The organism is Faecalicatena faecalis, assembly GCF_012524165.2.
GTDB lineage: Bacteria > Bacillota > Clostridia > Lachnospirales > Lachnospiraceae > Faecalicatena_A > Faecalicatena_A faecalis.
The window spans coordinates 288,358-519,043 of sequence record NZ_JABACJ020000001.1 but is presented as its reverse complement, the minus strand read 5'-3'; the positions used below and the strand labels follow the sequence as shown (position 1 = coordinate 519,043).

General features: G+C 44.4%; 199 protein-coding genes, 9 tRNA genes, 1 pseudogene and 1 riboswitch (2 of these 210 running past the window's edge). Of the genes and pseudogenes, 37 read left to right on the top strand and 172 right to left on the bottom strand.

All coding sequences use genetic code 11. The features are described 5' to 3' along the window. The 9 genes from HGO97_RS02385 to HGO97_RS02345 form a co-directional block, all read right to left on the bottom strand. Window positions 1-1,009, bottom strand: the 5' portion of a protein-coding gene (locus tag HGO97_RS02385; protein ID WP_216239062.1) for an alpha-L-fucosidase. It extends 284 nt beyond the left edge of the window; only the first 1,009 of its 1,293 coding nucleotides appear in the window; the start codon lies at window positions 1,007-1,009; its stop codon lies off the left edge, out of view. Between the two features lie 50 nt (window positions 1,010-1,059). Then, window positions 1,060-2,379 carry an ABC transporter substrate-binding protein gene (locus tag HGO97_RS02380; protein ID WP_216239060.1) on the bottom strand — a complete coding sequence of 440 codons (1,320 nt, stop codon included), beginning with the start codon at window positions 2,377-2,379 and terminating at the stop codon, window positions 1,060-1,062. Window positions 2,380-2,565: 186 nt separating this feature from the next. Further along, on the bottom strand, window positions 2,566-3,669 hold the full coding sequence (gene ulaG, locus HGO97_RS02375) for an L-ascorbate 6-phosphate lactonase (protein WP_216239053.1): 1,104 nt from the start codon (window positions 3,667-3,669) through the stop codon (window positions 2,566-2,568). A 233-nt stretch (window positions 3,670-3,902) separates the two neighbouring features. Next, complete coding sequence (locus tag HGO97_RS02370) at window positions 3,903-4,916, bottom strand: acyltransferase (protein ID WP_216239050.1); 1,014 nt, start codon at window positions 4,914-4,916, stop codon at window positions 3,903-3,905. Between the two features lie 5 nt (window positions 4,917-4,921). Then, window positions 4,922-6,160, bottom strand: coding sequence for a Y-family DNA polymerase (locus HGO97_RS02365; RefSeq protein ID WP_216239048.1), 1,239 nt, complete (start codon window positions 6,158-6,160; stop codon window positions 4,922-4,924). Then, complete coding sequence (gene clpB, locus HGO97_RS02360) at window positions 6,157-8,754, bottom strand: ATP-dependent chaperone ClpB (protein ID WP_216239046.1); 2,598 nt, start codon at window positions 8,752-8,754, stop codon at window positions 6,157-6,159. Before clpB ends, HGO97_RS02365 begins: the two co-directional genes overlap by 4 nt. Window positions 8,755-8,842: 88 nt before the next feature. Beyond that, the gene (locus HGO97_RS02355; RefSeq protein ID WP_216239045.1) at window positions 8,843-9,787 is read right to left on the bottom strand and encodes a D-alanyl-D-alanine carboxypeptidase family protein; all 945 of its coding nucleotides are present in this window, start codon (window positions 9,785-9,787) and stop codon (window positions 8,843-8,845) included. 168 nt (window positions 9,788-9,955) lie between these two features. Then, window positions 9,956-11,047, bottom strand: a complete 1,092-nt coding sequence (locus HGO97_RS02350) for a sensor histidine kinase (RefSeq protein WP_216239044.1) — start codon at window positions 11,045-11,047, stop codon at window positions 9,956-9,958. Window positions 11,048-11,087: 40 nt separating this feature from the next. After that, entirely contained in the window at window positions 11,088-11,777 is a 690-nt protein-coding gene (locus HGO97_RS02345) for a response regulator transcription factor (RefSeq protein WP_216239043.1), read from the bottom strand. A gap of 309 nt (window positions 11,778-12,086) precedes the next feature. Here HGO97_RS02345 and pepT point away from each other — a divergent pair, with 309 nt between their 5' ends. Next, window positions 12,087-13,304, top strand: a complete 1,218-nt coding sequence (pepT, locus tag HGO97_RS02340; protein WP_216239042.1) for a peptidase T — start codon at window positions 12,087-12,089, stop codon at window positions 13,302-13,304. 75 nt (window positions 13,305-13,379) lie between these two features. Here the strand turns inward: pepT and HGO97_RS02335 are convergent, their stop codons facing one another. Together HGO97_RS02335 and HGO97_RS02330 are read right to left on the bottom strand one after the other, a co-directional pair. Continuing rightward, entirely contained in the window at window positions 13,380-15,356 is a 1,977-nt protein-coding gene (locus tag HGO97_RS02335; protein ID WP_216239041.1) for a hypothetical protein, read from the bottom strand. Then, the gene (locus HGO97_RS02330) at window positions 15,353-17,413 is read right to left on the bottom strand and encodes an efflux RND transporter permease subunit (RefSeq protein ID WP_216239040.1); all 2,061 of its coding nucleotides are present in this window, start codon (window positions 17,411-17,413) and stop codon (window positions 15,353-15,355) included. Before HGO97_RS02330 ends, HGO97_RS02335 begins: the two co-directional genes overlap by 4 nt. A 299-nt stretch (window positions 17,414-17,712) precedes the next feature. Here HGO97_RS02330 and HGO97_RS02325 point away from each other — a divergent pair, with 299 nt between their 5' ends. Next, window positions 17,713-18,096, top strand: coding sequence for a hypothetical protein (locus tag HGO97_RS02325; RefSeq protein ID WP_216239039.1), 384 nt, complete (start codon window positions 17,713-17,715; stop codon window positions 18,094-18,096). 100 nt (window positions 18,097-18,196) lie between these two features. On the opposite strand, the gene HGO97_RS02320 is transcribed toward HGO97_RS02325, so the two are convergent. Then, a complete protein-coding gene (locus HGO97_RS02320; RefSeq protein WP_216239036.1) occupies window positions 18,197-19,051 on the bottom strand; it encodes a YitT family protein in 855 nt (284 codons plus the stop codon). A gap of 233 nt (window positions 19,052-19,284) precedes the next feature. After that, window positions 19,285-20,124, bottom strand: coding sequence for an NAD(+) diphosphatase (nudC, locus tag HGO97_RS02315; RefSeq protein ID WP_216239034.1), 840 nt, complete (start codon window positions 20,122-20,124; stop codon window positions 19,285-19,287). A gap of 197 nt (window positions 20,125-20,321) precedes the next feature. Between nudC and HGO97_RS02310 the strand changes: the two genes are divergently transcribed. Then, window positions 20,322-21,260: a D-2-hydroxyacid dehydrogenase gene (locus HGO97_RS02310; protein WP_216239032.1), complete on the top strand. Its 939-nt coding sequence runs from the start codon at window positions 20,322-20,324 to the stop codon at window positions 21,258-21,260. Here the strand turns inward: HGO97_RS02310 and HGO97_RS02305 are convergent. Together HGO97_RS02305 and HGO97_RS02300 are read right to left on the bottom strand one after the other, a co-directional pair. Continuing rightward, window positions 21,257-21,736, bottom strand: coding sequence for a signal peptidase II (locus HGO97_RS02305; RefSeq protein ID WP_216239030.1), 480 nt, complete (start codon window positions 21,734-21,736; stop codon window positions 21,257-21,259). The genes HGO97_RS02310 and HGO97_RS02305 overlap by 4 nt on opposite strands. A gap of 10 nt (window positions 21,737-21,746) precedes the next feature. Next, window positions 21,747-22,520: an apolipoprotein A1/A4/E family protein gene (locus tag HGO97_RS02300; RefSeq protein WP_216239028.1), complete on the bottom strand. Its 774-nt coding sequence runs from the start codon at window positions 22,518-22,520 to the stop codon at window positions 21,747-21,749. Between the two features lie 245 nt (window positions 22,521-22,765). On the opposite strand from HGO97_RS02300, the gene HGO97_RS02295 reads away from it, so the two are divergent. After that, window positions 22,766-24,469, top strand: a complete 1,704-nt coding sequence (locus HGO97_RS02295) for a S8 family peptidase (protein ID WP_216239026.1) — start codon at window positions 22,766-22,768, stop codon at window positions 24,467-24,469. A 29-nt stretch (window positions 24,470-24,498) separates the two neighbouring features. Here HGO97_RS02295 and HGO97_RS02290 read toward each other — a convergent pair whose 3' ends face one another. The 8 genes from HGO97_RS02290 to HGO97_RS02255 all read right to left on the bottom strand — a co-directional run bounded on the left by HGO97_RS02290 (window position 24,499) and on the right by HGO97_RS02255 (window position 34,573). Then, the gene (locus HGO97_RS02290) at window positions 24,499-25,773 is read right to left on the bottom strand and encodes a cation:proton antiporter (protein ID WP_216239024.1); all 1,275 of its coding nucleotides are present in this window, start codon (window positions 25,771-25,773) and stop codon (window positions 24,499-24,501) included. 270 nt (window positions 25,774-26,043) lie between these two features. Then, on the bottom strand, window positions 26,044-27,507 hold the full coding sequence (gene clpX / locus HGO97_RS02285) for an ATP-dependent Clp protease ATP-binding subunit ClpX (protein WP_216239022.1): 1,464 nt from the start codon (window positions 27,505-27,507) through the stop codon (window positions 26,044-26,046). 183 nt (window positions 27,508-27,690) lie between these two features. Continuing rightward, window positions 27,691-29,649, bottom strand: a complete 1,959-nt coding sequence (gene ligA, locus HGO97_RS02280; RefSeq protein ID WP_216239020.1) for an NAD-dependent DNA ligase LigA — start codon at window positions 29,647-29,649, stop codon at window positions 27,691-27,693. A gap of 47 nt (window positions 29,650-29,696) precedes the next feature. Next, complete coding sequence (gene rluF, locus HGO97_RS02275; RefSeq protein ID WP_246597255.1) at window positions 29,697-30,461, bottom strand: 23S rRNA pseudouridine(2604) synthase RluF; 765 nt, start codon at window positions 30,459-30,461, stop codon at window positions 29,697-29,699. Further along, window positions 30,415-31,626: a DHHW family protein gene (locus HGO97_RS02270; protein ID WP_216239015.1), complete on the bottom strand. Its 1,212-nt coding sequence runs from the start codon at window positions 31,624-31,626 to the stop codon at window positions 30,415-30,417. The genes rluF and HGO97_RS02270 overlap by 47 nt, the downstream gene beginning before the upstream one ends. Window positions 31,627-31,634: 8 nt before the next feature. Beyond that, window positions 31,635-33,047 carry an MBOAT family O-acyltransferase gene (locus tag HGO97_RS02265; RefSeq protein WP_216239013.1) on the bottom strand — a complete coding sequence of 471 codons (1,413 nt, stop codon included), beginning with the start codon at window positions 33,045-33,047 and terminating at the stop codon, window positions 31,635-31,637. A gap of 24 nt (window positions 33,048-33,071) precedes the next feature. Beyond that, window positions 33,072-33,800, bottom strand: a complete 729-nt coding sequence (locus HGO97_RS02260) for a DUF4358 domain-containing protein (protein WP_246597254.1) — start codon at window positions 33,798-33,800, stop codon at window positions 33,072-33,074. Further along, window positions 33,797-34,573 (bottom strand): GDSL-type esterase/lipase family protein, encoded by a 777-nt coding sequence (locus HGO97_RS02255; protein ID WP_216239011.1) that lies wholly within the window; start codon window positions 34,571-34,573, stop codon window positions 33,797-33,799. Before HGO97_RS02255 ends, HGO97_RS02260 begins: the two co-directional genes overlap by 4 nt. Before the next feature lie 477 nt (window positions 34,574-35,050). On the opposite strand from HGO97_RS02255, the gene HGO97_RS02250 reads away from it, so the two are divergent. Next, the gene (locus tag HGO97_RS02250; RefSeq protein ID WP_216239010.1) at window positions 35,051-35,539 is read left to right on the top strand and encodes a DUF5721 family protein; all 489 of its coding nucleotides are present in this window, start codon (window positions 35,051-35,053) and stop codon (window positions 35,537-35,539) included. Between the two features lie 292 nt (window positions 35,540-35,831). Here the strand turns inward: HGO97_RS02250 and HGO97_RS23960 are convergent, their stop codons facing one another. Both HGO97_RS23960 and htpG read right to left on the bottom strand, forming a co-directional pair. Further along, window positions 35,832-35,957: a hypothetical protein gene (locus HGO97_RS23960; RefSeq protein ID WP_281419925.1), complete on the bottom strand. Its 126-nt coding sequence runs from the start codon at window positions 35,955-35,957 to the stop codon at window positions 35,832-35,834. Window positions 35,958-35,968: 11 nt separating this feature from the next. Then, on the bottom strand, window positions 35,969-38,038 hold the full coding sequence (htpG, locus tag HGO97_RS02245; protein ID WP_216239007.1) for a molecular chaperone HtpG: 2,070 nt from the start codon (window positions 38,036-38,038) through the stop codon (window positions 35,969-35,971). A gap of 308 nt (window positions 38,039-38,346) precedes the next feature. Here htpG and HGO97_RS02240 point away from each other — a divergent pair, with 308 nt between their 5' ends. Beyond that, window positions 38,347-38,847, top strand: a complete 501-nt coding sequence (locus HGO97_RS02240; RefSeq protein WP_216239005.1) for a GNAT family N-acetyltransferase — start codon at window positions 38,347-38,349, stop codon at window positions 38,845-38,847. 129 nt (window positions 38,848-38,976) lie between these two features. On the opposite strand, the gene HGO97_RS02235 is transcribed toward HGO97_RS02240, so the two are convergent. From HGO97_RS02235 to HGO97_RS02155, 17 genes are all read right to left on the bottom strand, one after another. Then, a complete protein-coding gene (locus tag HGO97_RS02235) occupies window positions 38,977-40,872 on the bottom strand; it encodes a 5'-nucleotidase C-terminal domain-containing protein (RefSeq protein ID WP_216238997.1) in 1,896 nt (631 codons plus the stop codon). 9 nt (window positions 40,873-40,881) lie between these two features. Next, on the bottom strand, window positions 40,882-43,017 hold the full coding sequence (locus HGO97_RS02230; RefSeq protein WP_216238994.1) for a hybrid sensor histidine kinase/response regulator: 2,136 nt from the start codon (window positions 43,015-43,017) through the stop codon (window positions 40,882-40,884). 142 nt (window positions 43,018-43,159) lie between these two features. Further along, window positions 43,160-44,356 carry a hypothetical protein gene (locus HGO97_RS02225; RefSeq protein WP_216238993.1) on the bottom strand — a complete coding sequence of 399 codons (1,197 nt, stop codon included), beginning with the start codon at window positions 44,354-44,356 and terminating at the stop codon, window positions 43,160-43,162. 215 nt (window positions 44,357-44,571) lie between these two features. Next, entirely contained in the window at window positions 44,572-45,780 is a 1,209-nt protein-coding gene (locus HGO97_RS02220; RefSeq protein ID WP_216238992.1) for a S41 family peptidase, read from the bottom strand. A gap of 83 nt (window positions 45,781-45,863) precedes the next feature. Then, the gene (locus tag HGO97_RS02215; RefSeq protein WP_216238991.1) at window positions 45,864-47,027 is read right to left on the bottom strand and encodes a murein hydrolase activator EnvC family protein; all 1,164 of its coding nucleotides are present in this window, start codon (window positions 47,025-47,027) and stop codon (window positions 45,864-45,866) included. Between the two features lie 9 nt (window positions 47,028-47,036). Then, window positions 47,037-47,990 (bottom strand): permease-like cell division protein FtsX, encoded by a 954-nt coding sequence (ftsX, locus tag HGO97_RS02210; RefSeq protein ID WP_216238985.1) that lies wholly within the window; start codon window positions 47,988-47,990, stop codon window positions 47,037-47,039. Continuing rightward, on the bottom strand, window positions 47,980-48,666 hold the full coding sequence (gene ftsE, locus HGO97_RS02205; protein WP_216238983.1) for a cell division ATP-binding protein FtsE: 687 nt from the start codon (window positions 48,664-48,666) through the stop codon (window positions 47,980-47,982). Before ftsE ends, ftsX begins: the two co-directional genes overlap by 11 nt. 33 nt (window positions 48,667-48,699) lie before the next feature. Further along, the gene (locus HGO97_RS02200) at window positions 48,700-49,791 is read right to left on the bottom strand and encodes a PucR family transcriptional regulator (protein WP_216238981.1); all 1,092 of its coding nucleotides are present in this window, start codon (window positions 49,789-49,791) and stop codon (window positions 48,700-48,702) included. A gap of 271 nt (window positions 49,792-50,062) precedes the next feature. Beyond that, window positions 50,063-50,734 (bottom strand): WecB/TagA/CpsF family glycosyltransferase, encoded by a 672-nt coding sequence (locus tag HGO97_RS02195; protein WP_216238979.1) that lies wholly within the window; start codon window positions 50,732-50,734, stop codon window positions 50,063-50,065. 60 nt (window positions 50,735-50,794) lie between these two features. Beyond that, entirely contained in the window at window positions 50,795-50,980 is a 186-nt protein-coding gene (locus tag HGO97_RS02190) for a small, acid-soluble spore protein, alpha/beta type (RefSeq protein WP_216238977.1), read from the bottom strand. Window positions 50,981-51,156: 176 nt separating this feature from the next. Beyond that, the gene (locus HGO97_RS02185; RefSeq protein ID WP_216239210.1) at window positions 51,157-51,345 is read right to left on the bottom strand and encodes a PspC domain-containing protein; all 189 of its coding nucleotides are present in this window, start codon (window positions 51,343-51,345) and stop codon (window positions 51,157-51,159) included. Window positions 51,346-51,434: 89 nt separating this feature from the next. Then, window positions 51,435-52,391, bottom strand: a complete 957-nt coding sequence (locus tag HGO97_RS02180; RefSeq protein WP_216238976.1) for a DUF4097 family beta strand repeat-containing protein — start codon at window positions 52,389-52,391, stop codon at window positions 51,435-51,437. A gap of 1 nt (window position 52,392) precedes the next feature. Beyond that, window positions 52,393-53,217, bottom strand: coding sequence for a DUF1700 domain-containing protein (locus tag HGO97_RS02175; protein WP_216238974.1), 825 nt, complete (start codon window positions 53,215-53,217; stop codon window positions 52,393-52,395). Further along, window positions 53,214-53,537: a PadR family transcriptional regulator gene (locus tag HGO97_RS02170; protein WP_216238972.1), complete on the bottom strand. Its 324-nt coding sequence runs from the start codon at window positions 53,535-53,537 to the stop codon at window positions 53,214-53,216. Before HGO97_RS02170 ends, HGO97_RS02175 begins: the two co-directional genes overlap by 4 nt. Window positions 53,538-53,836: 299 nt before the next feature. Then, complete coding sequence (locus tag HGO97_RS02165) at window positions 53,837-54,109, bottom strand: DUF1294 domain-containing protein (protein ID WP_216238970.1); 273 nt, start codon at window positions 54,107-54,109, stop codon at window positions 53,837-53,839. A gap of 14 nt (window positions 54,110-54,123) precedes the next feature. After that, on the bottom strand, window positions 54,124-57,882 hold the full coding sequence (gene addA, locus HGO97_RS02160; RefSeq protein ID WP_216238969.1) for a helicase-exonuclease AddAB subunit AddA: 3,759 nt from the start codon (window positions 57,880-57,882) through the stop codon (window positions 54,124-54,126). Next, window positions 57,872-61,270 (bottom strand): PD-(D/E)XK nuclease family protein, encoded by a 3,399-nt coding sequence (locus HGO97_RS02155; protein WP_216238967.1) that lies wholly within the window; start codon window positions 61,268-61,270, stop codon window positions 57,872-57,874. The genes addA and HGO97_RS02155 overlap by 11 nt, the downstream gene beginning before the upstream one ends. 483 nt (window positions 61,271-61,753) lie before the next feature. Here HGO97_RS02155 and abc-f point away from each other — a divergent pair, with 483 nt between their 5' ends. Next, window positions 61,754-63,232, top strand: a complete 1,479-nt coding sequence (abc-f, locus tag HGO97_RS02150) for a ribosomal protection-like ABC-F family protein (protein WP_216238965.1) — start codon at window positions 61,754-61,756, stop codon at window positions 63,230-63,232. A 104-nt stretch (window positions 63,233-63,336) separates the two neighbouring features. On the opposite strand, the gene trxA is transcribed toward abc-f, so the two are convergent. The 4 genes from trxA to HGO97_RS02130 form a co-directional block, all read right to left on the bottom strand. Beyond that, window positions 63,337-63,648 (bottom strand): thioredoxin, encoded by a 312-nt coding sequence (trxA, locus tag HGO97_RS02145; protein WP_216238962.1) that lies wholly within the window; start codon window positions 63,646-63,648, stop codon window positions 63,337-63,339. A 125-nt stretch (window positions 63,649-63,773) separates the two neighbouring features. Next, the gene (locus HGO97_RS02140; protein ID WP_216238960.1) at window positions 63,774-64,430 is read right to left on the bottom strand and encodes a Crp/Fnr family transcriptional regulator; all 657 of its coding nucleotides are present in this window, start codon (window positions 64,428-64,430) and stop codon (window positions 63,774-63,776) included. Window positions 64,431-64,564: 134 nt separating this feature from the next. Then, the gene (locus tag HGO97_RS02135) at window positions 64,565-66,658 is read right to left on the bottom strand and encodes a penicillin-binding transpeptidase domain-containing protein (protein ID WP_216238958.1); all 2,094 of its coding nucleotides are present in this window, start codon (window positions 66,656-66,658) and stop codon (window positions 64,565-64,567) included. A gap of 267 nt (window positions 66,659-66,925) precedes the next feature. After that, window positions 66,926-68,299: an MATE family efflux transporter gene (locus HGO97_RS02130; RefSeq protein ID WP_216238956.1), complete on the bottom strand. Its 1,374-nt coding sequence runs from the start codon at window positions 68,297-68,299 to the stop codon at window positions 66,926-66,928. A gap of 372 nt (window positions 68,300-68,671) precedes the next feature. On the opposite strand from HGO97_RS02130, the gene HGO97_RS02125 reads away from it, so the two are divergent. Further along, complete coding sequence (locus HGO97_RS02125) at window positions 68,672-69,526, top strand: AraC family transcriptional regulator (protein ID WP_216238954.1); 855 nt, start codon at window positions 68,672-68,674, stop codon at window positions 69,524-69,526. Window positions 69,527-70,027: 501 nt separating this feature from the next. On the opposite strand, the gene purD is transcribed toward HGO97_RS02125, so the two are convergent. From purD to HGO97_RS02005, 23 genes are all read right to left on the bottom strand, one after another. Continuing rightward, window positions 70,028-71,299 carry a phosphoribosylamine--glycine ligase gene (purD, locus tag HGO97_RS02120; RefSeq protein WP_216238952.1) on the bottom strand — a complete coding sequence of 424 codons (1,272 nt, stop codon included), beginning with the start codon at window positions 71,297-71,299 and terminating at the stop codon, window positions 70,028-70,030. Between the two features lie 23 nt (window positions 71,300-71,322). Further along, entirely contained in the window at window positions 71,323-71,949 is a 627-nt protein-coding gene (gene purN, locus HGO97_RS02115) for a phosphoribosylglycinamide formyltransferase (RefSeq protein WP_216238948.1), read from the bottom strand. Then, on the bottom strand, window positions 71,943-72,968 hold the full coding sequence (gene purM, locus HGO97_RS02110; protein ID WP_216238946.1) for a phosphoribosylformylglycinamidine cyclo-ligase: 1,026 nt from the start codon (window positions 72,966-72,968) through the stop codon (window positions 71,943-71,945). The genes purN and purM overlap by 7 nt, the downstream gene beginning before the upstream one ends. 20 nt (window positions 72,969-72,988) lie before the next feature. After that, the gene (gene purE, locus HGO97_RS02105; protein ID WP_216238944.1) at window positions 72,989-73,501 is read right to left on the bottom strand and encodes a 5-(carboxyamino)imidazole ribonucleotide mutase; all 513 of its coding nucleotides are present in this window, start codon (window positions 73,499-73,501) and stop codon (window positions 72,989-72,991) included. Window positions 73,502-73,592: 91 nt separating this feature from the next. After that, complete coding sequence (locus HGO97_RS02100; RefSeq protein WP_216238943.1) at window positions 73,593-75,668, bottom strand: aminopeptidase; 2,076 nt, start codon at window positions 75,666-75,668, stop codon at window positions 73,593-73,595. Next, entirely contained in the window at window positions 75,669-76,046 is a 378-nt protein-coding gene (locus HGO97_RS02095; protein ID WP_216238942.1) for a DUF6142 family protein, read from the bottom strand. Beyond that, a complete protein-coding gene (locus HGO97_RS02090; protein WP_408610835.1) occupies window positions 76,021-76,464 on the bottom strand; it encodes a VanZ family protein in 444 nt (147 codons plus the stop codon). Before HGO97_RS02090 ends, HGO97_RS02095 begins: the two co-directional genes overlap by 26 nt. Before the next feature lie 76 nt (window positions 76,465-76,540). Then, window positions 76,541-76,690: a hypothetical protein gene (locus HGO97_RS02085; protein WP_216238940.1), complete on the bottom strand. Its 150-nt coding sequence runs from the start codon at window positions 76,688-76,690 to the stop codon at window positions 76,541-76,543. A gap of 11 nt (window positions 76,691-76,701) precedes the next feature. Beyond that, entirely contained in the window at window positions 76,702-77,376 is a 675-nt protein-coding gene (gene pyrE, locus HGO97_RS02080) for an orotate phosphoribosyltransferase (protein ID WP_216238939.1), read from the bottom strand. Window positions 77,377-77,407: 31 nt separating this feature from the next. Beyond that, the gene (locus tag HGO97_RS02075) at window positions 77,408-78,310 is read right to left on the bottom strand and encodes a dihydroorotate dehydrogenase (protein ID WP_216238938.1); all 903 of its coding nucleotides are present in this window, start codon (window positions 78,308-78,310) and stop codon (window positions 77,408-77,410) included. After that, window positions 78,310-79,092 (bottom strand): dihydroorotate dehydrogenase electron transfer subunit, encoded by a 783-nt coding sequence (locus tag HGO97_RS02070; protein WP_216238936.1) that lies wholly within the window; start codon window positions 79,090-79,092, stop codon window positions 78,310-78,312. Before HGO97_RS02070 ends, HGO97_RS02075 begins: the two co-directional genes overlap by 1 nt. Window positions 79,093-79,186: 94 nt before the next feature. Further along, a complete protein-coding gene (gene pyrF / locus HGO97_RS02065) occupies window positions 79,187-80,113 on the bottom strand; it encodes an orotidine-5'-phosphate decarboxylase (protein WP_216238934.1) in 927 nt (308 codons plus the stop codon). Window positions 80,114-80,187: 74 nt separating this feature from the next. Further along, window positions 80,188-81,465 (bottom strand): dihydroorotase, encoded by a 1,278-nt coding sequence (locus HGO97_RS02060; RefSeq protein ID WP_216238931.1) that lies wholly within the window; start codon window positions 81,463-81,465, stop codon window positions 80,188-80,190. A 162-nt stretch (window positions 81,466-81,627) separates the two neighbouring features. Continuing rightward, window positions 81,628-83,442: a DUF6320 domain-containing protein gene (locus tag HGO97_RS02055; protein WP_216238930.1), complete on the bottom strand. Its 1,815-nt coding sequence runs from the start codon at window positions 83,440-83,442 to the stop codon at window positions 81,628-81,630. 3 nt (window positions 83,443-83,445) lie between these two features. Then, window positions 83,446-84,393 carry an alpha/beta hydrolase gene (locus HGO97_RS02050; RefSeq protein WP_216238929.1) on the bottom strand — a complete coding sequence of 316 codons (948 nt, stop codon included), beginning with the start codon at window positions 84,391-84,393 and terminating at the stop codon, window positions 83,446-83,448. Between the two features lie 9 nt (window positions 84,394-84,402). Next, window positions 84,403-84,567: a hypothetical protein gene (locus HGO97_RS02045; RefSeq protein WP_216238928.1), complete on the bottom strand. Its 165-nt coding sequence runs from the start codon at window positions 84,565-84,567 to the stop codon at window positions 84,403-84,405. Between the two features lie 26 nt (window positions 84,568-84,593). Beyond that, window positions 84,594-86,552: an ABC transporter ATP-binding protein gene (locus tag HGO97_RS02040; protein ID WP_330654145.1), complete on the bottom strand. Its 1,959-nt coding sequence runs from the start codon at window positions 86,550-86,552 to the stop codon at window positions 84,594-84,596. Beyond that, the gene (locus HGO97_RS02035; protein WP_216238919.1) at window positions 86,545-88,296 is read right to left on the bottom strand and encodes an ABC transporter ATP-binding protein; all 1,752 of its coding nucleotides are present in this window, start codon (window positions 88,294-88,296) and stop codon (window positions 86,545-86,547) included. The genes HGO97_RS02040 and HGO97_RS02035 overlap by 8 nt, the downstream gene beginning before the upstream one ends. Before the next feature lie 71 nt (window positions 88,297-88,367). Next, entirely contained in the window at window positions 88,368-88,808 is a 441-nt protein-coding gene (locus tag HGO97_RS02030; protein ID WP_216238917.1) for a MarR family winged helix-turn-helix transcriptional regulator, read from the bottom strand. 310 nt (window positions 88,809-89,118) lie between these two features. Next, entirely contained in the window at window positions 89,119-89,736 is a 618-nt protein-coding gene (locus HGO97_RS02025; protein WP_330641353.1) for an ABC transporter permease, read from the bottom strand. Next, entirely contained in the window at window positions 89,733-90,503 is a 771-nt protein-coding gene (locus tag HGO97_RS02020) for an ABC transporter ATP-binding protein (RefSeq protein WP_216238909.1), read from the bottom strand. The genes HGO97_RS02025 and HGO97_RS02020 overlap by 4 nt, the downstream gene beginning before the upstream one ends. A 38-nt stretch (window positions 90,504-90,541) precedes the next feature. Then, window positions 90,542-92,134, bottom strand: a complete 1,593-nt coding sequence (locus tag HGO97_RS24130; protein ID WP_330654144.1) for a glycine betaine ABC transporter substrate-binding protein — start codon at window positions 92,132-92,134, stop codon at window positions 90,542-90,544. 239 nt (window positions 92,135-92,373) lie between these two features. Continuing rightward, window positions 92,374-93,012, bottom strand: coding sequence for a 4Fe-4S binding protein (locus tag HGO97_RS02005; RefSeq protein WP_246597253.1), 639 nt, complete (start codon window positions 93,010-93,012; stop codon window positions 92,374-92,376). A gap of 238 nt (window positions 93,013-93,250) precedes the next feature. On the opposite strand from HGO97_RS02005, the gene HGO97_RS02000 reads away from it, so the two are divergent. Next, complete coding sequence (locus tag HGO97_RS02000) at window positions 93,251-93,583, top strand: winged helix-turn-helix transcriptional regulator (protein ID WP_330641351.1); 333 nt, start codon at window positions 93,251-93,253, stop codon at window positions 93,581-93,583. A gap of 70 nt (window positions 93,584-93,653) precedes the next feature. On the opposite strand, the gene HGO97_RS01995 is transcribed toward HGO97_RS02000, so the two are convergent. Then, window positions 93,654-94,478 carry an AraC family transcriptional regulator gene (locus HGO97_RS01995; RefSeq protein ID WP_216238905.1) on the bottom strand — a complete coding sequence of 275 codons (825 nt, stop codon included), beginning with the start codon at window positions 94,476-94,478 and terminating at the stop codon, window positions 93,654-93,656. Window positions 94,479-94,743: 265 nt separating this feature from the next. Between HGO97_RS01995 and HGO97_RS01990 the strand changes: the two genes are divergently transcribed. Next, entirely contained in the window at window positions 94,744-94,920 is a 177-nt protein-coding gene (locus tag HGO97_RS01990) for a hypothetical protein (RefSeq protein ID WP_216238904.1), read from the top strand. Window positions 94,921-95,060: 140 nt separating this feature from the next. On the opposite strand, the gene HGO97_RS01985 is transcribed toward HGO97_RS01990, so the two are convergent. Continuing rightward, a complete protein-coding gene (locus HGO97_RS01985) occupies window positions 95,061-95,852 on the bottom strand; it encodes a nitroreductase family protein (protein ID WP_216238903.1) in 792 nt (263 codons plus the stop codon). A 235-nt stretch (window positions 95,853-96,087) separates the two neighbouring features. Between HGO97_RS01985 and HGO97_RS01980 the strand changes: the two genes are divergently transcribed. Together HGO97_RS01980 and HGO97_RS01975 are read left to right on the top strand one after the other, a co-directional pair. Continuing rightward, window positions 96,088-96,273, top strand: a complete 186-nt coding sequence (locus HGO97_RS01980) for a ferredoxin (RefSeq protein WP_216238899.1) — start codon at window positions 96,088-96,090, stop codon at window positions 96,271-96,273. Between the two features lie 137 nt (window positions 96,274-96,410). Continuing rightward, window positions 96,411-97,154, top strand: coding sequence for an ABC transporter ATP-binding protein (locus tag HGO97_RS01975; RefSeq protein WP_216238898.1), 744 nt, complete (start codon window positions 96,411-96,413; stop codon window positions 97,152-97,154). Here the strand turns inward: HGO97_RS01975 and HGO97_RS01970 are convergent. The 11 genes from HGO97_RS01970 to HGO97_RS01920 form a co-directional block, all read right to left on the bottom strand. Beyond that, a complete protein-coding gene (locus HGO97_RS01970) occupies window positions 97,149-99,311 on the bottom strand; it encodes a diguanylate cyclase (protein WP_216238897.1) in 2,163 nt (720 codons plus the stop codon). The two genes, HGO97_RS01975 and HGO97_RS01970, sit on opposite strands and share 6 nt — an antisense overlap. Window positions 99,312-99,456: 145 nt before the next feature. Continuing rightward, window positions 99,457-100,308, bottom strand: a complete 852-nt coding sequence (locus HGO97_RS01965; protein ID WP_216238893.1) for a class II fructose-bisphosphate aldolase — start codon at window positions 100,306-100,308, stop codon at window positions 99,457-99,459. A 15-nt stretch (window positions 100,309-100,323) separates the two neighbouring features. Beyond that, on the bottom strand, window positions 100,324-101,268 hold the full coding sequence (pfkB, locus tag HGO97_RS01960) for a 1-phosphofructokinase (RefSeq protein WP_330641350.1): 945 nt from the start codon (window positions 101,266-101,268) through the stop codon (window positions 100,324-100,326). Between the two features lie 2 nt (window positions 101,269-101,270). Further along, on the bottom strand, window positions 101,271-102,320 hold the full coding sequence (locus HGO97_RS01955) for a galactitol-1-phosphate 5-dehydrogenase (protein ID WP_216238892.1): 1,050 nt from the start codon (window positions 102,318-102,320) through the stop codon (window positions 101,271-101,273). Between the two features lie 3 nt (window positions 102,321-102,323). Further along, window positions 102,324-103,682 (bottom strand): PTS galactitol transporter subunit IIC, encoded by a 1,359-nt coding sequence (locus tag HGO97_RS01950; protein WP_246597252.1) that lies wholly within the window; start codon window positions 103,680-103,682, stop codon window positions 102,324-102,326. 38 nt (window positions 103,683-103,720) lie between these two features. Next, window positions 103,721-104,002, bottom strand: a complete 282-nt coding sequence (gene gatB, locus HGO97_RS01945) for a PTS galactitol transporter subunit IIB (RefSeq protein WP_216238890.1) — start codon at window positions 104,000-104,002, stop codon at window positions 103,721-103,723. Then, window positions 103,999-104,466 carry a PTS sugar transporter subunit IIA gene (locus HGO97_RS01940; protein WP_216238888.1) on the bottom strand — a complete coding sequence of 156 codons (468 nt, stop codon included), beginning with the start codon at window positions 104,464-104,466 and terminating at the stop codon, window positions 103,999-104,001. The genes gatB and HGO97_RS01940 overlap by 4 nt, the downstream gene beginning before the upstream one ends. A 279-nt stretch (window positions 104,467-104,745) precedes the next feature. Continuing rightward, the gene (locus HGO97_RS01935) at window positions 104,746-106,851 is read right to left on the bottom strand and encodes a BglG family transcription antiterminator (protein ID WP_216238879.1); all 2,106 of its coding nucleotides are present in this window, start codon (window positions 106,849-106,851) and stop codon (window positions 104,746-104,748) included. Between the two features lie 18 nt (window positions 106,852-106,869). Beyond that, the gene (locus HGO97_RS01930; protein ID WP_216238877.1) at window positions 106,870-107,496 is read right to left on the bottom strand and encodes an HAD family hydrolase; all 627 of its coding nucleotides are present in this window, start codon (window positions 107,494-107,496) and stop codon (window positions 106,870-106,872) included. Between the two features lie 117 nt (window positions 107,497-107,613). Continuing rightward, window positions 107,614-108,621: an alpha/beta hydrolase gene (locus tag HGO97_RS01925; RefSeq protein WP_216238875.1), complete on the bottom strand. Its 1,008-nt coding sequence runs from the start codon at window positions 108,619-108,621 to the stop codon at window positions 107,614-107,616. Then, entirely contained in the window at window positions 108,608-109,264 is a 657-nt protein-coding gene (locus tag HGO97_RS01920; RefSeq protein ID WP_216238866.1) for a DUF1847 domain-containing protein, read from the bottom strand. Before HGO97_RS01920 ends, HGO97_RS01925 begins: the two co-directional genes overlap by 14 nt. A gap of 178 nt (window positions 109,265-109,442) precedes the next feature. Here HGO97_RS01920 and HGO97_RS01915 point away from each other — a divergent pair, with 178 nt between their 5' ends. After that, a complete protein-coding gene (locus HGO97_RS01915) occupies window positions 109,443-109,661 on the top strand; it encodes a helix-turn-helix transcriptional regulator (protein WP_216238864.1) in 219 nt (72 codons plus the stop codon). Window positions 109,662-109,750: 89 nt separating this feature from the next. Here HGO97_RS01915 and HGO97_RS01910 read toward each other — a convergent pair whose 3' ends face one another. From HGO97_RS01910 to HGO97_RS01885, 6 genes are all read right to left on the bottom strand, one after another. Then, a complete protein-coding gene (locus HGO97_RS01910; RefSeq protein WP_216238858.1) occupies window positions 109,751-109,900 on the bottom strand; it encodes a hypothetical protein in 150 nt (49 codons plus the stop codon). Between the two features lie 92 nt (window positions 109,901-109,992). Continuing rightward, a tRNA-Pro gene (locus HGO97_RS01905) sits at window positions 109,993-110,066 on the bottom strand. Window positions 110,067-110,131: 65 nt separating this feature from the next. After that, a tRNA-Gln gene (locus HGO97_RS01900) sits at window positions 110,132-110,202 on the bottom strand. 172 nt (window positions 110,203-110,374) lie between these two features. Then, the gene (locus HGO97_RS01895; protein ID WP_216238857.1) at window positions 110,375-111,589 is read right to left on the bottom strand and encodes an LL-diaminopimelate aminotransferase; all 1,215 of its coding nucleotides are present in this window, start codon (window positions 111,587-111,589) and stop codon (window positions 110,375-110,377) included. Window positions 111,590-111,641: 52 nt separating this feature from the next. Further along, window positions 111,642-112,475, bottom strand: coding sequence for a diaminopimelate epimerase (dapF, locus tag HGO97_RS01890; protein WP_216238856.1), 834 nt, complete (start codon window positions 112,473-112,475; stop codon window positions 111,642-111,644). 207 nt (window positions 112,476-112,682) lie between these two features. Beyond that, complete coding sequence (locus HGO97_RS01885; RefSeq protein ID WP_216238855.1) at window positions 112,683-112,931, bottom strand: HPr family phosphocarrier protein; 249 nt, start codon at window positions 112,929-112,931, stop codon at window positions 112,683-112,685. Window positions 112,932-113,099: 168 nt separating this feature from the next. On the opposite strand from HGO97_RS01885, the pseudogene HGO97_RS01880 reads away from it, so the two are divergent. Continuing rightward, window positions 113,100-113,234: pseudogene (locus HGO97_RS01880) on the top strand (AraC family transcriptional regulator); the annotation flags it as partial. A gap of 24 nt (window positions 113,235-113,258) precedes the next feature. On the opposite strand, the gene HGO97_RS01875 reads toward HGO97_RS01880, so the two are convergent. From HGO97_RS01875 to HGO97_RS01815, 13 genes are all read right to left on the bottom strand, one after another. After that, a complete protein-coding gene (locus HGO97_RS01875; RefSeq protein ID WP_216238854.1) occupies window positions 113,259-114,050 on the bottom strand; it encodes a C39 family peptidase in 792 nt (263 codons plus the stop codon). A 258-nt stretch (window positions 114,051-114,308) separates the two neighbouring features. Next, window positions 114,309-115,265, bottom strand: a complete 957-nt coding sequence (locus HGO97_RS01870; RefSeq protein ID WP_216238852.1) for a carbohydrate kinase family protein — start codon at window positions 115,263-115,265, stop codon at window positions 114,309-114,311. 184 nt (window positions 115,266-115,449) lie between these two features. After that, on the bottom strand, window positions 115,450-116,397 hold the full coding sequence (locus HGO97_RS01865) for a TIGR03943 family putative permease subunit (RefSeq protein ID WP_216238850.1): 948 nt from the start codon (window positions 116,395-116,397) through the stop codon (window positions 115,450-115,452). A gap of 28 nt (window positions 116,398-116,425) precedes the next feature. Then, window positions 116,426-117,643 (bottom strand): CobW family GTP-binding protein, encoded by a 1,218-nt coding sequence (locus HGO97_RS01860; RefSeq protein WP_216238848.1) that lies wholly within the window; start codon window positions 117,641-117,643, stop codon window positions 116,426-116,428. A gap of 44 nt (window positions 117,644-117,687) precedes the next feature. Beyond that, window positions 117,688-118,440, bottom strand: a complete 753-nt coding sequence (locus tag HGO97_RS01855; protein ID WP_216238846.1) for an exodeoxyribonuclease III — start codon at window positions 118,438-118,440, stop codon at window positions 117,688-117,690. A gap of 189 nt (window positions 118,441-118,629) precedes the next feature. Then, a complete protein-coding gene (gene truA / locus HGO97_RS01850; protein ID WP_216238844.1) occupies window positions 118,630-119,370 on the bottom strand; it encodes a tRNA pseudouridine(38-40) synthase TruA in 741 nt (246 codons plus the stop codon). Further along, window positions 119,357-120,016, bottom strand: a complete 660-nt coding sequence (locus tag HGO97_RS01845) for an ABC transporter ATP-binding protein (RefSeq protein WP_216238842.1) — start codon at window positions 120,014-120,016, stop codon at window positions 119,357-119,359. The genes truA and HGO97_RS01845 overlap by 14 nt, the downstream gene beginning before the upstream one ends. After that, entirely contained in the window at window positions 120,009-120,842 is an 834-nt protein-coding gene (locus HGO97_RS01840; protein ID WP_216238840.1) for an ATP-binding cassette domain-containing protein, read from the bottom strand. The genes HGO97_RS01845 and HGO97_RS01840 overlap by 8 nt, the downstream gene beginning before the upstream one ends. Continuing rightward, window positions 120,842-121,597: an ABC transporter permease gene (locus HGO97_RS01835; RefSeq protein ID WP_246597267.1), complete on the bottom strand. Its 756-nt coding sequence runs from the start codon at window positions 121,595-121,597 to the stop codon at window positions 120,842-120,844. The genes HGO97_RS01840 and HGO97_RS01835 overlap by 1 nt, the downstream gene beginning before the upstream one ends. A 160-nt stretch (window positions 121,598-121,757) precedes the next feature. Further along, window positions 121,758-122,696, bottom strand: a complete 939-nt coding sequence (locus HGO97_RS01830) for an ABC transporter permease (protein WP_216238836.1) — start codon at window positions 122,694-122,696, stop codon at window positions 121,758-121,760. Window positions 122,697-122,767: 71 nt separating this feature from the next. Further along, window positions 122,768-124,312 carry an ABC transporter substrate-binding protein gene (locus HGO97_RS01825; RefSeq protein WP_216238834.1) on the bottom strand — a complete coding sequence of 515 codons (1,545 nt, stop codon included), beginning with the start codon at window positions 124,310-124,312 and terminating at the stop codon, window positions 122,768-122,770. A 118-nt stretch (window positions 124,313-124,430) separates the two neighbouring features. Beyond that, window positions 124,431-125,306 (bottom strand): sulfite exporter TauE/SafE family protein, encoded by an 876-nt coding sequence (locus HGO97_RS01820; RefSeq protein WP_216238832.1) that lies wholly within the window; start codon window positions 125,304-125,306, stop codon window positions 124,431-124,433. 404 nt (window positions 125,307-125,710) lie between these two features. After that, a complete protein-coding gene (locus HGO97_RS01815; protein WP_216238830.1) occupies window positions 125,711-126,619 on the bottom strand; it encodes a hypothetical protein in 909 nt (302 codons plus the stop codon). A gap of 203 nt (window positions 126,620-126,822) precedes the next feature. Between HGO97_RS01815 and HGO97_RS24360 the strand changes: the two genes are divergently transcribed. After that, on the top strand, window positions 126,823-127,287 hold the full coding sequence (locus HGO97_RS24360) for a TspO/MBR family protein (RefSeq protein ID WP_216238828.1): 465 nt from the start codon (window positions 126,823-126,825) through the stop codon (window positions 127,285-127,287). Between the two features lie 164 nt (window positions 127,288-127,451). On the opposite strand, the gene nrdR is transcribed toward HGO97_RS24360, so the two are convergent. The 4 genes from nrdR to HGO97_RS01790 form a co-directional block, all read right to left on the bottom strand. Then, complete coding sequence (gene nrdR, locus HGO97_RS01805) at window positions 127,452-127,901, bottom strand: transcriptional regulator NrdR (protein ID WP_216238826.1); 450 nt, start codon at window positions 127,899-127,901, stop codon at window positions 127,452-127,454. A gap of 160 nt (window positions 127,902-128,061) precedes the next feature. Then, on the bottom strand, window positions 128,062-128,316 hold the full coding sequence (locus HGO97_RS01800; RefSeq protein ID WP_216238821.1) for a YlmC/YmxH family sporulation protein: 255 nt from the start codon (window positions 128,314-128,316) through the stop codon (window positions 128,062-128,064). Between the two features lie 169 nt (window positions 128,317-128,485). Further along, a complete protein-coding gene (locus HGO97_RS01795; protein WP_216238820.1) occupies window positions 128,486-129,688 on the bottom strand; it encodes an ABC transporter permease in 1,203 nt (400 codons plus the stop codon). A 1-nt stretch (window position 129,689) separates the two neighbouring features. Continuing rightward, a complete protein-coding gene (locus tag HGO97_RS01790; RefSeq protein WP_216238819.1) occupies window positions 129,690-130,463 on the bottom strand; it encodes an ABC transporter ATP-binding protein in 774 nt (257 codons plus the stop codon). 192 nt (window positions 130,464-130,655) lie between these two features. On the opposite strand from HGO97_RS01790, the gene HGO97_RS01785 reads away from it, so the two are divergent. Continuing rightward, window positions 130,656-131,036 carry a DUF3783 domain-containing protein gene (locus tag HGO97_RS01785; protein WP_216238817.1) on the top strand — a complete coding sequence of 127 codons (381 nt, stop codon included), beginning with the start codon at window positions 130,656-130,658 and terminating at the stop codon, window positions 131,034-131,036. A gap of 152 nt (window positions 131,037-131,188) precedes the next feature. Here the strand turns inward: HGO97_RS01785 and HGO97_RS01780 are convergent, their stop codons facing one another. Together HGO97_RS01780 and uidA are read right to left on the bottom strand one after the other, a co-directional pair. Then, window positions 131,189-132,586, bottom strand: a complete 1,398-nt coding sequence (locus tag HGO97_RS01780) for an MFS transporter (protein WP_216238815.1) — start codon at window positions 132,584-132,586, stop codon at window positions 131,189-131,191. A gap of 15 nt (window positions 132,587-132,601) precedes the next feature. Further along, on the bottom strand, window positions 132,602-134,419 hold the full coding sequence (gene uidA / locus HGO97_RS01775) for a beta-glucuronidase (RefSeq protein WP_216238813.1): 1,818 nt from the start codon (window positions 134,417-134,419) through the stop codon (window positions 132,602-132,604). Between the two features lie 196 nt (window positions 134,420-134,615). Between uidA and HGO97_RS01770 the strand changes: the two genes are divergently transcribed. Both HGO97_RS01770 and HGO97_RS01765 read left to right on the top strand, forming a co-directional pair. Next, window positions 134,616-135,902, top strand: coding sequence for a helix-turn-helix domain-containing protein (locus HGO97_RS01770; RefSeq protein ID WP_216238812.1), 1,287 nt, complete (start codon window positions 134,616-134,618; stop codon window positions 135,900-135,902). 76 nt (window positions 135,903-135,978) lie between these two features. Beyond that, complete coding sequence (locus tag HGO97_RS01765; protein WP_216238810.1) at window positions 135,979-138,246, top strand: glycoside hydrolase family 2 protein; 2,268 nt, start codon at window positions 135,979-135,981, stop codon at window positions 138,244-138,246. Between the two features lie 63 nt (window positions 138,247-138,309). Here the strand turns inward: HGO97_RS01765 and HGO97_RS01760 are convergent, their stop codons facing one another. Next, window positions 138,310-140,070 (bottom strand): ABC transporter ATP-binding protein, encoded by a 1,761-nt coding sequence (locus tag HGO97_RS01760; protein WP_216238808.1) that lies wholly within the window; start codon window positions 140,068-140,070, stop codon window positions 138,310-138,312. Window position 140,071: 1 nt separating this feature from the next. Beyond that, the gene (locus HGO97_RS01755; protein WP_216238806.1) at window positions 140,072-141,808 is read right to left on the bottom strand and encodes an ABC transporter ATP-binding protein; all 1,737 of its coding nucleotides are present in this window, start codon (window positions 141,806-141,808) and stop codon (window positions 140,072-140,074) included. Between the two features lie 288 nt (window positions 141,809-142,096). Here HGO97_RS01755 and HGO97_RS01750 point away from each other — a divergent pair, with 288 nt between their 5' ends. From HGO97_RS01750 to arcC, 8 genes are all read left to right on the top strand, one after another. Then, entirely contained in the window at window positions 142,097-142,798 is a 702-nt protein-coding gene (locus HGO97_RS01750; protein WP_216238804.1) for an ABC transporter ATP-binding protein, read from the top strand. 1 nt (window position 142,799) lies between these two features. Then, a complete protein-coding gene (locus tag HGO97_RS01745) occupies window positions 142,800-144,542 on the top strand; it encodes an efflux RND transporter periplasmic adaptor subunit (protein ID WP_216238803.1) in 1,743 nt (580 codons plus the stop codon). A gap of 28 nt (window positions 144,543-144,570) precedes the next feature. Next, window positions 144,571-145,809: an ABC transporter permease gene (locus HGO97_RS01740; RefSeq protein ID WP_216238800.1), complete on the top strand. Its 1,239-nt coding sequence runs from the start codon at window positions 144,571-144,573 to the stop codon at window positions 145,807-145,809. 70 nt (window positions 145,810-145,879) lie between these two features. Beyond that, window positions 145,880-146,257, top strand: a complete 378-nt coding sequence (locus HGO97_RS01735) for a hypothetical protein (RefSeq protein WP_216238798.1) — start codon at window positions 145,880-145,882, stop codon at window positions 146,255-146,257. Between the two features lie 75 nt (window positions 146,258-146,332). Continuing rightward, entirely contained in the window at window positions 146,333-146,848 is a 516-nt protein-coding gene (locus HGO97_RS01730) for a GNAT family N-acetyltransferase (RefSeq protein ID WP_216238796.1), read from the top strand. 159 nt (window positions 146,849-147,007) lie between these two features. Further along, window positions 147,008-148,627, top strand: a complete 1,620-nt coding sequence (locus tag HGO97_RS01725) for a DUF975 family protein (RefSeq protein WP_216238793.1) — start codon at window positions 147,008-147,010, stop codon at window positions 148,625-148,627. Between the two features lie 49 nt (window positions 148,628-148,676). Beyond that, window positions 148,677-149,228, top strand: a complete 552-nt coding sequence (locus HGO97_RS01720) for a prolyl-tRNA synthetase associated domain-containing protein (RefSeq protein ID WP_216238792.1) — start codon at window positions 148,677-148,679, stop codon at window positions 149,226-149,228. 127 nt (window positions 149,229-149,355) lie between these two features. After that, entirely contained in the window at window positions 149,356-150,288 is a 933-nt protein-coding gene (arcC, locus tag HGO97_RS01715; protein WP_216238790.1) for a carbamate kinase, read from the top strand. A gap of 55 nt (window positions 150,289-150,343) precedes the next feature. Here the strand turns inward: arcC and HGO97_RS01710 are convergent, their stop codons facing one another. The 13 genes from HGO97_RS01710 to HGO97_RS01650 all read right to left on the bottom strand — a co-directional run bounded on the left by HGO97_RS01710 (window position 150,344) and on the right by HGO97_RS01650 (window position 170,217). Then, window positions 150,344-151,483 (bottom strand): MGH1-like glycoside hydrolase domain-containing protein, encoded by a 1,140-nt coding sequence (locus HGO97_RS01710; protein WP_216238789.1) that lies wholly within the window; start codon window positions 151,481-151,483, stop codon window positions 150,344-150,346. Window positions 151,484-151,548: 65 nt separating this feature from the next. After that, entirely contained in the window at window positions 151,549-154,521 is a 2,973-nt protein-coding gene (locus HGO97_RS01705) for a glycosyl hydrolase family 2 protein (RefSeq protein WP_216238788.1), read from the bottom strand. Beyond that, on the bottom strand, window positions 154,518-156,095 hold the full coding sequence (locus HGO97_RS01700) for a beta-L-arabinofuranosidase domain-containing protein (protein WP_216238787.1): 1,578 nt from the start codon (window positions 156,093-156,095) through the stop codon (window positions 154,518-154,520). The genes HGO97_RS01705 and HGO97_RS01700 overlap by 4 nt, the downstream gene beginning before the upstream one ends. Continuing rightward, window positions 156,092-157,831: an alpha-L-rhamnosidase-related protein gene (locus tag HGO97_RS01695; protein ID WP_216238786.1), complete on the bottom strand. Its 1,740-nt coding sequence runs from the start codon at window positions 157,829-157,831 to the stop codon at window positions 156,092-156,094. Before HGO97_RS01695 ends, HGO97_RS01700 begins: the two co-directional genes overlap by 4 nt. Next, a complete protein-coding gene (locus HGO97_RS01690) occupies window positions 157,821-159,125 on the bottom strand; it encodes an MFS transporter (protein ID WP_216238785.1) in 1,305 nt (434 codons plus the stop codon). The genes HGO97_RS01695 and HGO97_RS01690 overlap by 11 nt, the downstream gene beginning before the upstream one ends. Before the next feature lie 6 nt (window positions 159,126-159,131). Then, complete coding sequence (locus HGO97_RS01685) at window positions 159,132-159,968, bottom strand: carbohydrate ABC transporter permease (protein WP_216238784.1); 837 nt, start codon at window positions 159,966-159,968, stop codon at window positions 159,132-159,134. Between the two features lies 1 nt (window position 159,969). Further along, a complete protein-coding gene (locus tag HGO97_RS01680; protein ID WP_216238783.1) occupies window positions 159,970-160,845 on the bottom strand; it encodes a carbohydrate ABC transporter permease in 876 nt (291 codons plus the stop codon). Between the two features lie 62 nt (window positions 160,846-160,907). Continuing rightward, window positions 160,908-162,281, bottom strand: a complete 1,374-nt coding sequence (locus HGO97_RS01675; RefSeq protein ID WP_216238782.1) for a family 43 glycosylhydrolase — start codon at window positions 162,279-162,281, stop codon at window positions 160,908-160,910. Between the two features lie 187 nt (window positions 162,282-162,468). Then, window positions 162,469-164,073 carry an ABC transporter substrate-binding protein gene (locus HGO97_RS01670; RefSeq protein WP_216238780.1) on the bottom strand — a complete coding sequence of 535 codons (1,605 nt, stop codon included), beginning with the start codon at window positions 164,071-164,073 and terminating at the stop codon, window positions 162,469-162,471. 135 nt (window positions 164,074-164,208) lie between these two features. Then, window positions 164,209-165,222 (bottom strand): LacI family DNA-binding transcriptional regulator, encoded by a 1,014-nt coding sequence (locus HGO97_RS01665; protein ID WP_216238778.1) that lies wholly within the window; start codon window positions 165,220-165,222, stop codon window positions 164,209-164,211. A 288-nt stretch (window positions 165,223-165,510) separates the two neighbouring features. Beyond that, complete coding sequence (locus HGO97_RS01660) at window positions 165,511-167,094, bottom strand: DEAD/DEAH box helicase (RefSeq protein ID WP_168866620.1); 1,584 nt, start codon at window positions 167,092-167,094, stop codon at window positions 165,511-165,513. 161 nt (window positions 167,095-167,255) lie between these two features. Further along, window positions 167,256-169,238, bottom strand: coding sequence for an FUSC family protein (locus HGO97_RS01655; protein WP_216238776.1), 1,983 nt, complete (start codon window positions 169,236-169,238; stop codon window positions 167,256-167,258). Window positions 169,239-169,296: 58 nt separating this feature from the next. Next, complete coding sequence (locus tag HGO97_RS01650; RefSeq protein WP_216238774.1) at window positions 169,297-170,217, bottom strand: AraC family transcriptional regulator; 921 nt, start codon at window positions 170,215-170,217, stop codon at window positions 169,297-169,299. A 237-nt stretch (window positions 170,218-170,454) separates the two neighbouring features. On the opposite strand from HGO97_RS01650, the gene HGO97_RS01645 reads away from it, so the two are divergent. After that, the gene (locus HGO97_RS01645) at window positions 170,455-170,622 is read left to right on the top strand and encodes a hypothetical protein (protein ID WP_216238772.1); all 168 of its coding nucleotides are present in this window, start codon (window positions 170,455-170,457) and stop codon (window positions 170,620-170,622) included. A gap of 49 nt (window positions 170,623-170,671) precedes the next feature. Beyond that, on the top strand, window positions 170,672-171,571 hold the full coding sequence (locus HGO97_RS01640) for an AraC family transcriptional regulator (RefSeq protein WP_216238770.1): 900 nt from the start codon (window positions 170,672-170,674) through the stop codon (window positions 171,569-171,571). 34 nt (window positions 171,572-171,605) lie between these two features. Here HGO97_RS01640 and uxaC read toward each other — a convergent pair whose 3' ends face one another. The 4 genes from uxaC to uxuA all read right to left on the bottom strand — a co-directional run bounded on the left by uxaC (window position 171,606) and on the right by uxuA (window position 176,896). Then, a complete protein-coding gene (uxaC, locus tag HGO97_RS01635; protein WP_216238769.1) occupies window positions 171,606-173,012 on the bottom strand; it encodes a glucuronate isomerase in 1,407 nt (468 codons plus the stop codon). A 61-nt stretch (window positions 173,013-173,073) separates the two neighbouring features. Then, window positions 173,074-174,099 (bottom strand): sugar kinase, encoded by a 1,026-nt coding sequence (locus HGO97_RS01630; protein ID WP_216238767.1) that lies wholly within the window; start codon window positions 174,097-174,099, stop codon window positions 173,074-173,076. Between the two features lie 113 nt (window positions 174,100-174,212). Beyond that, window positions 174,213-175,826, bottom strand: a complete 1,614-nt coding sequence (locus HGO97_RS01625) for a mannitol dehydrogenase family protein (protein WP_216238765.1) — start codon at window positions 175,824-175,826, stop codon at window positions 174,213-174,215. 2 nt (window positions 175,827-175,828) lie between these two features. Then, entirely contained in the window at window positions 175,829-176,896 is a 1,068-nt protein-coding gene (uxuA, locus tag HGO97_RS01620; protein WP_216238763.1) for a mannonate dehydratase, read from the bottom strand. Window positions 176,897-177,187: 291 nt separating this feature from the next. Here uxuA and trhA point away from each other — a divergent pair, with 291 nt between their 5' ends. Then, a complete protein-coding gene (gene trhA, locus HGO97_RS01615; protein WP_216238761.1) occupies window positions 177,188-177,847 on the top strand; it encodes a PAQR family membrane homeostasis protein TrhA in 660 nt (219 codons plus the stop codon). Between the two features lie 25 nt (window positions 177,848-177,872). On the opposite strand, the gene HGO97_RS01610 is transcribed toward trhA, so the two are convergent. The 13 genes from HGO97_RS01610 to HGO97_RS01550 form a co-directional block, all read right to left on the bottom strand. After that, window positions 177,873-178,673, bottom strand: coding sequence for a response regulator transcription factor (locus tag HGO97_RS01610; protein ID WP_216238759.1), 801 nt, complete (start codon window positions 178,671-178,673; stop codon window positions 177,873-177,875). After that, window positions 178,670-180,421: a sensor histidine kinase gene (locus HGO97_RS24120; RefSeq protein WP_216238752.1), complete on the bottom strand. Its 1,752-nt coding sequence runs from the start codon at window positions 180,419-180,421 to the stop codon at window positions 178,670-178,672. The genes HGO97_RS01610 and HGO97_RS24120 overlap by 4 nt, the downstream gene beginning before the upstream one ends. A gap of 111 nt (window positions 180,422-180,532) precedes the next feature. Beyond that, window positions 180,533-182,338: an FAD-dependent oxidoreductase gene (locus HGO97_RS01600; RefSeq protein WP_216238750.1), complete on the bottom strand. Its 1,806-nt coding sequence runs from the start codon at window positions 182,336-182,338 to the stop codon at window positions 180,533-180,535. A 117-nt stretch (window positions 182,339-182,455) separates the two neighbouring features. Next, window positions 182,456-183,286 carry a carbohydrate ABC transporter permease gene (locus HGO97_RS01595; RefSeq protein ID WP_246597251.1) on the bottom strand — a complete coding sequence of 277 codons (831 nt, stop codon included), beginning with the start codon at window positions 183,284-183,286 and terminating at the stop codon, window positions 182,456-182,458. Window positions 183,287-183,298: 12 nt separating this feature from the next. Continuing rightward, a complete protein-coding gene (locus HGO97_RS01590; RefSeq protein ID WP_216238748.1) occupies window positions 183,299-184,168 on the bottom strand; it encodes a carbohydrate ABC transporter permease in 870 nt (289 codons plus the stop codon). A gap of 43 nt (window positions 184,169-184,211) precedes the next feature. Beyond that, the gene (locus tag HGO97_RS01585) at window positions 184,212-185,543 is read right to left on the bottom strand and encodes an ABC transporter substrate-binding protein (RefSeq protein ID WP_216238745.1); all 1,332 of its coding nucleotides are present in this window, start codon (window positions 185,541-185,543) and stop codon (window positions 184,212-184,214) included. 363 nt (window positions 185,544-185,906) lie between these two features. Next, window positions 185,907-186,473: a nucleotidyl transferase family protein gene (locus HGO97_RS01580; protein WP_168866781.1), complete on the bottom strand. Its 567-nt coding sequence runs from the start codon at window positions 186,471-186,473 to the stop codon at window positions 185,907-185,909. Between the two features lie 26 nt (window positions 186,474-186,499). Further along, window positions 186,500-187,126 (bottom strand): GTP pyrophosphokinase, encoded by a 627-nt coding sequence (locus tag HGO97_RS01575; RefSeq protein ID WP_216238743.1) that lies wholly within the window; start codon window positions 187,124-187,126, stop codon window positions 186,500-186,502. Window positions 187,127-187,298: 172 nt separating this feature from the next. Next, window positions 187,299-187,805 carry a DNA-deoxyinosine glycosylase gene (locus HGO97_RS01570; protein WP_216238742.1) on the bottom strand — a complete coding sequence of 169 codons (507 nt, stop codon included), beginning with the start codon at window positions 187,803-187,805 and terminating at the stop codon, window positions 187,299-187,301. Then, entirely contained in the window at window positions 187,793-188,299 is a 507-nt protein-coding gene (gene bilS, locus HGO97_RS01565; protein WP_216238734.1) for a flavodoxin family protein BilS, read from the bottom strand. The genes HGO97_RS01570 and bilS overlap by 13 nt, the downstream gene beginning before the upstream one ends. A gap of 115 nt (window positions 188,300-188,414) precedes the next feature. Continuing rightward, window positions 188,415-190,655, bottom strand: coding sequence for a formate C-acetyltransferase (gene pflB / locus HGO97_RS01560; protein ID WP_216238732.1), 2,241 nt, complete (start codon window positions 190,653-190,655; stop codon window positions 188,415-188,417). 116 nt (window positions 190,656-190,771) lie between these two features. Then, a riboswitch (ZMP/ZTP riboswitch) is annotated at window positions 190,772-190,852 on the bottom strand. A gap of 125 nt (window positions 190,853-190,977) precedes the next feature. Then, on the bottom strand, window positions 190,978-191,757 hold the full coding sequence (locus tag HGO97_RS01555; protein WP_216238730.1) for an SDR family NAD(P)-dependent oxidoreductase: 780 nt from the start codon (window positions 191,755-191,757) through the stop codon (window positions 190,978-190,980). Between the two features lie 80 nt (window positions 191,758-191,837). Beyond that, the gene (locus tag HGO97_RS01550) at window positions 191,838-192,464 is read right to left on the bottom strand and encodes an HAD family hydrolase (protein WP_216238728.1); all 627 of its coding nucleotides are present in this window, start codon (window positions 192,462-192,464) and stop codon (window positions 191,838-191,840) included. A gap of 120 nt (window positions 192,465-192,584) precedes the next feature. Here HGO97_RS01550 and HGO97_RS01545 point away from each other — a divergent pair, with 120 nt between their 5' ends. After that, window positions 192,585-193,382, top strand: coding sequence for a DeoR/GlpR family DNA-binding transcription regulator (locus tag HGO97_RS01545; RefSeq protein ID WP_216238726.1), 798 nt, complete (start codon window positions 192,585-192,587; stop codon window positions 193,380-193,382). Here HGO97_RS01545 and HGO97_RS01540 read toward each other — a convergent pair. Continuing rightward, the gene (locus HGO97_RS01540; protein ID WP_216238725.1) at window positions 193,348-194,394 is read right to left on the bottom strand and encodes an NUDIX domain-containing protein; all 1,047 of its coding nucleotides are present in this window, start codon (window positions 194,392-194,394) and stop codon (window positions 193,348-193,350) included. The two genes, HGO97_RS01545 and HGO97_RS01540, sit on opposite strands and share 35 nt — an antisense overlap. A 293-nt stretch (window positions 194,395-194,687) precedes the next feature. On the opposite strand from HGO97_RS01540, the gene HGO97_RS01535 reads away from it, so the two are divergent. Both HGO97_RS01535 and HGO97_RS01530 read left to right on the top strand, forming a co-directional pair. Next, window positions 194,688-195,056 (top strand): nucleotidyltransferase domain-containing protein, encoded by a 369-nt coding sequence (locus tag HGO97_RS01535; RefSeq protein WP_216238723.1) that lies wholly within the window; start codon window positions 194,688-194,690, stop codon window positions 195,054-195,056. Next, window positions 195,053-195,448: a HEPN domain-containing protein gene (locus HGO97_RS01530; protein ID WP_216238721.1), complete on the top strand. Its 396-nt coding sequence runs from the start codon at window positions 195,053-195,055 to the stop codon at window positions 195,446-195,448. Before HGO97_RS01535 ends, HGO97_RS01530 begins: the two co-directional genes overlap by 4 nt. Window positions 195,449-195,503: 55 nt before the next feature. On the opposite strand, the gene HGO97_RS01525 is transcribed toward HGO97_RS01530, so the two are convergent. From HGO97_RS01525 to HGO97_RS01500, 6 genes are all read right to left on the bottom strand, one after another. Then, a complete protein-coding gene (locus tag HGO97_RS01525; RefSeq protein ID WP_216238719.1) occupies window positions 195,504-196,118 on the bottom strand; it encodes a DUF3841 domain-containing protein in 615 nt (204 codons plus the stop codon). Beyond that, the gene (locus HGO97_RS01520; protein WP_216238711.1) at window positions 196,105-196,686 is read right to left on the bottom strand and encodes a DUF3841 domain-containing protein; all 582 of its coding nucleotides are present in this window, start codon (window positions 196,684-196,686) and stop codon (window positions 196,105-196,107) included. The genes HGO97_RS01525 and HGO97_RS01520 overlap by 14 nt, the downstream gene beginning before the upstream one ends. A gap of 180 nt (window positions 196,687-196,866) precedes the next feature. Then, window positions 196,867-197,337 (bottom strand): glycine/sarcosine/betaine reductase complex selenoprotein A, encoded by a 471-nt coding sequence (grdA, locus tag HGO97_RS01515; RefSeq protein WP_216238709.1) that lies wholly within the window; start codon window positions 197,335-197,337, stop codon window positions 196,867-196,869. Window positions 197,338-197,428: 91 nt separating this feature from the next. Continuing rightward, window positions 197,429-198,922, bottom strand: a complete 1,494-nt coding sequence (locus HGO97_RS01510) for a BCCT family transporter (protein ID WP_216238706.1) — start codon at window positions 198,920-198,922, stop codon at window positions 197,429-197,431. Between the two features lie 39 nt (window positions 198,923-198,961). Next, entirely contained in the window at window positions 198,962-200,266 is a 1,305-nt protein-coding gene (grdH, locus tag HGO97_RS01505) for a betaine reductase selenoprotein B (RefSeq protein ID WP_216238705.1), read from the bottom strand. Window positions 200,267-200,277: 11 nt separating this feature from the next. Then, the gene (locus HGO97_RS01500; RefSeq protein ID WP_216238703.1) at window positions 200,278-201,603 is read right to left on the bottom strand and encodes a glycine/sarcosine/betaine reductase component B subunit; all 1,326 of its coding nucleotides are present in this window, start codon (window positions 201,601-201,603) and stop codon (window positions 200,278-200,280) included. A gap of 500 nt (window positions 201,604-202,103) precedes the next feature. On the opposite strand from HGO97_RS01500, the gene HGO97_RS01495 reads away from it, so the two are divergent. Next, entirely contained in the window at window positions 202,104-202,766 is a 663-nt protein-coding gene (locus tag HGO97_RS01495; protein ID WP_216238701.1) for a TetR/AcrR family transcriptional regulator, read from the top strand. 138 nt (window positions 202,767-202,904) lie between these two features. Here the strand turns inward: HGO97_RS01495 and HGO97_RS01490 are convergent, their stop codons facing one another. The 3 genes from HGO97_RS01490 to HGO97_RS01480 form a co-directional block, all read right to left on the bottom strand. Then, entirely contained in the window at window positions 202,905-204,647 is a 1,743-nt protein-coding gene (locus HGO97_RS01490) for a S8 family peptidase (RefSeq protein WP_216238699.1), read from the bottom strand. Between the two features lie 135 nt (window positions 204,648-204,782). After that, entirely contained in the window at window positions 204,783-205,388 is a 606-nt protein-coding gene (gene rbr, locus HGO97_RS01485) for a rubrerythrin (RefSeq protein WP_216238698.1), read from the bottom strand. A 60-nt stretch (window positions 205,389-205,448) separates the two neighbouring features. Continuing rightward, a complete protein-coding gene (locus HGO97_RS01480) occupies window positions 205,449-206,465 on the bottom strand; it encodes a glycosyltransferase family 2 protein (RefSeq protein WP_168866805.1) in 1,017 nt (338 codons plus the stop codon). A gap of 167 nt (window positions 206,466-206,632) precedes the next feature. Here HGO97_RS01480 and HGO97_RS01475 point away from each other — a divergent pair, with 167 nt between their 5' ends. Next, window positions 206,633-207,862 (top strand): 6-phosphofructokinase, encoded by a 1,230-nt coding sequence (locus HGO97_RS01475; protein WP_216238696.1) that lies wholly within the window; start codon window positions 206,633-206,635, stop codon window positions 207,860-207,862. A gap of 253 nt (window positions 207,863-208,115) precedes the next feature. On the opposite strand, the gene HGO97_RS01470 is transcribed toward HGO97_RS01475, so the two are convergent. The 14 genes from HGO97_RS01470 to HGO97_RS01405 form a co-directional block, all read right to left on the bottom strand. Further along, window positions 208,116-208,196: transfer RNA gene (locus HGO97_RS01470), tRNA-Leu, on the bottom strand. Window positions 208,197-208,364: 168 nt separating this feature from the next. After that, window positions 208,365-208,437: transfer RNA gene (locus HGO97_RS01465), tRNA-Lys, on the bottom strand. 34 nt (window positions 208,438-208,471) lie between these two features. Beyond that, window positions 208,472-208,543, bottom strand: a tRNA-Gln gene (locus HGO97_RS01460). 50 nt (window positions 208,544-208,593) lie between these two features. Beyond that, window positions 208,594-208,667 (bottom strand) — tRNA-His (locus HGO97_RS01455). 5 nt (window positions 208,668-208,672) lie between these two features. Then, window positions 208,673-208,746 (bottom strand) — tRNA-Arg (locus HGO97_RS01450). 50 nt (window positions 208,747-208,796) lie between these two features. After that, window positions 208,797-208,867: transfer RNA gene (locus tag HGO97_RS01445), tRNA-Gly, on the bottom strand. A 4-nt stretch (window positions 208,868-208,871) separates the two neighbouring features. After that, a tRNA-Pro gene (locus HGO97_RS01440) sits at window positions 208,872-208,946 on the bottom strand. Window positions 208,947-209,112: 166 nt separating this feature from the next. Then, a complete protein-coding gene (locus HGO97_RS01435) occupies window positions 209,113-209,595 on the bottom strand; it encodes a metallophosphoesterase family protein (RefSeq protein ID WP_216238694.1) in 483 nt (160 codons plus the stop codon). 5 nt (window positions 209,596-209,600) lie between these two features. Continuing rightward, window positions 209,601-210,200 carry an XTP/dITP diphosphatase gene (locus tag HGO97_RS01430; RefSeq protein ID WP_216238692.1) on the bottom strand — a complete coding sequence of 200 codons (600 nt, stop codon included), beginning with the start codon at window positions 210,198-210,200 and terminating at the stop codon, window positions 209,601-209,603. A gap of 11 nt (window positions 210,201-210,211) precedes the next feature. Continuing rightward, window positions 210,212-211,360, bottom strand: coding sequence for a THUMP domain-containing class I SAM-dependent RNA methyltransferase (locus tag HGO97_RS01425; protein ID WP_216238690.1), 1,149 nt, complete (start codon window positions 211,358-211,360; stop codon window positions 210,212-210,214). Window positions 211,361-212,219: 859 nt separating this feature from the next. Next, window positions 212,220-212,690: a DUF1700 domain-containing protein gene (locus HGO97_RS01420; RefSeq protein WP_216238689.1), complete on the bottom strand. Its 471-nt coding sequence runs from the start codon at window positions 212,688-212,690 to the stop codon at window positions 212,220-212,222. A 265-nt stretch (window positions 212,691-212,955) separates the two neighbouring features. Continuing rightward, entirely contained in the window at window positions 212,956-214,389 is a 1,434-nt protein-coding gene (gene pepD, locus HGO97_RS01415) for a beta-Ala-His dipeptidase (protein ID WP_216238687.1), read from the bottom strand. A gap of 107 nt (window positions 214,390-214,496) precedes the next feature. After that, a complete protein-coding gene (locus HGO97_RS01410) occupies window positions 214,497-216,089 on the bottom strand; it encodes an OPT/YSL family transporter (protein ID WP_216238685.1) in 1,593 nt (530 codons plus the stop codon). 81 nt (window positions 216,090-216,170) lie between these two features. After that, window positions 216,171-217,235 carry a M29 family metallopeptidase gene (locus tag HGO97_RS01405; RefSeq protein WP_216238683.1) on the bottom strand — a complete coding sequence of 355 codons (1,065 nt, stop codon included), beginning with the start codon at window positions 217,233-217,235 and terminating at the stop codon, window positions 216,171-216,173. 175 nt (window positions 217,236-217,410) lie between these two features. Here HGO97_RS01405 and HGO97_RS01400 point away from each other — a divergent pair, with 175 nt between their 5' ends. Then, a complete protein-coding gene (locus HGO97_RS01400) occupies window positions 217,411-218,319 on the top strand; it encodes a LysR family transcriptional regulator (protein WP_216238681.1) in 909 nt (302 codons plus the stop codon). A 38-nt stretch (window positions 218,320-218,357) separates the two neighbouring features. On the opposite strand, the gene HGO97_RS01395 is transcribed toward HGO97_RS01400, so the two are convergent. From HGO97_RS01395 to HGO97_RS01370, 6 genes are all read right to left on the bottom strand, one after another. Next, on the bottom strand, window positions 218,358-219,032 hold the full coding sequence (locus HGO97_RS01395; RefSeq protein WP_246597249.1) for an AroM family protein: 675 nt from the start codon (window positions 219,030-219,032) through the stop codon (window positions 218,358-218,360). 237 nt (window positions 219,033-219,269) lie between these two features. Next, window positions 219,270-220,337, bottom strand: a complete 1,068-nt coding sequence (locus tag HGO97_RS01390) for an aminopeptidase (protein WP_246597248.1) — start codon at window positions 220,335-220,337, stop codon at window positions 219,270-219,272. A gap of 32 nt (window positions 220,338-220,369) precedes the next feature. Then, a complete protein-coding gene (locus HGO97_RS01385) occupies window positions 220,370-221,677 on the bottom strand; it encodes a cytosine permease (RefSeq protein ID WP_216238679.1) in 1,308 nt (435 codons plus the stop codon). 27 nt (window positions 221,678-221,704) lie between these two features. Beyond that, window positions 221,705-222,469: a carbon-nitrogen hydrolase family protein gene (locus tag HGO97_RS01380; protein WP_216238676.1), complete on the bottom strand. Its 765-nt coding sequence runs from the start codon at window positions 222,467-222,469 to the stop codon at window positions 221,705-221,707. Between the two features lie 261 nt (window positions 222,470-222,730). Next, window positions 222,731-224,596 carry a PEP/pyruvate-binding domain-containing protein gene (locus tag HGO97_RS01375; RefSeq protein ID WP_216238674.1) on the bottom strand — a complete coding sequence of 622 codons (1,866 nt, stop codon included), beginning with the start codon at window positions 224,594-224,596 and terminating at the stop codon, window positions 222,731-222,733. Window positions 224,597-224,743: 147 nt separating this feature from the next. After that, complete coding sequence (locus tag HGO97_RS01370) at window positions 224,744-225,709, bottom strand: LysR family transcriptional regulator (protein WP_216238665.1); 966 nt, start codon at window positions 225,707-225,709, stop codon at window positions 224,744-224,746. A 125-nt stretch (window positions 225,710-225,834) separates the two neighbouring features. On the opposite strand from HGO97_RS01370, the gene HGO97_RS01365 reads away from it, so the two are divergent. Beyond that, window positions 225,835-227,115: an aminotransferase class I/II-fold pyridoxal phosphate-dependent enzyme gene (locus HGO97_RS01365; protein ID WP_216238663.1), complete on the top strand. Its 1,281-nt coding sequence runs from the start codon at window positions 225,835-225,837 to the stop codon at window positions 227,113-227,115. A gap of 181 nt (window positions 227,116-227,296) precedes the next feature. After that, a complete protein-coding gene (locus HGO97_RS01360) occupies window positions 227,297-228,556 on the top strand; it encodes a Glu/Leu/Phe/Val family dehydrogenase (RefSeq protein ID WP_246597247.1) in 1,260 nt (419 codons plus the stop codon). Between the two features lie 359 nt (window positions 228,557-228,915). Here HGO97_RS01360 and HGO97_RS01355 read toward each other — a convergent pair whose 3' ends face one another. The 3 genes from HGO97_RS01355 to glf all read right to left on the bottom strand — a co-directional run. Then, window positions 228,916-229,647 (bottom strand): hypothetical protein, encoded by a 732-nt coding sequence (locus HGO97_RS01355; RefSeq protein ID WP_216238660.1) that lies wholly within the window; start codon window positions 229,645-229,647, stop codon window positions 228,916-228,918. A gap of 159 nt (window positions 229,648-229,806) precedes the next feature. Beyond that, a complete protein-coding gene (locus HGO97_RS01350; RefSeq protein ID WP_216238658.1) occupies window positions 229,807-230,226 on the bottom strand; it encodes a GtrA family protein in 420 nt (139 codons plus the stop codon). A 10-nt stretch (window positions 230,227-230,236) separates the two neighbouring features. Then, a protein-coding gene (gene glf, locus HGO97_RS01345; RefSeq protein ID WP_216238656.1) for a UDP-galactopyranose mutase crosses the window boundary here: on the bottom strand, window positions 230,237-230,686 show its final stretch. Its footprint extends 648 nt past the window's final position; 450 of the gene's 1,098 nt are visible here — the last part of the coding sequence; its start codon lies beyond the right edge, outside the window — the gene reads right to left on this strand; it ends in the stop codon at window positions 230,237-230,239.

Below are 230,686 nucleotides of genomic sequence, written 5' to 3'. Positions count from 1 at the left end.
TCCCACAACCATAGATAGACTTCCCATAATCCTCGAACCATTCACTGAGATCATGGAGAACCTTCACTGCAGGCTTCGGGAACCTGCCCCGCGCATTCGGTCCGATATTGACTAACAGGTTGCCTCCCTTGCTCGTACATTCTACCAGCTTCCTCACCAGGCATTTTGCATCCTTATAGTTATACGGATTCGGGGTGTAGCACCAGTTATTGTTCATCGTACAGCAGGCTTCCCACGGCAGGTCATTGCCCATGTCATCCAAGATTCCCTCAGGTGGGACAATCTGTTCCGGGGAAACGAAGTCTCCGGCATAGGCCGTCGGGTTCGGTGTGCTTAGACTGCCCTTTGCAGATGCATTACATTCCAGCCTGTTATTGAGCACGATCTCTGGCTGTAATTCACGGATCATCTTCACCAGTTCGGTTGCTTTCCATTTTTCTCCGCGCATTTCTCCATAGGAGTTATCAAACCAGAGGATATCTATCTTTCCATAATTCGTGCACAATTCCCTGATCTGGTTGTGCATATACTCTAGATATCTATTGAAATCATATTCATAATCCTTATATTCCTCATTGTCCCTCATCGGATGGTACAGATCACCATAGTGATGATAATCCGGGTGATGCCAGTCAAACAGAGAATAATAGAACCCTACTCTCAGTCCCTCAGCCCGGAACGCCTCCACAAATTCACGCGCCAAGTCACGCTTGCATTGTGTATTCGTAGATTTATAATCTGTATACTTTGAATCGAACAGGCAGAATCCTTCATGATGCTTTACAGTCAGGATGGCATAACGCATCCCCGCTTTTTTTGCCATCCGTGCCCATTCCTTGGGATCATAATCTACTGGATTAAATTCCTCGAAATATTTCTCATATTCTTCGATTGTCAGCCGTTCATAGGATCGTTTCCATTCGGTCACTCCATTAATACAATAAAGCCCCCAGTGTATGAACAGGCCAAACCTAGCATCCATCATCCACTGAATATTTTTTCTCTCCATTTTGTTTCCCCCTAATGAAAAGGGGATCTCTTAAAAGATCCCCCATATGATTATTTTTCTTCTTCTAATGAAACGATTTCCTTACCACAAGCTTCTGGTGTACTGTCTACAAACAGTCCCTGAAGAGCTGTCCTTACTGTATTGAGCATATGTGTTTCCGGGTCAACTTCCTGCATATCTCCACGGAATACCGTTGCTTCTGCGACAATTTCTTTTACCTTTACGGTCATGTCATCAATCTTTGTCTCTGGGTCAGATTCGAATTTTACAGGGTAGATGCCTCCGTTGCTTGCTTTTTCCAGTCCTGCATAGTAATCCTGGGAAGTTAAGAACTTCACAACTTCTACTGCTGCATCATTGATCTTCTCATCCCCGCTGTCTGTAATGGAGAAGCCCTGTCCTGAGCCGCCCTGTACATTTGTTTTTAAATCTTCCTTACCTGCAAAGTAAGGGAATGCAGTTACATCTACAGAACCTTCCACATCTGTACCCGGAATCTCTCCTACGAACCAAGCACCATCATATCGAAAAGCACTTTTGCCGGATAAGAATGCAGCCTTTTCACCATTGTTATCTACACTGACCGGATTTTCTCCGAAATAGCCTTTTTCATTCCACTTTTTAATGATTGCATACATATCTGTCATTTCTTTGGAATCATAATTGATTTCTCTAGATGCCAGCTTATCACAGATATCCCCGCCATATGCTTTATAGCACAGGTTGTTCAGCAGATGTCCTGCACGGAAGTTTGTTCCCTCTCCTAACTGGAATGGGGTAACTCCTGCTGCCACTAAAGCGTCGCATACTTTTTCCAGATCCTCGATTGTCTCTGGTGCTTCCAGGTTATTTGCACTTAAAATGTCCTTGTTATAATACAAAAGGATCTGATACAACATCACAGGTACACCATAGGTAGCATCACCGTCCTGCCAATTCGTAAACAGCGGCATGAAGGAATCCTTCCACTCAGGATCTTCTGCAAAGTATGGTTCCAGGTCCAAAAGGACTCCGCCTTCAATATAATCCTTGATACCGGTTCCACCATAGTTGATAAATACATTCGGCTGGGTACCCGCACCGAACTGAGAGCTTAATTTATCAAAATACTGCTGCTCATCTGTTACGTTATCGGCAACAATTTTGATACCATTGTCCATTTTATTGAATTCATCAATCTTAGAATTGAAGTACTGGGATAATGTCTCTTCACCACCCCATCTGGATGTCAGACGGATTTCAATCTCTTTGCTATCTTCTTTCGCTTCCTTTTTCTCTTCCTTACCACTGTTTCCGCATGCTGCCAGTGACAGTACCATAGATGCCCCAAGTGCAACTGCAAGACCTTTTTTCCATTTTTTCTTATTCATCTTTTTTCTCCTTATCCTTTTCATACAATTGTAAAACCTCATGGTCTCTCCATGTTTTTAATCACTACAAGAACTATGGCCTTTTGACATAGATTCCCGGGTGTCTATGTCTGACACTATGTTCTTAGAAAGTAATTCTTAGTTTATCTGACAATCTTTCTGAAACCCTCTGTCGTATCTGTCCTTTTATAAAAGAGAGCGGAATGGAATGTTCTGTGGTGCTTCAAAACAGTCTTCAAAGCCTCTTCTGTGGTGATATGCCTTCTTATCACGGTCTGCAGGATAGACATATTTTCCTCCCACTTCCCAGAAAAACGGATGGAACTCATAACCGAGTCTGTCCTTTTTCATCTCATATAACACTTTAATCTCATTGATATCAGCCATAAAATTGGTCCATACATCATAATGTATCGGAATCACTACCTTGCAGCCAAGTGCTTCTGCCATCCGCAGAATATCTACAGAGGTCATCTTGTCCTGCATGCCCACCGGGTTCTCCCCATATGAGCCAAAAGCAACATCTATATCATAGTCTTTCCCGTGCTTCGCATAGTAAATGGAATAATGGGAATCCCCGCTATGGTAAATATTCCCGCCAGGTGTCTTAATCAGATAGTTGACTGCCTTATCATCCATATCTGTCGGACATACGCCTGTCAGTTCTTCTCTGTCTTCCCCCTGGGAATCGGTTGTCACAATACAGGTACGGTCGAAAGAGTCAAGAGCTATGATTTCAATATCCTTAATCTTAATAACATCCCCAGGTTTCACTGTGATGCATCTGTCTGCAGGTACGCCCCATTTCTCCCATAACTCTACTGATTTCTTAGGTCCAATGAAGGGAACTGGTATCTCCTCCCCATCCTGGTTGACAGTCGTCATATTGCTTTTTATGACATGAGATGCAAACTCTGCACTCATATGGTCCTGGTGGTAATGTGTCGCGAGCACAGCATCCACGCTTTTAACTGCAAATGGGTCCAGCACAAAGGGGACTGCTCTTAAGTTGGGCTGCATGGCTCTGGCTCCGCACATATTCGCCATCTGGTGCCCCACCTTCATCTTCCCGTCTCCATGGGTGCGTTTTCCGTTCCCACACCATAAGTCTACGGTGAGATTACATCCGCCAGGCGTCTTGAGCCAAATCCCAGTACATCCAAGCCACCACATCGCGACTGACCCTTGCTTTACCTCCTCATTTTCGATTTCTTCGTTCAGCCATGTTCCCCATTCAGGGAAAGTAGACATAATCCATTTTTCTCTTGTAATTTCATCAACTTTACTCATCCGAACGCTCCTCTTCTTATATGATTTTTCTCTTTTATCTATTCGAATCATATCATTTTATTTTCAATTAAACAATCCGTTTTTATGTTTGATTATCATTTTATATGTTCGATTTTCGTTTTTGATTGTTTTTATGAACGTTTTGTGATTTTTTCGTGCTTTTTTATAATTTATATAGATTTTTCACTAAAAAAAGTGCAGACAGAACTTTTTCTTTCTATCTACACTTCATTTTACGAAATATACTTTCCGAACGAAAGCTTCCTGATAAAGTATACACACACAAAGGAGGCTGCCAGAATCGCAATGGTCAGAACAGGGACCGCGATCCATGCTGAGATATCCGTCGGATCCACAAATTTCTTATAATTATCAAGGAACAGGATGTGAATCAGATAAATCCCAAAAGAACAGGAGCACCATCTGTCAATCCACTTTCTTGTATGCACCTTTAGCTGAATCTGTCCATTTGCAATCTGCATCAGCAGCACAAAGAAAGAAACGCCGCTGATGATCACGAGAGGACAGCCATACTCCAAAAATCTTTCATAATGATCTCCCCTGCGAAATGTCATCCACGCAGTCAGCACAATATTCAGGGAAGTGCTGGCAAGAAAAATGAAAACGATCTGCCAGATACTGCGTTTGATTTTGTCCCTGTATTTACATACAAAATATCCGATAAAGAAATAGAAGGTATAGACCTTATCACCGATGATCGGCACATCATAATAAGCTTCCTCATGGAGCAGCGAAGAAAAATACAAAAATAAGGCTGAGGCACTTCCCATCAGCAAAAATGCCTTATCCATATTCGCGCTCATCCCTCTGCACATGATCTGAAAAAACGGCAGGACCATATAAATCGGGATGGTGGCATACAAATACCATAGATGCGGCTCCGTCGGTTCAAAAAAGATAGAGCGCAAATCGTACGGTGTATCCATATAGTAGACATTAAAAAAGTAGTATATGATGCTCCAGAACACCAGGACCAGCAAGAACCGCAAAAGCCTCTCTCCATTTTTCCTGAGACGTTCCGTTCTTCCCAAAAGCAGTGCCCCACTGAGCATAAAAAAGCAGGGGACGCTGACCCTGGATACCGTATCCAAAATCAAGGAGAACAAATATTCTCCCCTGCTGATATCCACGTACGCCCTGCAGTAATAATTTGTCACATGTATGAGAATGACCATCACGAATGAGGTGGTTCTAATCAATTCCATATTATAGTTTTTCGTCTTCATCTTGTTTATCCTTGTTTTTCTTCTTGTTCCTTGCTCTTTCCTGTACTCTTCTTCATCAGGCTCGCTTTTACCACAGCATCCTTTCCGAACCTGGACCGGATCTCCTCCATTGCCCGATTCAATTTCTGATGCTTCTCATCCGGCGGTTTTGGCATCTCTATATCAAAAATTGAAAGCTGGACCGGCTCAGACGCATCCACCAGCTTCGCTGTGCGTATTCCAAGAAGCCGAATCGGCTCCCCATCCCATGTCTCCTCAAAAAGCTGACAGGCCGTCTCATACAGAACTTCATCCTCGCTGGATGGTTTGTCCAACTGGGTCTGGTGGGAAACGCTCTGAAAGTCGTGGTACTTAATCTCCATGCTGACCATATTAGCCTTCTGCCCTGCTTTTCTAAGCCTTCTGCCTACACTGGCCGCCAGCTCCTTAAACACCTCCATCGCCTCTTCCTCCGTCACGGCGTCCTCCGACAGGGTCGTGGAGTTCCCAATTCCTTTCGCTTCCGCCTGCTCAGACTGAACATGGTCGTCACCCTTTCCATTCGCGAACTCCCACAGCATCTTCCCATGGCTTTTCATATGCAGTGCGATCAGGTCCGGGTCGGCTTGTGCAAGATCACCGATCGTATGTATCTCCAGTTTCTTCAAAGTCTCCACACTGGAACGCCCCGCCATGTATAATTCTCCGATTGGAAGGGGCCACATCTTCACTTTTATTTCTTCCGGGAACAGTGTGTGTACCTTATCAGGCTTTTCAAAATCGGAGGCCATCTTCGCCAGCAGTTTATTCGAGGAGATTCCAATATTCACCGTGAATCCGAACTTTCTTCGGATACCATCCTTTATAATAAGAGCCGCATCCACCGGAGAAGAGTATTTCCACGCAATCTCTGTAAAATCCATATAGCATTCATCCACACTGACCTGCTCGATTTCTGTCGTAAAGCTCTTCAGATAAGCCATCAAACAGTCACTTTTCTCACGGTACATCTTGTGATCCGGCGGTACACTTACAAGATTCGGACACTTACGAAAGGCATTCGCAACAGGTTCCCCCGTGCGAATGCCATATTTTTTAGCCGGAATCGACTTGGCGAGCACCACACCCCGGCGGGCCTTCTGGTCGCCGCCGATGATGGATGGAATCTCGCGCAGATCCTTATCAGCACCTTGTTTCAATTGTTCCACCGCAGTCCAGCTCAGGTATGCGGAGTTGACATCTATGTGGAAAATAATCCGCGTCATGAAATCAGTTGTCCTTTCACTCTTGCTTCTAATTTTCCGTCAACAACATCGATTAAAATTACATCTTCTCTTCCTACATTACCGGCCAGGATCAGCTTCGCAGCCAGAGTCTCCACATTCTTCTGCAGATATCTCTTTAATGGCCTTGCCCCATACATCGGGTCATATCCGCCGTCTACGATAAAGTTCTTAGCCGTCTCGGACAGTTCAATAGAAAGCTCCTTGTCTGCAAGCCGTTTGTTGACGTCAGTTACTAATAAGTCAATAATTGCATAAATATTGTTTTTCGTCAACGGTTTAAACATAATGATTTCATCCAGACGGTTCAAAAATTCTGGTCTGAAATGTGCACGCAGCTCATTCATCACCATGCTCTGGCTCGCCTCTTCGATTGTTCCATCCTCCTTAATTCCCTCCAGCAGGTAATTTGCCCCAATATTGGAGGTCATGATCAGAATCGTATTCTTAAAATCAACGGTGCGTCCCTGTGAATCCGTGATTCGCCCGTCATCCAGCACCTGAAGGAGTACGTTAAATACATCAGGATGCGCTTTCTCGATTTCATCGAACAGTACGACAGAATATGGTTTTCTTCTGACTGCCTCTGTCAGTTGTCCGCCTTCATCATATCCCACATATCCCGGAGGAGCTCCGATCAGTCTGGATACGGAGTACTTCTCCATGTACTCACTCATATCGATACGGACCATGTTATTCTCATCATCGAACAAACTCTCGGCCAGTGCCTTTGCAAGCTCCGTTTTCCCGACACCAGTAGGTCCCAAGAATAAGAATGAGCCGATCGGCTTTGTCGGATCTTTGATTCCTGCTTTGGAACGAATGATTGCCTCTGTCACCAGCTCTACGCCTTCATCCTGTCCGATCACGCGTTTATGCAGCTCATCCCCCAGATGCAGGGTCTTGCTTCTTTCACTTTCATTCAGCTTTGCGACCGGAATTCCGGTCCATCTGGAGATAATCTTAGCGATTTCTTCATCCGTTACTGCCTCATGCACCAGAGAAAGTTCCTTTTCTTTTACCTTCTCTTCCTCTTCATCCAACTGCTTCTGGAGCTGCGGAAGACGTCCATACTGAAGCTCTGCTGCCTTGTTCAGATCATATTCTCGCTGTGCCTTCTGAATATCCTTATTTACCTGTTCAATCTCCTCACGGATCTTCTGGACTCGTTCTACAGAGGCCTTCTCGTTATCCCACTGTGCCTTCTTGCCTGCAAATTCTTCCCGCAGACCAGCCAGCTCCTCCTGCAAATGTTCCAGACGCTCCCTGCTTAACCGGTCTTCTTCTTTTTTCAGAGCCTCTTCCTCTATTTCAAGCTGCATGATCCTGCGGCGCAGTTCATCCAATTCTGTCGGCATGGAATCCAATTCCGTCTTGATCAATGCACAGGCTTCGTCCACAAGGTCGATTGCCTTATCCGGCAGGAAACGGTCGGATATATAACGGTTAGACAGAGTCGCCGCTGCTACCAGGGCACTGTCTGTAATTTTTACACCATGGAAGACCTCATAACGTTCCTTCAAACCACGTAGGATCGAAATCGCATCCTCCACCGTCGGTTCCTCTACCATGACCGGCTGGAAACGGCGTTCCAGTGCCGCATCCTTCTCGATATACTGACGGTACTCATCCAGGGTCGTCGCACCGATACAGTGCAGTTCCCCTCTGGCCAGCATTGGCTTTAACATATTGCCCGCATCCATGGCACCGTCTGTCTTGCCGGCCCCTACGATTGTGTGCAGCTCATCTATGAAAAGAATGATCTTCCCATCGCTGTTCTTCACTTCCTCCAGAACTGCTTTCAGACGTTCCTCGAATTCTCCTCTGTACTTAGCGCCCGCAACTAATGCGCCCATATCCAGGGAGAAAATGGTCTTATCCTTCAAGCCTTCCGGCACGTCGCCTCTAACGATACGCTGTGCCAAGCCCTCTACGACCGCGGTCTTACCAACCCCAGGTTCTCCGATCAGCACTGGATTATTCTTTGTCTTGCGGGACAGAATACGAACCACATTCCGAATCTCCTCATCCCTGCCGATGACCGGATCTAACTTCTGATCTCTTGCACGCTCCACCAGATCCTGTCCATATTTATTCAATGTATCGTAGGTCGCCTCCGGGTTATCACTTGTCACCCTCTGATTTCCGCGTACTGTGGATAATGCCTGCAAAAATGAATTCCGGTTGATACCGAATTCTTTATATAGACCCTTGAGCTCACGGCTCGCATATTTTAAAAGAGCCAGGAAGAGGTGCTCTACAGAAACGTACTCATCGCCCATCTGCTTCGCTTCATCCTCAGCATGGATCAGGACATTATTCAGATCCTGTCCTACATAGACCTGCCCGCCCTGTACCTTTGGACGCTTAGAAAGAGCTTCCTCCACACGGTTGATAAACAATGTCCCCTGAATGTTCATCTTCTCCAAAAGCTTCAAAATCAGGCTGTCATCCTGCTTCACCAATGCGTACAATAAATGCTCCTGTGCAATTTCCTGGTTGCCGTAATCGTAGGCTACCTTCTCACAATTCTGAACTGCCTGGAGCGAATTCTGCGTAAACTTATTTATGTTCATAGAAAGACCTCCTTTGTCATTTCATCTGTTTTGTTCTACTAACAATATAACAATAACACTGGTTATTAGCACTGTCAAGGTGCGAGTGCTAATTATTTATTAAAAATTTGTAAAGCTGCATTGCATCTTCAAAACGTCTTTCTTCTGTGCTTCCCATAATGACACCTATATAGTGTTTATCAGCGACTGTAAACGACATGACCAGACAGGCCCCTGCACTTGTGCTTGTGCCAGTTTTCAGGCCAGTGCATTCAGAAATATAATAGGGGCTTTGGGATAAAAGCATCTCATTTGTGTTTTCATATTCCGCCGTCTCTCCTGATAACCATGTTTCGCTGGAATAAGCCATTCCTGCAATTTCACTGATCAAAGCGTTTTCTGAGGCAGCTTGTCCGATCAGCGCAAGGTCGTACGCAGTGGTATACTGCCCATTTGTATCATAGCCGTCCGGAGAGATGAATTTTGAATCGAGAGCGCCAAGCTTACTCGCCTCTTTATTCATTTCATCCTTAAATATCTCCAAAGCTTCGTCTATGCTCAGATCTTCATCCAAGGCAATCTTACGTCCTGTGTAAACAGCGAGCGCATAGGCCGCATCGTTTCCTGATGGCAGAAGCATCGCGATCAGTGCCTGCCGCACACTCATCTGTACGCCAATGCTTAAATACGCACGGGAAGCATCCTCTGCGATTCTATACACTTCCTCGCCAACCTTTAACGTTTCTTCTGCGTCACAAAATTTAAGGACTGTGAGAGCACTTAGAAGTTTCGCACAGCTAGCTGGTGCAATAGACACCTGACTCTCCTTGTCCCACAAGATTTCATTGGTGTCTGAGCAGATCAAGATTCCCTTCATAGCAGTCACGGGAATCAAATTCTGCCCGGCAGACTTGGCTGCGTGAAGCTGTAAAGACTTCTCCTTATGTGCACCTTTGGCCACATCTTTTTGGAATAGCTCATCCTGAATACTTGATTCATAAAAACCAACCGCCAGCAAAATGACCAGAACAACTGCCAGCATTAAACATATCAAAACCCCCACTCTGCTCTTCCTGTGCCAAATCCTCCGTGCAGAATTTCTTCTTTTTCTATGATAATATGACATAAAGCACCTCCTTATCTAATAGCTTCATACTATCAAATGAAAAGGTGCTTTATGCTGAGAGTTCCTCAACAGTTTCTTGAGATTTTCTGTATTTTTTTATGATTTTATCAGTACATTATCTGCCGGGAGTACAACACTCAATATGATCTGTCCGTCTTTACAATCAGCCGTAATGCTCCCGCCATGAACCTGTACGATTTCCTTTGCGATCGCAAGGCCAAGCCCTGCTCCTCCGGTTTTGGTCTGGCGTGCATTGTCCAGACGATAGAACTTTTCAAAGATATGTTCTATCTCCTCCTTCCTAATTTCTCCCACATTAGAAAACGCAATGCTGACTGACCGACCTGCTGCCCAGGCCGCAATACAAATCGGTGCCGTTCCCTCACTATAGTAGATCGCATTTTTCAACAGATTGGTAAATACACGGGCTATTTTCTGCGCATCCACATTCACTTGAATCGAAGCATCGATATCGGTTTCTACGGATTTCCCTGCTTTCTGAAAAAGTGGATAGGCTTCGGCCACCACCTGTTCCATCAAATATGCCAGATTTACAACAGCCTTATCCAATACGATCTGCTGAACATGAGAATGTGTGATTTCAAAGAAGTCGTTGATAAGAGCTTCCAAACGCAATGCTTTATCTCTTGCAATTCTCAGATAGCTCTTCTGCTGCTCCAGCGATACCTTCGTGTTCTCTACTAATAAATCCAAATACCCTATCACAGAAGTCAGTGGTGTCTTGATATCATGGGCAAGATAAACGATCAGCTCGTCCTTTCGTTTTTCGGCCTCTTCCTTTTCCCGGGTGCGTTTTGTCAGGTCATCCTTTACCTGCTGCAGCTTCTCTTCCACAAGGCCAAGCTCTTTTGACATTTCAATTTTTCCCTCTGATCCGTCTGCAAGTGTGTTGATCCCGTCAATGATCTCATCAAAATAGTGTGTAAATCCAAAGAGAAGAATGCGGAAGAAGATAAGGAACAGTACAATAATCGCAATTCCCATAAGATAGGCATAGTATTGCCGTACATAGTGCCAGTAAAGGATGAGACCTTCCTCCCAGTCGACATCAAACATCCGGCATATTATATATGTGATCCCGTTTCCTATAACCCCCTTCCCGGCAGAGCGAATGAATAGCACTCCTAAGATTACGACTCCGATAACAAGCAGAGTCTGTATATACATTTTCCAAATGATCTGTTGATATGGCTTTTGCCGCCATTTTTTATTTCTCAATTTTATACCCCACTCCCCACACCGTTTTTATATAGCGCGGCTGCTCCGTATCATTCATTTTTTCGCGCAGATGCCGGATATGCGTCGTAATGGTGTTTGTGCTTTTCTCAAAATATTCATCCTTCCAGATTCCATGAAACAGCTCTTCGGCACTGACCACTTCCCCACGGTGTTCATATAAAATCCGTAAAATCAAAAATTCCGTGGGAGTCAGGTTAAGAAGGTTCCCGTCGACATAACACTCATGCGCTTTCACATTCAAGAACATCCCGTTTTTCGTATATGCATCTTCCCTCCTTAGTTGAGGCTGGTCGTAACGCGTCGTTCTCCGAAGCTGCGCCTTTACACGCGCAACTACTTCCATTGGGCGAAACGGTTTTGTGACATAATCGTCCGCCCCGAAGGTCAGGCCCGTAATCTTATCCATCTCCTCGTCTTTTGCGGTCAGCATGATAACAGGAAATAAGAATTGCTCCCGGATTTTTTTGCACAGCGAAAAGCCGTCTCCATCCGGCAGCATGACATCCAGAAGGGCAATACTGATCGGTTCGCTGGTAATCTTTTTCCAAGCCTCTTCCACCGTAGCTGCCGTGGATACTGTAAAGCCTTCATTCTGGAAATATACATCCAGAAGATCGGCGATCTCCTTCTCGTCATCTACAACTAAAATCCGCTCCATTGTTCTCCTCCTTTGCAGCCTTGCAAATATATCACACACAAAACTTATTTTCATTATAACCATATTCTAAAGCTTTTTTGTTGCAAAACTATAAAGAAATTCTTGAGATTACATAAAGGTTTCTTTCCAGTCATCCCCGTTTCATTTCGATTCGTAAAATAAGTTCGTAACATTCCCATATTAATTTTGTAATATTTTTGTCAAACGCATAAGCTTCTTGCATAGTATAACAGTTGGTAAAAAGATTCCCCACTGACCTCTTATTGTGTTATAATAATTAACAGTAATTTATAAAAAGGAGATGTCATTATGAGAGCTTATGAAAGACTTTTAAAGTACGTCGTCGTACGTACACCGAGTGACGAGAACAGTGAGACTGTTCCCTCCTCTGCCTGCCAGTTCGACCTGGCGCACATACTCGTTCAGGAGTTAAAGGACCTTGGGGTGTCCGATGCAAGAGTAGACGAGCAGTGCTATGTTTACGGTCATATTCCTGCAACTCCTGGATATGAAGATAAGACAAAACTGGGATTTATCGCACACATGGATACGGTGTCCGATTTCTGCGACCACGATATCGTTCCCGTGATCACAGAGAATTATGATGGGAAAGATTTTGTTCTGGGGACAAGCGGACGTACCATCAGCACAGAGACCTTCAAACATCTGCCTGACTTGAAGGGCCGCACACTGATCACCAGTGACGGTACGACAGTACTTGGGGCTGATGATAAAGCCGGAATCGCAGAGATCATGACCATGATCGAGCGTCTCAACACAGAGAATATCCCTCATGGCCCGTTATCTATCGCCTTTACTCCTGATGAGGAGATTGGAACAGGAGCCTCCCACTTCAATGTGGAAGAATTCGGTGCTGAATTCGGATATACTCTGGACGGTGATACAGAAGGCGAGATCCAATTCGAGAATTTCAATGCCTGCAAGGCACAATTCGAGGTGGAAGGCGTCAATGTCCATCCTGGTTCCAGCAAGGACACCATGGTGAACGCCAGTCTGGTAGCCATGGAGATCAATTCCATGCTTCCATCCGGTGATACCCCGCGTGACACCGAAGACTACGAGGGCTTCTACCATCTGGTAAGTATGTCAGGCGAAGTGGGGCATGCCGAATTGAACTATATCGTCCGTGACCATGATGCTGCTACCTTTGAGGTACGCCAGGAGACCCTCCGTCACATCGAAAAGCTGATGAATGAAAAATGGGGACAAGGAACTGTCAAGCTGACCATCTCCCAGCAGTACCGCAACATGGCAGAAGTCATCGATGGATGCAAGCATTTGATTGACAATGCAAAGAAAGCATGTGAGAATGCCGGAGTCACTCCGCTGATTCTTCCGATCCGCGGCGGTACAGATGGAGCACAGTTAAGCTTTAAAGGACTGCCCTGCCCGAACCTGGGAACCGGCGGTCATGGATACCATGGACCTTACGAGCATATCACGGCAGAAGGCATGGATCTGGCAACAGACATTACCGTTGAATTAGTGAAGATCTACGCACAATAATCAAAAACGAACCCGTGAGCGGGAAGTCTTAAGTATCGCCTTTTACTTCTCACTCACCGGGTTCGTTTTCCTATGTTAAAACAGATCCATCAATTTCTCCCAGACACCTTCTTTTGTTTTCTCTTCTGTCTTCTCGGATTTTACTTCCTCCTTTTTTATCTCATCTGTAGAAAGAACGAACTGTACGGATACAACATTCTGATTCTTAGATGATGTAAAGGATATCGGCACAAAATCCTGATTCGTATATTTGTCCATCATTTCATCAATCCGCTTTTTCATCTCATCGGGCATCTTTTGTGTTTCTTTATTTAAAGTACCCAGGCCGTCTGCCAACTGTGAGACTCCATTCGATAATTGGGCTGCGCCGCCGTCCAGACTGCCTGCACCATCCAAAAGGCTTGCCGCACCATCTGCGCTCTTTCCGATTCCATTGGAAATACCTGCCGTCCCCTCTGCAAGTCCGCGAATTCCATCATCGATTTCCGTGTACTTGTCTGACATCTGCTGAATGCCTTCCATATAATCCTTTAGTCCCTGGTGGAAGCTTTCATACTCATCTGCCAGGCTGCGAATGCCGTCTGCAAGACCTTTCAGACTATCCGGGTCCATATTTTGAAGCATTTCTAGCCGCGTGGATATTTCCCTGATGTTCTCGACCATCGTACCCAGGCCATTGACAAGCTCATCTAAATTTCCACTGACCGCCTGATAGGTCCTTAAAAATGTCATTGCAGACTGATAATTGCCCATCAATTTCCCGAAGGCGGCCTGTGCCTCAGGAGACGCCGTCCCCATCGCCTGTTGGATCTGCCCCAGCTCTTCTTCGGTCAGATCTGTAACGGGATTTGTACTCATCGTATCGTCCAGGGTCTGGAAAATCTGTGCAAAGCCTCCCTGTATTCCTTCCAGCCCATCTGCCAGATCATTCAATCCTTTCGGAAGTGCAATAAGCTGTCCCAAATCCAGACTACCCAAGTCTTCTGTGCCTGCCTTCAAAAGCTGCAGTACCTGATCGATCTTCCCGGACCCATTGAGCACCTCGTCCGCCGCGGCTGCCGCCTGATTCAGCCCGCTCTGGAATTCACCCGAACCGCTGCTTAGAAGACTGGCACCGCTGCTAATACCGTCGGCCCCCACCTTCAATTGGACAATTCCATTCTTAAATTCTGACACTCCGTTCTTCAGCTCATCCGTTCCATTTTGAAGAACCTGTGCGCCGCCCTTCAACTGCTGCGCTCCACCATTTAGCTGTGAGATTCCACTGCTAAGCTGATTCAGACCATCAGTAAGCTGGTCGATCTGCTTGACATCCAACATGTCTGTTCCGGCAGAAAACGGAACGGCAGCGATTGAGATTCCCTTCATCGTAAAGTCGGAGGCATCTGTCTTTACTTCCAGCCTCCCCTCTTTTTCAGGCATGACCGTAAATGTGACCTGTTTATCTGAACCTGCATTTGCTAAAGTGGCATCCTTGGCCACGATATTTTCGCAGATAGACGTATCCAATGTGATGGTGACCTGAAGCATATATTTCTCATAGAAAATAGGATCCACCTTCGGATTCTTTGTTGTCAAGACAGTCAGCCCCACTTTTCCTGATGCGCCAGCAAGCTGCTTCGCACCAATTGGTTTTCCGTCCAATGTGTAATCGATCTGGATATTCCAAGGCAGCTCCTTGCTCACCATATTCCCCTGATAATAGAAACGGCCCTTTTCTGCCTGTGCACTCACACGCCCGCCTTCATATGTAAGAGCCGCTGTATCTGTCAGATTCTCCAAAAGAGAATATTCACCGTAATCCGATATCTCCCCTGATCGGGGCAAATTAAAAGCATTTACTACATAAATCTCCTTCACCTTTCCCTGATTGTCCAGAGAGGAGTAGACCACCTCTTCCTTGGAGACCTGTGGTGCCTGTACATTTTTTTCTTTCTCTTTCGCCATCACATCTGCAGATCCAGCCCCCCAAACCGTGCTTCCCAAAACTGCGGCCATAATCAAAGATGCCGCAATCCGCATTCTCTGTCGATTTCTTCTTTGCTTCCTCATTTTTTCACCTCCCTGTAAAATGAAGAATGATAGGTCAAAATTTCAATTCCTCTGTCCAATAATAAAAGCAGGATTGGTAGAATCGCAGCAACCATCCCCAAAGAAAGGAAGGTCCCGCGCCCCAGCAGCATGCCCAATTCTGCAACGATTGGATTTGATGAAGTAAATTTCAGACAGAATCCTGCTGATGCCAGTATCAAGGCCGATGTCAGAATCGCAATCAGGTTCCGGTTCAGAACGCCTCTGATCGCCTCCCTCTTCTCCATCTCCTTTCTCCGGTTCATATAGTTGTTCGTAATAAAAATCGCATAGTCGATCGTCGCTCCAAGCTGTACCGTATTGATGACAAGAAATCCAATGTAGACCAGCGAGTTTCCTGCAAAATATGGAACAGACAGATTGATCCAGATTGCTGCCTCAATAATAAACAGAAGGATGATCGGAAGCAGCAGTGACTTAAATGTCACGAGCAGTACAAAGGCGATCGCCGCAATTGCAATCCCATTGACCAGCTTCGTATCCGCAGATACTACCTTTTTCATATCATATAGATTTGCGCTCTGCCCGCAGGAATAATATTCTTTGTAATACTCTCCTGCCGCCTTACGTACCTTTCTCACAAGTGAAAAGGCCTCCTTGCCTTCCTCCTTTGTGTCCGTATCCACAACGATCCGTGCATAGTTTTGGGAATAGAAGTTCCCTGCGATTTCCGGTGCTAAGTACCCGGCCGGAATCGTATTTCCCACACTGGTAACATAGGAAACGACACTTTTCACGTGCTCCATACCCTCAATTTTTTCACAGAGAAGGAGCTCCTTGGCCGAATCCCCTTTGGGGACCAGCAACACAATAGAAGTCGACTGCCCGAATATCTGGTTGATCTCCTTGCTGTCCTGCCCCAGCTTCAATGCTGCATTTGCCTCCCCCATGCCATAGATAAAGTTGGAACGTGCCTGTGCCCGGTAGCACGGTATGATGAAAAGAAGAACCAATACAAAGGCAGGAATCCCAACCCTCAATAATATATTTCCAGCTCGTTTCAATTCTGGAATCAGCTTTCTATGCTTTGTCCGATCAATCAGACGATAACATAAAAGGGTCAGTGCCGGCAGAAAGACCATAACGGACAGGTAGCTAAAGAGAATGCCCTTCACCAGGTTGAGCCCTAAGTCCGATCCGATCCGAAACCGCATGAACATCAGTGCCATGAATCCGAACAGTGTTGTCGCTGCACTGGCAGCAACGGATGGAAATGCCAGTCTCATTGCCTTCACCATCGCTGTCTCCACATCCTCGTTCACTTTCCGCTGCTCCTCAAAGTTATGGAGCAGAAAGATCGCATAATCCAGGGAAACCGCCATCTGCAGGATTGGACTGATTGCCTGCGTAATATAAGAAATCTCGCCCAGGAAAATATTGCTTCCCATATTGATCAGTACAGAGATTCCTATAGTCGCCAAGAACAAAATCGGTTCAATCCAGGAAGATGAGGTCAGCAAAAGAATCACGATGATCAGCGGAACCAGAATCATCATGGCATTCATGGACTCCTTCACAGATATCTTCTGCGAAAAGGCATTGGAGGCGGCATCCCCGTCCACCGCATTTTTCTCTCCGATCAGCTCGTAGACCGCATTTGTGGCCTCCATTTCTTTTCCCTTATGTATCGTCAATGTAAAAAGAGCATTTTTATCTTTGTAATATGTTTCCGTCACAGCCTTGTCCTGTATCTGCAGGGGCTCCTTTAGATTCACGACATCATCCAGCCACATTACCGAATCCACACCGTCAATCTCACTGAGCTTTTCTTTATACACCAGGGCCTCAGGTAATGTAATGTCTTTGATCATAACGCGTTCATTCGGGACGGCTTCCTTAAATTCCTTCTGCATGACTTGAAGAGCAACTGTCGATTCTGCATCCTTTGGCAGGTAATCCGCCAGGGTATAATTGATTTTCACCTTCGTCATCAATAAAGCACAGATACCGGAAAGCACTAGGAAAATCATCACTACCAGCTTCCTATGACCTGTTATCTTACGGGCTATCCGTTCCATCTTGCCACCTCCCGTCTGTCCTGATGATCCATTCATTTACAGAATATCATCATAAAATACTTCTCATTTTCATGTTATTATCCGTATTATTTTCTGATTTTTCAATATTTTTATATATATAATTCTACTCTTTTGCTAACAAATCGTCAATTGTATTATGTTTATATTTCATTTCACGGGTTTTGTTAAGGAAATAACTTTTGTTGCTATCTGCTTTCAAGTCTATTATGATGAATCTGTAAAGAAAAGAAGACGGTTTCAAGATGGACAGTCTGCCCAGCAGAAAGGAAGCGATCATAATGGCAGAAAAAACGGCTCAACCATTATTGTTACTCGATAACAGCAGCATGATGTCTGTGCTGAATAAAGGGGAATTCAAATGTACGAACCTCAGCTTCGAGGAGGCCAGAACGATCATCGATATCTATGATGAACCGGAAATACTCAGATGCTTTGCAGATGAGGATATCGAAACGATTATTTTTGATTACCTGGGAATCACAAAGCGCAATTTTCAATATAAAAAAATTCGGAATATGCGGGAGGGACAGGACGCGATTGCCTTCAAGCTTTATGTCACCCCTTCTGAGACTCAGCCAGTCATAGAAGCCCCGGAAGGCGTAGAAGCTAAAAAGATTCAGAACGTATATGTATACTGTCAGCATCTGACCCGGCTCAAATAAAAGCTAAAAGTACAGTTTCTTATATCACAAAAGGATGTGCCATCCTCCTTCCAGAGGATACCGCACATCCTTTTTCATGCTGATACAGTATACAATATTTTTACTCTTCCTTAAATCCTTCTCCCACGACCTCATTCGATTCCATAATAACCGTAAACGCAGATGGATCTACTTCCCGCACAATACGGCGGATCGTATACATCTGTTTGTTATTGCAGGCACACATTACGACCTCTTTCTCAATTCCAGAGTAGCTTCCCCTGCCTTTTAGCAGTGTAGAGCCTCTTCCTGAGTACTCATCGATCTTCTCAGCGACCTCCGGTCCCTTCTCGGTCACGATCAGGGTCATTTTTCCTGCATCAATACCATACATGATCTTATCAATTACTACAGTCAGAAGATATGTGATGATAAAACCATAGATTGTCCCGTCCACATCTTTAAAGATAAATCCACCGATCGCTACGATAATGGCATCCGTAATAAACACGATTTTTCCAAGTGTCAGATGTGGGTGTTTCACTTTTACAGAAACGGTAATGAAATCCATACCTCCTGTTGAGGAGTTGTTCATAAAAATCAATGCATATCCAAGTCCCGAGAAGATACCTGTGCAGATCGCTGCAAGCATCCGGTCACCCGAGTATACCGGAAACAGTGGAACTACATAGTCAATAATCAGTGATGTAATAATAACGGAACGGACAGAACGGACAAAAAATTCCTTCCCCAGCGTACGGTAGCATCCAATCGCGATCGGCACGTTGAGCAGCATGGTCACCCATCCAATTGGCAGCCCGAATAGATGGTAAAAGATTAGGGCGATACCTGAGATTCCTGCCAGCGGAAAGGACGCATTCGCCGCAAAATTATAGATTCCGACACCGATCAGAATACCTCCTGCAACATCAATAAAAATATCATATGCCAACTTTTTTATACTTATTTTCTTCATCTGCCTCACCTCTCTAAAATAGTTTTCCCCAATTAAGCACAAAAAAGAACACCTACAAATTATAAATTATAATTCGCATGTGCTCTTCTCTGTTCCTTAGTCTAATTCAAATATGATATTTTGTCAACACCCTGGATCGATTATTTTCCAAAAAAAGTAACTATTCCCTACTGTTCATTCGCAAACTTGACACTTGCTATCGAACTATGCCCAAAGCTGACAGCCAGAGAGATTTATTGAATCTCTCCATTTTTAAATTTCATAATCATCTCATTGGTCAGACTGTCCCGGGAAGGTTCTACCGGTATCTTATCTCTTTCGAACCATTCAGCAAGCGCTAACTCTTCCTCGTCTAATGTAATCTTATCCTCTCCATCCAGGTCGCAATAAAATCCCATCAGAACCGTATCGCTGAAAGACCATGGCTGGCTCTTATAATAGCGGACGTTCTTTACCTTGAGTCCGACTTCCTCCATGACCTCCCTCTTTACCGTCTCCTCTACCGTCTCTCCGATCTCAACAAATCCAGCAAGGAGTGCATATTTCTTGTAGCTTCTGCCCGCATATTTACTCATCAATATCCGGTCGCCGTCCAGTACGCCGATAATCGTGGCTGGGCTGATCTTCGGATACTCCATATTGTGGCACTTCTCACAAAAAAGCATCCGCTCCTTTTCATCCTTCTTCAAGAAGCTTCCGCAGCGCCCGCAGTATTTATGATTCTTATACCAGTTATAAAGCTGGTAACCTGTAATCCCTGCGAATGCCCTATACTGTGGGTCGGCTGCCCGAAAGACCTCGGTATTCTCCATGGTAAAAGGAGACAAACGCACCCGGTTGATCTCATCGACCAGATAATAACGCTCTCCATCTATGGCAAACAGATACGTATACTCCTCATAAATCTCTTCATTCAAATGCTCAATATCTCCAAATGTCGGGTATTCTATCCCCTCTGCTGTCTTTCTCATCAGTACAGCATGGTCTTCAAAATACAGGGCAATACTGTCCTTCTCGGGCGGCTTAGGCCTGTATTCATTTCTATATTCATGTGGTGCTATATCCTGAATCATATCTTCTCCCTGCTTTCTTTATATTCTTAATAATCATACCACACTTTCAACCCGACTGAAACCCAAAATCCCATTTCTTAATATCCCCTCCCCAGGAAGAGGTTTTGGGAAATCTGATAAAAGCTTCGTATTGACTTCTTCGCTAAACTGATAAATAATAATAAATAGCGTTAATAAGTACAGGAAAGGAGATCTATATGAAAATTGTATTTTTAGATGCAAAAACAATCGGAGAAGACATTGACCTCTCCCAGTTCGATGAGCTTGGAGAGGTCGTGAAGTATCCATTTACGGCACCCGAAGAGGTCCCAAAGAGAGTTCAGGATGCGGATGTCCTTATTATCAATAAGATTGAGATCAATGAGAAGTCGATCCATTCGGCTAAAAATTTAAAGCTCGTCTGCGTAACAGCCACAGGCACCAACAACCTCGACAAAGACTATCTGGAGCAAAGAGGGATCGCCTGGCGCAATGTTGCCGGCTATTCCACGGAATCCGTGGCACAGCACACCTTTGCTATGCTCTTCTATCTCCTGGAAAAGCTTCGCTATTATGACGATTATGTAAAAAGTGAGCAATACGTAGGAGATACGGTTTCCACCCATTTTAATGAACACTTCCATGAGCTCCATGGCATGACCTGGGGCATCATCGGACTCGGGAATATCGGACGTAGAGTCGCAGATATTGCAGCCTTTTTCGGTGCAAAGGTGATCTATTATTCTCCTTCCGGTTCTTCCTCCCAGAAGGGCTACTGTCAGGTAGATTTTGATACCCTGCTTACTACCTCGGACATCATATCTGTACATGCTCCGCTGAATCAATATACTGAAGGACTCATGAATCAGGATGCATTCAAAAAAATGCAGCCGCACGCGATCTTCCTGAATCTTGGCCGGGGCCAGATCGTTGACGAAGATGCACTTGCTGCTGCATTATTAGAGAACAAAATTGCTGCTGCCGGACTGGATGTTCTGAAAGAGGAGCCGATGTCAAAAGACAGCCCGTTCTTAAAAATCAAGGACAGCCGAAAGCTTTATATCACTCCTCACGTCGGCTGGGCAAGTGTGGAATCACGCACCCGCCTGATGCAAACTATCGCCGGTCAAGTGAGGGATTTCTTTTCCCAGACCTAATGTTTCTTTTTCCTGCCTCGAAACAGGGAAGACAGCATCATAAATACAGAACCTGCCATAATGAAAAAATCACCGAGATTATACGTAATTTCTGTGATTTTTTTCCATTTGGTACGGAAACCGACATAGTCGATCACATAGCCTCTGATCCATCGGTCAAAGGTATTGCTCCAGGCCCCTGCCGCCATCAGGGAAAGTCCTATCTTTTTTAAATAATGCTTTCTCCTTATCAATGTGATCAATTGATAGATGGTCACAATGAACGTCATAAATACTGAGGAAATCTTTACAAATTCAGGTTCGTTCTCCAGCAGGTTCAGACAGAAACCTTTATTGTAGACCTTGCGCAGAAATACCTTTCCGTTGCCAAAGGACCTCTCCTGTCCTTTTGTCATATAACCTTCCACATAAGACTTTGCTGCAATATCAAGCAGTGCAAGGCTTAATGTCAGGCTCATTAAAACAAGGATAATCATAATATCCCTCCTATTCTTCCATCATGCTCCTGACCTTCTCTTCTGCCTCCTGAGCCATCTGCTTCACAGATTCTGCTGCATCTGCAGTCTTATCTTTGACCGCCTCTGCCACATCCATTGTTCCCTCTTTCACGGCCTGTGCTGCATCTGCAGTCTTTTCCTTCACTGCATCGACCGTATCTGATACCTTCTCTGCTGCATCAGCCGCTTTTTCTTTCATCTCATCTGCTGCCTCACCGCTCTTCTCCTCCGCTGTCTCAGCCATGTCTTCTGTCTTCTCACGCAGGATATCCGCTGCCGCATCTGCTTTTTCACGGACCATATCTGCTGCATTCTCTGCTGTCTCTTTTACCTTTTCCGCCATATCTGCGACTTTCTCTTTTACTGCTCCTGCATAATCAGTGGTCTCCCCGCCAGTATTCTCCGGTGTCTTTGCACCGCAGTACGGACAGTACGCCATATCCTTACCTACGGACTTACCGCATCCCTCACAGGTCACATCACCTTTGACCTCTGAAATCTGCTGCTCATATTTTCCGATCGTTTCCTCTCGGTTCTGGATCGCCTCACAGTATCCTGCTGCTTCCTCCTCCATAGTCTCTCCAGCCTTGAACCGGTCATATACCATTCTTCCGAGTTCTGCATAATCTCTTTCGTTCCCACGTTCCAGCGCCCTGATCTGATTCCTTAAACGCTGCACCTCTACTGCCTCACCAGCTTTGTTGGTCACTGTCTCCGCAGTCTCCCCGATCTTTCTGCCTAAATCTTCAAAAAATGATTTCATGTCTTTCTAGTCTCCCTTCGTTTTGAATCCTGCCGCTCCCTGAACCTAATTTATTCAGAAAAATCCTGTACAGATTCCATATTTATATACATTATACCCTATAACCAACCGACTTCAACCGATTTCCTTTTTATTTTATAAAAATTTAGCATATAACCCGGACATTCCCGTAATATCTGCACTGGCAGTTATAAAACCCGGCGGCTGTTTCATATATTGTCTATAAAAACAACAGGAACATACATATGGACCAAACTTTATGCAGACAGCGGATCATGTCCGAGGACTACCGCGATTTTATCGTTTCCAGGACACGTCCGCTCGACATCGGAGAAATTCTTCCCGAACAGCTCTGTGAACAGGAGGCTGATTATGATTACCGATGTGTCTATCTCCCCAAAGTCCTCGGTGATCCAATCAATCTGGATCGTTTTTTTTACACATCCATCCCCAAGTGTTATACACTGCTCAGCATGGAAACCATGAATCAGGCAGGAATCCTTCCCATCCAGAATTACCCCACACTACAACTCAAAGGGAATGGCGTCTTAATTGGTTTTATTGATACGGGAATCGATTATACCAATTCTATTTTTCGTAACCTGGATGGTTCCTCCCGGATCATGGGAATCTGGGACCAGACTATCCAGGAGGGAACACCTCCGCCGAATCTGGCCTATGGGTCGGAGTATACAAAAGAAATGATTGACCGTGCTCTTCGTGAGGAAGACCCGAAATCAATCGTTCCCTCTGAAGATACGAACGGACACGGAACCTTCGTTGCAAGTCTTGCCGCCGGAAGCGGTAACCCCGCAGAACAGTTCATCGGTGCCGCACCGGAAGCGTCTCTTGCTGTCGTCAAGCTCAAGCCTGCCAAGCAGTATCTGCGCGACTATTATTTTATCCCTGACACCGCCCCCTGCTATCAGGAGACAGATGTCATGCTTGGACTCCGATATCTGAATGAGCTGGCCGAGAGGCTCAAGATGCCCTTGATTATGTGTATCGCCGTCGGCACGAATATGGGCGGCCACATTGGAGTTCTTCCTCTGTCTAGTGTGATTGAGTATTATGGGACCTCCGTCAATCGAATCCCCGTCATAGGCGTAGGCAACGAGGCGGATCAGCGCCATCACTTTTCCCATCCTGTACAAGATGGTTCCCCCATGGAAACAGTGGAAATCCGAGTGGGCGAAAATGTGGAAGGCTTTACAATGGAACTGTGGACAGAGATTCCCAACGTACTGTCTATTTCTTTGATTTCTCCTTCTGGAGAAACGACACCGACTATACCGCTCCAAACTGTAACGACCTCCATACTTAACTTCATTCTGGATCGGACGCAGGTGTCCATAAATTACCGGATCATTGTCGAACGAAGCACCTCGGAGCTGGTCCATTTCCGGTTCCGTGCGCCTACCCCTGGAATTTGGCGGCTGATCATCAATCCGGTACGCGTGATCAACGGATTATATCATATCTGGCTTCCGGTCAAAGAGTTTTTAAGCGGGGAGGTCTATTTTCTAAGCCCGGACCCTTATTATACTCTGACGAACCCGGCAAATACTGCAAGCAGCATCGTTGTTTCCTATTATGACGGCAACACCAATAGTATCGCACTGAGCTCCGGCCGGGGCTATACCCGGAACGAAAGAATCAACCCGGACATCACCGCCCCAGGCATCAATGTAAAGGGGGGACTCCCAAGAGAACGTTTTGCCGTCCGTTCCGGCTCCAGTATCTCCACGGCCATTACTGCCGGGGCCGCCGCCCTTCTCATGGAGTGGGTCGTCTTCCAGCTCGGAACTCAGGGAATCGACTCCTATCAGATCAAAAGCCTATTCATACTGGGCGCAGTGCGGCCGGGATTTATGACCTATCCTAACCGGGAATGGGGATATGGACAACTGAACGTTTATAATATTTTTGAGGAAATACGGAATCTATAGAATGGATTCGCCTGAACACAAAAGGACGCCTATCGGCGTCCTTCTCCACGTATCTCATCGATATTCTCATAATAACTGGTAACCATCTCATTCTCTGGTATCTGCTGTTCCGGCGCAGGGGCTGTTCCCGGTCGGAATACCACCTTTAAGAATACCGGTGTAATGATCGTCGTAATCACGACAACAATGATGACCGGACCTAGAAATGCTGAACCAAGAAGTCCAAGACTGGAACCTTTACTTGCAACAATCAAGGCCACCTCACCTCTGGAGATCATTCCCACACCGATACGTTTCGACTGATAATTCTGATACCCGCACATCTTCGCACCCAGACCGCAGCCGATTACCTTGGTCAGAATAGCCACGATCGTCAGGACCACTGCAAATCCAATAATCGCGCCTGACATCTCAGGAAGTACCACTTTCAGACCGATACTTGCAAAAAACACAGGTGATACCAGCAGATAAGAAATGGTATCGAACTTCCCCTGCAGGTAGGTGGACCGTCTCACATTCGAGATGATCAGACCGGCAATAAAAGCTCCCGTGATATCTGCAACGCCGAATACTTCTTCTGCAATATAGGCCATCAGCAGACAGAACACGAATGCGATGATCGTATGTCTGTGCATCTCCTTCTTGGCCGTATCTACCCAGTTCTTATAGAGTCGGTAAAAAATGAATCCGACTACTCCGGCGAATACGAAGAACCCGACAATCTTAATCATGACAGTTCCCAGCTTCACGGATGGATCTGCCATACTGGTAACAATGGTCAGAGCAATGATGCCCAGAATATCATCGATGATTGCCGCACCCAGGATTGCATTCCCGGAACGTGTCTTTAGCTTTCCCAGCTCCTTCAAAGTCTCAACGGTAATACTAACAGATGTAGCCGTCAGAATCACACCGATAAATATATTCTGGAGGAAAACACTTGCATCTGCATCTGATACGATCATCCCCGGCTTATTAAAGAAATATGCCGCCGCAAATCCTCCTAAAAGGGGTACGACCACGCCGCACAGCGCAATGATAAAGGAAGCCTTTCCACTTGCCTTAAGTTCCTTAATATCCGTCTCCATACCTGCACAGAACATCAGGACAATCACACCGATCTCCGCTACTTCATGGATAAATGATGTCTCGCTTAGAATCCCGAATCCTGCTGGTCCCAAAATCAGGCCTGCCAGAAGTGCTCCGACGACCTGAGGCATCTGGACTTTTTTGGTCATAAGGCCCAGAACCTTTGTGAACAACAAAATAATTGCCAAATCCAACAAATAACTGTAGCTGTTCATAACTTTTTTCCTCACATTTCTTACTCTCATTAACCCGAACAGTAATCAGAATACACCCTTTGCATAAATATTTCAAGTATTTTCCGACTCTATTCATGGAAATCTGACAAGAGACCATATCAGGGAACAACAGTCCGCAGTTGGGTATGCATCACATAAAAAGGGGAAGAAAAGTAGGAACTAAATCCTCTATTTTCTTCCCCTTTATTGAATCTGCACCGTGCACTTATATTTACTATTACGATCAGCTTACCAGCCCTAGACCTTGATCTAATTTAACCTTGGGATTGCCTGTCCCCTAAGCTGTATGATTGGTCCGCCAACTCCCTCTATGTATTCTCTGGTGATGGTCACCTGCCCGATGCTGTCATCCTTTGGTATCTCGTACATGATATCCAGCATGAATTCCTCGATGATCGCACGCAAGGCTCTTGCCCCGGTATTCTTCTTCATCGCCTTCTCGGCAATTGCTTCTAACGCTTCATCGTTGAATTCCAGATTGACTTCGTCTAAAGCCAGCAGCTTTTTATACTGCTTAAGGATCGCATTCTTTGGTTCCTTTAGAATCTTAACAAGCATGTCTTTATCCAAGCCTTTTAAGGTAAAGATGATTGGAAGTCGTCCTATAAACTCTGGAATCATACCAAATGTTCTTAAATCTTCCACCGTCACCTTGGAAAGTATCTCTTTATCATGCTCATACTTGTCCTTTAACTCTGCGTTAAATCCCATGGATGTCTTGTGGGAAAGTCTTTCTTTGATAATCTCTTCCAAATCCGGGAAGGCACCTCCACAGATAAAAAGAATGTTCTTTGTATTCACCGTCGTGAGCGGTACCATCGCATTCTTACTGTTGGCACCGACCGGAACTTCCACTTCACTTCCCTCAAGAAGCTTCAACAAGCCCTGCTGTACGGATTCTCCACTGACATCACGCTGGCTGGAGTTTTTCTTCTTTGCGATCTTGTCGATCTCATCGATGAAGATGATTCCCTGCTCTGCTCTCTCCACATCGTTATCGGCTGCTGCCAAAAGCTTAGATACTACACTTTCAATATCATCCCCAATATAACCTGCTTCTGTCAGAGAGGTAGCATCCGTGATAGCCAGCGGCACATCCAGAAGCTTTGCAAGGGTCTTGACCAGATACGTCTTACCGCTTCCTGTAGGTCCGATCATGAGCATATTGGACTTCTCGATCTCAATATCATCCATTGTATCAGTAGCCACACGCTTATAATGATTGTATACCGCAACTGACATTGCCTTCTTGGCATATTCCTGTCCGACTACATATTCATCTAACTGAGCCTTGATCTTATGCGGTGCCGGAATATCTTTAATGTCGAGCTTATGGAACTCCTTCGGCTTCTCTTTTTTCTTCTTGATCTTCTGGCTCTTTGGTGTCATGTTGTCCAGATCTGACATATTCAGAAACTGGACACCCGGCATATTAAATAACTTACTGTAATCCACCGAACCATTGGTCATCGCATCAAAGCTCTTCTGCATACAGTCAGAGCATACCGTGATATGATTCGGAAGGTCGATCATCTTACCTGCAACACTTTCAGGACGGTGGCAGATCAGACAATACTTCTCATATCCGTCATCGTCATCCTCCTTTGTATCCTGGGTAACGACAGAAGTATCCTTCTTATCGACGACTTCGTTTTCCTCTTCTTTATCCTTCTGGTCTAATTCATCTATAATAATAAAATCTTTATCTGACATAATTCTCCCTTCTTTCATATCCAAACTATGTCTAACATTATAACGCAGATTCTGCCCATATACAAATGAAGTTTTTCTAAACACACCTTATACAAAGGCCGTCCTGCTCTATAAACTCTCAGCTTGATATCGTCCAAAAACCTCTTCTATACAAGAAGTATACCATACATAAAACGCAGCAGCTTAATTTTCCAGCATTTTCAGAAAATCTTCTTCTGATATGATCGGGATGCCCAGATCTCTAGCCTTCTTATTTTTAGAAGAGGTCGACTGCACATCATTATTGATCAGATAATTCGTCTTGGAAGTCACGGACCCTGTCACTTTTCCGCCCCGCGCCTCAATGACCTCCTTGACCTCATTTCGATTTGCAAAATGCTCAACACTTCCTGTAATGACAAAATTCATGTTCTCAAATATTTGTGCTTCCTTCTGGACCTCTTCTTCCGGGATATCGACTTCCTTTAAAAGCTTTTCGAATACATCCCGGTGTCTTTCCTCTGCAAAATAATCCACGAACGCTTTTGCGATAACTCCCCCCACACCTGAAATCTCATTCAACTCTTCCACGGTCGCTTCGAACAGTCTCTTTGGATCATAATCCAGAGCTTTACAGATGACCTTTGCATTGGCAAGTCCGATATTCGCAATTCCCAAGCTGTATACCAGCTTCGGCAGAGTCGTTTTTCTTGCGTTTTCCACACTGTTCAACAGATTTACATAAGATTTTTCACCAAATCCCTCCATTGTTTTAATCTCTTCCTCATAACGTTCCAGATGGAATATGTCAGAAAAATCCTTGATAAATCCCCGGACAATGAATTTCTCCAGGGTTGCCTCGGAAAGTCCCTCGATATTCAGCGCATCGCGGCTTACGAACAGGGCAAAGGATTTGATCTGCTTTGCCTGACATTCAGGATTGGTACAATACAGAGTCTTCGTATCATTCTCCATGGAAATCTTAGTGGCACCGCCGCAGACCGGACAGGCACATGGAATATCCTTTACGCCGCTGCGGGTCAGATTCTCTGCGATCTGCGGGATAATCATATTCGCTTTATATACCTGAATCTTATCTCCCACGCCCAGTTCTAGTTCTTCCATAATACTGATATTGTGCACACTGGCACGGCTGACAGTGGTTCCTTCAAGTTCCACCGGCTCAAAGATAGCAACCGGATTGATCAGGCCGGTACGGGAAGGACTCCACTCTATCTCGAGAAGAGTGGTATCCTTGATTTCATCTGCCCACTTAAAGGCAAAAGAATCACGTGGAAACTTTGAAGTCGTTCCCAAGGACTGTCCATATGCAATGTCGTCGTAGATCAGCACCAGTCCATCCGATGGGAAATCATTTTCCACGATTTTTTCTGCAAACCATTCTACCTCTGTTTCAATCGTATCTGCTGTCACACGATGATGCTCCACCACCTCGAAGCCCTGCTCTTCCAGCCAGCCAAGCTGTTCATACCTGGAATTCTTAAAGTCGATTCCTTCCGCACGTACTAGGGTAAATGCAAAGAACCGCACATTTCTTTTCGCCGTAATTTCATTATTCAACTGTCTCACGGATCCGCTGCATAAGTTCCTTGGGTTTTTGTATTTCGCATCCACATCCTCGATCTCTGCATTGATCTTCTCAAAATCCCGATATCCAATCACTGCCTCACCGCGCAGAATCAATTCTCCCTTGTACGGAATGTGGAGAGGAAGATTCTTAAATACTCTTGCATTGTTCGTGATGACCTCTCCGACTTCTCCATTTCCTCTCGTAACCGCTTTTACCAGTGTCCCCTCCTGATAGGTCAATACAATCGTCAGACCATCCAGTTTCCAGGAAATCACAGCCTTTTGACTGCCGATAAATTCCTTTAACCGCGCGACCTCCTTTGTCTTATCCAGAGACAGCATAGGCCGTTCGTGGCGCTCCTTCGGGAGCTCGCTCAATACCTCGTATCCTACATTAATGGTAGGACTGGATGCAAGAGTTGTTCCCAATTCTTGTTCCAGTCCCAGAAGTTCGTCATATAATTTATCATATTCAAAATTACTCATGATTTCCGTGTCTTCCTGCTCATACGCACGTCTCGCACGGTTCAAAAGCTCCACCAGCTCCTGCATTCTTTTTTTCTTATCTGCCATAAATACTCTCCTGCCTGTTCCTCATTCATCTATCTTTTAAAAACCATCTATCTTTTTATGCTATTATCAATTACGGTCTCATTCGACGAATCCTTGATCAATTCATAAAGACCGTCCAGCTCCTGATCCGTCAATTTCCGGTAAGCTCCATCTTTTAATTTTCCCAGCCCAATATTCATGATCCTGGTCCTCACCAGATCCTTCACCTGGTATCCCAATGCCTCACACATCCTGCGTATCTGCCTGTTCAATCCCTGCGTCAGAATAATTTCAAATGTATACTTTCCAATCTGCTTTACCTTGCACGGTCTTGTCACCGTATCCAAAATCGGCACTCCTAAGGCCATCTTCTCGATAAACTCCGGTGTTACCTCTTTATTTACTGTCACCCTGTATTCCTTCTCATGCCGATTCCCGGCACGCATCATTTTGTTAATGATATCCCCATTATTCGTCATAAGAAGAAGCCCCCTGGAATCTTTATCCAGACGGCCTACATAGGTGACCCGGACCGGGTAGTTCAAAAAACGAACGATGCTGTCCCGCTCCCTGCGTTCTTCAGTACATACGATTCCCCGGGGCTTATTCACTGCCAATACGACCATATCATCACTGCGGGATACCACCCGGTTCCCGACCTTTATAGTCTGGCCCGGTGTGACCTTCATCCCCATATCTGCCCGTTTCCCATCGACTGTTACCTTCCCGCTCTCGATCAGACGGTCTGCCTCCCGTCTGGAGCACACACCAGCCTCACTCAAGAACTTATTCAGTCTGATCGGTTCCTTCTTCTGTATGAATTCCTGTTTCATTCGATTGCCCACTATTCAACACTCCGCTTATATTATTATCCTGGAAAAATGTATTTCCGTTGTACAAAAAGAGTACATCCGTAATCTTATAGGTATCCATCACATCCTGGATATTGCCTGTATAGTATCTGGGATCCAAAAGCACGATTTCCCTAAAGTAAGGAGCTAAGAACGGCACAAAGCTGTTCGCATAGGAGTCCTTGATCACTAGAATGCGTCCCTGTTTCTCTGATAATGTCTTAATATCGATCAGGGAGGTATTACCGCCAAGAAAAACAGCATATTTATCCCTTGTCTTTAACATCTTAGACTCATAAAGGGAAGTGGTCTTAATCTGCTCATCCACATAATTCACAGTTACATCGTTATCCGTATCCTTGGGGACATAAATGTCGATTTCTTCCTTTTCCCCCATCCTGCATCCACTCTTGGCCGCTAATGTCCCGTTAAAATCCGTTGCCACCGGATAAGAAACATAAGCGCTGGAGACATCCGCATCGATTACTAAAGTAGATGCCGCCTCCTGAAACGTATAAAAGGCTCCCAACGTGGTCCAATGATGGTCTGTCTTATAGTATATCTTCTCATCCTGATGCTTATTCATCGCCTTCACGGCATCGATCCACTGCACAGAATCTCCAAGCTCTTTCTTCACCTGGCTGATGCATGCATTCTGGTCCGCTACTTTTGCAAAGGAAGGAAGACTGCCACTGAGCACACTTGCCGCATCCGGCACCAGAATCATACTCATAGGAATGTCGCTATATTCCTGCGAAAATGTCTTTATCGCAGTCAAATTTTCCTTGAGTGTTTCCTGATCAGGCACCACGATATCTTCTAAAAGCTGCCCTTTTTTTCCAATAAATACACCATTCTCCTCGCGGCTGCCGCCCAGACGATTCAGTGTGACCTTCACTTTTCTCAAAAAATTACGCCCGATGAACTGGTCCGCCTGATAGTTCTCATACTGTTCCATATAGCCGCCGGACGTGAGATTTCCCACTGTCATCTTCGGCTTCTGCGTCAGCATCCGGTTCTCTTCCTCTGATTTTTCATGAGATGGATAAAGAAGGTTCGCCAGAACAAATATCAGAAGACAGATAATAAAAGCCTTCCCAACGAAGCTTTCCACCCATCGTTTCTTTTTTCTTATATTATTGTCCATACTCCCACCTAAAATCTAAAATATAAAAATGGATTAAATGACTCTGTCACAAGGAAAGCGACTGATATCAGGAAAATACCAATATAAATCACTCCTGCCACAATCTTACGCACCTTGACACTGTTCGGCTCTGACATGATCCGTTTCAACAGATTGATTCCAAAAGCCGAAGAACCTGCAATCGCAATCAGATAAAGCAGCCAATGTGTAAAGATATAGAATAATGCCTGTTTATCCGCGAACCCGCTCGCTCCTGGTCCGAACATCACACCTAGATACTGGAATGCATAACCAAGGCTTGGACTTGAGAAAAAGACCCATCCGACCAAGACAAGCACCATCGCATAAATGTGCTGTACTGCTGATGGAAGGCGCATCAGGGATTTGCCCCACACATATTTTTCCAAGATCAGCAGCACCCCATAATAAAGTCCCCAGATCAGAAAGTTCCATGCTGCCCCATGCCAGAAACCTGTCAGCATCCATACAATCAGCAGATTCATGATATGCCTGGACTGATTGCAACGGTTCCCGCCAAGGGGAATATACACATATTCCCGGAACCAGGTGCTCAGAGAAATATGCCATCTTCTCCAGAACTCAGTGATACTGGTGGAAATATAGGGGTAATCAAAGTTCTTACGGAATTCAAAACCAAACATCTTTCCAAGCCCAATGGCCATATCAGAATATCCACTGAAATCAAAATAAATCTGGAATGCATAAGAAATACATCCCACCCACGCAGTCAATACAGAAAAAGTTCCCATCTGCTGACGTGCGATCTGCTCGTATATCTGTCCCATGGAATTTGCCAGGATGACTTTCTTGGCCAGCCCAATAATAAAATATTCCGCACCCAATCCAAATTTACGAAGAGAAAGCACTCTGCTTTTTAACTGCTGTTCGATATCGATATAACGCACGATCGGACCTGCGATCAACTGCGGGAACATCGAGATATAAAGCGCAAAGTATAAAATGTTCTTCTGCGTCTTTGCCTCGCCTCTATACACGTCAATAATATAGGACATCGCCTGGAATGTATAGAAAGAAATCCCGATCGGCAGCGGCAGATCTCTATATGGTATATTGACCGGCAGCACTGCATTCAGGCTGTCCATCAAGAACCCATAATACTTGAAAAAACCAAGCAGCAGAAGATTCACGACTACTGCAAAGATCAAAGCCATCTTTTTCCTGCGTGGATCATCCTGCTTCTCTTCAATATCCAGTCCGCAAATATAATTCAGTACAATGGAAAGGAGCATCAGCACAATATAGATTGGCTCCCCCCAGGCATAAAAAATCAGACTGGCTATCAACATCACCACATTTCTGAACTTTTGCGGGACAATATAATATAATGCCATGGTAATCGGCAGAAATACAAATAAAAAAGTCACACTGCTAAATAACATCTTTTAGCTTCCTCTCCCCGTTTTCTATAGACTTTTTGCAAAGGCATCCTTGTATGCTTCCGCCTTTGGAGCAACTGCCAGAAAAATAAATTTCCCCCGGACAGATAGCTGTGCCTGCTCGATCAGCTTGACCTGCTCAGGCGCATACCCGTCAAAATCTTTTTTTCTATTATCAAGTCTCTTCTGTACAGCATCCTTCACCTGCTGTACTTGTTTCTCATTCTTCACCTTGATCAGAAGTACTTCCTCCGTAGACATGCTGACCTGTGAACTATACAGCATCACGCCCTCATAATCTGCACTGTTCAGACCATAGTAGCGCTTCAGCCCCTGCACATCCACCTGCTTTAAATTGCTCGTATCCAGCGATGCCTCCACCGCCTTCTCGACCTGAGTAAAAGACTTCGTACTCCCACTTGTAAAAATCATAAGGACCACAATATATGCAATGATCACCGCAGACACAACATATTTCAGTATCCCGGCATACCCCGGTCTCTTTGACCCCGTATGGAGACTTCCTGTATTGTAGCTGCTTCTCATCGTCCGGGCACCCTGCATATCATAACCGAGCTCACCTGTATTTCGGATATCATCCATATTGTAATCAAATTCACCTGTATCCCGGATACCATCCATATTATAATCGAATTCACCTGTATCTCGGATATCGTCCATATTATAATCGAATTCACCTGTATCTCGGATATCATCCATATTATAATCAAATTCTCCTGTATTCTTTTCTATCATAATGCGGCCACCTCCGCCATATGGTTCAGCCAGTACGGATAGAAATCTGCCTTAAAATGCACACCATCCTCCTCATAATAACTGTCCGAAACAAGATCTGTATTATCGATATAAGCAATCTGCCTCTTATCACACAGCTCACGGAGAGCTTCATTATAATCAGCCAATTTCTCATACACCGGCTCTCTCTCAATCTCTTGCTGCTGTACTGGGAAAATAGAATTCACGAACAGCTTTGTATCTGGAAGCTTCTTATTCAGTTCCTCAAGAAGGGCATCATACTGCTTCACGAACTCCTTCGTATCCCCTCTGGTGGCAATAATGTCGTTCATTCCATAGGAAAGAAAGATCACCTGTGGATTCAGCTTTTCCACCTTAGCGACCTGGTCATCCAACTCATCCAATTCCACTCCAATCTTCGCGATCACACTGGATGCATTCAGAATATCATACTCTGTAAATGCTTCCGAAATAGAGTCTCCCATGATCACCGAATTTGCAAAAATCGCTTTATAATTCTTATCTGTATCTTCGTTCTCCCGCTCATCCGCCTTCTTCTGCGTCTGATCCTTTTCCTCCAGCTTCTCTATCTTATTCTCGATTGCAGTCACGTTCCCTTTCTCTGCCTGCTTAATAATCTTAATTCCCTTCGAAGTATCGACCTTTCCCCGCCTAAAACTACTTACACCTTCGGCAATCAGTATTCCAACAACAATAACCCCAATCGCCACACAGCAGTATTTCAACAACTTATGCTTTTTCTTCTTCATCATCTGTACTCCAGACCTCTCTTACCGATTCCAATTTATAATGAAAGGGCATACATATAAAATGCCCTTTGGATATGCTTAATTTATATTCAACAAAAAATAACAGATTCGGACATTCATAGTCTCTCCCCTACAAAACATCCCATCAGTCTACAATTTATCATACTTTTTTTGCCTTCAAAAGTCAACAATTCCGGGAAGGCAGGTACAAAATTTAAGAAAATCACAAAAACCTTTCATAATTTCATAATTTTTTATCCACATTCACACTTTCTGTTACAAAGAATTATCCACATTCCTTGTACATTTTCGCACTTACTTTTCTACATCGTCTTTCTTCCGCTGATTTATTCCCATCATATTCCCCCTTTTCCATCCGGTTAAGAACATTTTTCAGCTACCCCTTTCCCTTATTTTATGATACAATGAATCCAGATTTTTCACTACAGACACAATGATACTTCATGGAGGTTCTTATAAATGATTGCATTAAAGCTCACAAGCGTCAAAAACTTCATGTCCCATTTACTTTTATCCGAGACATTTGATAATTTCCTCTTCATAGAGGGCGAGATTGTCACCTTCAATACCTTCACCATAGACGGCTACATCCAGAAGGCCTTCTTTCCAGAAGAAGACCCGCCCCTTATGTATTCCTCATGGAAAGACCTGCGGGACTACTGCTTCACCCTCATAAAAGGAAAGAAGACCCCTTTAAGCTTCAAGTTCATATTCAGCCTGTCCCCCAATAACATCGCCCGCCTGATCACGCAGAACAATTTAGATTACACCCCCGACCAAGTCCAGGGCCTCTACCTCAACATCCGCTACGACGGAACCACCCTCCAGTGCATCACCGGCACCTCCCTAAAGACCTTCACCATGGACAAATCCCTGGAACAAGCCTGGGACACCATGGTCCAAAAATACCTTTCCCAAAAACAAATCCCCTACGAGCGCGACCAATAACCGCGCTCCTTTTCTCACTCCCAGCTTTCCAAGCTCCCTACTCATCTTACACTCCCGTTCATCAAATCTCGTTCTCACTCCCTCCTTTCAAGAACGGTTTACTCGTTCTGCTCCCCTCCCAGTAAGATACTTCCGACCTGATGCACCCCGCCCGTCCTTCCCGGCAGAGGGGCTGGCTGCGGGACAGTTGGATTTCGGACCGTAGATTTCCTAAATGAAAAAAGGACCCTGATTGGGGTCAAAACTGTGATTCCGAATCACAGTTTTGCCTGGACCCGACGCGCGAAATTCATCAGAATTTCACGTGGCGTGTCCAGGTCGCCCCAATCAGGGTCCTTTTTTCATTTAGGAAATCAAGGTTCAAATCCAGTCCCGCAGTCAGCCCCTCTGCCGGGGAGGACGGGCGTCCCCCCTTCATCACAAAGTTTCTTACTTCGTAAGCAGCATCATGATTTCATTGCTGCGTTGTACGAATGCTGTCATTTCCTCCGGGCTTAATGGCTTATGAGCCAGCATAGCCAAATCATACAGTTGTTTGCAGATAATCGGCACGCTCTTGCTGCGTTTATGCTCTACAACGAACTGTACCAGCGGATGATTTGCATTCAGAATCAATGTTGCCTGGCTTCCGAACATTCCTGCATCCATTCCACCCATGCCGTACATCTTCATCATCTCTTCCATACGCCTTGACTGCTCTGGAAGAACTGCCATAGATGCTACATTATCATCTTTGAGCTTCTCTACTTTGACCTCCAGTTTATCATTATTAAGTTCCTTACGGAAAATTTCTACCAAGTCATCTGCCGTCTTCTTGAATGTTTCCTTCTCTTCCTCTGCCACTTCATCCTTCAGGGAATCATGTACATCTGCGTCAATTCTCTGGAATCTAAGTTCTGGATTGCGTTGTTCCAGATAAGTGATAAACGCAGAATCGATATTGTGTGTCAGCAGGATTGCATCCTGTCCGTGCTCTTTGAACATATTGATGTACTGGCTCTGCTGCTGTTCATCCGTTACATAGAAGATATCTGTCTTCTTCTCCTGGGCATCGTTCTCTTCCTTAGCTTCATCTGCATTTGCTTCTGTATTCTCATCAGCGTTCTCCTCGGCTGTGTTAGTATTTTCCTCTGCCGCAGCTTCATCGGCCTTACTGTTTGCCTTGATGCATTCCTCCAGAGTCAGATACTTATGATCCAGGTTCTTAAAGAGAATGGAATCTTTTACCTTCTCACCGAACTTCTCGTCTTTCAGACATCCGAACTTGATAAATGGACTGATGTCGTCCCAGTATTTCTCATAATTTTCCTTGTCAGTCTTGAACATGCCATTCAGCTTATCTGCAACCTTCTTGGAAATATAGTCTGCAACTTTATTAACAAATCCGTCATTCTGCAGTGCACTTCTGGATACGTTCAGAGGCAGGTCTGGGCAATCGATCACGCCCTTTAATACCATCAGGAATTCTGGAATCACTTCTTTAATATTATCCGCGATAAATACCTGGTTATTATAAAGCTTGATTTTTCCTTCAATGGAATCATACTCTGTATTGATCTTCGGGAAGTACAGGATTCCTTTCAAGTTGAACGGATAATCCATGTTCAGATGAATCCAGAACAATGGCTCCTTATAATCCATAAATACCTTGCGGTAGAAATCAATGTATTCTTCTTTTGTACACTCACTTGGACTCTTTGCCCAAAGCGGATGAATATCACTGATAGAAACCGGACGCTTTACGATCTTGGCTTTCTTCTTTGGCTCGCCCTCTTCGCCTTCTTTTGGTTCCTCTGTGATATGCTCTACCACTTCATCTGTATCCAGAATATCGTCCTCGTCAATCGTCTCATACTCCGGCTCAGCATTTGCTTTAGACAGGAAAATCTCGACTGGCATGAAGGAACAATATTTCTCCAGTACTTCTCTTGCTCTGTATTCATTGGCAAACTCAAGGCAGTCCTCATTCAAGAACAGTGTAATCTCTGTTCCGACTTCTGTCTTGCTGCCCTCCTGCATCTCGTACTCTGTACCGCCTTCGCTTACCCAGTGTACCGGTGCAGCCCCTTCCTGGTAGGACAGCGTATCGATGTGTACCTCGTCAGCAACCATGAATGAGGAATAGAATCCCAGTCCGAAGTGGCCGATCATCTCATCCTCTGTTGTCTTGTCTTTATATTTCTCTAAAAATTGTGTTGCACCTGAGAACGCGATCTGTGTAATATATTCTTCTACTTCATCCGCAGTCATACCAAGACCATTATCAATGAATTTCAAAGTCTTCTCTTCTGGATTGACAATTACCTGAATCTTTGCCTTGTAATCATCCGGCATCTCATATTCGCCCATCATATCCAGCTTTTTCAGCTTTGTGATAGCGTCACAGCCATTAGATACAAGCTCACGCATGAAAATGTCATGATCAGAATATACCCATTTTTTTATAATTGGAAATATATTCTCACTGTCAATGGATAAGTTACCTCTTTTTGTTCCCATATATAACACTCCTTTTCATTATAGTACATGTTAGTGCGATCTGTTTATCGTCTAGTAGATATTCTAATACACTGATTTTTAAAAGTCAATATAAAATTAGCACTCTTTTAAAGTGAGTGCTAATAAAATTATTAAAAATATTAAAAAATTATAAACAAACCAACTTTTCTGCTGTATTAAGCTATAATCATACTAATTTTTTCTTTATAGACAATTTTGCGATTATCAGCAATCTAATTCTCATTTCACTATAAAAGTGCTATACTAATCTGAAAAGACAACAATGTAAGAATATGAGGAGTATCATCATGACCGACACATTTCAGACAATCAAAGTAGAAACAAATGAACAGATCAAGGAGGTTGCCGCCCTTGCAGAAATCATCTGGCACGAGCATTTTACCCCGATCATCGGAATCGGACAGGTGGAATATATGATCGATAAGTTTCAATCCGTATCAGCTCTAAAATCCCAGCTTAAAGACAGGTATGAATACTACCAGCTATTCGACAACGACGAATTCTGCGGATACTGTGGTATTCATCCTGAAGACGGAAAGCTTTTCCTTAGCAAACTGTATGTAAAGAAGGAATGCCGTGGCAGGCATCTGGCAACGAAAGCATTCCAGTTTCTTAAAAGCCTCTGCAAAGACCGTGGACTTGCCTCTATCTGGCTAACCTGCAATAAACATAATGATAACAGTCTGGCAGTGTACCGTCATCTGGGATTTGAGACAATTAATACGCAGGAGGCTGACATCGGAAACGGATATATTATGGATGACTACATTATGGAATACAGACTTTAATTTCTTAATGTAAGTAATAAAATAATTTTTAATATTCTCTTTAACCAATATTAAAACACTGTAAGATAAAAGAAAGACGAAAGACTCTGATTATGTGTGCAGGGCCTTCCGTCTTCTTTTCAGCACTTTCTAATTCTTTTTCTCTTTCTCCAGATCTCTTTCCATAGGCAGGTTATTCTTATCTCCCTTCATCCCAGTCTTTCCATACTTTGCTGCGATTTCAAGGATCGTCTCCTCTTCCTCGATTTGTAGATCTTCCAGGTAATTGTCCGGCACATTCTCATGCAAAGTTGCAATCGTATAGCTGCCCGATTTTTTTACAGGTGTTCCATCATTGAGCTGAATCGATTTAATCTTATGGTCAGATGTGAATTCTACATCCAGACCAGCAGTTTCATAATAGAATGGGGATGTCATGCCTCCCTTATCATAATAATATTCATTATCCATCCTATCCTCCGCCTGTTTCCAGCAGATTCCATCCTCCAGAAGCTCATAAAGCGTTTCCCCCGAGATTGTCCCCGTGCTCATCTTTGCCCAGCCGGAGGTTCCATCTATCGCCGTCAGAGTATTCCGGGTCAATGGCCAGGAATAAATATCTCCTTTGTAAAATTTAGAGGCAATCCCAGTCATTGGATTGCTGAACTCTCCCTGTTCATTCACAGAAGGGGTGACCATGCCGATCTGTGTACCGGCATAATCCTGAAGAGCTGCTGCAAAATACTGCACTGTCTGTTTCTCTGTGAAGTTCTCCTTTGCAGTAAATAGATACTCTCCGGTGTACGCTTCTGTTATTTCATTCCTTTTTATATCATCACAGCTTCGTATGTATTCCTCCTGCGTAAGCTCCCCTTCCAGCATCTTGATTAATTCCGTTGCAGTTGCAGCCAGAGTATTCATATCTACATTCATCGGTGCAAAATGATTCTGACCCACCACATCCTGATAAGACTCTGTAATCTCGTTGAGATCTCCTTTAAATCCTCTTAAGAATGAATAGCATGCATCCCCGCGCATCATGTCCTTTTGCCCTTCCTCAGTACTCAAAAGGTCCAGAATACGCAGACCTACCTCCAATTTCTTTTCATTCCCCTTTTCTCCCAATTTTTTATTCAGTGCAAAATATCCCGCAGTTGCAGTCGGATAATAAGCCTCATCTGTACCTGTTTTAAAGAATGGAATCAGACCGTAATCATGTTCATCATCCGATTTAAAGTTCCCGATCAGACCATACATCATGGCAATCTCTCCGTTGTCGAACTTCTCCCGCTGTACCGCCCGGTTTTCCTGTATCTCATAATCGAAGATTCCATCCTCATACCAGCGTATATAATTAGCAATATAAGGTTCTATTACCCCTTCTCCTTTTGCTTTTCCCTGCACAAAATCATAGAACCAAGTCGTTCCCTCTGGTGTGGAATAAAAATCTGCAGCCATCGTACAGGCCAGCACATTAGAGTAAGCAGATGGATTATCCCATGCACCGCCTACTCCCTGAATCCCCGTTTTCTCTACCTGCTCACATAGAGAAACCAGTTCCTCATAACTGTGGGGTGCTTTCCATCCATGTTCCCGAAATACGTTCTTATCATACACCAGACCTGTCAGACTCGTAAAATTAGGGATAAAATACACAGAGCCATTCATATTCATGGAATCGATGGCCTGGGTAATATAACGGTTCAGCACTTCATAAGAGGACAGATCCAGCAAATTATCCTGATAAGTGTCTATCTCGAGATCATTTCTGGTCGTCACAAACAAATCCGGGATATCATAGTGATCCAGCCTTTCTGCTGCCTCTAGTGTAAAATTTGCTCCCCCGTACATTTCAACGCGTATCTCCATCTCAGGATATTCCTTGCGTACCTTATCCAAAATACTCTTTGGAACATAACGGGTCTTACACGCATTCACCGTAAAGACGTTATCCTCCTTATCTTCTTTGCTGCAGCCGACGCTGATCAACGCCAGAAATACAATAACGATACATACGGCCAGTACTCTTTTATACACTTTTCTCATCTTTTCCCTCTATCCCTTTCTCTTATGGCGGGTCAGTACAGCAATCTTTTCACTCAAAGCAGCAAAATCCAAAGGTTTTGAGAGATGAGCATCCATACCTGCTTTCTCCGACTCTATCACATCCTCCTGAAATGCATTGGCTGTAATCGCAATGATCAATATGCTCTGAGCATCCTCTCTCTCCAGCTTTCGTATAGTGCGGCTGGCCTCATATCCATCCATGACCGGCATCATGACATCCATCAGGATCACATCAAAATATCTCAGAGGACTCTGTGCGAACTCCTCCACTGCTTCCTGTCCATTCTCTGCTGTTGCCACAAATGCTCCCATCTCGCGAAGCATCTCGACCGCGATCTCCCGGTTGATCATATTATCCTCGGCCAGCAGGACTCTCTTTCCCCGAACAAACTTTGCGTTGTCCGTATTCTCCTCCTTTTCCTCCATTGTTCCTTCTCTATCTATCTCAAGCTCCAAATCGACACAAAAGCAGGTTCCTTTTCCCGGTTCGCTATCCACATGAATCGTTCCATGCATCAGTTCCACCAGACTCTTTACGATAAACATTCCAAGGCCGCTGCCTTCAATCGAATTAATTGTAGAATCCTTCTCACGTGTAAAACTCTCAAAGATATGATCCAGAAACTCCTTTTTCATTCCAATTCCATTGTCTCTGAATTCCAAATGATAATGTGCATATTCCTCTGAGATTCCTGGACGTTCCACAATTGTCAGCCAGATTTTCCCGCCTTGAGGCGTAAATTTCACTGCATTGGATAAGATATTAATACCAATCTGATTCAGATGCAGCTTGTCACCAATCACATATTCATTCTGAATCTCCGTCTCGATTGTAAAAGACTGTTTCTTATCCGCCGCCAGCGGATCGACCACCGTCCTGATCTCATTAATAAAATCCCTCATATTCATGGAGTCTGCGACAATCTCAAACGCTCCCTCGCTAATCTTAGATACGTCCAGAATATCATTGATCAGAGAGACCAGATACTTTCCTGAAATCTGAATTTTTTCTATATATCCCAGGGCTTTCTGTTTGTCATCGATGTTCGCGGCAGCCAGAGTCGCCATCCCGAGTACACCGTTCATTGGAGTTCTGATATCATGGGACATATTGGCGAGGAAGTGACTTTTTGACTCATTCGCCTTATGTTCATATTCCAGTTCGATTTCTTTCTGTCTTTTCTCTGCATTGATGCGGTAAAAATAATGGACAATCCCAACGATTGCTGCCGCGGCGATCAAAATCAGTATCACGACGAGCGCTCCTGTCACCTGGGTATAATTTTGCATCTCATTGTTCACCACATCGACCGGAACCATCAAAAGCTGCTTCCATCCCGTGACAGCCACCGAAGTATAGCTCAGATAAGTATCCCGTCCTCCCGCCTTGATCTGCATGACCCCTTCATTGCTTCCCAAAAGGAGCTGCTGTTTAAGATCCTCGATCTTAGGATTCTCCTTTTCTATCGCATTGACAACATTATATGCATCCATGCTGCCTTCATGAATAGAACGGGCCACTGTGATTCCTTCCTCGTCAAGCAGATATACATCACATGACTCCTTAAAAGCGTTGATATTCATACTCTCCAGCATGGTCTGGACTTCATAACAGATGCCTGCACCCTTAATGGTATATCTCTCCAGCTCGAACGCTTCCACAGGGGCCGCAAACAGTAGAATCTCTGTGCCATCATAATCCGTGGCCGGAGCTACCACCCTTTCCTGATTCGCTACCACCCTGTAGATACTCTGGGAATTATCAAACTGCAGCTTGCTCACCTTACCTGTCTCATAGATAAAAGAACCGTTCTCATCAATAAAAAACAAGTGCAGGTATCCCCACGTCCGCCTATAATCAGAAAGAAAACTCACCATATTTTCTTTATTTCCAGTTTTATACACAAGAGAATAGTCCTGTACAAAACTGTCCAGAACATTCCAATTCGTTTTACACTGCTCCGAAAATCTATCCGACATCTGATGTGCAATCTCTACCAGATGTCCAGAACTTTCCCGGTAGATCGTCTTTTTTGTTTCGTACACCATTGCAGCCACAGTAGACGATAAAGCTATTATGATCAATGCAGCCCCAATTATGTTTCTGATTCTTTGCTTTTTCATATTGTCATCATACGCTTTCTGCAGTTTGCCCTTTTCACTATCTTAACATAGCATTCTCCCGGTTGCTATGAAAAGAAGCATTCCGCCTATATCTTTTCCTCACAGATATGTCATTCTGTGATTCTAATATTATCCAAATAGTCTATCTATATCGGTCATAATAGGAATCATAATCCTCGGATATAATAAACTCACTCGGAATCAACTGAACATCTGCATTCTCAGCATAGATCTGTGCCCCACTTGGTATGACCAGATTACGATATGTACTGTCAAGGCCGTCCTCAGATATCCACTGGCTCTGGGTCATATAGTTTAGTTCCTCCTCTTCAAAGTCTGTATACATCGGTATCTTACACGCAACATAAGTCCACTCCCCCATAGATACGATGTCGTATACTCCTGCTGGAAAATCCTCTCCGGCCGTGACTTCTTTGCCCTTTGTCAGGGTGATATTCTGGGTCAATGGGTTTTCCTGCATCAATGGCATTGCCGTACTCTGCGCACAGTCTGTCTTTAACTGGACCTGAAGATTCCCTGTCACTTCTATCACAGCGCCTGAATAAATTCTGACATCGTCCCACTGCTCTACCTCATCGTGCTCTTCATTGGTTCCTATTGCCTGCCACAGATAAATGGAATTCTCTATGTCATCCACCGAAACATTACCGCTGCCCTCTTTTAAAATCACCTGATAATTTCCCTCCGGTATATGGACTCCTGCCTGATATTCTCCTGGCAGCAGAAGCACCTCATAATCTACCCCTTCTGTAGAAAGCTCACGCTGTACGAACTCATATGGGTCCTGTTCTTCCACCGGAACACTCTCAATTTTGGAAGAAGATAAATCATTCTTTGAAATGTACTCTGTAACAAGACTGCCGACCGCGATGACCAGCGTAATAATCACTCCCGTTAGCTTTGTCATGTTATTCTTGGAAATCTTCCCTAATTTCTGCTTTGTATAACCTGTATTCCTTAACGTTCCTTTTTGCGGACTGCTTCCCGCATTGTGCACGATATACCCCGCCGCTGCTTGATCCGTTTTCTTTTTGCGGTCCTCATAGGATTTCGTCAGATCTGCTTCCCTCGCTACGCGTGCCTTTGCGAGACCTTCGTTCCTCTCATCTTGTTTCTTCTGGGCTGCGGCACTGCGTCCTGCCCGTGCCTTCTCAGAATTCGCGTCAGACACAGAGCTTGGACTGTGCATTTTCTTCTCATAACTGCTGCTATTGAGCCGGTAGCTCTTCCTCTCACTCTTTAAATTATCAAGTCCACATTCTATGCAGCGCCCGTCCGAAAGCTTTCCTCCACACAGATAACATCTCTTTCCCTTCATAAGCCTTTCCCCCTGCACTCTTAGCTTCTTTTCCAACTTTTCACTATTCCTTACTTCGACTCTATCAGTTTCCCAGCAATTGTTCAAGAAAAAAACGACATATTCTGCATTTTCCATATACTGTGATTCAAAAAGGAATAAAGTTTCCTATATCAAAAAAGAACTACCGTAAGATGAAACGTCTCCTCTTACGGCAGCCCTAAACACTGCATCTTCTATTTCTGCTGCACAACCTCTAACGCTTTATCGAGCTGGTTATCAGCCTCTTTATTCTCAGGGTCAGCCTGATATTCCACTTCCACATCCGGTGTGATCCCCTTCTTATGGATACTTCTTCCATTCGGAGTAAAATACTCGGAAATCGTGATCTTCACACAGGTTCCGTCCTGCAAATCAAAAATCTGCTGAACAATCCCTTTTCCATACGTGGTCATGCCCACGATTTTTCCAACCCCATAGTCCTGTACAGCCCCCGAAAAAATCTCGGATGCACTGGCACTATATTGATTTACCAAAACAGCCAGAGGCTTTTGGAATTCATGGTCCTCTTCGTTCGTATATTCAATTTCTTCCCCGTACTTATCCTTAGTGGAAACAATTGTCCCTTTCGGCAGGATCAGTTTCAGCATATCCACTGTCGTATCTAAATTGCCGCCTGGATTCCCGCGCAGATCGATCACCAGACTCTCCATACCCTGATTTTCCAAATCTGCCAGGGCATTCTTGAATTGATCATAGGTGACCGAATCAAATTCTGTAATACGGATATATCCGGTATTCCCTGGTTTCATAGAATACTCGACAGTCTGTGCTTCTATCTTCCGGCGTGTCGCTTTACATGCAACGGCTTCCCGTTTCTCACCTCTGTAGACATGTAGCACGACATCCGTACCTTCCTCACCTTTAATCCAGCTCACGACCTCTGTCAGGTCCTCACCGCTGATATCGTGATCATCTACCTGGTAGAGGATATCTCCTTCCATAAGTCCTGATTCCTCTGCCGGTGAATCCTTATATACCCCGGAAATGGTCACAAGCCCCGTGGTAAGATCCTGTGAAAGAAGAGCACCTACACCTGAATATTCCCCTGTCGTGGATTCCAGCAGTTCATTGGTCTGCTCCTCATCATAATATACGGTATAGGGATCTCCCAGACCGCTCACATAACCGCTGTAGATTCCCTCCTGCAGAGCTTTTTCATCAATTTCATCGGAATAGAGATACTGCTCGTCAATCAGTTCCCCGATCATCTTTAGCTTCTCTTCTGTCTTGTCATCTGACTCTGCCTGTACTGCCGCCGAATTCTTCGGCAGAAGCTTCTTTTCCACTGCTTTCCATGCACAGCCGCCGACTAGAACGACAGAAAGCATAATGAGGGCGCCTGACAGCGCCCCCTTTATAAAACTCTTATTCTGATCCTCCATGCCTGTTCTCCAAACTTTGAGTTTTTCATTCTGTAGGGCTGTTCTCCCTACTTTATCATTTCCTTTTACTCAGCATTAAATTCCTATAAATATCCCATCGGATCTACAGCCGCACCGTTCAGTTCCACCTGGAAATGCAGATGCGCACCGAATGAGTTCCCGGTATTCCCTACATATCCGATCTGCTGTCCTTTCGAAACGTTCTGTCCCTGAGATACCGCAAGTGCGGAATGATGCATATACTTTGTCACTAACCCGTTCCCGTGGTTGATGACCACCCAGTTTCCGGCACTGTCACTCCATCCTGCAGTGACTACAAAACCATCTGCTGCCGCATATGTAGGCGTTCCCTCTGCCGCCGCCAGATCAAGCCCTTTGTGGAATGCCCCGTCAAAATCACGGTATCCAAATGTACTGGAAACCACGGCACCTGGGCATGGATGTGTGAACTGGCCGCCTCCGCTGACCACATTATCACTGCTCGGAGGTACATAACTGCTTCCTCCGCCCGAGTTCTGTGCCTGCTGCTGTGCCGCCGCCTGCTTGGCCGCTTCTTCTGCCGCCTTCTGCTGCTGAATCTGCTTCTGGCGTTCTGCTTCTGCCTCCTTGATCAACTTCTCAAGCGTTGCTGCATTCTCCCCGATCTGCTTATCCAGATTTGATATCTGGATATCCTTCTCTTCCAACAGCGCCTGTACTTCATTCTGCTTTTCAATCAAGGAATCCTGAAGCCCCTTTAACTCTGTGTATTCCTCCTGGAGTGCCTTTTCCTTTTCCTCGACCTCTTTTACGATCTCCTGGAACTGCACGAGCATATCTCTATCATATGCAGAAATCTGCGAAACATACTCTGCTTTATTCAAAAAATCTCCAATACTGTCACTTTCGAGCAGAATTTCGATCAGTTGGGAATTCCCATTCTCATACATGAACTTAATCCGTTTCTTCATGCTCTCATATTGGTCATTTTCATCGACCTTTGCCTGGACAAGATCATTCTCCGCCTTCTCGATCTCGGACTGCTTCTTATTCAGCTTCTCCTTCATCTCATTCATCTCGTTGATGATCGTATTGAGCTGGTCTGCAAGAGCATTCTTCTCTTTCTCGGCCGATTTCTTCTTATCCTCCAATTCCTGTGCCTTTTTCTTGGCTTCATCCACCGTCGTAGCATTGACGTTCATGACCATACCAAGACTTAAGGCAAGTACCAGTACCCCGCTTATTATACTCCTCTTTCGTCTGTTCATAGGCGCCCCCTATACCTTTAAGTGCTTGCGTACTGTAAAGAAACTTCCTATGAAACCAATTCCCACACCAAGGAGCAATCCAATTGGAAGGAGGAATTTGTACACATAAGATGCCGGGAGGAACTCAATAATATTGTTCAGGATCTGGAACTTGGTCAATACATACTGCACCGCTTTTCCGTATAATGCATAAAGCAGTGCCAATGGTATGATCGCACCGATCACTCCCATGATCAGACCTTCAATAACGAACGGTGAACGGACTACAAAGTCCTTCGCACCGATATACTTCATAATCGCAATCTCTTCCTTACGGACCGTGATACCCATGGTGACCGTATTACTGATGAGGAAGATAGATACTCCGAACAGGATAATGATGATCGCGATGGATACATATGCAACCAACACATTCACACTGGAAAGTGTATTGGCTACGACATCAGACTTATTCACCTTTCTGACACCGTCCAGGCTCTTTGCAAACTTTACAAGGTCCTGCTGCGTCGCTGCCAGAGACTTGCTCCTTACAGAAAGACTCGCCTCATCATCCTCACTTGTCTTCATATAGACTTCATAGTTATCTGATCCTGCCAGAGGGTTGTCATTCTTGAAGCCTTCTGCAAGATCGGCATTATCTCCAAAATAATCATTTTTGAACTTATCCCATGCATCATCTGCAGAGACATAGTTCACCTTTGCAACATCGTCCCTGCCCTTTAATGCAGTTCCGATATCATCGATCTGCTTCTGTGTGACATCATCATCGAAAAATACGGTGATCGCCACTCCCTCTTCTGCTGTCTTTATGATATATTGAAAGTTCAGCAGGATGGAGAAGAACAGACCAAACAGGAAGATACAGGCTGACATCGTTGCAATGGATGCAAGCGAGAACATCTTATTTCTTCCAATATTCTTAACCCCTTGTTTTCCTACGTATCCTAATGTACTAATTCTCATCGAAATACCCACCTTTTTGTTCATCACTGACGATAACGCCTTGTTTCATCGTTATGACGCGCTCGTTCATCTCGTTTACGATTTCCTGGTTGTGAGTAACAACCAATACAGTTGTCCCTCTCTCATTCGCCTCTTTCAACAGACTCATGATCTCCCATGAGTTCGTTGGATCTAGGTTACCAGTCGGCTCGTCGGCCAACAAAATAGCAGGTTCATTCACAATTGCCCTTGCAATCGCTACACGCTGCTGCTCTCCCCCTGACAGCTCCTTCGGGAATGACTTATACTTCTGAGCCAGCCCTACCAGTGAAAGCGCCGCCGGCACTTTCTTCTTGATCACACGCGGCGGTGTCTCTGTAACACGCAGTGCAAATGCAATGTTCTCATAAATATTACGGTCCTTCAGGAGTCGGAAATCCTGGAAGACTACGCCTAATCCTCTTCTGTACTTCGCAATGTGACGATGTCTCATTCTGTTCAGGTTCTGCCCGTTGACGATGATCGTTCCTTCTGTAGGGTCCAGCTCCTTCATGATCAGACGGATCAGAGTTGACTTACCTGAACCACTGTCACCTACGATGAAAACGAATTCGCCCCTCTCGATCTTCACGGATACACCGTTCAAGGCGGCATTGCCCTTCGAGTACTCCTTCGTTACATTTCTTAATTCAATCATATGCTCCTCCTAATTATTCATACCCCTGGTATATTAGTATTCTAATGATTCCATATACTTCATGTACTTGACTACCATCAGAGCAATCTTGAAGGTGATCGCATCTTCAAAAACACGCAGATCAAGACCTGTGCTCTTCTGCAGCTTATCCAGTCGATATACCAGTGTATTTCTGTGAATATACAGCTGTCTGGACGTTTCTGATACATTCAGGCTATTTTCAAAAAACTTGTTGATAGTCGTCAATGTCTCCTCATCAAAGTCGTCCGGAGATTTCCCCTCGAAGATCTCCTTAATAAACATCTTACAAAGCGGGATCGGAAGCTGATAGATCAGACGTCCGATGCCGAGCGTGCTGTATGCCACTATATCCTTCTCATCGAAGAAAATCTTGCCTACATCCAGTGCAAGCTTCGCTTCTTTATAGGACTTGGAAACTTCCTTGATATCATTCACGATGGTGCCGTATGCAATGTGGATATGTTCCTCTCCACTCTCATCCTTTAAGGTATCAAGCATATCCTTGGCCATCTTCTCAAGCTCACGACCACCGTCTTTATCAGAAAGTTCCTTCACCACAATGATATTCTTCTCGTCCACAGCTGTAATGAAGTCCTTGGACTTCCCGCCGAGAAGGTTCCTTACATTGTCCAGTGCCACGCTATCTTTTTCATGAGATGTTTCAATAATAAAGATAACACGTTTTACTTCTGTGTCAATATGTAATTTTTTAGCTCTGTTATAAATGTCCACCAACAGCAGGTTATCCAGCAGAAGATTCTTGATGAAGTTGTCCTTATCAAATCTCTCCTTATAAGCAACTAACAGGCTCTGTACCTGAAAGGCTGCAATCTTGCCGACCATGTAAACATCTTCGCTCTCACCGCCGGCAAGCAGTACGTATTCCAACTGCTGTTCATCAAAAATCTTAAAAAATTGATTCCCCTGGATTACCTGGCTGTCAGCTGGAGACTCCACAAACGACAGGACTGCGCTCTCATATTCCTTCGCATCCTCAAATGTAGTGGCAAGTGCCTTGCCTTCTGTATCCAGCACGCAGAAATCAATTCTGGAAATTCCTTTAAGGCCTTCGATCGTGTTCTGAAGTATCTGGTTAGAAATCATATTTTATCTCCTCCGCTCATCCGCTCATTTCCATGTGCATTTTTCACAAAGATTAGGTTCACTTAAAATCTGGAACGCACATATATAAATTATATATTAATGCATAACGTCAAAAAAATAAAGAGGAAATCCACTATTTTTATGCATTTCCTCATATATTTTACAAAAAATTAACATTTTAAAAACTATACATAGTTCACAAATTTTATGATAGGCAAATTTTTTCAAAGCATACAAGCCCCAGATTGCAGGTACTAACAGCACGATACTGTCATACTTCCTTCCTCTGCCTTCCGACCCGATAACGGAATATCTTTTTCAGAAAAAAGCGGCGTACCCCGCTTCCACTGCGCTCTCCATACATCCTGGACAATGTCTTTCCGCATCCAAGCCACATCCTGGCATTGAGCAGTGCGCTGTTTTTAACGATGAATTCTTCCTGCTGCGGTGAGGGCAGGATAGACAGGATACAGTCCGTCTCCACTCCATTCACCTCATTGATGATCTCTTCCTCTGCTTTGCCCTCCGGGTCCAGGATTCCCTGCCCCACAATGACAATTCCTCTGTTATATCTTTCCAGAGCTGGTTTCAGGCTTTCCAGCTCCTGCCCAGAACCTGCGATCAGGAAAATCTTCTTATGGTTCCTCTGCAGAAAACGGATGAACATTCTTAGAAACAGTTCATTCGTCACATCCTTTAATAAATTCCTATCCTCCACCTCCGCGGCCTCTAAAATCTCTTTTTCACCCGGAAGTATCAAATCTATCTCTTTTGTCTTCTCTATCCATTCAGGGCTGTCCTGTCCCTGCATGAGCATATCCAATGTAACAATCTCTATCGTGTTGATGGACTCACTCTGCATATACTCAACGGCCGCCTGCATGGCAGCCTTTGCTGTGAAGCCGTCAATCTCCACATCAAAGATATTAATCTTCTTTTTCATTCACATCACCTATGCTTCTTCTCCCCAGGCGTATAATTGTATCAAAAAATTACATATTTTTCAACTCTTTCGCTTTCTTTTCGTAATCAGCCCCCCGATCCGGCCTGTTTCTTTGGAGGATAAGGAACGCCATCCCTCTGTGACCACTTTATCGAGAAGCCCCAGTTCTTCGGCGATTTCATATTTTAATTTTTCTTCTGGTTCCAGATTTTTCAAGTCAATCGGTTTTATTTTTTTTGTGGACATTTTTTCTAACCTACCTTTCCTTTTGGTAGGAGTATTGCCTGAATAGGGTGAGACATTCACATAAGTTAAGAAAAATCCGCCGCAGATAGTGAATACCCATATTGGTATCACCACCTGCGGCGGTTCTTATCTTTTCTTCTACCAGATCATCTGCTTCGATATTTCCTCTAATAAGATCAGATCGGCTCGTCTGGGATGATAACTGCTGCAATGAAGTACGCCAGGATACCGGAACCTGTGCATCCTAACAGTACCAGCAAAAGCCGCACCAGGGTAGCATCAATATTAAAATACTCTCCAACGCCTCCACATACTCCACAGATCATACGGTTACTTCTGGAACGATATAATTTTTTCTGTGACATCATGACTCCTCCTTTTATGAATCTCTCTATGATTCTATTCTTTTTTGTGACATATTACTTCATCTATCATTTATTCTATGAATCTTTCTTTAAAGCTTCTCTGCAAAGGAAACCTCGGCCGTTCCAACGCTGCAATCGATAGTCAGTAACTTTCCGGCATTATTTTTTATGGTCTTATCAACTCCAAGTCCCGAAAAACTGCTTCCGCCCAGTTTGATTTCTCCCAGGCCGCTTTTTAGTTCGTAATCATAATCCTTTTGTCTGCCTGCAAGAGTCAGGTCCAAATCCCCCACGCCGCACTCCAGTTCTGCCTTGCGTGTAAAATCACCATTCAGCTTTACCTGCCCGGCGCCGCAGTCGACATTCAGATCCTTTGTTTCGAATTGCTTCACAATCGCCTGGCCTGCACCTACATTCAGATCCAGACACCCTGTTTTAATACTCTTGATTTCGATTTCTCCGGCTCCGATTTCCAGGGAAACATCTTCCAGTGCTCTATCCTTTGGCACCTCAATGATCAGCTTTCCTGCATCCTTTCGGCCCAGTCGTTTCCAGAGGCTCTTATTGAACTGATCCTCTATCTTCAGTGTGCCGTCCTCCTGACCATACACCAGATAATCACGGCAGTCTTCATAGATACCTCCCGCATCTACTCTGATATCGTCTCCATCACCTTCCCTTACGATCAGCTTGAGATAGTCCAGCTCTACATCCAGTTCCCTAATTCCTGTAAAATTCGAGACTTCCTCTAATTCCCCCTGGATTTCCTCCGGCTCATCGTAGTCGTCTTCCTCTTCATAGTAGTCCTCATAGTCATCTATATCGTCTGAAACATCTGGATTATCGCTCCAATCATCGGGATTATCCCAGTCATTCCACTCATTTCTAAGGGAAACCATGCCGTGCCTGTATCTCACTTCATCCGCGTAAGCACTTCGAATTCCAGATAAGGTAGCTCCCATAGCAGTTCCTATGATACAAAGTACAAATCCGGCTCCCAAAACGGAAGCACATATGATCCAGAAAATCTTCCATCCTTTTTTCATATTAAGACACCGCCTTTCTATGGAATGGCCATCTGCAGATATTCACAATGATTCTGAAAATAGCCGGATACATCACGAAACAAAGCTTTACTGCCGCCACGGTCGCAATGAGACCGAGCACAAAGAGAATCAATCCAGAACCACTTGTCACCAACGCAATTGGAAGTGCCGTCAGAATCTTTGTGAGCCCCAGCACAAAAATCGCAAATCCTGCTATCATCAATGCCACGGCCCCGACTACCAAGCCTGCAAACAGACCAAATGCAGCAAATACAAGACCAATGGTAATTCCTAATACCGCAAGCAGGATCGGCCATGCGAATGAGGCAACGGCCAATGCGATCAGAATCACAAGTACGATTTTTAGCGGCCTGCTGGTTCTAGGAGGCTCCTGATATTCTTGATCCGATCCATATGAATCACGACTGTAGGAATCATTGCCATAGGCTCCTCTCTCATAAGAATTACTTCTATATGATGATGTGGACTGGCCACTCTGCGTACTGTGATAAGTATACCCGCCTTCTGCTCTTTTATAACGGTTCGGACGAGGTACCGGATCTGCTCTCTGTTCAAATCTGGAATCGCTATATCCATTCTCCGTAAACTCACCGCCGCCGTCGCCGCCGCCATCGCCGCTTAGGTCCGCCTTGATCAGCGCCGCAACATTCTCCGGGCTTCCTAACTCTTTAATGACCTGGGCTTCATTCTCCTCACCTGCGTCTTCAAAATAATCTGTATAAAAATGGATTGCTTCCTGCCTCTCCTCCTCCGGAATTACTGCAAGCAGTACTTCAAGCCTCTCCATAAATTCCTTTCGATTCATTCTATGACACCTCCCTCAAAAATCTCGTTGATCTTACCTGAATATTTCTTCCATTCTACTCTGTACAGGTTCAACTGTACCATGCCCTTCTCTGTCACCTTATAGTATCTCCTGTTCCTGCCGTCAAACTGTCTGTCATATACTTCCAGACATTCATCCTTCTGCAGGCGTCTGAGCACAGGATACAGAGTTGATTCCGATACATCAATGGCTCTGCGGACATCCTGGGTGATCTTATACCCATAAGTACCTTCATTCTCTCTGGAGACAACTGCAAGTACAATTGCGTCCAGCAATGCCGCACCAGTGTTAAATACCATGTTCTCACTCCTTTTACGATATGATTACGAATCCTGTATCATTATCATGTCCTTAATGTTGTAGATTCATCGATATTGCAATTTATTTAATATTGTTTTGTTTTCTATATTATATGTCGTATAATATTTTCTGTCAACCATTATTATAAACCTTTAGGATTTCTTAAGAAATCAAAGCAGACCGAATATCTGCGTTCACAAAAAGAGCTGCCCATCGACTGCGGCAGCTCTTAAAATCTTCGTTACTCAAAGCAGCTATTCCAAATCCACTTTGCTACGCCCTCATTCCCTCTTATTTTCTAATGTAGTATTAAAAATCGGACAGCCAGCACTCCCTGTATCAAGAGGATCAGTGGAACGCCTGCTTGAAACAGCGGCTTTTTCGTCTTATGCCGGAATGTCTGCATTCCAGCGTATGCCCCGATACTGCCTCCGACCAATGCCAGAAGAAGCAGGGTCTTCTCAGGGATACGCCACTGCTGCTTCCGGGCACGCTTTTTGTCAATTCCGTAGGTGATAAATGCAGCAGCATTGATCAGGATGAGATACATTATGAAATAGTTCTGCGGCATAAGTCCTCCTTTTATCATACAGAAATTTCTTGTTTCAGCGTAAATGAGTATATGATCTTCTCTTTCACATGTTTTCCCAATAACTGTTCCAGCGCTTGTGCGTAGTAGTCTAATTGGGCATGATATTTTTCCTTGAGCTCCTCTGCGGTACGCACATGGTCTGTTTTGTAGTCCAGTACGACCAGCCCGTCCTCTTCCTCAAAATAAACGTCTATGATTCCCTGTACCAGAATCGTCTCATCGCTCCTTTCATCTGGATAGATCTCTCTGGCGTCTACCCCAAGGACAAAAGGCTGTTCTTTTCGAAGCTGGTTCCTCTTTGCAGCCTCAATCATTCTTTTACCGCTTCTGCTGGACAAAAATACGAGTATATCGAAAGGACGGATGCACTGTGCCATATCGTGGGCAAGGCGTCCTTCTGATTCCAGTCTCCTGATTTCAGAAAGCAAGGTCTTTTGTTCATATTCCTTTGTAAAATCCAGAAGCTCAAGAAGTTTATGGTATGCACTACCACGGGAGGCTCCTGTAAGCTTCGTTTCCTCTTTCAGGAATTCAGGAAGAAGAGGGACCATCTCCGGCTCCTCATACATCTCCTCACCCGCTTCTTCCTCCAGATATGCACGCTTTTTCAACTCCGATACAGTAAATTTTAATTTCAGCTTTCCTTCCTGTTCATAGGGATAGATATATCCAAGCTGCTCCTTGAGCTGTCTTCCCAACTGCTCATGGTGGGTCCTCGTTGTGTCCCAATGCTCTAGTACGTCCCTCGCAATTTCTTCTGCCTTTCTGTCCGCACTCTCGTTGGCTGCCAGATTCCATACATCCTCGATCCGCACTTCAATCGGAATTTCCTCTGTGATCTTAGGAAGAAGAGGAAGCACCCAATCCAGATAACTTCTTGCCCCAGCAAGGATATAATAGGGAAGAGGTTCTGCGTCTTTATCCCGCCCCTTTCTATCCTCTGCCTCATACCGCTCCAGTGTTTCCTCTGCATTTGAGAGCTGCCCCGTCATGATCAGTTTTTCCTTTGCTCTGGTCAGCGCAACATAGAGCACTCGGAGTTCTTCTCCCAGATTTTCTCTTGTGATTTCTTCTTGAATGACCTTTTTTAGAATGGTCGGAATCTTCGTTCTTCTTTCCAGATCGATGGAATCAATTCCCACGCCCCATTCCGGGTGAATGACCAGACTCCCTTTGACATCCTGGGTATTGAACTGCTTGCCCATACCGGCAACGAAGACAATTGGGAATTCCAGCCCCTTACTCTTGTGAATCGTCAAAATACGGACCGTGTCGGCCTGTTCATCTGCGATATTCGCCTCACCGTAATCCACATCGTATTTTTGAAGCTGTTCAATATAACGCACAAAATTGAACAGTCCCTTGTAACTGGTCCCCTCAAATGCCGACGCTTTCTCCACAAGCATATCCACATTTGCCATACGCTGTGCGCCTCCCGGCATGGACGCCGCATAGATTCCATAACCTGTTTCTTCTATAATATACCAGAGCAGTTCATGAATCGCTGTATAGGGAACCATCTCACGAAAATGCTGGAGCGTACATAGAAATTGCCGCAGACGTCTGCTGATTTCCCTGTCCGGTTCTATGAACATCCTCTGTTTGTCCTCTTCGATGCCTTTTGAACCCTCCCCTGTTTCCGCTTCTTGGTCCTCTTCTGTTCCATAAGATGCATAACGCTTCACCGCCTCATAGAAGGGGATTTCTGGAAACGCGTTCCTGATTTCTGCAAGCTCCTGGGCATTCAGACCTGCGAAGGGCGAGGTCAGCACTGCGGTCAAAGGAAGTTCCTGTCTGAAATTGTCCAGAATCCGCAGATAATCCAGCAGGATACTCACCTCATACGTCTCAAAATATCCCTCTTGACTACCAGCATACGCGGGAATTCCTTCTTCTCCCAATACCTCGGCAAATGTATCGGCCCAGCCTTTGATACTTCTGGTCAGAATAACTATATCCTGATACCTTGGAGCACGGTATTTCCCAGTTGCCTTATCTAACACCCGACCGCTTTGCAATAACTCCTTGATCCGCTTCGCAATTGCCTTTGCCTCCAGTTCCTTCCCAGTCCTCATTTTTCCCGGAGGCGGTATCTCTTCCTCCTCTTGAGCCTGTATCTCGGATGTATCCACTAATAAAAGCTCTGTCTGGTTGATCGATCGACCTGCGGCATCGACCTGCGGCTCATAAGCAGCCCCCGGATATAAGGCTGCCTGCTTATCATATAGAATGCCGCCCAGCTCCTTTCGCATAATGTGTTCGAATATGAAATTGACACTGCTCAATACCTCTTCCCTGCTTCGGAAATTTTTATGCAGGTCGATCCGCTGTTTGTCGCTGTCCTCCTGACTGTAGGTATCATATTTTTCCATGAACAGCTCCGGCCTGGAAAGCCGGAAACGATAGATGCTCTGCTTCACGTCCCCCACCATGAATATATTATTCCTGCCTCTGCTTACCGTAGAAACACTGGTAAGGATTGCTTCCTGTATCAGGTTACTGTCCTGATACTCATCGATCATCACTTCCATGAACTGTTTCTGATACTCTTTAGCCACAGGAGATGGAACGAGCGTCCCCTCTTCCTTGGATGTCAGTATCCTTAAAGCGAACTGCTCCATGTCATTGAAATCAATCATATTCTTGCTCTGCTTTTTCTCCGAAAAAAGAACCGCAAATTGTTTCACAAGGCCGCTCAGCACTTCCATCGTCCCCGCAGCAGCTTCCATATCCGCTAGGATTTCCTGTGGCTCCTCATAGAAATACATTCCAGTCAGATCCTTGACCATTTTCTTGACTTTTTCACGCAGAGCCTTGACGCGCTCCTTTTTATCCACATCTACAGTCTCATCTTTCTTCGCAGAAAGACGTTTCCATGTAATACCAAGCACGGCCTGATACATCTCTTCAAAGGTGTCTGACTTCGCAAGCCGCAAAACTGCTGCCTGATCTGACTCCAGCATATCCCCATACATATAAGGACCGTCCGGCAGTTCACAAATCGTCATTCCTTCCTCCAGAATAGCAAGCATATCCTCCGCTTTCTGACGGACTAACTCCTTGACACGTTTCATACAGGCCGAATCGTCTGCCTCCGTATTTTCGGTTTTGTCCTCTATGACACTGGAATCCTCTGTACTGCTTTCCTCCCCGCGGTAACTTTCTGCACACTGGTCAAGCCACATATCCGGCTGTGGATAACTTCTGGAATATTCATAAAGCTTGAGGATGACCTCCTCCATCTTTTTATCATTCCTGCCGGCACCGAATTTTTCCACGAATTCCAGGAAAGGAACATCCCCATTTGCATAGCATGCTTCCAATAATTCATCCAGAACATCCTGCTTAAGGAGCTTTAATTCTCCCTCCTCTGCAATACGAAAACCAGGATCTATATCCAACACATGAAAATGGTCCCGTATGACGGACAGACAGAAGCTGTGTATCGTCGTAATCTGGGCACTGTGAATCAAGGTGGCCTGCCGCTGCAGGTGAACATTTTCCGGGTGCTCCTCCAGCGACTTTTCGATTGCCTCACGGATACGCTCCTTCATCTCCGCTGCTGCTGCCTCGGTAAAGGTCACGATCAGAAGACGGTCCACGTCCACCGGATGTTCTGAATCTGTGAGCATCTGAATGATTCTTTCGACCAGAACAGCCGTCTTACCGGAACCTGCTGCCGCCGAGACCAGGATATTCCGGTTTCTCAGATCAATGACCTTCTGTTGTTCCGCTGTCCACTTAACGCCCATTCTCCTGCTCCTCCTTCATCCGTTCTACTACGTCCTCCTTACTTAATTTCTCTAAGCTGTGATATTCATATCCCTCAAGCCCCGGTTCGAATCCGCAGATATCCCGAAAACCGCAATAATCACAGCCCGTACTGTTCCCCATTTCAAAGGGCCTTGCATGGGCCTCCCCTTCCAGAATGCGGCGCTTTAATTCCTGTTCCTTTCGTTTGGTATACTCCAGAAGCGTATGAAATTCGGCAGGTGCCAGGACCTTCGAATACCGGCTTAAACTGCCATCCTTATTTTTCCCCACGGGAATAAAATTGGAGTTCCCGCTCAAGTCCTTTTCTAAATGCCCGATCACAGCCTCGTCGGCATTCACGAGCCCATCCAGCTTCAACTCTTTCAAAAGCTTTTCCTCCAGAAGAGCCTCGTTTTTCTCTTTTTCTACGATCGGGTCCTTCATGCGGTAATAAAAGATGCCCGCCGGAAGGACTTCCTGACCGGGATGACGTTTCTGCTCAATATCCAGAGCTGCATTCAGATACACCGGAAGCTGCATCTGTAATCCATGATAGAAAGAGGTGATATCAAAACTTTTCGCTCCGGTCTTGTAATCTGTGACCTTGACATAGACCTTGTTCTCATCCTCGCAGGTATCGATTCTGTCGATCTTGCCGCTTCCGAACTTCATCTCATAACCACTTGGCACAAAATCGCCCTTTCTGAGCTGTTCTGTCAAAGCCCATACGGAGCGGTGGATCAATTTTTTAATACGTGTCACCATGTATTCATTGCGTGCGCTGCTGAACAACACCGTATTTCCATAATCGACGATACTTTCCTCCACACTTTCCTCAATCAACTGAGTCCGCATGGCTTCCCCCATCTCGGTCCATGGAATCTGATTCGCATCTGCCTTCTTGGCAAAACGTTCCATGGACTGGTGGGCAATATTTCCCAGATCCATGGCCTCGAACTGATACTGTTCACGTTCTGAAAGGCGCAGCCCATACGTCAGAAAATGTGCATATGCACAGGATGCGAAACGCTCCAGTCTGGTGACACTGAATCTGGACGCATCCCCATACATCAGTCTGGCAGCCTCCTTGGTCAAACGGTCCGGCTCTTTTCTAAAAAAGGCGGCATCGAGCATTCTTTCCACACTGTTTTCCTTTCCTTCCACTTTACCGGAACTCTCATCCTCCTGCAATTTTTCCTGATTCTGCCTCTGATTCTCCATATACCAGGAGAACAGCTCCTTCCACTCATCAGATAGTCCTGCCGCACGATTACGCAGACCATCGATCAGATATTCCGTTGCCGTCTTTTGGGTCAGCTCCTGCCCCGTTATGCCGATCTGCTCCTCATCAATGATTTTAAGAGCCGGGAATAACCGTCGGATATCCTGAATCAGATACGCCGGACGCAGGCTTTTTCCGTCTGCTGAGACCTTGCTGTAGGAAAGGCACAAATACTGTGTCGGCTTCGTCAGATTCATGTAGAGATAAAATTTCTGAATGTAGGTCTTCTCCTTAGAGCCCGGAGAAAGTGCGATCTTCTGTTCCGTAAAATGTTCCCTGTCACGTTCGGATAAAAGTCCTCCTTGTCCCAGTTTGCCTGGAAGGAGAGTATCATTTGCCCCTACAAAGAACAACGCCTTGATGTCCTTAAGACGGGTCCTCTCCACATCCCCGACGACCACCTGATCCAAACTCGGCGGGATGACTCCGACCTTGGCCTCCTCAAGCCCTGCATCCAGAAGTTCACAATATTCCTTCAGAGAGATCTTCTCATCTCCCAATAATTCTACGAATTTATCAAACAGTTCAATCACGATCCGGTACACCTGCGCATACTCTTTCGCCAGAGCCAGCTCTCCCTGCTCCTGGAATTTCTCCTCCATCTCCTTGACCCGTTTCTGACACTGCTGCACCACAAGATAGTCATAGATCGCAGAAGTAATATCCTTGACCGTCTTTGAGCGTTGTTTTAACACGACCATCAGTCCATCGATATTTTCCACGAACCGCACCCGCAATCCATTCAATGCTGCCAGCTCTTCCTCTTCCACTCCGGCCGTACGTCGTACCCAGGCCTCCTTATATTTCTTATAACCTTTGAGTCCAAGTGCCAGGACATAATTCTCCATCCGGTCCACTTCATCACGTGTGAACCCAGTCATTCCTGTCCGAAGAAAACGGAAAACACTTTCATAGGAAAAATTCTGTTCTGCCATCGCAAGCAGGCTTCTTAAATATTCCACGAATGCATTCAGAAGAATACTTTTTTTATTGTCCATGAACACTGGGATACCATACGTGTCACACGCCTTTTCCATACAGACAGCGTAGGCATTCAAATCACTGGCAATGACCGCAATATCCCGATAACGCAGTCCCTTCTCCCGTACCAGATACCGAATGTGAGAGGCTGCAAATTCGGCCTCCTTCTTCGGATTCCTCGCCACATGCACAGACAGCACATCCTGCTTCTTTTCATACTGTTTCTTAGAATACCGGAACAATTCCGCCTCTAAAAATCCCAGCACTTCATTATCCTTAAAACGGTAAAATGGTCTCTTGTACAGACACACCGCATCCTCGATTTCAACACGGCACTCCCCTGCAATGTTTACCAAGCTTGTCACCATCTGCTTGCTCAGTGCAAAGAGCTGATAGGGATGCCGATACATATAAGGGTCCTCCCGTCCATCCATGACAGCCGTGACCATGACCTTTTGACACACACACATCAGCTCCCCCAAAAGCTTATTCTGCACAGGTGTGAATCCAGTGAACCCATCCAGTACGACCACACTCTTTTTCAGAAGATCGGATTTTGGTACCGCAGCACTCAAAACATCCAGAAGCTCCTCTTTCGTAATGTACTTGTCTGCCAGATAATTTTCAAATCCTTCATATACCTTGCGGATGTCCATCAATTTATAATGAAGGTAGCTCTCCGGCTCCAATTCTTCCATGAACTCGTCCAGCTTCTCAAACCCGATTCCATACTGGGTGAACTCTGAAATCACGGACTTCACCTCACTGATATATCCCTGTTTCTTGAGATTTCCCCGCAGGACCTTTAGTTCTTCCTCATAATCCCCTGCGATCTTGCGCAGAATCAGATTCTTTCCCTCATCATCCAGGACCCGCTTCGTATCTCCTCCTGTCTCCTCAAAAATACGGTGCGCAAGCCTTCCGAAACTTAAAACATCAATATTCATAATCCCATGCTTGGGGTGCATCATACACAGATCCTTCTGTGTCTGCATCGTGAACTGCTCCGGCACCAGCACAAGATAATTCAGCTCTGGATGCTTCATGGACTCCTCGATCACCGTCTGATATAAATAATAGGATTTTCCTGAACCAGAATTTCCAAATATGAACTGTAATGACATACAGACCTCCTGTCAAATAATCAACAACCAAGTTCAAAGGGGTCTGCCCCCTTTGCATTTTTCCATTCTAACATATTTCCTCAGATTAAAAAATCCCTCATTGACTTCCAATTTGATATCTGATACGATATCAGTACAGTTTACAGAGATATCTGTGAGCTATAGCGATATTGATATGAAAGATTGGAGATGAAAAGATGAGGACTTTATCCTGCTAATTATGACCGCATAACAAAACAGACTGACGAAAGGACTCTGTCCGTTTTTTTGTTGTGCAATCGCAGGAAGGTTCATCCTCTTTTCTTATCATATTCCCTATTGAACGCTTATAGTTCAATAGGAGGCATCCCATTCATGATGCCTTGTTTTTAAGATGTGATAGTAAGAAGCCGCAGGAATTGACTTTTCTGCGGCTTTCTTTATGTTCTGCCCTATAGCAGACTTATTAACACATAAAAAAACTGACAAGGAGGAATCTATTTTATGTCAAGAATCCAAGTAACAAATCTAACCTTTGCTTATGACAGCAGTTTTGATTATATTTTTGAACATGTATCTTTCCAGATCGACACGGACTGGAAGTTAGGTTTTATCGGGAGAAATGGACGTGGAAAGACCACGTTTCTGAACCTCCTTCTGGGAAAATATGAATACAGCGGAAGTATTTCAGCCAGTGTAGATTTTGAATACTTTCCATATCCCGTAGAGAATCCTGACGAAATGACGCTCTCTATCGTAGAATCCGTCAATCCTCAGGCAGAAAGCTGGCAGATTTTTAAAGAACTGAATCTCATGGATGCGGACCCGGAAATCCTGTACCGTCCTTTCTCTACTCTTAGCAACGGGGAACGGACGAAGGTACTCCTTGCCGCCTTATTCCTAAAAGAAAAAGCCTTTTTACTAATTGACGAGCCGACGAACCATCTGGATGTCAATGCCCGTGAGAAGGTCGCGCAATATCTGAATTCCAAGAAGGGATTCATCCTTGTATCACATGACCGTACTTTTTTGGATCAGTGCATCGACCATGTCCTTTCGATCAACAAGACACAGATTGAGATACAGAAAGGAACCTTCTCCTCCTGGTTCGCCAATAAGGAGGCCCAAGACGAGATGGAACTGGAGAAAAATGCCCAATTAAAGTCGGATATCCGCCGCCTTGAGGAGGCTTCACGCAGGACTGAGCGCTGGTCAGATAAGGTAGAGAGCACCAAGATCGGACAACGGGTCGCCGGACTGCGTCCTGACCGGGGACATATCGGACACCAGGCGGCCAAGATGATGAAGCGCTCCAAATCCACTCAGAAGCGGCAGCAAAATGCTATCTCAGAAAAGGAGACTCTGCTGAAAAACGTCGAGACTATGGATGCACTCAAACTGAATCTGCTCTCCTACCACACGGACCTGATTTTATCCATGGAGGATATCACGATCTCTTATGGGACGATACCTGTCCTTCAAAATATCAGCTTTTTTGTACGCCAAGGCAGCCGTGTATGCCTGCGTGGGAAAAATGGCTGCGGAAAAACCAGTCTGATCAAGTTGATTCTGGGGGAGGAGATTCCTTACACCGGAAGCTTCCACTTGGGCAGCGGCGTGAAGATTTCCTATATTTCACAGGATACTTCATGGCTGAAAGGCAGCCTTACTGAATTTGCCAAAGAGTACGCTCTGGATGAGACTATTTTCAGGGCCCTGTTAAGAAAGCTTGATTTCGACCGGGTGCAGTTCGAGAAAAAGATAGAAGAATACAGTGAAGGCCAGAAAAAAAAGGTCCTCCTGGCCAAAAGCCTGTGCGAACCTGCACACTTATTTATCTGGGATGAACCTCTCAACTTCGTGGATGTGTTCTCACGGATGCAGATAGAAAAATTACTGTTAGAATACAGACCGACCATGCTTTTTGTAGAGCATGACGAGGCGTTCCAGGAAAAAATTGCGACTCAGATCGTGGACTTATAGGATAGCATGAACATAGCCGGCACTTTCATCTTTTGAAAGTCGGCCGGCTATGTTTATATTTATGATATAAATGATTCATTCTAATCTATCTACACTTCTGCATCCTACTTACTTAACATGGAAATCATATCGCTCTTCGGCTTTGCGCCCATATCTCTAGCGGCTACTTCGCCATTCTTAAATACCATAAAGGTCGGGATGCTCATGACTCTGTACTGTCTTGCAATCTCCATCTGCTCATCAATATTGATCTTGCAGACCTTCACATCGGTCCTTTCTTCTGCGATCTCATCTATAACCGGAGCCATCATCTTGCATGGTCCGCACCAGTCTGCATAAAAATCAACCAGGACCGGCTTCTCTGACTTTAATACTTCCTGCTCAAAATTCTCTGTTGTAAGTTTTACTACTGACATCTTAATGTCCTCCTTTGATATATAAATTTTATAATTGTTTCATCAGGTATGTTTACAGTATATCAGAATTTTTTTATCTTTCTGTGATAAAATCACCAAACATGCTTAGCGCTGTTCGTCTTCTATTATACTTTACCCAATTTCCCCGCATCCAATACCTCGACATGTCCGCGGTTAAGCTTCACAAGCCCATCCATCTGAAACTGCTTCAAAAGCCGGGTCACTACTTCCCTTGCGGAACCGATGTCACGCGCCAGTGCATCATGCGTAATTGCCAATGTATCCGAGCCTGCCAACGCCCTGTGCTCCAGTAATGCATCTGCAAGTCTGGACGCCACATTAGAAAACACGTATTGGTTGAACAGCCACATGATATCTGAAAACTTCTCTGAAATCATCTCCAGGGTATAGTCCTTCACCGCTGCATTCTGTTCACTGATATCTTTATACAGACCTTTGGGAATCGTACAGATCACAGAGTCCGCTTCAAGCTCCATATCCAGTTCAATGTCCAGTCCTTTCATCATACAGGCCGCACTTAATATGCTCACGTCTCCATCCAACAGCCGGAACAGGGTAATCTCCCCACCACCGGGAGAGGTAATAAAGACCCTTGCCTGGCCCTCCTTAATAATCTGAACTCCTGCACACTCTCTGCCTCCATAATGGAGCATCGTTCCCTTGCTGTAGGAGCTTTCCGTCACTCTGTCTATCAGTGCATCCCGTTCACTTTTCGTCAGGTCCTTCCAAAAAGGAAGGGTTTGTTCTAATAATTTTCTCATCTAAGCCTCACCTATGTCCAATTGTCAATACACTATGAATTTATTATATCACGAAACCCCAGCCAGGGAAACACCTGGCGAAAAGGATACAAAATTGTTCACATTTTAATTACCGTTCACCTTCAGACAGCGGTCTATTGCTCATATGCCGCTACGATTTCACGCACCTTTTCCGTCACATAGTTACTGCCGCCCTTCTCCTTCACATCTTCTACCATCCCCGCTGCCACGACAGGTCTTTCTACATCCTCTATTGTCTCACATACGAACCAGCCGCGTTCCACTCCGTTTGTATCATCCTGGCTCTCCTTTATTTCAGCCGTCCCGGTCTTTCCCAGCATGTAAAGGCCGTCGATCTTCGCCTTGGCTCCCGTTCCAGATGGGTTTTCGATGACCTGGACCAGATCATTTTTAACAAGCTCTGCTGTTTCTGCCGAAACAACGCCTTCCTTCCAGATTTTTCCCTGCGGGGCATCTTGATAGAGAATCGTCGGCTGTATCATATTCCCGGCATTTACGAACATAGTATACATGGAAAGCATATGAATCGGGTTAACGAGAAGTTGTCCCTGTCCATATCCGGTATCCGCAAGCTGGATTTGGGAGTCGATCTTGTCATCATCGTCATAAGTGGAGCTTACGATTCCCAGCTCGAAAGGAATCTCTTCATCAAATCCCATTTTCTTAAAATATTCCTTCTCGATATCCTCTCCGATTGCAAGAGATGCCCTTGCAAAGTAAATATTATCCGAATAGACAAGTGCATTCTCCAGATTTACTTCCTGCCCATAATCTGTAAGAGTCGTAACAAAATAGTCGCCCCAGCTTGCATCCTTCTGCCATTTCAAGCCTACATACCCCATATTCTCATCCGGTTTGATCTTTCCACTGTCCACACCGATCGCCGCAGTGACGGCCTTAAAGGTAGACCCCGGAACCCAGGTGGTATACCAGCGGTTCGTCAATGGTTTATTTTTATCATCATTCAGCTCTTTCCAACGTTTATCTGACATTCCCATAATGAATTCATTGGGATCATACCCAGGGGTGCTTACAAGTGCCAGGACCTCCCCTGTCTTTGGATTCATCGCAGCAGCGGTTCCCGGGTCAGAGGCGAACTGCTCATATGCTTTCTGCTGCATCAAAGAATCAATCGTCACCTTGACATCCTTTCCCTTTTCGGCCGGCTTGAGCGCCAGATTCTCAATCTTCACACCGTCGGCATCCACGATATCGATACTGTGCCCGTCAACTGCTTTCAGTTCCTCTTCAAACGCCCTCTCCAGACCTGACTTTCCAATCACACTATTCTCGTTGTATCCCTTTCCTTTTAACTTCTCAAGATCCTCCGCTGTCACTGCCTGGACATATCCCGTCAGATGACCTGCTGCTGCCCCCAGTGGATATACCCGTTCTTCCTTATCATTGATCATGATACCAGGAATCTTCAATAGCTTTTCTTCCACTTCCGTTTGATTCTTGGAGATCTCCTTGACCGGGACGAATGAATCCTCCTTTACATAAGAAGCACTCAGCTTCTGGTCAATGTCATCCGCCGTCATACCCAGGATATCAGCAATCTTCTGAATCGCTTCCGCCTTCTTATCTCCTAGTTTTCCCGGTACGATACCGACCTCCGATACCGTCCCCTGACCAGCGAGAAGCCCTCCATTCCTGTCCAGTATAGAGCCCCTGACCGCCGGCTGGGTACTGATCTGTACCTTATACTCATCTTTCAGTGCCGGGAAGATCAGTGTAGAGTCCCAGTCGATCCGGTAGGCCTTCTCCTCTTTTACCAGCTTCATCTTATTCTCAAAGGAAATCTCATCCGCAGAGGTATTCATATTCGTGGAATAGGAGACATATGCTTCCTTCCTGCCGTCCTTATATTCTGTCTCCCCTTTCTGCTTCACCTTTACATCCGACGCATCAATTCCCTCATAAATATTTTCGTTCCTTGTAACAAAATCCTTCTTTGAAATCTTCTCTTTAGACTTATTACTCAGCATTCCATACATTTCTTCATACTTACCCTCATTTACAAGGGCAAAATAATCCTGTACGATTTCCTCGGGCGCTGCCTTCACCCCAAATCCTTTCCAAACTGCAAAACACCCTGCCCCCGCAATCACAATTACAGCCGCAATACTTACCGGGACAATCCATTTTCTCTGATTCCCCCGTTTCTTGCGCCGTCTGTTCCTCTGATACGCTTTCCTGTCTGCCATTAATACTCCCGCCTTTCTACATAAATGCCGACTTAGAATATCATGATGTTAGGGTCCCAAAGTCATGCTTTTTCATGCAAGCATGAAACACATGACCTTTTGACCCTTGCATCATATCATTTATATATTTTAATATTACATTTGTAAGCTTTATCTGTCAATCCCCGATTATTCTTATTACTATTATGGACGCTATAGAACAAAAAAGATTCCAATAACCAAAAAGAAAGACCATCCCTCATCCGGTACAGTCTTTCTCTTCATATACTAGGAGGCGGTCTGCTCCTCATACTTTCTTTGTGGTTCTTCCTTCCTCTTGGACAGCTTATGTACTGTTACAAAATAAGCTCCCGCGAGCGGAATACACGCTCCGATCCATGCCAGAGGACTTGCCCAGCACGCCCCCGCAAATCCAATACTGGATGTCAGGAAAATTGCTGCAAAGGTCCTCATGACCAGTTCCATGACTCCTGCCACTGTCGGCATAAATCCTTTTCCAAGCCCCTGCAGGGTAAAACGGAAAATGAATAAAAGCGCCAATACAAAATACATGGCCCCATTGATCTGAAGATAGGTCTGGGCCATGCCCTGAACACCAGTCTCTCCACTTCCAACGAACAGACCGGCCAGTTGATATCCAGCAAATATATTGACCATTCCCATCACAATACTAAAACCAACGGAAATCAAACTACACTGGAAGACTCCTTTCTTAATTCGATCAATCTTTCCAGCTCCGTAATTCTGTGCTCCATACGTCGCCATCGTCGTTCCAAAAGAATTCATCGGCTGTGTGGCGATCTGGTCGATTCTCTGTGCCGCTGAAAAGGCAGCAACCGCAACAGATCCCAGCCCATTCAGAACGAACTGCAGAACAACGGCCCCGATTGCAATAATAGACATCTGGAATCCCATCGGCATAGAAACTTTTATATGCTGGCTGATATCCCAGCCGGAAACTCTCCAGTCCTCCTTTTTCAAATGAAGGATCGGCAGCTTCTTCTTAATATACCACAGACACATCACAGCAGATGCCATTTGCGCAATAATCGTAGCCCAGGCTGCCCCTGCCACCCCCATTTTTGCAATCAGGATCAATGCAAAATCCAGGATAATATTCAGGATACATGCTATGATCAAAAACAATAGCGGTGTCCTGCTGTCTCCCAAAGCCCTGATTATATTGGATAGAAAATTAAACAGCATACTGGCTATGATTCCCCAGAATATTACGACAATATACTCATATGCGGAATCAATGATTTCCGGTGGTGTCCGCATCAATTCCAGAATCTTCCTCGCCAGCGGTACCGAAATCAGCGTCAGGACCGCTGTAACTCCAAGGCTGATCCATGCCCCTGCTGCTACGCTCCTTCTGACTCCTACCTCATCTTTCGCTCCGAACCGCTGTGCCGTGATGATTGCCAGCCCGGCACTTACCCCCATTGCAAATCCTAATATCAAAAAGCTGATGCTCCCGGTACAGCCTACTGCTGCCAGGGCATGCACACCCAGCGTCCTTCCTACGATCAAAGTGTCGACCATGCTATATAGCTGTTGAAAAATATTCCCGATCAATAGGGGAATCGTAAACATCACAATCAATTTCGCCGGACTGCCTTCTGTCATTTTCTTCGTCATGTCTTGTTACCTCCTGCTTCTTAAATTTAATTACCACTTTCAAATCACACTCCAAAATACAGACCAGAACAGAGATAAATTCCCATCCTGCTGCACTCTCAATGAAGCTTCCTTTCTGATAAGCACGTTCTATTATAATCGTTCTTTTGAAAATCAGAATGTAATATGTTGTACTTTAGATGTAGTATTTTGTATAAACGATAGAATCTTACATCAAAGACCACCGTGAATTATTTTCCACAGCAAACACATATTTTCATTGAATTTTCCACCATTTCAGGAGTATAATTCCTTATACACGCAATCGACAGCAGATTCGCAGACCTTCTGCCAGGACTGCGGTCCAGATTCCTATTTCATGGAGGTGACACTATGTATAGACAAGAATACGACCTGACCTATGACGACCTAAATCCTACTTTTTTGTTTATCTGTAATCTAAAACGCACAGAGACAGAAGATAATTATCATTGCCATGAACATCTGGAGATTTCCGTGGTCACCAAAGGGTATGGGACTTATTATATCGATGGAAAAGAATATCCCCTGAAAGCCGGAGACCTTGTGATCCTCAATCCAGGGACCTGCCACCAGAGTCTGGTGACCTGTCCTCAATACTGCACCACAGAATACTACATAGGCTTTACCGATATCAACATCCGGAATCTGCCGCCTAACACACTGCCTCTGCCCAACGGGAATGTAGTCCTATCCATGAAAGACGGCATGCGTCAGGAGGTCTTCCACCTCTGCTCCGCCATGGGGAAAGAATTTCATACCTGCCGCCCCGGCCGCTACTTCATGCTGAAGGCTTACCTGATCCAGCTCATTCTCCTCCTGCTTAGAGACCAGCAGGAAACCATAGAAGAATCCGACGGCTGCATCTTCGAATCACCAAATAAAAAATACGTAGTAAAACAAATGATCCGCTACTTCAACGAACACTATCACGAAAAAATATCTCTCGATCAGATTGCCAAAAACATGTACTTAAGTACCTTTTATCTCTCCAAGATCTTCAAGGCCGAGACCGGAGACACCCCCATCAACTACCTGATCGAGCTGCGCATGGAAAAAGCCCGCGACCTCATGGAATCCTCCCCCGACCTAAGCATCCAGGCCATCGCCTCCATGGTCGGCTATGAAGACGCCTATCATTTCAGTAAACTCTTCAAAAAACACTTCGGGGCTGCCCCCAGCAAATACCGTGCCGCCGGAAACTCCTGATTCCTCTTCCCGCACTTTTCCATCACCCTCCCCAAAGGCAGCCGCCATCCTGGCGCTGCCTCTGCACTATCAGCCATTCTCCCCCTAAAAGCCCCCCTATCCCCAAACTTCCCCCATATCCATTCCTATCCCCTTTCAACCATCACTTCCCTGATAAGCATAATCCGTCCCCTTTTGATGCACCTAGCTGAGAAGAATGCGGGATGAAGGTCACGCCAGAGCTTCGGATGTTGTTTCGAAAGCCTGAAAGTGAGCGCTACAAGATGTTAAAGAAAAAATGAGAAAAAGCGAGGACAGAATTCGCCGCACAACGGCGTAATTCTGCAGCCTACTTGCGGAGAAATCATCAAGATTTCTCCGCATATAGGCTGGTGCCTCACTTTTTCTCATTTTATCTTTTACAGCTTGTAAGCAAACGGTACGGTTTTCGAAACAACATCCGAAGCCCTGACGGGAACTTCATCCTGCATTCTTCTCAGCGCCCCAACAAACGAAACGCGTTTATGCTTCATCAATCGCCTTCCCGATATCGTGCCTCATGTATTTATTCTCGAATTTCACCCATTCGGTCGCTGCATAGGCATTTGCCCGTGCCTCTTTGAGGTCTTTCCCCTTCGCAGTCACGCCCAGCACGCGTCCCCCATTGGTCACGATCTGGTCGCCGTCGAACTTCGTTCCCGCATGGAAGCAGTAGTACCCTTCATGCTTCTTGAACTCTTCCAGTCCGCTGATCGGGAATCCCTTCTCATACTTCACCGGATAACCCTCTGATGCCAGCACGACACAGACAGCCGCATTGTCCTCAAATTGAAGGTCTACCTGATCCAGTGTTCCATCGATACATGCCTCCACGACTTCGATCAGATCATTCTTCATACGAGGCAGTACGACCTGGGCCTCTGGATCACCAAAACGTGCATTGTATTCCAGGACCTTCGGTCCCTCTTCTGTCAGCATCAATCCAAAGAAGATGATTCCCTTGAACTCTCTGCCTTCCGAAGCCATAGCATCTACAGTTGCCTGATATACATATTTGTTGCAGAACTCTTCCACTTCATTTGTATAGAATGGGCTCGGGGAAAAGGTTCCCATACCACCAGTATTCAATCCAGTATCCCCGTCTCCGGCACGCTTGTGGTCCTGTGCAGAGGTCATAGTCTTGATTGTCTTACCATCTACGAAGGAAAGAACAGAGACCTCTCGCCCGGTCATGAATTCTTCAATGACCATCTCATTTCCCGCGCTGCCGAACTTCTTGTCCAGCATGATGGTCTTCACGCCTTCCTTAGCCTCCTCAAGGGTATTGCAGATCAGCACGCCCTTTCCAAGAGCCAGACCGTCAGCCTTTAACACGATCGGGAACTTTGCTGTCTCCAGATATGCAAGTGCAGCCTCAGGATCTGTAAAATTCTCATAGCCTGCTGTCGGTATATTGTATTTTTTCATCAGATCTTTGGAAAATGCCTTAGAGCCTTCCAGGATTGCCGCATTCTTGCGCGGTCCGAAGGTACGGATACCAGCGGCCTCCATCTCATCGACCAGACCTCCTACTAAGGGATCATCCATGCCTACAATCACAAGATCTATTTCTTTCTCCTTTGCAAAAGTAACCAGTTTCTCAAACTCCATTGCCCCGATATCTACGCATTCTGCATATTCTGCGATTCCTGCATTCCCTGGTGCACAATACATCTTCTCGACCTTGTTACTTTTTGCAGCGCTCTCTGCAATTGCATGCTCTCTTCCGCCGCTTCCTACAATTAATACCTTCATGGCAGCCTCCTCTTATCTACTGTTTACTGTATCATTTTCACTTTTCCGTCTTCCACCATAACTTTCCCGTTGGCGATCAAATCAATGGCTCTCGGCAGAATCTTCCACTCTGCCTGTTCCATGACTCTGCGCTGTAAGACCTCCGGTGTATCCCCGTCTTCCACTTCCACTGCTTTTTGTAAGATAATCGGTCCTGTGTCTGTCCCTTCATCCACAAAATGAACGGTAGCGCCAGCCACCTTTACACCGCGTGCAAGAGCTGCCTCGTGCACCTTCAACCCATAATATCCTTTTCCGCAAAAAGATGGAATCAAAGACGGATGGATGTTGATCATGCGGTTCCTATACTTCTCGATCATAGCCGGAGGAATCACGACCAGGAATCCTGCCAGAACAATCAGATCCGGCTCATAGGCATTCACAGCCTCCAAAAACTTTTCATTGAAGATCTCCCTGGACTCAAATTCCTTCGGTGATACGCATAAGCTTGGAATCCCATGTTCCTCTGCCCGTTTCAGAGCATAGGCGTTCCGATTATTGCTGATGACCCCTGCAATCTCAGTATTGGAAATAATCCCGTCCTTTACTCCGTCGATAATTGCCTGTAGATTCGTGCCTCCTCCAGAGACAAGAACAACTATTCTTAGCATAAGGTTACTCCTTTTTCACCCTCTTCAATCTGTCCAACTACGTATGGTTCCTCACCAGCTTCTTTAATTGCAGCCATGGTCTTCTCGACGTCAGCTTCATCTACTGCAAGGATCATTCCGAGTCCCATGTTAAATGTGTTGTACATCATCTGCTCCTCAATATCTCCGTCTACAGATAACATCTTGAAAATCGGAGGAATCGGGTAGCTGTCTTTTTTAATCACTGCACGAGTGCCGTCTTTGAGCATACGTGGTACGTTCTCATAGAATCCGCCGCCTGTGATATGGCTGCAGGCTTTGATGGTAACACCTGCTTCCTTCACGCTGCGAAGAGCCTTCACATAGATCTTCGTCGGTGCCAGAAGTGCTTCGCCCAAAGTGCATCCCAGACTGTCATAATATGTATCAAGAGCTTCTCTCTTCATATTGAATACTTTTCTGACGAGAGAGAATCCATTGCTGTGTACACCAGAAGAAGCCATACCGATCAACACATCTCCGGCTTTTAAGTCTTTTCCTGTAATCAGGTCTTTTTCATCCACTACACCGACTGCAAATCCGGCAAGGTCATACTCATCCACCGGATAGAAGCCCGGCATCTCTGCTGTCTCCCCGCCGATCAGAGCTGCGTTAGACTGCTTACATCCATCTGCGACACCGCTTACGATCGTCGCGATCTTCTCCGGCTCATTCTTTCCACATGCAATGTAATCAAGGAAGAATAAAGGCTCTCCGCCTGCACATGCGATATCATTCACACACATAGCTACACAGTCAATACCGATCGTATCGTGCTTGTCTAGGATGAATGCCAGCTTTAACTTTGTACCCACACCATCTGTACCGGATACAAGAGTTGGTTTCTCCATCCCTTTGAACTTCTCCATGGAGAATGCTCCTGAGAATCCGCCCAGATTCGTCAGCACCTCCGGTCTCATAGTCTCCTGTACATGCTTCTTCATCAGTTCTACTGATTTATAACCTGCTTCAATATCAACGCCTGCGTTCTTATAATCCATACCTATTCTCCAATCTAATCTTATTTCTGTGCAAGATAAGCTTCGTATCCGATTTCCTCTAATTTTGCTGCTTTGCCCTGAACGGTCTCTTTCATCTCAACAGAGTATGCTTTTAATTTTTCTAACAGCTCTGCATCAGAGGTCGCAAGAATCTTTGCAGCCAGGATCGCAGCATTCATACCACCGTCGATTGCAACTGTTGCTACCGGGATTCCAGGCGGCATCTGAACGATTGAAAATAGTGCATCTTCTCCTGCCAGGTTCTTTCCTGACATCGGAACGCCTACGACCGGCATCGGGAACAATGCTGCACACATTCCCGGCAGATGAGCTGCCATACCTGCCCCGGCGATGATTACCTTGATTCCTTTTCCTTCTGCAGCTTTTGCCCACTCGAAAAATACATCCGGCTCGCGGTGTGCTGAGATGATTGTCATCTCATAATCGATTCCCAGTTTCTCCAGCATGCTTGCAGCTTTGCTCATAACCTTAAGGTCAGAGTCGCTTCCCATTACAATTCCTACTCTTGGCATGTTTTATCCACCTTTCTCATTTCGTAAATCAGTCAAAGCGGATATTTGGAATCCGCTTTGCTACTTCCTTTGAGTGTTCGTTACATTTCAGCTATTCATGGAATGGTTCATTCAGGGCTTCGGTACCCTCTAATACGAACCTTCCGTCCTTCAATAGTATAATATTTTTTCCCTCTTTTGTCACTACACTTATTTCTTCTAACTCTTCATAAGGTATGGTTATATCTGTATGGCATTGGAAGTATGCTTTTGCCACATCTTCTTTGCGCAGAATCGACACCGAATTGTCCTTCGCCACGATTTCTTTCCCGTTTGGATTATAAACTTTGATGTCCTCGCTCCAACTGTAGCAAGTGTCGCCCACTGCAAAATGAGGTCCCATCTTCTCTGCGATCAGGATTGGCATCTTATCCTCAATGCCATATTTTTTTGCAGCCACATAAGCCGTTGTGTTCGTACCGATCGCAAACTCACCGAGCGGCAGTGTCTTATGGTTATGAAGCACATTTTCATAGATATACTTCCGGTTCTCCTCTTCCTGCCCGAAATTGGAACAGGTATAATCCTCGATCATCCCATCTTTGAACACGATCTTTAAATTTTGATACTGTAGTTCATTGAGATAGACCCGGCTCACATGCAGCACACCATTTGTCCCTTCCAGGACAGGTGAGGTAAATACTTCTCCCACCGGAATGTTCACATCTGCAACACAGTTCTCGAAGATCGTCTCCTTCTTGGGGTTCTCCAAATGGTATAGCTGGACCTTTAGATCCGTCTGGTTCTCTCCCTTTCCAAGAATATGCACATATTCTCCCTGATCCAGGGCATCGATCAGAGTCTGCTGGACCTTCTCATAAAGCTTTGCATCCAGCGTATTGATGCGGATCACCTCGTCAAAAATAGCCGCATAATCATCCCCGATCTCCGGCACCGGATAGGCAATGATCGTGAAGCTGCGCTCCTCACCTTTGATATACTGATTCGTGAGCTGCCCTGATCTGCTGTCATAGAGCAATGACAGAGAACGCTGGGCATCGCTGTATGTCGGTGCCTCTGGTTTCGCCTCCGGCGAAAATGGCTTTTCCCCGAAAATTTCCATCACGGCCGGACCCGCAAACTGTGCAGCCTGTTCTTTATTTTTCTCATATACATTTTTCAGCACATCCAGCTTCCGCTCAATATAACGTTTGTCCATGAACAGCGACTGGTCCGAACGGTGATCGTATTCATACTGCTTATTGGCAATGGCACCATAATATCCGACCTTGAACTGCTCTCTTTTTGTAATGACACTGGAGGCTGCACGGTAGATCACCGGCTTTAGTCCCATCTTTTCAAAATTCTCAATCGCCACCCTTACTACCCTTTCAAAACCAAGACAGTAGCGGATGTTGACGACCGACTTCCTTGACAGGTCCTTTCCCGTATTGATGAAACCAATCCGGTAACCCTCTGTATAGACATCCGCCATCTTTCGAATCGTCTCATTTGGCAGGCTTCTTAAATGCCTTGCCGTATGCAGTTCATTCTGTGTGATGAACTCTCCAAAACGATACAGATATCTGTCATCCTCCAAATCTGCATTCAGAATCAGCTCTGCAGCAAAGGAATCCTCTGGATAGAGCTGTTCCTCGATTCGGTCTGCCAGGAACACATCGCAGTAATCACTGGCATACCAATAGACAATCTCTTTCAGGCTCCGGTATTCTGGAACGGGTTCTGCCTCAAAACAGTTGTAGACTTCGATGAACAGTTCATTTAAAATCGTCAAATAATCCATCCGGTTCTCAAACACATACGGGATTCCTCCACGGATCTCTGCGTACAGAAAACTCAGAAGCTTGCCAAGTTCCTCACCCAGCATCTTTACAGCAAAAGCAGGATTTGCATAGCTGATATCATAATGCTCATCCAGAATGTCCACATACAGAACATAGTTGAACTCTTCCATCTCCTTTAATTCAAGCCGGTCCCACTGCCCATTTTCTACCTTTCTGCGCACTGCCTCCAATTCCAGCAAGAAGGCGGATACCGCCTGAAAATACGGCTGGAACTTTTCATTCACTGTATCTTCTGTTGCGATTGCCTTGATCCTGTCTACAGAAAGCTCATGCCTTTCCTGATACTGTTCATTTCTTTCTGATTGCCATTCTTGAAATGCCATCTACTTTAGACCTCCTATGAATATCGTCAGCAGTCCCAGCAGAAGAATGATGTTTCCTGCCAGCCCTGCTTTACAGGTAATATAATTTTTATCTCTTTCCCGCATCCCTTTCACAGATGCCCGGATTCCAAGTACCGCCAAAACGACCGACAGAATTCCCATGCCGCCTACAAATCCCCATGTATTCCCGCGCAAGACGAATGCGATGAGGATACAGGTAAGGATCATTGCAAAGGCACAGCCTGCATACACACAGGAGTAGATTCCCATACGGGAGTGTTTCATCTTCGCCTGTCCATATTTTCTGGAACCGCGCTTCTTACGTTCCTTTTCAAGCTCTTTCTGCCTTTGCTTAGCGTCTTTTTTTCCTGCGCCCATTATGCCGTCTCCTTATCATATTGCAAATTGAGAATAAAATATACCCCAGTACGCCTCCGACTGTATTTAATAGAAGGTCATCCACATCAAAGCTCCCTACCTTTGTCATGATCTGGAACACCTCCACGCAGAGGCTTAAACCAAAGCTGTAAAATAGTGTCATAAAAAATCCCCTGGCCCTGCTCGCCATGGAGATAAAAAACCCGTATGGCACAAATATCAGAATATTCCCGAATAAATTAGTGAATACCGCGAAGGCTCCCAATTCTTCCCGGTATTCTATGAATCTCTTTATCTCTTTAAATAGTACTAGATTATACCGATACTCCGATGAGACACCGGTGCGCCCGTACCAGTCTGAAAATATCAGGAAATACAGGAGGAAGAAAATGTAAAGTACAAACATGACCTTCCCCATGGTACGGAGCTTTTTGACTTCTTTCTGGCTCAAATTGCTACCCCTTTTTCATTACTGCACATCTGCCGCGACTCGCCTAAAAAGTAATCTCATGCTTATTTTTCAGTAGGCGTGCTCCATTGATCACCGTGATGATCCCGGCTGCGACCCCTGTCACGATCATAATGATTCCGAGCACAATGTTCGCTGCACCTGCACCTGACATTGTTTTATATGCCTTTTCCATTTGACTTCCCCCTATTTTACGCCATATTGTTCGTAATATGCATCAATTGCTGCCTTTAATGTATCGTCAATGATTACCTTTCCTTTGTATGGTCTATTATAAAGGTGCTCTACGACCTCTGCCATCGTAACGATCGCCGTTGTCTCAAGAGCATACTTCTCCTGAATCTCGCTCAATGCGCTCTTCTCGCCCTGTCCGCGTTCCATTCTGTCTACAGAAACGACCAGTCCGATCGGCGAAACATCTCCCTGTGCCTTGATGATCGGCAACGTCTCCTGAATGGATGTGCCGGCTGTCGTAACATCTTCGATAATAACGACCTTGTCTCCGTCCTGAATCGGGCTGCCAAGAAGGATCCCCTTGTCTCCGTGGTCTTTTACTTCTTTTCTGTTAGAGCAGTATTTGATGTCTTTTCCATAGAATTCGCTGATGGCCATTGTCGTAGCAACAGTCAGAGGGATTCCTTTATATGCTGGTCCGAATAAAACATCAAAATCAAACCCGAACTTCTGGTTGATTGCTTTTGCATAGTATTCTCCCAATTTGCGGAGCTGTGCTCCGGTACGGTAGAATCCTGTGTTTACAAAAAATGGGGTCTTTCTTCCGCTCTTTGTCACGAAATCTCCAAATTTTAAAACCTCGCAGTCGATCATAAATTCAATAAATTCTTGTTTATACTGTTCCATGATAATCCTCCTATTGTTTGCCTTTGTACTCTTATTTTACCAGTCCGACCATATCCTTTATGTTCTCAAAATGATATCTTTCCATATATTTTTCAATACCTTCCACGACCTCCACAGTCGCTGCCGGATTGAAAAAGTTTGCTGTCCCAACGGAAACGGCTGTTGCACCGGCAAGGATAAATTCAATAGCGTCCTCATAAGTGGAGATTCCTCCCATACCGATGATCGGAAGCTTCACTGCATTTGCCACCTGATATACCATACGGACCGCGATCGGTTTTACCGCCGGCCCTGATACTCCGCCTGTCTTGTTGGCCAGTGCAAAAGTCTGTCTATTGATATCGATCTTCATCCCGGTCAGTGTATTGATCAGGGATAATACATCTGCACCGCCAGCCTCTGCTGCCTTCGCAGTCTCCGTGATATCTGTGACATTCGGACTTAACTTCATGATTACCGGCTGCTTTGCGTACTTCTTGATCTCTTTTGTGATATCCTCGACCGCCTTCGGATTCTGTCCGAAAGCAATCCCGCCTTCTTTTACATTCGGGCAGGAAATGTTGATCTCCAGCAGATCCACTGGTTCATCCGCCAGACGCTCCACTACTTCACAGTAATCTTCGGTCGTCTTTCCACAGACATTGACGATAATCTTTGTGTCATATTTTTTCAGGAACGGAATATCCCTCTCGCAGAATACATCGATTCCCGGATTCTGCAGACCAATGGCATTCATCATCCCACCATAGGTCTCTGCGATTCTCGGAGTCGGATTGCCAGGCCATGGAACATTCGCCACGCCTTTTGTCACAACCGCACCCAGGCGGTTCAGATCTACGAATTCACTGTATTCTTCCCCGGAACCAAATGTGCCAGAGGCTGTCATGACCGGGTTCTTTAATTCTACACCCGCAAGGTTCACTGTTGTATTCATTAGATTTCCACCTCCGTTGACAGGAATACCGGGCCGTCTTTGCAGACACGTTTATTGTGTACATGACTGTGTCCGTCCACTTCCTTGGACTGGCAGACACAGGCTAAGCATGCACCGATTCCACAGGCCATTCTTTCTTCCGTAGATATATAGCATACAATATTTTTTTCTTCGGCGTACTGCTTAATTGCCCGAAGCATTGGAGCCGGCCCACAGGCAAAGATAACCTCAGCATCCAGTCCATTGGCAGCAATTGCATCCATTACATTTCCTTTGGTTCCTGCGCTGCCATCCTCCGTTGCAACATAGAAATCACCATATTCGCAGAATTCCTCTGCTAAAAACTGCTCATCCCGGTAGCCCATGACAAGCACCTTCTTAGTATCAAGCTGCTTTGCCAGTTCCAGCATCGGAGGGACACCGATTCCACCTCCGATCAGCATTGCCTTCTTTCCCTTGGCAGCTTCCAGTGGGAAACCATTCCCCAGCGGGCCTAGGATATCAATCCAGTCCCCCTTGGTCAGTTCTGAGAACTGTTCTGTCCCTGTCCCCTCACCTGTGACACGGTATACGACACGAATCAGCTTTTTCTCTCTATTAATCTCACACAGACTGATCGGGCGTGGAAGCAGTTTGCTGCCATCCTTTGTATACATGGAAATAAACTGTCCCGGCACAGCCAGGGATGCGATCTTTTCTGTCTGGATCCACATACTGTAAATATCTGCTGCGATGCATTCCTGAGATACGATCATTGCAGATTCTTTTCGTTTATTAGACATGGTCTTTCTCCTTTTTAAAGTACTTTCCTTTACTCAGACTTTCCGATGTTTGGTCTGATATTTATGCTGAATTCTCCTCCAGCTTGTGCGATGCCTACCTGCTCTCTAAAGCTTCGCGGATATCAGCAGCCATAGCTTCTACTGCTGCCCTGGATGCATCTCCGAAATTCTCCGGCCCGAACTGTGCATAAGCCTCCTGCTTATAAGCAGCGATGATTCCTCTGGATGAGTTCACGATTGCTCCAAGTCCATCTTCATTAAAGAAGTGAACCAGATCTTTTCCTTTTCCACCCTGTGCACCATACCCCGGTACCAGAATATAGGATTTCGGCATCACCTTACGGAGCACTTTTCCCATCTCTGGATAAGTCGCACCGACTACAGCACCGATATAGCTGTATTCCTCTCCCATACACTCTTTGCCCCACTCGGCAACCTTCTCGCCTACCAGTTCATAGAGCGGTCTGCCGTCAATGAGCTGATCCTGGAACTCACCGCTGGAAGGGTTGGAAGTCTTCACAAGGATGAACAGTCCCTTCTTCTCTGTCTTGCATACATCGATGAATGGATTTACCCCATCAGAACCAAGGTATGGGTTCACAGTAGCAAAATCTTCATCAAACGGAACATACTCTTTGCTTCCCACTTTCACCTTTCCAAGATGCCCGACTGCATACGCAGCAGAAGTCGAGCCGATGTCTCCTCTCTTAATATCGCCGATCACGACCAGATCTTTCTCTTTACAGTAATCGACCGTCTTTTTAAAAGCTGCAAGTCCTGGTACTCCAAACTGCTCATACATCGCTATCTGAGGCTTTACAGCAGGAATCAGATCATATGTCTTATCCACGATCTCCTTATTGAACTGCCAGATTGCCTCCGCAGCCCCCTCCAAAGTCTCTCCGAATTCTCCGAACGCAGCCTCCTTGATATGCTCCGGGATGTAGTTGAGCATCGGGTCCAGCCCTACCACGATCGGTGCTCCTGTCTTCTTAATCTTATCTACCAGCTTGTTAATCATAAAAAACCTCCTCAATTATCTGAATGTTCTTACAACGGTGAGCAAAAAGGTCTGCCCCTTTTGCTCTCCATTTTTTATCTTGCATATACAATTCGTCCATCTACAATGGTATAACGCACTTCCCCTTTGACCGGATATCCGTCAAATGGTGTGTTCTTTCCCTTGGAAAGGAACGTATTCTTATCGATCCTGTACTCTGCCGCCGGGTCAAACACCATCAGATCGGCAGTCATGCCCTCTGATACCGAACCTTTATCGGAAAGTCCCAGAATTCTGGCAGGATTATAGCTCATCTTTTCAGCCATCTGCATCGGAGTGAGCACGCCTTTCTCCACCAGTTCTGTGTAGGTCAGGCAGGCGGATGTCTCCAGACCGACGATACCAAAGGATGCCTTTTCCATCGGAAGATTCTTCTCCTCCTCGGCATGTGGTGCATGGTCGGTCGAAATTACATCCATGATTCCATTCTTAAGACCTTCCCTCAATGCTTCCACATCCTCCTTAGAACGAAGCGGCGGGTTCATCTTGAACTGTCCGTCATTCTCCTTGATATCCTCATCGGATAAGATAAAATGATGTGGACACACCTCTCCAGTCACCAAAAGCCCTGCCTTCTTGGCAGCATCAATCATCTTCACGCTGTCAGCAGTCGAGCAGTGGCATAGATGAAGACGCACCCCCGTCTCCTTGGCGAGCAGGATATCTCTGGCAACAATGACATCCTCCACAGAATTGGTGATGCCCTTTACTCCCAGTGCTTCTGCTTTCGCACCGGCATTCATCACACCGCCCTCTACCATATTAATATCCTCACAGTGTGCAAATACAGAAATTCCACATTCCTTGGCAAGCTTCATCCCTTTCCGGTATAAAGCAGCATTCATGACTGACTTTCCATCCTCACTGATGGCGTGGCAGCCTGCCTTCGCCATCCCCTCGATATCTGCCAACTCTTCTCCCTTTTCCCCTTTGGTAACAGCTCCAAGCTGAATCACATGAATGGGAGATTCCTCTGCGGCTCTCTTATGCAGCTCTTCCACCATCTCCTTTGTATCCGTGATCGGCTTCGTATTCGGCATCGCACAGACAGTTGTCACACCACCGCGGGCCGCTGCCCTTCCGCCAGTCTCCAAGGTCTCTTTATGGGTCAGCCCCGGATCACGCAGATGCACGTGCAGATCAATCAGTCCCGGCATCACATAACAGCCGGAGGCATCTATCGTCTCATCTGCTGCATCCTGAATCTCTTTCGCAACCTTCACAATCTTTGTCCCATCCACCAGGACATCGCTGATATCATCCAGCCCCGTCAGTGGATCTAGAACATGACCGTTTTGAATCAAAAGTCTCATAATGTTAGTCCTTCCTCTATAAGATTACATACCTAAGTAAGCAGGTATGCCAGAAGTAGTATACATAGAATTATAATACCACAAACAGCGCAGGTAATACAATCCAAAATCAAAGCCCTAAATCAGCCGTTTTCCGTCAAAAAAGCGAGACCTGTCCATTCCTTACACATGGAACTTTTTGTGCATCTCCTCTTTGAATTCTTTTCCTTTAAAAATGACCAATGCCGCTAGGAACAGAAAACAAGCTACCACACACACCGTACAGATGGGAGTAAAACGAACGACTCCCGCAAGCAGCAGAATCAGCGGCAGAATCACTCCATAGCCGCCCGCCATCACAAAGTAAATCATATACTCCCGCGCCGTATTCTTCTGTACCTTTGTGATAATGAACATGGACACAAGAATCACCATACAGACGATCGGCAGCACAAAATCTACGGACCATCCCCGCCATCCGGTAAATATGTCCCACAGAATACATCCTACTGTCACAATAATGAGCTGCCACATGGCATTCTTCATCAGATTATACCGCTTGACGAATCCGATTGCCAGCGCCAGCCACATGCTTCCTATCCCGGCCGCGGTAAACAAAGTCCAGCGAATCTTCGGATGCAGATTGAAATCTGCCGCCACACAGCCGACCGCCGCTGCCAGGCACAAAAAAGAAACGAATTTGAATACCTTCATCTCCAGCCGGCTTGGAACATCGGGCTGTGGAAATTCTGGTTCCACCTTCTCCACCCCGATTCCCTGCTGCTTTAATATCCGGTAGAAATTCCTCTGAATATTAATGGTATCGAACCTGGATGTGAATCCAAGAGAAAGCTTGTCCCCAAAGGAGCACATACAAAGCTCCATCTTCGGGGTACTCGTATAGACTCCGAAGCGTTCAATAAAAGGTTCATACTCTGCCGGCATCTTGACCGCACTCATATTTGAAAAAATTGCCGTCACATCCCGCTCTGCATATCTTGCTCCGGCCTTGATCCCCAGGTTCTTAAGCTCCAGAGGAGCCAGTCTCAAGATCGGATGCATCTCCAGCGCGATCAGCTCATTCATATGCTCTGCCACACGCTCGGTGGTCAGTTCCTCAGCAAAATATTCTTTCACATGTTCCAGGACCTCCTCAAAGCTTCCACCGCCTTTTCCAAAATGATATCCCGGTTCAATCCAATTAAAGAAATTCAGCATAGATTCGGACGGGAAGAACTTTCTCAAGTTGACAGGTACCATCAGCACGATGGGATGTTTTTCCTGCTGCTTCGTCATCTCCTGATGAATCGCGAACAGATATACGGTCGTCAAAAACACAGTCATGGATACACCCAGCTCTCTGGAACGCTTCAGCACCTCTTTTACAGAAAGAACCGCCTCGTTCACCTGCAGCCTTCCCACTTCCTTGCGCGGTTTTTTTAATTGAAACGCCTTGGGTTTTTTCTCCTTTTTTTTCTTTACCTTCGTATAATACTGCGAAAAGCTGTCACTCTCTTGATCCTGGATCGTCACATTCTCATCCAGCAGGGCCACATCCTTTAGCCCCTCGCTTTGATGGGCCAGGAACAGATAATTCTTCACCAGCTCCCTAAGGAACTCTGTCGCCCCGGTCCCGTCCGTCAACGCATGGAACACTTCAAAATTAATCCTTTTCCCATAATAGGTAACCTCGAACAACAGATTCTTTTTATCCCGCACATACAGATTGCTGCAGGGCTCCTTACATTCTTCATGCACCTCCGGGCGCAGTTTACTCTTCTCCAGGTAATGCCAGAAAAGCCCTTTGCGCATTACAGAAAGAAATACGGGATATGTGACGACCGTCCGGTCCAGAGCTTCCTGAAGTAATTCAGGATCGACCTCCTCTTTTAAAACACAGAAAAATCGGAATACTCTCGTATCCTTTTTATTGCTGGTCGCGGAAAATAATTTTGCCGCATTATCCAGCTTTCTCCAATATGCTCTCTTCTGCTGCACCCCTTACACCTCCTGAACGAACTCCCTTTCCAGGAATTTATTAATATGATCGAAACTCTCCTGCACATAAAAATTCTTAATCCCCAGGGCAAAATATCCATGCAGGGCATCTTTGATCCTGCATATTTCCACTCGGTTCCCAGCCTCCTTAAGTCTTTCCCCATATGCCTCGCCTTCATCCCGAAGTGGATCATATTCCGCTGTCAAAATCAAAGTATCCGGCTGATTCGACAGGTCCTTAGCAAGAATCGGTGCAAAATACGGATTCTGTTTATCCTCCTCACAGCCTGCATAGAGCTCAATATAATCTCTCATTTTCCCTGCAGTCAAAAGATAATCTGTCCCGTTCTCCCGCACAGAATCATACGGGGAGGACTCGGAATAGTCACTGCTCACCGCCGGATAAATCAGAATCTGTCGTTTTGGAAGGAATTCGCCCCTGTCCCTCGCCATGAGAGACAGCGCAGCCGCCAGGTTCCCACCAGCGCTGTCACCGATCAGCGTAATATCCTCCGGGTCCACGTTCAGAATAAAACGGTTCGTAAAAAGTGCCTTCGCTGCCGCATAACAGTCTTCCAGACCGCTGGGAAATTTATTCTCCGGCGCAAGCCTGTAATCAATGGCAACTACCACATGCTCTGTGGCATTTGCCAGACGTGCACAAATTCGCTCATAATTATCCACACTCTCAGTCACCCAACCGCCTCCATGAATCAGCAGCATAACCCGGTGCTGGTTCGGCCCCATATTCTGGAACGCCTTCTCATTCGGGAAAAAAATCCTCGTCGGGACCTCATGCTCCCCATTAAATATCTTATAATCAATTGTCTTGTAAAAAATCTTCATCGGATCCAGCCTTTTTAGATCTGCCAGATGGCGGGATGCCTCCACCTCGATTCCGTCGAAAGACAGTGCTTTTAATATCATCCTGGTCGTATTATTGATTGCCATATAGGTCTCCTATCTCATTGAATGAACCTGCTTTAGTCCATATTCATCCATATTCATTGTTGGTACAATACAAAAAGAATATGTACCTTCTCTCATGATACCATAACACCATGCCCATGAAAACGAAAAGATGCCTCTTTTAGATTTTGCTTTCAGATTTTCATCTGTCTGCATATCTAAAAGGGCATCCTCCCTATTTTTTATGACAATTCGAAAGCCCCAGTATACAACTGATAGTACTTTCCATGTTTTTCAATTAAATCCTCGTGACTGCCTCTTTCGATGATCTGCCCTAGTTCCAGGACCATAATGACATCGGAATTCTGTACAGTGGACAATCTGTGTGCAATAACAAATACGGTCCTGCCCTTCATCAGAGCATCCATGCCACGCTGTACTATGGCCTCTGTCCTTGTATCGATAGAGGAGGTCGCCTCATCCAGAATCATCACTGGCGGATCAGCAACTGCCGCCCGGGCAATAGAGATCAACTGTCTCTGCCCCTGGGACAACCCGCTGCCATCTCCTGACAAGACCGTTTCATATCCGTCCGGCAACATACGGATAAACCCGTCTGCATTGGCACGCTTAGCCGCAGCAATACATTCCTCATCTGTGGCATCCAGTTTTCCATATCGCAAGTTCTCCATCACTGTCCCGGTGAACAGATTGACATCCTGCAGGACGATTCCCAGGGAACGGCGCAGGTCCGCCTTTTTGATCTTATTGATATTGATTCCATCATAACGGATCTTCCCGTCCGCAATATCATAAAAACGGTTGATCAGGTTCGTGATCGTCGTTTTTCCTGCACCTGTAGCGCCGACAAACGCCACCTTCTGCCCCGGTTCGGCATACAACGTGATATTGTGGAGCACCACTTTCTCCTCTGAATATCCAAAGTCTACATCGAACATCCTGACCTCGCCTTTTAGTTCGGTGTAAGTCAGTGTTCCATCCTCATGCGGATGCTTCCAGGCCCACAGTCCTGTCCGCTTTGGCGTCTCTGTCAGGACACCATTCTCATATTTGGCATTGACCAGGGTGACATATCCGTCATCGGTCTCGCTCTGTGCATCGATCAGCTCGAAGATACGTTTTGCTCCTGCCAGTGCCATGATGATTGCACTTAACTGCTGTGACACCTGCCCCAGCGGCTGGATAAAGCTTCTGGAAAGCTGTAAAAAGGAAGCGATCATACCAAGAGAAATGACATCTACTCCTGTCAGGCTGACATTGGTCACACCGCTGATTGCCAGACCTCCTCCTACAATTGCGACCAGAACATACAATACATATCCGAAGTTGTTCATGATAGGCATGAGCACGTTGGCATAGGTATTTGCCTGTGCGGCCTCGCCGAATAATTTTTCATTCTTCTGGTCAAAGATTTCCTTCGCCTTTTCCTCATGACAGAATACCTTGACTACCTTCTGTCCGTTGATCATTTCCTCGATATATCCATTCACATCTCCGATGGAGGCCTGCTGCCTGACAAAATACTTTCCGCTGTTTCCGGCAATCCTTTTCACCACCTGGAGAATCAGAACGATGAACAGCAGGACGAACAGGGTCAGCCACACACTGAGAGACAACATTGCAAAGAAGACTGCCACGATCGTTACGATAGAAGAAAAGAGCTGCGGAATACTCTGGGAAATCATCTGCCGCAGGGTATCCGTATCATTCGTATAGTGGCTCATAATATCTCCATGGGAGTGGGTATCAAAATATTTGATCGGCAGAGTCTGCATGTGGGAGAACATCTCATCTCTAATTTTTTTCAATGTACCCTGGGAAATCACCGCCATAGTCCGATTGTAGAACAGCGTTGCCAGAACACCAATCAGGTACACCCCTGCCAGCAGCATCACTGCCCTGAGAAGTCCGCTGAAATCCGGCACTGCCTGCACCAACAGCGGAGTGATATAATCGTCGATCAGGACCTGTAAAAACAAGGATGCCATGACACTCGCACCTGCACTTAACAGGATACAGAAAAGGACAATGACAAAACGTCCTTTATACTCTTCCATATACTTTATGATACGCTTCAGTGTCTGCATATCCAGCTTCTGCATTCTCTTATTTTCAATTTGACTGTCTTTATTTCTCTGTACTTTCTCATTTGTTTGGTTTGATTCATTCTGCTTACTCATCTTCACTGCCTCCCTTCTTCTGGGATTCATGTACTTCCCTGTAGATTGCATTTGTTTCCAGCAATTCTTCATGGGTCCCGATACCATTGATCTGTCCGTCGTCCAGAACAATGATCTGGTCAGCATCCTCTACAGAAGAAATCCTCTGTGCTATGATGATTTTCGTTGTATTCGGTATCTCCTCGCGGAATGCTTTTCTGATCATCGCGTCCGTCCTTGTATCGACCGCACTCGTAGAATCATCCAGAATCAAGATCTTTGGATTTTTCAACAATGCCCGTGCAATACAGAGCCGCTGCTTCTGCCCGCCTGACACGTTGCTTCCGCCCTGCTCAATATATGTATCATACCCTTTCGGGAAACGCTTGACAAAATCATCTGCCTGTGCCAGCTCACATGCATGAATCAGTTCTTCATCCGTTGCCTGTTCATTTCCCCAGCGAAGGTTTTCTTTAATTGTGCCGGAAAACAGCTCATTCTTCTGAAGCACCATGGCGACCTGATTACGCAGGGCCTCGATATCATAATTTCTGACATCGATGCCGCCCACCTTGAGGGAACCTTCTGTCACATCATAAAGCCTTGGAATCAACTGCACCAGTGTCGATTTCGAAGAACCTGTACCGCCAATGATTCCAATCGTCTCACCAGACTTGATATCCAGATTTACGTGATCCAGACATTTTTTGTGAGCCTTATTAGAATAGCTGAAAGAAACGTCCTCAAACTGAATCGAACCGTCTGGTACTTCCATCACTGGATTCTCTCCATCCCGCAGATTGCTCTCTTCTGTCAGCACTTCATAGATACGTTCCACAGATGCCTTGGACATCGTAATCATAACAAATACCATGGACAGCATCATCAGGCTCATCAGAACCTGCATTACATAGGTAATCAGACTCATTAATTCTCCTGTCGTGAACCCGCTCCCCGGACTTCCTCCGCTGAGCACAATGGCCCTTGCTCCAAACCAGGAGAAGAAAAGCATGCATGCGTACATGCAGAACTGCATGAGAGGCATATTAAAAGCAAGTGTTTTCTCGGCCTTTGAAAAGTCCTTGTAGATCATTTGGGAAATGTTCTGGAATTTTTGTCTTTCATAATCTTCTCTTACAAATGATTTGACGACTCGGATACCACGCACATTTTCCTGCACTACGTTATTTAACTTATCGTAGGTCTTAAATACTCTCCTGAAAATTGGATGCACTTTTGACATGATCAGCCAAAGCCCAATTCCAAGAACAGGGACACAAATCAGAAAAATCATAGATAAACGTGCATTTACCCGAAATGCACATACCAATGAGAAAACCAACATCAGAGGAGACCTCATTGCCGTACGGATAATCATCTGATACGCATTCTGTACATTTGTCACATCTGTCGTCATCCTTGTCACAAGACTAGATGTGGAAAATTTATCTATATTCGAGAATGCGAAATTCTGTACGTTATAATACATATCTCTTCTTAAATTCTTCGCCAGTCCTGCAGATGCATAAGCTGCCGTCTTTCCTGCTGCCGCTCCAAAAAACAGGGATAAAAATGCTGCGATCAAAAGTGCGATCCCCACCTTCCAGATATGTCCCATATCCCCTTTATCAATCCCATAATCGATCAGTTTCGCCATCATCAAAGGAATCAGCACTTCCATGATTACTTCCAGTGAAACCAGGATGGGAGTCAGAATGGAGTCTTTTTTATACTCTCTGATACTTTTTGCCAACGTCTTAACCATCTCTTAACCTCCTTCTATCATTGTCCGACATCAAACTATTTAGGAGAAAAGGAAGCCGGCTTTCTGCCGGCTTACCCCTCACTTACATTCTTCTTGATCCGTTCTATATAGGAATAAAACTGCTCCAATTCATCTTCTGTAAACCCTTTTACGATCTGGGCCTCCACAATATCCCTGTTACGCTCCATCTCTTCTCCCAGAGCGATTGCCTTGGGCATCAGTGTCAGCTTTTTCAGCCGTGCATCCTCTGGAACGCTCTCACGTCTGATCAGCCCCTTCTCTTCCATCAGGTTCACTACCTTGGAGGCTGTCGAACGGGTAATATTGAACTCTGACTCCAGATCCTTCTGATACACCGGCCCGCTCGGATGATCTCTTAAGTAAGCAATAATCCATCCATTCGAGCCCGTGATCCGATCGATCTGTACCCCGTTCATCTGGTTATCGATAAAACGCTTAATCAGGTTATCCAGTACCCGGAGCTCTCTTCCCATATACCGTTTTTCTTTCATCTTCATCCCTCTATTTGTTTGATACCTAACTGTTGTATATCTAACTGTTTGACATCTAACATTCTAACACGTGGACCAAACAATGTCAACCGCCTTTGTTTCTTCTTTTTTCTACAAAATCACCAAAATAAAGATTTCGGCGAGCCGAAATCTCGCGCCGAAGCGCCGCCGCTTGCGGCCATCTTCCTCTTGCGCGAAGTGCTCATCCCCCGGAGTTTTTTTTATTATATAGGAAAGTTCAAAGAACTATCCTATATAATAAGAAAATGCGCAAACTCATATCTGAATTTACGCATCTGCAACTCGGCGCTTATATCCGCTTTTCAATTGCCTTGAACGCTCCATTGATCATAAGAGCAAGACCTGCAGATAATACACTCCCTGCAATGATCTTGTAGATATTCATGGTGCGCAGTCCGTCAAAGAGAACCTTTCCTAGACCTCCGGCATTGATCATCGCAGCAATTGTCGCTATACCGATGGTCGATATAACTGCAAGTTGAATGCCTGTAAAGAATGCCTTCTTTGCCAAAGGCAGCCGGACCTTCCATAATACTTGAAAACGCCGCATCCCCATTCCTTCTGCCGCTTCTACCACCGCCGGATCGACCTGGTAAAGGCCAGAGATAAAATTCCTCAAAAGCAGATATTGGTTATAAGCCACTAATACAATCTCTGCTGTAGTCGTCCCCAGTCCCGTGACCGGAATCAAAAGAGCAAACAGTGCAAGACTCGGTACGGAATAGAGAACGGAAAAAATATGGATCATGTATTCCCCCGCTTTTCGGGAGTAAACAGCCAGAACCGTCAGTACCGCCGCAATCAGAAGAGAAAAGAACAACGTCACTGCCACGAGCTCTATGTGTTCTGCCAATGCCTCCAAAAGATCATCATAATGTTTCGCCAGATATGCTGTCATGCCGCTCATACATATCCCTCCCAAAGCTTTTCCTGTTCCCTTGCAGAACGAATCAAAGCAGCGGTAAACTCATCCGCAGGATCATGGATGATATTGGCAGGTGTATCGAACTGACAGATCTTCCCCTGATTCATGATCATCACCTTTGTTCCCAGTTTAAACGCCTCATGAATATCATGGGTAACAAGCAGAAAGGTCCTCTTTAATCCGCTGTGTATCCGCAGAAGTTCTTCCTGCAGCCCGATCCTGGTAATCGCATCCACAGCTCCAAAGGGCTCGTCCATCAGCATGATCTTCGGTTCTACTGCCAATGCTCTTGCCAGTCCTACCCTCTGCTGCTGTCCACCGGAAAGCTGGGATGGATACCGTTTTTTGAATTCCTCCGGCTCCAGGCCCACCATCTTAAGCAGCTCATTCACTCTGGCTTCGATTCTCTGCTTATCCCACTTCAAAAGCTTAGGAACCGTCGCCACATTATCTGCAATCGTCATATGTGGGAATAATCCAGTCTGCTGTATCACATACCCGATCCGCCTCCGCAGCTTCACCACGTCTACCTCTGAGGTATCTTCTCCGAATAGGAGAATCTTCCCCTCATCCGGTTCATACAGCCGGTTGACCATCTTTAACAATGTCGTCTTACCACAGCCTGATGAACCCAATATCGTAATGAACCCGCCCTCCTCTATGGAGAAGGAGACATGATCTACTGCATAATAACCTGATCCATCAAACGTCTTGCTGACATCTTTGAATTCTATTGCCGGCACTGACATCCTGGTGTCCTCCTTCCTGCCTTACTCTTACAGTCTTATCATTTGATAGATTCATAATATTCAGAAGCCACATCCTCATAATCTTCTTTCTCCACATCCACCTTTGCATTCAGCGCTGTTATAGATTCTGTATCCATCTTGGCACTGATTGCATTCAGGATATCCGCGATATCAGGATTTGCTTTCAAGATATTGTCACGTACGACCGGTGCCAGATTATAAGGGGGCCATACGTGCTTATCGTCCTCAAGCAGAGTGAACTTATCTTTATCTGCCAGCGGTCCCTCTGTCGTATATGCGGGTGTCACATCTGCCTCATCGCTGGAAAGGACTTCGTATTTCAATCCGCCGTCATATACCTTGGATGACTTCCAGTCGAACTTACCATAAGTCTTCTCTAATGCTGGAATTCCATCCTCTCTTTCATTGAATTCACCCTGTGATGCGAATCGAAGCTCTGACGCATGTTTCTGAAGATCCGAAATAGTCTTGATACCAAGCTCCTTAGCCAAATCTGTACGGATGACCAGTCCCTGTCCATCATTTGCCTGGGAATAATCCAGCCAGGTAAGCTGAAACTGCTTCTCATATTCATCCTTCACAGTATCATATACCTCCTGCGGGTCTGTAATCAGATCCATCCCTAAGACAGACAGAAGCCCAGTCCCTGTATATTCAGGATACAGATCGATCTCGTCATTGACAATCGACGTGTGGATTACGGAGCCTGCAATATCAAACACACGCTCCACCTGATAACCAGCATCCTCCAGCGCCAGCGCATAGATCTCAGACACAATCATTCCTTCTGTAAAATCCTTGGACCCTACACGAATCACGCTGCTCTTTTCAGCTTCCTTGTTCCCCTTTGCATCAGAATCCTTGTTCCCGCCGCATGCGGTCAGGGAAATCAGCATTACCATACATAAACACGCTGCTGCAGCTCTCTTCATCTTTGATCTCATCTTTCTTTTCTCTCCTTTTCCTGTGTACTTATACCTCATAAATATCCTGTCCAACAAATTAAAAATCACTCCTGCCAGGATAGACAACAGGGCCACTGAAACTCCGCCTACCAAAAGCAGGTCCGTCCTGTTCAGACCCAACCCCGTAAAAATAATTCCGCCCAGTCCGCCTGCACCTATCTTAGCTGCGATCGTCGCACTGGCAATGATCTCAATCATGGCCGTCCTCGCCCCAGTCAAAATATAAGGAACCGCAAGCGGCACCTTTACCTTCCAGAAAATCTGTCTCTGAGTCATCCCCATCCCAGCAGCCGTCTCCAGCATGAACTTAGGGACCTGCTCGAACCCATCCGCTGTATTCATCAGAATCGATGGAATCGCCAGAAGTACAAGTGCCGTCATAGCCGGCCTGACACCAGTCCCCATAATCGGAATCAGCAGAATCAGCACCGCCAGGCTCGGAATGATGCGCAGCACCTGGAAAATCCCGACGATCCATCTCTTCGACCGTCCATACCGGATACACAGATATCCGAGAGGAATTCCTATCATGGCAGCTACCAGAAGCGATAACAGGCTGATACTGATATGTTCACCCAGACTGGTCAGGTACTCATCCAAGCTGTTCGCAAAGTACGACTGCATTTTGATCCATATCTCATTCATTAACTTTTATCATTCCTCTCCGTTTTTGTATATTGTGTGTATTTATCATTAGTATAATGCAAAATGATTGTGAAAGCAAGAAAACTTTCGAATATACGTTCGTGATTTTAATGTAATTGTAACTGTTCACAGGTACCCTGTGCACAGTTACGATTTCAGCCCATTTTAAATGCATCTTCGATGCATGGGGCTGAAATCTATCCTACTGTCAACTCTGGCGCATAGCTTGACAGCAAGTGTCAAGCTTGCGAGTGAACAGTAACATGTAATTTCAATACCGCCTCTACCGGGCATACTTCTCTGCACGCACCGCATTGCAGACAATGCTCTGACTGAATATGACATGGGGTTCCTTCTGAAATACATCCCTGCGGACAGACCTTGATACATGCGCCGCACCCAAAGCAAGAATCCTGAATCTGAAATCCGGCCTTTTCCTCTTCCATGCCGTAGGAAAAACTCTCACGGTTAATTGGATGATGAAGCAGATCAAACCATTCTCCATAGCCTTCATAAATCAAAAATGCATCCAGTATCATCCGCGTCTCCCCCGGATATACTTCCTTCATCCCCGGGTTATCCTCAAATACTTTTTCAAGCCACTCTTTACCGACCATCTTCACCTTCCCTGTGAATTTCAGCGACTGACATTCTGGACACATCGCACTTAAAGCAATCTCTCCAGTCTGTACTAACTGCTCATAAAATGGTTTACCTTTAGAGGTGACAATATACATTCCCTCGTCAGACGAAATCATGATATTAATGATTCTGCTGTGAGGATGTCCCTCTATATCTACAGTTGCCGCAGAGGCGATTTTCACCTGTCGGAACATATCTACATATTTTCTTGCCTTCTCATCCATATGTATTTCCATCCTTTCCTCTTTTTGTAAATCTGATAATTACTTACTTCTTCTGATACTAATATCATATCTTTTCAGGTTCTAAACGTAAAGTACGCACAATAAAGTGGTTAAGTATCTTTAAGTAACTAAGCAACCTTTTAGTACCTGCTTTTCTTTTCTCAACCAACAGTATATAATCAATACATAGGCGCTTATATTCTCATACCGCCCTTACGATACTTTTTCATATTATAATGTAGGAGGAAAAATGATGGATTCCACGAATAAAATGCCAGAATGTCCCGTAGAAATGACACTGCAGCTCATCGGTGATAAATGGAAGGTTCTGATTATCCGCGATCTTCTCGGCGGAACCAAACGTTTCAATGAGCTCATGCGCTCAGTCAGTGGAATCAGCCAGAAGGTACTGACAGCCAATCTTCGCTCCCTGGAGGCCTCCGGGCTGGTAAACAGAAAAGTATATCCACAGGTCCCGCCCAAAGTTGAATATTCACTTACAGATACAGGACTGAGCCTGAAACCCATCTTAGATTCCATGATTGAATGGGGAATGGCATATAAGAAGAAGATTCAAAAATAAGCGGTCACAGTGACATGTCTCCTCTTTACTGATTATATCCATTAAAGAGGAGGCATATCACAAAGGCCGCTTATTTCTGTCTTACCTCCCGTGGGGCGCATCCATAAATTTCATGAAACATCCTGTTGAACAATTTATAATTAGTAAATCCATGCCGCTCCGCCAGTTCCATGACTCCTTCCCCTGTATTGCAGATATCATAATAGATATGCATGAGCCGGACCTGATTCACATATCTTGAAAAGGTCACTCCCATATTTTTCTTAAAAAATCGACTGAAATATTCTCTGCTTAGAAAAAAGTGTGAAGCAATACTCTCCAGGGAAATACTTTCTGAATGGTGTTCTTCAATATAATCGGTTATTTCTCCCAATCGTTCCAGGCTGGATTCCTTCTCTGCAATTCCATTCTCCTTTGCCTGCACGGAAAAATGATTGAGCATTTCAAAGAAGATTTCCATAGCTACCGCCTGATCCTGTAACTGATAGCCCAGGGGCTGTGTCACATACAACGGCGGAAGCCTCTTTAACAGCCTGCAGATTTCCAGGTACTTTTTAAGCTTTTCTTTTTCCAGAGTCTCTCTGGAACATTCCAATTTAAATTCATCAATATTTTCAATATAGGTCTTCATCCTGTTTCTGGAATAATGAATGACTACCATCATAGAGACCTTGGCACATTTCAATTCATGAATCTGATTAGAATCTACAATTACAAATTCTCCTGCTACCATTGTGTGGTCCTTCCCTTCAAAAATAACATTACCTACCCCATTGAGGATATAGATCACTTCCACGGCAGCATGCCAATGTGCAGGAATGTACTGTCCCTTGTTCGTATAATAACGAATATCAATTCCAGTCTTCTCTAATTCATAAAGTGGTTCATAAAGCATATCAGAAACCTCCTGTATTCACCTTAGCTACGATTTTTCTGTTGTTCCATTGCGGTTCCGTGTGAAGACTAGGTATTCCAGTGCCCCCTTTCGGGCACACTTTATGAAATATCATCAGTCCATAAGGTATATCTTATTTCCGTTTTCGTAAAATGTCAATATTGCCCTAATAAAAAGTCAAGATATTATCTAAAATCTATATTTTCCGCATGATATCATAATAACTGTCAAAAGGAAATGTCAAAAAAAGAAAGGAGAATGTACTATGAGTAATACATGTGCAGCAACTATGAAAACTACAACTTCTGTAAACTATGAGAAAAAGGTATCTTTATTCGAGCGTTTCAAAAAATACCTGCTTGAAAACAATGAGATCATCTGCGCTGGTGTAATCACAATGAATGGCGGCACTTACATTCCAACAAATTTAAGAAACAGATAGTGTGAAAAGTATGGAATGCAGAGAAACTAAAAAAGTACATAAAGAAGAGTAAACAGCAGGTATCCCCTATTTCAGGAACCTGCTGTTTTTATGTATCATTGTTTATTTTACATTGCAGCTTTTATATATTGCCTTCTCCACTATTTCCAAATGATATCACCCTTTCTCCTCGGAGCAGTCCTAAGATAGGTAACTGCCGGATAACCAAGAAGCATGCAGCATGCCACTGGCTTTTCCCCAATTCCCAGCCATTCTCTCAACGCAGATCTTGCACTGATGATACGCATCAAATACCCACTGTATAATGCACCAAGGCCTTCTGCCACAGCCACATTCTCTATATTTGCAGCAGCCAGACCTCCGTCTAAGGGGTGATCAGACGTAATCACTAAAAGGGATGGTGTATTAAAAAATAAATTATCTTCCTTTGGATCTGCCTGCCATTTTTTATAAAAACTGCCGAAAACTCTTGCATACACGGGTGCCGTCTTCTTCAACATTGCCAGCACCTCCGGCATCTCATCCCACAACAGCTTCTTAAATTCCTCCACCCCATCCTGCACAAAGACAAAAGTACATCCCTGCAGGTTCTTTGCGGTGGCTGTATACCGCCCTGCATCCAGAACATGCTCCACCTTTTCCCGTTCGATCTTGTCCGGCCTGTAATTGCGGATACTTCTTCTGAACTTTATTGCATGGAGCATATTCTCCGGACGGATGCAAAATGTATCTGCATCATACTTCTCTATGTCATCCATATCGTATTCTGGAATAGATACGGCTTCCACTGGGCAAAGTGCCACGCAATGACCGCATTCAATACATGGTTTTACCACTTTTGCTTTGCCATCTTCCAAAACAAGAGCTCTACCAAAACAATCTTTGATACAGGCTCCACATCCTATACAAACATTCTGTTCTATCTTTACCATAATACTTCACACCTCCATATCTGCCATCTGCTTTTCATTATATCATATTTTTCCATTTCCAGGACATACTATAATCGAACCTTCCTGCTCATATCGTTGGTGAACTGTAATGATTCACAGATTCCTGTGCACAGTTACGATTTCAGCCCATTTTAAATGCATCTTCAATACACGGGAATAAAAGACGATAAAATGAAGGAATGGAGAATCGAACATCGAAAGGAGAATTCTTTACATGAAAGCAATCATTGACAGAGATGGATGTATCAGTTGCGGTCTGTGCGTGGCAACCTGCCCGGAGGTATTTAGCATGGCTGACGACGGACTGGCTGAGGTCATCAGCGATATCACTTCTGAAACTGAAGAATTAGCTCAGGAGGCTGCTGACAACTGCCCTGTAAGCGTTATCGCTGTAGAATAGCCGCCTTACCATCCACTGATAAAACGGACACACGAAAATAACACGGTCAAAAACTGCCCCATCTATTGAAGTCGGACATGAAACCATGATATATTGAACTTAACACATTTTCTTGTTCGAGGGATTGGGAGGCAGATATGGAAACAGTGATTGAAGTAAAAGATCTGGTAAGAGATTATGGTACTATCGAGGTGCTCAAAGGATTTGATTTTTGCGCCCGTGAAGGAGAATTCATTACGATCATGGGGCGTTCCGGCGGCGGTAAGAGCACCTTCTTAAAGGTACTTGGCCTGGTGGACCGTCCCACTTCTGGAAAAGTATATTTCAGAGGTGAGGATTCTGAGGATCTCTGGGATTCCCAACTGGCTGATATCCGGCGCAGAGAGATTGGTTATGTGCACCAGGATTCCAGGCTGATGGACTGTCTGACTGTGGAACAGAACATCAAGCTTCCCATGATTCTTGACAAAAAGGATACGAAGACAATGCAGAGCCGGACAGAGGAAATTGCCGGACGTTTTGGAATCGGTGCCCTGACGAAGAAGTACCCATCCGAGCTATCCGGCGGTGAAAAGCAGCGGACCGCTATCTGCCGTGCATTAATCAATAACCCGGATATTCTCCTGGCAGATGAACCGACCGGGAATCTGGACAGCCAGTCCGGCGAGATTGTAATCCACGCTCTGGAGGAAATCAACCATGATATGGGAAAGACCGTCATTCTTGTAACGCATGACCCTAAGCTTGCCAGCTTCAGTCAGAAGACGGTCCTTTTAAAAGACGGCTTGATCCTGGAGACTATTGTCCGTCCGAAAGGGGAAAAGAACGAGACACAAAGAGCATACTATCAGATGATTATGGACAAAATGGAGGAACTATAACAGTTCCCCCATTTTTGTAATTCCCTTCATTGAAAACAAAATCTTTACAAGCTTTGGATCGAACCAAGTTCCAGCCTTTTCCACAATCTCGTCCATGCTCATGCCCTCAAAATACGCCTCAGTAAGCGCCAGTATCCTGGCTGCAAGTGGAATCTCCTCTCCCCCAAGAGAGGCCGGCTGCCCGCTTCCATCCCAGTGCTCCGTATAATAGAGGATGCAGTCCGCTTCTTCATGATATTCATCCAACGTAGATAAAATTCGATATGAAATCTCGGAATGTTGTCGTGTCAACCCTTCTTCTCCGTTATACCCTGCACTTTCCAAATTCGCAAATGCACACATTCCTACCTTTCTCAACTGATAACTCTTCTTCAAGAGCTGCTCAGACTCTGGACACACCTTTGCTGCAAACACTTCCAATACTTGATTCTCTTCCTCTGTAAGTTCCCGAATCATTCCATTTTCTTCTGCCTGCTTCATAATGTCAGACACCAGGCAGTGTTTAATCTGGCTGCTCCTGCTCAGCTTCTGTGTATACATCATTTCATCCGCAGCTTTTAGAGTCTCACCGATCGGCTGCAAACAGTCCTCCTTTAACGCGTACCCCATGGAAACCGAGACCTTGGTTCCACACACAGTCGGCCTGTCGAATACAGCTTGTATCCTGCGGATCAATTCCTCTGCCTCATCCCTGGTAGTCTGCGGAAAAATCATCGTATACTCATCTCCGCCGGTACGGGCAAGCACGCCTTTTCCACCACAGCCTTCCTTTAAACATTCGGCAGCCGTACAGATCAACTGATCTCCAGCCGCATGTCCAAATACATCGTTTACAAACTTCAATCCATTCAGGTCACAGCCAACAATGCAGAGGGGCAGATATTGCTTTCCATCCAGCTTCATCAGCTCACGTTCGAAATAGCGTCTGTTGTACAGACCTGTCATGGAATCATGAAAACTCATATACTCTGCTGCTTTGCGCTTCTCCTCGCGGATGATGGCCTCATGAACGATTGCCTTGATTCCATCCGAAATCTCATCAATCTCTTTATTTGTAAAGCTTGCGGCATCCACCGCCTCCACATTGCCTTTTGCTAAATGCTGCACACGCGCTGCAAGCTCTATGAGCGGCTCTGCAAACCGATGACTTAGGACCTTACTCAAAACGAAACTTAAAACAAATGAAACTACCAGAATCAAAAGCAAGAGTGAGATCAGACTGTAGTAAACGGGTCTGAACACCTCTGCTCTATCGATAGCCGTCCCAGCCAGGAGCCGCGTTTCTGGTATCCACTCAAAGTAAGCAATCTTGGTAACTCCATTATTTTCAAATATTGCGTAATTGCGATCTCCGCTGACGATCTCACTCCACACTTTCTCATCAATACGGGACTGTACAGAATCATTGATCTCATTCTCATCTGGATGCGCCAGAATAATCCCCTGGGGATTGACCAAAAAACTCCGCTGAGATGTATATCGGTACTTCGTACTCAACTGCTCGTTAATGTTCGCATTCGAACAATCGATTGCAATCACTCCGGTCAGTCTGCCTTCTGAATTAATCAACCGCTTGCTCTGGCTCAGCAGCCACTCCCCTGTATACAAATCCTTATATGAGGTCTGAGAGACCCCCTTTGACATCCTTGCAGACTGATACCAGGGTCTTGTCGTAGCATCCGATTTTTCTGGCAGCGGATAGCCTGCAACACAGATCCTACCGTCCGTATACCCTGCATATATGTACGTCACACGTGGAATTTCTTTTTCTATCTTTGCCATCGTCTCCACGACCTGATCGTAACTGTTTTCATCCGCATTAATCATCGCTTTATCGTGCGAGAGGATTTCTATAATAGAGGAGCTCTCATAAAACATCCCTTCCATATAAGTTACGATCTGATTATTACAGTCACGCAATTGGTTCTTTACACTATCCTCACTGCTGTTATAAACAAGCCAGAGAAGAATCCCGGCAAATAGCATAGAAATCAGAATAAAAAAGACAAAGACTACCTGAAAAATCTCTTTCTTTATGCTAAGTCTTCCCTTAAGCTGTCCCTTGAATTGTCCTTTTAACTTACCATTCAAAAACATCACCTCATACAGTGCCTCATAAGAGTCTTGTTCTTCCAATTTAACCTGTAAATCATTCATTACCATTTTTTTCCATAAAAGAGTATATCATAAGAACGACTTTTTAGAAATATATTCAAGTGATAAATTTAAAAGGAAGGAAGTCATATGGGCAGCATGCCCATATGACTTCCTTCCTTTTATGTATCATCCGGTGATTTTTTCTCTATGCTCTATGACAGCTTTGACAGACTTTTATTTTTTCCATAACATACTGTTTTACCTGCTCTCTTCCGGCTGCATTGTACTTCTTGGGATCGATTGTACCCGGTTCTGCATCCAGCACAGATCTTACTCCTTTGGTAAATGCAATACGCAGATCTGTTGCATAATTCACCTTGCAGATTCCTCTTTTAATGCATTCGCGCACTGTCTCATCCGGGACTCCAGAGGTTCCGTGAAGTACAAGGGGAATGCTTACCTTCTTCCTGATCTCACTGAGCCGGTCCAAATCCAATTTAGGTGTCCCTTTATATACTCCATGTGCAGTACCAATCGCCACTGCCAGAGAATCAACCTCTGTCAGTTCCACAAAACGTGCGGCATCAATCGGGTCCGTATACGGATTTCCATCCCCTGCTTCCAGATCATCCTCTTTGCCGCCGACCTTACCCAGCTCTGCTTCCACCGGAATTTTTGCAGGATGACAAGCATCCACAACGGCCCTGCTGACTGCGATGTTCTCTTCCCAAGTACCATGAGAACCATCGATCATGATAGAAGTATAACCGGCACGGTATGCCCTCATCGCAAGCTCAAAACTGCTGCCGTGGTCCAGATGTATGACAATTGGCACACTCATCTTTTCGGCTGCGGCCTTTACATTCGCATAAAAAATTTCCAGATCCGCATATTTCACAGTAGACGGTGTAGTCTGCATGATGACCGGAGAACGCAATTCTTCGGCTGCCGCTGCCACGGCCTGTACCATTTCCATATTTTCCACATTGAAAGCACCGATTGCGTAACCGTTCTCCTGTGCATCCAGTAATAATTCCTTTGTTGTCACTAATGGCATTATATTCCCTCATTTCTATTCATTTATCCCGACTCGTTCTATCTTGACTTGACTCAAAAGCCTTTCCTGTACCTCCGGCTCAAAACATCCGGTCTCCGAAGAAAGAGCCGCTGCCGTCGCTGTTGCCACGGCATACCGAAGCGCATCCTTTGGGGCCGCCTTTCGCTTTAGTGCCACAGCAAGAGCACCTACCATAGAATCACCGCATCCGACTGTATTGACTACCTCAAGCTTCGGAGGCCTGCCCTGAAATACCCCCTCGCTGCACACGAGCAAAGCCCCATCCCCGCCAAGGGAGATCACAACGTTGGGAATTCCCATCTCATAGATCTTCTGTGCATAGCTTACAACATCCTCAAATCCCTTTACTTGAATTCCAAATAGTGCCTCAATTTCATCCTGATTCGGCTTCACCATCGTAGGACATGCTTTCAGACCATTTTCAAGCAATTCACCGTTGGTATCTAGTATCACCTGTTTTCCAAGATCTTTTGCACATTGTACCAAACTCTGGTAAATATCCTTGGAAATCCCCCGGGGGACACTCCCTGATATGGTTACGACACTGCTGTCCTGGATCATTTTCGGAAAACACTCCAGAAACGCTGTTTCCTCTTCCCTTGTGACAGGTTCTCCCGGCTCCAGATATTCCGTGGACCCATATCCCTCATCCAAAATATTAATACAGCTTCTTGTCTCAGCCTTCACATGAACGAACCGATGAAAAATCCCATCCTGCTCAAGCAATGATTCCAAATACGCACCATTGAATCCACCGGTAAATCCCGTCGCCTGTACTTCTTCCTTACAAAGCTTCACGATCCGTGCCACATTCATCCCTTTCCCTCCTGCACTGTTTCGGCAGGAGGCTACGCGCATGACAGTTCCATTTTCAATACGGCGGTCCATAAAATACGCCTTATCGATAGACGCATTTAACGTCACTGTTGTTATCATCATCTCTACCTCTCACTGTCAATCAGAATCTTTCCTTTGACATTTCCCGGTGTCTTATACATCTCAAATGCATCTGCTATCTTACTGAGCGGCATTTTTCTAAAAATAAACGACTCGTCAAATTTCAGTTCTCCTGTCCTAAAATAGTGGGCCGTAAGCTCCCACTCTTCTCCTGGAAACGGAGCGCTGTAGGACATCCAGGAGCCCGTCAGGGTGAATTCCTTCCGATTCATGTTCTCCCATTCTTTCACCGAGAAGCTCAAGTCCTTTGTCGGTGTCCCTACAAAACAGACACCGGCTTTATTGGCAGCCAGTTCAAAGGCCATCTTCATGGTGACAGTATTTCCAGCGGTCTCATATACATAATCGAACCCCTTTCCATCTGTCAGCGCAAAGGCCTGTTCCATAAAGTCTGGTTCCTGTGTATTGATGCCCGCCGTTGCACCAAGCCTTGCACCAAGCTCCAAACGCTCTTTTGCAATATCAAATACAACGACCTTTTTCGCTCCGAAAATCTTCGCCCACTGCATGACGAACATTCCAATCGTACCGCCTCCGAGGACCGCCACCGTTCTTCCGCCCTCATATGGCACTCTTTTCAGGCCATGCAGCGCCACAGTAGCTGGTTCAAAAAAGGCACCCTGCTCGAAAGAAACCTGCTCTTCAAAAGGAACTGCATTCCTTTCCGGTACAACGACATACTCTGCAAAGCTTCCAAATTCACGGGAACCAATGAATCTGTAATGTCTGCACAAGGAATAATCCCCTTTTTGGCAATCCTCACACTCCATACACGGAACCAGAGGCACCCCGGCCACTCTGTCCCCCGGCGCCACCCTGGTGACGCCTTCACCCACTGCTTCCACGACTCCTGAAAACTCGTGTCCCAATACATTCGGGAAGAAATGGCATGCATCACCATTGACTCTAGGCACATCTGAGCCACAGATTCCGGTATACTTTACTTTTATCAACACCTGCCCTTTTTTAGGCATAGGTTTTTCACACTCTTCATAGCGAATATCATCCTTCGCGTGAACAACTCCTGCTTTCATCTTCTAATCCTCTTCTTTCAATTCTGCAGCTCTTTTCTTAGAACAACGGACTGCGAACACCATACACAAAATATAACCGATTAAAATGACGGCCATCCCCATCAGATTTTCTCTTGCAAATATCTGGGTGAATACATAGGTAATCGGACATCCTCCCTGATCCATAGCTGCCATCAGACTGCTTCCATCTGTGGAGCCTGTCGTAGCCGCCAGCTTGGTCACCCATGGAATCGTCTGATTTGTGATCCAGATAGTGACAAACATAATTGCACTGCCTGAGATTAAGGTGCGGAACAGATTTCCTTTATGCACAGCTACAGCGATTGCAATAAAGAAGCCAATTGTAGCCAAGTCACCAAATGGAAGCACCTTATTTCCAGGTACGATCACTGCGATCAAAAGGGTCAGTGGAATAAAGATCAGTCCTGCTGTTACCACCTGTGAGTCTCCAAGGAGGATTGCAGGATCCAGCCCGATGTAATACTGAGAATTTCCGAACCTCTTTGCCATCAGTTCCTTCGCCCTCTCTGAAATGGGCATCAGACCTTCCATAATACATTTTACGATTTTCGGCATCAGCACCATGACAGCAGACATCTTCACACCAAGCGGAAGAGCCGCCTGTGGACCGTACCCTGCCAGGAATCCGACCACAGTACCTAAGATACCTCCGATGACGATCGGTTCTCCAAGCACACCTACCTTTTCCTGCAGAGTATCTGCAGTAAGATCAATCTTCTTTATTCCCGGAATCTTATCGATGATCACATCGATCACGCAGGCAATAGGTGCCATATACGCAGAGGTTCCATGGGGAACTGTCAGCCCATCCAGCTCAAAATAATCAGACATCAGCGGTGCCCAGATATCACCCAGCTTGTATGAGATAGCAGCATGTACTACAACACCCAGTATGCCCACCCAGAAATTTCCGGTCACTGCATAAGCGATAGCTCCTGTAAATGTCATGTGCCAGATATTCCAAATATCGATGTTGACAGTCTTTGTCAGTTTCGTCACAAGCATGATCACATTGACCAGGATTGCGACCGGTATTGCAACTGTCGCAATATTGGAAGACCACGTAATCGGAGAGGCACCCGGCCAACCGATATCAACAACACTTAATGACAAGCCAAAACGTTCGGACATTGCCTGTGCCGCAGGTCCCAATTCTGCATTCATCATATCCACGATCAGGCTGAGCCCTACAAACCCAACACCGATCATCAGACCAGAACGAATCGCCTTTCCAACCTTGATGCCGATACAGATACTAATGACTGCAATCACGATCGGGAGCATGACAGACGCACCCATATCGATGATATAATTAATTCCTTTTCCTATCATTTCCAACATTTTTTATCATCCTCCAGAATGTTCTCTTATGTAGCGAATCAATCCTTTAATACATCCAATATTGCCGCTTCTGTTTTTTCTACGCCTACCCCGGAAATAAAAGGCATTCCTGTGATCAGCGGCACACCGTAATCTCTTTTAACCTTTGATGTAGTAACGATCAGGCTCGTGCCCGGAAGATTTGATTCGATTTCTGAAATACGGATCTGGCAGATCTCCACGTCAATATTGTTCTTCTTACATAATTCTACAACTTTATTTGCTGCGATTGTTGAAGTCGCTACTGCTCCGCCACATGCTACAATTACTTTCTTTTTCATAATAAATTCTCCTTCTCTCTGATAATTTCAATAATTTCTTTCTTCTCGTTTACTTCTAATAATTTCTTCAATACATCTGTATCCTGAATGATTGCTATGATCTGCTGTAAATTTTCCAAATGCGCATTTGGATCTTTTACGGCCAGCATAAATACCAATCTGACCTGTGTCGTCTCATCATCGGTTCCCATCTGAATGAATGTGACCGGATTTTTTAGCACTGCGATTGCAATTCCCGGCTCCTTCACATGACTGACATCCGTGTGCGGAATCGCTACGCCGATCCCGTCTACATCCAGCCCAGTCGGAAACTCACTTTCCCGTTTCATCAAAGCTTCTACATAAGTATCTTTACAATAACCTTCTTTGATGAAGGCCGCTCCCAACTGCTTCATGACATCATCTGATGTCCCGGCCTCAAGCCCAGTGAAGATCAGGGAATCCTTTAACTCCTCCCAAATCATATGTCTGACTCCTTTCGTATCTATGATTCCTTTATTCCAGATAAATTTATTTTGAAAGATTTTTGCTTGCCGGCTCTCTCTTTCTGTACTTATATCCTAGCATGTCGTTCTTATGAAAAACAGTCAAAGGTATTTCCTATTTTTTGCAAAAAAATAGAACGGTCAAAATCTTTTCCAAACTTCTTGAAAAAATTTTGACCATCCTGAAAAATCCAATATCTAGTGTTTTCTTATGAAATAGAGCACCTTTTATTCCTTCCTTTGCTCATGATCTGCAATCTAATAATCTGCAGTCTTATATTCAAATTCCTCTATAATATGAGCTGCCTCTAGCGTTGTATCACACTCTCTGAGCCGACTTTTGAATTCTTCGTTCTGAAGCATGTTGACCAGATTAAAAAATGCCTTCAAGTGGGTCTTATGATCCACTGCGCTCAGACAGCAGACGAACTCCACCGGATCATTTTCTTCATCTCCAAATGGAACCGGGGTCTTTAAGCGAATCAGGTTCATTCCCACCTTCACACTTCCCTGTTCCAGCCCTTCATGTGGAACTGCAAATCCCTTGGACAGCACCACATAGGGACCGTTCTCTTCTATATTATGAATCATTGCATCAATGTAACGCTCTTCGATATATCCCTCTTCCAACAGCTTTTCTGCAGATCGATGCACCGCATCCCGCCAATCTGTACACTCTACCTCAAGTTGGATATGATGTTCCATCAGAAGGTGATGCAGGTCCGGGGAAAAGATTTCCGCATCCGCCTCCACAGACTGTTTGAAATACCCCCTTACGACCTTTCGTATTTCCTTCATCACATCCGTCGCATCCTCCGGGACCATCCGGTATATAACCGGAGCAAGCTGCTCCAAAAGTCCCTTCGCAGTCAGCTCCTTTGCCTCCACGCGGGAAGGCAGATGCCGGCTGTTGCGCAGCGCATCGATCTTATTGCCGACCCGGATATAATCTTCATCGTTCAGCATAGGAGAAACAATCACATACTCTATCCTGCATTCCGGCAGCGGAACCGTGGAGATGATAAAATCAGCCTGTTCCTGGGAAATGTTTTTGGCCTCATGAGAAGAGATGATATCCACAATTTGAAAGTTAAAATGTTTCTTTAACCGCTCCATCAAAAGCTGAGACGTCCCAATTCCCCCATGGCAGGCCACAATGACATGGAAAGCGATTTCTTTATTCTTTTTCCGCTCAAGCGCAGCACATACATGAATCGTAATATAAGCGATCTCATCCTCGGTAAGCTGTCTGCCTACATGCTGACAGATAATATCGAGCTGGTTCTTCACGACTTCAAGCACATCCTGGTTATCTTCCAGCACTTCCCTGACCAGTGGATTGACCGGATAGGAAGCTGGAATGGATGTAAAAACAGATTCCAAATGGTTAGACAGATTCTCGAAAAAATCATAGTCGCCGTTCAAATTGATCTCCAGTTCCTCCGAAATATTCTCAATGAACTGCCTGGTGATGAGCTGTATTTTAACAGCCTCTCGCTCATTGGACTTTTGTTTGATATAGCGCGCCATGACCAGCATCTCACTTAAAAACTGTACCTCATCCTCCGTGGTATTGATCTGGCAGTATTGGGAAATATATTTCAGGATATCCTGTGCCATCCGGTATTTGGTGTTATCCTTCTTTTTTCGAATCTCCATATATTCTCCCTGCAGATTCCGGTTTACCATGATTCCGAGATACAATAACAGCTTCTGGAAGGAATCATCTGTGAGGAAACTCTTATGGAGATGCTCCTGCTCACTCAAAATCTTCTGTATGGTGATTTTATTTCCAGCCTGGACACTGATATATTTTGCAGCAGCGTTCTCTGAATCTGTCTTTACGCCTGCGCTGGCAGCATCTGCCGCGTTGCCAAGCCCCATCAAAAAAAGGCGTTTGTCGCTTTCCCTTCCTTCTACACGCAGCCCCTTATTGGGATGAGAGAGAACCTCCAAGTTCCCGGAACGAATAAATGCCTTGATATCATCCAGGTCATTGATGACCGTCGCCCGGCTTACGAACAAGCTGTCCGCAATTGTTGACAGGGTGATGTATTCCGATGAACTGATCAACATGGCCGCTGCGATCGTTCTGCGTTCCTCTTTGGAGAGCTTGTAGACATAATAGTCTTTATCTGATACAAGATTCAATATCTGCGGAAAATCCTCACCTCTATGAATCTGTCCCCCACTCTTTAATTCCAATTCTCCCAAATGGTTCTCCCGCAGAATCTCATTGATCGCATTCAGATCATTCCTTATCGTCCGTTGAGAAACCTGGAACTGCTCAGCCAGATTAGATATCTGCACCAGCCTGTCCAATTGATTCAATTCATTGATGATAGACACAGTCCTTTTGTTCATTCACAAACCTTCTTTCAGCTAAATCAATGCCATTACTGCCTCTGCTATCTCTCCCCCATGTCCGATGACCCGGTCCGCAGATTGGATTTCTTCCGGCGCATATCCATAAGCACAGCCCACGACCGGAATCTGATTCTGTCTTGCTGCGTCAATATCGAACTTCCGGTCTCCGACCAGGCATGCAGCTTCACATCCAAGCTGTTTGAGCAGTGTTCCCAGGACTTCTGCCTTACTGCTTCCCATATTCAGGGAACCGATCACAGGAAAATAATCCTTGAGATGAATCATCTCCAGCACATGCTCGATGTGCTCCGGGAAGGCGTTGGAACAGATTGCTAATTGATACCCTGCTTCTAAAAGCTTATCCAGGCTCTCCTTAACTCCTGGAAAGGCTGCAGCGTGTTCCTCCATCAGTTGAAATTCGTAATCTTTGATATCCTTTCTCCAATCTGCCAGTTCTTCGCCTGAGAGGCTTACGAAAAGCTTCTCTATGATTCCAGCGGGACTCAGGCCGATACAGGATATGATCTCTGCTTCTTCTGCCCTTCTGCCGCGCTTTTTCAATGCCCTTTGATAGGCTTCCAGGGCATACAATGCCGTCTGGTTCAATGTGCCGTCAATGTCAAAAATTGCATACTTGCTCATGATAACCTCCTGTTTTTGTATGATACCTCGCTAAGTACGAATATTATACCTTGAAGTATTGACCGATGGAAAGTGTAAAATGTTGCAATGATGTGGGAAGGGAAGTGCACTAATGGTTCAATTTGCGAGAATACCGTCCAGGAATTCTAATGTTTTCGTATAAGTTTCCCACCCCTCCAGTGTGGTAAGGTCGAACTGGTATTCATGGCCGATTTCTCCATGAGACTTGTCAAAGAACAAAGACTGTGTCGGAACTCCTTTTTCTTCCAACACCTGTACAAGTTCTTTCCCTTCCTGTTCAAAGGAGCCTGTATTTCCATCCGCGATAAAAGCGGGCGCGTAATCCGAGGTTATATAGTCTTTGATCGTTGTCGTCTGTATCATATGTCCCTCACTCCAATGTTTATCCCCAAACATTGCCCAGCCGATTCTGGATGCTAAAAACTGCATCATCTTGTTATCCACATTCAAAATCTTCTCTACATTATAAGGACCGCAGTATAGGAGTACCCCTTTCAGATTCTTTGCATCCAGTCTGGAGACAACGCCTAACTCTTCTTCATATGAAGCATTGCTGGCAAGCAGGCCAGCCTGTGCCGCAATGTGGGCCCCTGCAGAATCTCCTGCCACAATAACATTTTCCATGTCTATGGGAAGACCGTCATCTGCCTGCTTCTGTAACTCTGCTATACATTCCTCTACCTGACGCACCTGTCCTGGGTAAGCAATTTCAGGAGCCCACTCATAATTGACCGTTGCCACGGCATATCCTTCGCCTGCAAGCATAGTGCTCCAGTTTTCCACCCCTGACTTATCACCTGCGACAAAGGCACCTCCATGAACCCATACGATTATAGGAAGTTTTCCACTGTACTCCTTCGGCAGATAGAGATCATACTGATTTTTCCCATCCTCGGAAGGATATGTGAGGTCTCTTTGAATCTCAACTTTTTCCTGGACCTCCTCATATCCGGGGGGATTATGTATCTCACCCTCCCCGCCGAACGCATGACGTAAAAGGAACACCCCGGGCATAGGGCTGACATATAGATAGATTCCTAACGATGTGCATAGAAGTACCATCATAATAAGCAGAATAAGGAGCCCCCTTTTAAATATCTTCATTCTCGCTGTTTCCTTTCAAAAGTCTTTTGTAATAGGAATTAGCTGTATAAAGTGCTGCCACTGGATTATGCCCCAATACACGGTCTTTCACAACAAGCGTCGTCACTGGTGCTTCTGAATATTTATAAAACAGACTGTCATGCCCAACACAGAGCCCCACCGCAATATTCAGTTCTGTCTTTTCTATATTTAAACGCTTAGCCTGATGAATGGGATTGCACATATTCTTTCCCACTCTTTTACAGGACTCATCGATTCCTACGCGGGATTTATCTACGGCCCCTGCTTTACATGCCACACCAAATACCTCGAAACCTTTTTTGCGCAGAATCGATGCCAGAATCCTTGATTCATTGATCAGCCCCACACATGTAGCAATTCCTATTTTTTCGTATCCCATCCGTTTGGCAAATTCCGCTGTCTCCTCAACTCTCGTCATCATTCCATAAAATTCTGCCTCTACGCTAGCAGCCTCCAGCATGATTTTGTGATTCTCTTCCTCTTCATATAATTTCAGGGATTCTTCCAGAACAGCCTCATCCAGATTTTCTGTCGTAAGGCAGAAATTAGGATATGTTTTATTTCCCACACTACAATTTGTTACTGCACAATCGATGCAGCTCCTTTTTACTTCTTTTTCCATGAATATATACCTGCCTTTTTATTTTTCCACTCTATTATACTGTTTTAAGTGTCGCTTTTCCATGGAAAATCACACATACTGGAAAATTTTAGTCAATTGAAAATAACGTGTTATGGTGGTATGATAATTAAATAGGGGATAGAAAGAAATTTGCTTATTAACTGAGGGGGCATCAATCATGGAAAATTTATTTGCAAAGAGACTGAAGATACTTAGGCTGTCACGCCGTATGACTCAAGACCAGGTCGCAGGTTACCTTGGCGCAAGCCGTCAGGCAATTGCTAATTATGAACGTGGGAAACGGGAATGCGGAATAGACTCCTTGATTTTGCTGGCAGATCTGTTCGGGGTCAGTGTAGACTTTCTAATTGGTCATTCGGACTATCGGAATAGATAGAGATACTTGATTGCAAAAGTAAAATAAGAGCTGGAGGTCAAAGGCCTCCAGCTCTTATTTACAAAAACTATTCTTTTACAAATTTACATTTACAAATTCACTCCGGTATTTGAAATTAATCCCAGCTCTCGTTCCAGGTCATCCGCAGGAATCCACCCCCGCTCCCTTGCTGATTGCTCTCCTTCTTCCAATTTTGAAAACAATGTAAGTGTTGCCTTCATCCGATCATATTCTTTCATATCCAATATCAATATTCTCCGTGTCCATTTTTTTGTTAAAAATACCGGAGTTCCTTGTAATTTCAAGGAATTCCGGTATTTCGTCTTCATAATCGGAGTGACAGGATTTGAACCTGCGACCTCTACGTCCCGAACGTAGCGCTCTACCAAGCTGAGCCACACTCCGATATGTATGAACTTGTGTTCTTCTCCTAAAGAGAAAATTAAGAATCTGCTTTCGCAGATTCTTAACTACGGATAGAGGACTCGAACCTCTACTAACAGAGTCAGAGTCTGCTGTGCTGCCATTACACCAATCCGCATCAGCATTTTGTTTTGTCTTGTCCGACGCAACATGGTTATTATAACAAACTCCCGGAAAAAATCAACCCCTTTTTTTAATTTCCATCAAAAAAAAATTTCAAGCGCTTTTTTCTGAATATTCTGAAAACAATCAACAAAGGGGACTGCCCCCTTTGTTAACGTTCTCCCCCTCTACAAAGCCTTGATTCTCTGGATTGCTTCCATTGTATTCTCATAGCTGCCAAACGCAGTAAGACGAAAGTATCCTTCTCCGCTTGGACCAAAACCAGAGCCCGGAGTCCCTACTACATTTGCTTTTTCTAACAAGAAATCGAAGAAATCCCAAGAACTCATGCCATCTGGTGTTTTTAACCAAATATATGGAGCGTTGACTCCACCAGATACGTGATATCCTGCATCCCGCAGGCCATGGGAAATGACTTTTGCATTATTCATATAGTATGCTATTTGTTTTTTTAACTGTTCACGGCCTTTTTCAGAATATACTGCCTCACCTGCACGCTGTACGATATAAGGCGCTCCATTATATTTTGTACCATGTCGTCTTGCCCATAGGGAATGCAGGGTCACATTACCGCATTTTAAATCCTTGGGGATGATCGTGGCTCCGAGACGCACTCCAGTAAATCCAGCATTCTTGGAAAAACTCCTTAATTCTATGGCACATGTCCTTGCGCCCTCACACTCATAAATGGTATGTGGTACATCCGCTTCTGAGATATAAGCTTCATATGCAGCATCATAGATGATTACAGCCCCTACACGGTTTGCATAATCTACCCACTCCTGAAGTTGTGCCTTTGTCAGAGTCGATCCGGTCGGGTTGTTCGGAAAACACAGATAAATGATATCCGGTGTTTCTTTTGGGAGTTCTGGTGCAAAGTCATTTTCTGCCGTACAAGGCATATAGATCACATCACTCCATGTCTCTGACTCCGCATCATAAGTCCCCGTTCTTCCTGCCATAACGTTAGTATCAACATAAACCGGGTAAACTGGGTCACAGACAGCAATCTTATTATCCGTGCTAAAAATCTCCTGAATATTGCCAGAATCGCATTTTGCGCCATCAGATATGAATACTTCGTCCGCAGATATATCACACCCGCGGGAACGGTAATCATTTTCCGCCATTGCATTTCTTAGAAACTCATATCCCAAATCCGGTGCATATCCGTGGAATGTTGCCGCATCCCCCATCTCATCCACAGCATTATGAAGGGATTCTATAATGGCTGGGGCCAATGGCTGCGTCACATCACCGATTCCAAGACGGATAATAGACTTCTGCGGATTGGCAGTTGTATAACCATTTACCTTTTTGGCAATCGTAGAAAACAAATAGCTGCCAGGTAATTTTAAGTAGTTATCATTGATTTTAAACATCTCTGTTCTCCTTTTTGTGTGCTGTATCTGCCTTGTTTATTCTTACCAAATGTTACTCGTTCCATTCCCCGTCGAACACAACTTCTGCAGGACCGGTCATATAAACAGTATCTTTTTCCCTGTCCCATTCAATCAGAAGATCACCGCCCAGCAGCTTAACCGTCACCTGATTTTCTGTCAGACCATTTAAGATACACGCAACTGCAACTGCACATGCTCCGGTCCCGCACGCCAGTGTTTCTCCTGAGCCGCGCTCCCACACTCTCATCTGCGCTGTGTTTCGATCTAACACCTTGACAAATTCCGTATTGACCCGCCTCGGAAAACGTTCATGATTCTCGAATTTAGGTCCTATTTTTTCAATTTCCAAGTGTTCAATATCATCCATATATACAACAGTGTGAGGATTTCCCATGGATACGCTTGTCATTTTATATTCTGTCCCGTCAACAAGTATCGGTTCATCCACCACACGTTCTTTGTATGCCACGACTGGAATCTGACCTGGATTCAGGATTGGTCTTCCCATATCCACTTTGATCTGAACTGCTTTGCCATCCTCCACAGTCAGATCCAAATACTTAATTCCAGCCAAAGTCTCTATGGAAATCTGTGTCTTATCCGTCAGGCCGTAATCGTATACATACTTTGCCACACAGCGGATTCCATTTCCACACATCTCTCCCCGAGAGCCATCCGCATTATACATCTCCATCTCAAAATCAGCGACCTCTGACGGATTGATTAAAATCAGCCCATCAGAACCGATTCCAAAATGACGGTCACTAACCTTGACCGCCGTCTCTGATGGATTGTCCAGCTTCTCTTCAAAACCGTTTACATATACATAATCATTTCCTAAACCTTGCATTTTCGTAAACTTCATATTGTCACTCTCCTTTAACATTCTCTTATCAGTCTTATTTTACGTATCTTAACATATCTCTTAGCGCAATTTCTGCGCTTCCTGATATATGGAATTTATTTTACCACGAAAAAGAATTTTTAAAAAGAACCAATCCAAAGCCTCGTCTTTCACTGATATTAAAAAGGGCGCCTTCTGCAATAGAAAACGCCCCTCACTTTACACTATTTATCTAATAAACTTCTCAATCTTAACTCTAAGCTCATCAAAGTCGCCATTATATGCCTGAAGCTCCATCTCCTCCTGCATATTGAGACTGCAGATTCCCAGGATTGACTTGGCATCAACGACCATTCTTCCCTGAACAAGATCAAGATCCCCTCGGTAATCCTTAATTGTCTGCACAAATTCCTGAATCTCATTTACATTTGAAAACCCTATACGTACTGCATTTGCTGTCAAAGTTAAACCTGGCATATCTGTTCCCTCCTGAATATCTTAGAGCGTTCCATCTTCTGTGATGGACCTACAATAAAGTTCTCGGCTCATATCGGCCATGGTTCAATATTGTACACTAAAAAATACAAAAAGAAAAGTGTAAAAAGTCACTATTTTTCCGCAAAATACGACAATTCTTATTGCAATATTTCAAAGGTAGCAGAGCTTTTAAAGCTCATGTCCCTTGTCATCGGAGATATCAGCAATGCAGTAGGATATGCGAACCAACTACATTTTTCAAGAGCATTTAAAAATATCTACGGAATTTCACCAAGAGCATAGAGAAATGAGAACCGCATAGTATAATCAGAAACATGATTTCGGAAGTACCGCCAGGGCCTGGCTCCCCATCTCCTGATAGCGTTTTTCCGTCACATCCCTTTCGTACTTAGCAAAGCCCTCCTCATGCCTGGGGTCATTAAAATAATAGGAATCCTCATCCGCACCGACCAAAAGCAGACAGTGCTCCTGTGCCGGCCAGGTATACTCTTTTCCAGTCTCCAGAAGGGTCCACTGCCGTCCGGGATAGCTGGGCCGCATTTCCATGGTGGCCCAGATAATGACGGGAATCCCATTTCGCAGATACTCCCTGGTGAGCTGATTCAGTGACATCCCTGTCAGATCCCTGACCCGATCCGATCCTGCCACAGACACAAGTGCGTCATGGATGACCGGCGCAAAGCATCCGAATCCACTGCCTGTCCTCGGGTTTCCAATGAAACAGGAGTAGGGGCTGTTTCCATAATACTGTCCATCTTCTGCATAATATTTTCCGATTTTCAAGTACTCATCAATAAATTCCTCAACAGATATATCATACCCTGCGAAATGAAGCGCCATGACTGATGTCACGCTCTCACAGCCTGTCGGATAGTCCTTCTGAGTGATGAGCGGTACTGACAGGAGTGTTTTGACAGGCTGTTTAGCACTCCTTCCGGCATTTTCCCTGTCACCCGATCGATTCTGCCCTTCTGCTTCACTTGAGCCTTCCCCGTTGTCTGTATTGGGAGGCTTAACATCTGTATTTCTCACACGTACTGTTTTGGTATATATCATACTAGCCACTGCGATACTGACATATAACACTAACCAAAACATCTGATGTCTGTGTCTGCTTGATCTTCTATATTCCAACATATCACACCACAGATGATACTTCTTACTTCTATTATAATCAAGACGGTTTGTACGGTATGCTCATTCCCGCTTATTTTATGCATTCATGCCTGGCCTTTCTTAGATATGCAAAAAATCCTATAGAAAATCTGTTTCCAAATTTTCTATAGGATTCCCTTTTTAGAATATTGTCTCTAGCAAATGGATATTTGCAATCCATTCTAATCCCTTTCCATTCGATTACCCAATCACTTTCAGGACTTCGTCCTTCTCAGGCATAGCGCGGATCGCACCTTTGCGGGTTGTGATCACTGCCGCTGCTGCATTCGCAAAGGTAAGCATCTCCCCTAACTGCTCTTCTGTCAGATTGTCCAGACCATGCTCCAGGATATAATTCAAGGAACTTCCACAGAAGGTATCTCCTGCTCCTGTCGTCTCGATCGTCTTCATTGTAAATCCGCTTCTCTCTACGCGCATCCCTTTATAGTAGGCACGACTACCGTCCTTCCCGAGTGTTAGAAGAATCAACGGGATATTGTATTTCTCCTGAAGATACTGGATTCCCTCATCATAATCCTCTTTCCCTGACACGAACTGAATCTCATTATCAGAAATCTTTAAAATGTCGCAGAACTGAAAGCCATATTCCATCTGCTCTTTTGCCAGCTCCAGTGAACTCCACAGCGGAGGGCGCAAATTCGGGTCAAAAGAAATAAGAAGACCGTTCTCCTTTGCTATATCCAGCGCTTTTTTCGTTGCCTTACGTACACCTTCATGTGTCATAGATAATGTACCAAAGTGGAATAACCTTGTCTTCTTGAGGAATTCTGCATCCACCTCATCCGCAGTAAGCATCATGTCTGCTCCTGGATTCCTGTAAAATGAAAACTCACGGTCCCCATCCGGGAATGTATGTACGAACGCCAGTGTTGTATTCACATCCGCATCCACCATCAGGTTCGATGTGTCAATTCCTGCCTCATCCAATGTATCCTTTAACAGAGCACCGAACTGGTCCTTTCCCACTTTTCCAAGAAATGCGGTTCTCTTGCCCAGCTTGTTCAACATTGCGAGCACATTGCACGGTGCACCGCCCGGACATGCCTCAAACAGGTTGTTTCCCTGCTCGCTTTGTCCGTTCATTGTAAAATCAATCAAGAGTTCCCCCATTGCGATTACGTCAAATTGCTTTTCCATAGACTCTCTCCTTATTTCTATACTTTCATTTACAGCTAAGCGGTAAACCCGCCCCCAGGGCATGTGCTGCGAGATGCCCTATGAGTATACCTTACTGGACATTAATAGTCCAATAAGGATTTATTTGTCATAATTTTAACGCACATTCAGGTTTAATGCAATCCCCTTTCAAATTTATCTACTCCTAATTGAAATACACCAGTTCTTCAATCGGCTCCGCCAATTCAATATTCTCTGCCTCAAGCACCGGACCCACACCGCGGTAGATTGAAACACGTCCGAACCCGATTTTCGCCCGTACCTTTACCCACTGCCCCGGCTTTAATTTGGGTGCATATGCACTCTTACATATATAACCAAGGAATGTGGTATCATCCGCACAGCACGTCATTGCCATTCGCCCCGGCAGGAATACCTTGGAGGGAAATCCCTTCGGCTTCAAGACTCTTGCCGTAAATTCGACCGTTTTGCCTTTGTAACGGTCTGGGTTATCCATCACATCCACATACCAGATTCCATAATCCTCACGGCGCACTTCTATAACAGGAGCATCCAAGTCATACGGGACATCATCCTCAAAAATATTCTCCACTTCCCCCTGCTCATCCTCAAAGATAACCTCCACCTGAGGACTGACTACCTTCACACTGCGACGGTATCCCGGCAACGGCTTTTTATCTGTACATCTGTTAAATAGGACCATCTCCGAACCACGGACCATCTCCACGAACAATGGCTTCAAATTTGTCAGATACATCTGGAACGTACTGGCATCTACTGTCGTCAGCTTCTGTTCGATTCCCCATCCCTGTGGGAGCTTCATTGCCTCAAAATCGCTGGCCTTCCACATTCCATTGTACTCGATCACGACACGTTCCGGCTGGTGCTTACGGTTCATCTCTTCCAGCCACTCTTCTGTCAAGTCCTCCTGATCTTCCACTGTCTCTATCACAACACCGTACTTTAACATTTCCTGTGGGTGATACTCCTCCTCTCCCTCCTCACAGAGGATAAGAAGTGTTTTCCCATCTATCTGAAAATAATCCTGTTCCAATGTAAACTTCAAAAACTGGGTCTTTCCACTGTCCAGAAATCCTGTCATCAGATATACCATTACTTCTGGTTCTGCCATTTCCATCTCTCCAATCTTACTTTCGACTCTATTTTACACCAAATAATTCTGCCAGCTTCTCTTCGTTTAAATCAGAGCCGATGACACAGATTCTTCCTGTATATTCTGCTGCACCGCTGCGCACCTCGTGCTCTTCAGGCACCATATCAAAGTAAATCCACTCACTGTCTCCTGCGACCATGCCCTTTGCGCGCAGAATTGTACCATATGCACCGTCTGCTTCCAGTGCTTTTAGAATATCACTGATCTCATCCTTGGTATACTTCTTAATCGTCTCACAGCCCCAGCTTGTGAACACCTCATCTGCATGATGGTGCCCATGCTCATGGTGGTGGTCATGTCCGCAGCCACAACTATCGCCGTGATCATGGCCGTGGTGATGGCCATGTTCCTCGTGGTCGTGGCCATGATGGTGCTCGTGCTCCTCGTGATCGTGGCCATAATGGTGCTCGTGCTCCTCGTGGTCGTGGCCATGATGGTGCTCGTGCTCCTCGTGGTCGTGGCCATGATGGTGCTCGTGCTCTTCATGGTCATGACCATGGTGTTCGTGTCCCTCGTGGTCATGCCCACAGCCGCAGTCTTCTCCATGTTCATGATGCTCTCCGCATTCTGGACAGATAAGCTCTGACAGAAGTTCCTCCTCCAGTGATTTTGTGTGCTCCATCGTCTCAAGAAGCTTCTCCCCGGAAAGCTGTGCAATCGGTGTTGTAATGATCGGTGCCTTTTCATTCAGCTCACGCAGAAGCTGATAACTTTCCTCCACTTTTTCCGGTTTTGCCTTATCTGTACGGCTTAAAATGACTGCCCCGGCATACTCGACCTGATTGCTGAAAAATTCTCCAAAATTCTTGCGGTAAAGTCTGCATTTCGTAGCATCTACAACGGTGGTAAAGCTGTTCAATTCTGCATCGATCTCTCCCTGTACATCCTGAACGGCTTTGATGACATCAGAGAGCTTACCGACTCCTGACGGCTCGATCAGAATCCGGTCAGGATGATAGGTCTCTACTACCTCTTTCAATGAGTTTCCAAAATCCCCCACCAGAGAACAGCAGATACATCCTGAATTCATCTCCCGGATCTCGATCCCGGAATCCTTTAAGAATCCCCCGTCAATTCCGATCTCACCAAATTCATTCTCGATCAGAACGACCTGCTCCCCCTGAAATGCTTCTTTAAGCATCTTTTTAATAAATGTTGTCTTTCCAGCTCCGAGGAAACCGGAAATGATATCGATTTTTGTCATTTTGACTGCCTCCTGCTTCTTTATTTATATTTTTTCTAATCTTACTACTCCATTTCTAATAGGACCGGACAATGATCTGATCCCATGATATCTGTCAAGATCTTAGCATCGATCAGCTTGTCCTTCAATGCCTCTGACACACAGAAATAATCGATACGCCACCCTGCATTCTTCTCACGTGCCCGGAAGCGGTAGGACCACCAGGAATAAATCCCTTCCTGGTCTGGGTAGAAATAACGGAATGTATCAATAAATCCCGCATCCAAAAGCTCCGTGAACTTCTGCCGTTCCTCATCTGTAAACCCTGCATTTTTCCGGTTTGTCTTCGGATTTTTCAGGTCGATCTCCTGATGTGCCACATTCATATCTCCGGTCACGACAACCGGCTTATTCTCTTCTAATTTTTTCAAATAAGCACGGAAATCATCCTCCCACTTCATACGGTAATCCAGTCTGGCAAGCTCATTCTGGGAATTCGGAGTATAGACAGTTACAAAGTAAAAGTCCTCGAACTCCAGCGTGATCACGCGTCCCTCCTGATCATGTTCCTCAATACCGATTCCATATGCCGCAGACAATGGCTCCTTCTTTGTGAATACAGCGGTTCCTGAATATCCTTTTTTCACCGCATAGTTCCAATATTGATGATAGCCCTCCAGTTCCAGTTCAAGCTGTCCTTCCTGCATTTTTGTTTCCTGTATACAGAAAATATCAGCATCCACTTCCTTAAAAAATTCCAGGAATCCCTTCTGTACGCAAGCACGGATTCCATTTACATTCCATGAAATAAACTTCATATCTGCCTCCTTCTTGACCTTTGTATCATAGACTGACATAAATAAAGGGCCGGTCTGTGGAAATCTATGACAGACGGGTACATCGTGCACCTCATATTCTGTTCCTTCTCACATTCCGCCCCCTGCCCATATCTTCATGAACATCTGCACTGCCAGACCTTAACGTATGCCATATTGAACGTTCGTAGTTCAATACGTATAATATACTTCCTTCAGGAACAGTCCCATAGCAGGAGCAAGAAATCCCGCATACTCGCGCTTCTTCTCTTCCAGAATGACTGGAATCTCCTCTGGCCTCTTCTGCCCAGTACCAACGTCCAGAAGCGTTCCCGTCAGGATACGGACCATATGATATAAAAATCCTGTCCCGTAATACTCGATCCTTATTTTACTGTCCTGTTTCTCAATGATTATATCATAAATTGTCCGAATTGTGGACTTTTCATCTTTTTTATCTGTAAACCCTGCAAAATCATGCTTTCCCAGCAGATATCCCGCTGCTTCTTCCATCGCCTCGACATCCAGTTCATATGGATAGTGATAACAATACCTTCTGGCAAAAACATCCGGCTTTTCCCGGGTATCGATGAAATACTCGTACCGCTTCCCCTTCGCATTGAACCGGGCATGGAAGCCATTCTTTACAAGAAGCATTTCCTTTACCCGGATATCCTCCGGGAGCAGTTCATTCATTCCATTACGAAACTGTTCCTCATCCACTTTACCTGATAAGGTCATGCTCGCTGTCTGCCCCTTTGCATGGACTCCCCCGTCGGTCCTTCCTGAACCATCTATTTCAACCGGATACCCCGTCATCTTACTGACGGCCTCCTCCACGATTCCCTGAATCGTGCGCCCTGTTGTCTTCTGGCGCTGCCACCCCTGATATCTGGTGCCATCATATACAATTGTCATTTTATAAGTCCGCATATTCCTTCACTTTCCTGTCTTTTAAAAAGAGAACACGGCTGCACAGCATACTGACTACATCCAGATCGTGGGAAACAAACAGATAACAGATCTTTTCCTTCTCCTGCAGTTCTTTTAACAGGGAAATGATCTGTGCCTGGACAGTCACATCCAATGCTGAAAGCGGTTCATCTGCCAGGATGAACTTTGTTCCCGTAATCAGAGCAAGTGCAATACTGACTCTCTGGCGCTGTCCGCCGCTTAATTCTCTTGGATAACGTTGATACACCTCTTTGGAAAGATGCACTCTGCTTAACATCTCTTCCGCTTTTTCCCTGCGTTCTTCCTTTGAAAAGCCGCCCTGTACTTTCAACGGTTCTTCCAGTATCCATCCGATTGTCTTTTTGGGATTCAGAGAGCGAAAAGGGTCCTGAAAGATCATCTGTGGTGACTTTGTATGATGGATGATCTCACCCTCGTATTCTTTTAAAAGCCCGAGGACACATTTGCACAGCGTAGATTTTCCGCTGCCGCTCTCCCCTACAAGTCCTACGATTTCACCTTCATATAACGTAAAGGACACATCCTCCAGCACCTGCTTCCTCTGCTTTCCTTCTTTATAATACGCATTTACATGGTTCAGTTCTAGTACTTTTTTCTCAGGCATCTCTCTCACCTGCCTTTTCTTTTAGCAGATCATAGAACCTGCTTCCCTTCATCCGGCTCGGAATTGCAGCAATCAGCTCCTTTGTATATTCCGTCTGCGGATTCTGGAAAATCTGTTCGGCAGCTCCGCCCTCGATGATCTGCCCATCCTTCATTACCAGGACGCGGCTGCAAAGTTCATTTACCACTCTGAGGTTATGGGAAATGAAAAGGATTCCCATCCCGTACTTTTGATTCAGCTTCTTTAACAGCTTTAAAATGCTTTCCTGCGTTCCCACATCCAGCGCGGTGGTAGGCTCATCCGCAATCAGAAGTTTCGGCCTGCAGACTATGGCCGCTGCAATCATCACTCTCTGACGCATCCCGCCTGACAGTTCGTGGGGATACTTCCGGCACAACTGCTTAGGATGCTCGAGTTCTACGTCCTCCAATGCTTTTAACACCTTCTGCCTGCGCTCCTCCTTCGAAAGTTCTGTATGCAGAACCAGCGCCTCTTCCACTTGTTTCTCGATTCTCATGGTCGGATTCAGGGCCGTCATCGGCTCCTGGAAAATCATACTGATCTCCTTCCCCTGAACTTCACGCATTTCTTTTGCAGTCAGAGACAGAAGTTCTCTCTCATCCAGCCAAATCGTTCCACTGTCCAGGATTGCTTCCTCCTTTAGTAGTCCTGCGATCGTCAGTGCAGTCATGGTCTTGCCGGAACCAGACTCTCCTACGATTCCTAAGATTTCCGAATCCTGCAATGCAAAAGAGACATTCTTTACGACCTCTTGGTTTCCCCCCCGGTCTTCAAAATGGATGGATAAATTTTCTACCTTCAGCATTATCTTCCACCCCCGAATCTGTCCAAAATACCCTCACCTAACATTCCTACGCCCAGAATCAAAAGTACCAGAAAGAGTCCTGGAAAGATTGCGCACCACGGTCCGCTGGCAAGATAGGTCTGGGATTCTGATAACATCCGTCCAAGACTTGCATCCGGCGGCTGCACCCCGATCCCTAAGTAGCTCATCCCTGCCTCCTGGATGACAGCATTGTTGAACCCGATTGTCAAAGAAGACAGAAGAGTCGGCAGAATGTTCGGAAGAATATGCACGAATAGTATCCTCGGCGCAGACACACCAATCAGCTTGGCACTTGTCACATAATCTTCTTCCCTGCACCGCATGAACTCTCCCCGCACAATCCTGGCAAAGCTGGGAATGAATGCGATTCCAAGAGCCAGCATGACCTTATATTTTCCCGTGCCCCAGATACTGATTATGACCAAGGCCAGAAGAACACTCGGAAAAGCCGCAACTGCATCATTAATACGCATCAGCCCCTCATCGAGCCATCCACCTGCGTATCCTGTTATTGCACCGACAAGGATTCCGATTCCTCCGCCGATCACTATCGTTCCAACCGCAATCATCAGCGTACTTCCCGCGCCTGCAAGCACCCGGCTGAATACATCTCTACCAAACTGATCCGTCCCGAAAATGTGTGCCAGAGACGGAGCATTCAGCTTCACAGATCCCTGCATAGCCTCTGTATCATAGGGCGTCCAGAAAAATCCCAGTATGATCAGACCTACCATGATCACAGTAAGTGTCACTCCAAATGTAAAATTATAACCCTTCAACTTTGAGCCGGCCGCATTGCGCCGCACTCCTTTTCCCTTTCCGCTATCAGAAAGGATACTGGAAGTTTTTCCCTTTTTTGTCCCGTTTATACTTTTCCTGTCCAAATCCATACCTCTATATTTCAATCCGCTTGTCCAGTTTCTGATACAGCAGGTCCACAATCACATTGATTACCAGTATGACTACCGCAATCAGAACGATTACGGCCTCCACTACCGGATAATCCCGCTTGGATATGGAAGAAATCAATGTCCTGCCCAATCCCGGGATTCCAAAGACCTGCTCAATTACAATACTATTTGCGATCATATCCGCAATTGCCATTCCGAGAAACGTAATAATCGGCAGAATTCCATTCCTGAGCGCATGCCTTACCAACACCCGCCACGGGCTGTTCCCGCGGCTCAATGCCGTCCGCACATAATCCTGCCTCATCTCCGTAATCAGAGAATTGCGGAACATCTTTGTTGTCATAGCAGCCTTGGGAAGTGCGATTGCTATAGAAGGCAGAACCAAATATCCCAGGAAGCCGCTCACACTCTCCGTATATGATATATATCCCCCAGGAGTGAACCACTGGAACATAAGTCCAAAAAGAAAGGTAAACACAATCCCGATAAAAAATGGAGGAATCGACATCGTCACTTGATTCAGTATCAGGAAAAACCTGTCCACAAACCGATTTTCATATCTCACGCTCAATAAACTGATTGGAATTGAAAACAGTAAGATAAAGAAAAATGCCATCACCGCCAGTGTGATGGTAATTGGAATCTTATCCCCGATCATCTCTCTCACTGGAACCTGATAGGAATATGACGTTCCCATATCTCCTGTCAGAAAATCCTTCACCCATTGTCCATAACGCTGCGGCAGGGGACGGTTCAGGCCCATCTCCTCCCGCAGAGCCTGGACCTTAGCCTCGGTTGCCTCTGTACCGAGAATCGATCTGGCCGGGTCCCCGGGAATCACCTCGAATGCAAGGAAGGCAAGCATGCTGACAATTAATAATGCGATTATAAGACCTGTTATTTTCTTCAAAACAAATTTCATACTTACCTCCCTGTTATCCCGTTTCCTGATTTGCTCTGCTGCCAAAATCCTTACAGCCGGGTCACCTATCTTTACTCTACCATATAGATGGTAGACATATCCTGTACATACAGTGGATAGAATGTATATCCGTCATACTTATCACTGATTGCTACCAGGTTCGCTAAGTCCTGAATATAAACATTAGCGGCTTTCTCGGCGAGAATCCCTTCTGCCTCTTTGTAAAGCTCTATCTGCTCTTTTTCATCCGTTGCAGCGATTGCCTCACCGAACACCTTGTCATACTCTTTATTCTTGAAATTGATGAAATTCCCCGGTGCATCACTTGTAAAACGTTCCAGCATCGCACGTGCGGACAAGTTGGATGCATCCACACCGACTACCGTTGACTGGTAATCGCGGTTTGCATAGACATCCTCCAGCCAAGCTTCCCACTCAATCGGCTTGATCGTCACATTGACACCGATATTTTTCAATTCCTCTGCGATCACCTGTGCGGTATCCACATGCGGCTGGTCTGCTGAGCTTACCGTGATCTCCAGATCAAATCCATCCTCATATCCAGCCTCCTTGAGCAGCTCCTTAGCCTTTTCAAAATCCTGCTCATAATAGTGGGCATACTCATCATCATAATACTTTTTCAATCCCGGATACATGCTCGTACCGATACGGACACCTTTTCCATCTGACATCATATCCATAATCTCATCTGGATTAATTGCATAGCAGAGTGCCTGTCTTACCTTCTCATTGTTCAATGGCTCCACTGCATTGTTCAGGTATAACGCCTGCACCAGGTTCATGGTTCCTTCTTCAATGTGGAATCCTTTTGTCAGCTCTGCTGCCTGGCTGGATGTCAAACGCATCGCCATGTCAATGGAACCGCCTTTTAAATTCGTTACGACCATGTCTGCATCTGCAACGATCTTGAATTCCACTTGATTCAGATGTGCCTTCTCGCCCCAATAATCCTCATTTTTTTCCAGGATCACGTTCTCCTGCGGGCTGCGTGACACATACTTAAACGGACCTGTTCCGACCGGCGCTGTATCCAGCTTGTCATAATCCTTCGGGATAATCGCAGTCGTCATATACGCAAGGAACTCCGTATTCGGTTCCGTCAGGCGGATCTCAACTGTCTTCTCATCCAGAATGTTCACACTCTCAATAATAGAATACGCTGATACCAATGGTTCCCCATTAGAAGTATCAGCGCATCTGTCTATTGAATATTTTACATCTTCTGCCGTCACGGCATTCCCGTTATGGAACTTCACCCCATCACGCAAGGTAAATGTATATACCTTCGCGTCATCTGAAACTTTGTACTCGCTCGCTACGGCTGCGATTAAATTACCATCCTTATCCGGCTTCACTAAGCCTTCATAAATGTTAAATAAAACCTCTTTCGTTCCTGCCGCAACTGCTTTGTGTGGGTCAAGACTGTCCAAATCCTGGGAAATACCTACCTTGATACTTCCGCCTTCGACTGGTTTTCCTGAAAGTTTATTCTCCGGGGCCGACTCCTGCTTTTCCTTATCACCTGAACATCCGCTCAGTGCAATAGTTGCAGCCATTGTGAGCATCAAAAGAATACTCATTACTCTTCTTTTCATGTCTGTCTCCTTCTTCAAATAACCTTCATTATTAAATTGTCCCTTTTATTGTATAGACTTTGTCACAATTTGGCAAGTATTTAATGAAATACAACAGAGATTTTGGATTGCTTCTGTCTTACTCCGTCTTTTTAACCGCATCTTTGAAAAACATGACCGCAGTATAGAGCATAACTACGATAATAATCCATGTCAATATCTCCAATGGGAGAGAACGAACGATACAGAAAGCCACGAAAATACCTACCGCACCCCCAATCGTCAGCCACGCTGCTGCCGCTCTGTCATAGGTTCCCTTCTTAATAAATGCAAAACCACAGGAAGGCATTAAGAATGCGCATGATCCGAACATGACCGGAAATGCGATCTTCACGTTCAGCCCCAAAGCACTGCAGAGCGCAATACATGGTGTATATAACCCGACACCGATCGTCATAAGTGCGCCCAGAAGAAAATTCACACCAACTGCCATTGCTAACTTCCAACCGACGAGCCCCGTTGCCATCCCGGCCGTGCCAAATGGTCCGACCTCCATCAGACGGCATCCCATCATGACCGCGAGGAACACCAGCGCACCGCCCAGCGCATATCTTACAACGGTTACCGACCACTTGGATACAATGTTCGCCCCGATCAACGATCCAATGATTGCTCCTACGATCATGGAAACCAAGGTCAGAGGTGCTACCTCCACAAGACCAAGGAACAGCATGAACTCTGTCATAACAGGAATACAGTCCCCAACGTTCAGTGTTCCGGGCATGATTCTGTCTGAACTGGACTTTGTAAGCTTAAATGCAGCCTGAGTTGTTGCAAAACTGCCGATTCCAAGTGTATCAAAAAAATTAGTGATGACTCCGATCAAAAATAGGGTCACATGTCTTCTTCCTTTAAAATCCTCCTTATGGTCCAGACAATCTTTGATAAAGACAACCGCAAAAACAAGTGCATAGGCAATAATCGCTACACGCAGAAAAACAGTCACAATATTCATCGCTTTTTCTCCTTTCTTTTTCTTTGCAAATACGTTGTTTCATTGTACTTTATTAGAATAAAGTCTATACTGTATTCTATACTTTATTCTTATAAAGCGAACTAGTTTTAATTATGCAGTTTTCTTAGATGGAAGTCAACTTTTTTCTTGGATTTCAATTATTTTAGTTAGAATTGCATAAAAAAATGTTCAAAGATTTATTCGAAATTCCCTCTGGAAATCACAGATATGTCAGCTAAATGACAATGACTTTTCTATGATAAAGTATAGAAAGGCGCTGTAGTAAAACGAAAGATTTCTATAAAATACAGCTTTGTTTAAACAAACTACTTATCATTATTCTATATAGAAATTTCATTTTACAACAGCGCCTCTTATCCCTCTTCTAGGATATTCACGAAGCTTTATTCAAAAACACCGCTTCCTTTAATTAGCTCTACATAATCTCCAATGCTAAAATCAACACCTCCAGCATATGCCAGGTCCACGCCCTCTTTGATCTGCTGAATACTGCTCTGTATATTTGCATCATTTAAATCGACCGTTGCCATCTGGTCATCTGTAAATCCGTATAAATACTGCACAATTGCCAGACAGCATTGACTTTTTTCCTCATCCGGTGCAGCATCCCATTCGGCCTTTTTCCAATTAAAGTACGGATTATCATAAACCTTTCCAGACCCCTCAAATACATTACTTGCCTCTTCGAACATTCCAAATACGACAGTCTGCAGATCTTCATCATCTATCACATATCTTCCTTCGGAATCCTTATTGACTGACACCTGATAACTGACAGCCTCACCGAACGACTGCTCATCAACCGCCCTTTCAAATACCTCTGCTACGAGCATTCCCAGATCTTCGTCAACATTATAGCTTGTTGCCAGCTCCATGCTCTTCTTCATAATTACATTAAAAATATCTGATGGATAGACTGTCACTTCTACCTGAAAATTCCCATCTTTATCCTTCTTGGCTTCCCCTACCTCATACTTCGTAGATGCCAGCATTTTCTTTGAGGCATTTACACATTTTTCTGCTGAATCACCTTTGAAATCTGCGATAGATTCCATATCATCTTTCATGATTCCCAAGATTTCTTCATACTCTTTTTCTACCTCTTCCTTCGATTCCCCCGTTATCTTGATATAGTCGTCAGCATCCCCTGTCAAGAATGCTTTAAAACTAGCCTGTACATATTCTTTGGCATCTTTTTCTGTGGGCTCTTTCTTACCCTGACCACATGCTGATAACAGCATCATCGCCGCAAGTAATACCAGCAGCAGGTTCATCCTCTTTAACTTTTTCATCTTGTTTCCCTCCCTTTTATCACTCTGTTCACTTATGTCAGTGCTTCTGCATCCTTTTCGCAGAGATTTGTTACCTATCATTTATTATATCTTTATTGTACCCTTTTAGCAACCATTCTGGAAGCTTTCCTGTTCTAGAAACATTTCATTCATATCCACAATACTCCTGACATAAACTTATAGAAACACGTATAGGTGTCCCAATGAAAAATAAAATAAATAGTCCTTTTATCATCTCTATCCTCATCCCACTTGCCGTCGGGTCGATTTCCGCCCTTTTAAGCGGGAACATGTCTCAGTATTCCACATTGAACAGACCTGCCTTTAGCCCGCCAGCACTTGTTTTCCCCATCGTATGGACAATACTCTATATTTTAATGGGAATATCGTCGTACTTAGTTTACAAAACTGACGATCCGCAAAAATCCAAAGCGCTTAGAATTTATATTCTACAACTGGTATTCAACTTCTTTTGGAGCATCCTCTTCTTTGGGTTTTCCCAATATCTGCTGGCTTTCTTTTGGCTGTTGATTCTAATCCTTCTAATTATCATCATGATCTACCGCTTCTACCAGGTATCTCCTCTGGCGGCATATTTACAGATACCTCATTTGTTCTGGTGCTTGTTTGCGGCATATCTGAACTTCATGATTTTTTTGATGAATTAGATTTTGAGCAGGAGTATTACCTGCTCAAAATTCTTCATTTATCCAATCAGAAAATAATTAATCTTTGTAACATAATCAAGGCGGATATTCAGAATCCACGTTCCTACTTCCTTGATGAGGTAAAAAAGCAACCCCAGTCATGCTCCACCAGGATTGCCTCTCTCTTACTCTAAAAACTTTTTAAGCTCCGACATAAATGTATTCACATCTTTGAATTCCCGATACACGGAAGCAAATCTGACATAAGCGACCGGATCAAGCGTCATCAGCTTGTCCATCACAATCTGTCCAATCTCCCTGCTTGGAATCTCCTTCTCCTCCCTGTTAAAGATCTCCAGTTCAATCGCATCTATCGTTTTCTGAATCTCTGATGCCGGGACAGGACGTTTATAACAGGCACTTAGGACTCCGTTTTCAATCTTAGACCTGTCATACTGCTCCCTGTTGTTATCCTTCTTAATTACAATCAACGGAATTGTCTCCACCTTTTCGTAAGTAGTGAACCGCTTTCCACATTCATCACAGGATCGTCTTCTTCGTATTGAATTATTATCTTCCGCAGGTCTCGAATCAATTACCCTTGTATCAGGATTACCGCAATAAGGACATTTCATAATATATTCCGCCTTTCTCCCAATTCTGCCCTCATTATACACAATATCTTGTGTAGTGTCTAGTTGATGTTTCGTATTAATATAGAAGAAATTCCTGCAGCAATCCAGCACGATTTCGCTCATTTTCGGATGAAAGTAAAACGAAACACCAACCAACTCATCAGAACTTTTGAAGGAACTTATCCTCATGCATTTCCACTAAAATGATATCCGGTCCAATCTTTTTAATACAATGCCAGGGAATCACAAATTCACAGTCTGTACCCAAAAAACCACAGATCTTCCCCGGTCCCGGTATAATGATCGCCAATACCCTGCCATCCTTTATATCAATATCCACATCCACAACGCATCCCAGTCTTTTGCAGTCACATACATTAATGACTTCCTTTTCCCGCAGTTCACATAATCTCATCCGAACATCTCCCCGCGATTTTCTACATACAAAATCCGCATATAGCAGCAGCTTTTCTTACTGTTACCATATGCGGACCTATCAAAATCTGTGCGGATTATAAACAATCCTATGATGTAGGAAGTCAAAGCGGATATTCGAAATCCGCTTCGCTGTTTCCTTGATATATTTAGATCGCCATCACTTTTTCACTTTCAAAGGCTTTTGCAATCACGCCAATCAAAATTGCCCCCAATACTAAGGTCACACCTAATGTCATGCCATACTGCATCATGGTAATCTCCTGTGTCAAGATTCCCTGAAGCGTCAGGGAAGTGTTATAGATCGGGATTGCATAGACCCATTCCTGTGGTGTCTTCGTTGTGAACATCGTCGTAATTCCAAGTACCAGAACCAGCATGTAGACCGGCATGATATAAGAGCTTGCTTCCTTCACCGTCTTTGCAAATACGGATACCAGAACGATCAGTGCCGAATACAAAAAGGCAATTGCAATCAATAATAACGCAAGCATTATGATCTGCTTTGTATTCAGAGTCATGTTCAGTCCATCCACACCGCTCAGACCTCCCATCATCTGCGGCATGAACGCCACCATTGCTCCCACATATACGACGGAGGATACCCCTGAAATAATCATCAGTGCAAATACCTTTCCTAATACGATAGAGCTTCTCTTGATCGGAGAAACAAGAAGGCTTGCCATAGTCCCGCGTTCTTTCTCTCCAGCTACCATGTCGGTACCAATGCCCATCGCTCCTGCGAACAATAAGATCGTCACAAAGTATGGGAGCATCATTCCCAACACCTTGCCGCCGGCCTTTTCCTCATCCTGGATGACCATATCCGGGTTATCTGAATTCACCGTAAATACAGTCAGACCTGCCATATCATCGACGCGCTGTGACAAAAGCATCTCTCGGTAAGTCTCAAGTACTCCCGTTGAGATTGTATTATAAGCAGCCCTCGAATAATCCTCGGAAGGATTGTAATATGTCTTGATCTGCGGCACTGCATCTCCCGCATGATAATCTGTCACCGCATCCATAAAACCTTCCGGGAATTCAATCAGCAGATCTGCATCTCCACCCCGGATCATATCCTCTACACTGGTCCGGTCCTCCACTGTAAGGATCTCGCACTCCTTGTCATCCGCCTTTAAAAAGTCTTCAAATCCTGCAGGTGCATTCTGTACATATACGATTGAATGATGTGTTTCCACATCCTTCTCTGCATTCTTGCTCAGGTTATTGACCAGGGTCATGATTCCGACCATAATCAATACCGGAAGAATAAATACAGAGAAAATCATTTTTTTATCTTTGAATACTCTTGCCAGCTCTTTTCCGCAAATCTGTTTGATTCCGCCCATCTTAGTTGCCCCCCTTTATATTTCTGTAAAGCTCAAAGAAAGCATCTTCCAGGTCTTCCGTATCTGTCTCGTGCAGAAGCTGCTCCAGATTTCCCTCCGCGACCTTGCATCCATCAACGATGATGCCGATTCTGTCACAGATCTTCTCGGCCTCTGACATAACATGCGTAGATATAATGACCAGCTTGCCCTCATCTCTCAGCTTCTTTAAATAGTCTGTCACACTTCTGGCCGTAACAACGTCCAATCCATTCGTCGGCTCATCAAAGATGACGATCTCAGGATCATGTACCAGACAGACTGCAATTGCTGCCTTCTGTGCCATACCTGTTGACAGTTCCTTGATCTTCTTATGTGAAAAGTCCTGTATCCCAAAATATGTGAATAATTCTTCCTTCCTGGCCTTAAGCTGATCCTCCGGTATCTGGTGTAATCTTCCGAAGAAGTCAAACATATAATCTACAGAAAACTGCGGGTCCAGCTTAATATCACCAGTCAGGAACCCCATCTTCTCCCTGACCTTCTCGGGCTCTTTTTGTACCTCATGACCTCCAACATAGATTTCGCCCTTGGTCGGCTTGATAATTGTAGAGATACAGCGAAGCGTAGTGGTCTTCCCTGCCCCATTCGGCCCCAGCAGCCCATAGATCTCACCTGGCTTTGCATTCAGGCTTAAATCATTGACAGCAGTCTTGATCGGATTCGTTGTCTTGGACTCCTTCATCTGCTTTTTATTCAATTTATAAATCTTGGTCAGATTTTTGATCTCAATCATAATCTCCCGCCTCCTCTTTGTATTATTGTGTTAGTACAAATATAATTCTTTGTTATCGATTTGTCAAGAATAATTTAGAGATAATAAAAACAAATTTGGAGCAAAATTCATCATGCTCCTCTATTTTGAAAGCTGGGCCTTTTTTTATCTATAAAAATAGTTTACAATGAAACAAGCAGGAGGATAAACGATATGAAAGAAACGATTTTATTATTTAATGTCCCAGATAAAGAGACACTTTTAAAAATTGAGATGGCACTTTTTCCTCTCCATGTACGCCTAAAAAAGGTTGCCTTAGAAGACTATAATCAGCCGCTTGGAGTCCTGGCAGGTGTTAAGGACGCGGTTCGAAAAGAGGGGAACTGGACCGGGGATGACCTATCAGATACGATGTTTGTTTTTGCGTTCTTTGATGATAACCGATTGAACATGGCTCTCGCTGCATTACGAAAAAGCGGGGCCGGACCATTCCCTTATAAAGCCGTTCTGACGCCGACCAACCAATTTTGGACCGCACATGAATGTTTTGAAGAAATCAGACAGGAACATGAGGCTATGAGTTCCTCAAATTAAAAGAAGCTGTAAGAAGTATATGTACTGAAAAAACAGGAAATGTCACCCGACCGGTCACATTTCCTGTTTTCTTTCTTCATAAACATTCGTTTTATTCTACTATTGTTAGAATCTCTTTATGAATCTAAACACTTCCTGATTAGATATCTGCTTTAGTTCTCTTCTCTTCTTGCCTTAAGTGCTGCAACATTTGCTTCTACTCTCTTCTTATTCAGTGGATAGATGAAGATCAGGCAGAGACCAACTCCAATATAAAGGATTCCAGGAATCAGGGTCGCAATATTATAGATTCCATCTGCAACTGCCTGTGTCTGTACCTGAACGCTAGAATCATATCCAACCATTCCCAGTGCGAATCCACCGAGACCACCTGCAAGAGCCTGCCCAATTTTTCTGGCAAAGCTGTATACGGCATAGATCGTACCATCTTCTCTCTGATAAGTTTTTACTTCCTGGTCATCGATAACATCTGTGATAAACGCCCAGATGATCAGGTTGAAGATACCAAAACCGAAGTATCCAACTACATTGATTCCAATATAAACTGCAACAGAGGATGTGTGCAGGAAGAATAATATCAGACACGCTAATCCACCGAGAATGCATCCAATTGCGCCTACTTCTTTCTTACCGAATTTCCTTGTAATCGGTACTGCGAACGGAGCCAGGAAAAGCATTGGCACGATTCCTACTACACCCATGATAGATAACGCATTTTTATTCTTGAAATAATCTACAAACACATACTGGTTTACTGACTGTGTTAACAGTGAAGCTAAAAGCAGTAAGATTGCAGCCGCAATAATTCCAAGCAGAGCACGATTGGTCACTAATGTCTTAATCGTCTGTCCAAAGCTTACCTGTGGAGCACTCTGATCCGGCTCTGTCTTCACACGCTCAGTTGTCAGGAAGTAGCAAAGCAGATAGCATCCTACTGCCAAAACTGCAAACACACCTGCAATAATCGTAAATCTGGTTCCTTCTACAATCTGGTTTCCTGCTGCATCTGTTGTATATACAAGAAGCGGGGCACCAACACCAATTACAAGTCCTGCCAGAGTTGCACCTACACTTCTGAATGTAGAAAGAGATGCTCTGTCATCTGCGTCAGAACTGATGACAGATGCCATGGAACCGTAAGGAATGTTGATAGATGTATAAAAAATACTTCCCCATAAAATATAGGTCACGAACATGTAGACAACCTTCACTGTCATGGAAGCGCCTGCAAGTGCTGACTGGTACATCAAGAAGCTGGCAATCGCTACCGGTCCGCACATACGGCGGATCCATGGACGGAATCTTCCGTCTTTTGCCGGCTTCACACGGTCAACAATACGTCCCATTGTGACATCTGTGAACGCATCGATACAACGTGCGACCAGGAACAGTACACCGACCAGTCCGGCACTGACTCCCCATACCTTTGTATAGAATACCATCAGGAATGAACTTGCAAAGATAAATGTAAAGTCATTACCAAAATCACCAAACATGTAACCAATCTTATCTCTTATGCCAAATGGACGTACATTACTTTCTTTATTCATGAATTTTCCTCCTCATTATCCTTTATAATCAACCGGCAGATTCTCCCAGCGTTCTTTCAGTTTATAAGCAATATCCTTCGGCTGTCTCTGCCTTGTGAAGATTCCCTTTTTATTGCCGTTGACACGCATGATTCCTTCTGTTGTCTGGAAATCGGCGAAGTTCCAGATCTGCTCTCCTTTGATAAAGTCAAAGGAATCGAATACCTCATTCGTCATCTGCAGATATTCATTCTGATATTCCTGGCTCCACATAACAGAAGGCAGCTTATGCTCAGACACCAGTGTATCCGCGCCATACTCTGTGAAGATGAACGGTTTGTTCAGGTTCATTGCCTTCCAGCCTTCCATCTCCTGAATCATCATCTCTCTGGCATCACATATCTCATGGCCGCCCTTTACATACCATCCATAGTAACGGTTCAGTGCGACAATATCGCTGAACTGATGGCATTTGCAGACACCCGGTACGGAATTCATGACAAGTGCAAAGGTGCGGGGACGTTTCTGCACATCCAGCTCGTGTGCCTTATCAAATACTTCCTTAAAGTAAGGAACAGCCGCTTCGCTCGTTGTCTCAGGCTCATTCAGAAGGCTCCATGCGATTACGCTTGGATGGTTCTTATCTCTTGCGATCATTTCCTCCACTGCATGCAGATGATTTTTCAAAAGGATTGGGGTCGTATCTTTTTCAAAGAATGCAGTTTGCTTACCTGTGCTCGCCTCCATAAAGTTCATCAGACTCTCAAACAACCCAACTGCCGGGACTTCATCAATAATCAGGAAGCCTTCACGGTCTGCCATCTTATAGATTTCCTCGCTGTATGGATAATGGGAGGTTCTAAAGGAGTTCGCTCCGATCCATTTCATCAGCTCGAAATCACGTTTCATCACTCCAATATTGAATCCACGCCCTACGATGTCGCTGTCCTCATGCTTTCCGAAGCCTTTCAGATAAACAGGCTTCCCATTCAGAAGGATACTTGTATCCTTGACTTCTACTGTACGGATACCGATCTCTTCTTCATATTCATCCAATACCTGTGATCCTTCCATGATCCGGACCTGCATACGATAAAGATAAGCATTGCGCACTTCCCACAGATGTGCGTCCTTCACTTCCAGAACGCCTTCTTTTCCCTGAGCACGCGCAGCCACATTTCCGTCTTCATCGACCAATGTCACCTCTACATGATGCTCTCCTGTAGTCGCGATCTTGTAAGAAACCTTTGCATCCCTTCCGCAGATTTCATAATCTGTTGTAATGTCAAATACATATTCCTGTGGTACTGCCATCAGATATACACTTCTCTGAAGACCGGAATAGTTATAGAAATCAAAGTATGGCTTTGCCATTTTCTTTCCATTCGCTAATGTAACTGTCGTACCGACCGGGATATTTGTCACTCTTAATTCATTATTTACTTTTACGACAACTTTATTCGGCATGTTGTAACGAACAATGTCAGTCACATCTGCTGTAAATGGAAGAAAACCGCCTTCATGTTCCGTTACCTTGACACCGTTTACGAAAACCTCGGCTCTGTGGGTCGCACATCCAAAACGTACGAACACCTTCATGCCTTCCCACTCGCCCGGGATGAACATTTCCTTCTCATACCAGAAGTCTCCGGCATATTCACGGATATCCTTTTCTGTGTAGAAATCCTGGAAACTTGCAGGTACCGGAATCTGATCAGGCTGCGGCAGTCCCTCGCACCATCCTGATGTAACTCCTTCTTCCTTCCAATCCAACTGAAAGTTCCACATTCCATCCATGCACACAGCTCTTCTGGATGCTGTTGTCTTCGGATACAGCATTGAATACTCTAACATAATGAATCCCTCCTTTTTTGTATTGGTTATTTTAAAGTCATTTTTAAATATCAGTGAGTAAAATTTTTGTCAATATCCGTCTTTTTTTTATCACCCTTTGAAATTAGTGAAAAATAATACGACAAAAGCAGATAATATTACTATTATTGGTAAGACTAACTTGTTAAAATAGAATTACAATATAAGGAGGAATTCTATGCATTACGAACCAGAATTGATGTTTTTTAGGAAACTATTGGAAAATTTTCATTTAAACAGTAACATACTCGATGCAGCCGCCGATGTAGTTCCCGAGTTTGACTTAGGCCTCAGACGTCTGCTCTTTTCTGAACCCGACTACTTTTACCTTTTCCATGAATCATTAAAAGATTTAAAATCCAATATCGTCTACTGCGTCTCTGATGAATATCTGTGCAGCTATATTTTCTTTCAGCTTCCAGAAACAGAGCAATATCTGATCATCGGGCCTTATACCCGCTCAGATCATCCGCTGCGGGTAGTCACAAGCTGTGCGGAACGTCTTTCCATTCCTGCACGCCTGCTTCCGCAGCTTGAAAAATATTATACGGACCTTCCCTTCATCGCGGATGAGTCCACATTGTTAGTGCTGGTCAATACCTTTGGCGAACAGATATGGGGAAGTATGGATTGTTTTTCATTTGAGACCACAGAACGTACCATTCCCCGGAACAGCGACTCTCTCGCTATGCGCCCGGAAAATTATGAGCCGGAGGATGCATTTCTAAGTATGCAGATCCTGGAAGAACGGTACGCTTCTGAAAATCGTCTGATTCAGGCTGTCTCACAGGGACTGGTCCACAAGGCCGAAATGATGGTGACCAACTATTCCAATCAGGGAATCGAAGACCGTATGGCCGATCCTGTACGCAATATGAAAAACTACACCATCATCCTGAACACACTGCTTCGAAAAGGCGCCGAGGCTGGAGCCGTACACCCTCTGCATATTGACAGCCTGTCGACTAAATTTGCAAAAAAGCTCGAACTGATCAATTCTGTGGAATCTGGATATGCCCTGCATCAAGAAATGGTTCGCAAATACTGTCTGCTTGTAAAAAATCATTCCATGAAAGGATACTCCCTCCTGGTCAGAAAGGTTCTTACCAGGATCGATTACGACCTGACTGCGGATTTGAGCTTAAAAGCCCAGGCTGACTTTTTAAATGTAACGGCAAGTTATCTCTCTACTTTATTTAAGAAGGAGACCGGTATGACACTGACCGAATACGTGAACCGCAAGCGGATCGAGCACGCTGTCTTCTTATTAAATACTACGAAGATGCAGATACAGACCATTGCCCAGTACTGCGGAATCCCAGATGTCAATTATTTTACAAAAACCTTTAAAAAGTATATCCAGCAGACGCCAAAAGAATACCGCGAGAACGTATCTCCTTACTCGGCACAGAACTATTCGGATGATGGACAGGAAAACAACAAAAAATTATACGAAATTGTATAATAATTCTACTCACCGCAATTTTTAACAAATGTTACAATGACAACATAATATAATGAAAATAATTGGAGGCTGTTATATGAGAAATGTATACAAATTAGAAAACGATTGGTTCTTTACAAAGGAACCACAGGATCAGGTTCCTGCTGCCCCTGGACAAAATTGGGAAGCAGTTACCCTTCCCCATTGCTGGAACCGCTACGACGGACAAGACGGCGGTGCAGACTTCTACCGTGGAAAATGCTGGTATGTCAAAAATCTTAAGCTGCCGGTATTAAAACCAGGCACACGCATCTATGCGGAATTCCTCGCGGCTGCCTCTTCCTGTGAAGTCTATGTAAATGGGCAGAAAGCTGCTACTCATGAGGGCGGATACAGCATCTTCCGTGCAGATATCACCTCATATTTAAAGGATACGGATAATGTACTGTCTGTCATGGTCAATAACCAGCACCAGGATCAGATCTATCCGCAGATGGCAGATTTTACATTTTATGGCGGACTTTACCGCGGCGTAAATCTGATTTTCGTTCCTGAGACACACTTTGACCTGGACTACCATGGTTCCCAGGGAGTGACTGTATCTTCTGAAATCACAGGGGATAAACAGGCAAAACTGACACTGCATGCCTATGTTAAGAATGCAAAGGAGACAGACCAGGTTCTTTTTACCATTTACGATCAGGAAAAGAATATCGTAGGTTCCATCACACGCCCTGCAGCAGAGGATACTTTTGCTGAGGTACTTCTGATGGACCTGCATCTGTGGCAGGGAGTTGAAGACCCATATCTGTATACCGTAGAAGCGATTCTGTCGCGTCACAACGAAGTACTGGACGAAATGCAGGTAAGACATGGTTTCCGCAGTTTTTATGTGGACCCGCAGAAAGGCTTCTATCTCAATGGTATCCTCACACCTCTGCGCGGTGTTTCCCGCCACCAGGACCGTCTGGACATTGGTTATGCCCTGACCTACAAAGAGCATTTAGAGGATGCACAACTGATCAAAGAGCTGGGTGCCAACACGATCCGTCTGGCACATTATCAGCACAGCCAGGACTTTTATAATATCTGTGATGAGATGGGCTTCATCCTCTGGGCCGAGATTCCATTTATCTCCTCCATGAATCCGTTGCCAGAGGCTCATCAGAACTGTATCAGCCAGATGACCGAACTGATCAATCAGAATTATAACCACAGCAGTATCTGTTTCTGGGGAATTTCCAATGAGATCACGATCGGGGAATCCAATCCGCAGCTCGTGAAGAACTTAAAAGAATTGAACGCTCTCGCACATAAACTTGATCCATCACGCCTCACCACGATGGCACAGGTCTCTAATCTTCCAATGGAGGACGAGCAGAACCAGATTACAGATGTACTCAGCTACAACCACTACTTCGGATGGTATCAGGGTGAGCTCACTGATAATGAAAAATGGCTGGATGCCTTCCATGCAATGCATCCTGACCGTGCTCTTGGAATTTCCGAGTATGGCTGCGAAGGAATCATTACCTATCACAATGATGCACCAAAAGCTGGAGACTACAGTGAAGAATATCAGGCTCTCTATCATGAACATATGGCAAAGATCATTGATGAGCGTCCATGGCTGTGGGCGACCCACATCTGGAATATGTTCGACTTTGGATGTGATGCCAGAGATGAGGGCGGTGTAGCAGGAAGAAATAACAAAGGCCTCATGACCCTGGACCGTAAGATCAAGAAGGACATCTTCTACCTTTACCAGGCATACTGGAGTAAGGCACCTGTCCTGCACATCTGCAGCAAGCGTTATGCAAAACGTACTCAGGATATGATTTCTGTGAAAGTCTACAGCAATCAGCCGGAAGTAGAATTGTACGTGGACGGCGTATTTGTTGAAAAGAAACCTGGCAGCCATGTATTTGTATTTGAAAATGTGGCTTTAAAGGATGGCTTTACTTCCATCACAGTGAAAGCCGGGGCTTCTTCAGACACAGCATGCTTTGAAAAGGCTGCAGAGCCTTATGCACCTTATGTACTCATAGAGGACGAGTCCAACACAGGTGTTACGAACTGGTTCGACAATGTGGATATGACAAAGGCACAGCCGATGACCTTCAACGAGGGCTATTTCTCAATCAAGGACCAGATGAAAGTGATTCTGAAAAATGATGAGGCAAGTACCGTACTTGTGAACGCCATCAGCAGTCTTATGGGAATGAAGCTCAAAAAATCCATGCTGGCAATCATGGGAAGCCAGACCTTAGAAGGGCTCGCAGATAAAATGCCTGCAAAAGAAGGAATGAATGTGGATGCGATCATGTCCTACATCAATACAGAATTGCAGAAAATTGCAAAATAATCTTGTAAATAAATCAAAGACATCCCCTCTGCCGTCGGTAAAATCCGGCAGAGGGGATGTCTTTTAATGTGCGAACTGGCTTTCATACAAATTCTTGTAGAAACCGCCTCTTTCTAGTAGTTGTTCATGCGTACCCTGTTCTATGATATTTCCCTCTTTCATGACCAGAATGACATCAGCCTGCCTGATCGTGGAAAGCCGATGAGCTACGATAAAGCTGGTCCGGCCCTCCATCATTCTCTGGAAAGCTTCCTGGACTTTTATCTCGGTCCTGGTATCTATGGAGGAAGTCGCTTCGTCTAAAATCAGCATAGGAGGAAGATTCAGCATGACCCTGGCAATACACAGAAGCTGCTTCTGTCCTTGGGAAAGATTGCCTCCTTCCTCCTGGATCTCAGTGTCATATCCATCCTTCATCCTTTTGATAAAGCTATGAGCATGAGCGGCCTTGGCTGCTGCTATGATATCCTCCATCGGAGTACCCGGCCGTCCATAAGCGATATTTTCTGCCACGGTCCCTGATTTTAACCAGGTATCTTGAAGCACCATACCGTAATTTGCCCGCAGACTGTCTCTGGTCACCTCACGGATATCATTTCCGCTCAGAATGATCTGTCCGGCATCCACATCATAAAACCGCATCAACAGATTGATCAGAGTAGTCTTGCCGCATCCGGTCGGTCCTACGATTGCAATCTTCTGTCCTGGTCTGACATTCAGATTCAGGTGTGTCAAAAGAGGCACTTCCTTCTTATAAGAAAAAGATACCTCCTCAAGTCTTAAGCTGCCGTCTGCCTGCCCCATCTCAACGGCATCCTCAGAATCCGGGATTTCCGGTGTCTCCTCAATAAAATCAAAGACCCGTTTTGCACAGGCAAAGGCATTCTGCAGCTCTGTGACAACGCTGGAAATCTCATTGAACGGCTTTGTATACTGGTTGGCATAACTTAAAAAGCAGGAAAGCTGTCCCACCGAGATTGCTCCGCCCATAGCCGTAAATGCGCCCACAATTCCTACGCCTGTATAGACCAGGCCGTTGACGAACCGCGTACAAGGATTCGTGATGGAGGAAAAGAAAATCGCTTTTAAGCTGACCTTCTGGAGCTTTCTATTGATTTCATCGAAACGTTCTAACGCCCTGTCTCCATATCCAAACGCCTGTACCACCTTCTGGCTTCCCACCATCTCATCCACCAGGGAGGTCATCTCTGCCCTTGCCTCGGACTGCGCCTTGAACATGGTGTAGGTCCTTTTCGCAATAAAGCTTGCCACGAACAGAGAGATCGGTGTAATCAGAATGACTACCAGCGCGATCTTCACATTGATAGACAGCATAAAGATCAGTGTCCCTAAAATCGTCACCACACCTGTAAACAACTGTGTAAATCCCATGAGAAGCCCGTCTGAGAACTGCTCTACATCTGTAATAATCCGGCTGATCGTCTCTCCATACTGATGACTGTCAATATACTTTAGCGGCAGAATCTGAAGCTGTGCGAAGGCACGCGTTCTTACGTCTTTCACCACCCTGTAGGTAATGGTATTATTGCACAGGTTCATCAGCCACTGTGCCACACTTGTAATCAGAATGACGACTGCAAGTATTTTTAAAATATAGAATATAGAATCGAAATCTACCTTTCCTCTTTCAATTACATAATCTATCGCATTTCCGGTCAAAATCGGTGCATATAGTGTCAGCGCCACCGAGACAACGGCAAATACAAGAGAGAGGATCAGATAGTGCATATATGGCTTGATCAGACGCAGGATTTTTCTCGTTGTCTGATCTTTTCCTGCAGTCTTTCCATTTTGTCCTGACATCTTAGCGCACCTCCTCTTTTGAAAGCTGAGAATAACAGATTTCCTGATATACTCCACAGGAATTAAGCAGCTCCTTATGCGTTCCAAAGCCTGCCATCCTGCCGTCTTCCAGAACAATGATCTTATCCGCATACATGATGGAAGCCGCCCTCTGGGATACGATAAATACGGTCATTCCCGGTGTATCTTCAAGCAGAGCCTTGCGAAGCCTGGAATCAGTCGCAAAATCAAGTGCGGACGCACTGTCATCCAGAATCAAGATCTGCGGACTGCGGACCAATGCCCTCGCAATTGTAAGGCGCTGCTTCTGTCCGCCGGAAAGATTTTTCCCGCCTTCACTGACCATGGTATTAAGCCCCTCTGGTTTTGATTCTACGATTTCCAGAGCCTGTGCTGTTTTCAGGGCATTCCTGATTTCATCGTCTGTTGCATCCGCTTTTCCCATCTGCATATTCTCCCGGATCGTGCCGTGGAACAGAACGGCTTTCTGTGGAACGACACCCGCCTTTTCCCGAAGCTCATGCAGCTTCCATTCTCTTACATCCATCCCATTGACAAGGACCTGTCCTGCATCTACATCATAAAATCTGGGAATCAGGTTCACCAGGGAGCTCTTACCGCATCCGGTACTTCCAATAATTCCGATGGTCTCACCTTCTGCCGCTGAAAATGTAATATCAGAGAGTGCCGGTTCCTTACTGCCCTGATAGGAAAAAGTTACATTCCGCATTTCTACACGGGGCACAGATTTCTCTTCTTTCTTTTCACTGGCTCCACCTTCGCCATCTCGAATTCCCGGTACCAAGGCAAAGACCTCATTGATTCTGCCCGCCGATGCCACGGCTTTCGTAAATGATACGATCAGGTTCGCCAGTGCCACCAAAGCTAAAAGGATCTGCGACATATAGTTTACGAGCGCAATCACCTCTCCCTGGGTGATCCGCCCCGTATCTACCGCGCTGCCTCCGTACCAGACGACCGCAATGATGCCCAGGTTTACAAGAACATAGGTCAGCGGATTCAATAAGGCCGAAATCTTACCGACGAGCTGCTGGAAACGCATCAACACCGTACTCTTCTCCTCGAATTCCACTTTTTCCCTCTCCTGCGTCCGAAATGCCCGGATGACCCGAATACCGGCCAGATTTTCCCGGGTAGAGAGCAAGACCTCATCCAGGCTTTTCTGTACCTTCTTATATAATGGAATCGTCAACATCATGATTCCATAGATCACAACAGCCAGAAGCGGCACTGTGATCAAAAAGATGAACGCTGTCTTAACGTCAATCGTAAATGCCATGATCATCGCTCCCACAACAATGAACGGAGAACGCAGAAACAACCTTAGCACCAGGTTCACCCCGGATTGTACCTGGTTGATATCACTTGTCATCCGCACCACGAGCGTAGAGCTTCCTGCCTGGTCAATCTCCGCATAGGACAGCTCTCCGATATGCTGAAACAGCGCATGTCTCAAGCCTGTGCCGAATCCCACAGCCGCCTTCGCCGCAAAGTATTGTGCGAGCAATGAACAACTCAGCCCCAGCACACCAAACGCAACCAGCACCACCCCCATCTTCCATATATAAGGCACATCCTGGTTCTTGATTCCCACATCAATAATCTGTGCCATGATCAGAGGTACGATCAGCTCGAACGTCGCCTCCAAAAGCTTAAACAGCGGCCCGATAATACTTTCTTTCTTATAGCCGCTTAAAAATGGCAGTAATCTTTTCAATTTTATTCCCTCCATCTGCTGCATTCACATTTTCATCTCATCAAGGAAGTCCCGAGAAGGATTCCAAATATCCACTTTGACTATTGTAACAGAGGAAAGCAGGGCTGTAAATAATCGGAATTTTTCAATCGGAATTTTAAATATAAAACTTACGAATAAGTTCTTGACTTTTCACTCTCCTAGGCATATTGTATTAGTTAAGTAATACAAAGTGTCATTTTACACTCTTACTTATTAAGAAGTATTCTCCTATTAGGAATGCTTTACTAAAACTTATGGAGGGATTATATGGAACCACTCATTAAAGTTGAGAACATACATAAGATTTACAATCCCGGCGAGAATGAAGTCCGTGCCCTGGACGGCATTGACCTCGAAATCGGGAAAGGGGAATTCGTAGCGATCATCGGACATTCCGGTTCCGGAAAGTCTACCCTGATGAATATGCTGGGATGCCTGGATGTTCCAACCTCGGGAAATTATTTTCTGAATGGGCACGATGTTTCAAAACTGACAGATAACCAGCTTTCCGATATCCGCAATAAGGAAATCGGATTTATCTTCCAGGGATTCAACCTAATCGCGAACCTGGACGCTGTCGAGAATGTAGAGCTTCCGCTGATCTACCGCGGGCTTGGCAGGCAGAAGCGGCGGCAGATCGCAGTGGAGGCCTTGAAGAAGGTCGGCCTTGGCAGCCGTATGAAGCATAAGCCAAATGAGCTTTCCGGCGGTCAGCAGCAGAGAGTCGCCGTAGCACGGGCAATTGCCGCCCAGCCGCCCATTATCCTGGCAGATGAGCCCACTGGTAATCTGGATACCAAGTCCACTACCGAGATCATGGAGATCTTAAAGGGACTGCACAAGGGTGGGCGCACCGTCATCATCATCACTCACGACGACGATATTGCCCGACAGGTGAAACGGGTCGTCCGTATCATAGACGGACGGATTGAAGACGATTATCTAAATGAAGAAAGGGAGGGAGCATGATATGTTTTCCAAAAAGAAAAAACAACAGGATGAAATTTTAGACACAATTGACACAGATGCAGACGGAGATGGCCAGTCTTTTGACCTGGAAGATGATGCCGCCTCCAAGCCCCCTAAGAAAAAGCTGCCAGGATGGGTGATTGTACCGATTGTTGCTGTTTTTATCGGAGCCATTGTACTTGCCTCCCAACTCAGCAAGGACGGGAATAAATCTCAAAATACGACCCTTCAGGTCACCACCGTATCCAACGGGAATATCAAGGAGGTCTATAATGCCAGCGGCAAGATCGAGAGTGAAAATACAAAGACATATTACTCTCCTGTCACGGCCCCCATTTCCAAATGCAATGCGGTTGTCGGAGATCCGGTCAAGGCCGGAGATGTTCTGATTTCCTTCGACACTACCAATCTGGAGCGTGATAATCAGCAGGCTCAGTTGAATCTCCAGTCAAGCCTGAACAACTCTCAGGCTGCGATTGCTAAGAATGCCCAGGCTATCGATGCCGCGAATGCTGCATCTGCCCAGGCGGCAGAGCAGGCCAACAAGCTGGCTGACAAAGTGAATGACCTGGCCGCACAGATGGAAACTGCAAAAGCACAGATGGACAGCGAATCACAGGCTGCACAGAGCACCATCCAGGCAAATCAAAAGGAACGGGAAAAGCTTAAGGCAAAGATTGAACAATTCAACGCTGTTATGGCAGAACAGAAGAATCTCATGGATACACTTGCAATTAAATTAGAAGCGCTGGGTGAAAAAGCAGCCATCATTGAAGCCAAAGACGCTGCCAGCCGTACACCGGAGGAGCAGTCACTTTTAGATACCTATAACCAGACGAATGATGCCTATAAGGCTGCACAGGACGCATATACAAAAGCTGAGGCAGATGCCCAGAACACAACGGACCAGCTCAATCAGATCGTTGATCCCGAGATCAGTGACGCAGGATATGCTGAACTCAGCGCCAAATATGATGCTGCTTATGCTGAATGGGAAGCTGCCTACAACGCTGCCACGGCCCCGTCCGCAGACACTGGTATGACCTCCGCTGAAATGGCGAACTTAGACATCAGTGACAACCTTGCGGAGCTCTCCGCCCTGACACCGGCCGAATTAGTCGCTAAGGGAAAAGAAGGCATGAAGGCAGATATGGACGGAGTCATCGCTTCTGTTGATGTACTACAGTCCAACGCTGCTACACAGGGAATGGCAATGTTCACCATCGCCAGCACAGAAAAGGTCCGTGTAAAGATTGAAGTTTCTCCAGATGATTACGAGAAGATGAAAGTCGGAAATAAGGCGACGATCACGATCGGTGATTACAAGTACCAGGGAACCTTAAAGAAGGTCAATAAAATTGCCATCGAGAATGCCAAAGGGAATCCGGTCATCGGCGCTGAAATCCACATTGACAATCCTGACAAGAATATCTGCATTGGTGCTACTGCCAAGATTGCCATGACCGTTTCCGAGGCGAATGACGTACTTGTTGTTCCAACAGAGGTCATCAACACCTCTTCTGACGGTGATTTTGTATATGTCATTGAAAACGGTACTGTCCTGAAAAAACCAGTTGAGCTTGGAACCGCCTCCACGACTCAAATCGAGATAAAGAGTGGATTAAAAAAAGGTGACAAGGTCGTCAACGATCTCAATGTAGATATCAAAGAGGGAATGAAGGCCGTTGCAGCAGAGAAAACAGACTCCAATACTGATACTGCTGCCGATACCAAGAAGGAATAGCCTGATTGTAAAGAAAAGAGGACATAAAATGGGACAATTTTTAGAATACGTAAAAATGGCTCTTGATAATATCCGTTCCAATAAAGGCCGCTCCTTTTTAACGATGCTGGGGATCATCATCGGAATTACTTCCGTAGTCACGATCGTTTCCATCGGAAACGGGCTGAAAAAAGATGTTGTGGATGCCTCCAATGAGCAGAACAATACCGTGACTGTTCAGGCCAATACAGAAGAGGTCTCTGACCCGAACTGCATTACAGGAGACGACATTACATTTTTAAAGACTACACTCAGTGATTCTGTCCAGAGTGTATCTGCCTCGACCACGACCATCGGCTCCATTACGACCCGCAAGGGCAAGTTCGATGCCTATGTCGTACTGACCACGCCAGATTATGAAAATGCGCAGTATACCGATCCTCTGGTCAAAGGAAAATATTTTACAGACAACGATGTAGCAAACAGCAATATGGTCTGTGTCATCAATGAGCTGACCGCCCTTTATTTATTCGGAAATACGGATGTTATAGGTATGAGCATCGAACTTCAGGTCGACAGCAGCATCCAAAATGTACTGATTACGGGTATCCGCGAGACCAGTGAAGAAATGATGGAGGCAGAAAAGCAGTACCTTGCCATGGGTATGGATAAAAGCATCAGCCTGGAAATGCCTTACACCGTTTCCAACGCATTTGGAAATCCGGTGGACGGTTTTCCGGCCGTCTCTATCACGGCGAATGAAAAAGACCAGGCTTCCAGAGTGGCAAAAAATGCAGTACAGGTCTTGAATTCCAGACATCAGAATTTAGGAGACACACCATTTATCCAACAGAAGCCTATGGATTTTTCCGATATGTTCGGTACGATTATGGACGGGGTAACGGCATTCGTTGCACTCGTTGCTGGAATCTCCCTGATTGTAGGAGGAATCGGAGTCATGAATATCATGCTCGTATCCGTAACAGAGCGGACACGGGAAATCGGTATTCGAAAGGCTCTCGGAGCCAAGACCGGCTCCATCATCGCCCAGTTTTTATGTGAATCCGCAATCATCTCTGGCATGGGAGGCATCATCGGAATCATACTGGGTGCAGCGCTCACCGCACTGATCACCGCGCTCGGTATCGGAGGAATCAAAGCCCAGCTTTCCTTCCCTGCTATCCTGGTGGCTACGATTTTCTCCTGCAGTGTAGGAATCATATTCGGAATCTATCCGGCCAGAAAGGCTGCCAGACTCAGCCCTATTGAAGCACTCAGGCGGATGTAGCGCTGGCAGTCCAGGCGGATATTTTATAACCAAAAACAATTAATTAATCATGAAAGAGGAGGGTTTTATCATGAAACAAAAAAGCACGATGTTAAAAGTAATTTCTATCCTTTTAATTATATTCGGAGGTTTAAGCCTGATTTCCGGCATTTACTCTATCGTAATGCGAGGTGTGATTGAAAAGACTGCAGCTTCATTAGGTATCGCCATACCATCCACACTATCCTATGTCCTGACATTGGTAGGAGCCTTTGTATTCCTTGCGGCTGGAATCATAGGTACACTGTATAAATCCAAACAATCCGTACTGATACTCGGAATCATTCTTGCAGTATTTGAAGTCTTCAATATCGTTTACGCGACCATGACCGCTGGATTTGCACCATTAAATCTGATTGCACTCATCTGGCCTTTATTATACCTGTGGGGATGGTACCAGTCCAATTAAGGAACTAAGAGACACGATTCACCAATCCGCCGGCTCTTGATCGGGCCGTTTACAGCGGAGAAAAGGAGGAAACAAATGAGTAATTCCAACATTATTTACCGCAGAGCACTTGTAGAGGACGCCGAGAAAATTGTTGCTTTTTACAATTTCGTCGGCGGAGAAACGACCTATCTCAGCTTTGAGAAGGATGAGTACCCACTGAATGTGGAGGAACAGATCGCGTCTATCAAAGCCCTGGAGGGCAATCAGACCAACATCATGCTTATGGCAATGGACGGGGATGAGATCGCTGGAATCGCAACGATCAATTCCAGCCACAAGATCAAGGCACGGCATGAAGGCGAGCTCGGCATCGTAGTTGCCAAAAAATATCAGGGCCAGGGAATCGGCACCGAGCTGATCACACAGTTGATCGACTGGGCCCGCGGGAATGGTGTCACTACCCGCATCCGTCTGGATACGAGGGCTGATAATCCGAAAGCAGTCTCTTTATATATGAAGTTCGGTTTTATCGTAGAGGGCTGCTGCCGCAATTCTACACTCCTGAACGGACAATATTATGACCTTTATATTATGGGGATGATGCTTTAAGCCATCGAGCACCAGATTTCATATTCAGCATCTATATGATACATCACCGGGCGCAGTACGGAGATTTTCTTCCTTACTGACGCCCGGTTTTGATTGCTTAATCCTTGCAATTTGACTATAATAGAGGTAATAACGAGTTCTGCCAAGGGGGGAAACCTTATGTGGAAGAGAAAAGTACTAAAGAAAAAGACAAGACAAGCTTTAAAATTCAATTACTGGCGCATGGTTGCCGTCTGTTTTTTGACGGCAATGCTGACGACTGCCTATACCTCCTCCACCATATTTATTAACCTATATGAACCTGATCATACTTCCTCTCCCGCACCTGATGTATCTACAGGTTCTAGTAATTCTGAGATTATCGCAGATACCGTAGAACAGATATCAGATGAGCCTGTGCAGGTTTTTGATTCTCCGGCCGGCTCGGCTCTGGATCTTTTGATCAACACTTACACAAGCGGCAAATCCGTCTTTTTTTCAATCTTAAGAGCATTGAATAATATTCTCGCCCATACCTTTGAACTTTCCTCTGTCTTTCTTATGGCAGGAGTATTACTGGCTTTCTTATACCAGTTTCTAATTGAGAACATGATCGTGATCGGGGAGCGTAGATTCTTTCTGGAGGCCAGGAACTATCACCAGACCCGCATCAGCAAGATTTTCTTCTTATTTAAGCTGAGATTTATTAGGAATCCTGTATGGATCATGCTATGCCGTTCCATATATCAATTCCTGTGGGATCTTACTATCGTGGGTGGTATCATCAAACACTATGAGTACAGTATGATTCCCTTTATTCTCGCAGAAAACCCATCAATCAGCAGGAGTGACGCGTTCCATCTCTCCAAACAGCTCATGCATGGAAACAAATGGCGTATGTTCCTGCTGCACCTTTCTTTCTTCGGATGGCATCTGCTTTCTCTGTTCACCCTGGGCATCCTGGATTTTTTGTTCGTCAATCCTTATATGGCTGGGACAGACGCCGAATTATATATGGAACTTCGGCGCAATTATGTATTGTCCCGTTCCCCAGGATATGAAGCCTTCAACGACCGGCTCCTGGAACAGGTTCCCTCTGAGGATGAACTGCTGATCAGCAAGGCCCTTTATGACGACTCAGAAGGCCCTTACACGAAGATCTCATACTTTGCCCCGGAACAATACCCTGTTTTCCTATATTCCATCCAGCCGCCCGAAAGAGCTGTAAAAGCCCCTATCCATGCGGATAAAAAATACGGCTTTTTATCCTGTGTTTTTCTGTTCTTTGCATTTTCCATATTCGGGTGGATTTTTGAAAGCTTGGTACATCTGATCCGTGACGGTGTTTTCCTGAACCGTGGTTTTTTGATTGGCCCCTGGATTCCATTGTATGGATTATGCGGACTGATCCTGTTGATTGTCGTACAGAAATTCGTGCATAAGCCGATTCCTGCATTTATCATGATGATGGCCATTTATTCCGTGATAGAATATCTATTGAACTGGTTCCTGGAATACGAATGGGATATCGTACAGACCGACTATACAGGCTATCTGTTGAATTTAAATGGCAAGACATTTATTGGAGGCGCTATCTTCTTCGGGCTTCTGGGGTGTGCCTTCTTGTACTATCTGGCTCCGAAATGGGATGATTTGTTCCATGGCCTGCCAGAATACATACAGATCCTGCTGTGCGTCTTACTCTGCACCCTTTTTGCGGCAGACTTTGTATATGCACTGACACACCCGGAACTGCTTTCAGAGTTGTTCAAACCAGGATTTCTCTTTACCAAGGTGTAAAGAATATTTTATAATATAAAAAGAATTTTTGATTGAGAGGATTTTAATTATGGATCAAATTTATGTCAGCAAAGAACACTTTACTTCCAGACCCGACTGCACTGGTCGTCTTGAAAAGGAGATCCGCGTCTATGATGTGCTGGACAAACTAGGAATCCCTTATGAGGGCGTTGATCATGATGTCGCGCCGACAATCGAAGCCTGTCAGGCAATTGAGGCTGAGCTTGGTATTATGCCCTGCAAGAACTTGTTTTTACGCAATCGCCAGAAGACCACCTTTTTCCTTCTGCTGATGCCCGGCGAAAAAAAGTTCATTACAAAAGATTTATCCGGTCAGCTCGGCATCTCCCGACTCTCCTTTGCAGAGCCGGAATTCATGGAAAAGTATCTGGATATCACACCAGGTTCTGTCAGCGTTCTGGGACTGATGAATGATAAAGACTGGTACGTGGACCTCCTGATCGACAAAGACCTGCTGGAGAATGAATACCTTGGATGCCATCCCTGTATCAATACCTCCTCCTTAAAGATCAAGACCCAGGATATTCTGAAAAAGTTTCTTAAGTATACGGGGCACCGCTACCGCGTAGTTACACTTTAGTGCGCCTGTGATTTGGCATTCCTCCGCTTATATAAGTTGACCGTTGCTTTTTCTATGGAAAAATAATATAATTCACTGTATAACACTTGATAGACACAAATTTAGATAGAAAAAGAGGGATATGAACATGAAAAAAAGAGTTGTTGTCGCATTAGGACACCGCGCCCTGGGAACTACCCTTCCCGAGCAGAAGGTCGCCGTGAAAAATACTGCAAAGGCTATCGCAGATTTAATTGAAGAAGGATATCAGGTTGCAATCACCCACAGCAACGCACCGCAGGTCGGTATGATTCATACTGCCATGAATGAATTTGGCAAGACCCATGATGATTATACTGCTGCACCAATGTCCGTCTGCTCTGCCATGAGCCAGGGCTATATCGGATATGACCTGCAGAATGGTATCCGTGAAGAGCTGTTGAGCCGCGGAATCTACCGTACTGTCAGCACTGTCCTTACCCAGGTGATCGTAGATCCATATGATGAAGCATTCTATACTCCGACGAAGGTCCTTGGACGGTATATGACGGCAGAGGAAGCCAATGAGGAACGCAAAAAGGGGAACTATGTCATTGAAGAGCCAGGCAAAGGTTTCCGCCGCGTTGTTTCTGCCCCGAATCCGGTCAAGATCGTAGAATTAGACGCTGTCAATGCGCTGCTTGATGCCGATCAGGTCGTTATTGCCTGCGGCGGAGGCAGTATTCCTGTTCTGGAGCAGGATAACCACTTAAAGGGGGCCAGTGCCGTGATCGAGAAGGACCTGACCGCAGGGAAGCTTGCAGAAGGAGTCAATGCCGATGAACTGATCATTCTGACGAGTGTAGATCAGGTGTGCATCAACCTTGGCCAGCCAAACGAAGAAAAACTCGGGGACATCACCCTGAATCAGGCGAAAGAATACATGGAACAGGGACATTTTGGTATCTATAATATGTATCCGAAATTCCGCGCTGCCGTTGAATTCATCGAAAAAGGAGAAGGACGCGGAGCGATCATCACCTCCTTTGATCAGGTAAAAGAGGCAATGAAAGGGAAAGCAGGAACACGGATTCATAAATAGACATCACTAATAAAATTAACATTGTTTCCACAAAATAGAGTGAGACCGTTTCGGCTCACTCTATTTTCATGGGATTATAGTTATCCTCTACTTCCATTTCCATAAAATATCCTAGAAGAGTCCAGCCCCAGAAGGGATCTAAACCGGTCCCCTCTCCAGTCTCCGTTAGATAATATTCCCGATCTCCTGATTTCAGAATTAATTCCTTAGTCTTATATGCTATAAATCCTGCAATGTCTCGATACCCGTAATCCATTAACCCATGCATCACCATGTAATTCGTTGGGACCCATGTGTTGGCACGCCAGTTACACCCTATATCCCCTTCCAGATGTACTGGACTGTAGCCAGGCTCTGATGCAGCCAGGGCGGGAAGAGGGAATGGCCTCCAGAATTCCATTGGATTTAAAATATGTTCATAGACTAAACGTCTAACCTGATCTTTCTCTGAAATTCCTGCCCAAATCGGCAGAAGGCAAGAAATTGATTTCACTTTAATGGACTTTCCATCTCTTTCATCACGGTCATAATAAAAACCATCCTCCTCATCCCACATCGTCTGCACAGCAGTTTTTCTCTCCTCTGCATACTTTCTATATTTTTGTGCCAGTATCTTCTCAAATTTATATTCACAAACTTTTGCATACGCCAGGCACTCCCGGTATAGATAACAGTTCAGGTCGACACCTTCACAGAAATCCGATTTCCAGACACCGCCCCGTTCGTGTTGATCGTCCATCCCTGTTTCCACGGAGCTTCTCCATTTCGACAGATGATTTCCATTCTCATCTCTTACAAACAACCAATAGTCCAGAGATTTTCCAAGCCGCACAAATATCTCATGATCCACCCAATCAAGATTTCCATCCTTAGAATAGCACAGAAGAACTAACTGTGAGAGGAAAGGCTTCACCATCTCATAATCCTCTTCCCCTGAATATCCGTTCTGTATTGCACGCTTTGAGAAACCATTCTGCTCCTGATACTGTAGATATATTTTAATAGCATTGATCATATATTTTGTATCCCATCCCGCATAAAGCTGAACAATTCCTTCAAAATACTGATCCCAATCATACAATGTTGTGTTCTGGTAACCTGTAAAATGCAGCAATCCTGTGCCCTCATTCTGTACAATTCCTCGTTCCAGCATTTTCCTGACATGATTTAGTTCTTGTTCATTGATGCTTCTCATATTTCCTATACCTCCTTTTTCTATTCTTTACAACTGATGTGTGACTCTACTAGGTCTGCTGCCTTTTATTTCTGTCCATTCATACGCCGAATTCTGGGCTTCTCAAGTAACCCCTGCCCGATGAGTGAATATTCATCCTGCCATTCCTCCTGATCCATCAAGAATACTTCTGGTCCATAAGCCGGCAGCCGCTTTCTCGAACAATGCAGTGGGCCGAATGTATTCCTTCTCGTAAGGACCACTTCCAGATTCCTTGGTTGATTCATCTCACTCATATATGGCGGTGCAAACAGCACCTCGGTAGAATCTCCGATTATCTTCACACAACTCCCTGCAAATTTTATATCCTGAATCTGATAAGCCCCCTCCATCTCTGGCAGATCATACCGAATACTCCCTGAGTAAAATGGAAGTCCCTGATACGTAACATCCCCCGCTTTCAAATAGCGGGGCAGCTGCGAAAGTTCCCATTTCCCCTTATCGGAAAAATTATACACTCCGAACTCTCCCAAAAGATAGACCGCCTCCAAACCATTTTCTATACCATATCTGCTACAGATTTTGATTTCATTTTCTCCTTCTTTCAAAGATCCATATGGTATTTCTACACGTGAAAAACATCTGTCAATCCAGTAATTTTCTGTATTATACTGTATCCTGCTGCCATTGACCCGCATGTCTGATACATGTTCCACATCCTCAAAAGCCAAATAGAGTCTGGATGGAAGCTTCCTAATATGAAACGTATATTTCAGTTCTATATCCCACCGTTTTTCATACTGCTGCCTTTCATATTTCTGGATATACCAGGGCTGCAGCATCTCACCGCCCCTGATAGAAAGCCCCAAATAATTTCTTATTTTCCTGTCTGTTTTTAGAACCTCGCCCTCAAATCGATTTCCCCCAATCTCAGCCTCAACAAAATCAAGAACCAAAACATTCTCTTCACTTAACGAATATGTGAATAAATCAGGCAGTTCCTTTGTTCTTTTGGAAATACGATAAAGCTTTTCTTCTCCTGGGGCAAACTGTACCGTAAGAGTACCGCTTTGCTCATTATCTTCTAAAATTGTTCTTATTTCACCATCTCTGGCATTCCATAATTCTACGGTATTCTCTGCGCCAAAAGATATTTTTATATCTCGGTGTGCTTGATTTCGGTTGCTATTCAAGAGCATCATATATCTTGCATCTTCATCAGAACTTATTCTGCATAGAATTTCCCCGGCGCCCTCACCTTCCAGCACTATCTCCGTTTCGTTTCTACAGGATTGTAAAATCTGATCTTTAGAAAACTTAACTGTTACACACCTTTGCGCTACTTCTTCCACATGCTCAGATAGAATCCCATCAACATATTTAGGACGTTCGCCTGCAAAAATTACGCTCCCCCCCTGCTCTCGGAATTCCTCCAGCAAATCCAATGTCTTCATTCTAATTGTATCCATTCCTGCGATAAGGACCTTTTGATAGCAGCATTTTCCTACATATATCAGTCCGTTTTCTACTTTTCCATGCTTTTCAAGAATAGATTCTTCTCCATAATCAAACTCTACATGTCCACTAACAAGAATCCCAAAGACCTCCTGATACCGTTTTTCCAGATACTGAATCCGTGAGTCTGCCGCTTCCAGCCCTAAAAAGGCACCGCTCCTGCTATATCCCCAAACGCTCTCGATCGGATTGAGCACAAGCAGACTGCACTCATTTTTTCCCTGTGAGGTAAACATCCCAATCCTCGCAAAATAAGTCTCCAATTTTTCATATTCTCTATACCATGCCGACTGGTAGAAAATACTTGCAGGATAATCTCTTTTCGCCTCTCCCTGCATTGTATACCAGGAAAGATGAGGACAACGCAGATTCACTCCGAACAAGGCCTGCCAGTCTCCAACTTGTTTATAATTCTCCAGAGTCATCTGCCATCCTGTCCCACCATACAATTCAGACAAAACAAAGGGCTTATCCAACTGTCTCGCAACAGAGACTGCTTGTTTTACGACCCACCAGCATTCATTCTTCTCCGTCAGAATATCAATTCCTGGATAGTCCATATACTCATAGAATCTCATTAAAGACCCCTGCATCACCGTCTGAGCACTCAGACTATCTTCATGCAGTACATGTCCTGTAAAAATCATATGATTGTCTGAGCACCACTTCTGGATAGGCCGCGCAAAATTTTTTAAAAATAACTTCTGACATACCTCTATATAATCCAGTGCTGCCTTTGAAAATGTACCTTCCTCCCTTAGAAACAAATAGGGCAGTTGTTGTTTTAGATCATAGCCACATTCTTCCTTGAACACGGAAAACAATTGATCTGTATATGGAATCCTATTTTCGCTCCCTTCTGAAAAAGAGCTGAACATAGCTCCCCTGTGAGGTTCATCTGTGAAAACTCCCCGAATACTGGTGCCAATCCTTTTCCCACACTTCTCCGCATATTGATGATGTGTCAGTTCCAAGAATTGTTCTACTGCATCAAAGTTCATAGTATCAAGATACGTATATCCATTATATACATCTTTAGAATCTGAATAGACGATAGAAAAAATCAACAAATTTTCTCCATCTGATGCTTCCGCCTGTTCCACTTTCTTAAGTTTTTTAAAGGTGTTCCCTTCCATCTCACAGCTAAATACGGCTAACGTATTTTCCCCACATTCCACATATTCTCCCGGAGCTGCCATCCTCATCTCAATAAATTTTGCCCGGAAACGTTCTTCCTGTGTGACCAGACCGCCCGCAATCCCTGATGGCCATCTATCCTCATCATAGATCCATGCCTCTAAACCCTGACCGGAAGCCTTATCCGCACATTCATTGATCAAATCAAACCATTCTTCTCCAAGATATTCTGTCTGCAGACCTGTACGTGAATGCATGAAAAATCCGCCGAACCCCATTTCCTTCATAATTTCTATCTGGCGGAAAAGTTCCTCCTTATCCAGCCTCCCATTCCACGCCCAAAAGGGTTTCGCTCTGAACTCTACAGGAGGTTTCTTGAAACTTTCTACAAATTCTTTTTCATTCATGCCCTACCTCTTTCAGGGAATAATATCCTAATTCCATATTCTTCACTTTCTGCCCTTCCCTTCATATCGATCATTTTATCAAGTGTTTCCGTTGGCATTCCTGCTGCTATCTGCCCTTCTATTCCTTCCTCAAGGCATCCGACAATCTGTTCTCCTCTCCAATATCGAAGATATTTTTTCCCGTCATACTCTACACTTTCTTCTCGCAGCGGTATCTCGAATTCTACAGTCAATTCCATTGAAATCCCCTCATAAGAAATTTGTAGAAAATTGCCATTTAAAACAATATTGTTTTCGCCAGTATTCTCTCTAAAACATAGAGATTCCAGTGCAAATTGAGGAATATAAACTTTTATAGAACAGGGAACTCCTCCACATGCCAGAACTTTAAAATTCCCTTTTTGAGGATATTCAGTCTTAAGTTCTAGCCTCATTTCTCCAATATTGGTCCAAATATTGTTCTGATTTAAAATTATGACGTCTCCATCTTTCTGCCAGACTGTATCTGATACCACCTCTGTTAGACCTTCTGCCCCTCGCATTGTACAGCACCAATACGCTTCAAAAATATCCGTTTTTGTCTTTAATACCTCTTCCGTTTTCCCCGTACATACATCACATCCAAATCCGCCATTATATCTCTGTGCAAAACAAAGAGCATTGTAATAGATTCTATGAGCCAATTCCAAATATGAGAGTTCTCCTGTCAACTGATATAATTTCATTGCAACCATATAGGAATCAACAATTGCACATGGTTCTGTCCATGCTGGTTTTCCGAACCAATTTTGATTTGCATAATTTGCGGTCATTCCAAACTGCTGGTATAACCCAAATATACGGATGGCCTGTTCTAGAAACTGTATTTCTCCTGTAATTTCAAAAAATCGCAGCACACCTCGTAATGCACTCAAAGTAGCATGCGTCTGCATGGATGTTCCTATAAAATCAATTTTCCAAAAATTCCTGCACATTTCCCTTAGAAGCAATTCAACATCTGGATCCTTTGTGACTTGGTAATATTCAGCCAGACCATCGATACAGATAAAGGCGCATCCAGTATCTGTGGAAAGCTGCCATCCGTTTTGTACTTTTCCGATACTCCCGCATGCACCACCTTCTCCTCTTATTTCTGTTGGGTAAGAATCATATAATTTCAGCGTCGGCTTATATAAAGCTTCTACAATGGTAACTACCATATGCCATACATTCTTGTCCTTTTTCCAACCGGCATAAGCCATCAGTCCCCTAAGCAGCCAATTATGTCCTGACAGTTGCTGTTCATTCGCCTCCTGTTCCCGTACCACGTCCCCCATGTATCCCGACGCATTCATTACTTTAGGAAGCTGCTCTATAATTTCTTTTAAAAAAGCTGGCTCTCTTTTGGTTACCTGCCCATGAAGAACTAAGGCCAATATTGTCCTGCCTTCCCAATCACCCGGCCATCCATTCTGTTCCATTTGAAAGATTTTTCCTGGTCGGTAGATGTCACTTTCCAGACGGCAGTAATTCTTTAAAATTCTATATCCAAGCTCTCCACTCAATGTACTTACTTCCCAATCCAGCCTTCTCATCCCTGTTCTCCTTGCACAATGATAATTTCCTTGGGCGCTGTTATTCTACTTTCAATTTCCCCATCCGGCTTCCTTACATGATGAATATGTATTTTTCCATAAGGGGTCGGATACGTTCCTTCTGCAAAATCAAGGTCACCCAAATGAGGATTAATCTGAACCTTTTTGCATCCTGGTTCAAGAATCTTTACACCAAGCACATTTTCGCTCAGCCATGGCGTCACACCTGCTGCCCAGCCATGGCAAAGACTGTGCCGATAGCCACAATAGCAGTATCCTCCATATGTCCCATGAACATCTATTTTCCCCTCCTCACGTTTCCATGCATCAATCGGAAGGGCATCCTTCAACCACTCTATATCAAAATCTTCCCAGAAGGTTGTCGCGCCCAGCGCAAGCATTCCACCCCAATATTCTCTGATGCTTTCCAAGCACCCTTGGTAATCCCCTGCCTTTGCCCTGGCTGACAAAATATAATATCCCATGAAGGTAGACATTCCTTTTGAACCATTCTTTCTCAAAAGCTTTTCATTCACATCTACAGCCTCTTCCATTCCTGAAAGTACCATAAGTGCTGCTGCCTGTTTTGCCGATTCAAAATTCGCTTTATATTTTCTCAGCTTTCCTAAATCTTGACGGCATATTTCAGCCATCTCTTCATCCTCCAATTGTTCAAACAGCTTCTCCATTTTTGATGTTGCAAGAATATGAAGTGCCTGAAGCCCGGCATCAACCACACCAGGATTTGCCTTTGACGGCCAGTCAACAAATCGAGTCTCCGGTGTATTATCCTTACCATCTTCTCCAATACAGGAGGACATCTGTTCCTGTAATCCTCTGAGATAGTGATGCTGTTCTTTCAGATATGAAAAATCTCCAGTATACAAAAACCAATCATACTGAATGATAGCCCACCACATAGAATATGCCGGAAAGTCATTCATCCACCCCGGAAGAGGCGTTTCATTTCTTACGAAATCCAAACTTTTCGGCACGGCCTCTTCATTTCCAAAGACCGTCTTAATTGCCGTAATTTCTGGATGAAGATCACCTGCCCACACAAGCCGGTCACGTTTAATTCCATCCCATATATAATTTTGTGTATTCAGGTGTACAGTATATGCACCTGTATTCCAGATTCTGTTCAGCAGCTCGTCACTGCAATGAAAACTCCCTTTATACTCCAGATCCTTATAAATCAAAACCGCCTGTACTGCTTTTAACTCCATTTGCTGATATGGTTCCAGTAGATCAATCCTGACGAATCTAAACCCAGTTTCCCCAATAGGGTTCATGCTCATGTTACCGATTCGTACAATCATGTCCCGGTTCGCATGGTCATTTGTAGCATTCTGGATTCCCCCAAGTTCACTCATTGCCTCCAGGGCAGATTCTCCGAAGCGGACGCGTACCTTTGCTCCCTTTCCCGTCGTCTCTTTCCACGCATGAATCACGATGCCCCCATGTATCTCACACCCAAAATCTAATAAAATAGATGCTGGCTGCCCATCATTACATAAAATGCAAGGGCTCTGCGAATCCAACGAAATCTGAGGACTTCTCTGTTCCAAAAGCACATGGCTGTCTATTACTCTTGCAGTTATATCGTTCGTTTCCCACAGAACTTTCTGTGGGATAAGATAAGCCCTTGCCCTCTCATCTTTCTGCGCTGTTTTTGCAATTCGCTCAGGGATGCTCCTGAATATATCATTTTGAACTAATCCGTTATCCGACATAATAACTCCTCTCTGTATTCCTATTTAAAACGATTTTGGCATAAAACACTGAAACAAGTAAAATGCTTCCTGAAATTATCATATTAATCTGCATTGATCCAATTCCAATGCCTCCGAGCTGATAGACCTTATCCGCAAAAGCTGAAATAATCCCTGAACCAAGCATGCTGCCCGAGAAACCGCCTAGCGCAGTCACGCATGCACAAAGACTTAAATATATCATTGTATTCTGATGACCGATGAATTCATACTGGACCATGAACTGCCCCGTCACGAGCCCGGTAGAAATCAGTCCGCTGGAAATAAAAATCACATATATAAACCCTATAGATTCCTTCGTTACCATTGCCCAGATGAAAAATTGAACCCCAAGAATAAACACTGTAGCATTTAGAATCCTGCTCCAGCGGATTCTATTAGCAATCTTCCCCCATATGGATGATACTGCAATCTGGACACACACCTGAAGTCCTGTCAGGCACATGATATGCGTATATTTCAATTCCAGACAGTCCAACATATAAGTATTATAATAAGGGTTGGCCAGATTCATACCAAGGCTGAGAACAAGCATATATATGAGAAATCTCAAAAAACGCCTGTCTTCCTTTACCACTTTCCAATATAACGGCCATTCCAACCGTTCTTTTTTCTCCTCATTTCTTTCATAACTAATTTTTCGAAGTATTGTATAATCTATCACCACAAGCAATGACGCTATTAAGAAAGCTGTTGCAAATCCTATATATTCCAAATTTGCGACTTTTAGCTGGTCAATCAGATAAGCAGCACCAAATGAAATCAACATTGTCACACCAACGACCATTCTGTCACGAAAAGCAAAAAATGTCCCCTGCTTTTCAGCAGGAATAGTCTGGACCATCCAAAGATTCAGATGTATTCCTGCGCTAGATGCGAATGTATATGATACTGTTAATATCATAGCTGTCATCCAGATCTTTACCGGCTGTCCACTGTCACGAAACAATATCGGAATCCCTACAATTGACAGGATTCCAAACCTCGCCGCCAGTACTATGCAGTTAATCATTTTTTTGTAATTATAAAACCAGTTCCACATCTTTCCGATAGCAAGCTGCAGTATATTCGCAAGCAAAGGAATGGATAAAAACACACCGATCCTGGATGGCCTTACCCCTATATAAAGAAGCAGGCCTGTCATTAAAACACCTGAAATAAGATTATTATATGTAGAAGTAATCATCTGGGAAGCCAAAAATCTCTTCTGATCTCCACCGAATTTTCTTACCTGGGCAAGCATTCCTTCTTCCATATTCTTTTACCCCTTGACGGCACCGCCTATCATTCCCTGGACATAGTACTTCAAACAGCTGGCAGTCGCAATAAGAAGAGGGATCGTACCTATAATAAAAGCTGCTGCGATCAGTCCCATATCCGTCGTACCGTTCCCTGCCGCATTGTTAAATACAATCTGGCAGAACGTCTTTGTATCATCTCCTCCAGTTAATGCGATAGTCGGCCAAATATAATCATTGTACATAGATACTACGCTCGTAATACCAACCGTAATCAAAATCGGTTTTGAAAGTGGCACTGCAATATGAGCAAAACAATAGAATTCACTTGCCCCATCAATTCTGGCTGCCTCAAAAATATCATTTGGAAGCCCGCGGAAAAATGATTCCGCCAGAATAATCCCCATAACCTGCTGACCTGCAATATACGGTATGATCAGTGCCCACGGCGTATTTAAAAGCCCCATTTTGTCAACGATCCCATAATTCGGGATAATGAGCAGCGTATAAGGAATCATCATCACTGCCAGGACCAGTGTGTACAATATTTTTTTCCCTTTAAATTTCATTCTGCCAAATGCATAGCCGGACAATGATACTACAATTAGGATTCCTGCAAGCGATATGACGCAGACAAAAATGGAATTCCCAATAGGCTTTAAAACAAAATCAATCGCCCTCTTAAAATTTTCAATATAAATCTGAGTCGGCAGCCCCAGAAAGTCATTCATGATCAATACAGAAGGCTTAACTGACATGTTAATCAGCATTACGAATGGAAAAAACGTAATGAACAATAATGCAATAGTCAACAGTCTGCTGGCAAGATAGCCGATTCCAATTTTTCTTTTCGCTTTCATCTCAATCCTCCTCTTTCATTGTTTTACGTGACAGAAGCGTCAATATGATGATTACTACAAACAGGATTACGCCCATTGCAGAGGCACGCCCGAATTTTCCATCCCCGAAGGCTACCTTGTACATTTGTAGAGCAGGTATCGTCGTTGCAAATCCCGGACCTCCGTTCGTTGTTGCTGCAACCAGTCCAAAACCGGAAAGACTCTGAATTAGAGACAGCGTCACTACGATTTTGATATATGGGGTCAAATTCGGCACATGTATGTTTCTTACTACATCCCATTGGGTCGCACCATCCACAATTGCTGCTTCATACAACTCCTCTCCAATCATATTCAGTCCCGTATGAATAATCAAAAAATACATACTTGAAATAAACGGAAAACCAATCAGTACGATACTAAGCAGGGCTGTCCCCTGATCATTCAACCAGTTATGTGAAAGATTCTCCATGTGAAGAAGCTGCAATATCGAATTGAATCCGAAATTGGGATTGTACAAAAATTTCCATATTAAAATCACGACAATCTGTGGAACCAGCATTGGAATTACAAATGCCGTTTTAATGATATTCGCGATTCGTTTGTGCTTAATAAAAAATAATAGTTCTGCTGCCAGAAGCGGGAAAAAAACACTTGTAAAAACAGCAGCTACTGTAATGATCAATTGATTCCGAAAAGATGTCAAAAACATTTCATCATGAAATGCCGCAATGTAATTTTCGAGCCCTACCCAGTGGGCTGTCTGCCCAAATGCGGAATCTGTAAATGATGTATAAATGGCATTTCCAATTGCATAATACGAGAAAATAGCCAAGAAAATAAACGTTGGTGTAAGGAAAAGATATGGCAAGAGTTTTGCCTTCCATGTTTTTTTCATAATGTATCCTTTCTTAAATTTTATATAAAATCTGACTCAAACCGCTTCCATTTCTGAAAGTATTATTCAAACCGAATCTTTTTAATCTGGAACTTACTGTCACAATCCATGACTTCCACCAGTAAGGTCCCTGCTTTATTCTCTGCTTCTATCAATGAAAAAGCATCTTCCTTACCACGGATTGTCAATTCTGCCAATAATAAATTTCTTTCTTCTCCAAGATAAAGCCTTATCGTCCCTGTACTGTTTCCAGAAACCTTTACACTTGAAACACCGCTGCTAAAATCAACATAACGGAAGATAGCAGTATCACCACGTGAAATATTTTTTAGAACATCATGCTCACCATTGATAGGGTCTTCTGGTTCCAGATAACATGTTCCCAAGAGCCCACAGGCATATGTCATCTCGATATCCTCCCCTGGTCTAAACGGTTCCCCGAGTCCCTGCGACGTCATAATTACCGGGATAATTGTCCCATCCTCTCTGAATTTTATCGGCTCGGCACATACCCGCCTAAAGAATTTGTTTCCCCTTACAGTCCGATGGTAAAAAACATACCAACTGCCCTTGAACTCAACAATTGAACCATGGTTATTCCATGTATCTAGATCGCATCCCTTGTTATCTATAATTACCCCTTTATACTCATAAGGTCCCAGAGGGGACTTAGACATCGCATATCCGAGGCTGGTCGGATCTGTCGATGTGATATCTGCATAAATGCAATAATAATAGTTCCCACGTTTTCTGATACTCATTCCTTCATGAAAATGGTGCTCTTCTTCTGTCACAAGGTCTATAGTCATTGTAGAACGGTCAATTTCTGTCATATTCCTTTTTAATTTTGCACCACAGCCGCGAAATTGTCCCCAATAATAATAAGCCTGTCCGTCATCATCAACGAAAACAGCCGGATCTATTCCCTTGCAGTTCATTCGCCTTACATCGTGGAATGGTCCCTGCGGTTCTTCTGATACAGCTACTCCCTCCGAAGAATCAGAACACGGAAAATATAAATAGTACTTCCCCTCATATTCTGCTGCATCTGGAGCATAAATAAAGTTGCTTGCCATCCTTCCCTTTTTCCCTTTGGCATTCGTTTCCCGATACCCAGCATTTAGCTTTCTAAGCATTGGAGTATCTACTTCCCCAGCCTCACTAAAAATCCATTTACTATCTCCGGCCTCCTGAATCCATGGAATTTGTTCGGAACGAAGACAGCTATTGTGGATTACCCACTTTTTCATATCCGAAGTAGATACCACTTTAAGTACATCACTCTCATAGGTATCATCAATTTCTGGATTCCCTACATCTCCATAAAGGTATAGCCTTCCATCCTGCATCTGATGTCCTTCTACGTCAGATATCAAATAATTTGACGGTAGAATTGGATTTCTGGAATTACAATAAATCCTTTCTATGTTATCCACGTTACTTCTCCTTATTATTTATATTTAAAAAAGGTGAAGGTAATCTTGTCATCACCATCACCTTTTCCAGTAAATCTATTGCTCATTCATTTACAATTTTATCCATTGTGTGTTATAATATATGTGCTGCATTCCACAGGTAATCATTCCACTGGTCCCTGTTCCAAGGAAAGCAGCCTTTTTTATATTATTCTTTTGCGTTATCTGCTGTGGCAGGATCCAGATCATATCCGGCTGCTTTTATTGCTTCCTCATTATATTCATCATATAAAGGCTGTAATTGCTCAAGCATCTCTTCTGCGGTAATTTTCTCCACACTGAACTGGTTAATTAAGTCATAGAATTTTGGTTTATTGGCTTCTGTTACTCTTGTAAATCCATCCAGGTTATCCCAATCTCTCGAAGTTCCTTCCGGTACAAATCCATCCAGTTTTTCCTGAAGTGCTTCATCTAATGTAACACCTGCAATAACGCTAGGTCCCTGAATATAATTTCCATTTGTCAAAGTCTCTTCATAAATCATCTGTGCTCCGCTTGGAGAATACATATATTTATAGAAGTCTTTTACTCTTTCTGTATGGTCTTTATCTTCTTTCTGTACGATTGCCATTTCATTACCTAATACATAGAGCCCTCTCATGGTCGACTGAAGTCCCTCCGGTGCCTTTTCAAAGGAAGGGAATTGGAAGGTCGCCCATTCAAACTGCTGGTCTTCCGGCAGCATATTGATATCTGATAAAACCTTTCCGGCATTGAAACTTCCTTGAAGCAGCATCGGAGAATTTCCCATCTCAAAGTCAGTAATAATCTGATTTGTATCAGCCTGTACCCAGTTATCCGGGAAGTATTTTGCGATTTTTCCAAATGCAGTATAAATCGTTTGATTCAACTCTGTATTAACTCCATTTTCCTTCTTATAAGCCATGATACGCTCATCGCTGTTGACCAGGTTCTTATCACATGCGAGATTTGTCTCATCAAACTTGAAGTTTTCATTATCCTTCATGGTACTTTCATCCCAGGCAGCATCTCCTGGCTGAACAAGAAATGTCTCTTCCATTGTACGATATCCCGTGTCGGCTATGGCATTCAAAAACCAGCTTGATTCCAGACCTGCTGATACTGGATATTTATATCCTTTGTCACGAAATTCCTTACAGATCTTCTCTAGCTCCTCGAAAGTCTCTGGAATCTCTATTCCTTCTTTATCAAAGATATCTTTATTATAGAAAAATGCAACACCAATCTTATCAAACGGCAGGATTCCCATCTTTGATCCGCCAGTTTTATTAAGTGCAATGGCAAGATCACTCTCTTCAAAAACATCTCGTACAAGTTTTCCAGCATTATATGGATTCTCTTCATCCAGCATTGGTGTAAGATCCATCACATACCCCTTTTCAAAAGCAAGATTCCAACTGCTTCCTGTAAGGGCATTCACAAGGAAATTTCCATGAACGATATCAGATGCCTCCTCTTGGTTCCCACTGAATGAAGTCTTCATCTTTGTCATATAGGAATCATTATCCGATACGACATCCACAACGACCTTTGTCTCTGGATGCAGCTTCATATACTCCTCTGCTGCCTTTTTCTGCCCGGCTGTATAATAATTGTTAATAACAGTCAGGATAATCTCATCCTTTTTACTGGAATCCCATGCCACATCAGAAGATGCCGCAGTGCTTTTGGATTCCTCCTTCTTTTCCTCTTTGCCGCATCCTGACAGCATTCCTGTCAACAGCATACTTCCTGCAAGCACAAGTGATATTACTTTTTTGTATCTTTTCATATTCCTTCTCCTCTTCTTTTATACTTGATAACGGCCTATACATGTACACAGCCTATGCTGTAGGTAATCGTTCCACCGGTCCCTATATATGTAATCCTCCTTTCCTGTTTTTTGCATATTCCGTTACTTTCGGATTTATCTCCTACATTGGGATGTTGAATTTCTTACAATCAGTTCCATATCATACTCGTGATAGCTTGTTCCACCCTTTATCATGTTCGAATATAACATTTCAAAGGCCTTCTCACCAAATTCTACTTTGTTCATTGACATAGTGGTCAACTCTGGCTCCCAATACTTTCCAAATTCAATCCCGTCAAATCCAATCACAGACACATCTTCCGGTATCCTTATTCCGCATTCTTTTAAAGCTTTCATTGCACCTAAGGCAACCAGGTCATTCACACAGATAACTGCTGTAAACTCTTTTCCTGAATCTATTAATTGCCTGGCATATTGATAACCGTCTTCCATTCCTGTGGAATATGGATATTTACCTTCAATCAAAAGCTCCTCGCCACAGGGAAGCTGAAGTTTTTCTACCATATCCAAATATCCTTTGATACGCAGGTCATATGCCAAATTTTTCCCCAGCCCACTGATATAAGCAATCCTCTCGTGCCCCAGCTTATACAGATACTCCATAATTTCCCGCATTGCTCCCATGTGGTTCATCTCTATAGAAGATACCTTTCTAAAGTCTGCACATACATTTCCGCTGACCACAATCTTGATTCCCTTTTGAACTAGGTTATAAATCTTATCTACATTGAATTTGTAAGGTATTGCAGCAACAAATACCCCATCAACACGTCTTGTAATAAAATTATCAAAATACTCATCCAGCTTATTAAACCCGGTACATATGTTTACAAAATAATTCTTTTCATTCGCAGCATTCTCAAACCCTCTTACAATGTCACCAAAAAAAGGATTTGCCAGGCTCTCTAACACAATTCCTAATTGCATACTCCTCTTTGTTGACATAGATCTGGCTATCATATCCGGCCTGTAATCTAAGGCTTTTACCGCCTCCAGCACCTTATCTGCTGTACTTTTTTTTACCTTTCCCGGATCGTTTAACACATTGGAAACAGTAGCTGTGGATACGCCTGCCATTTTCGCGACATCTTCTCTCGTTGCTTTCATATGTCCTCCTATTTACTCCTCATAATTTACTCGGGTAAATTTATTCTTTTAAAAAAATGTACAAAAAAATTTATACCAATCATATTTTCACGTTAAACTTATGATTTTTTGCCTTATTTTTCTGTACAATCTTTCGTTTTCTTTTTTATTATAATTGAATAGTAACACTTTTTTATCTTACTGTCAATTATTTTAATGTTTTTTATTTACGCGCATAAATATTTTTGTTTACTAACCAAAAAGTGCCATGCCAGAAGAACTATTTTCTCCTGGCATAGCACTCTATTTTTATTTCTGATTCGCCGGTTCAACTGCAACTGACTTTCCTTTGATTTTCGCATTATTCATTGCATTCAGCACATCTCTTGCATATTCCCTTGGAACTTCTACAAAAGTATACTTATCGAACATATCAATCGATCCAATCAATTTTCCAGGAATTCCGCTCTCGCCTGCCAAAGCACCAACGATATCTCCCGGTTTTGCTTTATTTTTCTTACCGATATTGATGAACAGCCTTACCATTCCGGCTTCCTCAGCACCTGTATCCCCGAACTCCATCTCCTCCTGGCTTACTTCATTCTGCCCGGAGCTGATCTTCAAGAAAGCTGCCGCCATATCCATGGCTGTGTAATCGGAATCATTGACTTTATTCTCGATTGCCTGGAGATATTTGGTCAGGTCCTCTGTCTCGATAATATTGTCGATCTCCTCCAGAATATTTTCCATCTTCGTGGTCGCTACGTCATTCAGAGAAGGTACCTTCTGTGCATAGATCTTGGTCTTGCAGTAGCGCTGGATCTCTTTTAACTTATAGACTTCTTTTCCTGATACAAAAGAGAAGGAACGTCCCTCACGTCCAGCCCTTCCGGTCCTTCCGATACGGTGTACATAATACTCGTCATCCTGCGGCAGATCATAATTGAATACCGCTTCCACTTCTTCTACATCGATTCCTCTGGCCGCTACATCTGTTGCTACAAGGATATCTGTCTTACCAGAACGGAATCCCTGCATCACCCTGTCACGCTGTGCCTGCTTCATATCACCATGCAGACCGGCCGCAAAGTAACCTCTTCCCAGCAGACCATTCACAAGAAGGTCTACCTGCTTCTTCGTGTTACAGAATACAACGGACAGCTTTGGTGTATAGATATCCAGAAGGCGTGCAAGCACTTCTTCCTTACTCTTCGGCTTTACTTCATAATAATACTGTTCAATGTTCGGAACAGTCAGTTCCTTCTTTGTAACTTTCACAAGCTCTGCATTCTTCTGGAACTTCTTTGTGATTTCCAGAATTGCCGGAGGCATGGTCGCAGAAAACAGAACTGTCTGACGCTCTTCGGGTACTCCTTCCAGGATTGTCTCGATATCCTCGCGGAATCCCATGTTCAACATCTCATCTGCCTCATCCAGAACAACCGTGTGGACCTCTTCCATCTTAATTGTCTTTCTGCGCATGTGGTCCATTACACGTCCCGGAGTACCGATGATGAGCTGAGTACCGCTCTTAAGGGAACGGATCTGCTTTACGATCTCCTGGCCGCCATAGATCGGGAGTACCTTAATTGCATGCATATATTTTGCCAGAGAACGGATCTCCTCCGCTACCTGGATTGCAAGTTCTCTTGTGGGGCAGAGTACGACTGCCTGAAGCTTCTTATTCTTAGGGTCGATCTTCTCTAAAAGAGGGATTCCGAACGCTGCTGTCTTACCTGTTCCAGTCTGGGCCTGGCCGATGATATCCTTTCCAGTCCTCATCACAGGAATTGCTTTTGCCTGGATCGGAGAAGCCTCCTCAAATCCCATATTTTTAACTGCTTTCATGATTTCGGGACACAGTCCCAATTCTTCAAACCTTGTTTCTTCCATAAAACTCCTTCATTCATTAAAATTACTCAAAAAAAGCACCCTTTACCTGACATCAAGTAAAGGATACTCATTAGTCTCACGTGTTATCATAACAGAATTTGAGCCAGATGTCAATTTTATGCGAACGATTGTTTTATGCGAACGATTCAGCCATATAGCGTTTAGCCGAAGCGAAATGATTCCCCATTTTCTGCAAAATAAGCACGCATGCTGGTCTCTTTTGCGCATATGTCTCTTAACTTCCTCATATTCTCTCTGTACTTTTCCATCAGATGCCCCAGGAAAAATTCATTTTTCGGCTCAAGCCCGTTATCTGCCCCCTTCTCTATGTACAGATCAGTCTGTCCCTCACCGATCTTTTTTAGAAAGCCCTGCATCTGGACCGCGAACGCTATGATTTGCTCCCGTTCTGCCGCTGTCACCGTCTCTGTTGTCACATAGAACACCATCTGCTCGACCTCCGCGACCATTCGCCAGAGCACATTCAGAAGGCCCATGCAGCGTTCCATCTCTTCCTCCTTATTCTTGCTCAGATATTCCATTGCCTGACCGTATGTCAGGCCGAACTGTGCAAGGGCATCCTCCATCACAGTATAATCGATTCGCCGTCTACACCCTATGCGCAGGAAATCCAGATAGTCCGTCTCCATATGGACCACTTCCCTTAGGTTAAAGCGAAACTGCCCATACAGGCTTGTGGGGAAGCAGAAACGGTTCGCGAACAGAACTAAAAGTACCGCGGCAAGCACGTATATCAGCCTTAATTCCACCGCCGTGGTGCTGTTCAGCGACAGGGATGCTAAAGTCAAGGCAAATCCCGTAGAAAAGGATACCTGTTGGATACTCCCCGGAGTAAAGGAGTACATGAATGAAATCAGAACGGCTGACAGGATAAAATGCGCTGTAATGCTCTGCAAATACATCAGGATGAAGAAGACGACCACGCTTCCTGCTGCTGTGCCCAAAATCCTGTTCTTCAGCCTTCGGGTACTCTCCTCGTACATAGGCTGTACCAAAAGGAATGCATTTAGAGGCAGCCAGTAAGAATGGGTAATATTCAGACATCTGCTGATACTAAAGCTGACCATCAGCACAAGGGACAGCCTAAGTGCAAAGCGCATTTCGAACTGATTCGGATGCAGTCTTTCCCGCTTTTCCTGGAAAAAGTGTCTCCAGTCAATCCGTCCGTCATCCTGTGTCTTCTCCTTCTCTGTGATAGTTTTTAATGCAAATACAAGCAGATGCATCAAGTTTCTTGTAAATAACCTGGTTATCTCACTGACCTCATTGATTTCATTCAAGATTTCACCCGCTGTCTGTATCAATGGCTCATTATTTTCCTCATTCAACTGTTCCTTGACCTGTTCCAGATACTTGGATAACCTTCCAAAAAGCACCCGGTCCGGCTCAGAGAACGTATTCTTCTGCTGAAGATAGTCCACTACAAAATAAGCAGTCCGCTGGAACAGAAGTGCAAAAATATAAGGCACACTTACTGTCCCGTTTCCGCCGACCCGGCGGGCAGCCTGTCCTCCTGAATAGAACCGATTCTGTATCGCGGCCATCTCTGCTGAAATCCCCCGGATCTCCTTCCCCTGAGACAGCTCCCCGAACCGGAAGGCCATAGCCCCCACCCCTTCCTTCACTGCCAAGTCCTCCTTTTCTTTTCTGTGCCAAAATGCCCACAGCCTCATCGCTGCGGCGAGCGCACATAAGATGCAGACATAAACGCCAAGCTGCGGCAGCAGCCCCTCCTTATCCACCGGACGAAGCTGTAAGAACACAAAGACCATGGCATTGGTAAAATATCCCCTCTGATTGAATCTTGTCGTTCTTAAAAAGACCAGCAAAAACGGTACCAATCCATTCATCAAAACGCACAGCACCATGCTCTGCTGTGCCGCAAACGCCAGGACACAGAGTATCAACTGCTCCATCCCCAGACTGAACACGTTCTTCCACCGGAACTGTTTTTGATAATTCAGCTTAAAAGTCGTTGTCACAACAGACACCAACAATAAATAGGAAGTACCAAATAGAAAAATCACGCCATAGAACACGACCAAATAAAACAAGATGATCGGTACTGCTTTTATAAAATTACTTTTGAACGTCCCCGCCTGTTCCTTCCATTTCTCTATCATGAAACCACTACCAATCCTCTCCATGTCCATCCAGGACAAGTACTTGAAACAAGACATCCTACCATGCTGTTTCCTCTCTTTGTTTTTGACTATTCTTCCTATATTCGTTGGGTGTGCAGTTCATATGCCTGCGAAATGTCTTTCCAAAATAGCTGCTTGAGCTAAATCCCGTCTTCATGGCAATTGTCATAATACTGTCTTTTGTAAAGCTCAAAAGGCCGCAGGCCACCTGCACACGGTAGGACTTCAGATACGCAAAGGGCGTGATGCGGAGCATTTTCTGAAAACAGCGCAGGCACTCCCGCTCACTAATATGAGCGGCATCTGCAATATCCTTTAAAGCAAGCTCCTCCGCATAATGCTCCTGAATGAATAGGAGCATTGCTTTTAATCTGCTCTCACTGTTATAGTTGAGTTCCTTTCCTGTAAAGATAGATTCCTTCTGATCTTCATAAAGATCCAGCATCAACTCTGCACTTAGATTCCGGGACTGCACCTCGTAGCCGAATGCCCCCTCCCTCTCCAGCGCTGTCAGCTTGCCCAGTTTCTCCAATATCCGCTTCTGAACTGGATTTTGTAATTGCAGGGCAACAAGTGTGATCCTGCTGCATTTGAGCAGGGGAGTCAGATATTTTGTGTCGATCAGACTTTTTGGAGACGCGATGAACTCCTTCGGAAACATATGTACATCATACTTGATCGGTGTCAGCGGCTTTGGCGTCCAGAGCTGATGCAGTACGTTTGCATTTACAAACACGCCCTCTCCTGGTTGAATACATACCCTTTTATCCGGTGCAAAATATTCGAGGACCCCCTGATGTACTACAACGAATTCCACCTCCTGATGCCAATGCCAGGGGACCAGATAAGTCCGCCCCAGAGACGGGGTAATCTTACGAATCACATAGGGATACTCCGACTTCATTTCAAAAATCTCTTCCTCTTTATGATCTGACATCTTTAATTCTTCCAGAAACATGTCTTTCCTCCTTTTCGGCCTGTTCCCATCTCTCACTTGGCGTTATTTTACCATTATTCGGTCGGTATATCGGTATATTTCATCCCAAATATACGATAATATCATAGTAAGAAGTGTAGTACTTTCAAAATCAGAAGTCAATATAACCGAGAAAATAACGCCAATCAAAAGTAAATCAACAATCCGCTATGGTACAAATGAAAAGTAAATCATAACTGAAAGAAAGGAGTGCCGGATATGAAGTTTGAATGGTTCGAACAACTGCGTTACCTGGAATCACACACTGAGGACATCGATGAGTTCGACAAAAAGCTATGTGCATTGACCCAGCAGGATGTCACGAGGCTGGTCGCTGCGTTACAACAGAAAGAAGCCCGGGATTCCCGGAGATGTATGATATTGTAAATCTTGCGCTTTTCTGCTAACATACATAGTAAGCAGAAAGGAGTTATGTATGAAAAAAAATCTCCAGACCAAATTCAGCACAAGACAGTACATGCTTTCCCAGGATTTCGAGATTTATTACTATAACGACAGGAATCTTCCTCCGCATGTTGAAATGCATGCCCACAATTATTATGAATTTTACTTTTTTCTGGAAGGAAATGTAAAGATTCAGATACAGGAAAAACAGTATCCCCTGCAGTATGGCGATCTCATCCTCATTCCTCCCCATGTCCATCATAGGGCTGTCGTTGAGGATATGGATATTCCATATCGCAGATTTGTCTTCTGGATCAGCCAGGAATATTGCAATCATCTATTGGATATCTCCCCGGATTTTGTGTACCTCCAGCAATATGTCCAGATCAGGAACGATTATATCTTCCATAATGACCGCATTACCTTTAACTCAATTCAATCCCGCATTTTACGACTAATTGATGAACAGCGTTCTGATAAGTTCGGGCGGGCCCCCAAGATCACCCTCTGTGTAGATGATTTGATCCTGCATCTGAACCGTCTCGTATATGAGCGGAATAACCCCCAGAATCCACATGTAGCAGAATCACTTTATCAAAATGTCATCCAATATATTGAGGATCATCTGGATGAAAATCTCTCTCTGGATGTCCTGGCCGGGGAGTTCTATGTCAGCAAATATCATATCGCGCATGTGTTTAAGGATAATCTGGGACTTTCCATCCACCAGTATATCACCAAGAAACGCTTGAGCGCCTGCCGGGAAGCCATACAGGGCGGGGAGAATATCACCCAGGCCTATCAGATGTTCGGATTCGGTGATTATTCCAGCTTCTACAGAGCATTTAAGAAAGAATATGGCATCTCTCCCAAGGACTGCCAGGATATGATCACACTCGATACTCAGAAAAGGCCGCCCGCCGGATATTAATTTATCCGGCAGACGGCCTTTTGTTTTTTTTCTTCTACAGATCAAATCCAAAATAACGCACTGCATTCTCATAGGAGATTCCTTTGATAATCTTCTCAAGAGCCTTGTAATCCTCAGGGTATTCTCCGTTTTCCACCCATCCTCCGATCAGTTCACAGAGGATTCGTCTAAAGTATTCATGTCTTGTATAAGATAAGAAGCTTCTGGAATCTGTCAGCATGCCGATAAAGTTGCCCAGCAATCCCAGATTCGCAAGTGAGATCATCTGCTCGATCATACCTGTCTTATTATCATTGAACCACCATGCACTTCCCTGCTGGATTTTTCCCACCGCGCTGGAATCCTGGAAACATCCGATAATGGTTCCGATGGATGCGTTATCGGATGGGTTCAGAGAGTACAGTATTGTTTTCGGAAGTTCATCCGTTTTTGCCAGTGCATTCAGGTAATCTGCCATTTCTGCCGATGGAGCATAGTTATTGATACAGTCGATTCCTGCATCCGGCCCGATCTGTCCGAAAATCTTCTGGTTGTTGTCACGCTTTACGCCATAATGAATCTGCATTACCCAGTTTTTCTTATGATATTCTCTGCCCATGGATGTCATGAATGCAGTCTTGAACTTCAATTCCTCCTGACGGTCCACGCACTGTCCTGATAATCTCTTCGCAAAAATCGCCTCGATTTCTTCGTCGGATGCCGGAAGATACATCACATATTCCAGACTATGATCAGAAATGCAGCAGCCATTTTCTGCAAAGAAATCGATACGTTTCTTCAACGCTTCTTTGAGTGACGCAAAGCTGTTGATCTCTACACCGCTCACTTCACCTAATTTTTTCAGATACTCCATGTAATCTGCCTTTTCCAGGTTCATCCCCTTATCCGGGCGCCATGCCGGGAGTACCTGGACATCGAAGCTTTCATCTGCTGCGATCTTCTGATGCCATTCTAAGGAGTCTGCCGGATCATCTGTCGTACAGATCAATGTCACATTAGATTGTCTGATCAGATTGCGGGCCGTCATATCATCCTGTGCCAGTTTTTCGTTGCAGAGGTTCCAAACCTCCTCTGCGGTCTCACTATTTAAGTACCCGGTATAACCAAAATACTTTTTCAGCTCCAAATGGCTCCAGTGATATAATGGATTACCGATTGCCATCTCCAATGTCTCTGCCCACTTCTGGAACTTCTCACGGTCTGTGGCATCTCCGGTAATGAATCTCTCCTCTACGCCGTTGGAACGCATCTGACGCCACTTATAATGATCGGCACCGAGCCATGCCTGAGTAATATTCTCAAATTTTCTGTCCTCATAGATTTCCTGCGGGCTGATATGGCAGTGATAATCCAATACCGGCATCACCTCTGCAAATTCATGATATAACTTTTGCGCTGTTTTTGTTGTCAACAGAAAATCATCGTCTAAAAATTTTTTCATATCCGTTCTCCTTATCTTCACTTTTCTTCGCTTTTTCGCATCTTTTTTCGTACTCTCTGACTTACCTTTTCATCTCACTGTGGTATCCCGTATTTTCATGATCTGCTATGATATCCTGTATCTCTGACCGGGTCAGTGAAGGCATATCTCCGGGAATGGTATTTTTCACAGCACTGCTTGCATTGCCGTATTTTAACGCCTTTTTGCAGTCCCCATCCTCTGAAAGCAGTCCATACAACACACCCGAAACATAAGCATCGCCGCTGCCTATACGATCCACCACTTCTATATTCTGATAGGGCTTTTCTTCATAATAACAATCTTCCTTTACATCATAAATAACAGATGTAAAGCTGTGTACCTTCGGGCTGTGCACGGTTCTCTGGGTAGAGGCGATCACGGAAAGAGGATAGTCCTTGGCAAAGCTCTTCATGATATCTTTAACATTCCCCTCTTTTCCAAAGGTAAGCCTCGCAGTGTCCTCGGAACAGAAAAAGATATCCACATAAGGAAGGATTCCCTCGATACATTCTCTCGCTTCTTCCCCTGTCCACAGATTTCCCCGGAAATTCACATCAAAAGAGATGCAAGTTCCCTGTTCTTTAAAACGCTTGATCATCTCGATTCCCGTCTGTCTGCACGATTCACTCAGTGCTAATGTGATTCCTGATGTATGGAAACAACGTGACGCGCTGTAAATTTCTTCCGTGAATTCATCTGCCGATACTCGTGTCATGGAAGAATGCTGTCTGTCATATACAATTCCCGGCTTCCTTGGATAAGCTCCGTTTTCATAGTAGTATACGCCCAGACGTGCATCTCTGCCGCTGTCATATACAAGATAATCATCACTGACTCCGCTGAAACGTATCTTATTCTTTGCATAGGTCCCAATACTGGAATCCGGTATCCTGGAAATGATTCCAGATCTTAATCCCAACAGAGATACTCCAGAAACAACATTCAATTCTGCGCCGCCGACCTGCTTTTGAAACACGTCCCCGCGCATGATCCGTTCATTATCCGGCGGTGAAAGCCTTAACAGGATTTCCCCCAATGCCAACAGGTCAAATTCCGTTTTCTTCATTTTATCCCTCCTGCAGCCGCATTTTCATGCGAGTTATCCACATATCCTGACTTCTCTGTGAATAAAGCTGCCACAAAAAGTGACAGCCTTAATCTATCATGGCAATTGGATTCTTATCCTACGTATTTTTCTAAAACAGTACGTACTGCGCCTGTTCCTTTGATCATCTCACGGAAATATGTGCAGACCTTCTCTGCCATCCCAATTTCACACAAATTGACTCCGAAGATTTTCTCATTTTCCAGTACAGGTTTCAGAGCAGCTTCTACATCAGCCTCTTCTCCCAGCTTGAAGCCAGCCACATATGGGCATACTGTATCCAGAAGCGGGTCTGGGCTCAACTCGAAAGCATTTCCATTGTCATCTACAGCCATCAGATAACGCAGCCATCCAGCAAATACGAGCGGAATCAGCTTCAAGTCCTCCACATTGAGTTCTGAGGATGCTTTGTAAGCCTTGATTGTCTCGCCATAGCGAATTGCAAGCTTCTGAGATGTATCCGTTGCAATTCTCTGCGGGGTGTCCGGCATAAATGGATTCGGGATACGTACATTTAGTACAGTATCGATAAATTCCTTCGGATCTAAGACACCTGGATTGACAACGACTGGAAGTCCTTCTGTATATCCGATTCCCTCTACCAGTTTCTTTAAGGATTCATCCTTCATCTCTTTTGAAATCAGATCATAACCAAGTACGCATCCAAATACGGCAAGCGCTGTATGAAGCGGATTCAGACAGGTACATACCTTCATCTTCTCTACTTTATCTACTGTCTCACGCTCTGTGAACATGAGGCCGCCTTTTTCCAACTGTGGGCGTCCGTTCGGGAAGGAATCCTCAATGACAAGATATTCACATTCCTCTGCATTTACGAATGGTGCAACATAGGTATTCTTGGAGGTAATGACTGGCTCCAACTCCTCCAATCCGTCCTTTCTCAGGATTTCTTCCACAGAAGAATCCGGGCGCGGGGTAATCTTATCAATCATCGTCCATGGGAAGGAAACTTTTTCCTTTGTGTTGATATAATCCAGGAATCCCTTTTCTACCAGAGAATTTTCCACCCATTTTTCTGCAAATGCATTCACTGCAGCATATAACTTATCCCCATTATGTGAGCAGTTATCTGTACTTACCATCGCGATCGGCTTCTCACCATTCTGAAAACGTGTGTATAATAAAGAAGCCACTTTTCCAATATAACTTGCTGGTTTTTCTGGTCCGTTCTCGAAGTCTGCTGCAACGGCAGGAAGAAGCTCTCCCTTCCCATTCACAAGGCTGTATCCCTTCTCTGTGATCGTAAAAGTAGCCATCTGCAGGGAATCTTTTTTGAAGATTTCTCTCAGGCGTCCGAACTCTGCAGCGTTCTCAGAATCCAGGATGCAGGATTCTACAACGCTTCCAACAACTGTCTTCTCCACATTTCCATCGGCTTTCAGGGTCACAAGGATAGAGTAATCGTCATGAGGACGGTTCATTTTCTCAATGATTTCATAGTCAAAGCCTTCTGCTACAACCAGACCTCTGTCCAGATCACCTGCATTTAACATGTTCTGTACCACATTTGCCTGGAACGCTTTGAAAATGTTGCCTGCTCCGAAGTGAATCCAGAATGGATTTTCCTTTGTAACTGCCTTTACAGCCTCACGGTCAAACTGCGGAAGATGGAATCCAGCTTCCTCCCACTGTGCTTTGTTCTCAAGACCTTTTTCATTTAATCTCATAACTATCTTGCTCCTTTCTCAATTGCTTCCCATAAACCATTCAGGTAGGTTGCTCCCAGTGCTCTGTCATACAGACCGTATCCAGGCATTGCTACTTCATCCCAGATCATGCGTCCGTGGTCTGGTCTGATTGGTCCTGTAAATCCAATTTCATACAGGGCTTTCATAATCTCATACATATCAAATGTTCCATCAGATGACAGATGTGCTGCCTCCTCGAAGTCTGTCGGACTGTTAAACTTTAAGTTACGAACATGGGCAAAGTGGATTCTGCCTTTCAGGGAACGGATCATATCCGGCAGATCGTTCTCCAGGTTTGTTCCATAAGAACCAGAGCAGAATGTCACACCATTGTGCGGGTTGTCCACCATCTGCATCATACGAAGGATGTTTGCTTTATTAATGATGATACGTGGAAGTCCAAATACGCTCCATGCCGGATCATCCGGGTGGATTGCCATGTTGATGTCGTATTTGTCACATACAGGCATGATGCGCTCCAGGAAATATTTGAGGTTCTCGAATAATTTTTCATCATCAATATCTTTGTACATTGCGAACAGGTCTTTTACATGAGCCATACGTTCCGGCTCCCAGCCAGGCATGATAGTTCCATTCATGTCGCCTGCAATAGAATCGAACATCTTCTCTGGATCCAATGCATCAACTGCTTCCTGTGTATAAGCAAGTACTGTTGATCCGTCTGGTCTTACACGTGCCAGCTCTGTACGTGTCCAGTCGAATACAGGCATGAAGTTGTAACATACCAGGTGGATATCTTCCTCTCCGAGGTTTTCCAAAGTTTCGATATAATTGTCGATATATTTATCTCTGTCTGCTGCGCCAGTCTTGATAGCATCATGGATATTCACACTCTCGATTCCTGCAATGTGAAGTCCTGCTGCTGCGACCTCGTCCTTCATCGCACGGATTCTTTCTCTGCTCCAGACCTCGCCTGGTACTGTATCATATAAAGTAGTGATAACGCCTGTTACCCCTGGGATCTGTCTGATCTGCTTTAAAGTTACTGTGTCGAATTTTGAACCATACCATCTTAATGTCATTTCCATAATACCATTCTCCTTTTCTTGTACCAGATTATTCAGTTTCTTTCACACTGCAGCCGCATTACTTCTTCCTATTTTGGCGGCTTTTTGTATCTGTTTTACTTGTTAAATTCATTATAAATCTTCTCCGAAAAATTCCAATTGGCAGAGTTGTTGCATACATTGCAAAAGTTGTTGTTTAAGTTTTTTGAGCTAAGCTCTTGCATTTTCGTAATATTAGTTGTAATATATGCATATACTTAATGTAGTTTTCAAAACTACATGCAACGTTTTCATTTTCTAGGAGGCATTATTATGAACAAAAAACACTTACTCAAAGATCCCGGAAGCGCAATCACACACTTCATCGGAATGCTGATGGCCATATTTGCAGCGATTCCACTATTAATAAAGGCTGCACATGAGCCAAGCAGGATTTACGTAATCTCACTTGCAATCTACGCAGTAAGCCTGATTTTATTGTACGCAGCAAGTACCACTTATCATACATTCGATTTAACAGAAAAGGTAAATACCATCCTCAAAAAAATCGATCATATGATGATTTTTGTTTTAATTGCTGGAAGCTATACACCAATCTGCCTCCTCGTATTGAATCAGCCGACCGGATACATTATGCTTGGACTTGTATGGGGCATTGCAGTGATTGGAATCTTGATTAAGGCATTCTGGGTATTCTGTCCGAAATGGGTATCCTCAGTACTTTATATCGGAATGGGATGGACCTGCGTGCTGGCCTTTACACAGATCTTGAATAATATGTCCAGGCCGGCATTCCTCTGGCTGCTTGCAGGAGGGATTATTTATACGATCGGGGGAATCATCTACGCACTGAAAGTGCCGATATTCGACAGTAAGCATAAGAACTTCGGGAGTCATGAGATCTTCCATCTGTTTGTTATGGGGGGAAGCGCATGTCACTTCGTGCTGATGTATGCGTTCCTGCTTCCTTAGTAAAACAGGGAATGGACCTGGCGGTTCATTCCCTGTTTTGTTTATATGAATTAGGGGACATTCCTGTATATTTCTTAAAAAAGCGACTGAAATATGCCTCATTATCAATTCCTATCACCAATCCTATTTCATATATTTTCATGTTTGTATTGATCAACAGCTCTTCTGCAAATCCAATCTTTAATTCTGCCATATAGCGCACAAAGTTCATATTGATATTCTTTTTAAAAAGTGCACTGAAATACTGAGGATTCACATGTGCAATTTCTGCTGCTTCATTTAGCGTTAATTCAAATTTCCGTTCGCTGTAAACTTTTTCTAATACTTCACGAATCGGCGCCGGAAGGACTTGCAGTTCTTTATATCCTGTAAGATTCTTATTTTTAGCAAGTGTTCTATTCAAAAATTTATTCAAATCATATTCCGTTTTAAATTTTACCGGTGGATTTTCTTCTAGTAATTTTTTTATTTTTTCCAGTAGTTCACCAATATTTGTAGGGGTGATAGATAGTTTTGTAATATAGTCTTTTGCTCCTTTTTGCAAGGCTGCCCTCGCATATTCGAATTCGTTATAGCAGCTCAGGACAATAATGATGATTTCAGGATAATTTTTATGCAGGTAATCCATAAATTCGATGCCATCTATTCCTGGCATTTCAATGTCCGTAAATACAACATCACATTCGTATTTCTCAATCATTTCTATGGCTTTTTCTCCATTTTCTGCAGTTCCTACCAATTCGTAACCGTATTGCTTCCAATGGATCAGTTTTGCAAAAGCATTCCTGAACCCAGCTTCATCATCCACAATTAAAAGTCGGATCATACACACTCTCCTCCATGCCTGACTGGCAGAATCAACAACACTTCTGTTCCCTGACCGATATCCTCACGATTTGAGATCCACAAACCATATTCCTCACCATAATGAATCCTTATTCTATGATTCACATTGATAATTCCTACTTTTGTTACCTCACGGTCTGTTTTTTTCATTTCCTCCTGCAGTTTGCACATCTGTTCAGGACAAATCCCTGTACCATTGTCCTTTATCCATATGTGAAGCTTATCCTTCATAATCTCTGTACTGATTCTTATTTCCTTATTTCCTGATATTCCCTGGAAACCATGAAGAAATATATTTTCTACCACGGGCTGTAAGATAAATTTTAATAACTGTATGTTTTCCAATCCACTGGTTAGTGAAAATGAAAAATCTACAGAAATATCATACCTGTTTTCCATCAAACGTACATAGCTCTCAATAAATTCTTTTTCCTCCCGGAGACTGAGATGAAGGGAACCTTTATTCATAGATATTTCATACATCCTTCCCAATGCAGCAATCAGGTCTCCCGCCTTCTCATCCTGATTCATATAGCAGACCCATTTAATTGAATTTAACGAATTAAATAGGAAATGTGGATTAATCTGCATCTGCAGCATTTGAAAATGCAATCTTCTTTTTTCCTGCTCCTGATATTTGATTTTATTGATATAATCATTAATTGATTCTACCATCACATTATACCAATAGTATAAAACACTAATTTCAGCAATATTCGTACTTTCATTCACCGGAAGATATTCCTGTGTATCCTTTGTTCTCTCCATTGCTTTCAGCAAAGTACTTATTGGTCTTGTCAAATAACGTGTAAACAGTAGTAATGCGGCTAAAAATACAATAAGTATGGCCCCAACTCCACAATGAAAAATAATGTTCAATTGGTTCAGGTCCACCATCAGTTTTTTTGAATCCATCACCATACTACTCTTCATCTTTGTGCCATAGCTGCTAAACCCGGCTTCAGCATGGTAATATATTTTATCTTCCAGCCGCGTGACATACTTCTTACTCTCTTCTTCTGTTATCCTGCCTGCATCTGGATACAAATTCATTATCATCTGGCCGTTTTCATCCTGTAATGTATATAGTTCTGCAGTTTCCTGTCTACTTCCAAACAACAGTCTGCTTAATTCCTCTGAATCCACGCTTGCAATGATCCAGAATGTCCCCGGAGTTCCCTTTAATTCTACCTTTCTGAGCAAATTCAGATATTTCTTTCCGCTTTTTGTATAAAAGTCAAAAATCCCCTCTTCATTTTTGAACCAGAAAATAGATTTATTTTGTTCTTCATACCAATTTAATACATCTGTCATCTGTTGTTCAAAGTCAAATGAGTCTGCCTTACCTATCCAGGTCTTGAGCATTTTCCCCTCGCCGAATACCATAATATTCATAGGAAGGTCAAAGCTATTTGCCAGCAAAAGTTCCACCTGTTCCAGTGCATCCGAGCATAACAGGCCTGTGCGGTCAGACTCACTCCTTAAATACTGTACTACTTCTGGATTAATTGCAATACTCCCCGATACGACTGCCATCTTAGACATCACGTTTTGGACAGCAGTATCGTTCTGTCTGATTTTACTGTCCAATATTTCATTAATTTTTTGATTTGCAAGATGTGAATAACTGATTTTCACCCCAAACACCAGCCCTAATACTGGAACCAGTAGGATTAAGACACAGAAAAGTATCAATATCGTCTTAATTTGAAATTTTCTTTTTTTCACTTGCTTCTCCCCCCTCCTCTGTACGACAAAGAGTCTGCCTGAAAAATTCAGGCAAACTCTCCCCAGGACGTGTCCATTCATTCCCTTCTGCTGACCGCCCCACTTTATAACCTAGTAAACTCTAATTTCAAACACACCCGCTTCTGGCTGTCCGTTTGTGTTTTGTATCAGAAGTTTGATCCGGTCACATACTATGGAATCTTGAAGTTTATGTATCCGGTGTCTCAGATAATTATCTGTTTCTCTTATCTGATATACAATCTGATCCGCACATAAGAATTCCAGTCTATAATCTTTTACAAGACAGGTCGGTACTCCTGTCTCCTGATCCTCTAACTGCTTTTTATTAATTGATACAAATATTTCGGAAGAAAGGTCACTGTCAAACCTTAAAATGACTTCTTTCACTTCAATTGTCCTGCCAAAATCTAGGCATATCCATTGTACATCATTTTCCAGACCATTTGTTTTCCACATATTGGTATTTTCTTCCACAGACCGATGGACACCATTTATTACATTTTCCGGCTCGCAGCCCTCGGCATAACCGCTGCTTGTAACAGCTGCATATCTTGCCAGATCCCGTTCATCCTCATTTTTCAGTTCTGGAATATAACAGTCGTCTTTTAACAGCTCCTGTTGAATTGTATGGATCAGTTTCTGTCCCGTCTCCCTTGGAGTGAAATGGTTTTTCACAGCGAACGCTGCCGCTGTCCCGACTGCCTGACCGCCTGCCATACAGGTCGCCATAACCCTCGTAGAGGACATGGCAAGATGAGTACAACTGATATTTCTTCCTGCCATCATCAGATTCTCTATGTTTTTGGAGTAATAACACCTATATGGAATCTGGTACGGCTTTGGAGGCGTTAACAGATGGGCCGGTTCGTCAGTCAGATTGTCCATCCCCCCTATCGTATGCTGATCCAGCGTCCAGCCACCATATGCGACCGCATCATCAAACAGGTGATTTTCCATCAGATCTTCTTCTCTAAGGATATAATCACCGACAATACGCCGGGATTCCCTCTTTCCTGGCACAAACCCAATCCAGTCCAATGCCAGATTATCCACATGGTGATCTCCCCCATTTTTCATGTGGTCCCAAACACCATAAAGGACTTTCAGCAGATGATCCCTGATTTCTTCTCCATCTGCTATTATATCCCGATCCAGCCCACCTAGTTCAATCCACCAATACCCGGAATCAGTTCCAGCCTTTGCCCGCCAGATTGCCTCCCCATCCATATGTTTTCTATAGATCAGGTCTTCCTCCGAATAAGTATACGCCCAGGAAGGTTTATGGAACTCAATCTTACGTCCCATATCGATTGTTGTGAACATGATGGTATTCCCCATTGTATAACCATCCGCCTTTGTCAGAGCGTGTTCCTCGCCAAAATCTGACTTTGCTTCTCTTCCTCTCATGTATTGTGCACCGGATATATATGCCAGTGTCCCATCTCCTGTAGCATCCACGAAAATATCCCCCTCGATTTCAAATCTTTTTTCCGTGGGAAGCTGTACTGCATAGATTTTTTCAATCCTGTTACCATCTGAGACTTCTACATCGATCATAGAAGTATTCAAGTATAATGTAATATTTTCTTCCTCCTGCATCATTTCCCAATAAATAGTGTCTGAGACACAGAAAGAATTCTGTTCGTTATATTTCCGATTTTTCAGGGCAATTTCTTCCACAATCCCTGTCTCTCTCGCATTTTTACGGAAAGCATGCTGATCTGCTCCGGATATATGCATCCTCACTTCCGAGCTGTTATTGCCTCCCAAAACAGGACGATCCTGAATCAGTGCGGTCTTAGCCCCGTGCCTGGCAGCAGCAAGAGCTGCTCCTACTCCTCCAGTACCGCCGCCTACGACAACTACCTCATATCTTTGTTTAATCCAATCAATCATTTTGGTCCTCCAACCTTTATAATTTGTACAGTATTTTCCTCATTTTGCTTTCAGTCTCTCATCCTATGCTAGTCAAAATGGCGATTTTGAATCCGCTTGACTGCTTTCTTGATGAGGTTAACCTTTAACGGCTCCCTTCGCCAGTCCTTCTACAAAGTATCGCTGTCCGAATAAAAACAAAATCATAGGTGGCAAGGCTGCTGAGACAGCGGCCGCCATAATTAGCGAGTATTGTTTTCCGGTTTCATCCATGAAGCTGATCAGCCCCAGAGGAATCGTAAATAGATTTTTGTCTGTCAGAAAAAGCATCGCATTTTCGTAATCATTCCAGCTCCAGACAATCGAAATCAGCACAAGCGTGATAATCCCTGGTTTGAGCAGCGGCAGAAGTATCTGGAAGAGGATTCTAAGTTCACCTGCGCCATCAATCTTCGCTGCTTCATTCATTTCATATGGTATAGAAATCATGAACTGTCTTAACAAAAATGTCCCAAAAGCCGTCGTCATGCCTGGAAGGATCAGTGCCCAATGTGTATTATATATCCCGAGCTCTTTGTATATCATGAATCTTGGAATCATAGTCAGCTGCGTCGGAATCATCAGGGTTGCCATATAGACTAAAAACAAGATATCCCGCCCCTTATACTTAATCTTAGAAAAGCCATATGCAGCCAACAGGCTTGTTATCACCAGCCCGCATACACTAATTGCAGTGACCTTTAGTGAATTCAGGTAGAACCTCACAAAGTCATACGCACCGTTCCAGACACTGTTATAGTTATTTACGAATTTTTCCGGTATGATATGGAACGGGGACTTAAAAATATCCAGCTCTACCTTAAAGGAATTCGATATCATATAAACAATCGGGAAAAAGACGATTGCGCAGATGAGAAAGGATAATACTGTTACGATTATTTTTTTAACTTTTCTATTCTGTTCCATCATTTCTTTTTCCCCCTAATAGTTCACCCATTTATTCTGCCCTTTCCACTGGTATAATGTAATTCCAAGAATAATCAGGAACAGAATTGTGGAAATTGCGGATGCTGTTCCCATATCGTTATACCGAAATGCCGTTATGTATGACTGGAATACCAGTACACTCGTAGAATCCCCCGGACCCCCGTCTGTCATGATATTCATTGGCGCAAATATTTTCAGTGAGTTAATCAGCATTGTAATTAATATAAAAAATGTAGTCGGGGACAACGACGGCAGAATAATATGTACAAACTGTTTATACCGGGAAGCGCCATCGATTGCCGCAGCCTCCATTAAATCTGAGGGAACCTGTTTTAAAGCAGCCAGGTATATCACCATGCAGTATCCAGCATACATCCAAACCTGCAGGGCCATGATACAGATCAGTGCCCATTCTGATGAAGTCAGCCATCCAGGTGCTGTCTTTACAAATTTAAGAATCAACTGGTTCACCGGGCCATAAGTTGGCTGAAAGAGCATCATCCAGACATAACATATTGCTACGATATTTGCCGTATACGGCAGGAACATAATTGTCCTGATCAGACTTTTTCCATATGCATACCTGTCTACGAAATATGCAATTCCAAGTCCTAATACGATCGTAACTGGCACTGTCCCCAATACAAATAGGACCGTATTTAAAAATGATTTATAAAATGAACGGCTGCTCAATAATTCTAAATAATTTTTCAGCCCTATAAATTCCATGTCACCCATTTTCCATTTTGTAAATGAGATAACAATCGCTGTCACCATTGGTACCAGGGTGAAAATAAAAAATCCTATGTAGTTCGGCGCAATAAATAGCAGCCCTTTCAGTACATTTTTCTTATTTCTATTCATATCTGCCTCCAGCTAAACAATATTTATTGCGCCACAGCCCCGGTTATTTCAGTTCTTGGTCGCCTCTCTCCTTTGCATTTGCGAGAGTGGACTCTTGATCCTGCTCACCTGTCACGAAGCGCTCTACCTCTTCCTTCCAGATACGCTCTAATTCTGGCAGTTTGTTAAATTTAGTATTATAATAACGTTCTATCTTCTCATCAAAGATCACATTTTTAAAAGAGTCTACGTCAAACAACTCTTCCGCGTTTTCTCCTAGCATCTCATTCAGAGCCACCTCAGGATCAATTCCGGTCCAGGAAGGGATTTTTCCTGCACGACACATATATTTCTGACCTTCTGTCCCATAATATTTGATAAAATCATATGCTGCTTCTTTCTGCGCAGTCGCCGGATTCATCATAATCACACCTGTAAGTCCCGGCCATCCATAATTATGTTCACTTCCCTCTGTAATAGGAAGAGGTGCGGCAACTGTTTTGAAATCATGAGGATATTTCTCCTGATCATTGATATATCTTGTAATCCAAGGAGCGCTGATACAAGTAGCTACCTTTCCAGATAAGAATTCACCATATGGCTCTAATTTTGAATTTGTAGCCTCTACAAAATTCATATGGGAACCGTCCTGAAGCATCATGCGGTCAAAAAGTTCCAATGTCTGTTGATAGACTGGGTCATCAAAATTACTTTCCGTGTCGCTCTTATAAAAACTGTCCGCGCCAAGAACTTGTCCTCTTCCCATCAGTCTGCCTACATCCTGCCATTTCATAAAGCCTCCATATATCTTTACTCCATCAGCGTCCTTAGTCAGTTTCTTCGTAATCTCCGCATATTCATCCCATGTCCAGGAAGTTGGGATCTCAATTCCTGCCTCCTGGAACATCTTCTCATTAATCCACACAAACTGATGGTCATAATTGGTCGGTAACCCGTATGTCTTTCCTTCGTACTGCCATACACCATCACCATATGCCTCCTGAATATCAAATCCGTCCTTTTCGAGAAGTGGGTCCAATGCCTCAGCCATGCCTGCTTCAATACGTTTTACATAATAATCTTCGAACTGGGTAAAATACACATCAATCTGTTCTCCAGACATCAAGGCAGTATCCAATTTTACATTTCCTTGGTCATCATTTACATAACGTACATATTCTACCTCAATGTCGGGGTGTTCCTCCATGAAGTGGTCGCAGACATCCTGTGGTCCATTTTCCTCAGGAATTGGTCCCCAGACGACAATTTTTTTCTTATCCTCCTTCTTCTCTTCCGCCACCTTTTCTTTTTTGCCAGAACCACATCCTGACACCAATCCAATTGTCAGAATAGCCATCATTCCAATTGATAATGCCTGTTTCGTTTTCTTTTTCATTTGCTTTCGCCTCCTTTTCTTTGTTTAAATATATCATTGTTTTCTTATTTTTAACATGCATTATTTCGAGCGATTCTTTACCTTTTTTCACATATCATGAATTGGGAAAATTATAGAATTATAAAGATATATGGTTCGATTTGTCCACATGATATGAAATGTTATATGAGCCAAAGCGAATATTTGGAATCTGTTTCGCTACTTCCTTGGTAAGGTTAAATAAATTTTAAGAACAAATAATGTGTTAGGGAAATTGTTAGAATTATTGAAAATGTAACTTTTTAGATTATTCTACTAAGAAAAAAAGAACTATAACATCTGCCATACATAGAGAAAATAACTTTCCCTATGTATGGGGATTTTTTATTCATATAGATAATTCAGGCTGCGGATGCGTTTTTCTATCTCATGCTCTGTAATATATTCGCTGACCGTCTTCGGTACATATTGCTTCCAGTCCTTGTCCTCGGCGATCAGTTTGCGTACCTCTGTCCCGGTGATTCCTTTTTCCTGTGGCTCTCTCCGCCAAAGGACCTCCGTCGTAAGCCCCAGTCTCTCCAATATCTGGAGGCGTTCCTCATCCCACTCGCTTGTTATGCTCATATAATGGACGGCATCCCTCGGAATATACTGTGGAATCAAGTCGGGCTGGCTTATTGGAAACGGAAGAATCTCATATTCTTCTCTTGTCACCCCAAAGTCTGCCAGCGCTCCCTGAATCATCTCAAAACGTTCAAAATATGTGAGTGGATTATCCCTCTTTGTAGTGCCGTGCTCATCTAAATCAGACGTCGCTGCAAATGCAACAATATCAGAATGCGTGATTCCGATATAGAGCTTTTTGCACCTCATTTTTGCAGCTAATAAGTACTCCATATGCTTCAAATGAAAGATCTGAAATCTTCCATGTATAACCCCTGTCTCAACCATTCCTAAAGCTCCTCTCATGTAGTTTCTTATATTTTATCAATTTTTCTGCGGATTTCCAACATTTTTGTATCAAGATCTCCGACCATATCAGCGCATTCTCTCAGTTCGGCATCAATCACCTCTGCTTCTTTACGTCCTCTTTTATATCGAAGCTGATGATCCAGATTGGCCCAGTAGTCCATCCCTGCAGTGCGAAGCTGCAATTCGGTCTTCATCCACTGCGTACCTCCCTGAAATGCAATTGGAATCTCCAGAATCATATGAAGGCTCCGATAGCCGGAATCCTTTGGATTTTTAATATAATCCTTCACCTTGATGACCTTTACATCCTTCTGTTCGGACAGAATCTCCGCAATCCGGTAGATATCATCCACATATGAGCAGATGGCCCTGACACCGATCAAATCATTGATTTTCTCCAATGCATTAGAAAAATTCTTTTCCAGACCTTTTTTCTTTAACTTTTTGCACGTGCTCTCATAAGACTTCATCCTGCCTGTCTTCAATTGTATCACACTGCGGTCCATCAACATAGATAATTCAATATTAATGATATCCAGCTTCGTCAGAATCAGGCTGATCGCACATTCACCCTTCACACTAAAATCACTGTTGATCAGGTTTTCCTTTAACTTATTACTCTCTTTTTTCATCAGACAAACTTCTCTCTACTTATATTCATCCCTGAACATCCTAAAATACAGTCCTTTACTAATATATGTTAACATTGGAAGTAACATACCTCTATCAACACATTGTCAGACTTCAGTTAAGAATTGGTAAAAAGAAAGAGCCTGAATATTCTGAATAGGATCAGCAAAAGGGTCAGACCCCTTTGATAAATTCCCCGATTTCTCCCCAGCTCTCCATCAAACGGTCGATGGAGTACGCGGCATTCGCGGGGCTTGTGGAGGGAAGACCAATGATCTCTCTGCCGGTCTTCCCTTTACTATATCTCTCATACAGCTTCTTTGCTGTCCCTCCGTTCGCATAGATGCGGCGGATATCGCAGTGGTCCAGTATTCGGTTCAGATCTGCCGGAACGACATTGCGTATGCTGCTGTCACTGGAGCCCTTTATCTCACAGCTCGAGATGACATCCCAGATAGCAATCCCATGCCGCAAAAGCAGCGCCTTTTTTTCTTCGATCGTAATCGGTACCTGCTCCTTCGTAAGCCTTGCTATGACTTTCCAGAAACGGTTCTGCGGATGTCCGTAATAGAACTGGTTCTCCCTGGACTTCACGGAGGGGAAGGTGCCCAATATCAGGACCTTTGAGTTCTGGTCAAATACTGGTTCAAATTCATGTGTTACCTGGTCTAAGCCGTCCATACCCTGTATATTTCTCCTTCCAATGCCTTGAGATCTGCCTCATCAGGATGCCCTAATGCCTGGTCAAAATTCTTAAGCATCGCCTTGATCTTCGGGTCATTCGGAGTCTTCTCCTGCATCGCTTCATATCTCTGTCTCACGCTGTCAGGCATGCTTCCCTGGCACATGAAGGTCCCTTGGATGGTACAGCTTTCAGACAGAAATGCAGACACACGGTTGAGAATCTGGTCAAAATATTCCTTCGCCCCGCCAAAACCTGCCGTCCCGAACAAAAAAATTGTTCTGCCCTCTAGTTTCTCCAGAAACTCTGCCATCTCCTCACTGCAGATTCCCTTGTCCGTCCAAAAGCCGGCAAATATCACCTCTGCCTCCGGCACTTCCTCTGGCACGCCTCCGAAATAAATGCACTTTTCTTCCCCTAATGTATAACGGATATGCTCCGCCAGCTTCTCTGTATTCCCCGTACGACTGCTGTAAACAACTGCATATGCCATATTTAAGTCTCCTTCCCTAAATCTGAGTATCACCACCATAGTTTCCATCATTATACTCTCTATGCACACAAAAAACAACAGCACACAAAAACAGAGAATCAGCCTTAAAGCAAATTTAAATTGCTTCGTGGAAGGTGCGCATGATGACCTCTCTTTGCTGTTCTTTCGAAAGCTTATGGAAGTTCACCGCATACCCGGAAACGCGGATTGTCAGGTTTGGATACTTAGATGGATTCTCATAGGCTTCCACCAGCATCTCCCGGTTGAGCACATTGACATTGATATGATGGGCAAGCTGTTTGAAATATCCATCCAAAATCTGTACCAGATTCTCCTGGCGTTCCTTTTCTGTCCTGCCCAGTGTGTCCGGGGTGATAGAAAACGTATTGGAAATTCCATCCCTGCAATCCTCATAGGAAAGCTTTGCCACGGAATTCAAGGATGCCAGCGCACCGTTCTTCTCCCGATTATGCATTGGATTAGCTCCTGGTGCAAACGGTTCCTTCGCTTTACGTCCATCCGGTGTCGCGCCTGTCTTCTTGCCATACATGACATTCGATGTAATGGTCAGGACAGACAGGGTATGTACTGCGCCGCGATACGTCTTCGTCTTCTTTAGCTCCGCAGACATATCCGCTAAAATCTGCTTTGCGATCTCATCCGCCCTGTCATCATCATTCCCATAGGTCGGGAATTCTCCCTGCGTCTCAAAGTCTACAATGTATCCGTTCTCATCCCGGATGGGCTTTACCTGTGCATATTTAATAGCACTTAAAGAATCCGTCAGAACAGAAAGTCCCGCAACGCCGCATGCCATAAAACGTTCCACCTCGGTATCATGAAGAGCCATCTGCGTTTTTTCATAGGCATATTTATCATGCATATAGTGAATCACATTCAATGTATTGATATACAGTCTGCACACCCACTCTCTGTATTTTTCCAAACGTTCAAGAACCGTGTCATAATCCAAAATATCGCCCTCATATACGGACATTTCCGGCCCCGCCCAAGTCTTAGAATAGGTGTCATATCCTCCATTGAGTGCAAGGAGTAATAGCTTCGGCAGATTACACCTTGCCCCGAAGAACTGCATCTGCTTTCCAATCTTCATCGCAGACACGCAGCAAGCGATTCCATAATCATCTCCATAAATCGGTCTCATCAGATCATCATTCTCATACTGGAGAGCATCCGTGTCAATGGAGACCTTGGCACAGAAATCCTTGAATCCCTGGGGAAGTTGCTCTGACCAAAGAACCGTCAGATTCGGCTCCGGTGCAGGTCCCAGATTGTACAGTGTATTCAGAAAACGGAAGCTGTTCTTGGTTACAAGTGTACGCCCCTGCTCATCCATACCACCAATAGATTCTGTGATCCACATCGGATCTCCGCCGAACAATTCATTATACTCTGGAGTCCGAAGATGCCTTGCCATACGCAGCTTCATCACAAAATCATCGATTAATTCCTGTGCATGAATTTCATCCAACACTCCTGCCTGAATATCCCTCTGAATATAAATATCCAGAAAGGTACTCGTTCTCCCCAGTGACATTGCGGCCCCATTCTGCTCCTTAATAGAAGCCAGATATGCAAAATAGGTCCACTGGACTGCCTCCCGTGCGTTCGCTGCCGGTGCAGAAATATCATAGCCGTACATCTGTGCCATCTCTTTCATCTTATGCAGGAAATTGATCTGCTGGTATAATTCCTCGGACAAACGAATGGAATCCACATCAAAATCGCCCTCTCCAATTTCCCTCTTATCTCTTTGCTTCTCCTCTATCAGAAGATCCACTCCGTACAGTGCCACCCGCCGGTAATCTCCAATGATACGCCCTCTTCCGTATGCATCCGGCAGTCCTGTCAAGATGCCTGCATGTCTGACTTTCCTCATTTCTTCCGTATAAACACGGAATACGCCGTCATTGTGTGTGGTCCTGTACTGGAATTCCTGTTCGATCTTATCAGAAAGTTCATATCCATACGCCTTACATGCCTTTCTCGCCATATTAATCCCGCCAAACGGATTCACTCCCCGTTTGAGTGGACGGTTTGTCTGAAGCCCGACAATCAATTCTTCTTCCCTATCTAAATATCCCGGCTGGTATGCAGTCAGGGATGATACCGACTGAGTGTCAATATCCAACACTCCTCCAAAATCCTGCTCCAGCTTCAAAAGACTGTTCAAACGGTCCATCAGCCTTTTTGTACGTTCTGTCTTCGTCTCCAGAAATTCATCTGTCCCTTCATAGGGAGTCACATTTTTCAGGATAAAATCCCTCACATTGATCTCCTTCTGCCAATCCCCTGCTGTAAAACCGTTCCATTGCTCAAAGTTTTTCTGTTCCATGACATTTCCTCCGTTTCAATCTCAGATTTACGTTACCGCTCGATCATTTGGATGTCCTTTTTAAATCATGCCGCAAACAGGAAAACATTTTGCACACAAAAAGGGCAGCCCGAATATCGAGCTGCCCAGACGGTCGGCATTCCATTCTATGCTCCCCTGTGGTATACTCCACCTTTCCGCCAGTCACATAGAACGTTTCAATTCCAATGAAGTCTGTGTTTTCAGTCTATCCTTAGTATAAACACAAAAGCACAGTATTTGCAACACTTTTTTATTCAACACGGATATTCGCAATTCACCTTAAGGCCAAATGCAATTCCTGTTATGGGCGAAGTCCCATACCGCCTTCGAGTGTGATCGTCTCTCCTGACATATATTTGAAATCAGGTGATCCAAGATGTACACAAACTCGTCCAATATCATACTCTGGATCTCCAAAACGACCCATTGGAACTGCTCTTAAGTTCTTCTCATAGGCCTCTGGATAAGACTCTTTGAAGTTCTCAAGCTGTGCTGTCATAGCAAGCGGGCATACGACATTGACATTGATATTGTCCTTGCCCCACTCTGTGGCTGCAACACGTGAAAGGCCGCGGATTCCTTCTTTCGCTGCTGCATAGGAGCACTGTCCGGCATTCCCAAAAAGGCCTGCGCCGGATGCAAAGTTGATGACACTTCCCTGTGTCTCTTTCAAATATGGATAGCATGCTCTCATATAATAGAAGGCTGCATAAAGTCCTGAATAAATACCAAGATCAAAGTGATCCTTGGTCTGCATGGAAAGTGGGATACCTGATGCAGAAGCCTGTGCGTTGTTGATCAGAACATCGATTCTTCCGAATTCCTCGATCGTCTTTTTCACAACATTATTCACTGCTTCCTCTGACTCATCATCAGGATTCACATCTGCCTGTAAAGCCAGGACTTTGATTCCATAGAGACGCTCAAGCTCTTCCTTTGCATCCTCCAGCTTCTGCATATTTCTTCCTGTCAGGACCAGGTTCGCACCTTCCTTTGCATAAGCTGTTGCGATTCCGTACCCAATTGATTTGGCTTTTCCGCCACCTGTGATAATTGCGACTTTTCCGTCAAAAATACCCATTTTAGACATCTCCTTTTTTCAGATAATTTAACACCTAATCTTATAATAGTCGCTTGTTAAAAAATAGTCAACCATATTTTCTAAATAAAAAGAGATTTTAAATCACCAATTTTTTCTAATTTATAATCCGCCCTTATATTTTCAGGAAAGTGTGCTCCCCACACCGCCAGAGCACTGTCTACACCAGCTTTTCTGGCGCATTCCATATCATAGAGAGAATCTCCTACATACAGGACCCTGGATGGCTCTATCTGCATTTTATCCAGCAATGCCAGCATAGGTTCCGGCTCTGGTTTATGTTTTGTCGTATCATCCGCACAGATCACCGTCTCGAACTTCTTGATAAATGCATAGTTTGCTATACTTTTTTTGAATTCCTCCCGGGTCCTTGAAGTTACGATTCCCTGACGAATCCCCTGACTTTCCAGCCAATCAATCATTTCACTGATTCCTTCAAATGGCTTCTGCAGAAATTCATACCTGTCATTGTAGGTAAGCCACATCTTCATCGCCTTTTCCTGGTCTTCTATCTGGAGCTCTTCAAGTGCTTTATCTCCTGGTATTCCAAGCGCAAAATACAACTCCTTAAAATGATATAAATGTCCGGTCATTCGAAGCAGCATATGCTGTAATGACAGCAGGATCGTTTCCTGAGTATCAATCAAAGTGCCATCGACATCAAAAACCACAACATCGTATTTTGTCATAACCATCTGCACCTCTTATCTTGCATTCTTGTTTTCTCACGTATATAATAGCACATAGGAGAACATTTTTTAATGTTTTATTATGTTTTATTCAAGCGATTAAAAGGGGGTTTTTGTGCTATGAATCATCAAAATGAACGAAATCAAACATCAGATACACTTGACGGCATCAATCGTCGTCAACTTATCTTACAGAAATTAGAAGAGCAAGGTGAAGTTTCTGTCAATGCGCTCGCACAGGAATTTTCCGTCTCACCGATGACCATACGCAGAGACCTCCACCTCTTTGCACGGCAAGGAATTCTCGAGACCCACTATGGCGGTGCGCATCTGTGTAAGGATAGAAACAAAATTCCTGATTTCCCTGCCCGAATTGAGAAAATGCTGCGTTATAAGCAGGCAATCGGAAGAACTGCCGCCAGCTTTATCAAAGAAGGGGATACCATATTTCTGGACTCCGGCACAACCTCTGTCCAGATCACGAAGTACTTCCCGGATGTCCATGCTACCTTGATCACGAACTCCATGACCGCGATTCTCCAGCTCGGCACGAACAGGAAATTAAAACTGGTAGTGGCCCCCGGAACATATCGGGAGCAGATCGGTGGGACGCTTGACATCTCAACCGTAGAATTTCTGCGTCGCTATCACGTCAACAAAAGCTTCATCGGGACCATGTTCTGCTCTACAGACTTTGGAATGACTACCTCCGAGGAGCTGGACGCAGAGCTAAAGCGCACGCTCTGCGCGCAGAGTGATCAATCCTTTCTGCTGGCCGATCATACAAAATTTACTGGAAACAGCCTGGTAAAGTTTACAGAATTCTGGGATTACGATTATATCATCACTAACAAAGAGCTCGATCCCGCACTGCAGGACCAGGTTAGAAAATTGAATCCGAATCTGATTTTATGCTGATTCCCAGATATTCTCCCAGCATTTCAAATTCCTCTACATATATACAGTGCTTTAATGTCCGATTTTGGATTCCCTGCATACATTCTTTGTAATCCATCCAGAGGACTTCCTCCACCTCTTCCGGCTGAAGCTGCATTTCAGAAATCTCAATCGGCTCACGATACACATAGATTGTGCAGAGTTCTGAATCCTTGAATAATCTGCCGTAAAACACTTCTTCCAACTCCGCCTGGCGTTTTCCTACGTAATGCAGCTCATCTGCTGCTGCCTGGATTCCCAGCTCTTCCTTTAATTCACGTAAAGCAGACTCTAGATAATCATCTCCTGCTGCCACATGTCCCGCAGAAGAAATATCATAATACCCAGCATAAGAATCCTTCACCGCACTGCGCTTCTGGAGCAGGACATCATAACCACTTTTTTCATTCTCACGCACCAGCCAGATATGTGAAGTACCATGCAGACTGCCTTCCCTGTGCGCAACGCCGCGCTCCTTGACAATCCCGGTCTTGCTTCCGTCAGGATTCAAGATATCGAATAATTCCAACGGCTTTCCATCAAGAGCCGCATACTGCAAGGTATCCGTCTTGTCATAGACCAGCTTTAAAGAAAAGAATTCCCGTTCTTCATCCAGAAGGCGGAAAAAAATCTTGTCCCCTTCCCACAGATTTAACCCCAGGACCGCCTCTTTATCTACCCATTCCAACTCCCCTTCGTCGCAGGGAATCGGATCTCCTGTAAACCCATCTGCCGTATATAAAGACATGTATTCCGTCACATCTTCCCCATAGATAAATGTTACAATTCCACGGTAGCGGTATGAAGTTAGTGTATACCCCGTCTCCTCCCACACTTCCCGAAGCAGACATTCCTCCGGGCTTTCCTGCGCCTCAAAATGACCGCCCACACCGATCCATTTATCCTTATTCACATCATTCTTCTTCACCGTTCTGTGCAGCATCAGATACTGGTTGTCCCTTTCTATATAACATAAGGTACTCAATTTATACATCGCTTGATACTCCTTTCCTCTTGTCCATGGAATCATTTCTGATATATATTTTAAAGCATCCAGTGTATAATGTCTATTCAATGGACGTCTATTGAGTTTATTTAAGAAATTATCTATAAAAGATTGACCTTACTTATATCCAACAGTTACAATGTTATCTAATAGCTAACAATGTTAGCTATTAGATACAATCCGAGGTAATGCCCAAGAGAATTGGCTGGTATAACAAAAGAATCTTTGTAGGTATCAATGTAAATATAGTAGAAAACACTGCCCAAAAGGAGGATTTATGCATGGACAATCATATCGTCATATACAAAGAAAACTATTCCTCTCTGCCAAGAAGGTTTCAAGCCAAAATAGAACAGGACATTGATTTCTTGGTAAATGCCCAAATTCCAGGCTTAAAAAAAATATACCTCTTCGGAAGCTGTGCACGTGGAGAAGTGCGCAGTACCAGTGATATAGATCTTCTAATTCTAACAGATCAACAAATTAAGGATCGTGAACTGGCAGCCAATATCCGTTGGACTCTGGACGAGCCCAAAGAGGGGGTAAGCACTGATATCGTTTATATGAACGAACACTCCGTGCAGCCTGATTCAGTGTTCAAAAATGTTTTGAATCGTGATAAAAAATTGATTTTGGAGGTAGTAAAATGATCAAAAACACCTATCTGGATATCGCTAAAAATGACCTGGAATATTTGGAAACGGTACTTAAAACAGGAAATGCTTATTATAATCAGCTTGCTGTACAATGTCAGCAGGTAACAGAAAAATATTTAAAAGGATATTTAGACAAACTTTTTACAGACGAGGATGTCTCTGATTTATTAAGAAAACACAATATGAAAAGAATCGCATCTAAGCTAAATGAGATGAAACCGGAATTGAATCTGGATACCATAGGCCTTGCCTTTTTAACTGACTTCTACTTTGATGCTAGATATCCCGGGGATGATTTCTATACAGTTACAGAATCCGATTTCAAAAAGTGTTTATCTATTATGTATGATACGATTCAAAAATTGACGAATTCCTTTGATTCATAAAAGAAAGGGAACCTCAGGCGGATACATCCTGAGGTTCCCTATTTTTAAATACCGCCTACACTATCCACTCTTTTTTTATCATCCACGCTGCGCCCTGTACATACTCCAGCTCAGGGCACGCTTCTGTAAACAGCCTTTCCCAGCTTTTCAAGACCTCTGCCTTTAACAGCGGATAATAGGGCTTTAGAAAGACCTCGATCGAGTCTGCAATGCCCATCCGATGCAGCTTTTGTTGGAACTCTTTTTCCTGTTCCTTTGTTCCGATATAAGATAAATTCAATATCTTTGACCAAAGGCGCCGGTCGAATAGTATGAGCTCTTCTCTCGGAATCCTAAGCTCCATCCGATATCCTCCGCCAACAGGTGCTGCCCATTTTTTATCCCCGAACATCCAGACCGGAGACTGTGCCTCCTCTGGCTGGGGAACAATGTGTTTTGCTCTTTCCGTAAAGAAACGGTACGCCTCTTGGAAAATCCAGGCTGTGTTTCCGTATTTTTGTGTGATGTATTCCTTTTTTACAAAATAGATTCCATCTCTCTCCAGGGTTTCCAAGACCTGGTCCGTCTGTGCTGTCCACATTTTCATGAATCCTGCTGCATCCTCTTTTTCTCTGTCCCTGTCTGCGTTTTCTTCATGGCATATGCCGGGTATTCTATTATTTTCCATCATAACAGTGTACCTCCCTGACCCATTCCCTGCGCAGCTCCCATGCTGTGGCTACGGCATCCTGGGGCTTTGCGGGAGGAATCGTGAATACTCTCTCCCAACTGTCCAATATTTTTCTGCGCAGGAGGGGATAAAAATTCCCTTTACTTGTCAGCGTCAGATCATCCTCACAGGCAATTCCATATTTCTTCAGCTCCTGCTTATGCCGCTTATCATCCTCTGGGTCAAGCGGCACATACCAATAATTCACACGGTAGCCCCAATTATCCATATTACAAATGACATATTGCTCCTTCGGAATCTCTACCTTTAAAATCACCGTATTCTCCACTGGCTGCAGCATATTCTCTTCCTCTAAGCACAGCCAGATCGGATATTCCAATTCAGAAGGGATGCGAATATGTTTCCTTGCTTCTTTTGTATACCACTCATAAAGCTTGAGATAAAAATCGGCCATATCTCCATTCTTCATCTGTATGTATTCTTTTTTCACATGATAACTGCCAGTTCTTTGAAGTTCTTCCCAAACCTTTGGTACCTGTCTGGTCCACATTGTGGTCGTCTCACTCATTTTTCATCCCCCCCTCATCTGCTTTTTCTATCTTACCATATTCACTGTATGTCCGAAAACCACTTTTAGATCAAGTAGAGATATTCGAAAGCTGTTATGCTGCTTTATGATAGATGATACCATTCTAAAAGAGGCGAATCCCCATTTTCCAGGACCCGCCTCACCTTGTCAACACTACACTTAAAACTTGCAGAACTGCTCTCTGATCGATGACATTTCACTGATAATATCGTCTACATCGAGTACCATTTCCATCATACTAATCTGTTCGTCATAAACAGCCTCGTCAAATTCTTCTTTCATCTCTGGTTCACAAACGTGATATACCTGAAGTCCAAGCTGGACTCCTGTCAATGGACCTGCAAAAGTCGGGTCACCTGCTGTTACTGTTTCTGCTGCAAGACCTGCAGCCTCACCCTCTGCTGCACCAAGAACTACTACTAAGTTCTCTGCACCATATTCGTCAGCAAATTCTTTTACCCTCTTCTGATTCTCTAAGTCCATTGCGCCTGCGCTTGTTCAGACAAAGCACTCCGTTGATGAAAATACGATCTCTGCGCCGGCAGTTTTTACACATTCTGCGATAGCCGGCCCTGGAATTCCATCACGGTCTCCGATAATAATTGCTTTTTTACCTTCTAAAATAGCCATAATTATCTTTTCTCCTTTCTTTTCAATTATACTTTTTTATCATACATTTCCTGCGTGCTTCTCATACATCGCATCGAAACATCAGAAACTACTACACTTTTTCTTTTCTTATCGCTTTGATAAATGCCGCACATGCCGCGAACATAATAAAGATGAACGGGAACGCGGCAGCCAGCGATATGGTCTGCAGGGGCTTTAATCCACCGGCCATTAAAAGTCCAACAGCCATTACGGACTGAATGATTCCCCATAATATCTTTTTGTTATTCGGCGGATTGATATCCCCATCTGTAGTCAGCATAGACAATACATATACACCAGAGTTCGCTGATGTAATGAAGAATGCACACAGGGAGATGATCGCCACGATCGACAAAAGGAATCCAAGCGGATATTCCTGTAGTACCATGAACAACCCGACCTCCGGTGTCCCTACGACCTCCTGAAGCTTCTCGATTGCTACGATTCCTTTTTCTCCAAGGTTGATGCCCAGGTTTCCAAAAACTGCTCCCCAGATACAGGATGCAAGTGCCGGAACCAATACCACGCCCATGATAAATTCACGGATGGTTCGGCCTTTGGAAATGCGTGCGATGAACACACCTACAAATGGTGCCCATGCAATGAACCATGCCCAATAGAACAGACGCCAGCTTCCCAGCCAGCTATTGTCCCCATAAGTACTGATTCCAAGTGCATCCGGAATAAAATCACCGATGTACTGTCCCAGTCCATTTACAAAGCTGTTCAGCACCTCCATCTTCGGTCCCACAAGAAAACACACGGCCATCAGTCCAATTGCCACATACAGGTTCGTATCAGAGATTATTTTAATTCCCTTCTCAATACCGGATACCGCAGAACCAATATACAGGACAGAAACAACCACAATGATGATGATCTGTACTAACAGTGTTGTCGGGATTCCGAACAGATGCTTCATTCCTGCATTGATCTGTAAAGTCCCCAGGCCAAGTGAGGTAACAACACCGGCTACCGTCGCGAAGACAGCAAGGATATCAACCAACTTGCCGAGCCAGCCATTTGCCAGCTTTTCTCCGATCAGAGGCTCTAAGATACTGCTTACCAGTCCCTTTTTATTCTTGCGGAACATGAAATAAGCAAGCGCAAGTCCGATGACTGCGTAGTTCGCCCAAGGCAGGATGCCCCAATGCATGAAGAATGACTTCATCGCAAAATCTGCAGCTTCTGGTGTAGCGGCCTCCACGCCCTGTGGATTTAAATAGTGGGTCAGGGGTTCTGCAACTCCCCAGAACACGAGTCCAACACCCATGCCACAGCCGAACAGAAGGCCGAACCATGTGAGGTTGCTGTATTCTGGTCTGGAATCATCCCCGCCCAGACGGATCTTCCCGTATTTACCAAAAGCAACATAAACGACAAATACAAGGAATACTATCATGGCAATCAGATACAGCCAGCCGAAGTCTGTAGTAAGGAAATGAAACGCTGCATTTGATACTGCCGTAAAGCTTTCATTAAATGCCACTGACCAGACTGCCATAATGGCGATCAGGGTCAATGAAATGTAAAACACACTATTGCCGATTTTCTTTTTCTCCATATCCGATCTCCCTCCTGAGATTTGGACGGTGTCCGCGTATTATACGCGGAACACTGTCTGTTCTTGAATATCTGTAGCAAGACTCTCAAGAGCGACCTTCGTTCTGTGGTAACGAAGCTTCCACTGATCCTCTTTAGAAGTTCCAGGATCACCCAATGGATATGGAATAGAGATAGTTGGAACAATTCTGTTGGAACCGACTGTTTTCGCGACAGGAATCAGATTACACATCTGAACGATCGGGAATCCGGCTCTTTCAATTTCTTTCACCATCGTTGCACCGCAACGAGTACAGGTGCCTCACGTGGAGACCATGATAACCGCATCCACATTGTCCTCCTGGAAGTACGGAATCATTTCCTTTGCCATTCTGCTTGCTTCTGCCTCTGTTGTACCTGTACCAACAGTTGAATAGAAGTATGGATGGAGGCTTCCATATACCCCTTCCTTCTCTAATACCTTCAACGCATCGATCGGTGTGATGACATTCGGATCTGCATCTGCTGCTGCAGGGTCAAATCCGGCATGAATCGTCTTGAACTCCCCACCCTTTAATGCATCCATGCTGGAGATATCATATCTTCCCCATCTTGTAGCGGATGCAGACTGGATATGGTCGGGATTATCTACTGGCACGATACCGCCTGTTGTAACCAATGCGATCCTTGCCTTTGTCAGATCCTTTACAGCCGGTGCGATCGGTACGCGGTCCAGCTTCGGCATCGGCAGTTCTGTCTCGAACGGCTCGCCGTTGAGCTTCTTCACAAGCATCTCTACCATACGCTCGGAAGCTGGTTTTCCATCCTTGCGCCATACCTGACGTCTGATTCCTCTAGGGAAATACCCCTCTTCATCAGCGCTTCCGATTTCCTCACCATTAAGAATCTTATTCGCAATGTCTACGACGGCTTTTACATCCTTTCTCATCTTGGCAGCGATATTACCGCCTTTCAGAATGTACATCTCCTTCTTGAACATCTCAACTCCCGGATTCTCTACATTCATAGAAGTCACGACCGGGACACCGAATCTTTCCTTTACCGCTTTACAGATGGTTCCGCATGCAACACCATAGCGTCCGGCCTGAAAGGCTGGTCCTGCTAAAAAGATATCCATCTCTTTTCCTTCCAGCATGCCCAGAATCGTCTCGACTGCTTTCTCGGTATTCGTTCCCATGTAGTTATCTCCGCAGATTACTGTATGAGTAATCTCTGCATCCAGATTCTTCGCATACTCCATTGCTGGTCCTACAAGACCTTCGTGAATCTGGGGTTCTATACCGGCCTGTTCTTCTCCGCCGATCTGTCCAAAAAACTGATTAATATATAAAATCGCCTTTTTCATCTTGCCACCTCCTAAAATTCTTTCATTGTCTTCGGAGACCATCCTGCTACCTGGTCGCCGCAGAACATGGAATTGTTCTCCATAATTATAGAGCCGTTTTCTCTGACTGAAGGTCCAAGAATCTCGTCATCAGCCCATCCTCCTGACAGACCGTCACGTGCCAATGCCTGCAGTTCTCCAAGCACTGTTTCCATAGGCGGAAGCTCAATCAGTTCGGATACATTTCCACAGGAAACAATCGCATCACACTTTTCATCCAGGGTCACGAGCGGCTGTGACTGTCCATCACGTCCTGTACATTCATTGGTCACACCGATGGTCTTCACGCCTGCATCTTCCAGTGCAACGATACATCCAACAAAGTCTGCATCCGGGTTGCCGTATCCTTCTTCTGCTACGACAGCTCCATCAGCACCCAGGCTCTTGGCGATCTGTGCCACGAATAAAGCGGAGCGCTCCTTCTGCTCTAATGCAACATTGAGGTTAGACATGATAATACCGAGGAAATTGATTGTCTTGCCATGTTCGTTATACAATGCCTTAATATTCGGACAGTTCTGGAAATCATATGTAGACCACTTGGAGGATACCGGCATAAAGCTTCCTGATACGACCGCGCCATCCAGCACCTCGTTTGGATGCATCACAGTCGGCACCATATGGTTCATATCCCATCCATAAACCAGGTCATTATATCCCATCTCTTCCATCTGGGACTGCGGCTGCATCACGTAAACGACAGATGGCAGCTTCTCTGTATCTTTGGCGCGTTTAATCATAGAATCCAGTTCGTAGACCTCGGTGTCTTCCGGTGTCAGTTCCTTTACACATGCAGCAATGTACTCCGCAAGCTTATGTCCTGCTCGTCTTAAAGCATCGTTCTTTTTCTGCTGCTCGCGCTGTTCAAAAGTCTCATTGGTGTCAGCAACCAGTACGATATTATTCAATTGTCCGAACAGGGTATACTTCTGTCCTTCTCCGCTCATATCGATGACTCCGTCCTGGAATCCGCCCCAATGTCTTCCGACTACAAGAACACTGCAGTTCTTGAGAGCATAAGTCGTACCCTCTCCTGCCGGAACCAGGTCGCTTGTATATCCAGGGAATACGCCTCTGCCATCCGGTCTTACCCTTGGTTCGATTGCTTCTTTCACAGGGCACATACGAATCTTGTCGCCCGGCTTTGCAATATACAATTCAGCCTCAGTAATACGTTCGTCCTCTTTGATGTAGTCCAGGGCTGCCTGCTTGTTCACGGTCAGAATACCGTTCTGAAAGGATAATTCATCACCAAAGACGATATCCTTAACATAGAAATTACCAATTTCTAATCTCATATCTTACCTCCTGTACTGGTTATACGTATAGACAATGTCTATATGTGTTTTTGTTCAATTTCACATATTTTATTTTTAATAAGCGCGCTTATATGTGATATTCTACAAATATATTACCAATAAGCGCGCTTATTGTCAAGCAATTTATAGATATTATAAATTTATTTATTTTATCTATAAGTATGGTTCTTAAATATCTACTACTCATTTCTTAGGTCTATGTAAAAATTGTTCTAAAATCTTTCCCCATCGCTGCCCTATTTCGCCTGCCTCCTGCATCATTCACTTAGGTTCTTCTAAATTCAATAGCTATTTTGCAGAATCTCCCCGCTACTTTTCGCATTTGAGCTTTTATAAAGCTCCAGAATGTGTTACATTAGTATTTAGAGCTTTTTATGATCCAGCCTATACAGAAAGGATTATCATATAAAAATCTCATAAAATGGACAGCTCGTCCATTGGAATCCCTAACAACAGTTTACAATAAGGAGACTTTTACCGTGGAACAACAGTTAGATATTCAAGATAAAGAACAGCAGAAGCTGAACAATTATCGCAGCTTTATCAATGCCACCCTGGAGATCATAGAAGAGGGAGGTCTTTCCAAGGTTTCTATCCGAAAGATCGCCGATAGAGCTGGATTTCATAATTCCACTATATACTTGTATTTTGAAGACCTGGACCAGCTCATCATGCTCGCATCGATGAAGTATTTCCAGGAATACAGTCATAACCTGGAATTACAGAGCCAGAAGAACCTGCCCCCGACCGAAAATTTTATTACGATATGGGAGCTCTTTATTGATACCATTCTTCAGCAGCCTTGTATATTTTATAACTTTTTCTTTGGGAAACGCAGCGATAATTTGCATGACATCATGACGATGTATTACAATCTCTTCCCTGAGGAACGTGACCAGTTTTCCGACGAGATTGAAAAGATGTATTTTGGAAAGGACCTCTTTGAGAGAAGCTTGAACCTGCTCAAGACGATTGTCGATGAAGATAATCTGGTCACACAGGATAATCTGGTCATGATCAATGAAATCACCGTGACCTACTGTGAATATAAGATGTTGAAAAAGTGCCAGCATCCAGAGCTTGAAACGGAAAAATTAAGAAAAGAGATACTCAGTGTCATCTATTATGTGACAGGTGTATAAAGAAAGATTTTTCAAGTTCACAAAAAAATTCTCTCAAAAACTATTCGAAGCCCCTCCAATTGTTAGACCTAGAACTCTAACAATTGGAGGGGCTAACTTTTTTCACATACCTCCCTTTTGCTGCCGCCATATCCGTTATTATTCTGGCAGAGAATCCCTTACACAGAGCGCCCCCCACCCCAGTTGGTTATTCGGCCACTGTGTAAACCCCGGTAGTTCCCTGGCCCCTCTTCTCAAATAAGCCTTCACCTTCTCCCCATACAAATAAGGATCGTTCCCTCTTACAATTCCCCACTCCATCAAAAGTGCCGCACTTCCAGTCACAAAAGGCGTCGCGAATGATGTCCCGCTGAACTCTCTATATCCTCCACCCGGCACCGTAGTAGTCACCCTGACCCCCGGAGCCGCCAGGTCCGGTTTGGCCTCTGTGATACCTTCATAGGCTCCTGCTGGCCCTCGTCCTGAGAAATCTGCATACCCAAACGTCAGAGCATCATAAGCCCCCACCGTAACAACTCTGGGAGCCGTAGACGGAATCGTCAACGTCCTGGTGCTCACAGGAAATGCAAACGCAGTCCCCACATTCAGCGCACTCTGACTGGGCAGCCACATCTGATAATTCCCTGTAACGATTCGACGAGGTGTCAGAACAATTTTCCAAATACCGCTGTCTATATAAGATCTGCGAGGCAGAAAATCAAGAAAAATTTCCTGTTTTACACTAAATGGACTTGGCTCTCCATAATATAGAAGAATCTTAGTTCCTCCCAACACAAATCTCTGCGGTCCCAGTATTTCCTGTATCGGCCCCACCCGCACCCCTGACGGACTCACAATAGAGATATCCACCTGATCCACATAATCCTTCCAAATCTGTACATTTACGGTCGGTTCATTCATTTGGACCCCCAATTGTACTTCTTCCTCCACATTCTCTTCAAGAATGCCGGATGTATGTCCTGCACTGGTTCCCTCGTTTCCGCTCCCAACACATATGACGCTTTTCCAATAATTAGATATGTCATCCAGGAAACGTTCCAACAGAGAAGTCCCATCATGAGAGCCATATGTATTACCAAAGCTGATATTGACCGCCACCGGCATCTGGTATTCCAGACCTTTTCTAATCGCATAATCCACTCCCTGCATCAGCTCCGTAGTCCTGGGAAAGCCATCCTGCCTCGGACTGCCCAATTTTACCACCAGAAGCTCGCTCTCCGGGGCAACACCTGCATACTGGCCTCCAGGGCTTCCCAGTCCATTCCCTGCTGCGATTCCTGCAACACCCGTACCGTGTCCCGAAGTATCCCTGCTTGGAACGATCTGTTCCCGTTCTCTTATATTCGTCTGCCTAAGCGCCTCGTTGATCTGTTCCCTCGTATACTCTGTTCCAATATGATATCCTTGAGGAGGATTCCCCTGAATCGTCTGATCCCATAGTGTCCGTATCCGAGTCGTTCCATCTGCATTACGAAAATCTGAATTGGCATAATCTATGCCGCTGTCAATTACCGCTGTCAATACACCATTTCCACGCAAAGAAAAAGGAGTTTGCTGCACAGGACCTATGCAGGAAACTCTCTTTCCATTCGCTATTTGGAAAAATAGACTCTTTGGCTTCTCGATAAATTCAATCTGCGGAATTAACGCCAGTGTATCAATCAGAGATTCTCTAATTGTAATTACCGCATATTCATTGGACAGCTCCGTGACACTTGATGCCAATGCGCGGACCGCGTCCAAAGAACCCGAGTACTTCACGATCAGATCCCACTCCCTGTCAATCGGATTAAACCCGACCTCCAGTTCCAATGACTTCACACGTTCCTCTTCTGTAGCATCCAATGCAAGGTTCAATAAATTTTCTACCTTTTGACTCATAAAAGCACTCCTTTAAGTCAAGTCTTGTCTACATGCTTCCAAATCGCAGCCAGCAAAGCGCATTTTAATTACGCTCCACCCTTTCTTAATAGATTAAACTTTACTCTTTGCAGAGAAGTTCCCTCCGGCTAGGATTTATCTGTCCTCGCCTTTATACTCTGCGAATGCATACGGCAGGAAATACCCCTGATCATGACGGCAGACCGGACATACCTTAGGTGCCTGTTTCCCCTCATGGATATAACCGCAGTTCGTACAGATCCATTTACTTTCCTCTTTGCACGCAAAATATTCATTCTTTTCCAGCAATTCAGCGACTTCCCCAAAGCGCATCTGATGGACATGTTCAATCTCAGCTATCTGATAAAATGCAGATGCTGCTTCTAAAAGTCCCTCCTCTTTTGCCACATCTCCAAATTTCTGATACACATCCTCATACTCTTCCTTCTCATTGTGCTCCGCCGCACGAAGAAGCTCCTCCAAAGATTCCTGCTGATCCACCGGATATCCTCCATCAATAAAAATGGTCTCCCCTGCAAATTCTTTCAGAAGCTCATAAAAACGTTCAGCATGTGCCCGCTCCTGCTCCGCAGTGTAAAGAAAAATCTCGGCAATTGTATGCATTTTCATATCTTTTGCCTTTTCCGCAGCGATCGTATATCTATTTCTCGCCTGACTCTCCCCGGCAAATGCCCTCATCAAATTCTCTTTTGTTTTACTCTCAGAAAAATTAACAGCCATAATACACACTCCTTTTTTATTAGTAGTATGTAAAATGGCTGGTAAAATATACATTATTTTTTAATTAAATCCAATTAGGCGTCTTGCTACACTGTAGGCAAGTGAGGACACCTTACGTCCGGTCTTTCCGGGAAGGTTGATTGTCTGTCCCAGTATTCCATAACGAATCTTCATATAAGCTCCATAATCCTTCTTCTTCAAATACTGCCATAGCTCCGCCTTCTTCTCCAGGTTCTCCTTTTTCTTGGATCTGATACATAATATAGAAGAAACGGTCATCATGATTGCTAAATAATTAATCATATACTTACGAAGCTTCTTGCTGGAGACCATTCGCAATTCATACATTCCAATCATACACTTCGTCACGAATATCTGCTGGTCGATCCTGCTGATCATCACCTTTTCGTTCACTGACTGGTCTTCCCGTCCAATGAAATATCTGTAGAAATCCACATCCATATAATACATCGTCCTCACATGCGGCAGTGGATAGTATACATAGATATTATCTACATAAAATGTATGCTTCGGCAGACGCAACTGGCACAGCTTTAGCATCTCCGTACGATATATCACAGAATGCATCAGAATATACTGATCTAATCGAAAATGTCCGATATCATCCCAATGGAAAATCTGATTCTGGGGCAGTACATTTCGGTAATGGATGACCTTCTTATGCTCCATCCCTACCTTCTCATAAACATAATTAGACACAATCATGTCCACCATAGTATCCGTCTGTACAAACGCCTTCACAGCATCTAATATCTTAATCAGAGCCTCCTCGTCCACCCAGTCATCACTGTCGACTACCTTAAAATACTTTCCCGTAGCATGTGACAGCCCGGAATTAACAGCATCACCATGGCCGCCGTTCTCCTTATTCACCACCTTCACGATGGTCGGATACTGTTCGGCATACCGCTTCGCTATCTTCTTTGTCTTATCAGTTGAGCCATCGTTGACTACAATAATCTCAACATCCTCTCCGCCTTTCAAAATAGACTGGATTGCCTTTTCCATATATGCCTCTGAATTGTAGCATGGAATTGCAAATGAGATATACTTCATTATTCTACACCCCTTTATCAAGATAAAGCAATTATACTGCACATTCGTTAAATTTCCAACCACTTTTCAAGAAAATCAGCTTTTCTTCGTATTGTAAAATCATGCCTAATCCCTTATAGTTATCTTAAACAGTTTTAAAGCCACTAACATTTGGGAGGAATATGACAATGAAAAAAAACGTAATCGTAGGACAGTCCGGCGGACCTACTGCCGTAATCAACGCCAGCCTTTATGGTGTTGTATATGAGGCACTGAACCGTGAGGACTCTTTTGGCACCGTATATGGCATGATCAACGGAATCGAAGGATTCCTTGCCGATTATTATATGGATATGGAACCGCTGGAACGTTCCGGCGAATTAGAATTGATCAAGAACACCCCAGGCTCTTATCTGGGCTCCTGCCGCTACAAGCTGCCGGAAGACCTTGAAGATGCTGTGTATCCACAGCTATTTGAGAAATTCCAAGCATTGAACATCGGATACTTTTTCTATATCGGCGGGAATGATTCTATGGATACCGTCAGCAAGCTGTCCCGTTATGCCCAGAAGATTTCCAGCGATATCCGTGTAATCGGTATTCCAAAAACAATAGACAACGACCTAATTGAGACTGATCACACTCCTGGATTCGGAAGTGCAGCAAAATATATCGCTTCTACCGTCCGTGAGATAGCAATCGATGCATCCGTCTATGACAATAAAAAATCTGTCACTATTGTAGAAATTATGGGAAGACATGCCGGATGGCTTGCTGCTGCCAGTGTTCTGGCCCGTAAATTCGAAGGGGACAACCCCGTACTGATCTACCTTCCTGAATCCAACTTTGATCAGGATGCCTTCATTGACAAGGTAAAAGAAACACTGGAGTGTACACCGAACCTGGTTGTCTGCATTTCCGAAGGAATCCACGACAAAAATGGAACCTTCGTTTGTGAACTCGCCAGCGATGTCGGGGTAGATGCATTTGGACACAAAATGCTGACAGGCTCTGGTAAATACCTTGAGAACCTGGTAAAAGAACGAATTGGTGTAAAGGTACGTTCTATTGAGCTGAACGTATGCCAGCGCTGCTCCTCTTCTATGCTTTCAAAGACGGACCAGAAGGAAGCCATCGCATCCGGCGCCTATGGTGTGAAATGCGCCCTGGAAGGCGAGACAGGCAAGATGATTGCCTTCAAACGCGTAAAAGGCGCTCCTTACACCATTGATTATGTCACAGCCGATGTCAACAAGGTCTGCAACCAGGAGAAAACTGTTCCTGCCCAGTGGATCACAAAGGATGGAACCGATATTGGAGAAGATTTCATCGCTTATGCAAGACCGCTGATTCAAGGAGAAGTCACTATTCCTATGGAAGATGGCGTACCCAAATTCGCATACCGCAAGACACATTAAGAAAAAAGATGCCCGGAGGGAAGACCCTCCGGACATCTTTTTCATATCATGAATTTCAATATATCCTATACCTTTAAAACAAATAGTTTCTCTTAGGAAACTCGCGCCTGCGGCGGTCGCATCGCGACATCTGCCTCTTACGCCGCAACGTGCATCCTGCCCGGATAGTTTTTATTATATAGGAACGTTCTTCAAACGTTTCTATATAATAAAAAATCGTAATCCCTTTTATTGAAAGGATTACGACTCCTGATGCGGATGACAGGACTTGAACCTGCACGTCGTGGACACTAGATCCTAAGTCTAGCGCGTCTGCCAATTCCGCCACATCCGCATGTGAACATGTTGTATTTTAATACATCTGAGGAAGTTTGTCAAATCTTTTTTAGTTTTTGATACCAATTTTTGAAACTCAAATGGAACGTTCAGAAATCTATTTATATTTGATGAAATAAAAAAACCGCAACACCTAGAAATCACTAGGCTTGCGATACCTTTTCAGTGAGCGTGCGGGGATTCGAACCCCGGACAACTTGATTAAAAGTCAAGTGCTCTACCACCTGAGCTACACGCCCGTATTGAATTTTCCACCCGGCCTGTCCAGGTAAACTGGGCTAGCTGGATTCGAACCAGCGAATGCAGGAGTCAAAGTCCTGTGCCTTACCGCTTGGCGATAGCCCATCGAAGACTTATATCTGACACCGCTTTGCCAGTACTATAAAAAATAAAAGGGTGGGTAATGGGACTCGAACCCATGATATCCAGAACCACAATCTGGCGCGCTAACCAACTGCACCATACCCACCATAACGAGCCTGGGGGGATTCGAACCCTCGACCTACGGCTTAGAAGGCCGTTGCTCTATCCAGCTGAGCTACAGACTCTTATGCAATTATCCCCTTGCTCCGGCTTCTTACAACTTAGGCTGTAAGAAAGCGGGTGATGGGAATCGAACCCACGTATCCAGCTTGGAAGGCTGGTGTTCTACCATTGAACTACACCCGCACTATCGGGGTGACAGGATTCGAACCTGCGACCTCCTGGTCCCAAACCAGGCGCTCTAGCCAAGCTGAGCCACACCCCGATGTTCTTTTGTTCATCACGCTCACCCGTGACGCAAGAATTATTATATCTTACACTTCCCAATATGTCAACAATAATTTTAAATTTTTTTACATTTTTTTTGCAAAATCCTCGGAACCCTTGATTTTACGCTGTTTTCGGCGAAAAAAAAGTCGCAGATTGAACCTTCAATCGAGATAAAATTGCTTGAATTTTGGTTTTTCTTCCCCATCCAGCTCCATAATTACATAGCTTCCTTTTCTTCCTTCCTGCCTCGGATAGGATACACTTCCAGGATTCAAAAGGACCATCTCTTCTTTTTCTTCAAAATATGGTTTATGGGTATGACCGAACATCACAATATCGGCACAGCGTGCCTTTCCCTCTTCCCGAATATATTCCGGGTCAAGAGATACATAATAACTGTGCCCATGTGTTACGAATGCTCTGTATTTCCCAATATTAAATTCCTCTTCCCGCGGGAGATCAGAAAAGAAATCATTGTTCCCCCGCACAATATGCTTTTCACACTCTATGACCGCATCCAGATACTCTTCTCCGCCTTCTACATCCCCAAGGTGGATAAACATGTCTATGTCCCCTGCAAGCTCTAATATCTTATCCAGATTTTTATGGTTCCCATGTGTATCACTTACAATCAATACTTTCATTTGACCTACATCCTTGCTTCCAAAATTTTACGCATTGCACGCAGAGCATTTCCACGGTGGCTGAGTTCATTCTTTTGGTCAGGGTCCATCTGTGCTGTCGTACAGCCGTATTCTGGTACGTAAAAGATAGGGTCGTATCCAAACCCATGCTCTCCAATAATTTCATGTCCTATGATGCCTTCAATGGTCCCTCTGACCGTCTCAACAGTTCCATCCGGCAGTGCCGCCGCAATGGCACAAACAAAACGTGCCGTTCTCTTCTCATCCGGTACACCCTCCAGCTTGTCCAAAAGCATCTGATTCTTGATATCATATGATGTATCCACTCCGGCGAACCTGGCTGAATAGATTCCCGGCGCTTTATCCAGATAATCGATTTCCAGACCGGAATCATCTGCAAGTATGATATCCTCTGGAAGCAGCTTTGCGATTGCCGTAGCCTTAATTATGGCATTCTCCTCAAACGTGGTGCCATCCTCCACAATATCGATCTCTATGCCAGCTTCCTTCATGGAGTAGATTGGAATTCCCAGATCAGCCAGTATCATTCGAATCTCTACCATCTTATTTTCATTCCCTGTTGCAAAAATAATTCTCTTTTCCATCTCTCTACCTTCTATTTCTTTGGTTTTGGAGGTCTTGGACCCATGAATTGATAAAAATAGGTCTTGATCATCCCATTATATATCTTCCTGTTCTTATCTGCCTGTCTTCCAAAATACCGTTCTGCCTCTTCATAACTGGTAATCATATACGCTGACCAACTGTCCAGTCTGCGGAATGCCTCACCAAAGTCTCCATACAACTGGGGAAGGACTGCCTTTTCTTCCAATCGCTCTCCATAAGGAGGATTCGTGATGATAAATCCATATTTTTTCGGATGCCGCAAGTCCCTCACATCGCGCTGTTGGAAGTGGATCATATGTCCGACTCCGGCTTCCTCTGCATTCTGACGCGCCGCTTTTAATACCTCAGCATCAATATCATATCCCTGGATATCGACCTCCACATCATCCTCGATCAAGTCATTCGCCTCATCTACAGCATGATACCAATCCTGTCTGGACAGCACATTGCCCCACTCCTCCGCCAGGAAGGAGCGATTCATACCGGGCGCAATCTTAGCTGCCATCATAGCCGCCTCGATTGGAAATGTCCCACTGCCGCAGAATGGATCAACAAGAACGCGGTCCCTGTTCCAAGGGGTCAGCATAATCAGAGCCGCCGCCAGCGTCTCTGTAATAGGTGCCTTGCCCGCCAATTGGCGATATCCACGTTTATGAAGGGATACGCCGGATGTATCTATTCCGACTGTCACCATATCCTTCATCAGAAATACTCTGACCGGATAAGATGCTCCTTTTTCTTCAAACCACTTCATATGATAGTGCGTCTTCATACGCTCTACCATCGCCTTTTTCATGATGGACTGGATATCTGACGGACTGAACAGCTTACTCTTCACAGAAGCTGCCTTCGCCACCCAGAACTTACCGTCCTTTGGTATATATTCCTCCCATGGAATCACCTTTGTATTTTCAAACAGCTCATCAAAGGTCTCTGCCTTGAAGCAGCCTGCCTTCAGTAATATCCTCTCCGCACTGCGTAAGAAAATATTCGCCCTGCAGATTGCAGCCTTATCCCCGTAAAATGTGACCCTGCCGTCTTCCACCTGTGAAATCTCGTACCCCAGGTCCTGAATTTCCCTTTTTAGTACTGCCTCCAGGCCAAAATGGCAGGGTGCTATTAATTCTATTCTATTCATGAACGCCTCCATATGCGCAGTTAACAGCTTCTAAATGCTTATGCATCCGCTGCACAGTAAATTATATGTATCATATTACTATAAATTTAGGACGTAGTAAAGCCGAACTTTACTACGTCCTAAATTGACCTTAGCCTTGTACCAAACTGACTTTTGTCCTGTACTTCTTAGAAAAGTACCCCTGCTTAGTAGTTGATGCTTCCGTTGTTATAAGAATTCATGTTCTTAGAGTTATTGTTGGATGTTGAGTTGCTTGTTGTATTGCTTGTTGAATTCTTATTAGAATTCTTGTTAGAATTCTTGTTGGAGTTGTTATTCTGGCTCTGTACGTCTGAGTAAGAGTTAGAATAAGAGTTGTTGTTTGAGTTATTGTTGCTTGAGTTCTTTGAAGAGCTGTTTGTGTTTGCGTTTTTGTTGTTGTTATTGTTGTTATTGTTGTTTGACATTAGTGTTCCTCCTAGGAAAATTTATTTGGTACACTCATATTGTGTCATTCTGCTCTAATTTTTATTCATATTTTACAAAATCAATTATTTCTTTTTATTTAATATTTTTTTTATTTTTGCTTGCTTTTTCCAATTTGATATATTATACTATTCAATGTAGAAAGGTTACTTTCTACAACCCCTTATTAATTATTTATACTCCCCTCAAAAGACCGATGGCTCCCCCATCGGTCTTTTACTTTCCATTTTTTTCCAGAAATGTCAATAAAGCAGGGCTTTCTGCCTCTTACACTAAAAAACACCGGCATTTCAGCCAGTGTTTTCTAATCGTATGTTTCCAATCTATTTTTTCTTATTGTATCCTGATTGCTCATTCATCATTCTATAATGATACATTTATATTACCGTTTGTTTCAGCCCCGCCTATTACCTATCATACGGATTACGATCATAATGACCAGTATAGGAACAAGAATCGGTGCTAATATTCTGATCAGACCTGTAACGACAGCAAATATGGCAACCACGATCATGATGATTCCCAGAATTAAAAGCAGCTTCTTCCACCATGTATCCAGTCCGAAAGTGTGCACATAAGGATTTTGTTCTGTCGTACGGCCTCTGTCATTCTCATAGCCGCCGTACGTACTGCTGCCAGACTCATATACGGTGGATTGATCTGTACCATCTGCGGCATCGATCACTGTCCTCGCAAGTATCCATGGATCGCCCAGCATTGAAAGTACATCTTCTTCGCTCTTCCCTTTTCGAATCTCATCTGTTATATATTGGTTGTAGAACTCAACATTTTCTTGAACAATACTGCCGGACAGATCATTTTCCAGCGCCTTGCGCAGTTCTGTTAAGAATTCGCTTCGCGTCATCCTGATTTCCTCCTAAAAGATTTCTCCACAATCTCACTTTGTTTCATTAGATTTCCACATTCCATGCATATGATGAGCAGTCACCGCCTGCATTCCCGGCATAAAAAGAAAAGAAACCTTGCACTTAGAATACCATAATCTATAACACATTCCAAGTACAAGGTTCTTAAATTTTCCTAATAATTTTCTATAGAGTTGCTGGCTGCTTTTGCGCATGCAGGTGAAGCAGACTGTGACCAGTCACTCTATATCTGGCTTTTCAAACTTAATGAGACAGTTCTTCTAAAAGCTCTGTCAAATACAGCCACATATGTGCAATGGACTCCTTGGAAACTTTTTCCTTCGTGGAGTGAACATCGAAAAGGTCCGGTCCGGTTGAAATAATATCCATCCCAGGCTTCTTATCATCCCAATATCCACATTCCAGCCCAGCATGAATCGCTGCTACTTCTGCCTTTTTATGGAACAGTTTTTCATATAATGCAATCGCCGTATCTCTCAGCGGGGATTCCTTGCGGTACTGCCAGCCTGGATAGTCGCTTTCAAAGATACAAATATCACAATATTCGTCCGCAATGATCTGTATCTTGTCTCTAAGCATATATTTCTGTGATGCAACAGAGCTTCTAAGGGACATCAGAAGAGTCAATTTTCCGTCTTCAAACGTCAGCGAGCCAAGATTCATGGATGTCTCAATCAAGCCTTCGATCGCAAAGGAATATCCTGCCACACCATATGGGAGCAGCATGAGACTATTGCAGATTTCTTTTTGGTATTTTTCTGTATACACTTCTGCGCCTGATACAGCCTTACCTTCCTCAATTTCAAACTGTATAGAATCCGTATACTGTAATTCTGTCTGGAATGTCTCTTCTATTTCTTTCAATCTTGCTTTTACTGCCTCTAAATCTTCCGGCCTCACGTAAAGGCTCACAGATGCATTATTTGCAATTGCATTGGCCTTACCAGGTGCATCCAACATGTTGATACGTACCGGAAGCTCCTTTAATAAGTAAAGAAGTCTGCCGAGAAGTACAATGGAATTTCCCAGCCCCATGCCGATATTGATTCCTGAATGACCACCCGCAAGTCCCTTGAAAGTGACCTTCAATGGAATCCGTTCTTCTTTCAGACATTCCGTCTCCACATTCCAGATCATCCGGCAGCGCAGTCCGCCTGCACAGCTTGTATAAAAGATTCCTTCTTCTTCTGAATCCAGATTAATGAACCTGGTCCCCTTTAAAGAAGAGATGTCTATGATATCTGCTCCGATCAGACCGACCTCTTCCTTTACAGTAAACACGATTTCCAAATCTGGATGCTTTAGATCCTCGCTGTCCAGGACCGCAAGACAGTATGCTATTGCAATACCATTGTCAGAACCAAGCGAAGTCCCATCGGCATAATAGTATTCGTCATCTTCCTGAACTTCTATCCCATTCTCATATACATGGTCGCTGTCATTTTCTTTTACATAGACCATATCCAAATGTCCCTGCAGGATCACCGGCTCTCCGGCATTTGGAACAGTGGCCGGTTTTCTGATGATCAGATTATAATTAGAATCCTGTGTCACATCCAGTCCTCTATTTCTCGCAAAATCGGCAATATATTCACTGATCGCCTTCTCATCCCCGGATGCCCTCGGAATGGAACAGACCTTCTTAAAATACGAAATCACTTTTTCTACATCAACCATAATACTCCTACTCTCCTATATTTTCATTTTCGTTTTCTACTTCAAATGCGCCCCGGCGCACTTGCGGCGAGACGCATATCATACTTCACATGACATTCTTATGCTTTTTATATAAACATCTTGATCAAGCTTGAGAAGAAACTGAATAATCCATCTCCTGCGATCAGACCAGCATCACGGCAGTTCATGAATTCGTCACCAATGATCTTACGGATGATAACTGCAACAACAACACCGATACCATAGATTGGATTGTTGATCAGAAGACCTGTAGCAAGCAGCACACCGAACATGTACTTTCTTCCGATGATCTGGATGATTGCACCTGGGATTGCCCAGATTGCCAGTTCCTTTAAGAGGGCCATATTACTTCCCATCTGTGCTGTTGTAGCAAAAACAGTACTTGTTGCAGGAATCAGCCCATCCTTTAAGGTCATATCTGCAAAGAAAATAACAACAACGATTCCGATAAATGCGCCAAGCATTTCGATGAATACCTGCTGCTTTCTTCCATAAACTTCACGTTCTGGATTTGCGCTCTTTCCACGAATGATCCATCCTGTCTTTAAGTCATATCCCATATCAGCAAAACATGGTCCGACAGAACTGATATATCCGGTGAGAACTGCAACTGCGATTGGAGGGAAGCCCATCAATACACCGATCGTCATAAAAATCGTCGTAACTGCGAATCCCGGGAACCATCCTGAATACATTGCGGCTTTTCCAATAATGATCATGGATGCCACAGATGCAAATGCCGTCCAGATTACCCACAGTACCATCTTTGCAGGTGACATTCCGGTAAAGATTCCACAGATCACGCCTACGAAAATTCCGCCGACTACATGTGTAGCCAATGCAATAATCAAAGTACCTCTTGTCTTTGTGCTGGAAACAGTCAGCCCCTCTTCCAGTTCGTCTTTTGCTGCTTTTGACTGTTTTGCCTTAGAAGAGCTCTGGTAAATAGAAACAACAGACTGTACCAATGCGATCAATCCTGCTCCTACCATGAAGCCCTGCGGAATACTCGTTGTCCCCAGATCAAATCCGGTGAGCGGTGCGCAGTATCCACGAATCAACAGGCCGATACCGAGTGCCAGCATGGACACGATATTTGCAATAAATACGATACCAACAGCACCAACTGGGAGTTTAAAGATACTGCCCACGATACCTACAACAATACCCTGGATAACACGTTTTGCCTTATCTCCACCCTCATCTCCTGCTTCCAGGACTTCTGCGGTAGCCACACCAGGTGCCCACGCCTCTCTTGCAGGGAACAACGGGGAATCAAACAATGCGCCTACTGTATAGACTGAGATCACAGTTCCAAAGATACATCCGACTGCCATCGGAAGAATCGCTTTTGTCTCGCCCATAACATACAGAATCGCCACTGCAACGAATGCACAGTTTGCTGCAGAAAAACCTGCACCTGATACAATCGTCTGAATATAGTTCTGTCTCTCAAGGCTCTTGAACTTTCCAAATGCGGACATTGGAATCTTCGCTACCAGCATTGCAAATACTGCACCTAAGATCGAAGTATTGGCCGATACACCAACCTTCCCCATGATCTGCATACAGATGATACCTGACAGGACAGCCAGAATAGACCCAAAAATAATGGTCGCCGGCTCCGAAAATCGAATTTTTTCAAATGTAGATTTCCCATCTTTTTTCTTTTCTTCCATATTCTCCTCCAACCCTTCCTTCATAAAGAAAAAAGAGTACCCAGACAGCAGGTAAATCTGGGTACTCTTTATCCAAAGCTTTTAATACCCTGCTACTCCCATTTTTTTACAGATCGCAACTAATTCTGGATCGACATATTTACCATTTTCCTCGATTGCAACTCCGTCCAGGATAATAGAAGGTTTAGAAACAACACCGTCTGTATGTGAGGCTGCTGTCCAGTAGCTTCCGCGGATCATCTTGCCCTGGCTACCGATACCAAATTCCATGCAGCCGAAGATTCTTTCATCTTCTACGATACGTCCTGTTGCTTTGCTTACTCCCGGGTTAAATCCTAAGGAATAATGTGCCAGACGGAACATATTCGGATCATCAAATGAATGCAGCCATGCACTGAATCTCTCTGCATCTTTGCCGCCCTCGATCTTTGTGACTCTTCCGTTCTCCAGTGTCAATTCTACATTGCCGGACAGGATTCCCATGTCTGTCGGTGGGAAGATTGCTGCATCAAATACCAGTTTTCCGTTGATGGTCTCTTCAATCGGACACCAACTGATCTGTCCGCACATCATGAATGGATATCCCTTGAATGTAGCTAACTGTCCTGAGTGGCGAACTGGTCTGCCCTCGTTCTTTGCTGTCAGATATGTACCATTGTCATCCTTGATGATGATGTCATTTGCAGCTTCCATCTTTGCCTTTAAAGCCTCACCAAGCTCTACAACACTTGCAACATCTACTCTTCCAATGCAGTTTACGATCATCGTCACATCCATGCCTGTCAGGTTGATATAACGGCATCCAAAGTCGATTGCTTTTCTCCATGATTCACACAGCATGATGGATGAGTAGGATAATTCGATCCATACATCTGCTACTGCCACTGCATTTCCAAGAGGAGCGATCGGCTCTGCATATGCTTTTTCATTCGTCGGAACATAAACCAGTACCGGGTTAGCACCTACGATATAAGCTGCGTTCATAATTGCATCGAGCACTCTCTTGTCCGTAGATGTGTCTCCTGTCACAACAACATTTTCACCAGGCTGTACCAACATCATTTCCTTTACCAGCTTATATGCTGCCTTGCTCACTTCATAAGATAAATAATCCGGTGCCATTTCAATTCCAATTGGGTATTCCATAATAAAATCCTCCTTCTTTTTGTACCACATTATCTTTCGGACTTTTTCGGAAAGTCCTTTATTTGTCTTGATAATATCACAAAATTCTTTTAAAATGAAATCATATTATTTTATAGCCTAATAAGTTCCGATTATATGGATAGTTAGCAGAAAATTCAGAAAGGAGTTGTAAGAAATGTTAGATTTAAAATTGGATACCTTCCTGACTTTATGCGAGACCCGGAATTATACTAAGACGGCCAATCTGTTGAATATTACGCAGCCTGCTGTTACCCAGCATATCAAGCACCTGGAGGGTTACTATCAGACAAAGCTTCTGTATTATGACGAGAAGCGCCGTCTCCACCTTACAGAGCATGGAAAGCTGCTGCGTGCATATGCCCAGACAGTCAAGGCCGATTCCCTGATTATTGAGAGGAAGTTAAAGATGCCCGTCGACCAGCCTGATGAATTGAGACTGGGCACCTTGACCACCACAGGAGAATCCCTGGTCCCGCATATGGTAGCCGAATACCTCAAGCAGTATCCTGACAAAAAGGTCAGCATGTACCTCGGAGAGGCAGATGCTCTTTTACAGCAATTAAAAACAGGACGGATACAGTTCTGTATCATAGATACATACTGTCCGCCCCATGAATTCGAGAGTTATGAACTCTTTGAAGCCGATACGATCTGTATCTGTTCCCCTGAGCATCCGCTGGCCGGCAAGACCGTCGACTTCAAAGAATTAAATGATTACCGCTTGATTTTCCGTGAGAATGATACCAATTCCCACCGCAACCTGATGCAGATCTTGCATACCCATAATCAGGATATTAACAACTTCCGGTCCTATGTGGAGATCGGTACTATTAATTCTGTGCAGAAAATGGTCATGGAGAACATCGGAATCTCCTTTATCTACCATTTTGTGGCGCAAAAGAACCTGGAGAACGGCACTCTCAGCCAAATCCATATCCGCAACTTTTCTTCACATGCAATGTTCAACTTTGTCTGGCTGAAAGACAGCTTTTTCGAGCCTGTGAACAGACAGTTTTTGGACGTCTGCAAAGAAGTATTAGACTCCTCCTATTTCCCCGGCTGAAACCGCTCCGGGATATTTATCTCTCCCGGCGAATCGGCCTAAAGATCTAAGAGCTCGCAAACTGTCCTCGCCAGAGCCGTCCTGCACAGCAGGACGGGCTTATCGGTGATAGAACGGACTAACTGCTTCGCCTGCCTGCTGTATCCGATACAATCCATCACAATTAAGTCTGCATCCGTCTCCTTTGCTTTCTCTGCCGCTTTTTCTACTTCTTCCATTTTCCCATAGGGGTTGGCGGCTATCGGCGTGACCTTTTTCATAATTGGCCCCCACTGGTCATAGGCCTGCTGCACCTGATCCTCATCCGGCGTAATCACGACAATATTTGAATTTTTACTGAGTGCTTTTGCCAGGCCGTTTAATATTTTTGCTGGATACACAATCGGCACACCTGCCTCAAAAACATCCGGGAAAGTCCCTCCGCACAGCACCATGATCAATGATACACCTTGTTCCTCCAGCCTTTTGACGCACTCCTGCATTCGCTTTAGAATAAAGCTTTCTCCGAACTTTGCAAAGGTTCCATCATTTAACCGTGATACCAGCACATAATCATCCTTCGCAGGAGCCATCTGGGTAATCTCTTCCCTTGTCAGCCCATCCAATGCCCCCGCCTGAATCAACTCTGCTTTTTCTCCGAATATTGGCAGGATATCCGGTGTGACATCCACCCGCGGTGACTGTCCGATCGTTACTGCTCCAATCTTTATCATTTCGTTGCACCTCCATTCACTTTTTTTGTTAATTCGATTCTATCATGTTAAAAAAATAATATGAAATCACATTATTTTATAGCCTGATAAGTCCGATTTATATTCTTTATTGTCAGAATATAGTCCAAATAATTTTGCTGACAGGACGTCCCCCTTCGGCAGAGATATCAGAACCAAATGTCCTATACGACGAATAAAAGAAGAGTGTCCGAACCCCATGATTCGGACACTCTCCTCTTATTCGTAATCTGCTATCCCCAATTTCTTACAATATGAGATACAGGTCTCCTCTTTATAAATTCCATTTTCCTCCAGAATCTCTCCATCCAGGATGATGGTCGGCTTAGATACGACTCCATCTGTATGGGAGGCTGCATCCCAAAATGCTCCCATCAAACTTGCCCCCTGACTTCCGATTCCGAATTCAATACAGCCAAAGATTCGTTCATCCTCCACGATTCTTCCCGTTGCTTTACGCACGCCCGGATTAAAACCGATGGAATAGTGTGCCAGACGGTACATATTCGGATCGTCAAAGGACGCCAGCCATTTCCGGAAGATTTCAGCCTGGGCGCCTCCAGTGATTTCTACCACACGCCCCTCTTTTAACTCCAGCCTTACAGGTTCCTTTAACAGGCCGATCTCACTTGGAGGAAACAGGGCGGCATCAAAGACGAGGGTTCCCTCGATGGTCTCCTCCACCGGGCACCAGCTGACCTGCCCGCCTAACATGACCGGATACCCCTTTTTTGTCGCCAGTTGTCCCGAATGCTTTACTTTCCTGCCTTGATTGTATGCCTTTAAATTGGTCCCATTTGCATCCCGGACAATGATTTCATTCGAAGCCTGCACCTTCTGGGTCAGATATTCTCCAAATTCGACCAGTACATCATACTTCACACGTCCCACCGTGTTCACCAGCATAATCACATCCATACCGCACAAACACGTGTATCTCGCCCCATTGGCAATTGCCTTCTGAAAGCAGGGTGAATGCATGACACAATAATATGCAAATTCAATCCATACATCTGCCACTGCAACTGCATTGGCAATCGGAAGGTATGGCTCTTCAAACGCTTTTCCTGTAGTGGGATATTTGATCATCACCGGATTGGCTCCGATGGAATATGCAGCTCCCATTACTGCATCGACCACCCTCATATCCGTAGAGGTGTCTGCCGTAATCACGACAGATTCCCCCGGTTTTACCAACATTACATCCTTGACCAGCTTCATCGCTGCTCGTTGCACTTCATAAGACAGATAAGAGTCTGTCATTTCAATCCCGATTGGATATTCCATTTTCATCCCGCCTTTTCTTTCTATTTTTCTATTTAGAACATTCCCTCTGTAAACTTATCAGGAGCGGATTTTGCCTTGATCTTCATTGCCACATAGTATACAATTCCTGTAATCAAAAGTGACTGAAGCGGAGGAATTCCTACCTTCACTACATAAGTCGTCACATACCCCACTGCTGTTCCGATCACCATAGCGATAGTCGCCATAAAGTTCCAGCCAAGCTTATCTTCCCATTTTTCTTTTCTTGCAAAGAAGTCAACAAACATAACGCCTGCGATCGCTGGATATAAAAGCGCTGCCAGACTCAGCAGATCCTGGAAATGTTCCAGAATTCCCCACAGAGAAAGAATGATGGATAACACGGTTCCCACTAATGTTACCGTTGCTCTTCCCTTGTTAGATGTTACATTTAAAATATTGGAGAAAGAAAGTCCCATTGTATAGTTATTCACCAACTGACTGGTCCAGGATGCGAGCCACAGAACAATAAAGCCCCATACTGGGAAGCCCAGATTCTGCATAACAGCCACGATATCTGCTGTTCCGTTGCCTGCTGCCATAATAGCGCCTATAAAAACGAGCGGAATTCCGATTGCAATGATTCCAAGAGGAATCAGGATGTTGTCTTTCCATTTTGGCTTTGCATATCTTGTATAATCTGCCGCAATAACAAATTGTGAGACATTCATCCCTAAAAGCATCGTCACACCTGCTGCAAATGAAACATCTCCTGACCCCTGATAGTTCACGATGTTGCCCCATCCTACATTTTTCAGAGCCAGATAGATACCCGCAACACATAAGAGCAGCCCACAGGGCACTGCAAGGTAATCGGTCCATTTCATAGAGGAATATCCTATGATAGACGGTACTGCAAATAAGATTCCTACGATAATCGTTACCACTGCCCATGCGATTCTATTTGCCGTATAATCGATTCCCAGAATCACGCAAAGTGCATTTCCCGTTACAGAGGTCTGGATAGCCCACCAGCCCATACTGATGACACCAATGACCAGAGCAATGATGAACTTTGCCTGCTTATCCCCGAACCCCTGACGTGCTATCACAGAAGAGGAAAGACCTGTCTTAGCCCCTATGTAGCCGCTCAAAGTATTTCCGCCCCAGGTCAGTACCAGGAATGTAAAAAGTACGACCGGGATCATCCCTTTGATTCCGAATGCGCCAATCAATGTTGCACCGATCATTAGAATCGGCACACAGAATTCAAGTCCTCCGAATATGACTGCCGGTGTGATCCAGTTCTGCCTTTGGTCAAGCGGTACTGGTGTCATTGGTTCGTCTACGATCACTGTTTTTTCTTTTTTCTCACTGCCCATGTTTCTTCCTCCTCATACCCTTTCTTCTCATAATTTCTGATAAACATCATACCGTTTCATGCTTCTCCACGGGATTCCTTTTCTTGCCTCTTCAAGCTTCTCCTTTTCTAATACGACCCTGGCATAAGCCTCATCCGTTGTCGCCAGACGAACTAACGTGCTGCCATCCGGGTTGGATACTGTCGTATTCCCACAGTACTGTACATCTCCCGATGCCCTGTTCAATGCGACCGTATATACCTGATTCTCTGCCGCCCTCATCTTACTGCAGGTAGTGAACAAATCTTCCCAGCCCAAGCCCCATGCACTCGGATAAATGATGATATCCGCATCCTTCTTCTGCGCCAATGGAGTCGATACCTCTGGGAATCCGTAGTCTGCACAGATCAAGAGACCAATGTTCCAGCCTTTAAAGGGAACTGTAACTAATTCTTCTCCTCTGTCAAAAAAGTCATTCTCGGTATCCCAGAGATGGATTTTTTTGTACTCTCCAAGCTTCTTCCCTTCTTCATCCCAAATACAAGCTACATCATAACGCTTGTCCCCCTCTGACACCTGAATCCCTGCCAGAATCGGAATATGGCAGTCAGACGCCATGGCAGAAAAAAATTCATCCTCCTCATTTGAAAGTGCTGCCCTCTCAAAATCATAACCACTGATGCATAACTCAGGAAAACACAATAAATCAATGTCATCTGCAGCATAATTCTGCACAAGCTTCTGGATTCTGTTACAATTCTCTTCAATCTGTCCTTCAAGGACGGACATCTGGACAAGTCCAAGCTTTAACATCCTTTTTCCCCCTTTCCTCTTTCGTTTTTTTGTTAATATCTTTCATTTATTTTTATACTACCATAATTTTCCTTTATAATGAAATCACGTTATCTTATAGTGCAATAAATTCCAGTTATAGGGATGATTTATCTCAAAATTTATTTTATGCTGTATTTTTTACCTAAAAATAGCCCGGCGCAGCACCAAAAAGTGCATACGTCAGGCTATTTCCCCACATGATTCTATTACGCTATTCTTTTTACGACAATTTTCCAACAATCACTTGCCCAGACGGCAGACAGCTCTCCCGTCTTTTGCATCCAGAAGCAGACATGTACCGCTTCCTGATACATCAAATACCTTGATGATATCCGACAGTTCCTTTTCCTCTGGCCACAAATTCAGAAATACATTCGGAAATTTATTCAAAAGCTCCGGCTGGTAGAGTCTGGTCTTGCTGTTCTCGTTAATTGCACCATAGTAGACATCCGCCTCAACCAGGTCCTGGAACATATGGCTCCCATAAGACAGCTCCGGTCGGTATCCCGCCTTACTGTATGCGACCTCGCAGATCGCAATGAACTGGCTGATATCTGCATACACAACGGGCACCCCAAGCTCCGGCGATGAGGTTCCGATCCGCCCTGGCACGAGCAGCATCAGCTTTAAGTCCTCCTCCTCATAACGCTGGTTGATCTGGCTGATCATCCTTCCCACATCAGGCTTCTTGGCATAAGGATATTCATAATAAGCCTGTGGGTCCACCCAGACGATCCGGTCCAGCTTTTCTTTCTTTGATCTACGCATGGAAGTCCGGCGCACATCAAAGAGCAGCTCATCATCAACACCCTCAGGAATCACCACGTTCTCTGAAGCCGCTGTCTGCAATGGACGGCACTGCAGCAGGTTCACCCTCCACACGCCCTCCTCCGGGTTCTTTAAAGCAAATTCTACATCTACAGGACGCTCATATTCTGTCTCAAGCATCTTTAAAATCTTACGCATCATGCGGATAAAATCATTCTTCTCCACTAATCCCTGACAGTCCGCAAAGTATACCTTTCTGAACTGTCTCCTCTGGGACAACATATATTCCGCCTCTGAATCCCGGCTTAAGACCAGCTTCTTCTGCCAGTCCGGCATATTACGTATTACCAAATCAAGCGGTCTGGTCATCAGTTTATTCTCCGAAAAATCCAGAACATCCACCTGGCGCTGTGAAAATTTGTGCCTCTCCGCTATGGTGGTACGGATATTAGCCTGGGCCCGGTCCAGTCCTACCAATCTGGGATAATCGCCCGGGGTACGCTCGACAGCTCTGGTCCCCAGTCCCACAACAATTCGCAGCATTCCTGCATCCGGATTCATATGCTCCATCCATTTATATGGATTATAGGAACATCCCATCCCTGCTGCAGCCGGAAAATACATATCCCCATATCGCTCCCCTTCCACCTTCTGGACCAGAAGTGCCATCTGTTCATCCACATCCAGAAGCTTTCTCTTCCTTCTATATTCAATCGCAGATGGATTCATAGTACTTGCATATACCTGACGAATCGCATCCTCCAGTTCAAGAAGCCGTTCTTCCTCCGTTCCCTGATTCATACAGAATATGGACTCATACTTCCCTGAAAATGCATTCCCATATCCATCCTCCAAAAAGCTGCTGGATCGAACGATCATCGGTGTCGTACCATAATATTCCAGTACCTTCTTTAATTCGCTGCGTATAGACTCAGGAAATACCCCGCTGCTGATACGTCTTTTTAACTCCTCTGCCTCTTTAAAATGCTCCTTCTCCCTGCGGTGCTTTTCCCGAAGATCCTCACAGTCATTCTGTTCCAGATATTTGCAGAACACATCGGAACCGATAAAAAAGGAGTGATGCGGCTCAATAAATTCTTGAAATTCCGGCAGACGTACCTTAATCAGCTTACGAGCGACCAAAAGGCCGCATGCCTTGCCTCCGATCAGCCCGTCCCCGATCCGTCTTTCCCATACCTTTCTGAAATCCCGCGGTGTGAAGTGCTTAAGTATCAGCCGTTCCATCCGCGCTTCTGTCGTCATGAGGCTGTTGCACACGATTTTCTTTTCATCTTCAGTCATCTCTTCTTTATTCAGCAGTTCTTCCCAGCCATTCATGTTTCTGTCCCCTTTCTCTATCCATGGGGAGTCATACCACATCTCATGCGACATTCCCCTATCCTAATTTTAGTGTAATCGAATCCGAAAAAAATAGCAAATCATTCAAAGTTATACTCCTCATAACCATTTGCTTATGTGTCCGGATCACACCTTGTCATCAGATTCTATCTTCAGCCCCGGTATGGCGATTTTCATGAATTCCGTCATGCTTCTTGTCAGATATTTATTCTTTCTATAGTACAGATAGACCTCCCTGACCGCCTCCGGGTCATCAATCTTATAATAGACGATATTCACATCCGGCGGGAGACTCTTCACTACCGTATCACTGACAAAGGACGCCCCCATTCCATACTCCGTCAGATGATAAGTGGTCAAAAGCTGGTTCAGTTTGAGGGAAATATTCAGAGTCACCCCTGCCCTCCGGCAGATTGCCTCCACACGCTCTCTTGTATCATTATGAGCACGCAGCACTACGAACTGCTCGTCTTTGAACTTCCAGAGCGGAACGCCCGGGAATTCCGGCTGGAGATGTACATCATTTCTGATATCCCCCACTGTCAGTTGATATTTGCCTGCCCTCTTATTGCTCTCGAATGAAACTGGCACTGCGAGCAGAAGATGCTCTTCCATGAACTTCTTTTTCTCATAGATCGTCTCATCCAGCAGGTAGTTGTCAATGATGATATCCAATTCTCCCGCAAAGAGCTTCTGCTCCAATAGTGGTGTATGCCCCTCGAACAAACTCACCTTTACATTGGGATACGCTTGTCTGAACTGCTCAATGAGCGGCGGAAAAATAAAGGAGGAAAACAGATAACTTCCTCCCAAAGATAAATGTCCTGTCTTAAGTTCATGCATATTCCCCACATAATATGCAAATTCATCCTCCAGATCCATGATCTTCTCTGCTGTCTTTATGTACTTCTTCCCACAGTCCGTCAACTGGATCGGAGTGGTGCTTCGGTCAAATAGAGGCATCCCCACCTTTGCCTCGACCTTTTTGATCATCGCGCTCAACGCTGGCTGGGAGATATATAGATTCTCCGCTGCCTTTGAAAAACTCTTTTCTTTATAGACCTCATATACATAGTTCATACCACTGAACATCGCTTACCTCCATGCACATAACCATTTAGTTATAATAACTATATAAATATAAATATTTGTTTTTATTTTATGATATTTCTATAATAAAAGCAAGAACTTAAGAGACCTGTACAAGGAGGAGATTTATGAAACCAATCGCAGATTATTCAAGCGAAGACTTAAGCGCACTTCTGAAAGACCTGGAAGTACAATACAAAGAAGCGCAGGCACAGAATCTGAAACTGAACATGGCAAGAGGAAAGCCGGCTACCACACAGTTGAATTTAAGTAATGATCTTTTAGGAAAAATGGAGAGTTACACATTGGCTGATGGAACCGATGCAAGAAACTACGGTATCCTCGACGGTATCCCGGAATGCAGAGAGCTTTTCGGTGGATTGCTCGGAATCGATCCGTCACAAATCATCATCGGCGGCAATGCCAGCCTGAATGTGATGTTCGATACACTCAGCTTTTTATGCCTGTTCGGTACAGCCGGATGTGACCCATGGCTTTATCATAAGCACAATGGCACACCAGTCAAATTCCTGTGTCCTGTACCTGGATATGACCGGCACTTCAAAATATGTGAGGAACTCGGCATCGAGATGATTTCCGTTCCGCTCAAAGAGGACGGCCCGGACATGGATGTAGTCAAAAAACTGGTAAGCGAAGACGAGATGATCAAAGGAATTTGGTGCGTACCACTTCATTCTAATCCACAGGGCGTATGCTACAGTGATGAAGTCGTAGAGCAGTTAGCTTCTATGGAAACAGCAGCCAAAGACTTCCGTATCTTCTGGGACAACGCTTATGGCGTACATCATATATATGAAGATGTTCCGCTCAAGGATATCATCAAAGAATGTGAAAAATGTGGAAACCCTGACAGGGTATACTACTTCTTCTCCACTTCCAAGATCAGCTTCCCAGGAGCCGGAATCGCACTCGTTGCTTCCAGCCCGGCCAATATAAAAGAACTCAAAGGACATATGTCCGCACAGACCATCGGCCATGACAAGCTGAACCAGCTCCGTCACGTACAGTTCTTCAAGACTCCTGACAATATCAGGGCGCATATGAAGATGCTGGCAGAAGAATTAAGACCGAAATTTGATATGGTCCTCAACAAACTCGAAGAATCTCTGGGTGGCAGCGGACTTGCCGTATGGAGCAATCCAAAAGGTGGTTATTTCGTATCACTGGATACCCTGCCTGGATGTGCAAAGCGTACTGTTGAGCTTGCAAAGAATGCCGGAGTCACCATGACTGGTGCAGGAGCTACATATCCGTATGGAAAGGATCCGCAGGATTCCAATATCCGTATCGCGCCGACCTATCCGACCATCGAGGAATTGGAAAAAGCGATGGATATTTTTGCAATCTGTGTAAAAATCGCTGGCATCGAGAAGCTGCTAGCTGAATAAAAAGTAAATTATAGAACATGATTTAATAGAACGTGATCTATATATAAGAATTGTTATACCCATGTTTCATAAAACCAAATTTATAAGCCAAAATAAATGCCAAAATGAATGCCAACAAAAAATCGTTTTAAAACAGTAATCAAAATGCCAACAAATTTTTATATGAAAAGGAGAACAAATTATGGCACAGTATAATCCTTATGACAACGTATTAAAAGTAGTAAAAGAGGCAGCAGACATCTTAGGTTACACAGACAGCGATATTGAAGCTATCAAATATCCTGAAAGAGAACTTAAGGTTGCAATCCCGGTTCGTATGGACGACGGAACCACACATGTATTCGAGGGATACCGTATTCAGCACTCTACATCCAGAGGACCTGCAAAGGGCGGAATCCGTTTCCATCCGGCAGTTAATCTTGATGAGGTAAAAGCACTTGCAGCATGGATGACCTTCAAATGTGCAGTTGTTAACATTCCTTACGGCGGCGGCAAAGGTGGCGTTGTCTGCGATCCGAATCAATTATCCGAAAACGAGATTCGTGCGATTACGAGAAGATTTACAGCCGCTATCGCTCCACTTATCGGACCAGAGCAGGATATCCCGGCTCCAGATGTAGGAACCAATGCAGCAGTTATGGGCTGGATGATGGACACATACAGCATGTTAAAAGGACACTGTGTACACGGTGTTGTTACAGGTAAGCCAATCGAACTGGGCGGTGCTTTAGGACGTAACGAGGCTACAGGCCGCGGTGTTATGTTCACAACAAAGAACATCTTAAAGAAACTCGGATTAGAAATGAATGGAACAACTGTTGCTATCCAGGGTATGGGAAATGTAGGAAGCATTACAGCAAAACTGGTTAACAAAGAAGGAATGAAGGTCGTTGCTGTCAGTGATGTATCCGGCGGTATCTACAATCCTGACGGATTGGATATTCCTGCAATCCTTGAATATCTCTCCAAAGACCGCAAGAATCTGTTAAGCGGATACGACGAGCCAGGCATGACACGTATCTCCAACGAAGAACTGCTTGAGCTGGATGTCAAAGTTCTGATCCCTGCTGCACTTGAGAACCAGATCAATGGCTCCAACGCTGACAGAATCAAAGCTGACATCATCGTAGAGGCAGCCAACGGACCGGTTGCTTCCGAAGCTGATGATGTATTAAATGCAAAGGGAATCGTTGTAGTTCCTGATATCCTTGCAAATGCAGGCGGTGTTGTTGTATCCTACTTCGAGTGGGTACAGAATATCCAGTCAGTAAGCTGGACAGAAGAGACCGTAAATGAGAAGCTGAAAAATATTATGGATCCTGCTTTTGAAGCAGTTTGGAGCATTGCTGACCAGCAGCACACAACACTGCGTACAGGCGCTTACCTGATCGCTGTAAAACGTGTTGTAGATGCTAAGAAGGCAAGAGCAATCTGGCCATAAGAATCATCTTATGATAAATGATTTTTTTCCTAAAGTTAGAAGAAAGCCCTGGGATTTCCTGGGGCTTTCTTCTATGCAATAAAATAGTACCTAGTCATCTGTTCATAATTTGTTCATTTATCATTCAAAAATCTTTCACTTTCTCCTCATTCTTTCTTCATTTCTCTTGCATATACTTAATATATCAAATGAAGAACAAGAACAGCTTCACTTGATATTATTACATCCGACAACAGGTGCAATACTATTTGAATAAACTTTTTCATAATACATGCCAGGGATTGAGCAATCAATCGCCTGGCATCCTCCCTTTTATAGGGTAATTTCTGATATGCTGTCCATCCCACTTTACTTCCATTCTACTCTTGTTCTTCCATTCCCATTGACTCTTCTCTGTTTTCGATTGCTGCTTGTACATTGATAATCTCTTTTTTGTTTCCTGCTGCGTGCCCGACGCATATTCCTACAAACAAAAGGACAATAGCCGCAATGATAAGTATTGATTTCTTTCTCTGTTTTTTCTCTTGTTTACATGTAATATTGGATATTTCTTTCTGAACTTGTCTTAGATTCTCGTACTTCTTTTTGGGATTTGTACCGAGACACTTTTCGATTATCCCGGACAATAGATATTCCTCTCTTCTTGTGAGGGAAATATAAGCTTCTGTATGAGCTAAGATAAACTGTATTGTTTTCCCCAGACTATATAGATCTGCAGACAGCCTGGTATTTTCATTGATCTGGACGATAGGTTTGGTGAAATGCTTTCTCACCTTTGGTGTCTGCATATATTTGATGATATTTGCATTACTTTCCGCGCTCATGTCCAAAAGGAGGAGATTTTCCTCTTCTGTCACCAGGATACTATATGGATTCAGATATCGGTATGTCTGTCCATTTTTACATCTGCTGTACTTCTCTGCTTCTTCCGTAAGCACCCTGAACCATTTAAATACCTGATCCTTGGTCATCCCACTGCAATCCTTCAACCGCTGTACGAGCAACTGCCCGGATGCACAGTCCATGATGATCCTGGACTTTCCTCCATGCTCAATAAACCTCAAAACCTCATAATTTTCTGTTGTAACCAATCATACTCCTTTCTACAGCTTTTACAAAACTTGAAATACTTATCAGAAACGATGCCGAACTTTTAAACGTGAATGATAGATAAATCAGACCTATCAGAATACTTGTATCTTACTTGATTTATATAAAAAATGCAAGCACTTTCATGCCTGCATTTTTCTTTATTCTTCTTTCTCTTTGTTTCCATTTTCCAGAAATACTTTTCTCGTGATAAAATTATAGACCATCACGACTGCCGTAGCCCCAATCTTGGAAATCATATAAAAAATATGAAGTTTATCCACAGCAATCCACATAATTAGCTGATTTATCCCCAATCCAATGATGCTTAGGATGATAAATACGGCAAAATCCTGTGTTTTGCTCCTCTCCCCGGTAACATTGAACACCCAATACACACTCAATACATAGTTAAAAATCACAGAAACTGTAAATGAGACAGCACAGGATATCAGGTAATTTACACCAAACAGCTCCGTCAGCAGAATCATGATTCCATAGTCGATCAGGAATGCCCCGCCGCCTACGACCGCAAACCGGACTAACTGCTGAAACAGGCTTGTACTCTTCTTTTCATCCATTGTGTACAACCTACATTTCTTCCAGTCTGTTCAGAGCAGCCTCTACGACCTTATCCATGTCATAATACTTATAGTCTCCAAGTCTTCCTCCGAAGATCACATTCTCTTCTTTTGCCGCAAGCTCCTTGTACTGCTCATAAAGCTTCGTGTTCTTCTCGTCATTGACTGGGTAGTAAGGCTCCATGCCCACTTTCCATTCAGAAGAATATTCTCTGGAAATCACCGTCTTGTCCTGCTTTCCGAACTCAAAATGCTTATGCTCTATAATCCTGGTATATGGTACTTCTCTATCCGTATAGTTCACCACTGCATTGCCCTGATAATTATCACAGTCAAGCACCTCAGTCTCAAATCGTACAGAACGGTACTCCAATGCACCAAGCTGATATCCAAAATACTCATCGATCATACCAGTAAAAATAATCGTCTCTGCGATCTCTGAATTCTCTTTTCTGAACTC

What these genes read in the sequence shown, in the direction of transcription:
- ligA (WP_216239020.1), bottom strand. Translation starts at nt 29,649, where the DNA reads ATGGCAGATAAGAAAAAAAGAATGCAGGAGCTGGTGGAGCTTTTGAAC.
- HGO97_RS01730 (WP_216238796.1), top strand. Translation starts at nt 146,333, where the DNA reads ATGAGTAATTCCAACATTATTTACCGCAGAGCACTTGTAGAGGACGCC.
- HGO97_RS01765 (WP_216238810.1), top strand. Translation starts at nt 135,979, where the DNA reads ATGAGAAATGTATACAAATTAGAAAACGATTGGTTCTTTACAAAGGAA.
- HGO97_RS01955 (WP_216238892.1), bottom strand. Translation starts at nt 102,320, where the DNA reads ATGAAAGCAGGAGTTGTTCACGCGAAGGATGATATTCGCTATGAAGAG.
- HGO97_RS01540 (WP_216238725.1), bottom strand. Translation starts at nt 194,394, where the DNA reads ATGTATAAATTGAGTACCTTATGTTATATAGAAAGGGACAACCAGTAT.
- HGO97_RS23960 (WP_281419925.1), bottom strand. Translation starts at nt 35,957, where the DNA reads ATGAAGGGGGGACGCCCGTCCTCCCCGGCAGAGGGGCTGACTGCGGGA.
- HGO97_RS01425 (WP_216238690.1), bottom strand. Translation starts at nt 211,360, where the DNA reads ATGAATAGAATAGAATTAATAGCACCCTGCCATTTTGGCCTGGAGGCA.
- HGO97_RS02075 (WP_216238938.1), bottom strand. Translation starts at nt 78,310, where the DNA reads ATGAATACAACAGTGAACCTTGCGGGTGTAGAATTAAAGAACCCGGTC.
- nudC (WP_216239034.1), bottom strand. Translation starts at nt 20,124, where the DNA reads ATGATTCAGGATATAGCACCACATGAATATAGAAATGAATACAGGCCT.
- purN (WP_216238948.1), bottom strand. Translation starts at nt 71,949, where the DNA reads ATGCTAAGAATAGTTGTTCTTGTCTCTGGAGGAGGCACGAATCTACAG.
- HGO97_RS02170 (WP_216238972.1), bottom strand. Translation starts at nt 53,537, where the DNA reads ATGGTATTTAACACTGGTGCGGCATTGCTGGACGCAATTGTACTTGCA.
- HGO97_RS01940 (WP_216238888.1), bottom strand. Translation starts at nt 104,466, where the DNA reads ATGATTTGGGAGGAGTTAAAGGATTCCCTGATCTTCACTGGGCTTGAG.
- HGO97_RS02255 (WP_216239011.1), bottom strand. Translation starts at nt 34,573, where the DNA reads ATGATGAAGAAGAAAAAGCATAAGTTGTTGAAATACTGCTGTGTGGCG.
- pflB (WP_216238732.1), bottom strand. Translation starts at nt 190,655, where the DNA reads ATGGAACAGAAAAACTTTGAGCAATGGAACGGTTTTACAGCAGGGGAT.
- HGO97_RS01895 (WP_216238857.1), bottom strand. Translation starts at nt 111,589, where the DNA reads ATGTTTAAAATCAATGATAACTACTTAAAATTACCTGGCAGCTATTTG.
- HGO97_RS01830 (WP_216238836.1), bottom strand. Translation starts at nt 122,696, where the DNA reads ATGAAATTTGTTTTGAAGAAAATAACAGGTCTTATAATCGCATTATTA.
- HGO97_RS01380 (WP_216238676.1), bottom strand. Translation starts at nt 222,469, where the DNA reads ATGTTAAAGCTTGGACTTGTCCAGATGTCCGTCCTTGAAGGACAGATT.
- HGO97_RS01375 (WP_216238674.1), bottom strand. Translation starts at nt 224,596, where the DNA reads ATGAATGGCTGGGAAGAACTGCTGAATAAAGAAGAGATGACTGAAGAT.
- rluF (WP_246597255.1), bottom strand. Translation starts at nt 30,461, where the DNA reads ATGAAACAGGAATTCATACAGAAGAAGGAACCGATCAGACTGAATAAG.
- HGO97_RS02330 (WP_216239040.1), bottom strand. Translation starts at nt 17,413, where the DNA reads ATGGAACGGATAGCCCGTAAGATAACAGGTCATAGGAAGCTGGTAGTG.
- HGO97_RS02380 (WP_216239060.1), bottom strand. Translation starts at nt 2,379, where the DNA reads ATGAATAAGAAAAAATGGAAAAAAGGTCTTGCAGTTGCACTTGGGGCA.
- HGO97_RS01655 (WP_216238776.1), bottom strand. Translation starts at nt 169,238, where the DNA reads ATGATAGAGAAATGGAAGGAACAGGCGGGGACGTTCAAAAGTAATTTT.
- HGO97_RS02325 (WP_216239039.1), top strand. Translation starts at nt 17,713, where the DNA reads ATGGCAGAAAAAACGGCTCAACCATTATTGTTACTCGATAACAGCAGC.
- HGO97_RS01575 (WP_216238743.1), bottom strand. Translation starts at nt 187,126, where the DNA reads ATGAAAAAAGAGAGTAATAAGTTAAAGGAAAACCTGATCAACAGTGAT.
- HGO97_RS02320 (WP_216239036.1), bottom strand. Translation starts at nt 19,051, where the DNA reads ATGAAGAAAATAAGTATAAAAAAGTTGGCATATGATATTTTTATTGAT.
- HGO97_RS01815 (WP_216238830.1), bottom strand. Translation starts at nt 126,619, where the DNA reads ATGAAAAAGTTAAAGAGGATGAACCTGCTGCTGGTATTACTTGCGGCG.
- HGO97_RS01700 (WP_216238787.1), bottom strand. Translation starts at nt 156,095, where the DNA reads ATGAGAAGGCTGGATTGGGAAGTAAGTACATTGAGTGGAGAGCTTGGA.
- HGO97_RS01370 (WP_216238665.1), bottom strand. Translation starts at nt 225,709, where the DNA reads ATGTTCAGTGGTATGAACTATGTATATGAGGTCTATAAAGAAAAGAGT.
- HGO97_RS01705 (WP_216238788.1), bottom strand. Translation starts at nt 154,521, where the DNA reads ATGAATGAAAAAGAATTTGTAGAAAGTTTCAAGAAACCTCCTGTAGAG.
- pepT (WP_216239042.1), top strand. Translation starts at nt 12,087, where the DNA reads ATGAGAGCTTATGAAAGACTTTTAAAGTACGTCGTCGTACGTACACCG.
- HGO97_RS01535 (WP_216238723.1), top strand. Translation starts at nt 194,688, where the DNA reads ATGGACAATCATATCGTCATATACAAAGAAAACTATTCCTCTCTGCCA.
- HGO97_RS01670 (WP_216238780.1), bottom strand. Translation starts at nt 164,073, where the DNA reads ATGAAAAGATACAAAAAAGTAATATCACTTGTGCTTGCAGGAAGTATG.
- trxA (WP_216238962.1), bottom strand. Translation starts at nt 63,648, where the DNA reads ATGTCAGTAGTAAAACTTACAACAGAGAATTTTGAGCAGGAAGTATTA.
- HGO97_RS01845 (WP_216238842.1), bottom strand. Translation starts at nt 120,016, where the DNA reads ATGCCTGAGAAAAAAGTACTAGAACTGAACCATGTAAATGCGTATTAT.
- HGO97_RS01645 (WP_216238772.1), top strand. Translation starts at nt 170,455, where the DNA reads ATGAAGTTTGAATGGTTCGAACAACTGCGTTACCTGGAATCACACACT.
- HGO97_RS02250 (WP_216239010.1), top strand. Translation starts at nt 35,051, where the DNA reads ATGATTGCATTAAAGCTCACAAGCGTCAAAAACTTCATGTCCCATTTA.
- HGO97_RS01685 (WP_216238784.1), bottom strand. Translation starts at nt 159,968, where the DNA reads ATGAAAGCGAAAAGAAAAATTGGAATCGGCTATCTTGCCAGCAGACTG.
- HGO97_RS02215 (WP_216238991.1), bottom strand. Translation starts at nt 47,027, where the DNA reads ATGAACAGACGAAAGAGGAGTATAATAAGCGGGGTACTGGTACTTGCC.
- HGO97_RS01630 (WP_216238767.1), bottom strand. Translation starts at nt 174,099, where the DNA reads ATGAAGAAAACGGAATTTGACCTGTTGGCATTGGGGGAAATCCTGTTA.
- HGO97_RS01695 (WP_216238786.1), bottom strand. Translation starts at nt 157,831, where the DNA reads ATGTCGGATAACGGATTAGTTCAAAATGATATATTCAGGAGCATCCCT.
- HGO97_RS02155 (WP_216238967.1), bottom strand. Translation starts at nt 61,270, where the DNA reads ATGTCATTACAGTTCATATTTGGAAATTCTGGTTCAGGAAAATCCTAT.
- HGO97_RS01750 (WP_216238804.1), top strand. Translation starts at nt 142,097, where the DNA reads ATGGAACCACTCATTAAAGTTGAGAACATACATAAGATTTACAATCCC.
- uxaC (WP_216238769.1), bottom strand. Translation starts at nt 173,012, where the DNA reads ATGAAAAAATTTTTAGACGATGATTTTCTGTTGACAACAAAAACAGCG.
- HGO97_RS02365 (WP_216239048.1), bottom strand. Translation starts at nt 6,160, where the DNA reads ATGACGCGGATTATTTTCCACATAGATGTCAACTCCGCATACCTGAGC.
- HGO97_RS02370 (WP_216239050.1), bottom strand. Translation starts at nt 4,916, where the DNA reads ATGAAGACGAAAAACTATAATATGGAATTGATTAGAACCACCTCATTC.
- HGO97_RS02260 (WP_246597254.1), bottom strand. Translation starts at nt 33,800, where the DNA reads ATGATAGAAAAGAATACAGGAGAATTTGATTATAATATGGATGATATC.
- HGO97_RS01650 (WP_216238774.1), bottom strand. Translation starts at nt 170,217, where the DNA reads ATGTTTCTGGAAGAATTAAAGATGTCAGATCATAAAGAGGAAGAGATT.
- HGO97_RS01510 (WP_216238706.1), bottom strand. Translation starts at nt 198,922, where the DNA reads ATGGAGAAAAAGAAAATCGGCAATAGTGTGTTTTACATTTCATTGACC.
- purE (WP_216238944.1), bottom strand. Translation starts at nt 73,501, where the DNA reads ATGCCAAGAGTAGGAATTGTAATGGGAAGCGACTCTGACCTTAAGGTT.
- HGO97_RS24360 (WP_216238828.1), top strand. Translation starts at nt 126,823, where the DNA reads ATGAAAAATAAAATAAATAGTCCTTTTATCATCTCTATCCTCATCCCA.
- HGO97_RS01770 (WP_216238812.1), top strand. Translation starts at nt 134,616, where the DNA reads ATGCATTACGAACCAGAATTGATGTTTTTTAGGAAACTATTGGAAAAT.
- HGO97_RS01925 (WP_216238875.1), bottom strand. Translation starts at nt 108,621, where the DNA reads ATGAAGATATTTAAAAGGGGGCTCCTTATTCTGCTTATTATGATGGTA.
- htpG (WP_216239007.1), bottom strand. Translation starts at nt 38,038, where the DNA reads ATGGGAACAAAAAGAGGTAACTTATCCATTGACAGTGAGAATATATTT.
- HGO97_RS01735 (WP_216238798.1), top strand. Translation starts at nt 145,880, where the DNA reads ATGAAACAAAAAAGCACGATGTTAAAAGTAATTTCTATCCTTTTAATT.
- HGO97_RS02310 (WP_216239032.1), top strand. Translation starts at nt 20,322, where the DNA reads ATGAAAATTGTATTTTTAGATGCAAAAACAATCGGAGAAGACATTGAC.
- ftsX (WP_216238985.1), bottom strand. Translation starts at nt 47,990, where the DNA reads ATGAGAATTAGTACATTAGGATACGTAGGAAAACAAGGGGTTAAGAAT.
- HGO97_RS01365 (WP_216238663.1), top strand. Translation starts at nt 225,835, where the DNA reads ATGAAACCAATCGCAGATTATTCAAGCGAAGACTTAAGCGCACTTCTG.
- HGO97_RS02335 (WP_216239041.1), bottom strand. Translation starts at nt 15,356, where the DNA reads ATGAGGAAGCAAAGAAGAAATCGACAGAGAATGCGGATTGCGGCATCT.
- HGO97_RS02240 (WP_216239005.1), top strand. Translation starts at nt 38,347, where the DNA reads ATGACCGACACATTTCAGACAATCAAAGTAGAAACAAATGAACAGATC.
- HGO97_RS01875 (WP_216238854.1), bottom strand. Translation starts at nt 114,050, where the DNA reads ATGTTTTGGTTAGTGTTATATGTCAGTATCGCAGTGGCTAGTATGATA.
- HGO97_RS01570 (WP_216238742.1), bottom strand. Translation starts at nt 187,805, where the DNA reads ATGGACGGCTTAGACCAGGTAACACATGAATTTGAACCAGTATTTGAC.
- HGO97_RS01820 (WP_216238832.1), bottom strand. Translation starts at nt 125,306, where the DNA reads ATGAATATTGTGACTGTTTTTCTGCGTGTAGCGATTATTGCCTATGCA.
- HGO97_RS01720 (WP_216238792.1), top strand. Translation starts at nt 148,677, where the DNA reads ATGGATCAAATTTATGTCAGCAAAGAACACTTTACTTCCAGACCCGAC.
- HGO97_RS02225 (WP_216238993.1), bottom strand. Translation starts at nt 44,356, where the DNA reads ATGAAGGGAAAGAGATGTTATCTGTGTGGAGGAAAGCTTTCGGACGGG.
- HGO97_RS02175 (WP_216238974.1), bottom strand. Translation starts at nt 53,217, where the DNA reads ATGAATCGAAAGGAATTTATGGAGAGGCTTGAAGTACTGCTTGCAGTA.
- HGO97_RS01500 (WP_216238703.1), bottom strand. Translation starts at nt 201,603, where the DNA reads ATGAGATTAGAAATTGGTAATTTCTATGTTAAGGATATCGTCTTTGGT.
- rbr (WP_216238698.1), bottom strand. Translation starts at nt 205,388, where the DNA reads ATGGCTGTTAATTTTTCTGAGAGTAAAACAAAAGAGAATTTGATGAGG.
- HGO97_RS01990 (WP_216238904.1), top strand. Translation starts at nt 94,744, where the DNA reads ATGAGTAATACATGTGCAGCAACTATGAAAACTACAACTTCTGTAAAC.
- uxuA (WP_216238763.1), bottom strand. Translation starts at nt 176,896, where the DNA reads ATGGAAATGACATTAAGATGGTATGGTTCAAAATTCGACACAGTAACT.
- HGO97_RS24130 (WP_330654144.1), bottom strand. Translation starts at nt 92,134, where the DNA reads ATGAATGAGATATGGATCAAAATGCAGTCGTACTTTGCGAACAGCTTG.
- HGO97_RS02005 (WP_246597253.1), bottom strand. Translation starts at nt 93,012, where the DNA reads ATGGAAATACATATGGATGAGAAGGCAAGAAAATATGTAGATATGTTC.
- HGO97_RS01740 (WP_216238800.1), top strand. Translation starts at nt 144,571, where the DNA reads ATGGGACAATTTTTAGAATACGTAAAAATGGCTCTTGATAATATCCGT.
- HGO97_RS02125 (WP_216238954.1), top strand. Translation starts at nt 68,672, where the DNA reads ATGTATAGACAAGAATACGACCTGACCTATGACGACCTAAATCCTACT.
- HGO97_RS01360 (WP_246597247.1), top strand. Translation starts at nt 227,297, where the DNA reads ATGGCACAGTATAATCCTTATGACAACGTATTAAAAGTAGTAAAAGAG.
- HGO97_RS02190 (WP_216238977.1), bottom strand. Translation starts at nt 50,980, where the DNA reads ATGTCCACAAAAAAAATAAAACCGATTGACTTGAAAAATCTGGAACCA.
- bilS (WP_216238734.1), bottom strand. Translation starts at nt 188,299, where the DNA reads ATGGCATATGCAGTTGTTTACAGCAGTCGTACGGGGAATACAGAGAAG.
- HGO97_RS01555 (WP_216238730.1), bottom strand. Translation starts at nt 191,757, where the DNA reads ATGGGTATTTTTGACGGAAAAGTCGCAATTATCACAGGTGGCGGAAAA.
- clpX (WP_216239022.1), bottom strand. Translation starts at nt 27,507, where the DNA reads ATGTCAGATAAAGATTTTATTATTATAGATGAATTAGACCAGAAGGAT.
- HGO97_RS01970 (WP_216238897.1), bottom strand. Translation starts at nt 99,311, where the DNA reads ATGAATGATTTACAGGTTAAATTGGAAGAACAAGACTCTTATGAGGCA.
- HGO97_RS01825 (WP_216238834.1), bottom strand. Translation starts at nt 124,312, where the DNA reads ATGAAAAGAAGAGTAATGAGTATTCTTTTGATGCTCACAATGGCTGCA.
- HGO97_RS02235 (WP_216238997.1), bottom strand. Translation starts at nt 40,872, where the DNA reads ATGAGAAAAGTGTATAAAAGAGTACTGGCCGTATGTATCGTTATTGTA.
- HGO97_RS01980 (WP_216238899.1), top strand. Translation starts at nt 96,088, where the DNA reads ATGAAAGCAATCATTGACAGAGATGGATGTATCAGTTGCGGTCTGTGC.
- HGO97_RS02200 (WP_216238981.1), bottom strand. Translation starts at nt 49,791, where the DNA reads ATGATTTCTAACCAGATACTTCAGAACACGATCGAAGGCCTTAAAGGA.
- dapF (WP_216238856.1), bottom strand. Translation starts at nt 112,475, where the DNA reads ATGAAGTTTACGAAAATGCAAGGTTTAGGAAATGATTATGTATATGTA.
- HGO97_RS01490 (WP_216238699.1), bottom strand. Translation starts at nt 204,647, where the DNA reads ATGAGTCAAAAGGTAGAAAATTTATTGAACCTTGCATTGGATGCTACA.
- gatB (WP_216238890.1), bottom strand. Translation starts at nt 104,002, where the DNA reads ATGAAAAAGAAAGTAATTGTAGCATGTGGCGGAGCAGTAGCGACTTCA.
- HGO97_RS01625 (WP_216238765.1), bottom strand. Translation starts at nt 175,826, where the DNA reads ATGAGATTAAATGAAAAAGGTCTTGAGAACAAAGCACAGTGGGAGGAA.
- HGO97_RS01985 (WP_216238903.1), bottom strand. Translation starts at nt 95,852, where the DNA reads ATGGTAAAGATAGAACAGAATGTTTGTATAGGATGTGGAGCCTGTATC.
- HGO97_RS02300 (WP_216239028.1), bottom strand. Translation starts at nt 22,520, where the DNA reads ATGAAATCATTTTTTGAAGATTTAGGCAGAAAGATCGGGGAGACTGCG.
- HGO97_RS01610 (WP_216238759.1), bottom strand. Translation starts at nt 178,673, where the DNA reads ATGATCCGACTTTTAATTGTGGATGATGAAGCTGGGTTCAGGAATGCT.
- HGO97_RS02025 (WP_330641353.1), bottom strand. Translation starts at nt 89,736, where the DNA reads ATGAGCGGCATGACAGCATATCTGGCGAAACATTATGATGATCTTTTG.
- HGO97_RS01480 (WP_168866805.1), bottom strand. Translation starts at nt 206,465, where the DNA reads ATGAAGTATATCTCATTTGCAATTCCATGCTACAATTCAGAGGCATAT.
- HGO97_RS01835 (WP_246597267.1), bottom strand. Translation starts at nt 121,597, where the DNA reads ATGGTAGGTCTGATCATACTGGGATTTTTCTGGACGCCCTATGATACA.
- HGO97_RS02265 (WP_216239013.1), bottom strand. Translation starts at nt 33,047, where the DNA reads ATGTTATTTAGCAGTGTGACTTTTTTATTTGTATTTCTGCCGATTACC.
- HGO97_RS01350 (WP_216238658.1), bottom strand. Translation starts at nt 230,226, where the DNA reads ATGGATGAAAAGAAGAGTACAAGCCTGTTTCAGCAGTTAGTCCGGTTT.
- HGO97_RS02180 (WP_216238976.1), bottom strand. Translation starts at nt 52,391, where the DNA reads ATGAAAAAAGGATGGAAGATTTTCTGGATCATATGTGCTTCCGTTTTG.
- HGO97_RS01795 (WP_216238820.1), bottom strand. Translation starts at nt 129,688, where the DNA reads ATGGGCGGAATCAAACAGATTTGCGGAAAAGAGCTGGCAAGAGTATTC.
- HGO97_RS02095 (WP_216238942.1), bottom strand. Translation starts at nt 76,046, where the DNA reads ATGGGCGCAGGAAAAAAAGACGCTAAGCAAAGGCAGAAAGAGCTTGAA.
- HGO97_RS02035 (WP_216238919.1), bottom strand. Translation starts at nt 88,296, where the DNA reads ATGGTTAAGACGTTGGCAAAAAGTATCAGAGAGTATAAAAAAGACTCC.
- HGO97_RS01435 (WP_216238694.1), bottom strand. Translation starts at nt 209,595, where the DNA reads ATGAAAGTATTGATTGTAAGTGATACACATGGGAACCATAAAAATCTG.
- HGO97_RS01525 (WP_216238719.1), bottom strand. Translation starts at nt 196,118, where the DNA reads ATGATGGAAAATAATAGAATACCCGGCATATGCCATGAAGAAAACGCA.
- HGO97_RS01935 (WP_216238879.1), bottom strand. Translation starts at nt 106,851, where the DNA reads ATGAACAAAAGGACTGTGTCTATCATCAATGAATTGAATCAATTGGAC.
- HGO97_RS01870 (WP_216238852.1), bottom strand. Translation starts at nt 115,265, where the DNA reads ATGGAAAAGCAATTTGACGTAATCGCAATGGGGGAACTCTTGATTGAT.
- HGO97_RS01475 (WP_216238696.1), top strand. Translation starts at nt 206,633, where the DNA reads ATGAAAAAAAACGTAATCGTAGGACAGTCCGGCGGACCTACTGCCGTA.
- HGO97_RS01885 (WP_216238855.1), bottom strand. Translation starts at nt 112,931, where the DNA reads ATGCCAGGTTTAACTTTGACAGCAAATGCAGTACGTATAGGGTTTTCA.
- HGO97_RS01840 (WP_216238840.1), bottom strand. Translation starts at nt 120,842, where the DNA reads ATGCTGAAGGTAGAAAATTTATCCATCCATTTTGAAGACCGGGGGGGA.
- pyrF (WP_216238934.1), bottom strand. Translation starts at nt 80,113, where the DNA reads ATGATTAACAAGCTGGTAGATAAGATTAAGAAGACAGGAGCACCGATC.
- HGO97_RS02020 (WP_216238909.1), bottom strand. Translation starts at nt 90,503, where the DNA reads ATGTCAGTGCCGGCAATAGAATTCAAAGATGTCAGCAAGACGTTTGAT.
- HGO97_RS01430 (WP_216238692.1), bottom strand. Translation starts at nt 210,200, where the DNA reads ATGGAAAAGAGAATTATTTTTGCAACAGGGAATGAAAATAAGATGGTA.
- HGO97_RS02030 (WP_216238917.1), bottom strand. Translation starts at nt 88,808, where the DNA reads ATGAAAGAAAAACGGTATATGGGAAGAGAGCTCCGGGTACTGGATAAC.
- HGO97_RS01785 (WP_216238817.1), top strand. Translation starts at nt 130,656, where the DNA reads ATGAAAGAAACGATTTTATTATTTAATGTCCCAGATAAAGAGACACTT.
- HGO97_RS01530 (WP_216238721.1), top strand. Translation starts at nt 195,053, where the DNA reads ATGATCAAAAACACCTATCTGGATATCGCTAAAAATGACCTGGAATAT.
- HGO97_RS01915 (WP_216238864.1), top strand. Translation starts at nt 109,443, where the DNA reads ATGGAAAATTTATTTGCAAAGAGACTGAAGATACTTAGGCTGTCACGC.
- HGO97_RS02350 (WP_216239044.1), bottom strand. Translation starts at nt 11,047, where the DNA reads ATGTATATACAGACTCTGCTTGTTATCGGAGTCGTAATCTTAGGAGTG.
- ftsE (WP_216238983.1), bottom strand. Translation starts at nt 48,666, where the DNA reads ATGATTGAATTAAGAAATGTAACGAAGGAGTACTCGAAGGGCAATGCC.
- HGO97_RS01590 (WP_216238748.1), bottom strand. Translation starts at nt 184,168, where the DNA reads ATGAATAGAAATAAGAAAAATGTACTGAAAGGGCTGCTATTTATTGCG.
- addA (WP_216238969.1), bottom strand. Translation starts at nt 57,882, where the DNA reads ATGGGCGTTAAGTGGACAGCGGAACAACAGAAGGTCATTGATCTGAGA.
- HGO97_RS01975 (WP_216238898.1), top strand. Translation starts at nt 96,411, where the DNA reads ATGGAAACAGTGATTGAAGTAAAAGATCTGGTAAGAGATTATGGTACT.
- HGO97_RS01600 (WP_216238750.1), bottom strand. Translation starts at nt 182,338, where the DNA reads ATGATTGATTGGATTAAACAAAGATATGAGGTAGTTGTCGTAGGCGGC.
- HGO97_RS02090 (WP_408610835.1), bottom strand. Translation starts at nt 76,464, where the DNA reads ATGGGGAAGGTCATGTTTGTACTTTACATTTTCTTCCTCCTGTATTTC.
- HGO97_RS02195 (WP_216238979.1), bottom strand. Translation starts at nt 50,734, where the DNA reads ATGAAAAAGAAGATTAATATCTTTGATGTGGAGATTGACGGCTTCACA.
- HGO97_RS02295 (WP_216239026.1), top strand. Translation starts at nt 22,766, where the DNA reads ATGGACCAAACTTTATGCAGACAGCGGATCATGTCCGAGGACTACCGC.
- HGO97_RS02000 (WP_330641351.1), top strand. Translation starts at nt 93,251, where the DNA reads ATGATGGATTCCACGAATAAAATGCCAGAATGTCCCGTAGAAATGACA.
- HGO97_RS01410 (WP_216238685.1), bottom strand. Translation starts at nt 216,089, where the DNA reads ATGGAAGAAAAGAAAAAAGATGGGAAATCTACATTTGAAAAAATTCGA.
- nrdR (WP_216238826.1), bottom strand. Translation starts at nt 127,901, where the DNA reads ATGAAATGTCCTTATTGCGGTAATCCTGATACAAGGGTAATTGATTCG.
- HGO97_RS01860 (WP_216238848.1), bottom strand. Translation starts at nt 117,643, where the DNA reads ATGACAAAAATCGATATCATTTCCGGTTTCCTCGGAGCTGGAAAGACA.
- HGO97_RS02270 (WP_216239015.1), bottom strand. Translation starts at nt 31,626, where the DNA reads ATGGACAATAATATAAGAAAAAAGAAACGATGGGTGGAAAGCTTCGTT.
- HGO97_RS01920 (WP_216238866.1), bottom strand. Translation starts at nt 109,264, where the DNA reads ATGGAAAAAGAAGTAAAAAGGAGCTGCATCGATTGTGCAGTAACAAAT.
- HGO97_RS01640 (WP_216238770.1), top strand. Translation starts at nt 170,672, where the DNA reads ATGAAAAAAAATCTCCAGACCAAATTCAGCACAAGACAGTACATGCTT.
- HGO97_RS01725 (WP_216238793.1), top strand. Translation starts at nt 147,008, where the DNA reads ATGTGGAAGAGAAAAGTACTAAAGAAAAAGACAAGACAAGCTTTAAAA.
- uidA (WP_216238813.1), bottom strand. Translation starts at nt 134,419, where the DNA reads ATGTTAGAGTATTCAATGCTGTATCCGAAGACAACAGCATCCAGAAGA.
- HGO97_RS01710 (WP_216238789.1), bottom strand. Translation starts at nt 151,483, where the DNA reads ATGAGAAGCATCAATGAACAAGAACTAAATCATGTCAGGAAAATGCTG.
- HGO97_RS01660 (WP_168866620.1), bottom strand. Translation starts at nt 167,094, where the DNA reads ATGGAAGAAACAAGGTTTGAAGAATTGGGACTGTGTCCCGAAATCATG.
- HGO97_RS01910 (WP_216238858.1), bottom strand. Translation starts at nt 109,900, where the DNA reads ATGAAAGAATATGATCGGATGAAGGCAACACTTACATTGTTTTCAAAA.
- HGO97_RS01545 (WP_216238726.1), top strand. Translation starts at nt 192,585, where the DNA reads ATGAATCATCAAAATGAACGAAATCAAACATCAGATACACTTGACGGC.
- HGO97_RS01760 (WP_216238808.1), bottom strand. Translation starts at nt 140,070, where the DNA reads ATGTCAGGACAAAATGGAAAGACTGCAGGAAAAGATCAGACAACGAGA.
- HGO97_RS02305 (WP_216239030.1), bottom strand. Translation starts at nt 21,736, where the DNA reads ATGATTATCCTTGTTTTAATGAGCCTGACATTAAGCCTTGCACTGCTT.
- HGO97_RS01595 (WP_246597251.1), bottom strand. Translation starts at nt 183,286, where the DNA reads ATGATGGAACAGAATAGAAAAGTTAAAAAAATAATCGTAACAGTATTA.
- HGO97_RS02345 (WP_216239043.1), bottom strand. Translation starts at nt 11,777, where the DNA reads ATGGAGCGGATTTTAGTTGTAGATGACGAGAAGGAGATCGCCGATCTT.
- HGO97_RS01855 (WP_216238846.1), bottom strand. Translation starts at nt 118,440, where the DNA reads ATGAAGTTTATTTCATGGAATGTAAATGGAATCCGTGCTTGCGTACAG.
- HGO97_RS01745 (WP_216238803.1), top strand. Translation starts at nt 142,800, where the DNA reads ATGTTTTCCAAAAAGAAAAAACAACAGGATGAAATTTTAGACACAATT.
- HGO97_RS01865 (WP_216238850.1), bottom strand. Translation starts at nt 116,397, where the DNA reads ATGGCAGAACCAGAAGTAATGGTATATCTGATGACAGGATTTCTGGAC.
- pfkB (WP_330641350.1), bottom strand. Translation starts at nt 101,268, where the DNA reads ATGATGATAACAACAGTGACGTTAAATGCGTCTATCGATAAGGCGTAT.
- HGO97_RS02045 (WP_216238928.1), bottom strand. Translation starts at nt 84,567, where the DNA reads ATGCAGACAGATGAAAATCTGAAAGCAAAATCTAAAAGAGGCATCTTT.
- HGO97_RS01585 (WP_216238745.1), bottom strand. Translation starts at nt 185,543, where the DNA reads ATGAAAAAGAAAACGAAACAGGCATTATCAATTGGAATGATGGCTATT.
- HGO97_RS01400 (WP_216238681.1), top strand. Translation starts at nt 217,411, where the DNA reads ATGTTAGATTTAAAATTGGATACCTTCCTGACTTTATGCGAGACCCGG.
- abc-f (WP_216238965.1), top strand. Translation starts at nt 61,754, where the DNA reads ATGTCAAGAATCCAAGTAACAAATCTAACCTTTGCTTATGACAGCAGT.
- HGO97_RS02185 (WP_216239210.1), bottom strand. Translation starts at nt 51,345, where the DNA reads ATGTCACAGAAAAAATTATATCGTTCCAGAAGTAACCGTATGATCTGT.
- HGO97_RS02100 (WP_216238943.1), bottom strand. Translation starts at nt 75,668, where the DNA reads ATGGCATTTCAAGAATGGCAATCAGAAAGAAATGAACAGTATCAGGAA.
- HGO97_RS01995 (WP_216238905.1), bottom strand. Translation starts at nt 94,478, where the DNA reads ATGCTTTATGAACCACTTTATGAATTAGAGAAGACTGGAATTGATATT.
- pepD (WP_216238687.1), bottom strand. Translation starts at nt 214,389, where the DNA reads ATGGTTGATGTAGAAAAAGTGATTTCGTATTTTAAGAAGGTCTGTTCC.
- HGO97_RS02085 (WP_216238940.1), bottom strand. Translation starts at nt 76,690, where the DNA reads ATGGAAAAGGCATATAAAACAATGTCAGGTGCAGGTGCAGCGAACATT.
- HGO97_RS02140 (WP_216238960.1), bottom strand. Translation starts at nt 64,430, where the DNA reads ATGAGAAAATTATTAGAACAAACCCTTCCTTTTTGGAAGGACCTGACG.
- HGO97_RS02230 (WP_216238994.1), bottom strand. Translation starts at nt 43,017, where the DNA reads ATGAAAAAGCAAAGAATCAGAAACATAATTGGGGCTGCATTGATCATA.
- HGO97_RS01550 (WP_216238728.1), bottom strand. Translation starts at nt 192,464, where the DNA reads ATGACAAAATACGATGTTGTGGTTTTTGATGTCGATGGCACTTTGATT.
- clpB (WP_216239046.1), bottom strand. Translation starts at nt 8,754, where the DNA reads ATGAACATAAATAAGTTTACGCAGAATTCGCTCCAGGCAGTTCAGAAT.
- purM (WP_216238946.1), bottom strand. Translation starts at nt 72,968, where the DNA reads ATGGATTATAAGAACGCAGGCGTTGATATTGAAGCAGGTTATAAATCA.
- HGO97_RS01780 (WP_216238815.1), bottom strand. Translation starts at nt 132,586, where the DNA reads ATGAATAAAGAAAGTAATGTACGTCCATTTGGCATAAGAGATAAGATT.
- purD (WP_216238952.1), bottom strand. Translation starts at nt 71,299, where the DNA reads ATGAAGGTATTAATTGTAGGAAGCGGCGGAAGAGAGCATGCAATTGCA.
- HGO97_RS02070 (WP_216238936.1), bottom strand. Translation starts at nt 79,092, where the DNA reads ATGTCTAATAAACGAAAAGAATCTGCAATGATCGTATCTCAGGAATGC.
- trhA (WP_216238761.1), top strand. Translation starts at nt 177,188, where the DNA reads ATGAACAAAAAACACTTACTCAAAGATCCCGGAAGCGCAATCACACAC.
- pyrE (WP_216238939.1), bottom strand. Translation starts at nt 77,376, where the DNA reads ATGGAACAGTATAAACAAGAATTTATTGAATTTATGATCGACTGCGAG.
- HGO97_RS01950 (WP_246597252.1), bottom strand. Translation starts at nt 103,682, where the DNA reads ATGTTGGAAATGATAGGAAAAGGAATTAATTATATCATCGATATGGGT.
- HGO97_RS02135 (WP_216238958.1), bottom strand. Translation starts at nt 66,658, where the DNA reads ATGGCAGACAGGAAAGCGTATCAGAGGAACAGACGGCGCAAGAAACGG.
- HGO97_RS02165 (WP_216238970.1), bottom strand. Translation starts at nt 54,109, where the DNA reads ATGCCGCAGAACTATTTCATAATGTATCTCATCCTGATCAATGCTGCT.
- HGO97_RS01520 (WP_216238711.1), bottom strand. Translation starts at nt 196,686, where the DNA reads ATGAGTGAGACGACCACAATGTGGACCAGACAGGTACCAAAGGTTTGG.
- HGO97_RS01690 (WP_216238785.1), bottom strand. Translation starts at nt 159,125, where the DNA reads ATGGAAGAAGGAATGCTTGCCCAGGTAAGAAAATTCGGTGGAGATCAG.
- HGO97_RS01390 (WP_246597248.1), bottom strand. Translation starts at nt 220,337, where the DNA reads ATGGAATATCCAATCGGGATTGAAATGACAGACTCTTATCTGTCTTAT.
- HGO97_RS01395 (WP_246597249.1), bottom strand. Translation starts at nt 219,032, where the DNA reads ATGATAAAGATTGGAGCAGTAACGATCGGACAGTCACCGCGGGTGGAT.
- ulaG (WP_216239053.1), bottom strand. Translation starts at nt 3,669, where the DNA reads ATGAGTAAAGTTGATGAAATTACAAGAGAAAAATGGATTATGTCTACT.
- HGO97_RS02050 (WP_216238929.1), bottom strand. Translation starts at nt 84,393, where the DNA reads ATGGCAATCAATAATACGACCAGGATGATATTAAAAGCACTGTCTTTC.
- HGO97_RS02040 (WP_330654145.1), bottom strand. Translation starts at nt 86,552, where the DNA reads ATGAGTAAGCAGAATGAATCAAACCAAACAAATGAGAAAGTACAGAGA.
- truA (WP_216238844.1), bottom strand. Translation starts at nt 119,370, where the DNA reads ATGCGGACTTATAAAATGACAATTGTATATGATGGCACCAGATATCAG.
- HGO97_RS01405 (WP_216238683.1), bottom strand. Translation starts at nt 217,235, where the DNA reads ATGGAATACCCAATTGGAATTGAAATGGCACCGGATTATTTATCTTAT.
- HGO97_RS02060 (WP_216238931.1), bottom strand. Translation starts at nt 81,465, where the DNA reads ATGAGACTTTTGATTCAAAACGGTCATGTTCTAGATCCACTGACGGGG.
- HGO97_RS01930 (WP_216238877.1), bottom strand. Translation starts at nt 107,496, where the DNA reads ATGAGCAAGTATGCAATTTTTGACATTGACGGCACATTGAACCAGACG.
- HGO97_RS02220 (WP_216238992.1), bottom strand. Translation starts at nt 45,780, where the DNA reads ATGGAGGATCAGAATAAGAGTTTTATAAAGGGGGCGCTGTCAGGCGCC.
- HGO97_RS01385 (WP_216238679.1), bottom strand. Translation starts at nt 221,677, where the DNA reads ATGGGCAGTGAGAAAAAAGAAAAAACAGTGATCGTAGACGAACCAATG.
- HGO97_RS02130 (WP_216238956.1), bottom strand. Translation starts at nt 68,299, where the DNA reads ATGACGAAGAAAATGACAGAAGGCAGTCCGGCGAAATTGATTGTGATG.
- HGO97_RS01665 (WP_216238778.1), bottom strand. Translation starts at nt 165,222, where the DNA reads ATGAAAGCAACGAGAGAAGATGTCGCGAAAATGGCAGGCGTATCCACA.
- HGO97_RS01420 (WP_216238689.1), bottom strand. Translation starts at nt 212,690, where the DNA reads ATGACGCGAAGCGAATTCTTAACAGAACTGCGCAAGGCGCTGGAAAAT.
- HGO97_RS01965 (WP_216238893.1), bottom strand. Translation starts at nt 100,308, where the DNA reads ATGCCATTAGTGACAACAAAGGAATTATTACTGGATGCACAGGAGAAC.
- HGO97_RS02290 (WP_216239024.1), bottom strand. Translation starts at nt 25,773, where the DNA reads ATGAACAGCTACAGTTATTTGTTGGATTTGGCAATTATTTTGTTGTTC.
- HGO97_RS01680 (WP_216238783.1), bottom strand. Translation starts at nt 160,845, where the DNA reads ATGAAAAAAACATGGAAGGCAAAACTCTTGCCATATCTTTTCCTTACA.
- arcC (WP_216238790.1), top strand. Translation starts at nt 149,356, where the DNA reads ATGAAAAAAAGAGTTGTTGTCGCATTAGGACACCGCGCCCTGGGAACT.
- HGO97_RS01790 (WP_216238819.1), bottom strand. Translation starts at nt 130,463, where the DNA reads ATGATTGAGATCAAAAATCTGACCAAGATTTATAAATTGAATAAAAAG.
- HGO97_RS01580 (WP_168866781.1), bottom strand. Translation starts at nt 186,473, where the DNA reads ATGGTTGAGACAGGGGTTATACATGGAAGATTTCAGATCTTTCATTTG.
- HGO97_RS01800 (WP_216238821.1), bottom strand. Translation starts at nt 128,316, where the DNA reads ATGAGATTATGTGAACTGCGGGAAAAGGAAGTCATTAATGTATGTGAC.